Source organism: Ornithinimicrobium sp. INDO-MA30-4 (genome assembly GCF_021535045.1).
In the GTDB taxonomy this organism is placed as follows: Bacteria; Actinomycetota; Actinomycetes; order Actinomycetales; family Dermatophilaceae; genus Ornithinicoccus.
In genome coordinates this window covers 2343480-2565899 of sequence record NZ_CP091056.1, presented here as the reverse complement: position 1 = coordinate 2565899, position 222420 = coordinate 2343480, and the positions used below count along the sequence as shown (strand labels likewise).

Annotated in this window: 243 protein-coding genes, 1 tRNA gene, 5 rRNA genes, 51 pseudogenes and 1 riboswitch (2 of these 301 running past the window's edge); of the genes and pseudogenes, 149 read left to right on the top strand and 151 right to left on the bottom strand. The window is 61.6% G+C overall.

All coding sequences use genetic code 11. From position 1 onward, the window contains the following. The 3 genes and pseudogenes from L0A91_RS15525 to L0A91_RS15515 all read right to left on the bottom strand — a co-directional run. Positions 1-1562, bottom strand: a pseudogene (locus L0A91_RS15525) (ABC transporter ATP-binding protein); it reaches 428 nt to the left of the window's first position. A 1-nt stretch (position 1563) separates the two neighbouring features. Further along, a pseudogene (locus tag L0A91_RS15520) lies at positions 1564-3292 on the bottom strand (ABC transporter ATP-binding protein). Next, positions 3286-3855 (bottom strand): TetR/AcrR family transcriptional regulator, encoded by a 570-nt coding sequence (locus tag L0A91_RS15515; protein WP_235245226.1) that lies wholly within the window; start codon positions 3853-3855, stop codon positions 3286-3288. Before L0A91_RS15515 ends, L0A91_RS15520 begins: the two are co-directional and overlap by 7 nt. 302 nt (positions 3856-4157) lie before the next feature. On the opposite strand from L0A91_RS15515, the pseudogene L0A91_RS15510 reads away from it, so the two are divergent. The 3 genes and pseudogenes from L0A91_RS15510 to L0A91_RS15500 form a co-directional block, all read left to right on the top strand. Next, a pseudogene (locus tag L0A91_RS15510) lies at positions 4158-4202 on the top strand (hypothetical protein); the annotation flags it as partial. 168 nt (positions 4203-4370) lie between these two features. Beyond that, complete coding sequence (locus L0A91_RS15505) at positions 4371-5024, top strand: hypothetical protein (protein WP_235245225.1); 654 nt, start codon at positions 4371-4373, stop codon at positions 5022-5024. A gap of 283 nt (positions 5025-5307) precedes the next feature. Continuing rightward, on the top strand, positions 5308-5880 hold the full coding sequence (locus L0A91_RS15500) for a hypothetical protein (RefSeq protein ID WP_235245224.1): 573 nt from the start codon (positions 5308-5310) through the stop codon (positions 5878-5880). Here L0A91_RS15500 and L0A91_RS15495 read toward each other — a convergent pair. The 3 genes from L0A91_RS15495 to L0A91_RS15485 are packed head-to-tail and all read right to left on the bottom strand — an operon-like array spanning position 5877 to position 7400. After that, complete coding sequence (locus L0A91_RS15495; RefSeq protein ID WP_235245223.1) at positions 5877-6359, bottom strand: hypothetical protein; 483 nt, start codon at positions 6357-6359, stop codon at positions 5877-5879. The two genes, L0A91_RS15500 and L0A91_RS15495, sit on opposite strands and share 4 nt — an antisense overlap. Then, positions 6352-6909 carry a class I SAM-dependent methyltransferase gene (locus tag L0A91_RS15490; protein ID WP_235245222.1) on the bottom strand — a complete coding sequence of 186 codons (558 nt, stop codon included), beginning with the start codon at positions 6907-6909 and terminating at the stop codon, positions 6352-6354. The genes L0A91_RS15495 and L0A91_RS15490 overlap by 8 nt, the downstream gene beginning before the upstream one ends. Continuing rightward, positions 6909-7400: a hypothetical protein gene (locus tag L0A91_RS15485; protein WP_235245221.1), complete on the bottom strand. Its 492-nt coding sequence runs from the start codon at positions 7398-7400 to the stop codon at positions 6909-6911. The genes L0A91_RS15490 and L0A91_RS15485 overlap by 1 nt, the downstream gene beginning before the upstream one ends. Positions 7401-7467: 67 nt before the next feature. On the opposite strand from L0A91_RS15485, the gene L0A91_RS19330 reads away from it, so the two are divergent. From L0A91_RS19330 to L0A91_RS15475, 5 genes are all read left to right on the top strand, one after another. Next, the gene (locus tag L0A91_RS19330; protein WP_311197874.1) at positions 7468-8529 is read left to right on the top strand and encodes a DEAD/DEAH box helicase; all 1062 of its coding nucleotides are present in this window, start codon (positions 7468-7470) and stop codon (positions 8527-8529) included. Beyond that, complete coding sequence (locus L0A91_RS19325) at positions 8475-9248, top strand: helicase-related protein (RefSeq protein ID WP_311198177.1); 774 nt, start codon at positions 8475-8477, stop codon at positions 9246-9248. Before L0A91_RS19330 ends, L0A91_RS19325 begins: the two co-directional genes overlap by 55 nt. Then, positions 9209-9538, top strand: coding sequence for a hypothetical protein (locus L0A91_RS19320; RefSeq protein WP_311197873.1), 330 nt, complete (start codon positions 9209-9211; stop codon positions 9536-9538). Before L0A91_RS19325 ends, L0A91_RS19320 begins: the two co-directional genes overlap by 40 nt. Further along, positions 9442-9696: a Zn-binding domain-containing protein gene (locus L0A91_RS19315; RefSeq protein ID WP_311198175.1), complete on the top strand. Its 255-nt coding sequence runs from the start codon at positions 9442-9444 to the stop codon at positions 9694-9696. The genes L0A91_RS19320 and L0A91_RS19315 overlap by 97 nt, the downstream gene beginning before the upstream one ends. A 158-nt stretch (positions 9697-9854) precedes the next feature. Then, on the top strand, positions 9855-10379 hold the full coding sequence (locus L0A91_RS15475) for a hypothetical protein (RefSeq protein ID WP_235246692.1): 525 nt from the start codon (positions 9855-9857) through the stop codon (positions 10377-10379). Positions 10380-10564: 185 nt separating this feature from the next. On the opposite strand, the pseudogene L0A91_RS15470 reads toward L0A91_RS15475, so the two are convergent. The 4 genes and pseudogenes from L0A91_RS15470 to L0A91_RS15455 all read right to left on the bottom strand — a co-directional run. Further along, positions 10565-10672, bottom strand: a pseudogene (locus L0A91_RS15470) (hypothetical protein); the annotation flags it as partial. Positions 10673-10835: 163 nt separating this feature from the next. After that, positions 10836-11018, bottom strand: a complete 183-nt coding sequence (locus tag L0A91_RS15465; RefSeq protein WP_235245220.1) for a TadE family type IV pilus minor pilin — start codon at positions 11016-11018, stop codon at positions 10836-10838. Further along, the gene (locus L0A91_RS15460) at positions 11018-11218 is read right to left on the bottom strand and encodes a DUF4244 domain-containing protein (protein ID WP_235245219.1); all 201 of its coding nucleotides are present in this window, start codon (positions 11216-11218) and stop codon (positions 11018-11020) included. Before L0A91_RS15460 ends, L0A91_RS15465 begins: the two co-directional genes overlap by 1 nt. A gap of 161 nt (positions 11219-11379) precedes the next feature. Next, a pseudogene (locus L0A91_RS15455) lies at positions 11380-12593 on the bottom strand (NAD(P)/FAD-dependent oxidoreductase). 207 nt (positions 12594-12800) lie between these two features. On the opposite strand from L0A91_RS15455, the gene L0A91_RS15450 reads away from it, so the two are divergent. Both L0A91_RS15450 and L0A91_RS15445 read left to right on the top strand, forming a co-directional pair. Continuing rightward, positions 12801-13364, top strand: a complete 564-nt coding sequence (locus tag L0A91_RS15450) for a universal stress protein (protein WP_235245218.1) — start codon at positions 12801-12803, stop codon at positions 13362-13364. Further along, the gene (locus L0A91_RS15445; RefSeq protein WP_235245217.1) at positions 13361-13687 is read left to right on the top strand and encodes a universal stress protein; all 327 of its coding nucleotides are present in this window, start codon (positions 13361-13363) and stop codon (positions 13685-13687) included. Before L0A91_RS15450 ends, L0A91_RS15445 begins: the two co-directional genes overlap by 4 nt. 113 nt (positions 13688-13800) lie before the next feature. Here the strand turns inward: L0A91_RS15445 and L0A91_RS15440 are convergent, their stop codons facing one another. The 5 genes from L0A91_RS15440 to L0A91_RS15425 form a co-directional block, all read right to left on the bottom strand. Next, entirely contained in the window at positions 13801-14166 is a 366-nt protein-coding gene (locus L0A91_RS15440) for a type II secretion system F family protein (RefSeq protein ID WP_235245216.1), read from the bottom strand. Positions 14167-14618: 452 nt separating this feature from the next. Then, on the bottom strand, positions 14619-15182 hold the full coding sequence (locus L0A91_RS15435; RefSeq protein ID WP_235246691.1) for a hypothetical protein: 564 nt from the start codon (positions 15180-15182) through the stop codon (positions 14619-14621). Continuing rightward, positions 15119-15637 (bottom strand): ATPase, T2SS/T4P/T4SS family, encoded by a 519-nt coding sequence (locus tag L0A91_RS17775; protein WP_260115244.1) that lies wholly within the window; start codon positions 15635-15637, stop codon positions 15119-15121. Before L0A91_RS17775 ends, L0A91_RS15435 begins: the two co-directional genes overlap by 64 nt. Further along, positions 15634-16086, bottom strand: a complete 453-nt coding sequence (locus L0A91_RS17770; protein WP_260115243.1) for an ATPase, T2SS/T4P/T4SS family — start codon at positions 16084-16086, stop codon at positions 15634-15636. Before L0A91_RS17770 ends, L0A91_RS17775 begins: the two co-directional genes overlap by 4 nt. Positions 16087-16672: 586 nt before the next feature. Beyond that, a complete protein-coding gene (locus tag L0A91_RS15425; RefSeq protein ID WP_235245215.1) occupies positions 16673-17581 on the bottom strand; it encodes a hypothetical protein in 909 nt (302 codons plus the stop codon). Between the two features lie 111 nt (positions 17582-17692). On the opposite strand from L0A91_RS15425, the pseudogene acs reads away from it, so the two are divergent. Both acs and L0A91_RS15415 read left to right on the top strand, forming a co-directional pair. Further along, positions 17693-19653: pseudogene (gene acs / locus L0A91_RS15420) on the top strand (acetate--CoA ligase). Positions 19654-19993: 340 nt separating this feature from the next. Beyond that, positions 19994-20428 (top strand): phage holin family protein, encoded by a 435-nt coding sequence (locus tag L0A91_RS15415; RefSeq protein ID WP_235245214.1) that lies wholly within the window; start codon positions 19994-19996, stop codon positions 20426-20428. Positions 20429-20433: 5 nt separating this feature from the next. On the opposite strand, the gene L0A91_RS15410 is transcribed toward L0A91_RS15415, so the two are convergent. The 3 genes and pseudogenes from L0A91_RS15410 to nth form a co-directional block, all read right to left on the bottom strand. After that, positions 20434-20628, bottom strand: a complete 195-nt coding sequence (locus L0A91_RS15410) for a hypothetical protein (RefSeq protein ID WP_235245213.1) — start codon at positions 20626-20628, stop codon at positions 20434-20436. Then, positions 20619-21077 carry a CoA pyrophosphatase gene (locus L0A91_RS15405; protein WP_235245212.1) on the bottom strand — a complete coding sequence of 153 codons (459 nt, stop codon included), beginning with the start codon at positions 21075-21077 and terminating at the stop codon, positions 20619-20621. The genes L0A91_RS15410 and L0A91_RS15405 overlap by 10 nt, the downstream gene beginning before the upstream one ends. Next, positions 21074-21729: pseudogene (gene nth / locus L0A91_RS15400) on the bottom strand (endonuclease III). The gene L0A91_RS15405 and the pseudogene nth overlap by 4 nt, the downstream one beginning before the upstream one ends. Positions 21730-22034: 305 nt before the next feature. Between nth and L0A91_RS15395 the strand changes: the two are divergent. Beyond that, positions 22035-22712, top strand: a complete 678-nt coding sequence (locus tag L0A91_RS15395; RefSeq protein WP_235246653.1) for a Crp/Fnr family transcriptional regulator — start codon at positions 22035-22037, stop codon at positions 22710-22712. Positions 22713-22722: 10 nt separating this feature from the next. Here L0A91_RS15395 and L0A91_RS19310 read toward each other — a convergent pair whose 3' ends face one another. From L0A91_RS19310 to L0A91_RS20135, 9 genes and pseudogenes are all read right to left on the bottom strand, one after another. Further along, on the bottom strand, positions 22723-23211 hold the full coding sequence (locus L0A91_RS19310) for a hypothetical protein (RefSeq protein WP_311198173.1): 489 nt from the start codon (positions 23209-23211) through the stop codon (positions 22723-22725). A gap of 5 nt (positions 23212-23216) precedes the next feature. Next, a complete protein-coding gene (locus tag L0A91_RS19305) occupies positions 23217-23486 on the bottom strand; it encodes an MBL fold metallo-hydrolase (RefSeq protein ID WP_311197872.1) in 270 nt (89 codons plus the stop codon). Between the two features lie 60 nt (positions 23487-23546). Then, positions 23547-23849 (bottom strand): hypothetical protein, encoded by a 303-nt coding sequence (locus L0A91_RS15385; RefSeq protein ID WP_235245211.1) that lies wholly within the window; start codon positions 23847-23849, stop codon positions 23547-23549. Beyond that, entirely contained in the window at positions 23822-24238 is a 417-nt protein-coding gene (locus L0A91_RS15380) for an NUDIX domain-containing protein (RefSeq protein ID WP_235245210.1), read from the bottom strand. The genes L0A91_RS15385 and L0A91_RS15380 overlap by 28 nt, the downstream gene beginning before the upstream one ends. Positions 24239-24255: 17 nt before the next feature. After that, positions 24256-24728, bottom strand: a pseudogene (locus L0A91_RS15375) (RidA family protein). After that, positions 24725-24850 (bottom strand): DUF4177 domain-containing protein, encoded by a 126-nt coding sequence (locus L0A91_RS15370; protein WP_235246652.1) that lies wholly within the window; start codon positions 24848-24850, stop codon positions 24725-24727. The pseudogene L0A91_RS15375 and the gene L0A91_RS15370 overlap by 4 nt, the downstream one beginning before the upstream one ends. Positions 24851-25024: 174 nt before the next feature. Then, a complete protein-coding gene (locus L0A91_RS19300) occupies positions 25025-25252 on the bottom strand; it encodes an FAD-dependent oxidoreductase (protein ID WP_311197871.1) in 228 nt (75 codons plus the stop codon). Then, positions 25165-25959: an FAD-dependent oxidoreductase gene (locus L0A91_RS19295; protein WP_311197870.1), complete on the bottom strand. Its 795-nt coding sequence runs from the start codon at positions 25957-25959 to the stop codon at positions 25165-25167. Before L0A91_RS19295 ends, L0A91_RS19300 begins: the two co-directional genes overlap by 88 nt. 137 nt (positions 25960-26096) lie before the next feature. Next, positions 26097-26231 (bottom strand): annotated as a pseudogene (locus tag L0A91_RS20135) (FAD-dependent oxidoreductase); the annotation flags it as partial. Between the two features lie 68 nt (positions 26232-26299). On the opposite strand from L0A91_RS20135, the gene L0A91_RS15360 reads away from it, so the two are divergent. The 4 genes from L0A91_RS15360 to L0A91_RS15345 are packed head-to-tail and all read left to right on the top strand — an operon-like array spanning position 26300 to position 28620. Beyond that, the gene (locus L0A91_RS15360) at positions 26300-27295 is read left to right on the top strand and encodes a transglycosylase domain-containing protein (protein WP_235245209.1); all 996 of its coding nucleotides are present in this window, start codon (positions 26300-26302) and stop codon (positions 27293-27295) included. A 25-nt stretch (positions 27296-27320) separates the two neighbouring features. Continuing rightward, entirely contained in the window at positions 27321-27842 is a 522-nt protein-coding gene (locus L0A91_RS15355) for a hypothetical protein (protein ID WP_235245208.1), read from the top strand. Then, on the top strand, positions 27800-28378 hold the full coding sequence (locus tag L0A91_RS15350) for a penicillin-binding transpeptidase domain-containing protein (protein ID WP_235245207.1): 579 nt from the start codon (positions 27800-27802) through the stop codon (positions 28376-28378). Before L0A91_RS15355 ends, L0A91_RS15350 begins: the two co-directional genes overlap by 43 nt. Next, positions 28378-28620 (top strand): PASTA domain-containing protein, encoded by a 243-nt coding sequence (locus L0A91_RS15345; protein WP_235245206.1) that lies wholly within the window; start codon positions 28378-28380, stop codon positions 28618-28620. Before L0A91_RS15350 ends, L0A91_RS15345 begins: the two co-directional genes overlap by 1 nt. A gap of 161 nt (positions 28621-28781) precedes the next feature. On the opposite strand, the gene L0A91_RS15340 is transcribed toward L0A91_RS15345, so the two are convergent. After that, positions 28782-29249, bottom strand: coding sequence for a GatB/YqeY domain-containing protein (locus L0A91_RS15340; protein WP_235245205.1), 468 nt, complete (start codon positions 29247-29249; stop codon positions 28782-28784). A 170-nt stretch (positions 29250-29419) separates the two neighbouring features. On the opposite strand from L0A91_RS15340, the gene L0A91_RS15335 reads away from it, so the two are divergent. Together L0A91_RS15335 and L0A91_RS15330 are read left to right on the top strand one after the other, a co-directional pair. Then, positions 29420-30313 carry a metallophosphoesterase gene (locus L0A91_RS15335; RefSeq protein WP_311197869.1) on the top strand — a complete coding sequence of 298 codons (894 nt, stop codon included), beginning with the start codon at positions 29420-29422 and terminating at the stop codon, positions 30311-30313. A 101-nt stretch (positions 30314-30414) separates the two neighbouring features. Beyond that, positions 30415-30491: transfer RNA gene (locus L0A91_RS15330), tRNA-Pro, on the top strand. A gap of 753 nt (positions 30492-31244) precedes the next feature. Here the strand turns inward: L0A91_RS15330 and L0A91_RS15325 are convergent. From L0A91_RS15325 to L0A91_RS15270, 12 genes are all read right to left on the bottom strand, one after another. After that, the gene (locus L0A91_RS15325; protein ID WP_235245204.1) at positions 31245-31568 is read right to left on the bottom strand and encodes a recombinase family protein; all 324 of its coding nucleotides are present in this window, start codon (positions 31566-31568) and stop codon (positions 31245-31247) included. 23 nt (positions 31569-31591) lie between these two features. Then, positions 31592-31786, bottom strand: coding sequence for a hypothetical protein (locus tag L0A91_RS15320; protein WP_235245203.1), 195 nt, complete (start codon positions 31784-31786; stop codon positions 31592-31594). Further along, complete coding sequence (locus tag L0A91_RS15315; RefSeq protein WP_235245201.1) at positions 31783-32307, bottom strand: recombinase family protein; 525 nt, start codon at positions 32305-32307, stop codon at positions 31783-31785. Before L0A91_RS15315 ends, L0A91_RS15320 begins: the two co-directional genes overlap by 4 nt. Next, on the bottom strand, positions 32216-33403 hold the full coding sequence (locus tag L0A91_RS15310; RefSeq protein ID WP_235245199.1) for an XRE family transcriptional regulator: 1188 nt from the start codon (positions 33401-33403) through the stop codon (positions 32216-32218). Before L0A91_RS15310 ends, L0A91_RS15315 begins: the two co-directional genes overlap by 92 nt. A gap of 189 nt (positions 33404-33592) precedes the next feature. Further along, positions 33593-33856 (bottom strand): type II toxin-antitoxin system VapB family antitoxin, encoded by a 264-nt coding sequence (locus L0A91_RS15305; RefSeq protein ID WP_235245198.1) that lies wholly within the window; start codon positions 33854-33856, stop codon positions 33593-33595. A 147-nt stretch (positions 33857-34003) separates the two neighbouring features. Next, positions 34004-34612, bottom strand: a complete 609-nt coding sequence (locus L0A91_RS15300; RefSeq protein WP_235245197.1) for an antirestriction protein ArdA — start codon at positions 34610-34612, stop codon at positions 34004-34006. Further along, the gene (locus L0A91_RS15295; protein ID WP_235245196.1) at positions 34605-35648 is read right to left on the bottom strand and encodes a site-specific DNA-methyltransferase; all 1044 of its coding nucleotides are present in this window, start codon (positions 35646-35648) and stop codon (positions 34605-34607) included. Before L0A91_RS15295 ends, L0A91_RS15300 begins: the two co-directional genes overlap by 8 nt. A 135-nt stretch (positions 35649-35783) precedes the next feature. Then, on the bottom strand, positions 35784-36392 hold the full coding sequence (locus L0A91_RS15290) for a replication-relaxation family protein (RefSeq protein ID WP_235245195.1): 609 nt from the start codon (positions 36390-36392) through the stop codon (positions 35784-35786). A gap of 524 nt (positions 36393-36916) precedes the next feature. Continuing rightward, positions 36917-38140, bottom strand: a complete 1224-nt coding sequence (locus L0A91_RS15285) for a type IV secretory system conjugative DNA transfer family protein (protein WP_235245194.1) — start codon at positions 38138-38140, stop codon at positions 36917-36919. A gap of 598 nt (positions 38141-38738) precedes the next feature. Continuing rightward, positions 38739-38990 carry a hypothetical protein gene (locus tag L0A91_RS15280; RefSeq protein ID WP_235245193.1) on the bottom strand — a complete coding sequence of 84 codons (252 nt, stop codon included), beginning with the start codon at positions 38988-38990 and terminating at the stop codon, positions 38739-38741. Positions 38991-39332: 342 nt separating this feature from the next. Continuing rightward, positions 39333-39581: a hypothetical protein gene (locus L0A91_RS15275; RefSeq protein WP_235245192.1), complete on the bottom strand. Its 249-nt coding sequence runs from the start codon at positions 39579-39581 to the stop codon at positions 39333-39335. Next, entirely contained in the window at positions 39578-39898 is a 321-nt protein-coding gene (locus L0A91_RS15270; protein ID WP_235245191.1) for a hypothetical protein, read from the bottom strand. The genes L0A91_RS15275 and L0A91_RS15270 overlap by 4 nt, the downstream gene beginning before the upstream one ends. Positions 39899-40118: 220 nt before the next feature. On the opposite strand from L0A91_RS15270, the gene L0A91_RS15265 reads away from it, so the two are divergent. The 6 genes from L0A91_RS15265 (at position 40119) to L0A91_RS15240 (ending at position 46852) form a co-directional block, all read left to right on the top strand. After that, positions 40119-41102, top strand: a complete 984-nt coding sequence (locus L0A91_RS15265) for a site-specific integrase (RefSeq protein ID WP_235245190.1) — start codon at positions 40119-40121, stop codon at positions 41100-41102. Between the two features lie 722 nt (positions 41103-41824). Next, complete coding sequence (locus L0A91_RS15260) at positions 41825-42229, top strand: hypothetical protein (RefSeq protein ID WP_235245189.1); 405 nt, start codon at positions 41825-41827, stop codon at positions 42227-42229. Between the two features lie 89 nt (positions 42230-42318). Next, positions 42319-43701 carry a hypothetical protein gene (locus L0A91_RS15255; RefSeq protein ID WP_235245188.1) on the top strand — a complete coding sequence of 461 codons (1383 nt, stop codon included), beginning with the start codon at positions 42319-42321 and terminating at the stop codon, positions 43699-43701. A gap of 849 nt (positions 43702-44550) precedes the next feature. Then, complete coding sequence (locus L0A91_RS15250) at positions 44551-45057, top strand: hypothetical protein (protein ID WP_235245187.1); 507 nt, start codon at positions 44551-44553, stop codon at positions 45055-45057. A gap of 510 nt (positions 45058-45567) precedes the next feature. Next, positions 45568-45930, top strand: a complete 363-nt coding sequence (locus L0A91_RS15245) for a hypothetical protein (RefSeq protein WP_235245186.1) — start codon at positions 45568-45570, stop codon at positions 45928-45930. A 79-nt stretch (positions 45931-46009) separates the two neighbouring features. Continuing rightward, positions 46010-46852: a DUF5677 domain-containing protein gene (locus L0A91_RS15240; RefSeq protein WP_235245185.1), complete on the top strand. Its 843-nt coding sequence runs from the start codon at positions 46010-46012 to the stop codon at positions 46850-46852. On the opposite strand, the gene L0A91_RS15235 is transcribed toward L0A91_RS15240, so the two are convergent. The 3 genes and pseudogenes from L0A91_RS15235 to L0A91_RS15225 form a co-directional block, all read right to left on the bottom strand. Continuing rightward, complete coding sequence (locus tag L0A91_RS15235) at positions 46849-47175, bottom strand: helix-turn-helix domain-containing protein (RefSeq protein ID WP_235245184.1); 327 nt, start codon at positions 47173-47175, stop codon at positions 46849-46851. The genes L0A91_RS15240 and L0A91_RS15235 overlap by 4 nt on opposite strands. 31 nt (positions 47176-47206) lie before the next feature. After that, positions 47207-47650, bottom strand: a pseudogene (locus L0A91_RS15230) (IS481 family transposase); the annotation flags it as partial. A gap of 267 nt (positions 47651-47917) precedes the next feature. Beyond that, positions 47918-48397 carry a helix-turn-helix domain-containing protein gene (locus L0A91_RS15225; RefSeq protein ID WP_235245183.1) on the bottom strand — a complete coding sequence of 160 codons (480 nt, stop codon included), beginning with the start codon at positions 48395-48397 and terminating at the stop codon, positions 47918-47920. Between the two features lie 250 nt (positions 48398-48647). Here L0A91_RS15225 and L0A91_RS15220 point away from each other — a divergent pair. From L0A91_RS15220 to L0A91_RS15205, 3 genes and pseudogenes are all read left to right on the top strand, one after another. Next, positions 48648-49905, top strand: a pseudogene (locus L0A91_RS15220) (potassium/proton antiporter). Positions 49906-50232: 327 nt separating this feature from the next. Then, positions 50233-50541: a peptidoglycan-binding protein gene (locus L0A91_RS15210; protein WP_235245179.1), complete on the top strand. Its 309-nt coding sequence runs from the start codon at positions 50233-50235 to the stop codon at positions 50539-50541. Further along, positions 50471-50797, top strand: coding sequence for a L,D-transpeptidase (locus L0A91_RS15205; protein WP_311197867.1), 327 nt, complete (start codon positions 50471-50473; stop codon positions 50795-50797). Before L0A91_RS15210 ends, L0A91_RS15205 begins: the two co-directional genes overlap by 71 nt. Positions 50798-50828: 31 nt before the next feature. Here the strand turns inward: L0A91_RS15205 and L0A91_RS15200 are convergent. From L0A91_RS15200 to L0A91_RS15190, 3 genes and pseudogenes are all read right to left on the bottom strand, one after another. Further along, positions 50829-51612, bottom strand: a pseudogene (locus L0A91_RS15200) (amino acid ABC transporter ATP-binding protein). A 52-nt stretch (positions 51613-51664) separates the two neighbouring features. Beyond that, positions 51665-52330, bottom strand: coding sequence for an amino acid ABC transporter permease (locus tag L0A91_RS15195; RefSeq protein WP_235245178.1), 666 nt, complete (start codon positions 52328-52330; stop codon positions 51665-51667). Positions 52331-52339: 9 nt separating this feature from the next. Beyond that, a complete protein-coding gene (locus L0A91_RS15190) occupies positions 52340-53155 on the bottom strand; it encodes a transporter substrate-binding domain-containing protein (protein ID WP_235245177.1) in 816 nt (271 codons plus the stop codon). Positions 53156-53354: 199 nt separating this feature from the next. On the opposite strand from L0A91_RS15190, the gene L0A91_RS15185 reads away from it, so the two are divergent. The 13 genes and pseudogenes from L0A91_RS15185 to L0A91_RS15135 all read left to right on the top strand — a co-directional run bounded on the left by L0A91_RS15185 (position 53355) and on the right by L0A91_RS15135 (position 62474). Further along, a complete protein-coding gene (locus L0A91_RS15185) occupies positions 53355-53714 on the top strand; it encodes a hypothetical protein (RefSeq protein WP_235245176.1) in 360 nt (119 codons plus the stop codon). Positions 53715-53933: 219 nt separating this feature from the next. Further along, on the top strand, positions 53934-54788 hold the full coding sequence (locus tag L0A91_RS15180; protein WP_235245175.1) for an SMP-30/gluconolactonase/LRE family protein: 855 nt from the start codon (positions 53934-53936) through the stop codon (positions 54786-54788). Positions 54789-54851: 63 nt separating this feature from the next. After that, a pseudogene (locus L0A91_RS15175) lies at positions 54852-56516 on the top strand (ABC-F family ATP-binding cassette domain-containing protein). A gap of 166 nt (positions 56517-56682) precedes the next feature. Then, the gene (locus L0A91_RS15170) at positions 56683-56940 is read left to right on the top strand and encodes a hypothetical protein (RefSeq protein WP_235245174.1); all 258 of its coding nucleotides are present in this window, start codon (positions 56683-56685) and stop codon (positions 56938-56940) included. A 73-nt stretch (positions 56941-57013) separates the two neighbouring features. Continuing rightward, positions 57014-58219: a proton-conducting transporter membrane subunit gene (locus tag L0A91_RS15165; RefSeq protein ID WP_235245173.1), complete on the top strand. Its 1206-nt coding sequence runs from the start codon at positions 57014-57016 to the stop codon at positions 58217-58219. After that, entirely contained in the window at positions 58207-59658 is a 1452-nt protein-coding gene (gene mbhE / locus L0A91_RS15160; RefSeq protein ID WP_235245172.1) for a hydrogen gas-evolving membrane-bound hydrogenase subunit E, read from the top strand. Before L0A91_RS15165 ends, mbhE begins: the two co-directional genes overlap by 13 nt. After that, positions 59655-59993, top strand: a complete 339-nt coding sequence (locus L0A91_RS15155) for a sodium:proton antiporter (RefSeq protein ID WP_235245170.1) — start codon at positions 59655-59657, stop codon at positions 59991-59993. Before mbhE ends, L0A91_RS15155 begins: the two co-directional genes overlap by 4 nt. Positions 59994-60227: 234 nt before the next feature. Next, entirely contained in the window at positions 60228-60905 is a 678-nt protein-coding gene (locus L0A91_RS19285; protein WP_397333880.1) for a proton-conducting transporter membrane subunit, read from the top strand. Next, positions 60839-60976, top strand: a pseudogene (locus L0A91_RS20130) (hypothetical protein); the annotation flags it as partial. The gene L0A91_RS19285 and the pseudogene L0A91_RS20130, both read left to right, overlap by 67 nt. A 113-nt stretch (positions 60977-61089) precedes the next feature. Continuing rightward, positions 61090-61386, top strand: a complete 297-nt coding sequence (locus tag L0A91_RS19280) for a hypothetical protein (RefSeq protein ID WP_311197865.1) — start codon at positions 61090-61092, stop codon at positions 61384-61386. A 109-nt stretch (positions 61387-61495) separates the two neighbouring features. Continuing rightward, positions 61496-61846 carry a Na+/H+ antiporter subunit E gene (locus tag L0A91_RS15145; RefSeq protein WP_235245169.1) on the top strand — a complete coding sequence of 117 codons (351 nt, stop codon included), beginning with the start codon at positions 61496-61498 and terminating at the stop codon, positions 61844-61846. After that, the gene (locus L0A91_RS15140; protein ID WP_235245168.1) at positions 61843-62103 is read left to right on the top strand and encodes a monovalent cation/H+ antiporter complex subunit F; all 261 of its coding nucleotides are present in this window, start codon (positions 61843-61845) and stop codon (positions 62101-62103) included. The genes L0A91_RS15145 and L0A91_RS15140 overlap by 4 nt, the downstream gene beginning before the upstream one ends. After that, on the top strand, positions 62100-62474 hold the full coding sequence (locus L0A91_RS15135; RefSeq protein ID WP_235245167.1) for a monovalent cation/H(+) antiporter subunit G: 375 nt from the start codon (positions 62100-62102) through the stop codon (positions 62472-62474). The genes L0A91_RS15140 and L0A91_RS15135 overlap by 4 nt, the downstream gene beginning before the upstream one ends. 64 nt (positions 62475-62538) lie before the next feature. On the opposite strand, the gene L0A91_RS15130 is transcribed toward L0A91_RS15135, so the two are convergent. The 4 genes and pseudogenes from L0A91_RS15130 to L0A91_RS19270 all read right to left on the bottom strand — a co-directional run. Further along, positions 62539-63153, bottom strand: a complete 615-nt coding sequence (locus L0A91_RS15130; protein WP_235245166.1) for a DUF5063 domain-containing protein — start codon at positions 63151-63153, stop codon at positions 62539-62541. Positions 63154-63207: 54 nt separating this feature from the next. Beyond that, positions 63208-63821 (bottom strand): annotated as a pseudogene (recR, locus tag L0A91_RS15125) (recombination mediator RecR). 91 nt (positions 63822-63912) lie between these two features. Next, a complete protein-coding gene (locus tag L0A91_RS19275) occupies positions 63913-64176 on the bottom strand; it encodes a hypothetical protein (protein ID WP_311198182.1) in 264 nt (87 codons plus the stop codon). 14 nt (positions 64177-64190) lie between these two features. After that, a pseudogene (locus tag L0A91_RS19270) lies at positions 64191-64580 on the bottom strand (lysophospholipid acyltransferase family protein); the annotation flags it as partial. 123 nt (positions 64581-64703) lie between these two features. Here L0A91_RS19270 and L0A91_RS15115 point away from each other — a divergent pair. From L0A91_RS15115 to L0A91_RS15105, 3 genes are all read left to right on the top strand, one after another. Further along, the gene (locus L0A91_RS15115) at positions 64704-64916 is read left to right on the top strand and encodes a hypothetical protein (RefSeq protein WP_235245165.1); all 213 of its coding nucleotides are present in this window, start codon (positions 64704-64706) and stop codon (positions 64914-64916) included. 11 nt (positions 64917-64927) lie between these two features. Continuing rightward, positions 64928-65113: a hypothetical protein gene (locus L0A91_RS15110; protein ID WP_235245164.1), complete on the top strand. Its 186-nt coding sequence runs from the start codon at positions 64928-64930 to the stop codon at positions 65111-65113. Positions 65114-65207: 94 nt separating this feature from the next. Then, positions 65208-65609, top strand: a complete 402-nt coding sequence (locus tag L0A91_RS15105; RefSeq protein ID WP_235245163.1) for a hypothetical protein — start codon at positions 65208-65210, stop codon at positions 65607-65609. A gap of 265 nt (positions 65610-65874) precedes the next feature. Here the strand turns inward: L0A91_RS15105 and L0A91_RS15100 are convergent. Continuing rightward, positions 65875-66946: pseudogene (locus tag L0A91_RS15100) on the bottom strand (hypothetical protein); the annotation flags it as partial. A gap of 83 nt (positions 66947-67029) precedes the next feature. Further along, the gene (locus L0A91_RS15095; protein ID WP_235245162.1) at positions 67030-67218 is read right to left on the bottom strand and encodes a hypothetical protein; all 189 of its coding nucleotides are present in this window, start codon (positions 67216-67218) and stop codon (positions 67030-67032) included. Here L0A91_RS15095 and L0A91_RS15090 point away from each other — a divergent pair. Next, positions 67199-67588: a hypothetical protein gene (locus tag L0A91_RS15090; RefSeq protein ID WP_235245161.1), complete on the top strand. Its 390-nt coding sequence runs from the start codon at positions 67199-67201 to the stop codon at positions 67586-67588. The genes L0A91_RS15095 and L0A91_RS15090 overlap by 20 nt on opposite strands. A 29-nt stretch (positions 67589-67617) precedes the next feature. Here the strand turns inward: L0A91_RS15090 and L0A91_RS15085 are convergent, their stop codons facing one another. From L0A91_RS15085 to L0A91_RS15075, 4 genes are all read right to left on the bottom strand, one after another. Further along, the gene (locus L0A91_RS15085) at positions 67618-69519 is read right to left on the bottom strand and encodes a UvrD-helicase domain-containing protein (protein ID WP_311197863.1); all 1902 of its coding nucleotides are present in this window, start codon (positions 69517-69519) and stop codon (positions 67618-67620) included. Continuing rightward, positions 69500-69865: a hypothetical protein gene (locus L0A91_RS19265; RefSeq protein ID WP_311197862.1), complete on the bottom strand. Its 366-nt coding sequence runs from the start codon at positions 69863-69865 to the stop codon at positions 69500-69502. Before L0A91_RS19265 ends, L0A91_RS15085 begins: the two co-directional genes overlap by 20 nt. Positions 69866-69941: 76 nt before the next feature. Further along, positions 69942-70223, bottom strand: a complete 282-nt coding sequence (locus L0A91_RS15080; RefSeq protein WP_235245160.1) for a response regulator transcription factor — start codon at positions 70221-70223, stop codon at positions 69942-69944. 100 nt (positions 70224-70323) lie between these two features. Further along, positions 70324-70998 carry a hypothetical protein gene (locus L0A91_RS15075; RefSeq protein WP_235245159.1) on the bottom strand — a complete coding sequence of 225 codons (675 nt, stop codon included), beginning with the start codon at positions 70996-70998 and terminating at the stop codon, positions 70324-70326. A 331-nt stretch (positions 70999-71329) separates the two neighbouring features. On the opposite strand from L0A91_RS15075, the pseudogene purD reads away from it, so the two are divergent. From purD to purL, 5 genes and pseudogenes are all read left to right on the top strand, one after another. Continuing rightward, positions 71330-72620 (top strand): annotated as a pseudogene (purD, locus tag L0A91_RS15070) (phosphoribosylamine--glycine ligase); the annotation flags it as partial. Positions 72621-72652: 32 nt separating this feature from the next. Beyond that, on the top strand, positions 72653-73615 hold the full coding sequence (locus L0A91_RS15065; RefSeq protein WP_235246650.1) for a phosphoribosylaminoimidazolesuccinocarboxamide synthase: 963 nt from the start codon (positions 72653-72655) through the stop codon (positions 73613-73615). Between the two features lie 132 nt (positions 73616-73747). After that, positions 73748-74026 carry a phosphoribosylformylglycinamidine synthase subunit PurS gene (purS, locus tag L0A91_RS15060; protein WP_235245158.1) on the top strand — a complete coding sequence of 93 codons (279 nt, stop codon included), beginning with the start codon at positions 73748-73750 and terminating at the stop codon, positions 74024-74026. Beyond that, positions 74023-74694, top strand: a complete 672-nt coding sequence (gene purQ, locus L0A91_RS15055; protein ID WP_235245157.1) for a phosphoribosylformylglycinamidine synthase subunit PurQ — start codon at positions 74023-74025, stop codon at positions 74692-74694. The genes purS and purQ overlap by 4 nt, the downstream gene beginning before the upstream one ends. Continuing rightward, positions 74691-76981, top strand: a pseudogene (gene purL / locus L0A91_RS15050) (phosphoribosylformylglycinamidine synthase subunit PurL). Before purQ ends, purL begins: the two are co-directional and overlap by 4 nt. Positions 76982-77282: 301 nt before the next feature. On the opposite strand, the pseudogene L0A91_RS15045 reads toward purL, so the two are convergent. The 6 genes and pseudogenes from L0A91_RS15045 to L0A91_RS15020 all read right to left on the bottom strand — a co-directional run bounded on the left by L0A91_RS15045 (position 77283) and on the right by L0A91_RS15020 (position 82629). Beyond that, positions 77283-78580: pseudogene (locus L0A91_RS15045) on the bottom strand (adenylosuccinate synthase). Positions 78581-78633: 53 nt separating this feature from the next. Then, complete coding sequence (locus tag L0A91_RS15040; RefSeq protein WP_235245156.1) at positions 78634-79617, bottom strand: hypothetical protein; 984 nt, start codon at positions 79615-79617, stop codon at positions 78634-78636. Positions 79618-79777: 160 nt separating this feature from the next. Continuing rightward, positions 79778-80217 (bottom strand): annotated as a pseudogene (locus L0A91_RS15035) (DUF3151 domain-containing protein). Next, positions 80181-81208 (bottom strand): annotated as a pseudogene (fbaA, locus tag L0A91_RS15030) (class II fructose-bisphosphate aldolase). The pseudogenes L0A91_RS15035 and fbaA overlap by 37 nt, the downstream one beginning before the upstream one ends. Before the next feature lie 142 nt (positions 81209-81350). After that, positions 81351-82042, bottom strand: a pseudogene (locus tag L0A91_RS15025) (TrmH family RNA methyltransferase). Further along, positions 82039-82629: pseudogene (locus L0A91_RS15020) on the bottom strand (DedA family protein). The pseudogenes L0A91_RS15025 and L0A91_RS15020 overlap by 4 nt, the downstream one beginning before the upstream one ends. A gap of 271 nt (positions 82630-82900) precedes the next feature. On the opposite strand from L0A91_RS15020, the gene L0A91_RS15015 reads away from it, so the two are divergent. From L0A91_RS15015 to L0A91_RS15005, 3 genes are all read left to right on the top strand, one after another. Continuing rightward, positions 82901-84013 (top strand): hypothetical protein, encoded by a 1113-nt coding sequence (locus L0A91_RS15015; protein ID WP_235245154.1) that lies wholly within the window; start codon positions 82901-82903, stop codon positions 84011-84013. Further along, positions 84010-84150 carry a hypothetical protein gene (locus tag L0A91_RS15010; RefSeq protein ID WP_235245153.1) on the top strand — a complete coding sequence of 47 codons (141 nt, stop codon included), beginning with the start codon at positions 84010-84012 and terminating at the stop codon, positions 84148-84150. The genes L0A91_RS15015 and L0A91_RS15010 overlap by 4 nt, the downstream gene beginning before the upstream one ends. A gap of 312 nt (positions 84151-84462) precedes the next feature. After that, a complete protein-coding gene (locus L0A91_RS15005) occupies positions 84463-85941 on the top strand; it encodes an NlpC/P60 family protein (RefSeq protein ID WP_235245152.1) in 1479 nt (492 codons plus the stop codon). A gap of 90 nt (positions 85942-86031) precedes the next feature. On the opposite strand, the gene L0A91_RS15000 is transcribed toward L0A91_RS15005, so the two are convergent. The 8 genes and pseudogenes from L0A91_RS15000 to L0A91_RS14970 form a co-directional block, all read right to left on the bottom strand. Beyond that, positions 86032-86301, bottom strand: coding sequence for a hypothetical protein (locus L0A91_RS15000; protein WP_235245151.1), 270 nt, complete (start codon positions 86299-86301; stop codon positions 86032-86034). Positions 86302-86393: 92 nt separating this feature from the next. Continuing rightward, positions 86394-86948 (bottom strand): orotate phosphoribosyltransferase, encoded by a 555-nt coding sequence (gene pyrE / locus L0A91_RS14995; RefSeq protein ID WP_397333750.1) that lies wholly within the window; start codon positions 86946-86948, stop codon positions 86394-86396. A 138-nt stretch (positions 86949-87086) separates the two neighbouring features. Further along, entirely contained in the window at positions 87087-87329 is a 243-nt protein-coding gene (locus tag L0A91_RS14990) for a hypothetical protein (RefSeq protein ID WP_235245150.1), read from the bottom strand. Beyond that, complete coding sequence (locus tag L0A91_RS20125) at positions 87326-87481, bottom strand: hypothetical protein (protein WP_397333749.1); 156 nt, start codon at positions 87479-87481, stop codon at positions 87326-87328. The genes L0A91_RS14990 and L0A91_RS20125 overlap by 4 nt, the downstream gene beginning before the upstream one ends. A 218-nt stretch (positions 87482-87699) precedes the next feature. Beyond that, positions 87700-87987, bottom strand: a pseudogene (locus tag L0A91_RS20120) (Gfo/Idh/MocA family protein); the annotation flags it as partial. A gap of 48 nt (positions 87988-88035) precedes the next feature. Further along, positions 88036-89232, bottom strand: a complete 1197-nt coding sequence (locus L0A91_RS14980) for a glycoside hydrolase family 15 (RefSeq protein ID WP_235245148.1) — start codon at positions 89230-89232, stop codon at positions 88036-88038. Positions 89233-89263: 31 nt separating this feature from the next. After that, positions 89264-89422: a hypothetical protein gene (locus L0A91_RS14975; RefSeq protein WP_235245147.1), complete on the bottom strand. Its 159-nt coding sequence runs from the start codon at positions 89420-89422 to the stop codon at positions 89264-89266. Positions 89423-89442: 20 nt separating this feature from the next. After that, positions 89443-90216: an SDR family oxidoreductase gene (locus L0A91_RS14970; RefSeq protein WP_235245145.1), complete on the bottom strand. Its 774-nt coding sequence runs from the start codon at positions 90214-90216 to the stop codon at positions 89443-89445. Positions 90217-90268: 52 nt separating this feature from the next. Between L0A91_RS14970 and L0A91_RS14965 the strand changes: the two are divergent. The 3 genes and pseudogenes from L0A91_RS14965 (at position 90269) to L0A91_RS14955 (ending at position 92663) form a co-directional block, all read left to right on the top strand. Then, a pseudogene (locus L0A91_RS14965) lies at positions 90269-91055 on the top strand (exodeoxyribonuclease III). Between the two features lie 100 nt (positions 91056-91155). Further along, positions 91156-91413, top strand: coding sequence for a helix-turn-helix domain-containing protein (locus L0A91_RS14960; RefSeq protein ID WP_235245143.1), 258 nt, complete (start codon positions 91156-91158; stop codon positions 91411-91413). After that, entirely contained in the window at positions 91410-92663 is a 1254-nt protein-coding gene (locus L0A91_RS14955; RefSeq protein WP_235245142.1) for a type II toxin-antitoxin system HipA family toxin, read from the top strand. The genes L0A91_RS14960 and L0A91_RS14955 overlap by 4 nt, the downstream gene beginning before the upstream one ends. Before the next feature lie 12 nt (positions 92664-92675). On the opposite strand, the gene L0A91_RS14950 is transcribed toward L0A91_RS14955, so the two are convergent. The 4 genes from L0A91_RS14950 to L0A91_RS14935 all read right to left on the bottom strand — a co-directional run bounded on the left by L0A91_RS14950 (position 92676) and on the right by L0A91_RS14935 (position 96365). Next, positions 92676-93857: an MFS transporter gene (locus L0A91_RS14950; RefSeq protein ID WP_235245141.1), complete on the bottom strand. Its 1182-nt coding sequence runs from the start codon at positions 93855-93857 to the stop codon at positions 92676-92678. A 71-nt stretch (positions 93858-93928) separates the two neighbouring features. Then, a complete protein-coding gene (locus L0A91_RS14945) occupies positions 93929-94672 on the bottom strand; it encodes an MFS transporter (protein WP_235245140.1) in 744 nt (247 codons plus the stop codon). Then, on the bottom strand, positions 94600-94929 hold the full coding sequence (locus tag L0A91_RS14940; RefSeq protein WP_235245139.1) for a hypothetical protein: 330 nt from the start codon (positions 94927-94929) through the stop codon (positions 94600-94602). The genes L0A91_RS14945 and L0A91_RS14940 overlap by 73 nt, the downstream gene beginning before the upstream one ends. 62 nt (positions 94930-94991) lie before the next feature. Then, entirely contained in the window at positions 94992-96365 is a 1374-nt protein-coding gene (locus L0A91_RS14935) for an MFS transporter (protein ID WP_235245138.1), read from the bottom strand. A 50-nt stretch (positions 96366-96415) separates the two neighbouring features. Between L0A91_RS14935 and L0A91_RS14930 the strand changes: the two genes are divergently transcribed. Continuing rightward, entirely contained in the window at positions 96416-97150 is a 735-nt protein-coding gene (locus L0A91_RS14930; protein WP_235245137.1) for a DM13 domain-containing protein, read from the top strand. Here L0A91_RS14930 and clpB read toward each other — a convergent pair. From clpB to L0A91_RS14905, 5 genes and pseudogenes are all read right to left on the bottom strand, one after another. Then, the gene (clpB, locus tag L0A91_RS14925; protein WP_235245136.1) at positions 97101-99665 is read right to left on the bottom strand and encodes an ATP-dependent chaperone ClpB; all 2565 of its coding nucleotides are present in this window, start codon (positions 99663-99665) and stop codon (positions 97101-97103) included. The two genes, L0A91_RS14930 and clpB, sit on opposite strands and share 50 nt — an antisense overlap. A 112-nt stretch (positions 99666-99777) precedes the next feature. Further along, on the bottom strand, positions 99778-99933 hold the full coding sequence (locus L0A91_RS14920; protein WP_397333748.1) for an aldehyde dehydrogenase family protein: 156 nt from the start codon (positions 99931-99933) through the stop codon (positions 99778-99780). 20 nt (positions 99934-99953) lie between these two features. Beyond that, the gene (locus L0A91_RS14915) at positions 99954-100766 is read right to left on the bottom strand and encodes an ABC transporter ATP-binding protein (protein WP_235245135.1); all 813 of its coding nucleotides are present in this window, start codon (positions 100764-100766) and stop codon (positions 99954-99956) included. Continuing rightward, a complete protein-coding gene (locus L0A91_RS14910; protein WP_235245134.1) occupies positions 100763-101815 on the bottom strand; it encodes an iron chelate uptake ABC transporter family permease subunit in 1053 nt (350 codons plus the stop codon). The genes L0A91_RS14915 and L0A91_RS14910 overlap by 4 nt, the downstream gene beginning before the upstream one ends. Continuing rightward, positions 101812-102754: pseudogene (locus tag L0A91_RS14905) on the bottom strand (FecCD family ABC transporter permease). The gene L0A91_RS14910 and the pseudogene L0A91_RS14905 overlap by 4 nt, the downstream one beginning before the upstream one ends. 224 nt (positions 102755-102978) lie before the next feature. On the opposite strand from L0A91_RS14905, the gene L0A91_RS14900 reads away from it, so the two are divergent. The 9 genes and pseudogenes from L0A91_RS14900 (at position 102979) to L0A91_RS14855 (ending at position 109559) form a co-directional block, all read left to right on the top strand. Further along, positions 102979-103755 (top strand): ABC transporter substrate-binding protein, encoded by a 777-nt coding sequence (locus L0A91_RS14900; protein WP_235245133.1) that lies wholly within the window; start codon positions 102979-102981, stop codon positions 103753-103755. Beyond that, on the top strand, positions 103704-103979 hold the full coding sequence (locus L0A91_RS14895) for a hypothetical protein (RefSeq protein ID WP_235245132.1): 276 nt from the start codon (positions 103704-103706) through the stop codon (positions 103977-103979). The genes L0A91_RS14900 and L0A91_RS14895 overlap by 52 nt, the downstream gene beginning before the upstream one ends. Before the next feature lie 7 nt (positions 103980-103986). Next, positions 103987-104820 carry a siderophore-interacting protein gene (locus tag L0A91_RS14890; RefSeq protein ID WP_235245131.1) on the top strand — a complete coding sequence of 278 codons (834 nt, stop codon included), beginning with the start codon at positions 103987-103989 and terminating at the stop codon, positions 104818-104820. Positions 104821-104912: 92 nt separating this feature from the next. Next, positions 104913-105685, top strand: a pseudogene (locus tag L0A91_RS14885) (HAD-IIA family hydrolase). A gap of 28 nt (positions 105686-105713) precedes the next feature. Continuing rightward, the gene (locus L0A91_RS14880) at positions 105714-105920 is read left to right on the top strand and encodes a hypothetical protein (RefSeq protein ID WP_235245130.1); all 207 of its coding nucleotides are present in this window, start codon (positions 105714-105716) and stop codon (positions 105918-105920) included. Continuing rightward, positions 105878-106522: a DUF2332 domain-containing protein gene (locus L0A91_RS14875; RefSeq protein ID WP_235245129.1), complete on the top strand. Its 645-nt coding sequence runs from the start codon at positions 105878-105880 to the stop codon at positions 106520-106522. Before L0A91_RS14880 ends, L0A91_RS14875 begins: the two co-directional genes overlap by 43 nt. Before the next feature lie 259 nt (positions 106523-106781). After that, positions 106782-107279 (top strand): protease inhibitor I9 family protein, encoded by a 498-nt coding sequence (locus L0A91_RS14870; RefSeq protein WP_235245128.1) that lies wholly within the window; start codon positions 106782-106784, stop codon positions 107277-107279. Positions 107280-107547: 268 nt separating this feature from the next. Further along, positions 107548-109407, top strand: coding sequence for a cell wall-binding repeat-containing protein (locus L0A91_RS14860; RefSeq protein ID WP_311197859.1), 1860 nt, complete (start codon positions 107548-107550; stop codon positions 109405-109407). Further along, on the top strand, positions 109401-109559 hold the full coding sequence (locus tag L0A91_RS14855) for a hypothetical protein (protein ID WP_235245127.1): 159 nt from the start codon (positions 109401-109403) through the stop codon (positions 109557-109559). Before L0A91_RS14860 ends, L0A91_RS14855 begins: the two co-directional genes overlap by 7 nt. Positions 109560-109582: 23 nt before the next feature. On the opposite strand, the gene L0A91_RS14850 is transcribed toward L0A91_RS14855, so the two are convergent. The 5 genes and pseudogenes from L0A91_RS14850 to L0A91_RS14830 all read right to left on the bottom strand — a co-directional run. Beyond that, positions 109583-110023, bottom strand: a complete 441-nt coding sequence (locus tag L0A91_RS14850) for a heat shock protein transcriptional repressor HspR (protein ID WP_235245126.1) — start codon at positions 110021-110023, stop codon at positions 109583-109585. 90 nt (positions 110024-110113) lie between these two features. Next, positions 110114-111140 (bottom strand): annotated as a pseudogene (locus tag L0A91_RS14845) (DnaJ C-terminal domain-containing protein). Positions 111141-111263: 123 nt separating this feature from the next. Continuing rightward, positions 111264-111878 (bottom strand): nucleotide exchange factor GrpE, encoded by a 615-nt coding sequence (gene grpE / locus L0A91_RS14840; RefSeq protein ID WP_235245125.1) that lies wholly within the window; start codon positions 111876-111878, stop codon positions 111264-111266. Then, positions 111875-113740: pseudogene (gene dnaK, locus L0A91_RS14835) on the bottom strand (molecular chaperone DnaK). The gene grpE and the pseudogene dnaK overlap by 4 nt, the downstream one beginning before the upstream one ends. A gap of 373 nt (positions 113741-114113) precedes the next feature. After that, positions 114114-114500: pseudogene (locus L0A91_RS14830) on the bottom strand (transposase); the annotation flags it as partial. A 769-nt stretch (positions 114501-115269) separates the two neighbouring features. On the opposite strand from L0A91_RS14830, the gene L0A91_RS14825 reads away from it, so the two are divergent. The 3 genes and pseudogenes from L0A91_RS14825 (at position 115270) to L0A91_RS14820 (ending at position 116974) form a co-directional block, all read left to right on the top strand. Continuing rightward, a complete protein-coding gene (locus L0A91_RS14825) occupies positions 115270-115950 on the top strand; it encodes a hypothetical protein (RefSeq protein WP_235245124.1) in 681 nt (226 codons plus the stop codon). A gap of 733 nt (positions 115951-116683) precedes the next feature. After that, positions 116684-116737 (top strand): annotated as a pseudogene (locus L0A91_RS20115) (hypothetical protein); the annotation flags it as partial. 21 nt (positions 116738-116758) lie between these two features. Continuing rightward, entirely contained in the window at positions 116759-116974 is a 216-nt protein-coding gene (locus L0A91_RS14820) for a hypothetical protein (protein ID WP_235245122.1), read from the top strand. Positions 116975-117179: 205 nt separating this feature from the next. Here the strand turns inward: L0A91_RS14820 and L0A91_RS14815 are convergent, their stop codons facing one another. After that, positions 117180-117461, bottom strand: coding sequence for a hypothetical protein (locus L0A91_RS14815; RefSeq protein ID WP_235245120.1), 282 nt, complete (start codon positions 117459-117461; stop codon positions 117180-117182). After that, entirely contained in the window at positions 117458-117949 is a 492-nt protein-coding gene (locus L0A91_RS14810) for an alpha/beta fold hydrolase (RefSeq protein WP_235245118.1), read from the bottom strand. The genes L0A91_RS14815 and L0A91_RS14810 overlap by 4 nt, the downstream gene beginning before the upstream one ends. 159 nt (positions 117950-118108) lie before the next feature. Here L0A91_RS14810 and L0A91_RS14805 point away from each other — a divergent pair, with 159 nt between their 5' ends. Beyond that, complete coding sequence (locus tag L0A91_RS14805) at positions 118109-118525, top strand: VOC family protein (protein ID WP_235245117.1); 417 nt, start codon at positions 118109-118111, stop codon at positions 118523-118525. A 72-nt stretch (positions 118526-118597) separates the two neighbouring features. Here the strand turns inward: L0A91_RS14805 and L0A91_RS14800 are convergent, their stop codons facing one another. The 11 genes and pseudogenes from L0A91_RS14800 to L0A91_RS14750 all read right to left on the bottom strand — a co-directional run bounded on the left by L0A91_RS14800 (position 118598) and on the right by L0A91_RS14750 (position 123770). Then, the gene (locus tag L0A91_RS14800; protein ID WP_235245116.1) at positions 118598-118984 is read right to left on the bottom strand and encodes a hypothetical protein; all 387 of its coding nucleotides are present in this window, start codon (positions 118982-118984) and stop codon (positions 118598-118600) included. Between the two features lie 131 nt (positions 118985-119115). Next, complete coding sequence (locus tag L0A91_RS14795; RefSeq protein WP_235245115.1) at positions 119116-119748, bottom strand: hypothetical protein; 633 nt, start codon at positions 119746-119748, stop codon at positions 119116-119118. Between the two features lie 62 nt (positions 119749-119810). Continuing rightward, a pseudogene (locus tag L0A91_RS14790) lies at positions 119811-120511 on the bottom strand (type II toxin-antitoxin system HipA family toxin). A 535-nt stretch (positions 120512-121046) separates the two neighbouring features. Then, positions 121047-121253, bottom strand: a pseudogene (locus tag L0A91_RS14785) (helix-turn-helix domain-containing protein); the annotation flags it as partial. A gap of 201 nt (positions 121254-121454) precedes the next feature. Continuing rightward, positions 121455-121943 (bottom strand): hypothetical protein, encoded by a 489-nt coding sequence (locus L0A91_RS14780; protein WP_235245113.1) that lies wholly within the window; start codon positions 121941-121943, stop codon positions 121455-121457. A gap of 186 nt (positions 121944-122129) precedes the next feature. Next, complete coding sequence (locus L0A91_RS14775) at positions 122130-122342, bottom strand: hypothetical protein (protein ID WP_235245112.1); 213 nt, start codon at positions 122340-122342, stop codon at positions 122130-122132. Between the two features lie 184 nt (positions 122343-122526). Then, a complete protein-coding gene (locus L0A91_RS14770) occupies positions 122527-122766 on the bottom strand; it encodes a hypothetical protein (protein WP_235245111.1) in 240 nt (79 codons plus the stop codon). Next, positions 122763-123035 (bottom strand): M50 family metallopeptidase, encoded by a 273-nt coding sequence (locus L0A91_RS14765; RefSeq protein ID WP_235245110.1) that lies wholly within the window; start codon positions 123033-123035, stop codon positions 122763-122765. The genes L0A91_RS14770 and L0A91_RS14765 overlap by 4 nt, the downstream gene beginning before the upstream one ends. 46 nt (positions 123036-123081) lie before the next feature. After that, positions 123082-123339, bottom strand: a complete 258-nt coding sequence (locus L0A91_RS14760) for a hypothetical protein (RefSeq protein ID WP_235245109.1) — start codon at positions 123337-123339, stop codon at positions 123082-123084. A gap of 7 nt (positions 123340-123346) precedes the next feature. Then, positions 123347-123643, bottom strand: a pseudogene (locus L0A91_RS20110) (serine hydrolase); the annotation flags it as partial. Next, positions 123573-123770 carry a hypothetical protein gene (locus L0A91_RS14750; protein WP_235245107.1) on the bottom strand — a complete coding sequence of 66 codons (198 nt, stop codon included), beginning with the start codon at positions 123768-123770 and terminating at the stop codon, positions 123573-123575. The pseudogene L0A91_RS20110 and the gene L0A91_RS14750, both read right to left, overlap by 71 nt. Positions 123771-123849: 79 nt before the next feature. On the opposite strand from L0A91_RS14750, the pseudogene L0A91_RS20105 reads away from it, so the two are divergent. The 3 genes and pseudogenes from L0A91_RS20105 to L0A91_RS14730 all read left to right on the top strand — a co-directional run. Further along, positions 123850-124499 (top strand): annotated as a pseudogene (locus L0A91_RS20105) (ABC transporter transmembrane domain-containing protein); the annotation flags it as partial. A gap of 46 nt (positions 124500-124545) precedes the next feature. After that, positions 124546-124905: a hypothetical protein gene (locus L0A91_RS14735; protein WP_235245105.1), complete on the top strand. Its 360-nt coding sequence runs from the start codon at positions 124546-124548 to the stop codon at positions 124903-124905. Positions 124906-124945: 40 nt separating this feature from the next. Next, positions 124946-125638 (top strand): ABC transporter ATP-binding protein, encoded by a 693-nt coding sequence (locus L0A91_RS14730; RefSeq protein ID WP_235245104.1) that lies wholly within the window; start codon positions 124946-124948, stop codon positions 125636-125638. A 105-nt stretch (positions 125639-125743) separates the two neighbouring features. On the opposite strand, the gene L0A91_RS14725 is transcribed toward L0A91_RS14730, so the two are convergent. From L0A91_RS14725 to L0A91_RS14715, 3 genes are read right to left on the bottom strand one after another with little or no spacing between them, the layout of a single operon-like run. Beyond that, complete coding sequence (locus L0A91_RS14725; protein WP_235245103.1) at positions 125744-126277, bottom strand: RDD family protein; 534 nt, start codon at positions 126275-126277, stop codon at positions 125744-125746. A 26-nt stretch (positions 126278-126303) separates the two neighbouring features. Then, entirely contained in the window at positions 126304-126531 is a 228-nt protein-coding gene (locus L0A91_RS14720; protein ID WP_235245102.1) for a hypothetical protein, read from the bottom strand. Next, entirely contained in the window at positions 126531-126713 is a 183-nt protein-coding gene (locus L0A91_RS14715) for a hypothetical protein (RefSeq protein WP_235245101.1), read from the bottom strand. Before L0A91_RS14715 ends, L0A91_RS14720 begins: the two co-directional genes overlap by 1 nt. 96 nt (positions 126714-126809) lie before the next feature. Here L0A91_RS14715 and L0A91_RS14710 point away from each other — a divergent pair, with 96 nt between their 5' ends. The 19 genes and pseudogenes from L0A91_RS14710 (at position 126810) to L0A91_RS14635 (ending at position 137855) form a co-directional block, all read left to right on the top strand. After that, entirely contained in the window at positions 126810-127259 is a 450-nt protein-coding gene (locus L0A91_RS14710; RefSeq protein WP_235245100.1) for a DUF2177 family protein, read from the top strand. Then, complete coding sequence (locus L0A91_RS14705; protein WP_235245099.1) at positions 127256-127747, top strand: GNAT family N-acetyltransferase; 492 nt, start codon at positions 127256-127258, stop codon at positions 127745-127747. The genes L0A91_RS14710 and L0A91_RS14705 overlap by 4 nt, the downstream gene beginning before the upstream one ends. Positions 127748-127995: 248 nt before the next feature. Then, on the top strand, positions 127996-128790 hold the full coding sequence (locus L0A91_RS14700) for an ABC transporter ATP-binding protein (protein WP_235245098.1): 795 nt from the start codon (positions 127996-127998) through the stop codon (positions 128788-128790). Beyond that, positions 128780-128914 (top strand): hypothetical protein, encoded by a 135-nt coding sequence (locus tag L0A91_RS17765; RefSeq protein WP_260115242.1) that lies wholly within the window; start codon positions 128780-128782, stop codon positions 128912-128914. The genes L0A91_RS14700 and L0A91_RS17765 overlap by 11 nt, the downstream gene beginning before the upstream one ends. Further along, positions 128911-129219, top strand: a complete 309-nt coding sequence (locus L0A91_RS14695; protein WP_235245097.1) for an ABC transporter permease subunit — start codon at positions 128911-128913, stop codon at positions 129217-129219. Before L0A91_RS17765 ends, L0A91_RS14695 begins: the two co-directional genes overlap by 4 nt. Beyond that, positions 129168-129554, top strand: coding sequence for a hypothetical protein (locus tag L0A91_RS14690; RefSeq protein WP_235245096.1), 387 nt, complete (start codon positions 129168-129170; stop codon positions 129552-129554). The genes L0A91_RS14695 and L0A91_RS14690 overlap by 52 nt, the downstream gene beginning before the upstream one ends. 256 nt (positions 129555-129810) lie before the next feature. Continuing rightward, positions 129811-130239 carry an ABC transporter permease gene (locus L0A91_RS14685; RefSeq protein ID WP_235245095.1) on the top strand — a complete coding sequence of 143 codons (429 nt, stop codon included), beginning with the start codon at positions 129811-129813 and terminating at the stop codon, positions 130237-130239. Further along, positions 130218-130397, top strand: a complete 180-nt coding sequence (locus L0A91_RS14680; RefSeq protein WP_235245094.1) for a hypothetical protein — start codon at positions 130218-130220, stop codon at positions 130395-130397. The genes L0A91_RS14685 and L0A91_RS14680 overlap by 22 nt, the downstream gene beginning before the upstream one ends. Before the next feature lie 62 nt (positions 130398-130459). After that, a complete protein-coding gene (locus L0A91_RS17760; protein ID WP_260115241.1) occupies positions 130460-131095 on the top strand; it encodes an AI-2E family transporter in 636 nt (211 codons plus the stop codon). Beyond that, positions 131092-131643, top strand: a complete 552-nt coding sequence (locus L0A91_RS17755) for an AI-2E family transporter (RefSeq protein ID WP_311198171.1) — start codon at positions 131092-131094, stop codon at positions 131641-131643. Before L0A91_RS17760 ends, L0A91_RS17755 begins: the two co-directional genes overlap by 4 nt. After that, complete coding sequence (locus L0A91_RS14670) at positions 131630-132148, top strand: GbsR/MarR family transcriptional regulator (RefSeq protein WP_235245093.1); 519 nt, start codon at positions 131630-131632, stop codon at positions 132146-132148. The genes L0A91_RS17755 and L0A91_RS14670 overlap by 14 nt, the downstream gene beginning before the upstream one ends. A gap of 231 nt (positions 132149-132379) precedes the next feature. Further along, positions 132380-132844, top strand: a complete 465-nt coding sequence (locus tag L0A91_RS14665; protein ID WP_235245092.1) for a hypothetical protein — start codon at positions 132380-132382, stop codon at positions 132842-132844. Positions 132845-132973: 129 nt separating this feature from the next. Further along, positions 132974-133471, top strand: a complete 498-nt coding sequence (locus L0A91_RS14660; RefSeq protein WP_235245091.1) for a phosphatase PAP2 family protein — start codon at positions 132974-132976, stop codon at positions 133469-133471. Positions 133472-133475: 4 nt separating this feature from the next. Beyond that, entirely contained in the window at positions 133476-133808 is a 333-nt protein-coding gene (locus L0A91_RS14655) for a nuclear transport factor 2 family protein (protein ID WP_235245090.1), read from the top strand. Positions 133809-133921: 113 nt separating this feature from the next. Then, positions 133922-134395, top strand: a pseudogene (locus L0A91_RS17750) (cation:proton antiporter); the annotation flags it as partial. 89 nt (positions 134396-134484) lie between these two features. Beyond that, positions 134485-135183, top strand: a complete 699-nt coding sequence (locus L0A91_RS17745) for a cation:proton antiporter (protein ID WP_311198170.1) — start codon at positions 134485-134487, stop codon at positions 135181-135183. A 173-nt stretch (positions 135184-135356) separates the two neighbouring features. Next, positions 135357-135758: a PadR family transcriptional regulator gene (locus L0A91_RS14645; RefSeq protein WP_235245089.1), complete on the top strand. Its 402-nt coding sequence runs from the start codon at positions 135357-135359 to the stop codon at positions 135756-135758. 68 nt (positions 135759-135826) lie between these two features. Then, positions 135827-136498 (top strand): ABC transporter ATP-binding protein, encoded by a 672-nt coding sequence (locus L0A91_RS14640; RefSeq protein WP_235245088.1) that lies wholly within the window; start codon positions 135827-135829, stop codon positions 136496-136498. A gap of 151 nt (positions 136499-136649) precedes the next feature. Then, positions 136650-137855: a hypothetical protein gene (locus L0A91_RS14635; protein WP_235245087.1), complete on the top strand. Its 1206-nt coding sequence runs from the start codon at positions 136650-136652 to the stop codon at positions 137853-137855. On the opposite strand, the gene L0A91_RS14630 is transcribed toward L0A91_RS14635, so the two are convergent. Beyond that, positions 137852-138049 carry a hypothetical protein gene (locus tag L0A91_RS14630; RefSeq protein ID WP_235245086.1) on the bottom strand — a complete coding sequence of 66 codons (198 nt, stop codon included), beginning with the start codon at positions 138047-138049 and terminating at the stop codon, positions 137852-137854. The two genes, L0A91_RS14635 and L0A91_RS14630, sit on opposite strands and share 4 nt — an antisense overlap. A gap of 29 nt (positions 138050-138078) precedes the next feature. On the opposite strand from L0A91_RS14630, the gene L0A91_RS14625 reads away from it, so the two are divergent. Beyond that, the gene (locus L0A91_RS14625; protein ID WP_235245085.1) at positions 138079-138486 is read left to right on the top strand and encodes an FtsX-like permease family protein; all 408 of its coding nucleotides are present in this window, start codon (positions 138079-138081) and stop codon (positions 138484-138486) included. Between the two features lie 4 nt (positions 138487-138490). Here L0A91_RS14625 and L0A91_RS14620 read toward each other — a convergent pair whose 3' ends face one another. Next, positions 138491-138994, bottom strand: coding sequence for a GNAT family N-acetyltransferase (locus L0A91_RS14620; RefSeq protein WP_235245084.1), 504 nt, complete (start codon positions 138992-138994; stop codon positions 138491-138493). 104 nt (positions 138995-139098) lie between these two features. Here L0A91_RS14620 and L0A91_RS14615 point away from each other — a divergent pair, with 104 nt between their 5' ends. Next, positions 139099-139341: a hypothetical protein gene (locus L0A91_RS14615; protein ID WP_235245083.1), complete on the top strand. Its 243-nt coding sequence runs from the start codon at positions 139099-139101 to the stop codon at positions 139339-139341. Positions 139342-139388: 47 nt separating this feature from the next. After that, positions 139389-139943: a hypothetical protein gene (locus L0A91_RS14610; RefSeq protein WP_235245082.1), complete on the top strand. Its 555-nt coding sequence runs from the start codon at positions 139389-139391 to the stop codon at positions 139941-139943. 31 nt (positions 139944-139974) lie between these two features. Here L0A91_RS14610 and L0A91_RS14605 read toward each other — a convergent pair whose 3' ends face one another. The 6 genes and pseudogenes from L0A91_RS14605 to L0A91_RS14580 all read right to left on the bottom strand — a co-directional run bounded on the left by L0A91_RS14605 (position 139975) and on the right by L0A91_RS14580 (position 143763). Next, positions 139975-140436, bottom strand: a complete 462-nt coding sequence (locus L0A91_RS14605) for a hypothetical protein (protein WP_235245081.1) — start codon at positions 140434-140436, stop codon at positions 139975-139977. Further along, positions 140376-141224 carry a threonine/serine exporter family protein gene (locus L0A91_RS14600; protein WP_235245080.1) on the bottom strand — a complete coding sequence of 283 codons (849 nt, stop codon included), beginning with the start codon at positions 141222-141224 and terminating at the stop codon, positions 140376-140378. Before L0A91_RS14600 ends, L0A91_RS14605 begins: the two co-directional genes overlap by 61 nt. Positions 141225-141273: 49 nt before the next feature. Next, complete coding sequence (locus L0A91_RS14595) at positions 141274-141789, bottom strand: hypothetical protein (protein ID WP_235245079.1); 516 nt, start codon at positions 141787-141789, stop codon at positions 141274-141276. Between the two features lie 7 nt (positions 141790-141796). Beyond that, positions 141797-142453, bottom strand: coding sequence for an FAD-binding domain-containing protein (locus L0A91_RS14590; protein WP_235245078.1), 657 nt, complete (start codon positions 142451-142453; stop codon positions 141797-141799). 23 nt (positions 142454-142476) lie between these two features. Further along, positions 142477-143195 (bottom strand): annotated as a pseudogene (locus tag L0A91_RS14585) (cryptochrome/photolyase family protein). Between the two features lie 94 nt (positions 143196-143289). Continuing rightward, positions 143290-143763, bottom strand: coding sequence for a DUF427 domain-containing protein (locus tag L0A91_RS14580; protein ID WP_235245077.1), 474 nt, complete (start codon positions 143761-143763; stop codon positions 143290-143292). A 62-nt stretch (positions 143764-143825) separates the two neighbouring features. On the opposite strand from L0A91_RS14580, the gene L0A91_RS14575 reads away from it, so the two are divergent. The 10 genes from L0A91_RS14575 (at position 143826) to L0A91_RS14535 (ending at position 151836) form a co-directional block, all read left to right on the top strand. Beyond that, positions 143826-144272, top strand: a complete 447-nt coding sequence (locus L0A91_RS14575; RefSeq protein ID WP_235245076.1) for a hypothetical protein — start codon at positions 143826-143828, stop codon at positions 144270-144272. Between the two features lie 5 nt (positions 144273-144277). Then, positions 144278-144682 (top strand): hypothetical protein, encoded by a 405-nt coding sequence (locus L0A91_RS14570; RefSeq protein WP_235245075.1) that lies wholly within the window; start codon positions 144278-144280, stop codon positions 144680-144682. Continuing rightward, complete coding sequence (locus L0A91_RS14565) at positions 144679-146184, top strand: ATP-binding cassette domain-containing protein (protein ID WP_235246648.1); 1506 nt, start codon at positions 144679-144681, stop codon at positions 146182-146184. Before L0A91_RS14570 ends, L0A91_RS14565 begins: the two co-directional genes overlap by 4 nt. 130 nt (positions 146185-146314) lie before the next feature. Then, a complete protein-coding gene (locus L0A91_RS14560) occupies positions 146315-146551 on the top strand; it encodes a hypothetical protein (protein WP_235245074.1) in 237 nt (78 codons plus the stop codon). 11 nt (positions 146552-146562) lie between these two features. Next, positions 146563-147426: an FHA domain-containing protein gene (locus L0A91_RS14555; protein WP_235245073.1), complete on the top strand. Its 864-nt coding sequence runs from the start codon at positions 146563-146565 to the stop codon at positions 147424-147426. 84 nt (positions 147427-147510) lie between these two features. Further along, positions 147511-148782, top strand: coding sequence for a serine hydrolase (locus tag L0A91_RS14550; RefSeq protein ID WP_235245072.1), 1272 nt, complete (start codon positions 147511-147513; stop codon positions 148780-148782). A gap of 9 nt (positions 148783-148791) precedes the next feature. After that, positions 148792-149499: an urease subunit gamma gene (gene ureA, locus L0A91_RS14545; RefSeq protein WP_235245071.1), complete on the top strand. Its 708-nt coding sequence runs from the start codon at positions 148792-148794 to the stop codon at positions 149497-149499. Next, a complete protein-coding gene (locus L0A91_RS17740) occupies positions 149496-150140 on the top strand; it encodes an amidohydrolase family protein (RefSeq protein ID WP_260115240.1) in 645 nt (214 codons plus the stop codon). Before ureA ends, L0A91_RS17740 begins: the two co-directional genes overlap by 4 nt. Then, positions 150083-151219, top strand: coding sequence for an urease subunit alpha (locus L0A91_RS17735; protein ID WP_311198169.1), 1137 nt, complete (start codon positions 150083-150085; stop codon positions 151217-151219). The genes L0A91_RS17740 and L0A91_RS17735 overlap by 58 nt, the downstream gene beginning before the upstream one ends. A gap of 17 nt (positions 151220-151236) precedes the next feature. Further along, a complete protein-coding gene (locus tag L0A91_RS14535) occupies positions 151237-151836 on the top strand; it encodes a 5'-methylthioadenosine/S-adenosylhomocysteine nucleosidase (RefSeq protein WP_235245070.1) in 600 nt (199 codons plus the stop codon). Between the two features lie 82 nt (positions 151837-151918). Here the strand turns inward: L0A91_RS14535 and L0A91_RS14530 are convergent, their stop codons facing one another. From L0A91_RS14530 to L0A91_RS14500, 6 genes are all read right to left on the bottom strand, one after another. After that, entirely contained in the window at positions 151919-152224 is a 306-nt protein-coding gene (locus L0A91_RS14530) for a hypothetical protein (protein WP_235245069.1), read from the bottom strand. A gap of 238 nt (positions 152225-152462) precedes the next feature. Next, positions 152463-154028 (bottom strand): biotin carboxylase, encoded by a 1566-nt coding sequence (locus L0A91_RS14525; RefSeq protein WP_235245068.1) that lies wholly within the window; start codon positions 154026-154028, stop codon positions 152463-152465. An 89-nt stretch (positions 154029-154117) separates the two neighbouring features. Then, complete coding sequence (locus tag L0A91_RS14520; protein WP_235245067.1) at positions 154118-155089, bottom strand: serine hydrolase; 972 nt, start codon at positions 155087-155089, stop codon at positions 154118-154120. 112 nt (positions 155090-155201) lie between these two features. Next, positions 155202-155876: an alpha/beta fold hydrolase gene (locus L0A91_RS14515; protein WP_235245066.1), complete on the bottom strand. Its 675-nt coding sequence runs from the start codon at positions 155874-155876 to the stop codon at positions 155202-155204. Further along, on the bottom strand, positions 155827-157230 hold the full coding sequence (locus L0A91_RS14505; protein WP_311197858.1) for an alanine racemase: 1404 nt from the start codon (positions 157228-157230) through the stop codon (positions 155827-155829). The genes L0A91_RS14515 and L0A91_RS14505 overlap by 50 nt, the downstream gene beginning before the upstream one ends. Positions 157231-157505: 275 nt before the next feature. After that, positions 157506-158054: a YceI family protein gene (locus L0A91_RS14500; protein ID WP_235245064.1), complete on the bottom strand. Its 549-nt coding sequence runs from the start codon at positions 158052-158054 to the stop codon at positions 157506-157508. Between the two features lie 99 nt (positions 158055-158153). Here L0A91_RS14500 and L0A91_RS14495 point away from each other — a divergent pair, with 99 nt between their 5' ends. Beyond that, on the top strand, positions 158154-158549 hold the full coding sequence (locus tag L0A91_RS14495) for a MarR family winged helix-turn-helix transcriptional regulator (RefSeq protein WP_235245063.1): 396 nt from the start codon (positions 158154-158156) through the stop codon (positions 158547-158549). A 94-nt stretch (positions 158550-158643) separates the two neighbouring features. On the opposite strand, the pseudogene L0A91_RS14490 reads toward L0A91_RS14495, so the two are convergent. Further along, a pseudogene (locus L0A91_RS14490) lies at positions 158644-159839 on the bottom strand (MFS transporter). Between the two features lie 113 nt (positions 159840-159952). On the opposite strand from L0A91_RS14490, the gene L0A91_RS14485 reads away from it, so the two are divergent. The 3 genes and pseudogenes from L0A91_RS14485 (at position 159953) to L0A91_RS14475 (ending at position 162110) form a co-directional block, all read left to right on the top strand. Next, on the top strand, positions 159953-160396 hold the full coding sequence (locus L0A91_RS14485; RefSeq protein ID WP_235245062.1) for a DUF1003 domain-containing protein: 444 nt from the start codon (positions 159953-159955) through the stop codon (positions 160394-160396). A 476-nt stretch (positions 160397-160872) separates the two neighbouring features. Beyond that, on the top strand, positions 160873-161343 hold the full coding sequence (locus L0A91_RS14480; RefSeq protein ID WP_235245061.1) for a hypothetical protein: 471 nt from the start codon (positions 160873-160875) through the stop codon (positions 161341-161343). Positions 161344-161649: 306 nt separating this feature from the next. Further along, a pseudogene (locus L0A91_RS14475) lies at positions 161650-162110 on the top strand (molybdopterin-dependent oxidoreductase). Here the strand turns inward: L0A91_RS14475 and L0A91_RS14465 are convergent. Beyond that, a complete protein-coding gene (locus L0A91_RS14465) occupies positions 162107-162250 on the bottom strand; it encodes a hypothetical protein (RefSeq protein ID WP_235245059.1) in 144 nt (47 codons plus the stop codon). The pseudogene L0A91_RS14475 and the gene L0A91_RS14465 overlap by 4 nt on opposite strands. Positions 162251-162339: 89 nt before the next feature. Between L0A91_RS14465 and L0A91_RS14460 the strand changes: the two genes are divergently transcribed. From L0A91_RS14460 to L0A91_RS14435, 6 genes are all read left to right on the top strand, one after another. Beyond that, positions 162340-162819: an oxidoreductase gene (locus tag L0A91_RS14460; RefSeq protein ID WP_235245058.1), complete on the top strand. Its 480-nt coding sequence runs from the start codon at positions 162340-162342 to the stop codon at positions 162817-162819. A 36-nt stretch (positions 162820-162855) separates the two neighbouring features. Further along, positions 162856-163281, top strand: a complete 426-nt coding sequence (locus tag L0A91_RS14455; RefSeq protein WP_235245057.1) for a carboxymuconolactone decarboxylase family protein — start codon at positions 162856-162858, stop codon at positions 163279-163281. Between the two features lie 412 nt (positions 163282-163693). Continuing rightward, on the top strand, positions 163694-164380 hold the full coding sequence (locus tag L0A91_RS14450; protein ID WP_235245056.1) for a hypothetical protein: 687 nt from the start codon (positions 163694-163696) through the stop codon (positions 164378-164380). 63 nt (positions 164381-164443) lie between these two features. Continuing rightward, positions 164444-165202 (top strand): hypothetical protein, encoded by a 759-nt coding sequence (locus L0A91_RS14445; protein ID WP_235245055.1) that lies wholly within the window; start codon positions 164444-164446, stop codon positions 165200-165202. A gap of 104 nt (positions 165203-165306) precedes the next feature. Further along, positions 165307-165480, top strand: a complete 174-nt coding sequence (locus L0A91_RS14440) for a hypothetical protein (protein WP_235245054.1) — start codon at positions 165307-165309, stop codon at positions 165478-165480. A 152-nt stretch (positions 165481-165632) separates the two neighbouring features. Continuing rightward, complete coding sequence (locus L0A91_RS14435) at positions 165633-167156, top strand: SulP family inorganic anion transporter (protein WP_397333743.1); 1524 nt, start codon at positions 165633-165635, stop codon at positions 167154-167156. A gap of 72 nt (positions 167157-167228) precedes the next feature. Here the strand turns inward: L0A91_RS14435 and L0A91_RS14430 are convergent, their stop codons facing one another. After that, a complete protein-coding gene (locus tag L0A91_RS14430) occupies positions 167229-168053 on the bottom strand; it encodes a PfkB family carbohydrate kinase (protein WP_235245053.1) in 825 nt (274 codons plus the stop codon). Between the two features lie 31 nt (positions 168054-168084). On the opposite strand from L0A91_RS14430, the gene L0A91_RS14425 reads away from it, so the two are divergent. The 3 genes from L0A91_RS14425 (at position 168085) to L0A91_RS14415 (ending at position 169737) form a co-directional block, all read left to right on the top strand. After that, entirely contained in the window at positions 168085-168882 is a 798-nt protein-coding gene (locus tag L0A91_RS14425) for a hypothetical protein (protein ID WP_235245052.1), read from the top strand. 172 nt (positions 168883-169054) lie between these two features. Further along, a complete protein-coding gene (locus L0A91_RS14420; RefSeq protein ID WP_235246645.1) occupies positions 169055-169255 on the top strand; it encodes an RNA-binding S4 domain-containing protein in 201 nt (66 codons plus the stop codon). A gap of 164 nt (positions 169256-169419) precedes the next feature. After that, the gene (locus tag L0A91_RS14415) at positions 169420-169737 is read left to right on the top strand and encodes a hypothetical protein (protein ID WP_235245051.1); all 318 of its coding nucleotides are present in this window, start codon (positions 169420-169422) and stop codon (positions 169735-169737) included. An 11-nt stretch (positions 169738-169748) separates the two neighbouring features. On the opposite strand, the gene L0A91_RS14410 is transcribed toward L0A91_RS14415, so the two are convergent. From L0A91_RS14410 to L0A91_RS14405, 3 genes are read right to left on the bottom strand one after another with little or no spacing between them, the layout of a single operon-like run. Beyond that, entirely contained in the window at positions 169749-170540 is a 792-nt protein-coding gene (locus L0A91_RS14410) for a CPBP family intramembrane glutamic endopeptidase (RefSeq protein ID WP_235245050.1), read from the bottom strand. Then, positions 170528-170659, bottom strand: a complete 132-nt coding sequence (locus L0A91_RS17730; RefSeq protein WP_260115239.1) for a hypothetical protein — start codon at positions 170657-170659, stop codon at positions 170528-170530. The genes L0A91_RS14410 and L0A91_RS17730 overlap by 13 nt, the downstream gene beginning before the upstream one ends. Next, positions 170656-170868 (bottom strand): hypothetical protein, encoded by a 213-nt coding sequence (locus tag L0A91_RS14405; RefSeq protein WP_235245049.1) that lies wholly within the window; start codon positions 170866-170868, stop codon positions 170656-170658. The genes L0A91_RS17730 and L0A91_RS14405 overlap by 4 nt, the downstream gene beginning before the upstream one ends. 213 nt (positions 170869-171081) lie before the next feature. Between L0A91_RS14405 and L0A91_RS14400 the strand changes: the two genes are divergently transcribed. The 5 genes and pseudogenes from L0A91_RS14400 to L0A91_RS14380 all read left to right on the top strand — a co-directional run bounded on the left by L0A91_RS14400 (position 171082) and on the right by L0A91_RS14380 (position 175015). Further along, positions 171082-171570, top strand: a complete 489-nt coding sequence (locus L0A91_RS14400) for a protease inhibitor I9 family protein (RefSeq protein WP_235245048.1) — start codon at positions 171082-171084, stop codon at positions 171568-171570. Positions 171571-171782: 212 nt separating this feature from the next. Then, positions 171783-172112: pseudogene (locus tag L0A91_RS20100) on the top strand (S8 family serine peptidase); the annotation flags it as partial. 101 nt (positions 172113-172213) lie between these two features. Continuing rightward, positions 172214-173086, top strand: coding sequence for a S8 family serine peptidase (locus L0A91_RS14390; RefSeq protein WP_235245046.1), 873 nt, complete (start codon positions 172214-172216; stop codon positions 173084-173086). A 130-nt stretch (positions 173087-173216) separates the two neighbouring features. Next, positions 173217-174374 carry a cell wall-binding repeat-containing protein gene (locus tag L0A91_RS14385; RefSeq protein ID WP_235245045.1) on the top strand — a complete coding sequence of 386 codons (1158 nt, stop codon included), beginning with the start codon at positions 173217-173219 and terminating at the stop codon, positions 174372-174374. Beyond that, positions 174320-175015, top strand: a complete 696-nt coding sequence (locus tag L0A91_RS14380; RefSeq protein WP_235245044.1) for a cell wall-binding repeat-containing protein — start codon at positions 174320-174322, stop codon at positions 175013-175015. Before L0A91_RS14385 ends, L0A91_RS14380 begins: the two co-directional genes overlap by 55 nt. 117 nt (positions 175016-175132) lie before the next feature. Here L0A91_RS14380 and L0A91_RS14375 read toward each other — a convergent pair whose 3' ends face one another. From L0A91_RS14375 to L0A91_RS14365, 3 genes and pseudogenes are all read right to left on the bottom strand, one after another. Then, entirely contained in the window at positions 175133-175498 is a 366-nt protein-coding gene (locus L0A91_RS14375) for a hypothetical protein (protein WP_235245043.1), read from the bottom strand. Continuing rightward, positions 175476-176326, bottom strand: a pseudogene (locus L0A91_RS14370) (DUF2891 family protein). Before L0A91_RS14370 ends, L0A91_RS14375 begins: the two are co-directional and overlap by 23 nt. Then, positions 176293-176508 carry a hypothetical protein gene (locus tag L0A91_RS14365; RefSeq protein WP_235245041.1) on the bottom strand — a complete coding sequence of 72 codons (216 nt, stop codon included), beginning with the start codon at positions 176506-176508 and terminating at the stop codon, positions 176293-176295. The pseudogene L0A91_RS14370 and the gene L0A91_RS14365 overlap by 34 nt, the downstream one beginning before the upstream one ends. Before the next feature lie 145 nt (positions 176509-176653). On the opposite strand from L0A91_RS14365, the gene L0A91_RS19260 reads away from it, so the two are divergent. Both L0A91_RS19260 and L0A91_RS14355 read left to right on the top strand, forming a co-directional pair. Next, on the top strand, positions 176654-177070 hold the full coding sequence (locus L0A91_RS19260; protein ID WP_311197857.1) for an acyl-CoA thioesterase domain-containing protein: 417 nt from the start codon (positions 176654-176656) through the stop codon (positions 177068-177070). A gap of 385 nt (positions 177071-177455) precedes the next feature. Beyond that, on the top strand, positions 177456-177818 hold the full coding sequence (locus L0A91_RS14355) for a hypothetical protein (RefSeq protein ID WP_235245040.1): 363 nt from the start codon (positions 177456-177458) through the stop codon (positions 177816-177818). A 16-nt stretch (positions 177819-177834) separates the two neighbouring features. Here L0A91_RS14355 and L0A91_RS14350 read toward each other — a convergent pair whose 3' ends face one another. The 5 genes from L0A91_RS14350 to L0A91_RS14335 all read right to left on the bottom strand — a co-directional run bounded on the left by L0A91_RS14350 (position 177835) and on the right by L0A91_RS14335 (position 181606). Continuing rightward, positions 177835-178839 carry an ABC transporter ATP-binding protein gene (locus L0A91_RS14350; RefSeq protein WP_235245039.1) on the bottom strand — a complete coding sequence of 335 codons (1005 nt, stop codon included), beginning with the start codon at positions 178837-178839 and terminating at the stop codon, positions 177835-177837. A gap of 317 nt (positions 178840-179156) precedes the next feature. Then, entirely contained in the window at positions 179157-179849 is a 693-nt protein-coding gene (locus L0A91_RS19255; RefSeq protein ID WP_311197856.1) for a hypothetical protein, read from the bottom strand. Between the two features lie 61 nt (positions 179850-179910). After that, positions 179911-180486 (bottom strand): ABC transporter permease subunit, encoded by a 576-nt coding sequence (locus tag L0A91_RS19250; protein ID WP_311197855.1) that lies wholly within the window; start codon positions 180484-180486, stop codon positions 179911-179913. Between the two features lie 12 nt (positions 180487-180498). Beyond that, positions 180499-180666: a hypothetical protein gene (locus L0A91_RS14340; protein ID WP_235245038.1), complete on the bottom strand. Its 168-nt coding sequence runs from the start codon at positions 180664-180666 to the stop codon at positions 180499-180501. After that, positions 180635-181606 (bottom strand): thiamine ABC transporter substrate binding subunit, encoded by a 972-nt coding sequence (locus tag L0A91_RS14335; RefSeq protein ID WP_235245037.1) that lies wholly within the window; start codon positions 181604-181606, stop codon positions 180635-180637. The genes L0A91_RS14340 and L0A91_RS14335 overlap by 32 nt, the downstream gene beginning before the upstream one ends. Before the next feature lie 44 nt (positions 181607-181650). Continuing rightward, positions 181651-181757, bottom strand: a riboswitch (TPP riboswitch). 141 nt (positions 181758-181898) lie between these two features. Here L0A91_RS14335 and L0A91_RS14330 point away from each other — a divergent pair. After that, positions 181899-182099, top strand: coding sequence for a DUF4235 domain-containing protein (locus L0A91_RS14330; RefSeq protein WP_235245036.1), 201 nt, complete (start codon positions 181899-181901; stop codon positions 182097-182099). A 46-nt stretch (positions 182100-182145) separates the two neighbouring features. Beyond that, complete coding sequence (locus tag L0A91_RS14325; protein ID WP_235245035.1) at positions 182146-182529, top strand: hypothetical protein; 384 nt, start codon at positions 182146-182148, stop codon at positions 182527-182529. Positions 182530-182584: 55 nt separating this feature from the next. On the opposite strand, the gene L0A91_RS17725 is transcribed toward L0A91_RS14325, so the two are convergent. Then, positions 182585-182719, bottom strand: a complete 135-nt coding sequence (locus tag L0A91_RS17725; protein WP_260115238.1) for a hypothetical protein — start codon at positions 182717-182719, stop codon at positions 182585-182587. A 108-nt stretch (positions 182720-182827) separates the two neighbouring features. On the opposite strand from L0A91_RS17725, the pseudogene L0A91_RS20095 reads away from it, so the two are divergent. Further along, positions 182828-183472 (top strand): annotated as a pseudogene (locus L0A91_RS20095) (glycosyltransferase); the annotation flags it as partial. A gap of 222 nt (positions 183473-183694) precedes the next feature. Here the strand turns inward: L0A91_RS20095 and L0A91_RS14320 are convergent. Together L0A91_RS14320 and L0A91_RS14315 are read right to left on the bottom strand one after the other, a co-directional pair. Continuing rightward, the gene (locus L0A91_RS14320; RefSeq protein WP_311197854.1) at positions 183695-184783 is read right to left on the bottom strand and encodes a hypothetical protein; all 1089 of its coding nucleotides are present in this window, start codon (positions 184781-184783) and stop codon (positions 183695-183697) included. Between the two features lie 237 nt (positions 184784-185020). Further along, positions 185021-185767 (bottom strand): esterase family protein, encoded by a 747-nt coding sequence (locus tag L0A91_RS14315; RefSeq protein WP_235245034.1) that lies wholly within the window; start codon positions 185765-185767, stop codon positions 185021-185023. Positions 185768-186061: 294 nt separating this feature from the next. Here L0A91_RS14315 and L0A91_RS20090 point away from each other — a divergent pair. Continuing rightward, positions 186062-186310, top strand: a pseudogene (locus tag L0A91_RS20090) (hypothetical protein); the annotation flags it as partial. Between the two features lie 200 nt (positions 186311-186510). Beyond that, positions 186511-186627, top strand: a pseudogene (locus L0A91_RS20085) (hypothetical protein); the annotation flags it as partial. Positions 186628-186650: 23 nt separating this feature from the next. Here the strand turns inward: L0A91_RS20085 and L0A91_RS14305 are convergent. Beyond that, complete coding sequence (locus tag L0A91_RS14305) at positions 186651-186803, bottom strand: hypothetical protein (RefSeq protein ID WP_235245032.1); 153 nt, start codon at positions 186801-186803, stop codon at positions 186651-186653. Positions 186804-186830: 27 nt separating this feature from the next. Here L0A91_RS14305 and dapA point away from each other — a divergent pair, with 27 nt between their 5' ends. The 4 genes from dapA to L0A91_RS14285 all read left to right on the top strand — a co-directional run bounded on the left by dapA (position 186831) and on the right by L0A91_RS14285 (position 190943). Beyond that, entirely contained in the window at positions 186831-187853 is a 1023-nt protein-coding gene (gene dapA, locus L0A91_RS14300) for a 4-hydroxy-tetrahydrodipicolinate synthase (RefSeq protein WP_235245031.1), read from the top strand. Next, complete coding sequence (locus tag L0A91_RS14295) at positions 187850-188593, top strand: 2,3,4,5-tetrahydropyridine-2,6-dicarboxylate N-succinyltransferase (RefSeq protein ID WP_235245030.1); 744 nt, start codon at positions 187850-187852, stop codon at positions 188591-188593. Before dapA ends, L0A91_RS14295 begins: the two co-directional genes overlap by 4 nt. Before the next feature lie 58 nt (positions 188594-188651). Next, entirely contained in the window at positions 188652-189596 is a 945-nt protein-coding gene (locus tag L0A91_RS14290; protein WP_235245029.1) for a pyridoxal phosphate-dependent aminotransferase, read from the top strand. Between the two features lie 249 nt (positions 189597-189845). After that, entirely contained in the window at positions 189846-190943 is a 1098-nt protein-coding gene (locus L0A91_RS14285; RefSeq protein WP_235245028.1) for a hypothetical protein, read from the top strand. An 83-nt stretch (positions 190944-191026) separates the two neighbouring features. Here L0A91_RS14285 and L0A91_RS17720 read toward each other — a convergent pair whose 3' ends face one another. The 5 genes from L0A91_RS17720 to L0A91_RS14265 all read right to left on the bottom strand — a co-directional run bounded on the left by L0A91_RS17720 (position 191027) and on the right by L0A91_RS14265 (position 193249). Continuing rightward, positions 191027-191149: a hypothetical protein gene (locus tag L0A91_RS17720; protein ID WP_260115237.1), complete on the bottom strand. Its 123-nt coding sequence runs from the start codon at positions 191147-191149 to the stop codon at positions 191027-191029. 2 nt (positions 191150-191151) lie between these two features. Beyond that, the gene (locus L0A91_RS14280; RefSeq protein ID WP_235245027.1) at positions 191152-191385 is read right to left on the bottom strand and encodes a hypothetical protein; all 234 of its coding nucleotides are present in this window, start codon (positions 191383-191385) and stop codon (positions 191152-191154) included. A 103-nt stretch (positions 191386-191488) separates the two neighbouring features. Beyond that, a complete protein-coding gene (locus tag L0A91_RS14275) occupies positions 191489-191899 on the bottom strand; it encodes a DUF2334 domain-containing protein (RefSeq protein ID WP_235246644.1) in 411 nt (136 codons plus the stop codon). A gap of 452 nt (positions 191900-192351) precedes the next feature. Then, positions 192352-192624: a DUF4333 domain-containing protein gene (locus L0A91_RS14270; RefSeq protein ID WP_235245026.1), complete on the bottom strand. Its 273-nt coding sequence runs from the start codon at positions 192622-192624 to the stop codon at positions 192352-192354. A 58-nt stretch (positions 192625-192682) separates the two neighbouring features. Continuing rightward, positions 192683-193249, bottom strand: a complete 567-nt coding sequence (locus tag L0A91_RS14265) for an alpha/beta hydrolase (RefSeq protein WP_235245025.1) — start codon at positions 193247-193249, stop codon at positions 192683-192685. A 153-nt stretch (positions 193250-193402) separates the two neighbouring features. Between L0A91_RS14265 and L0A91_RS14260 the strand changes: the two are divergent. The 4 genes and pseudogenes from L0A91_RS14260 to L0A91_RS14240 all read left to right on the top strand — a co-directional run bounded on the left by L0A91_RS14260 (position 193403) and on the right by L0A91_RS14240 (position 197285). Beyond that, positions 193403-193890, top strand: a pseudogene (locus L0A91_RS14260) (aminoacyl-tRNA deacylase). Positions 193891-193925: 35 nt separating this feature from the next. Continuing rightward, positions 193926-195525 (top strand): annotated as a pseudogene (locus L0A91_RS14255) (circularly permuted type 2 ATP-grasp protein). A gap of 6 nt (positions 195526-195531) precedes the next feature. After that, positions 195532-196442: pseudogene (locus tag L0A91_RS14250) on the top strand (alpha-E domain-containing protein). A gap of 3 nt (positions 196443-196445) precedes the next feature. After that, positions 196446-197285 carry a transglutaminase family protein gene (locus L0A91_RS14240; RefSeq protein WP_235245022.1) on the top strand — a complete coding sequence of 280 codons (840 nt, stop codon included), beginning with the start codon at positions 196446-196448 and terminating at the stop codon, positions 197283-197285. Positions 197286-197311: 26 nt separating this feature from the next. Here the strand turns inward: L0A91_RS14240 and L0A91_RS14235 are convergent, their stop codons facing one another. Beyond that, positions 197312-198112: a transglutaminase family protein gene (locus L0A91_RS14235; protein ID WP_235245021.1), complete on the bottom strand. Its 801-nt coding sequence runs from the start codon at positions 198110-198112 to the stop codon at positions 197312-197314. Positions 198113-198195: 83 nt separating this feature from the next. On the opposite strand from L0A91_RS14235, the pseudogene L0A91_RS14230 reads away from it, so the two are divergent. The 5 genes and pseudogenes from L0A91_RS14230 (at position 198196) to L0A91_RS14210 (ending at position 202409) form a co-directional block, all read left to right on the top strand. Then, positions 198196-199534 (top strand): annotated as a pseudogene (locus L0A91_RS14230) (NupC/NupG family nucleoside CNT transporter). A gap of 81 nt (positions 199535-199615) precedes the next feature. Continuing rightward, a complete protein-coding gene (locus tag L0A91_RS20080) occupies positions 199616-200116 on the top strand; it encodes a nicotinate-nucleotide--dimethylbenzimidazole phosphoribosyltransferase (RefSeq protein WP_397333742.1) in 501 nt (166 codons plus the stop codon). Then, a complete protein-coding gene (locus tag L0A91_RS14220; RefSeq protein WP_397333879.1) occupies positions 200017-200706 on the top strand; it encodes a nicotinate-nucleotide--dimethylbenzimidazole phosphoribosyltransferase in 690 nt (229 codons plus the stop codon). The genes L0A91_RS20080 and L0A91_RS14220 overlap by 100 nt, the downstream gene beginning before the upstream one ends. Next, positions 200703-201422: an adenosylcobinamide-GDP ribazoletransferase gene (locus L0A91_RS14215; protein ID WP_235245018.1), complete on the top strand. Its 720-nt coding sequence runs from the start codon at positions 200703-200705 to the stop codon at positions 201420-201422. The genes L0A91_RS14220 and L0A91_RS14215 overlap by 4 nt, the downstream gene beginning before the upstream one ends. Positions 201423-201431: 9 nt before the next feature. After that, entirely contained in the window at positions 201432-202409 is a 978-nt protein-coding gene (locus tag L0A91_RS14210) for an NAD(P)H-quinone oxidoreductase (protein ID WP_235245017.1), read from the top strand. 22 nt (positions 202410-202431) lie between these two features. Here the strand turns inward: L0A91_RS14210 and L0A91_RS14205 are convergent, their stop codons facing one another. From L0A91_RS14205 to L0A91_RS14195, 3 genes and pseudogenes are all read right to left on the bottom strand, one after another. Then, positions 202432-203379 (bottom strand): hypothetical protein, encoded by a 948-nt coding sequence (locus L0A91_RS14205; protein WP_235246642.1) that lies wholly within the window; start codon positions 203377-203379, stop codon positions 202432-202434. A 100-nt stretch (positions 203380-203479) separates the two neighbouring features. Continuing rightward, entirely contained in the window at positions 203480-203986 is a 507-nt protein-coding gene (locus L0A91_RS14200; protein ID WP_235245016.1) for an NUDIX hydrolase, read from the bottom strand. Next, a pseudogene (locus L0A91_RS14195) lies at positions 203983-205643 on the bottom strand (FAD-binding dehydrogenase). Before L0A91_RS14195 ends, L0A91_RS14200 begins: the two are co-directional and overlap by 4 nt. A gap of 65 nt (positions 205644-205708) precedes the next feature. Between L0A91_RS14195 and L0A91_RS14190 the strand changes: the two are divergent. Further along, positions 205709-206386, top strand: coding sequence for a hypothetical protein (locus L0A91_RS14190; RefSeq protein WP_235245015.1), 678 nt, complete (start codon positions 205709-205711; stop codon positions 206384-206386). Between the two features lie 122 nt (positions 206387-206508). Next, positions 206509-206610: pseudogene (locus tag L0A91_RS20075) on the top strand (hypothetical protein); the annotation flags it as partial. Between the two features lie 35 nt (positions 206611-206645). Here the strand turns inward: L0A91_RS20075 and L0A91_RS14180 are convergent. From L0A91_RS14180 to L0A91_RS14155, 6 genes are all read right to left on the bottom strand, one after another. Continuing rightward, complete coding sequence (locus L0A91_RS14180; protein WP_235245012.1) at positions 206646-206978, bottom strand: hypothetical protein; 333 nt, start codon at positions 206976-206978, stop codon at positions 206646-206648. A gap of 185 nt (positions 206979-207163) precedes the next feature. Further along, on the bottom strand, positions 207164-207985 hold the full coding sequence (locus L0A91_RS14175) for an NAD(P)-binding oxidoreductase (protein WP_311197852.1): 822 nt from the start codon (positions 207983-207985) through the stop codon (positions 207164-207166). A 258-nt stretch (positions 207986-208243) separates the two neighbouring features. After that, positions 208244-208359: ribosomal RNA gene (rrf, locus tag L0A91_RS14170) — 5S ribosomal RNA — on the bottom strand. Between the two features lie 174 nt (positions 208360-208533). Beyond that, positions 208534-211653 (bottom strand): 23S ribosomal RNA (locus tag L0A91_RS14165). A 502-nt stretch (positions 211654-212155) separates the two neighbouring features. Further along, positions 212156-213675 (bottom strand): 16S ribosomal RNA (locus L0A91_RS14160). Together the 16S, 23S and 5S rRNA genes form the textbook arrangement of a ribosomal RNA operon. A gap of 398 nt (positions 213676-214073) precedes the next feature. Beyond that, complete coding sequence (locus L0A91_RS14155) at positions 214074-214268, bottom strand: hypothetical protein (protein WP_235245011.1); 195 nt, start codon at positions 214266-214268, stop codon at positions 214074-214076. A gap of 220 nt (positions 214269-214488) precedes the next feature. Here L0A91_RS14155 and L0A91_RS17715 point away from each other — a divergent pair, with 220 nt between their 5' ends. The 4 genes from L0A91_RS17715 to L0A91_RS14145 all read left to right on the top strand — a co-directional run bounded on the left by L0A91_RS17715 (position 214489) and on the right by L0A91_RS14145 (position 216319). Beyond that, the gene (locus tag L0A91_RS17715; RefSeq protein ID WP_260115236.1) at positions 214489-214926 is read left to right on the top strand and encodes a winged helix DNA-binding domain-containing protein; all 438 of its coding nucleotides are present in this window, start codon (positions 214489-214491) and stop codon (positions 214924-214926) included. A gap of 38 nt (positions 214927-214964) precedes the next feature. Continuing rightward, positions 214965-215408 (top strand): winged helix DNA-binding domain-containing protein, encoded by a 444-nt coding sequence (locus L0A91_RS17710; protein WP_260115235.1) that lies wholly within the window; start codon positions 214965-214967, stop codon positions 215406-215408. Then, positions 215339-215506, top strand: coding sequence for a hypothetical protein (locus tag L0A91_RS20070; RefSeq protein ID WP_397333740.1), 168 nt, complete (start codon positions 215339-215341; stop codon positions 215504-215506). Before L0A91_RS17710 ends, L0A91_RS20070 begins: the two co-directional genes overlap by 70 nt. Before the next feature lie 279 nt (positions 215507-215785). Further along, on the top strand, positions 215786-216319 hold the full coding sequence (locus tag L0A91_RS14145) for an ASCH domain-containing protein (RefSeq protein ID WP_235245010.1): 534 nt from the start codon (positions 215786-215788) through the stop codon (positions 216317-216319). Positions 216320-216428: 109 nt separating this feature from the next. Here L0A91_RS14145 and L0A91_RS14140 read toward each other — a convergent pair whose 3' ends face one another. The 4 genes from L0A91_RS14140 to L0A91_RS14125 all read right to left on the bottom strand — a co-directional run. Continuing rightward, positions 216429-217442: an NAD(P)-dependent alcohol dehydrogenase gene (locus L0A91_RS14140; protein ID WP_311197851.1), complete on the bottom strand. Its 1014-nt coding sequence runs from the start codon at positions 217440-217442 to the stop codon at positions 216429-216431. A gap of 135 nt (positions 217443-217577) precedes the next feature. Then, positions 217578-219320, bottom strand: coding sequence for a cytosine permease (locus L0A91_RS14135; RefSeq protein ID WP_235245009.1), 1743 nt, complete (start codon positions 219318-219320; stop codon positions 217578-217580). Between the two features lie 244 nt (positions 219321-219564). Beyond that, a 5S ribosomal RNA gene (rrf, locus tag L0A91_RS14130) occupies positions 219565-219680 on the bottom strand. A gap of 176 nt (positions 219681-219856) precedes the next feature. Continuing rightward, positions 219857-222420, bottom strand: a 23S ribosomal RNA gene (locus L0A91_RS14125) (it continues 559 nt past the right edge of the window).

The window sequence follows — 222420 nt, the reverse complement described above, 5'->3', positions numbered from 1 at the left end:
GCTCACGGGTGGCCTCAGGTCGACCGTAGGCGATGTTTTCGGCGATCGTGCCCTTGAACAGCCAGGTGTCCTGCAGCACCATGCCCATCCGCGAGCGCAGATCGCGGCGCGTCAGATCGGTGATGTTGACGCCGTCCAGCTTGATCTGACCGCCATCAAGCTCATAGAAGCGCATCAGCAGGTTAACCATCGTGGTCTTACCAGCACCGGTTGGACCGACAATAGCGACGGTCTGGCCGGGCTCAACCGAGAGGTTGAGGTCTTGGATCAGTGGCTTGTCCGCGTCATAAGCAAAGTCCACACCCTCAAAATCGACCTTGCCGCAGGGGTTATCGATGACGGCTGGCGAGCCAGCATCACGGCTCTGCTCGTCGGTGTCGAGCACTTCAAAACCCGCTCTGCCGACGCAACACCCGACTGCATTAGGTTAGCCATGGCGGCAACCTGGGTCAGCGGCTGAGTGAATTGGCGCGAGTATTGAATGAAGGCTTGCACCTCGCCCAAGCTCATCGACCCGGAGGCGACGCGCAGCCCACCAACCACCGCAATCGCAACGAAGTTGAGGTTACCGATGAACATCATCGTGGGCTGAATCAGACCGGAGATGAACTGGGCGCCAAAACTGGCGTCATATAGCTCGCTGTTGGCCTTGTCGAAGGACTGCTTGGCTTCGTGCTTGCGACCAAAGACCTGGATCAACTCGTGTCCGGAGAAGGACTCTTCGACGACCCCGTTGAGTTCGCCAGTGTGCTTCCACTGCCGGATGAACAGCTTTTGTGCGCGTTTGCCGATGAAGGTAGTTACCACGATGGAGATCGGGATGGTGACCAACGCGATAATGGCCAGCAACGGCGAGACGTAGAGCATCATCGCGATCATCGCGAAGACGGTCAGCAGCGACGTGAGCAGTTGGCTCAACGTTTGCTGCAGGCTTTGGGCGACGTTGTCGATGTCGTTAGTGACGCGGCTCAGCACTTCACCGCGGGGTTGCTTGTCAAAGTAAGGCAGTGGCAGCCGGTTGAGTTTGGCCTCCACATCGCGGCGCAGGTTAAAGATGGTGCGGTTGACGACCACGACCAATACCCGGGCCTGCACCCAAGACAAGGCCGAGGCCACGACATACAGCCCCAAGACAAAGAGCAAGACGTTGGCCACTGCGGTGAAGTCGATGCCTTGACCGGGCACGACGTTATCCATCGCGGCCAAGATATCTGCCACCGTGTCGTTGCCGTCAGCCCGTAGGTTATCGACGGCTTGGGCTGGGTGATCCCGGCTGGCAGTTGGGCGCTGAAGACGCCGGCAAAAATAAGGTCGGTGGCTCGGGCCAAAATGAGCGGGCCGAGCGCGGTAAGGATCACGCTGACAACGCCGAAGCCAAGGACGATGAGCAGCAGCATCCGCTCGGGCTTGAGTAGGCCAAGGACGCGTTTGGCTGAAGGCACAAACTGTTGGGCCTTCTCTGCCGGAGCGTTGAAGCCCGCGCCAGGTCCATGCCCTTGGCGCTTGGGGCCGCGACGAGCCTCGGCGGCCTTTTCGTCTGCTGACTTGGGAGCTTCGCTCATATCAGGCCACCTCCGCCGTCAGTTGGGATTCAACAATTTCTTGGTATGTGCTGCAGCTTTCCAACAGGTCAGCGTGTCGGCCACGGCCAACCACTTCCCCGTCTTCGAGCACGATGATCTGGTCGGCGTCGATGATCGTCGAGACGCGCTGGGCGACGACGATGACCGTGGCGCCCAAGGTGTGCGAGGCCAACGCGGCCCGCACTCGGGCATCGGTTGCGACATCCAGCGCGGAGAACGAGTCGTCAAAGATATAGACGTCCGGCTTCTTGACGAGCGCTCGAGCGATCGCCAGGCGCTGACGCTGACCACCGGAAACGTTGGTGCCACCTTGCGCGATGTGGCTCTCGAGCCCCTCAGCCATTTCGCGCACGAAGTCTTCGCCTTGAGCGATCCGCAACGCCTCCCATAGGTCTTCATCGGTCGCGTCCGGGTTGCCGTAGCGCAGGTTGGAAGCCACGGTTCCCGTGAAGAGGTAGGGCTTTTGCGGCACAATCCCCGCCTTGCTCCAAACGTCGTCCAGACTGGCTTCGCGCAGGTCGACGCCGTTGAGCGTCACGACGCCGCCCGTGACGTCATACAGACGGGTAATCAGCGAGATCGCGGTGCTCTTGCCTGCGCCAGTGGACCCGACGATGGCGGTTGTTTGCCCGGGTGGGCGGTCAGGCTGACATTCCGCAGCACAGCTGACTCGGCGCCCGGGTAGTGGAACTCGACGCTGTGGAACTCAACTTCGACCGACCCACCAGGGATTGATTTGGGGTTGGCGGGGTCAAGAACGGTCGATTGGGTGTCGAGCACCTCCATGATGCGACCGGCCGAAACAGAGGCGCGCGGAATCATGGTGGCCATGAAAGTCGCCATCATCACCGACATCAGCACGAACAGCAGGTAGGCCATGAAGGCGATCAGCGAGCCGATCTGCATGTCTCCAGATTCGATGCGCTGCGCACCGAACCACAGAGCAGCGACGGTTGAGCCGTTCAGTATCAGCATGACCAGCGGAAATACCATCGCCATCAACTTGCCCACGGCGAGTGCCGCGCCAGTGTATTGCGTGTTGGCCTCAGCAAACCGGGCTTCTTCTTGGTCTTCGCGCACAAAGCGCGCACCACGCGTACCCCAGTGATTTGCTCGCGCAGCACCCGGTTTACCCAGTCCACGGACTTCTGCATGATGCCAAACTGCGGGACCATCCGAAAGATGATGGAGCCAACGGTGATCGCCAGCAACGGCACCGCAACAACCATCAGCCAGGCCAGTTGGCGATCTTCGCGTAGCGCCATGATGATGCCGCCGAACATCATGATCGGGACGGTCACCATCAGAGCGAGCGCCATGAAGGTGACGTTTTGGACCTGGGTGACGTCGTTGGTGGAGCGGCTGATCAGCGTGGGGGCACCAAACTGGCCGACCTCACGCGCGCTAAAGGACCGCACTTGGGAGAAGACATTGCCGCGCAGATCGCGGGCCACCGATGAGGCTGTGCGGGCCGCGATATAGGTGGCACCCACGGTCACGGCAATCTGAACGAAAGAGAAAATCAACATCAACCCGCCGAGGTTGATGATTTGGCCGGTGTTGCCCACCGCGACGCCTTCATCAATGATCCGGCCATTGAGGCTGGGCAAATAGAGCGAAGCCAGAGTGCTGATGAGTTGCAGCACCAACAGCACACCGATCTGCATCCGGTATGGCGCCAGGTGCCGGCGCAGGAGGGGGATCAGCACGATGTGGCCTTTCGAGTGCCGTCAAGCAGGGTGTCGACGATGAACGTCGGGGCCAGTGTTTCGCCCCGGGTGATGTGGCTGTTGCTGCCCGAGAAGGTCAGCAGCCGAACGAGTTGGACCAACTCAGCGGCGGGTATGCGCAACTCGGCTGCGTCGGCAGCGATCAGCGACTCGAGGCTAGCCTCGACCGCTTGGTGCTGGGCGTGTGCAGCCTCAGCGTCATCTCCGTGCACCTCTGGCGGGTGGACCAGGCCGACCGCATGCATCAGGTCAAACAAGGTGATGACGCGCTCTTGCAGCAGGGTGACTGCCTGGATGAGGCGTTCGCGCAGCGACTGGCGCAGGTCGATCTGGTGGAGCTTCTCGATTAGCGGGCCAGGGTTGAAGGCATCGCGCAGGGCTGAGTTGAGCAAGTCTTCTTTGCAGTCGAAAACGCGAAAAATGGTGCCTTCGGCGACCCCAGCGTGAGCCGCGATCTCTTTAGTGGTGGCGGCCATCCCGCGCTCGCGCATGACTTCGAGCGCAGAGGCTTCGAGGTGTGCGCGTCGCTGCGAGGGTGGCATGGCTGGGGCTCTCGTGGACACCGGACTACAGTAAGTGAGTGAGCGCTCACTCCAAGTTGGGGGCTGGCAATACCTGCCAAGGTGCCCACCGGAATAGCGCGGTCCGGCCCTAGCCACGACGGTGGAACCGTCGGTGATACCAACGATCAACCGGTGGCGGCCCTTCTGTGCGCTTGCTCGGCAGACGACGGAACATTTGCCAACCTCCAGTGTCTTCCGGGCGGGCTCAGCGAAACCGAATTCCGGTCGGCGGCGACGTCGTCGATTGAGCGGGCAGACCCAAGGTTGGTTGGGACGGCAACCGGCATACCTGGTTGGGGTTTGCCTCGGCGACAGCGCGCGGGTGACCCCTGGCCCCATGTCTCCTGTGGAGGAATAACGGCCAGAGCGGCACTCTTGGGCTCCTTTTCCTCCACTACGACGCACCCTGACTGCCGGTGCGCTACGGTTACGCGTAATTCTGGGGCGATTGGACTGGGGAAACAAAGATGCGATCGAGAACCTTATCTGCCGCCATGGCCACAGCGTTTGGGTTGGTTGCCCTCACCGCGTGTAGCGGGTCCGAGAATGGCAGCGACTCATCAATGGAGACAGCCACTGCTACGGCTGAGCCGTCTGCTTGGGATGAACCCGTTGAGGTGCTGTGGGCCAACGACGAAGAGTTGATGAGTGAATTCGAGGTCGTTGACGGAGTCGCCCTCGCGTACGTATCGATCGGCAATCAAGAGGAATCAGTAGTGGCATGGGACGCCACGACTGGCGACGAACTTTGGCGTGAGCAGGCCATCCCTGGCACCAGGCCGACTGGGGTTGAGCACGGCATCCCTGCTGTCGAGATTGATGGCATGTGGACCACCGCGTTCCTAGACCGCCATGAAGACACGCCCAACAACACCTGGGGGCACTTGGCCGTTGTTGATGTCCACACTGGAATGAGCAAGTGGCCAGAACAAGGCAATCAACTCCTCTGGAGCGATCGCCCGTCAGAGTGCGATGACACCTACTGCCTGACTGGCCTGATCTGGGAAGTCGATGACGAGGCTATCGCCAAGCACCTAGATATCGAGTCAGGCGCCCTTGAGGACGGCCCACACGACGAAGCCGACAACGCAGGCGAGGCCCCGTTTCTCCCCCGGGAGGGGTCTTCGTCGGCGAATACATCTCTGTGACCGCACCCGGAGAAACGAGCGAGGCGCTCAATTACGGAGCCGATGGAGAGGTCAAGTGGTCGCGTCCGTACGCGGACGTGTTCGGAGACGGTAAGAGCATCAATGGCGGATGGCACTGGTTGGATTATGAGCCCGACCTCCCCGTGATTGGGTTCGGTAGCCCGTATGAGGAAAGAGATGGGACTCAACCGTTTGAGGCGAGCGATGACCTCGACGCAAATCTCCTGGTCGGATTGGACCGTGGCACCGGCGAGACACTGTGGTCACTTGAAGGCACCGCTCCGTGCCGCAGCACTTCTTTGGCTACCTCCCAAATGAGGACAGCGAGCAAATCATCGTGTGCCGCTTCAATTCGGGCACCGCAAGCTACTCTTACGACGGCGAGGAAGTCTCTGACCGAGTGTATGCAGACGTCGATTTGGAGATCATCTCCGTCGATCCGCACAGCGGAAACGTCAAGTGGGCTCAGCCCCTCGGCTCGGACCCAGCGAACTTTGCGTTTCCGTCGGACGGTGGCAGCAACTTCGAGACCGGTTCATCTATTGTCTCGGTCATCAATGATTCGGCCGCCTTAATCGACGCCGACTCCGGGGCAACTCAAGAATTCCCCGAGGACGCAGCCCTCCTGTGCACACAAGAGCCGGAGCCGATTACCCTCACAAGCTCCTACTCTCGGGGCAAGCCAATCGATTACTACCTCGCCGACGTCGTTGGTCCGTGCTCAGCAGAATCCGAGGAACTCTCGGATACCGACATCTCACGGGGCACGCTGGACTTGGCAGGCTACGAATCTGACGAAATCGCGGTCATCAACCTCACTTCAGGCGTCACGGCGTTCGCCCCTGCCGAGCCTTAGGTCAGCAGGCCGTCAGCGATCAGTCCGCGCAGCACGGGCATGGCTGAGGCTTTCGCTTCGTCCACGTCGACTTCGGTCAACAACGCAATTGCCGTGATCAACTGATCGGGCGTGAGTTCACCGTCGAGCGCCGAAACCAGACCGGCCATCACCGTGTCGAGTTGGACCGCTCGTCGCAGCCCTCCGCCCTGGCGCAGGATGATCGTCGACGGATCACTCTCGCCGGGGATGAACGTTCGCTCTTCGGTCACATCGCCAGCCACACTCCACGGCACCGACAACACTTCGGCATCCCCATGGTGGGCTAGCCAACTGCGAGCGCGCACACCGGCCAAAACCGTCGGGCCAGCGGGACTCGCCACTTGATGGCCGACAGCCTCGGCGACGAACCAGGTAGGCCGGTGCTCAGCAGGCTTCTGCAGCGTGATGATGCCAAGCCAATCTCTTCGACGCCGCGCTCGGCAAAGTCCGCTAGCCAATCGGCATAGACCTGCTCAAACTCAGCCGTGCCCCGGCGGTGACCGCCATCGCGCGCCCACGTCTCGGCATACTCGGCGGTGTCTTGGGTTTGCCGCTGAATGATCCAAGCGTCCAAGCCGCTTCCTCAACCCAGCCGCTCACCCGGGTTTGCCACTCGTCTGCCCCACTGACTCCAGGGCCGGTCTCCCAGTTGCCCATCAGTTGTGCGATGCCGCCAGGCTTGAGGCGATCGGCCATGTTCCTGACCAGGTGCTCGACGATGCCGTCACCAACCATGCCGCCGTCTCGGTATTCATAGAGGGCAACTCCGTCGCGCCGAGGGGTGATGACATAGGGCGGGTTGCTGATGATCAGGTCAAATTGCTCATCACCGACTGGTTCGAAGAGGGAACCGCGCCTCAGGTCGAGACTCAAGCCGCTGAGCGCGGCCGTGACCTGGGCGTATGCGAGTGCTCGCTGCGACAAATCGGTCGCCACAATCCTCTGGGTATGCGCGGCAAGGTGGAGTGATTGCACCCCACAGCCGGTGCCAATATCGAGCGCCTTCACTACGCCAGGCCTGGGCGTCCATGAGGCCAAGGTACTGGACGCTCCGCCGACACCGAGGACATGGCTGGTGGGCAGTGGCCCGTCAATGACGTTCTCCCCAGGTCCGAGACGACCCACCACTGGCTGGTTTCATCGCCGTAAGGCCGCAAATCGCAGGTGCCAACGAACCCGTCACTGATGCTCCGGATCAGACCTGCGTCAGCCAACTCGTCGGTGCTGGCTTGAGGCAGTGCTGATTCGAGCTCTCCCGCTGAGACGGGGTCGTTAAAGACCCAAAGCCTGGCCAAGACTGCGGCCGGTCGCGAGCTCTCGCGGACCTGGCGAAGGGCCAACAAGGGCTGGCCACGATGCAGGGCAGCGCTGGCGCGATCGCCCAAGATCTCGTCTAGACCGTCGACCGTGTAGTTGGCCGCAATCAGCCCCTCTCGCAGCCGCGTCGCGACCTCAGCAGAGACGGTGGGCGGTGGGCGCGAAGGCGTTTGGTCTGACACCGGACCAGACTAGCTATTGAGGTGCGGGCACAGGAGTGTCAGTGCTGCCGCATACCCTTGAGCACAAATGACAGAGGCAAAGTTTGACCCGCAGCAGGTGCTTGAACACCTAGCTCGCGGTGACCGCGGCGAGCGACTCGTGCATACCCACGTCGTCCCTGCCCGTGAGGCTCAGTTGGCGCAGTGGCCCGAGTGGGTGCCTGCACCGTTGTATGCGGCGTGGGCTGGGACGGGCATCACCCAGCTGTGGAGCCACCAACGTGCCGTGGCCGATCTGGCTTGGGCCGGGCAACACGTTGTCGTGGCGACCGGCACGGCGTCAGGTAAGTCACTCGGGTATCAAACGCCGGTGCTCTCAGCCCTGCACGACGGCCTCGACTCCCCCACCGGGCGTGGCGCCACCGCTCTTTACCTCTCACCGACGAAAGCCCTCGCCGGTGACCAAGAAGCCAACCTGCTAGCGCTCGGGATCCCCGGCATTCGCGTCGCCACCTATGACGGCGACACACCCACGGACGAGCGCCGGTGGATCCGCGAACACGCACACTATGTGCTGACCAACCCCGACCTGCTGCACTATTCGTTGCTGCCGAGCCATGAACGCTGGGCGCCTTTCTTGCGCAAACTTCGGTTTGTGGTGGTCGACGAATGCCACATCTACCGCGGGGTGTTTGGCACCCACGTCAGCGCTGTGCTGCGCCGGTTGATGCGAGTCGCTGCCCGCTATGGCGCCTACCCCACCGTGGTGATGGCCTCAGCAACAGTCGCCGATCCGGCCGACCACGCGACGCGCCTGCTGGGTCAACCGGTCACTTCCGTGACCAACGATGGCTCACCTCGCGGATCGGCAACCTACGCCTTGTGGGAGCCACCGTTAGTTGATGACGGCGTGCGCCGAAGCGCCGTTGCCGAGAGCGCTGGCCTCCTCTCTGACTTGGTGAGCCGCGATGTGCAAACCGTGGCTTTGCTCGATCCCGAGTCGGCGTCGAGATCGTGGCAGAGATGGCCCGGCACACCCTCGAATCTGTCGATCCCGACCGCGCCCGCAAGGTCGCTGGCTATCGCGGTGGCTACCTGCCCGAGGAACGCCGTGACCTCGAAGCCGCCCTGCGGAACCGCGACCTGTTAGGCCTCTCCGCGACCACCGCGCTGGAGTTGGGCATCGACATTGCCGGGCTTGATGCGGTCCTTATCGCTGGCTGGCCCGGCACTTTGGCCTCATTTTGGCAGCAAGCCGGGCGGGCCGGTCGATCAGGCACTGCCTCATTGGCGATCTTGGTCGCGGGCGATGACCCACTGGATCAATACATGCTGCACCACCCCAAGCGGGTCTTTGAGCGGCCAGTCGAAGCCAGCGTCTTTGACCCCGAAAACCCGTTCATCCTGACTCCCCACCTAGCCGCGGCGGCAGCCGAGTTGCCGCTCACCGCTGAAGACACCCAGTGGTTTGGTGAGCGAGTCCCAGAACTGGCTGACGCATTGGTGCGCGGCGGAGTGTTGCGCAAACGCCCTGGCGGGTGGTTTTGGGCGCGCCCCGATCGCGCCGCAGATCACCTGCAACTACGCAGCGCTGGTGAGCCCGTGCAAATCGTCGAAACTCGCACGGGCCGGATCTTGGGCACCGTCGATGGCGCCCGAGCCCACACCACCGTGCACACCGGCGCGGTTTATCTCCATCAAGGCCAGTCGTATGTCATCACCGACCTTGATCTTGCAGGCAGCAGTGCGATGGCTACCCCGGGCGACCCCGGCTGGAGCACTCAAGCCCTCAGCAACAGCACCTTCACCATTTGGGCTCCGACGCCGCAATGCAGTGGGGCCCAGCCAAGATCAACTGGGGCCGGGTAGAGGTCACCAACCAGGTCACGTCCTTCCTTCGACGCCTGCCCAGCGGTGAGGTCGTCGGTGAACACCCGCTCGATTTGCCACCAACAACGCTCAAAACTCAAGCAGTCTGGTGGACCTTGGCCGAGGACGAACTTGCACTGGCAGGCGTAGGTGAGGCCGACATACCTGGGGCTCTGCATGCCGCTGAGCATGCATCGATCGGCTGCTACCCCTGCTGTCGACCAGTGATCGGTGGGACATCGGCGGTGTCTCCACAGCCCTACATCCAGACACGGGCCTGCCCACGGTGATGGTCTATGACGGGTACGCCGGGGGCGCAGGCATCACCAAACGAGGATTCGAGGTGATGGCGACCTGGATCACCGCGACCCGCGATGCGATCGAGGACTGTCCTTGCGCCTCGGGCTGCCCTTCGTGTGCAGTCTCCCCAGTGCGGCAACGGCAATGAGCCACTGGACAAACATCTTGCGTCCGCGGTCCTTTCCCACCTGCTTGATGGCGCGGCTAGCCCTGAGAATCTCCGGTAAAGTTCCACCGAAATAGTTCGTTGCCAGGCGGAGCCCTGAATACGCACTCGCCCTCCTTATTCGCCTGGAAAGGCCCGTGATGTTCGCCATCGGACTCATCCTCATTATCTTGGCCATCATCGTGATCGCCTACGTCATTTTTGCCACTCGCGACCTTGAGGTCCTCACTGTTGACTGGGGCATCGTCCAGACCGACCTCAGCCCCCTGCAGTTGTTTTTCCTGGGCGCGGTGACCGTGCTGGTCTTGAGCATCGGCAGCGGCATGCTTGGGGTTGGCCTGAAGCGTGCCGGCGCCAAGCGAGCCGAGGTCAAGCGTCTGCGCAAGGAAGTTAAGGCGCAAGACCCCAACGCGAAGCAGCCGACGAAGCAGGAGCTCAAGGCAGCCGCCAAGCGGGGCGATGACATTTCGCCTAAGCAGGCACCTGCCCAACCCGAAACGCATCAGTTCCCGAAGCAGGACGGCAACACTCCCCGCCTCCGCCGCCCAACTACTGAGGCGCAGCGACAGGCCAGGAGCGCGCCAGACCTCAGCCGGATTGGCCGCTGCGTAAACCAGCCCTGGCAGTTGCCGTCGCTTGGCCCAGCACCCCAGCCGACACCATGACCTGCACCGTCACGGCGGGCCCGTCGTCCGTTTCGACGACGGCGCACGACGTCATCACCGCGTCGTTGGCATGCACGATGCCCTGGGCCCTGGCACACAGCCCCATCGCCGGCAGCGAACACCAACTGTTGGGCTCCCGCCACAGCAGCCAGGTCAGCAGCGGTCCTCGCCTGTGCACTTGCCAACAACGCGGACCCGATGGCCAGCCCGGCCAACAGCACAGCGCATAAAACGCCAATTGCCGCGAGCGCGAGCACCGTCCCCGAGCCGCGCTCACGGCCACCGCTGCGCATCACAAACCCGGCTCCGTCGGTGCCGTTGCGACCGATCGAGCGGCTGGCAACCACGACCATCGCTCTGCTGCCTGCACCGTCACGACCACTTGGTCCTGACCGACCGAGACCACGACAGTTGACCCAGTCGGAGCGCCTTGGGCGCCCAGAGTCTGCACAACTTCTATTGGTTCACCGCGTGATGCGGCACGGCTGCTACCCGCGCCGCATCAGCGCAGCGCACCTGATCGATGGCCAGGCTGAGACCACTCAGACACATTGCGAGCACCACGACGAGCGCAGGAATCGCCATCGCTAACTCAGCGGTCGCCATCCCGGCATCGCGCACGCGACGCTCGCGAACCATCACGAAGCCACTGACAGCGCGGCCTCGATGACCCCAGTGACCATCGTCTTGATTCCGCCCGACTTCACGATGGCCAACAGGACCGCGGCAAAGGCGCATGCAGCCAGCGTGCCCACGGCATACTCGGCCGTCGTCATCCCTGCTTCCTTACGACTAGCCAGGGCAGTGTGCGCTCGGCGAATGCGGTGTCGAATTTTCATCGTTGCTCTCCTTCTCGATGTCGTCCGCTGATGCGAACGAGCTACGCACGGTGGATCCGCTGCGTTGCCTCAACATTCATCGAGAATCGGAGTAGCCCGTAGATCCCTTAACCCATCTGTGGGCTTAGAAGCAGCTCTCGTGGGGCTGTGCATACGACGCGCTAGCGGGCAGCGATATCCGATCCAGCATGAAAACCGCTGGTCCAGGCATTTTGGAAATTAAACCCGCCGGTGATGCCGTCAACATCCATCACTTCACCCGCGAAATAAAGGCCCGGGACGAGTTTGCTCTCCATCGTCTTGAAGTTGATCTCCTTAAGCGAGACTCCGCCACAGGTCACGAACTCGTCCTTGTTGGTGGCCTTGCCGCTCACCCGAAACGTCGCATTCGTCAACTCGTTCACCAACTTGTTGGCTGCCGCTTTGCCCAACTCAGACCATGTCGTCGTTTCACCAATCCCGGTGGTCTCAAGAAAACGTAGCCAGTGCCGCTTGGTGATCGTCTCGAACGGGCTGCGGGCCGACAACTGTTTCTTGCCATCGCTCATTCTTTTAGCCGCAATCGTCGCCGCTGGATCGCTGTCCGGGAGCCAGTTGACGGTGATGTCGAACTGATAATCACGCTGCGCTAGTTCACGGGCACCCCACGCAGAGATTTTGAGAATGCCGGGGCCACTTAAGCCCCAATGCGTGATCAACAGCGGCCCGCGGCTCTTGAGTTTGCTCTGCTGGATGCGGACCTCGGCAGGATTCACCGACAGGCCCGGCAAGCCAACGATCCGCGGATCGTTGATCTTAAAGGTAAATAGCGATGGCGTGGCTGGTTGAAGTTCATGCCCAAAGCTAGCCGCGAGGTCAGCCCCAACAGCCAACCGGGTGCCACCTGTCGCGAGCAAGACCTGATCAGCCGAATAGCTCTTTCCGTTGTTAGTGGACAACTCAAAGATCTCGCCGTCCTTGGCTAACGACGTGACACTTTGCGATGTGTGCACCGTGACTCCAGCCGCCTCGGCAGCATTGAGCAATGCGTCAATGATGGTTTGTGAGTTATTGGTGACGGGGAACATCCGACCATCGGCCTCCGTCTTCAACTCCACTCCCGGCCAGTGAACCAGTCAATCGTGTCCGCGGCGCTGAAGCGGTTAAAGGGCCCAATCAAGGCTTTCTCGCCGCGCGGATAGTGGGCGCTCAACTCTCGAGGGTCCATGCAGTCGTGGGTGACATTGCACCGGCCACCGCCAGAAATCTTGACTTTCTGCAGCAGTTGCACCGTGCGCTCCAAGACCAAGACCGACTTCGTCGAACGCTCAGCGCAGGTGATTGCCGCGAAAACACCCGCGGCGCCGCCGCCGATCACGATGAGGTCGTAGTGCATGCAGCAAACTGTAGGTGGCTCACGGCAAATCATGGCCCCTCAGCCCGACATCAGTATCAAACTCCCATCACCCAGATCTGTTTCTGGCTCCCACACAACTCGGCCGATCACCCCGCAAAGATAAAAACACTAAATGTCCTGGGTGCCCCTTGACGAAGCGTTGTAGAGTCGAGTCATTTCCCGCGACAGTCCCCGAAAGGTTCATCAATGTCTTCGCAAACTCATTCTCGACAAGTAGTTGTCGGATATGACGCTTCTTCACCGTCGGAGGCTGCACTCAAGTGGGCTGCCCGTGCGGCCAAGAAGCGCGATCTCCCCCTGCTCGTCCTGCACGCTGCTGAGCGCATCCAGTACACCCAGGATGAAGGCAGCGGCGTTTGGGACAAGAGCCGCGCCCTGGCAGACGCCAAGGACGTCGCTACGGGTGGCGCAGAGCGCGTCACCGCGTCCTTCCCCGACGTTGAGGTGAAGACGGCCGGATCCCTGTTCACGGCCAAGGTCGCCCTCGGCGAGGTCTCCACCAACTCCTCGATGATGGTGCTCGGCACCAACGGTCGCGGCAAGGCTGGCAGCTTCCTGCTCGGCTCCACCGCATACGCCATTGCTGGGTATGCCCGGTGTCCCGTTGTGATCGTGCAGGACGGCTCCAATGAATTGCCCGGCCCAGACCGCCCGATCGTGGTTGGTGCCAATGGCACCCCCGGCTCCGAGCGAGCCATCGAGACCGCTATCGACGCAGCGCACGAGTGGGGCTCCCCATCTCGCTCGTGAGCACCTGGGCACCCGCTGAGCCATGGACCAACGGCCCCGCTGGTTACACCTCTGTTGCCGAGGCGTCCAAGGACTACCAGGCTTCCGCAGAAAAGATCAACGCAGAGATTGTCGCCCGTGTCTCCCAAGAACACCCCAACCTCAAGGTCACGGGCACCGTCGTTAAGGGCAAACCCGTGGACAGCCTAGTCAAGGCTGCTGCTGGTGGCGGACTGCTCGTTGTTGGAAAGCGCGGCTACGGAAGCCTCGTGGGCTCCACAGTGGGCTCCACCACGCTGGGTGTCCTTAACTCGGCCAAGTTGCCCATCATGGTCGTCGACTAACTCGATCTTGCAGGTGGCTCGGGCGGTCCAGCGTTTCGCTGGACCGCCCGAGGGTCGTTATGGCGAGACCCCAACGTCCTGAGCAAGCGCGATCACCACGGGCACCACTGCGGTCAAGACGAACGCTGGCAAAAGGCCAAGCCCAGCGGTAGGACCAGCCGGATAGCTAGTTTGGCCGTGGCCACTTCCAGCCCGATCAAGGCATCTCGTCGGGCGTCTTTGGCTGCATGCAACAGCAATGCAGACGGTGCCACCCCGGCACGACTGGCAAGTTGCAGCGCGTTGGCTGCGGGCTGCCACCGCTGCGGGGCGCTACCCCAAGCTTGCGCGTCATCGTCACCCAATGCGATCCGCATCGCTACCCCGGCCAACTCTTCAGACAGGTCACCGTCCAGCGCCTGACTGACTGCGCGGATTGCTCCACGCACATCCGCACCGCCCGACATCGCAAGCGCGAGCAACTCCAACGCTTCCGGCATCGTGGCCTGCCCACCGATAGCTCCAGCGCTGCGCCTTCCACCGCGTGACACCCGTCGGCGGCGGCGAGCTCGCCAACGAGAGATGCGCCGGGGCCAAACAGCACTGCCGCGGCCAGCAAGACACCGCCACTCAACGCGGTGCCCGTCAGCAACGTCTCAGCTGCGATCAATGTGCTCACGTGAGCCGCCCCGTCACAGCGCAGATGAGCCGGGCAACAATGACGCGTCCGACCAAGATCAACGTCACGCCGATAGCCAGCGCAGACATGCCCACCGGCGTGCCATAAAGTGCCATCGAGCAAACCCCATGCTCCAAGCCATCAACACCCCACCCACCGGCAGCATCGACAGCAAGTTGCTGGTTGCTGTCGTCCCGGCCGTGGCCGCTGCCACTTTGCCTCGAAGCTCGCTACGAGATCGGCTGGCTAGAGCGCACGACCGCACGGCCTCCGCTAGGGCAGCCCAGCCTTTCGCTGACGCGCCAGGCTCGTGAAAGCGCTGCAACATCTGGGTCGAGTGCGCCGTGCCAGCCTGGCCCAGGACGAGGCCAGTGGCTTGCCAGTGCGCGCGTCGTCAATCACGGACTGCCAGGCGGGGTCCCCACTCAATCGCGGGGACGATGCCACTGCCATGGCGATAGCATCCGCGTGACTCAATCCCGCGGCCATGGCGGCAGCCAGCGCGTCTAAGAACGGCACGACACCCATGCCTGTGGCTCGACGAGCCCGCCGCTCCACCCATCCTGCGAGACGCTGACGCAGACTGCGTCGGCTAGTTGCCCGAGGCACGCCAGGCCACAACAACACAGCCGATGCCAGCAGAATGCCGCCGATCCAGGGACTCACGACGCAACTCCGGGTCACGCCTCTAGCCGGCGGAGGGCTCGCCCCTGGGACCCGCGCAAGGAATTGGTTGAGGCCCGGGCCAGCAACCCAGCCCGCCGCGCCACGACTCAAAGCTGCCTGGGTGCGTACGCCGTCGCGGTCGTTGGTGAAGACAGCCACTTCAGAGACCATCCGCTGGCCGCCGGCCCCCTGCCAACATGCACCGCCACATCAAGGGCCGAGGCCAGTTGGGCGTCGACTGCCGCTGGGGACATGTCCGCCAACGCCCCAAGTGCCTGAAATCGGGACACGATATCGCCGGTGGAGTTAGCGTGCAGCGTCCCACAGCCACCTTCGTGACCAGTGTTCATCGCGGTCAACAACTCGCGCACTTCAGCACCTCTGACCTCGCCTAAGACGAGTCGGTCAGGACGCATCCTCAACGACTGCTGCACCAACGTCGTGAGGCTGATGCCACCGCGACCCTCGACGTTGGCGGACCGCCCCGCCAGATACACCACATGCGGATGGTCCACTCGCAACTCACGGGTGTCTTCGACAATGACAAGCCGCTCGCCGGGGCTGGCCAAACTCAGCAAGGCACCCAGCAAGGTCGTCTTTCCGCTGCCCGTGCCCCCACCAATCACGAACGCTGCGCGACCTCGACCAAGCGTTGGAGCACCAGGGCGAGGTAGTCATCGACCATTCCCCACCGGCGCAAATCAGCTAAGGCCGGGACCACACGTCGCGGAACACGCAGACTGACGTGCGCTCCGCCCTCCACCAGAGGAGGCAGAAGGGCGTGGAGGCGGATGCCACCGGGCAGGAGCCCATCGACGTAAGGCGCCGCGTCGTCTAATCGTTTGCCTGCAGCGCTTGCTAGCCGGACCGCAAGTCTGCGCAGCATCGCCTCATCGCCGAATCGGTCAAAGGCCTTCTCTAGTCCCTGTCCACGGTCCAGCCAGACCGCGCCGACCCCATTGACCAAGATGTCAGTGACGGCCACATCGGCTAAGAGCGGGGCGATGGGGCCGAGGTCAGCGTGCCATGTCGTGGCTGCTGCGATCGTGATAGGAGCGGTCGCGGTAGATGCCATAGGAAGAACCTGGCACCCACCCAACATCAGTGGGCAGCGCAGGTGAAATGTGTGGAATGAGGAGGTCAGGGACCGACCATGTGGAAAAAAAGTGGGGGACGGCCCCCGCTGGGGGGTGCGGAGGCCGTCGACGTACAGCCCTGGGGGAGGGCTGCACGCCAGCGCTCAACCCGAAGGGAGCGCTCGTTTTAGTATCCCCCGTTGTTGATCGTGTCGCAACCGCTCCGAACTGGGCGAATTCTGAATTTCCCCTCATCCATCCCCGGCGCCCTTGCGTCCCAGCGCAACCGACGATGTGGCGTGTTTAGAAACTGCCTGGGCCCCGATGCCACGTGCGACGTGCTCACACGGTGCTAGCGCGCCGTTCACGGAAAGTTGGGGGTGCGGCGGTGGCGACCCGAGGGAACAGTGCGTGCTCTCAAGTCATCGCGTCGGGGCAAGCCCGGCACGGTCGGTCCAATCGTGGACTGGCCTCGCGTGGGTCCACGGATCGTCACCGCCGGAGGTGCTTGACCTGCAAGAACCTCTATGTACTGGTCTACACCCGGGCGGTAGGCAATAGCAAGAGGTGGCCCAAATTCTTCATCTATTGCGTGCGGCCAGCCAGCACCGAGTCGGCGATTTTCTGCCCTTCAATCGCGGCCAAAGTCATCCCCTGGCCGCAGTGCTGGATCCACAGCGCCACCCCCTGCGAGCCGCCCTGGCAGTACGACAGCAGAGCACCGCGATAGTCGGCACCGATTTTGACGGCATGGCCCGCTTCGGGGACCGCCACCCCCGTGGGATCCAAACCGCCGGCTCGGACGATGAGCCGCTCCAGCGCCCTAGCCACCAGTGCGTTGCCCTGGACAAAGGGTCGCGCCGCGATGATCTCGGCGTGCGCGATGGCGGCAATCACCAAGGTCGGCAGTGAGCCTGAAGGAACCAGTGGCAACAGGTCTGCCACGGCGTTAAGTCTCAATCGTGCCTCATCAGCGCTCGGCGGGGGGCCCAGATCAGACCACTCACCACACGTCTCGCCCTCAACTCTGGGCCGTCCGACCTGATCCGCTGGCAACAACCCCGAGGCTGCTGCGACATGAAGACGGGAAATCACCTGGCGCCCCGCCCGAAGGTCTGCATTCGTGACTTCTTCGGTCGCTGCGGTGACCTGGACAGCGGCACGCACCGTAGCCCACACGGGATCAGGGCTATCTGGCCATGCGGTCGCACCCCGCATCACATCGCGGATCACCTCCACACTGCCGCGAGAGCCTGCAACTTCGGCCCCTTCCAGAAGAGCGGTCACGGTGGCGCCACGCACTCGAGACTCAGCCGCAGCCTGAGGTATGCGGCGACGCAAGGCTTGGTGCCACCTCAACTCGGTGCAAGCCTGGCGCCCTTCCTCCACCGACTCACTAACTCCCGGCAGTTTTGCCAGTCCGCGAATGGCCTGGACCGCTGGCCCCTCGGGTTGCGGGGCGGCGGGCCGTGATTTGGGTGGCATTGCAGGCATCGACACGCCTTGAGGCTACGTGGTCCTGGCCGAGAACGGCCCGTCATCTTGCCGAATCGACCACAAAGAGGTTGAGTGAAGAGTCCATGCGTTGATGTCTGAGGAGGCACTGTGGCTGAAGAGTCGTTATCCAATTTGCTGCACGAGGACCGCAACTTCCCACCGAGTGAGGAGTTTGTCGCCCAAGCAAACGGGACGCAGGCGTTGTATGACGCTGCAGCTGCTGACCGGGAAGGCTTTGGGCTGACCAGGGTCGCGAGCTCATCAGTTGGGACACGGACTTCACTCAGACGCTTGACTGGAGCGAAAAGCCCTTCGCCAAGTGGTTCGTGGGCGGCAAGCTCAACGCGTGCGTGAATGCTGTCGACCGGCACGTCGAAGCTGGAAACGGCGACCGCGTGGCCTTCCACTTTGTGGGTGAGCCCGGGGACCGCCAGGACACCACGTATGCCGAACTTCACGAAAAGGTGCAGCGTGCCGCAAACGCGTTGATCGCGCTGGGCGTTGAGACCGGCGATCGGGTCGCCATCTATCTGCCGATGATCCCTGAGTCCGTCGTGGCAATGCTGGCCTGCGCTCGCCTGGGCGCACCGCACTCCGTCGTCTTCGGCGGCTTTTCTGCTGACGCCCTGCGCACTCGGATTGCAGATGGTGAAGCCAAGGTCGTGATCACTGCCGACGGCGGCTTCCGCAAGGGCAAGGCAGCCACGCTGAAGCCTGCCGTCGATAAGGCCATCTCCGGCGACACCACGGTCACCAACGTGTTGGTCGTGCGTCGCACCGAGTCCGATGTCGACATGGTCGAGGGCCGAGACCTCTGGTGGCACGAGGCGCTCGAAGCTGTCGAGCCCACGCATACCCCCGAGTATTTTGACTCCGAGCACCCGTTGTTCATCCTGTACACCTCGGGCACCACAGGTAAGCCCAAGGGCATCCTGCACACCACCGGCGGATATCTCACGCAAACAGCCTTCACCAGCAAATACGTCCACGACATCCATCCGGAGAAGGACGTCTACTGGTGCACGGCTGACGTTGGTTGGGTGACCGGCCACTCTTACGTGAGTTATGGACCGATGGCACTCGGCGCCACGCAGGTCATCTATGAGGGCACTCCCGACTCGCCCCACAAGGGACGTTGGTGGGAGATCGTGCAGGACCTCGGCGTAACCATCTTCTACACCGCTCCGACAGCCATTCGTGCGTGTATGAAGTGGGGCCGGGACATCCCCGATGGGTATGACCTGTCGTCACTGCGAGTGCTCGGCTCGGTTGGCGAGCCGATCAACCCCGAAGCCTGGGTTTGGTACTCCGAAGTCGTTGGTCACGGCAAAGCACCGATTGTTGACACCTGGTGGCAGACCGAAACGGGCGCCGTCATGATCAGCCCCATGCCCGGCGTGACCTCCACCCGGCCTGGATCAGCACAGTTGGCCATCCCCGGCATCGAAGTAGACGTCGTTGACGAATCTGGAGCCTCTGTCCCGGACGGCTCGGGTGGATATCTCGTCGTCAAGGAACCCTGGCCCGCCATGCTGCGCGGCATTTGGGGCGACCCTGAGCGCTACGTCGACACCTACTGGTCACGGTTCGAGGAGTTCTACTTCGCCGGCGACGGCGCCAAGAAAGACTCCGATGGCAACATCTGGGTGCTCGGCCGGGTCGATGACGTCATGAACGTCTCAGGGCACCGCCTCTCCACCTCAGAAATCGAGTCCGCTCTGGTCTCGCACTCCTCTGTGGCCGAGGCTGCCGTCGTGGGAGCAAACGATCCCATGACCGGCCAGGCCGTATGCGCGTTCGTCATCTTGCGCGGCGAGGCAGTGGCCGCGGGTGATCAACAGGGCGAAGAGTTGGTTACCGCCTTACGCAATCACGTTGCTGATCGGATCGGGCCGATCGCCAAGCCTCGTCAGATCATGGTGGTTGCCGAGTTGCCCAAGACACGCTCCGGCAAAATCATGCGTCGACTCCTGCGCGACGTTGCTGAAAAACGCGATGTTGGGGATGTGACAACACTCGCTGACTCAACCGTGATGGATGCGATTTCGGCAGAAATGAAGGAAAACTAACCTTCTGTTGACTTCGACGGCCAAGATTTTGCCAAAAACTTACTCAATATGGGTCGAAGCACCACACTTGGGCAGGCAAGATAGTTATATCGACGCGGAGTGATGCTGCAAAGCATCTACCCACTGGCTGTCACGGGACCGGTGAAGTGTCGAAGGGAGGTTACCCGGCACAAACAGGGGGTGTCGGGTAGCCTCCCAAAACTTTCTCAGGGCCACGCATCTCGATGCGTGGCCCTGAGTCGTTACCCCCACCCTCACTCGCCCCCTCCGAGCCACGCCACACACTCCCCAGTCTGGGTTCGAATGCGCACGGTGCAGGTGAGGCGTTAGAATTGCGCGCATGGCTCTCCCTTCATCCAAACCCTCGACCGTTGACAACCAGGGCGTCGCCCCCGAGCGAACCCTTGGTCAGATGGTTGCTGACGCCACCGCTGACGTCTCCGGTCTGGTGCGTAGCGAGATTGAACTCGCTAAGACCGAGATCAAGAACGACGTCATGCACGGTGGCAAGGGTGCCGGGATGTTCATCGGCGCCGGTGTGCTGGCGCTGTATGCCTTCGGCCTCTTGCTCTTGGCCGCAGCCTGGGGCATCGTGGCCGCTGGCCTGCCTGTGTGGGCTGGTCTGCTGATCGTCGCCGGCGTGCTGTTGCTCATCTGCGCCATCCTTGGCCTGGTCGGCAAGAAGCAGATCGACAAGGTGCAGGGCAAGCCGGTCAAGACAATCGACAATGCCCAGCGCACCATCGCCGCGGTGAAGCCCGCCGCCAAGCAGTAGGGCTCCTACTCCGGCAACGGCCTGACGTCCCTGCGGTTCCACCCTTCAGCGATCTCGGCGAGCTCAAATAGCCGGTCCAAGAGGCCTGCGGTGAAACCCCAGACCAGCATGCCGTCGGCATCAAAAGCCGCGCCAACGTAGCCACTGGGATGCCCCACTGAGAACCGCATCGTCGGCTCAAGCAGTTGGTCTACGCGCACTCGCGCCACCCGCTCAACCTCTTCGGGCTGTCGCGCCGTGACCACGTGTGGCCGGTCCCACCATCCGACAATCGGCGTGACGTCATACCCGCTGATCGGGATGTGCAGGGCTGGCAGCTCCCCAGGATCTGCACGGATTCTGGGTCTAGCCCAATCTCTTCATTGGCTTCGCGCAGCGCTGTTTGCCTCGCGTTCACGTCTCCGGACTCTGCGCCACCGCCTGGGAACGACACCTGCCCCGGGTGGTTGCGCATCGTGGAGGCTCGTTGCGTCAGCACCACATCGGTGCTGCCATCAGGCCCAGAGCCAAAGAGGATCAGCACGGCTGACTGACGCCGTCCTCCCCCAGGTGGCGGGACATACGAGCTAAACCACGATGCCGGAGCGCTGGAGACCTTGGTCATCACCTCGGTTAGCCAGCCCGGAACCCCATTTTCCGCCGCGCTCATCGTGGCGGACCCGTCTTGACCAACGTTGCGGCGGCTTCTGGCTCGGTCTCGCCGACGCCATACGAGGGGCACCAGGCAGCCACCGGACAGGCGCCACAGGCGGGCTTCTTGGCATGACAGATGCGTCGCCCGTGAAAGATCAGCACATGCGAAAGCGCCGTCCACTCTTTGCGCGGAATCAACTCGCCAACGACGGCTTCGACCTTGATCGGATCTTCAAGCGTGGTCCAGCCGAATCGTCGGACCATCCGGCCAAAGTGAGTGTCGACAGTGATGCCCGGGACACCGAAAGCATTGCCGAGCACGACGTTAGCCGTCTTGCGGCCCACGCCTGGCAGGCTCACCAAGTCAACGAGACGACTGGGGACCTCACCATTGAACTTTTGCACCAACTGATCGCTCAGCTTGATGATCGCCTCGGTCTTTGCCCTGAAGAACCCCAACGGTCCGACGATCGACTCGACATCCTCGCGCACGGCCGCGGCGAGCGAAACGGGTCGGGATAGCGCGCAAACAGGGTAGGCGTGACGGAATTGACCCGCACATCGGTGGTCTGGGCTGACAGAACCGTAGCGACCAGCAACTGGAATGGGTTTCGAAAATCCAACTCACAGTCAGCGTCTGGGTAGCGCTCGCTGAGAACCCGATACATTTTGCGTGCCCGTCGAGTGGTCGACAGCTCGCTCTCCGAAGTTATATCGAGGGGCCGCCGCGGTCTGCGCGCAGGAGTTTGAGTCACGCCTTCACCCTACGGCTCACCCACGACACGCCCCCACTGCTGGCACCACTTTGTTCGATGGCTCACTGGCGAGCTGCATCCATTCCTTGATTGCACCTACTGTGACCTGCGTCTCAGCCGACACAAAGCCGCCCAATTGGCACCCGTCAGAAAAACCGACCCTGTGAATAAGCTAAATGCCCTGCCCAGAGGCGCGTTTTGGTGGCAGGATGAGCGACGTGGACCAACAGATCGTGATGAAAGCGCCCCTCTTCGCTGCCTTGGACGATGAAACTGCCAGTGCGCTGGTGGCGTCAATGACTCCGCAGTCGATGCACCGGGGCGACGTGCTTTTCAGCGAGGGGGACCGAGGTGACTCTCTGTATGTGATCATCGCCGGCAAGGTAAAACTGGGCCGGGCTAGCGGGGATGGTCGCGAGAGTCTGATCGCTGTCTTGGGGGCTGGCGAAATGTTTGGCGAGCTAAGCCTCTTCGATCCCGGCCCTCGCCTGACTAGCGCTACCGTGGTCTCCGAAACCGACGTCATCGCGCTCGGCAACGAAGACTTGCAGAAGTTCCTCGCTGAGCACCCTGCTGTGGCGATGAAGATGCTGGCTGGTTTGGCTCGCCGATTGCGCCGCACCAACGAAGGTCTATCGGACTTGGTCTTCACCGATGTTCCCGGCCGCGTCGCCAAGGCCCTACTGGATTTAGGCACCCGATTTGGCGAGCCCAGCTCCGAGGGCGTCAAGGTCAACCACGACCTCACTCAAGAGGAGTTGGCCCAGCTGGTTGGGGCTTCGCGAGAAACCGTCAACAAGGCGCTGGCAGACTTCGCCAGCCGTGGATGGCTGGTCCTGGGGGCAAAGGCCGTCACTATCCTCGACATCGACCGCCTGCGCCGCCGAGCCCGCTAGTTGCCGACGCTCAGTCGTTGCCCTGTGCTGTGAGGTAGTCCAACTGCGCCATCACGCTGAGACGTGCCGCTGGCCAGACCTTCAGGGGCACGTCCGAATAGATCAGGCGCATCACAAAGTCAGTCTTGTCTTCACCAGGTCTGCGGGTCAGCGTGCCATCGGCCTCTCCCGCCAACGCGGCCCGCACCTGGTCCAGGCGCTCCCTGCGATGGTGCAGATAAAACTCCACCGTCCCGGCAGCATCCGGCACGGTAGGGCCGTGCCCAGGAGCAATGCTGGTGACTTCACCGTTAGCTGCGAGCGCCTGGATCCGATCCAAGCTCTCTAGGTATGCCCCCAGTTGCCCATCGGGGTAGGAGACCACCGTGGTGCCCCGGCCAAGCACCGTGTCGCCCGTAAGCAGCAGATGGTCCTGCGGCAAGAGCAGGCTCATCGAGTCTCCGGTGGCCGGGTGTCGGCACAACCACCAACTCAAGCCCGGCAGCCCGGATGACTTCACCGTGATCAAGGTTGCGATGCGGACGGCCTGCGGCTTTCACCGGAGCTCCGGTCAACTCCAGCAAAACGGCCCACAGATTGAGCATGATCCCAGTGGCCGTGGGTGAGCACGATCAGTCCAACTCGTGCGTCCCGTTCGGCAATCACGCTCAGAACATCTTGCAGATGGCCCTCCTGCAACGGGCCGGGGTCGATCACGATGGCTTCATTCGAGCCTGGATCCTGCAAGATCCAGGTGTTAGTGCCATCTAAGGTCATCGCGGAGGGTTGGGACATAACTGACACCACACCCGATCATTCAGAGCACCGCTCGTCCACGGCCGAACAGACGCATCGCTAGCGGAGTCCATCGTCATCCCTCACATGCTGGGTAGGTTCGCCATCGGCGTCGACGCAAGTGCGCATCCACCATTGGCCATCACGGTGGTGGGGCCAGGATTGCACGGGCTCCATCCGGTAGTCCCGCCCTCGGAAACTGCCGGAGCCGTGGTGGCGCGTCAACCGCTCGAGGAGCACTCGAGTCGGTGGCATCAAGACGATGCGTCGCTCGCCAGCGGCCTGCAACAGCGCGTGTGGGTGATGCCACCCGCCGTCCACAAACTCGGTCGACGTCAGCCCGGCCTCTTGCTCTGGGGGCACGAGGGCAGCATAAAAATAGGTATCAAACCGAATCGGTTGGTATGCGGGGTGATCCATCGAGCAACCGGCCGCAAGGCGCTGGCCCCGTCTCGAAGCACCACACCCGTCTCTTCGGCCAACTCTCGTGCTGCCGTCGCCCGCGTGTCAATATCGGCTGGCTCAGCCCCACCGCCGGGAAAGGCGAGGACGCCCCCAGCGAACGCCATACTGCTGGCTCTGGTGCCGGCGAAAACCTGCAGCCCATCGGTGGTGTCGCGCAACAGCAGCACACTGGCGGACAACCGCGGCTTGGCCACTTCGCCGTCGGGGTCGGCCAACCACCGCTGGGCCCGAGCGACGTGGGCCAGCGGCATCGGGAAGTCCCGATACGGCTGGCCCACCTGTGTCATTGGTTGTGCTCGTGCAGTCAGTCGCGGACAGCGACCGTGATCTCAACTTCTACGGGAGTATCGAGCGGCAGGACGGCCACGCCGACAGCGGAGCGGGCATGCACGCCAGCCTCGCCAAAGGCTTCACCCAACAGGTTGGATGCACCGTTGATGACGCCGGGCTGACCCGTGAAGGCTGGATCGCTGGCCACAAACCCGACGACCTTGACGACTCGTTCGACGCGATCCAGGTCGCCGATGACCGACTTCACGGCGGCAATGGCGTTGAGCGCACACAGACCCGCGAGACGGGCGGCCTCGGCTGGGTCAACCAGGCCATCTCCTCGCCGACCTTGCCGGTGGCGGGCAGTTTGCCGTCAACAAACGGCAACTGGCCGGAAGTAAAGACCAGGTTTCCCTGCTGCAGGGCGGGCACGTATGAAGCGACAGGCGCTGCCAAGTCAGGGACCGAGAGGCCCATCTGCGACAGGCGGTCTTCGACGGCGCTCATGCCAGCGGTCGCTTCAAATAGGCCACCAGGTTGTCGCCGCCACCGGGGGCAGGCACAACCTGGACAAGCTCCCAGCCATCGATACCCCAGTTATCGAGGATCTGCTTGGTCGCGTGGATCATCAGCGGGACAGTCGCGTATTCCCATTTAGTGGTAGTCACGAAACCGACTCTATCCGCAGTGTTCGTCACGTCCAGGTTTTGGCCGAACGTTGGGCGGTTATCGGGTCGGCGCCAACGGCTTCAACGCGGGCGCCACCGTGCCGGTGATCATTTGCTGCACCAACATTTGGGAGGTCACTGGCCCTGGCACATGCCCCACATGCCGTGACCGCCGTGTGCCCAAACGCGAGGAGCATCGGTGGGACCGACGAGGGGCAAGCCATCAACGGTGACTGGCCGCGAGCCCACCCACTCATCCGTGCGGCTGAGCAGGTCTAGACCCGGCAGCAAAGGCTCTGCGGCCCGCACGATCGCGTCAATCCGTGCCGGCGCAAAAGCTGCATCGGGCTTGCGGAACTCCATCGTGCCGCCGATTCGCACCCGAGAGGCTCCCCGCCTGAGTCCCGCAGCGGTGAGCAGACCACTCGCTGCTGCGGGAAATAGACCGGAGACCCAATCGTCTTGATTGCGTCGTCCTCGTGCTGCTCCACGCTAAACGAGTAGCCACGGCCAGCCCTCAGTCGGGTCCGCACCCCGTATGCCTTAGCCAACTCAGGCAACCAGGCGCCGGTGGCCAGCACCACTGCATCAGCCGTGATCGGTGCGTTGCCAGCGATATCGACCGCGACACCTCCGGGCCCATGCCGCAACCTGCGGACCTCGGCTCCCGATCGGACTTCCCCACCACGGTCACGGACCTGCGCGGCGAGCGCTGCGACATACCGGCCGGGGTTGATGGTTCGTTGGCCATCGATGCGGATCACCGCTTCGATCTGGTTGGACACCGCAGGGGCAATTGCTCTGAAGTCGTCCGCACTCATCGGGGTGAACTCAACTGGATAGCCGGCTTCTCGGACTTGATCGAACTCTTCCAGAAGGGCGTGGCGCGCGGCAGCATCCGTGAAAGCAGCGTGGATCGGCACCGGCCGACTGCGGACCGCTGCTGGCAGGTTGGCATCCAATAGCTCGAAGGCTGCGAGCGCATCGTGGTTGAGCGGCGTGAGAGCCGACATCGTGCGACGCCACTGGGCGGGGTGCAGGTGGTCGCAAACTTCGTCAGGAACGCCCACAATTCCGGATCAACCGCAGCCGGTATGTGCAGGGGCGCCGCGGGGTCCCTCAACGCCTTCCACCCGTGTTTGAGCACAGCAGGCTCCGCTAGAGGTATGGCCATGGCTGGGGTAATCCACCCCGCGTTGCCCCACGATGAGCCCGCGGCGACGCCAGATCGGTCCAGGACTGTGACGTCCACGCCCTGTTCTTGCAGGAACCACGCGGTCGACAAGCCGACCATCCCGGCGCCCACGATCACGACGTGGCGAATTGGCTCTGCAGGCTGCATTGGCACTGACATGGCGCGACGCTATCAGCGCTTCACGCCATTCTCAGGTTTTCCCCAGCCTGGGAGTCATGAAGACTGCTACCGCGTGGGCCAAGGCGACGTCGCTCCTGGGCGCCTTCCTGGCTATTGCCGTGCTGATGGGGGTGCTGGGCGCCGGGCTATTGCTGCCGGTGGTGGGGACTGCTGGCACCGCCGCAACTCAAGGGGTCAAGCTCTTTGAGGAGTTGCCCGGCGACCTTGAGTCCAACCCACTGGCGCAGCAGTCTCGGATCGAGACGGCAAGCGGTTCGCTGATTGCGACACCGGCCGACGAAAACCGCATCGTGGTCTCGCTCGAAAACATCGCACCCGTCATGCGCGATGCCCAGGTGGCTATCGAGGACGAGCGATTCTACGAGCACGGCGGCCTTGACCTGCAGGCTTTGGCCCGCGCCTTGGTGAGCAACGCGACTAGCGATGACACCCAGGGTGGCTCAACACTGACCCAGCAGTATGTGAAGTTGTCACTGCAAGAAGAGGCCCGAGCCACCGGGGATGCGGAGGCTTTGGCTGCTCTGCAGGCGCGCAGCGGCATCGAAGGCTACGTTCGCAAGCTTCGCGAGTTGAAGTACTCGGTCACCCTGGAAGAGCGACTGACCAAGGACGAGGTGCTTGAGGGCTACCTAAACCTGGCCTACTACGGCGACCGTACTTACGGAGTGGAAGCCGCTGCCCGACACTACTTCGGTGTGAAGGCCGCTGACTTGAACCTGCCGCAATCGGCGACGCTCGCTGGCATTGTTCGTGCGCCTGGCATCACCGACCCCGCCAACAACCCCGAGGCATCGCTGGCTCGTCGCAACGTCGTCCTGCAAAAGATGTATGAGCAGGGAATGATCTCCGAAGAGGCCTACGACGAAGCAGTCGCCTCGGACTTGAACTTGAAGTTGCGCGACTCGCAGCAGTCTTGTTTGAACTCGCCCTACCCCTACTTCTGTGACTACGTCACGAAGTGGTTGCTAGAGCAGGATGCCTTGGGCGCCACGGTTGAAGAGCGCCAAAGAAACTCAACACCGGCGGCCTGACCATCACGACCACCTGGACCGTGACATGGCGACCTTGATCAACCAGACCACTCAGGACTTCACCCCCATCGGCAACCCCTACTTGCTAGGGTCCGCCGCGGCCATGGTTGAGCCGGGCACTGGGCACGTGTTGGCCTTTGGTCAGTCCTCTGACTACAGCCTGACCCCGTCTGACGATGGCGTTGAAGCAACGACCGTCAACTGGAGCGTCGACAAGAAGTACGGCGGTAGCGACGGGTTTGCGATCGGATCCATTGCCAAGGCCTTCTCGCTTGTGACTGCCCTCGAGCAAGGGGTGCCGGTCAACTCCACGCTCTCTGTCCGTGCCCCGATCACCGGCGACGATGGCCGCAACAAGACGCAATGGTTTCCTTCTGACTTCCAGTCTGCGTGCACCGTTGGCGTCGAGGGCTGGACGCCAGGCAACGCTGAGAATGCAAACTTTGACACGCGGATCACGCTGCGCAAGGCGACCGCCTCTCGGTCAACAGCGCCTTCGCGCAGTTGGCTTCAAACGTCGGCACTTGCGACATCCAAGACACCATGACGACTCTGGGGCTCCTAGGTGCTGACGGTGACGTCTATGGCCTGGAAGAGAACGACTTCAGCCCGGCACCTAACTTGATCCTGGGCTCGGATGACGCCAGCCCGCTGACAGTCGCCAACGCCTACGCGACCATCGCTTCGGGTGGCGTGAAGTGCCCGGCTATGCCGGTCACCAAGATCGTTGACGCGCAGGGCGAAGAGATCCCGCTGGACCTGCCCGAGTGTGAGCGCGTCATCGATGCCGATGTCGCGGCCGGCGTTGCCGAGCTCATGCAGGGCGTGACCGACATCTCTGGCTCGGGTTGGCGCGCAGCGCTGGATAGCGGCCAGCCTGTCGCCGGTAAGACCGGCACCGACGACTTGTCGCTTCAAACCTGGTTCGCTGCTACACCCCGCAGGTGTCCACCGCGGTGTGGATTGGCTCGCCTGGAACCAGCAAATACTCCGGCACGATGTCGAACATCACCATTGGCGACCGTTTCGTCGAAGGCACGTTGTATGGCTCTAAGTTGGCCGCTCCAATGTGGAAGGTGCTGATGACGTCGGCCCTCGAGGGCGAGCCCATCGAGCAGTTCGAGCAACCATCGAATGAAGTGCAGTCCGGAGCCACGGTGATCGTGCCCAACGTTTCGGGCATGTCGTTGTCCAACGCTCAGGCCGCCTTGGCCGAGGTTGGCCTTTCGGGTGGCGCGACGACGGTGGCTTCACCGCAGCCAGATGGCACCGTGCTCTATACCTCCCCGGTTCTGGGTCGAGCGCTAGGGCAGGTGAGCCGCTGACCATCTTCATTGCGGGTGATCCGGCCACGGCGCCCGCTGCGCCTGACGAAGGCGACGACGGCGAGGACGGCTAGCGATCTTCACAACCGCAAGAGCGGGGCTGACCAGTTGATGGTCAGCCCCGCTCTTCTTATGCCCCGTGGAGCGATGTGATGTCGCGTTTAAGCCTGCAGCGCCTTGCGGACCGCGGCGGCGACTCGGCCGCCGTCAGCTCTGCCTGCCACCTGAGGCTGCACAACCTTCATCACGGCACCCATCTGGGCCATCCCGGTCGCGCCCGTCTCAGCAACGGCAGCCTTGGCCATCTCCTCCAGCGCAGCGTCATCGAGTTGGGCCGGCAGGTAGGCCTCGAGGATCTCCAACTCAGCCTCTTCGACCGAGGCCAACTCCGGTCGGTTGGCGTCGTGATAGGCCGCCGCTGACTCTTTGCGCTTCTTGGCTTCCTTGGCGATCACCTTGAGCACATCGTCATCGGTGAGATTAACGTGCTCTTTGCCAGCAACCTCGGCGTTAGTGACGGCGGTCAATGCCATCCGCAGCGTCCCGGAGCGCACCTTGTCCTTGGCGCGCATGGAGTCGTGGAGGTCGCTCTGCAGAGTGCCCTTAAGTGAAGAAGTCGAGTCGGTCATACCCCCAGTATCTCACCGCTTTGCTCACACCTGGCTTGGTTTTGGCATGATCGGGGTATGTCGTCACTACCCCGCCTCGCTGCTGTGGCCGCCGGAGTGGGCGTGGGCGCGTTCGCCTACAGCACTCTGGTCGAGCCAAGAGCTTTGCTTTGCGCAGATTTGCTGCCGCAGTGCTCCCACCCGGATCGCCAGAGATTCGTGTTTTGCATGTCAGCGACCTGCACCTTGCACCTGGTCAGGAGTACCGAGCGCAGTGGCTGCGTGGCCTGGACGCGTTGGAGCCAGACCTGGTGATCAGCACCGGGGACAATCTGTCGCACATGGAGGCGGTGCCGCTAGCGCTGGAGGCCTATGGCCCGTTGCTGGATCGGCCGGGGATGTTTGTGTTGGGCTCCAACGACTACTTCCCGCCCACGTTGAAAAACCCACTGCGCTATTTTAACGATTCGCATAGCCGTGGCGAGCAGATGACAGACCTGCGGTTGCCGACCCAAGACTTGATTGACGGTTTCGTGGGCGCTGGCTGGTCTGACCTGACAAACGCGCGAGGCCGCACCCGCCTGCGCGGCCTCGACTTTGAGTTCGTCGGGGTCGATGACCCGCACCTGGGCTATGACCGTTATGCCGAGGTGGCTGGCCCAGCCGATCCGTTTGCGGCGCTGACTATCGGGGTGACCCACGCGCCATACACGCGCGTTTTGGACGCCATGAGCCGCGATGGGGCTGATCTGTTGATCGCTGGGCACACGCATGGCGGACAGGTGTGCTTGCCGTTCTATGGGGCGCTCGTGACTAACTGCGACCTGGACCGGACTCGCGCCAAGGGCCTGTCTCGATGGTGGCCCGGTGCAGGCCGCACACCCAGCGAGTTTGCGCCAGAAGATGCTGCCTACCTACATGTCTCGGCTGGCCTGGGCGCCGGTCGCCTATCCCCCATGCGTTTGGCCTGCCGTCCGGAGGCCGCACTGCTGACCCTCATGCCCCGCGAGCGGCCCAATTGGGCAACGAGCGTGCCCTCAACGGGCAAACCGAGCAGAGCGCCCGCTGACTTCGCGCTTTGGTAAGGCCAAAGTCTCGACAACCAAGACAGGGCAGCCGATTCGGTGCAACCGGCGTTCTTGGGATATCGTGGCGGACGCTGCGCGCCTGCTGAGGGCGCGTGCCACGGGGTGTGGCGCAGTTTGGTAGCGCGCGTCGTTCGGGACGACGAGGTCGCAGGTTCAAATCCTGTCACCCCGACCAAAATGTTTTCGTTAGAACCCTGGTCCTCATATGGATCGGGGTTCTTTCTTTGTGACCCCTGTCTTACGTGAAGTTGACCCCTCGGGCTTTTTACGCGTGAATGCGTCCCAAAGCGTGTCCTCCGGGTGTCCGAAGACGTTTGGAAGGATGACCCGGGTGGATCTCCATGAGGTCGATACTCACCCCTGGACATGCTCGCTGTGACCCCTGATACGACACGCAGGGTAGAAGTTCTAGTGCGACTGGTTTGGTGTCGTCGCCGTTCGACCCTGAGATCGTCGGCCAGCGAGTCAGACATGAGTCGTTGGAATGGCTCAGTCAGGTCACTTCCAGTCACGCCGTCTTCGTCGATGTAGATGTGCTCAAAGACAGCCCGGTTGAGTGTGCGTCGCAGGTTGTCCGGTGCGCCGACGTACTGCTCATGCGCACGCGTCAAGAGTTCACAAGCGATAGCCAACTTGGCCCGCACCAGGTCAGAATCGGTATTCGCCCTTGCGATGCGCTGCTCTGCGAGCGCCCGTCTGGTCGCGATGGTGGCTTGCTCGCGTTTCAGGTCTGGCAACGAGATGGCGTCGGCATAGTGTGCCGTCATGAGTTTATGGCTCTGCTCGTTCAATGTCGTCAGTTCGGCCTCAGCCGCCAACCGGTCATCGCTCATCTTCGGCAGGACAAGATCGATGTGCTCCAGCGTCAACCGCCGGATCTCCGAAACGGCGTGCTCCGTCAGCGTGACGGTCTGCCAGTAGTCCTCGATCAGCTGCTCAACGACGTGAACTTGCGTGGCACGGAAGGTGCAGCCGTTCTTGTGGCCTTGACGACCGAGGCAATAGAAGTACTCGTATAGGTCACCCTTGACTTTCGCGACTTCTCGAACGAGAGCCCATGACCACATTGGCCGCAGAAGATCGATCCCTTCATGTACGTGGTGTGGACGCGAGGCTTGTCGCCGCTCTGGTAACGCTCGGCCCGGATGCGCTGAACGGTTTTATACAACTCTTCGCTGACGAGCGCTTGATGCTTACCCTTGTACTCCACGCCTTCGAACGTCACGACCCCTACGTAGTAGCGGTTCTTCAAGATGTTGTGGACGTGGGAGATGGCTATCGGCTGGCTCCCCTCTTGGGTGTGGGCAATGTGCTGACACCGTTGCGGTTCAACTCATCACGGATGGCGACGACGGTCCAGTCTCCACTGGCGTACTTGTCGAAGATCCACGGCACCCAGTGCGCTCGCTCGGGGTCATTCGTGATCGTCCGCACTTCGCGGCCTTCGTCGGTGCGCTCACGAGTGTTCATGTAGCCGAACGGCGCTTTGCTGGGGGTGCCACCGCTCTTGGCTTTTGCAGCATTCCTTTCTTGGCTTCGGTGCCCAAGTTTTGGCTGTAGAACTCAGCGATCGAACTCATGATGCCGTGCAGCAGCATTCCGCTCGGCGTCTCGTCGATGTTCTCTGAGCAACTGACCAACTGGGCACCTGCCGTCGTGATTTGCAGATTGATCTCGACGTCATCGACACGGTTGCGGGCCAATCGGTCGACCTTGTGGACGATGACATACTTGACGCGGTGCTCGGTGACGAAGTCGAGCATGGCCTTGAGTTGAGGACGGTTAGCTGAGCGGGCGCTCTCACCGGCGTCGACAAATTGGGCCACTACTTGCACGCCGAGTGCTTCGGCTTTACGGACACACGCCTCCCGCTGAGCGGGGATGGAGAAGCCTTCGACCTCACCGCCGCGCTCGGCTTGCTCCCTGGTGCTGACGCGCAGATAGACAACAGCCATCGGCAAGATGGCGGTCTCGGTTGCGGCTGTGCTCATGCGTAACTCCTTCGGTGAGGTGGTGCGTAGCGGAAGATCTGCGCTTCGTTCCTTGGCGTTCGAACTGGTCGAGCGCATCTGCTAACCGGTTTGCTATCAGCGATGACATCGAGGCCGGTTTGCGCCAGTCGGACGCGGATGGCGGGTTCGCTGACGTTGAAGTGGGCAGCCAGGTCGGCCGGTCGCTGGATGCCACAGCCCCATGCATGTTTGAGGTCGCGCTTGCTGACCAGTGCGCAGCCAGCGAAGTAATCGGCGGCCATTTCGGCTTGCTGTCCGGCGGTCTGCTTTTGGTGCTTTGGTACAGCCGCTTCGTCGCCCCGTGGTCGATCACGTGCTTGAACTCGTGCAGCATCGTGAAGCGCTGGCGAGCCAGTGAGTCACGGCCCGCGATGGTGACAACCCACTCTTGGCCGTTCCAGTGGCTCATGCCACTCACCGGCAGCGCCGCCTCGAAAACAACTCGGATACGAGGTAGTCCATCGATGTGGTGCGTCTGGATGCCGTCGGTTGATCTGGCGTCACCCGTCAGCAGCGCCGCTAGTCGGGTGGCTTGACGCTCGGCGATGACCAACGACTCAGCAAAGGTGCAGTCACGAACCGGGGCAAGTGCCCGGACGCGTTTAAGGATCGATACGTATGACGTTGGGCGTGTTGTTGAGTGGTTCATGAGGAGCCTCCTTTCTTTTGCTGTTCTTCGCTTATTCGTCTTCGCCAGGTGCCGGGCCGCGTTCAGCGATGCCGTAGCGGCTGGCAATCTCGGTGAACGACGCTTCAATCTCGGTCCGTGCTTCTGGGGGAGGTCGCGGTACTTGCTGCGCAGGTAGGGCGAGAAGTTCGGCAGGCCCTTGGCGGGTACATAGCCCGCGGCGCTGTACAGATCGATGAGTTCGATGCCGAGCGTGGGAGCCAGCGCTTCGAGTAGTCGGGGGTTGGGCGACTGAATCTCGTCTTGCTCCAGCTTGCCGAGCATGGACTTCGAGACGTCGGCCTCAGCAGCCACGTCGCGCAGGCTCAGACCTGCAGCCTCTCGGGCGGCACGAATAAGGTGTCCGAAACTTGTCTTTGGTGGGGTATTCGAATTCGGTTGTGTCATTCTTAGGATATCCTTTGTTCTATAAAGTTGACCATGGTTTCTATTGTATTGCATTTGTCCCTATTTGTGGACGATATCTCACTATTCCACAACAGGATTATCTGTCTTTATTGGGTTAGATAGGCAGGAGCCGGAGGAGAGCCGCGCTTTGATAGCGCGGCTACAATCCTCCGGACTCCCGCCCTTGCTCTACTGACTCTTGGAACGACTGCGCGGTGGCGCTGTGGTCCCGAAGAGTTGCGCGAGAGCGGCGCGTTGCTCGGCTGCTTCTCGATCGATGACCACCGTGAGTTCGTCCGCTTTGGACGAGAGCTCTGGGTTGGCTGCCATGGTTTCGAGTTGCCTCTCGATCGCGACGCGGATGACGTCGGTGACCGATTCGCCGCTGAGCTTGGCGAGGAGCGTGAGGAGAGCGTGTTGCTCGTCCTCTAGTCGGATTGCCAGGGTCTTCATCAGACTCTGACCTGCCTTTCTGAGGGTGTTGTCTCACCAGCCATGACAGATGCCATAGCGGTGAGCCACCTCCTCGGGGTGGTGCAGCCGCCGAACCGCTGCGGTTTCGAACGAGCGGCTGCAGTCCCTCGACGAGGGACGCCCGGGCTATGGGTTGCTGCTAAAGATCCAGACACCACCTTCTGGCCGATGGGCAACTGCCACGTCGCCGGAGAGCCAGGCGTCTTGAGCCCACGACTCAGTGTCGATGTGAACGTATCGCGCGAGGTCCCCGACCTGTTCTTGAGCCATTCGTTCGATGGTCTCCCTGGCACCGGACTCGTCCATGAAGGCTTCGGCCCAGGCAACGGTCGATTCGTGTTCGCCGAGGTAGGCGTCGGTGAAACTGGACAGCATCGAGAGGTCTCCGTCGTGCAGTTCGGCGTAGGCCGCGAAGGCTGGGCCATGCTCGGCGATGCCACGAGCAACCGTGGCGACGTGCTCCAGCTGGTCAGATTCGCCCGGCTGGTAGCCGCCGAAGCCGTCGTGGTCGAAGATGCCGAAATCTTCTGCTGCCAGATCGTGGCTCGTTGCCAGGATGGCTTGGACATCTGCCCAGAGCGTCTCGGTTTCGACGGCCGCGTCGCACCAGTTGCCGTGTAGTCGGCCGTCGTTGTAGTCGGCCCAGGAGCCGATCCAGACTTTCGGGTGCAGCCTTGGTGCTTGCTCCCGCTCGGGGTTTGTCGCTTTCTCGGTTCTTGGGTCGTGTTCATTCATGGTCACCTCCTTTCGGTGTCGTGTTTCGTTCGTCAGTCAGCCGCTGGTCGGCCAGGCGGATGTAGTCAGGGTTCAGTTCGATGCCGAGCCAGTCTTTGCCTTGCCGTTCGGCAGCCAAGGCCGTGGTGCCAGCACCCAAAAGGGATCGAGCACTAGCCCCGGCTCTGACTCGGCGTCGCAGTCGCAGGACGGTCGGATAGGCAGACGGGTTGCAGAGTCGCCCCGTCGCTGAAGTGGCCGTGTCCAGGGATGACGACACTGGACGCAACGTTTCTCGGGACAGCCGGCTCGTAGGATGCGCTCGATGAGCGATGCGGGGTAGGTCGCGAAGTGGGCCCTTGGTAACGGCTGGTGGCCATCCTCCAGACATCTCCCGGATTCTTGCCCAGGGATGACCAGCCAGCCCTCGCCGTTTCAGGCTGGCCAGTCCTTGGTCGCCGTCGGCGTTCGGACCCAACCAGGCAGGACGGGTCTGGTCGTCACGTCCTCCCGGTCGCTGCGAGGTGCTGCCCTTGGTTTCGGGCCTTGACTTGTGTGGTTCGCGGATGGCGTGGAGGTCGAAGTAGTAGCGCGGTGAGCGGGTCAGCAGGTAGATGACCTCGTAGGTGCAGGCCAGGCGGTCGGTGACGCTACTCGGGATCGGGTTGGGCTTGGCCCAGACGATCTTGTTGCGCACGATCCAGCCGTCATCGATCAGGGCCAGCAGTAGATGTTCCGGTGCGCCCAGCAGGCTCTTTCGTGGCGCACCTTCGCGGCTGTGGGTGCTGTAGGCGTCGCCGAGGTTGAGCCAGTACGTGCCGTGTGGGGCGATTACTCGGCCAATTTCCCGACTGATGTCTCGGAGTTCACGGACCCATTCCTCGACCGTTGATTCCAGCCCCATCTGGGTATCGGTCGCGTAGTCGCGGAGCCGGAAGTACGGCGGGCTGGTGACCACCGTGTCTACCGAGCCTGTCGGCAGCGTGGGCAGCACGGCACGGACGTCACCGAGCATGGTGGTGTTGCGCTCGATCTGCGTGTCTGTCGGGCGGCTCATGATGCGCTTCCGCTCAGGACTTCAGCGATGGTGCTGGGTGTGGCGAACCGGTACAACTCGGGCGTAAGTCGCGGCGTTCTGGCGACAGCAGCTCTCGGTTGGCGGCTCGGCGCTGATCCGTGAAGAGCCACAGCACTAGAGGAAACTGGCGTGGCGGTCTTGCTCCTGACCACTGGCTCGGTAGTCCGCGTAGTGGCCACACTTGCGGAGCAATACGGGCAGGCTTTCGGTGCCCAGGTCCACCTCGATGAACCAGCGGTCCTCGTAGTCAGCGGTCAGAACGGTCCCCGCCAGGTCAGGTTGCAACCAGCGCGGCTCGCCACCGAGGCCGGTGAAGCGTCGCCACGACTGCGGTTCAACCTCTACCTTTACGTCTTCGATTGCCTCAATGGCGCGGTGCTGTTGAAGGAGCACATGCACGTCTGCGACGGCCAGACAGTGCCGCAGGAATCGCAGGCTGGGCTCGCTGACTCGGTATGTTGCGCCGTCATGAGCCACCAACCGGGCACCGGCTGGAGCCAGTTGCCAGACCCGTGGTGAGGAGCCGCCGATAGCGCCACCCACACGTCGATCCAGTTGGCGGATGAGTGACCAGCGTTCTAGCCGTGACAGCACGCGGCGGGTTGTGCGTGCTGCGGAGGCGTCGCTGTTGTGCGTCGTGAAGATCAGGTGCTGAAGTTGGATTGATGTTACGAAGCGGTGCTCAGCAATGGTGCGCAGGACCTGATGGTCACGGTCGACCATCTGTTCAATAAGTGAGCCTAGACGTTTACGACTGACGCGGCGTTGCTGTGCCTCACGTTCGGGTGTAGCGGACTCCGGAGAGGCGGAGTATTCGTCCCCCGTATATCGGCTTCTGAGCCGTTGACCTGTGACGATGCCGATTCGTGTTGCTGTTCGGACGGAATGCCGAGCGGCAGCCCCTCACCTGGGATGTAGGCGACGCGCCGACTCATGGCCGGGCTCCAGAATTGGGGCCATCTGTTGTCGAACTGGCTCGCCGCGAGGTTCGTCCCAGTGGGTTGCCCGAGGGGGTTGCGGTATATCAATGAGGCTTTCCAGTTCGCGTTCAACTTCGTCGAGGGGCTGCCCGTATCGCTGTCGTGAACGTTCTTTAATGGCAGCCACAGTCTGAGTCGCGGCGGGTAGCGGCTGCGTCACCAGCGAACACCACGGCGCTTGCGTGCCGTCTACATGCAGTTGGGCGTATGCACCGAATTTGGGAAGTGCCGCGAAGTCCTCAGGCGCTACTAGGCCGGTCTTGGTGGTCAGGTCGCGGGCGTCTTTGGCCGATAGCTGAAACGCGACGCGGGAGCGGGCATTGGCCAGCACTGCTTCACGGACCGGTGTCGAGAGTTGCCGAGGTGTTGGTGCGCCAGGACGAATCCGACGCCGAGGCCACGAGCCTGAGCCAGTGCATCCGATAGGTCGCCAGGGAGCCGCAGGTATTCCTGCACTTCGTCGATAAACACGTACGACGGGCGGCGCTGGCTCTGCGGCACGGCGGCGCGACCGAGCGCGGCCTGCCAGAGCAGTCCGACGACGAGTGATCCCAGTAACTGTGCCGCCTCCGGGCCCATGGTGCCTTTGCTGAGCGAAACAAGGACTACGCGTCGCTTGGTAAAGACATCGCTGAGGTCGAAGCGCGGACGGCGTTGACCAAGGACAGCGCGCATACCAGGGCGGAGCAAGATGGGTCGTAGCTTGTTCATCAGAGGTGCGATCGCGTGCTCACGTTCGGCAGCGCTGAGCCCTGCGTACCAGCCCCAGAACGAGCCCAGACCGAGTGGGTCCGCCTTCGCAGCGTGCTGAGTCACTGATCGCCGGAAGCCGGAGTTCGTCAGCAGTAACGGCACCATCACCAGCGATGCATCGCCTCGTCGGGCGAGGGTCAGCAGACTGGCGTGCAGGATGTCGTGAGTGCGTGGGCCCCAGGACTTGGCATGCAGTGAGTGGATGATCCCTAGCACCGTGTCCGCCAACAGATCGGCGCTTACATGGCCTTGTGGAGTGAGTGCTGCCAAACCGACTGGGGACGGGTCCGTTGGATCGATGACCACCACATCGTCGCGTCGGGATGCGGGGATGCGACCGAGTAGGTCTGTCACGAGGTCGCCTTTCGGGTCGATCACGACCGCGCCGTGTCCGGCCTCGATGACTTGGAGCGCCAGGTTGCCCATGACGGTGGACTTACCGACACCGGTCGGCCCCAGCAGATGGAGATGCCGCAAGAGATCGACTGGCTTGATCGCGACAGGGCGCGTGGCATCGAGCGAACTGAGGCCGACACGAAGTCCCGTTTTCGGCACTTCACTGGTTGCGACTAATTGCACAGGATGTCGCGAAGGCACGCCAGGCAGTTCGACGTCTGGTTTCGACGCAACGGGCCAGCCGAGCATCGGGACGAGTTCGTCAATCGAGAGTTCGAGTGGCCAGAGATAGGGCGACCGAGCGGTGTCGAAAGAACCTGTCGATGCACGTCGCAGAGCCAAACGGGCACCGGGCGTTTCGAGGCCACGTAGTGCGGCAGCTACGCCATCTACGAGACGACTCGTCCGTTCCGTAGTCGCCGCACTGGCAGCGATACGAAGACTGCACCGAAGCGGTACTGGGCGTACCTGGCCCGTGCGTCACGGCGAATGTCCGGCTCAATATCCCTCAAGCGACGTGGCCGACGTCGTGGGCCAAGGATCACCTGCAGCCGAACTCGCTCATTGCGAGATGCCTGCGACAGCGCACCGAGTACGGCACGGGCGACGGGCTCGATGTGATCCGATTGCACCGGACGCTGCCGATGTCCCGGTAGGTGAACTCCGGCTGCCTGCAACATTGATGCCGTTGGCGCGCTGCGTTCGTTTGCTGTGCGCAGGCCAGGAGCACCACCTGTAGGGCGGCAAGGATGCGAGGTATCACCGCGCGGTCAGCACCTAAGCGCCACGAGATCACGCCCGCGTTGCCCTCGGCTTCGAGGACGACGCGGGGCTGACCGTTCAGTCCAGCCAGTGCTTGCAAGGCGGCTTGGTGGTCTCGGGCGTGACTGGCGCAGGCAGCGACAGACGTGTCCAGGTGAACGAACCGATATGAGCGAGATCAATCATTGGTCGGCTCCTGCTGCTGAGCAGCCTCGGCTTCGGCCTGGGCGATGGCCCACGCGACGAGCGCCTCGGCGATGCGACCGGTGTCGGGTTGCTTGCGTAGTTCGCCGCGCACGCTCAGGTGCCGATCGTTACCTCGTCGCTGAGGGCGAGAGACAGATCGAGGTACACGCTTGCGGGTCTGGCGACGAGCGCTCTTGAAGTCGTGGTTCTTACTTAGGTCTTCACTGTTTTTGGGTATGATCATTAGACCCTCCTTTCGGTGGTTACTGCGTTAATGGGGTTTTCCGCCTATGTGTCCAACATTCGGGACAATGGCTTGTGCTTCACTATGCGTCCACGATCCGGGACGGTCAAGAGAGTTTGCCTATTCCACAACAGCGACCGGAACAGCCCTACCCCTGCCGAAATTCACCAGCGAGTCCGTCGCCAAATGCCGATCCAGACCAACGAAACGACCGCTGCCGATCCGGCCAGCCACAGCCAGATCGACTGGACTATCTCGACCGCGAACCAGAGCGCCATCGCTGCGAGCAGGAGCCCGAAGCAGGCACCGACCAGTCGATCGATCCAGCGCCCTGGTCCGCGGTCACCACAACGAGTCGTTCCGTGAGCGTGGACGCTGGCTCTGGGCCTGGCGGGCGACTTCGTACAAGCGGCTCATGGCTTCATGGGTGTGCATCTGTACACGGGCTTCGCTCAGCAGACGCTCACGCTGATTGGCGCGGCGGCGCAGGTCGGAGCGAATGGGGATGCAGAGTAGGAACGCAAGCCCCGCAATGGCCACGATGAGCAGCACCACGCCGATGCCACCAATGACCGCGTCGGAGGTACTCACTTCAACCGCCGAGAGAAGCCGTTGAGTTCGTTGACACTGGCGAGGGCGTGGATGTCACCGACGGCCTGCAAGCGGCTAGCGGCGATGGGGACTGTCTGGGCCAACTGTTGCTCTAGCTGGCTGACCATTGCGACGCCTTGCATCGCCCGGCCAGCAATATGGTCGATGGCATCTAGCCGAGCATCCGCTTCGTGAGCGGCTGCCGCGGTCTTGATGACCGCCAGTTCGCTGCGGTTGACGATGCGCGAGACCTCACGAGACTGACGCGAGAAAAGTGCGGGGCTGGAGTTCGAGGTGTAGGGCTGGATCTGGGACATGGGGCTAGCCTCCTGGCCAAGGAGCAGTACGCCGACTGCCGTTCGGACCACCTTTCTGAAGCGAAGGTGATGAGAACGACGCTAAAACGCCTGGTCAGGAGGTTGCAAGCATAAGCGTGATAACACCAAGACCCTGTGTCCCAGTCGGATTCCGACACAAACCGGGGTCTAGGCACTACTATCCACAGGCATGAGGGGTAGCAGGTATCCGGAAAGCGAGATGGACTTCGCGCCTGCCTACCCGGACGAGATCCCCGAGTCGTGGCAACGGTTCTTCGACCTACGCGAGGACCTCTTGCTTGACTATGGCTACAACACTGCGCGCGCGTACTGGGGGGATATCCAGGATTGGTTTGAGTGGGCAGTCAAGCAAGAGAAGGACGTTTTCGCTATATCCGATAAGGACGTCCGCCAATACACGATCTTGCTTCGCCGCCGAGGCTACAGCGAAAACACCATACGACGTCGTGGTGTGGCACTCAGACTTTTAAAAGACAAGCTGAATGGCAATGATAACCGCGCCTGCGCAGAAACCACCAGCCCTCCAGTGGGATGCCGGCAGGTCAGCAAACGAAGCGCGCTTCGTGATAGGGAAGATTCAATGAATGATCTCCCACCCATAGTCAGTCAAATCTTCGATCGCGGAGCGGAGCAGCACGGCATACTAGGGCTAGCCCTGGGCGGGTCACACGGAGCCGGTAAGCCACAGACGGACTCTGACGTAGACCTGTTCGTCATTTGTAGCGATCCAGTCTTCGTGGAACTCGCTTCAGGCGAGCTCCAAACACTTCAATCCTGGCTGGCGACAGACTTCTTAGCCGGGAAGCCAAGACTTGTGGACGGATACGGGATGGGCATCAACGTTCGTCTCGAACCCTCAAACCTCCACCTTGACATCTTCTTTAACACTACTAGGTTTGCGCCGAACCGGCATCGGTCTAAAAATAGAATTCTGTTCGACTATACGGGAGTGTTACAAAATCCCACGTGGATGCCAACTACCCCTACTGACGGCACAGTCGACCGGTGGGCGCTAATAGTTAAGGCCAAGAAGAGCATTCGATCCGGACAATATTTCGATGCTCTCTACCGCCTTATGCGAGCTCAGATTCTTGAGGCGAGACCACTACCTGATCAAACCAGCAGAGCACTTCAAGTCGCGGCTCAACATTTGGCAGACACGGTCTACGGTGGCAAGGAATGACAGGACCATTGATTCAGCTGGCGGATGATGAACTTCGTGCTATGGCGAAGTCTCTGGCGGCTTCCTACCAACTCCATTTTCCAATTGGCGGCGCATGTCAGACGCAACTCCAGACAGTGTCACCCCGGGTGCTATTGACTCCCGTGTCAAGCTACACGATGGATCGACTCAGAAGCGCGCAGGAATATGCGGGCTACTACCTAGAGTCGAATATCGAGTACTTTCGTCCAGTGCGTGTCAGACAAGAACCCAGAAGTCAGACATCAGCCTCTGCAACAATAGGCAGTTCTATGCATTGCGGACCCATCTGCGAGCAGACTCGCGATGGCATCATGGTCGTAGACGGACTTCATAGACTACGCGCCGCCATGACCTCTTCAGCCAAACAAGTCACCGTGTGGACGGTAATCACTTCCTCATCTCAACCTCCTCCCGCTGCGTGTCTTGCTATTGGTGATATGCAGCAGCGTAGACAACACGGTTCCCTGCCGAATCTGATGGATGCGTTCGATCCACAGTTCTTTCGTCCCGGACACCGCATCTCCGCCTCAACTATTGACGGGCTCGCTTCGCACATATAGATTAGGAATAGTCAGCCGCACAATACCAACAACATATTAGACAGGAAGCAGATGGACGCAGTGTGGACCAAAGACGACGACACGACTAAGGCCTTGGGGGATTCTGCGCCGCGCAGGGTAGCCTTGACATGCGCTTTCGTTGTGACCAATGACGATGATGACGTGTTGCTAGTAGATCCCCACGCTGATGGGTCGTGGAAACAGTGGATGCTTCCATATTCGTCACTTATACTAGATAGCGACCCCATCACAAAGAAAGCACTCTCAGCCCTCGACACTGAATCAACGCTTCTCGACGTCCAGAAGGCGCTTGATGCCCTTTTGGCAGACAAGCGCGATGAATACCAACAGGCACTGAACGACCATATCAACAACGTCTTCCCGCGGGGAACTCTGGAGTTAGGCGATGCAATTGGCCTCAATTACTCGCTGAAGTTTTCGAAGACCTCAGATAGCTATACCGGATACCGTTTCGAGTACCGCAGCGCACGGAGCATTGGAGCAACAACTGAAGCACCATCCTTTGGATATCTATGTCGCGGCTAGAAGAGATTGCCATCAATCGCGATACGGTTGTACGTGGACGCACCTTTGCGAGCAACGTGCTCGAACTGCCCGATATGGTCAAGTGACCCTTGTATCAGATATTCGAAGCTGACCATCCCGACAGTCAGCTACTCGATGGCACGCTGGCGGCGGTTTGGCATCTTGCTACGCTCGAGCTAGCAGTGCGAGTGGAAGGCGCCGAGCGCACCTACCTGGTTATGCAACAGGCAAGTTATCCTCTCATAGGATCCCCAGGCGAGGCTTTAGACGTCGGCTACTGGTGTCTGCCTAACTTTGCAATTCCTGTGCCGATGAAATTTTCGCCTCCTACTACCGTTGGGTCTCTGAAGCGACTTATTGAATCAACCTGCAACAATTACGATTTGGAGGCAGAAGTCCAACAGATGGCATACACGCTAGGCCTACGTGATGTCGAACTGACACGCATACCGGGCTTTATTGAAATCAAGTCCTCACCAAGAACACCCAGCGTCGTAAAGGCGTTCTCAATTGAACGTTTTCTAGTCACATCAATTGATCGGAGCTGCCTCAGGAATATAGCTGATCCTGAAGCCATGCACGGTTTCGTGTTTCTGCCGCTCGATGATGTCGAAGATTCGCCGGAATTATTTAGCCAGCTACATGGTCGAAGCCACCGTTCGCCCTGGGGTAAGCCCATCATGACGAACATTCAGCGACTAGTAGATGATCCGAGAGAGCGGACGCGCATATCTGATTCAAGTATCTCCGTGCCTAGCAGCGCTTTCCACTATGACGAGCAGGGCATCTTAGCGGTGGGTGATTTAGCTGGCTATGGAAAAGTTCTTAAATACACGCGCGAGAACATGCATACCTTCAACCTTACGGTCAACGAAATTGAAACACATTTCCGCGGGAGTGTATTACTCGCTTTCGAACGCATGGCGCGAAGAGCAGGCACTACCCAGATTCAAACGGCGGGTGACGGTTTTCTGGCGGGCTTTCCGTCTCGGACGTTGCGCCCTTGGCAGAACGCCTTAGCCGATCTACTTCATGAGTGGGAGAATGTCCTTTCTTCAGTTAGCGCGCTCAATGGAGCAATTCGCGAGCCGGACTTGAGGGTCGGCTCCAGGTTAGCTATTGTCAGTGGACAATATTCTTTCGGGAGGATCGCTGGCCCCGAGAGCGCAAGGCCGGCGTTTGATGGTGCTTCTGTTGTGGATGTGGCTAGAATTGAGCAGGGGCTTGCATTAGCGACTAAGAAAGGATTGCCAGAGGAGTTCTTAGATCAGTGGTTTCTTGCGCCTGATGGCTCACGGCACTATCTAGCTGTTCATGCTGATCTCGACGTCGATGACACCTTTTCGAAGGTCTTGGATGGCTTTGGCGGGGACTCCTGGAAGTTGGTTCGAAAGAGTCGCAGTTCCAAGTTAGAATATTCAGCTTCGAGAAGTGGGCGAAATAGATGTTCAAAGACAAATTTGACGAGCTAAAACTACCGGCGGCGCTTCGTTCCGTTGATCTAGATTCTCAATTGGAGGCTCGCGAAGCCATTGGCTCGTGGCTCGCGAATGGATATTTCCTACAGTCAGGGCTGTCTCTACCCGTTCAGCACCGCAACGGGTTCTATAAGTTCCCGGTTGCAATGGCTGCTAATGGGGCGAAATTAGCCGTGCATGTGTGGCCAAGTGCCGATCTGCCTGGAGTTGCTGAGGACCCGCATACTCATCGATGGAACTTCACGAGCCATGTACTGGTCGGCAGACTGTCTGAGCGCATCTACGAAGAGCGCTCAGGCACGCAGGAATTCACCGAGTACAGTTGCGGCTCTTCTGATTCTACGAAGGCACTTCAAATCAATCGGCAAGGCGTTTCATTAGAAGTTGTGGGCGAAACCCAGATAGCCGCAGGTGTGCACTATAGTCGAACCTCCGGGTTAATTCATTCTGTAGCGAAAGACTGCACCGGTCCCGCTATGACCCTAATTTTCGAGAACAGCCGGACCTCGCCCAAAGTAGAGTTTTTCGACCGCCGACCACGACCTTTTCGGACGTACCTCATGTGTATCATGACGCAGACACGTGGAAAGTAATCGGTAGAGATTTGGCGGTATCTCTAAGTTGTGACTAACCTGGACCCCCTGTGGCAGGTGACTTAGGCGCAACCGATTCAGTTAGCTTGGCGATGTTCCAGCATTTCTACCAGTCTCATGTTAAGGGCCTGAGGGTCAAGAGCAATCGGGGGTTCGCATTGAGGCCACTTATTGTCCATCTATCACTTGATCACGGCTACGATCGTCACTGTCGCGCCGCTTCGAGCCTCCTACTCTGTATCCTGTGCCCATGACAGCCCGAGTCTCGAACGACCAGTGGGAGCCGCTGCAAGGTGCATTGCCGCAGGCTACAGAAGTCGGCAGAGTTTACGTGATCCCCACTCGTACATCCGGCGGAAGCAACACCAGGGACCGCGTCGAGCTCTACTACCCCGACAACGTTCGCTACCTGCCCAAGGCTGCGCGTCTTCAGAACCTGCCGGTTGAGTTCTCGCAGCCAGAGGGTGGGCGACACTACGTTCAAGAGTTCGGCGTCGATCCGGAGACATGGTCTTTGGGGCTCGCCTTCCTAAGTCTGGCGAATGACTGGCTCATTCTGACGGTAAGTCTCTTCATCGCGCACCGCGCAGATCTGCAGGGTTGGACCACAGAACAAGCGGAGCAGCTGCCACTCAAGGTGCTGATCTCGGAGACCGGGACCCTTAGGAATTGGCAGATCGAGGGTAGCGGCTCAGAGGTCCTCGAAGCCCTGAGAATCCTCCGCCGTGGCGCGACAGAAGATGACCGAGGTGCCTAAGAGCAGAGGTCCGCGTTTCAAGCTCCTCGTCTTAAAGTCCGGGCCCATACCCCCATCCGGCGGGCCTAACCGTGAGCGGTACCTAGATCACCACGGACGCGAATCGCTCAAGGACGCCGACGACGCCTACGCCCACGTTCTTAACGTTCTTGGTCCTTCCGGCGCAAGAATGCCCATCGCTCCTAAGCAGTTGGCGGAGAATGATGAAGGCCTGCGGTCGAAGATTCAGAACGAGAAGCGCGACGCGTGGGGCCAGTTGCTGCGGAACTGGATCGCAAGACCATCAGCGCCATTGCGCCGCACATCACAAAGTCAGTCTCAGCGGCCGTCGCGGCGCTCAACTACCTTGAAGATCATCCCCTTCGGGAGACTGCCCATGAAGCGATCCACCGGGCCGCATTCGTGCAACGGGGGCTTCTAGGTTGTCCCATTGTCCTACGCGATGACGGATTTTGGACGGCTTGCCCGATCAAGGTCTCTCACCTGAGGATGGGAGTATCTGCTGGTCTGGTGAGCGACTTCGGCTGCTCCGTTTGCGGCCAGTTGGTCGAGGACTGCGACCATCAGATGGGTGAGTTTTACTCGAAACAAATTCATCGCGACGACGAAGGCGCGTGCTCACTTTGCGGAGCTATCAACTGCGAACACACTGAGGGTGAAACCCATTCGGTGGAGGCGTACGCCGAAGCTCGTAACGTAAAGGCACGCGAGGTCTCGTTCGTTGCGCGACCTCGCTACCCACAGGCTCGCATCGTCGAGATGGAGCAGGAAATGGGTCTGGCCGGGCAAGACCCACGGTTTCGAGTGCTGCGGAGCGAGGCGACCTCAATTGCGATGCGGATCTGGGTCCGTGCAGAGGTTTCAATGAAATGAGCGAGTGGGATCTGGGCAACGAGCTGGGTCCAGATGATTCGCAGGTTTCGCTCTCAAACGGGTATCAGGCTTAGCAGACATGGACCCCCAGTCGGCATGGACGGCGTTTCTCTCAAACCTCCCATCGGAAATCAGAGCATTGCAGGAAAATCCACCTGAAGATGTTCTTGGCAACGGCGTCGGAACAGATCAATTGATCGCTGCCCTATCTGAACAGGTGTCACCTCCATCTTCTGTCCACGAGCGCGCACTGGATTCGCGGCACGGTACCGCTGCGTACCTGGCCGCCGGCTGGCGGCATATCGTTTTTAGGCATGCCCGCGCTGTCATCATTCTGATTGAGCACGATTTCAGCGTCGAGGCGCAAGCGAGCGCCAGAGTGGCAATCGAGCATGCCATCGCGCTTCAGCGCCTATCGCAGGCCGCAGATGAGGGCACGATCGGCTCTTTCGTCGGTGAGCTCGCCTATCGAGCACAGCAGCGGTCGGGTCGGCAACTCGCGTATCTACAGGAACTTGACGACAGCGGTGGAGGCGAAAACGCAGCCCTTCTTCAGGCTGCGGCCAGCAGTCACGCCGACTCCGCCGTGAGTCGCAGTAAGGAGTACCCGAATCTCGGGACCACGAAGGGGTTGTTCGATGGGTTGCCCAACGGACGACACCTGCACACTGTTTACAGCCAACTCAGCGAAGCAACGCATGCTGCAATTGCCAGTGCGACACCGTACATATTCGAGGCAGCACGGTCCGGACAGCCTGTCCCGGCCGCGCCCCGCCCGGTGTCTTGGACTGAGACTGCACTTCTTCTCTGTTGGTCCTGCTGGGCGGCGGAGGATGCCATGGTTCGGTTTCTGGAAGATGGAAGCGACCTCGCGACTCGGCAGATCGAGATAATGGCAACCGTCGGACTCGCTTCCGGCTAAGCCGACACCTCGCTTTGCCTTGGGTCTGGCTCGTGCCAAAGCGCAACTCGTTCTGTAATTCTGGGCAGCGCCGTCTGGTAGTGCAGTCCCCGCGGGCGAACCTGCACTCCCCGAGCCTTCAGGGTTCGGAGGACTGTGGACTTGGCGACTCCGACTTGCTCGGCCACGGACTGAGCGTTGTCACCTGCTTCGTACAGCTCGACCATGCGGGCGTGGTCGCTGTTCGTCAGGCGGCGCTTGACCGTCTTGGTCTGGCGTGACCGAGCGGCAGGGACCGACCGCACAACAGAGGTGTTGAGGGTCACCGAGGCCAGGGCGACCATGTGATGTCTCAGGACATCGGCGACAGTGGCCCTACGGAGACGTAGGGCCACTGTTGTTTTGTTTGGGGGTTTTTGGTTGGTAGTCGCGGGTGGGGTCCAGGGTGAGCTCGCGCAGGATTTCTCCGGTGGCGGTGTTGATGATGGTGATGTTGAGGTCTTGGATGAGGAGTCGAACGTAGGTTCCGGCGTAGGTCCGGCCGATTCCGATGTGGTGGAGTTTGCTGTTGTAGCGCAGTGTCACTGATCCGGTTTTGCTGACGCGGTCGTCTCTGACTCGGTAGTGGTTGTCCTGGCTGCGGTCTCCTGGGGTTGCTTTGGGGCGTGTGGTGTAGGCCGTTGTTGGGGTTGTGTGGTGTGGCAGTGATCGGTGGGGCCGGTTGTTGTTGTACTCGTGGCGGAACTGGTTTAGTCGTTGTTGGAGTTGGGCTGGTGTGGTGGGTTGAGCGGGTTGGGCTCGCAACCATTTTTTGAGGGTTTGTTGGAAGCGTTCGACTTTGCCTTGGGTGGTTGGATGGTTCGGTTTCCCGTTTTTTGGGTGATGCCACGGGTTCTGAGTTCGACTTCGAAAGTGCTTTTCCCGCCTCGCCCGCCCGCGAAGCGGGTGGTGTACACCATCCCGTTATCAGTGAGCGTGGATGCGGGGTATCCGTGCTGGTCCGCGGCTTTGGTGAAGGTGGCTAGCACGATGCTGGCGGTGACTCGGCGGTGGGCACTGATGTGGAGCGCGTAGCGGGGTGGTCATCTAGCCAGGTGATGATCTCGGTGTCTTTACCGCCTGGGAGGCGGTAGTGGGTGAAGTCTGATTGCCATGTTTCGTTGGGTTGTTCTGCTGCGAAGCGGGTGTATGAGCTTTGGGGCGTTTGGAAGGGGCTGGGGTGATGGCCCCATTGCGGACCAGGATCCGGTGGACCGTCGCGCGGGAAAGTGCGGTGTGGTGTTCATGTTGTAGGTGCCACCGGATGGTGTCAGCGCCTGCGTCATGGCCTTGGTCGGTGAGGGTTTCGCGCAGCTCGAGGACTCGTGCGGTGGTTTCTGGGTTTGTTGTGTTCGGGGTGTGGTGAGGCCGGCGAGATCGTGGCTCGAATGCTGCGTCACCGATGTCGTCGTAGCGGGCTTTGAGTCGGTAAACCCAGGATCGGTGAACTCCGTACCGAGTGGCTATTTCGGTAGGGGTGAGGTGCTCGGTGAGCAGGGCAGCGATGACCAAGCGCGCTTTCGACATTTATGAGCATCACCACGACCGGCCCGCAGAGTGTCGCCGATGACGCGAGACAGGGTGTCGCTGATGTCTTGAGACATGTGTCGCCGATGTCCTGAACCACAACACTGTCACCCGGACAGTTGTGCCCTGGTGAGAGGTTTCTCTCGCCAGGGCTTTTTGTGTCTCCGGCTCCCGCAAGACCTACATCCAGGAGCAACTCAGCGCATTCCCATATTCTTAAGGCTCTAGCCACTCAGCGCATGGAGGTGACATGCCACCTACAACGCTCGCGATCCTGCTCGTGGGATTGCTGCTGCTCATTTCCGTGGCGGCCGCCCGGCTCTCTGAGGGCCTTAAAGTCCCGGCCCTGCTGTTGTTTCTCGGCCTTGGCATGCTGGTCGGCTCCGAGGGCCCAGGCGGTGTCGCGTTCGACTCCCCCGTCTTAGCCCAAGCCATCGGGACGGTCGCGCTCGTCCTCATCCTCTTCAGCGGCGGACTCGACACGGAATGGTCAACGGTCCGCCCGGTGCTAACGCCCGGCCTAGTGCTGTCGACCGTCGGCGTGCTGATCACCACCTTGATCGTCGGCACGACCGCGTGGTGGCTGCTTGCCTCGTTCACGGAGTTCAGCCTGGGCCAAGACGGCCTGAGTTGGCCAGAAGGCTTGCTGCTCGGGGCCATCGTGGCTTCCACGGACGCCGCCGCAATCTTCACGCTCTTTCGCGGCGGTGGTCCATTGCCCCGCCCGCGCATACGCGCTCTCATCGAGCTCGAATCGGGCACTAACGACCCGATGGCAGTCATCCTGACCACGACGCTGCTGGGCTTGATTACCTTTCAGACGGCAGGGCCTGGCGCAGCACTCTTTGGGTTAGCCACCGGGTTGCTGCTGGGCGTCGGCGTGGGGTGGGCAGTCGGCGTAGTTGGCGCACTGGCTATCGATCGAGTGAGGCTTGGTGCGTCCGGCCTTTATCCCGTGCTTGCGCTTGCCTTCGGTCTATCCGCCTACGGCTTGGCCGAGTTGGTGACCGGCAATGGCTTCTTGGCGGTCTACGTCTGCGGTCTCTTGATCGGCAACCGGGTCACGGCGGGCAGAACCGTCATCATCCAGTCCAACGATGCCCTGGCATGGCTTGCGCAGATCGCGATGTTCTTGACGATGGGGTTGCTGATCTTCCCCTCGGATCTGATTGACGTAGCGCCGGTTGGCATTGCTGTTGCAGTCGTCTTGATGTTCGTCGGCCGACCCGCCAGCGCTTTCCTTTGCCTGGCCCCTTGGCTTCGACCGCAAAGAGATGGGGTATGTCTCGTGGGCGGGCCTCAAGGGCGCCGTGCCTATTGTGCTGGCGACCTTCCCGGCCACCGTGGGTGTTGCCGCAGCAAGCGACCTCTTTAGCGTCGTCTTCTTTGTTGTTGTTGCTTCGGTCTTACTTCAAGGATGGACCCAAATCCCGGTGGCTCGACGCCTCGGGGTGCTCAACGGCAGTGACGGGACCAGCGGAAATAGCCCAGCTGACGCTAAAGATTAGGTCACAGTTTGGCTTCGGTTGCCCCCGGTAGTGAATTTTTGCCGGGCAATGACATCTAATCGTTGACGGGCAATTGAAATGAGGTTTAGGAAATGCGCAGACAAATACTAGGTATGGGGGCGCTCCCGGTCCGCCGTGTGAGCTTGCAACGGCGTGAGGTCGTCAAAGGTGTGCTCATTTTGGGCGCGACCTTGGGCGGCGTCGTCGACGACGGCAATAGCTTTCCTGAGCCCGCACCAGAACCGGCCCCCGAGCCGGAGCCTGAGCCTGAACCCGAGCCAGAGCCCGAACCGGTGCAGACAGTCTTCCGCCGCGGAGATTCCGGCGATGCGGTCGGCAACATTCAGCAAAGACTGGCTGCGAGCGGCTATTGGTGGAGCCCAAGACAACTTCTATGGCCACCTCACCGAGCAGGCAGTCTTTGCCATCCAAAAGGCCAACGGCCTCTACCGAGACGGTGTTGTTGGGCCAAACGTCAACGCCGCGCTAGAACAGCGGCTATCGACACCCGCCGGCTTCCAGCGGCGACTACATCGAGGTCAACAAGGCCCGGCAGATCCTGCTCGTGGTGCGCAGTGGCGCAACCAGCATGACGTTCAACACCTCGACAGCCAACGGCGAGCCATACGAGTTTGAAGGGCGCGATTACACCGCCCGCACGCCCACCGGCGACTTCAACGTTTGGTACACCTACTCATCAGGCTGGCAGGACGGCGAACTCGGCGAGATGTATCGGCCGATGTACTACTCCGGCAACTACGCCATCCACGGGTCGGCATTTATCCCGCCCTACCCGGCCTCGCACGGCTGCTCTCGCCTCTCGTCGGCGGCCATGGACATGTTCTGGAACGAAGGCATCATGTCGATGGGCACCCGCGTCCTCGTCGTCTGAGTCGCCCACGCGCTCAGCGGCACCTCTGTGGCTATTCGCCCAGCGGGTTGAGGATGCGATCGAGGAATTGCCGAGTCCGGCGATGCCGCGGATTGCTAAACATCTGCGACGGCGCTGAAGCCTCCAGGACAACGCCACCATCCATAATATGACCTGGTCCGCGACCGCGCGGGCAAAGGACACCTCGTGGGTGACGACAACCATCGTCCAGCCCTCGTCAGCCAACTCCTTCATCACGGCCAAGACGTCGCCGACTAGCTCAGGGTCGAGCGCTGAGGTTGGCTCATCAAAGAGCAAGACATCCGGCTTGAGCGCGAGCGCCCGAACGATGCCTACCCGCTGCTGCTGACCGCCAGAGAGCTGGAAGGGATAAACGTCGCGCTTATCCGCCAACCCAACTCGAGCCAATAGCGCCTCTGCCTCAGCGATCGCCTGTGCCTTCGGCGTCTTTTGCACATGGATAGGCCCCTCGGTGACATTCTCGAGGACCGTCCGGTGCGGAAACAGGTTGTGCTGTTGGAAGACCATGGCTGACTGGTCCCGCAGCAAAGCGCGTTCAGACTTCTTTGCGCCTTGCCGAAGTCAAAACTCGGCCCACCGGTGAAGGTAATCGTGCCACCGTCGGGGCTTTCCAGGCTGTTGAGCGAGCGCAACACCGTGGTCTTGCCTGAGCCGCTCGGGCCCATCAACACAGACACCTGGCCCTTGCGCACCGTCAGGTCAATCGACTTCAAGACCTGCAGGTCGCCAAAGCTTTTGCTCAACCCTTGGACGTCAAACAGCACGTCGCCTTGGTTCATATCGCTGCGTTTCATCGCGCCGGGCTGCGACTGAGAGCCGGAGTTTCCCCTGATCCCAGAGTCGGCATCATTTTGAGACATAGCGATCCAGCCTTTCTTCCAACATCGACTGACCAAACGCCAGGAACGTGCTGATCACCCAGTAGACCAGGGCGGCCTCGATATAGAGCAGCATGAACTCTTGGCTGAAGGCCGCGATCTCTTGGGACACCCGGAAAGTCTCGGTCACCAAAATCAACGATGCCAGTGACGAGTCCTTCACCAACGATATGAAGGTGTTGGACAGCGGTGGCACTGACACCCTGGCCGCTTGGGGCAGGATGACCCGGCCTAGTTGCTGGGTCTGCGACATACCGATGGTGTAGCCGGCTTCCCACTGGCCGCGGGGAACGGACAAAATGGCCGCGCGAATAACCTCAGCGGCGTAACCGCCGACATTGAGCGAAAACGCGATGATGGCACTCGGCCACGGATCCAACGTGATCCCCACGGACGGCATCCCGTAGAAGATCACGAACAGCTGCACCAACAGCGGGGTGCCCCGAATGATCGAGATGTAGATCCGCGCCAGCACTGAGAGCACTTTGCTCTTGGACAGTCGCATCAACGCCACAATCAGCGCGATGACAAGACCGATGGCAAACGAGATCAGCGCCAGCGGAATGGTGCCTTTGATGGCACCCTCGACAATGGGCCAGAGGGAGTCTAGGAAAAGTTGCGCGTTCTCACTCACGTCTGGGGCTTACTGCGAAACGTCTTGGCCGAAGTACTTCTCGCCCAACTCAGCCAAGGTGCCGTCGTCCTGCATCTGCACCAGGGTCTCGTTGAAAGCCTCGTTGAGGTCTTCCTTGTCCTTGGTGAAGACGAACGCGTTCAGTGACTCTTCGTCGGTCTCCGCGCCGATCTTGATGCCGGCCTCGGGGTTCGTGGTTTCGTAGTCCAGGAAGGTCAACTTGTCGTTGACGGTGGCGTCGACGCGGCCCTGCTCCAGCAGCGTGATGGCCTGGGCCCAACCCTCAACAGCCTCGACGTTGGCTCCGTTGTCATCTGCAACGGTGAACCAGTTGCTGGTGAGCGACTGGGCAGTGGTCTTGCCATCCAGGTCGGCCAGGCTGGTGATGTCGGTGTTGTCCTCGGCCACCACGACAACACCCGGCGACACCGTGTAGGGGTCGCTCATCAGGTAGGATTCTTCGCGCTGGTCGTTGATCGAGATCTGGTTGGCGATCACATCAAAGCGGTTGGCTTCCAGGCCTGCGAAGATGCCGTCGAACTGGGTCTCCTCGAACTCGACCTCCAGGCCCAAACGGTCAGCGACCTCGGTGACAACGTCGACGTCATAACCGGTCAGGTCGCCAGCGCCACCCTCGTGATAAGTGAATGGGCGGTAGGTGCCCTCGGTGGCGACGACGAGCGTGCCGTCGGAGATCGTGCCGTATTCACCCGCTGCAGTTGAGCCTGCAGCGTCGCTGCCCGAGTCGGAGTCAGAGCCGCCGCAGGCAGCCAGCGTGAAAGCGGCAGTGATGGCGGAGACCCCGAGGATGAGCTTGCGAGACATAAGAGATGGCCTTTCGAAGACGTGCCGGGCAAGGCTGCCCGACAAAGATGCGATGTGATTCAAACACGCCAACCCCAAACGAGACGAAACCTATTCCAATAGTTTTCGTTATGTTGTGTCGGCGATCTAAACACGCTGACGCCAAGCCGCTCTGCGGTGACAGCATCCACCCATGTGATCAGACACCCGACACCCCCTTATGCCGACTTTGCGCTCCACCGGCCCACTGCCTCAACGGCCCCGCCGCATCCTGAGTGAGGGCTCGCCTGGAGGCAGCAAGTCGACATTGGCTCAAGCCATCGCCAGCGCACTACAGATCCGGTATGTCGAGATGGACGCTTTGGCGCACGGGCATAACTGGACCATGCGGCCCAGTTTTCACGCGGATGTTGGCGAGTTAGCCAGCCAACCCAGCTGGGTCACCGAGTGGCAGTTTGACCAGGTCAGAGACATTTTGACCGCGCGGGATGACCTCATGGTCTGGCTTGATCTGCCCCGCTCAACCGTGTTGCGCCAACTGGATGCGCGCACTCTTTCGCTCCAGACTCACCACACCTAACTCGAAGCCGGTAACATCCAGCCACCCCTGCACACGGTCTTGACCGAGCCCAACCAGATGCTGCGCTGGGCTTGGCGCATCCCCCACCAACCGGCCCAGCGAATGGACACTTTGAGCGATGAGTGCCCGGCGCTTTCGATGGTGTGACTCACGAGCAACGCGGACAACCGCGAGTGGTTGGCCAAACTTACTCAGAACCCCAGTCATGATTGATATGTGATGAAGCCCATATCGATCAGCCCTGATCTCCGGACGATTTCTGCGACTCCGCTGTTGCCCTTGGCTCAGCGGCTCGGCGAATGCCCACGATGGGATGCGCCCACTGCCACTTTGAGTTGGGTTGACGTGCTCGCGGGCGAGTTTCACCGGGCGGCCTGGGATGGGTCGGCACTCAACAATCACGTTGTCGAGCATCACGACACCTTCGCGACCTTTCGCGAGATTGGCCTGCACTGCGAAGTGTCCTGCCTGCGCAATGAGATCCGCTGGCCGGGTGACCACGCGCCGACAACCATCGAGATGCCCGAGGATCACCGGTTTAACGACGGACGGATCGACGCAGCGGGTCGATTGCTCATCGGGACCATGGAGTTAGACGGGCAGCGCGGTGCTGGCTCGCTCTGGCTGGCGCAGCCTGGCCTGCCATCATTGCGCCTGCGCGAGGGCACCACCATCGCCAATGGCCTGCGTTTCAACGCTGCTGGCGACACCATGTATTGGGTGGACTCCGGCGACGAGGCTCTCTATGTCTTCGACTACACCTCCGGTCTCGAGTCGTTGCCGCAGCAGCGCCAAACCTGGTCCTTTGCCGATATCGACGGCATCCCGGATGGCATCGATATCGACCAGTTCGGCCACCTGTGGATCGCGCTTTATGGCGGTGGCGCTGTCATTGAGTTGGACCCCGCCACGGGCGACGTCCTGACTCGGGTCGAGGTCGGGGCCACGCAGCCAACCGCCTGCGCACTCGGCGGTGCGGACGGCCAGACACTCTTCATCACCAGCGCAGCAAAGGAACTGAGCGACCCGCAACCGGGCATCGACGGCGCGCTGCACACCGCATACCTGGGATAGCATTTGCTCCATGGATCTCTGAGCTAACCCCGGCCGCACTCGCACGCTCATCGAAGGTCCCTCATGTCTGCACATCTTCTCGTCAGCGATCTGTCCGCTAGCCCTGGCAGCCGCACCATCTTTTCCGACCTCAGTTTTAACCTGGCCCCCGGCGACCTCGTCGGTCTGGTCGGCGCCAACGGGGCTGGCAAGTCGACCTTGCTGCGCATTTTGGCTGGGTTGCTGGAGCCTGAAAGCGGTCGAGTCCAGGTCAGCCCTGCTTCGGCAACCATTGGCTACCTGCCACAAGAGCCGCGCCGCTCCCCCGCCAACCATGGTCACGAGCAACTTGCTGACCCCGATATCGAGGCCTACCTGGCCAGACGCACGGGAGTCGGACCAGCCGAAGTCGAAATGTATGCGGCTGCCGACGCCCTCGGCGATGCCTCCCCGGGCGCAGCCGACCGCTACGAGATCGCGCTGCAAACCTGGCTCTCGCTCGGCGGCGCAGACCTGGCAGAGCGCAGCCACGACGCGTTGGCCGCGGTCGGCATCACGGTTGGCCTCGACACCAAGATGTCCAGCCTTTCTGGCGGCCAAGCAGCACGGGTGAGCCTGGCGGCCCTGACGCTGTCTCGCTATGACATCTATTTGCTGGATGAGCCGACCAACGACCTCGACTTGGCCAGCCTGGAGCGGCTGGAGCAGTTCGTCATCAGCCTCCGAGCGCCGGTCATCATGGTGAGCCATGACCGCGAGTTTTGGCTCGCACCACCAACGCCGTCCTGGAGTTAGACCTCGCGCAACAGCGGGCCAACTACTACGCGGGCAGTTATGACTCGTTCCTGCAAGAGCGAGCGCTGGCTAAACAGGCTGCTCAAGACCGCTTTGAGGAGTATGCGTCAGCAAAAGATGATCTTGCCAGCCGCGCCATCCGACAACGGCAGTGGACCGACAAGGGCGTCTCGAATGCAAAAAGAAGGCGTCCGACCCCGACAAGCATGTGCGCAACCACAATGTGGCGGTCAGTGAAAAGCAGGGAGCCAAGGCCCGCCAACTGGACCGAGCCATTGAACGCCTTGAAGTGGTCGAGCAACCACGCAAGGAATGGGACCTTCGGATGACGATCGCTCCCGCCCCACGCTCTGGCTCGGTGGTCGCCACCCTCGCCGGAGCCTCGGTGCAACGCGGCGATTTCACCCTGGGGCCGATCAGCACGGGGATCGAGTGGGCAGACCGGATCGTGGTCACCGGGCCCAATGGCGCGGGCAAGTCGACGTTGATCGCATTGATCCTGGGCCAGATACAACCCGAGGCTGGCATGGCACACCTGGGCAGCGGCATCCGCCTGGGCGAGATTGACCAGGCCAGAGATGCGTTCCACTCAAACACATCCTTGGGCCGGGCCTTCCTGGACGCATTGCCGGACTGGTCAGAGGCGGAGGCCCGCACACTGCTCGCCAAGTTTGGGTTGCGCGGTGATCACGTCACCAGGGCTAGCAACTCACTGTCTCCCGGCGAGCGGACCCGTGCCGGTCTGGCGCTGCTGCAAGCCGAAGGCATCAACCTGTTGGTCCTTGATGAGCCGACCAACCACTGGACCTGCCGGCCATTGAGCAGTTGGAGGAGGCGCTGGAAGACTTCGCTGGGACCGTCCTGCTCGTCACCCACGACCGCCGAATGCGGAGCAACGTCCGCACGACTCGACGCTGGCACGTGGCCGACGGCCACCTGAGCGAACTCGACTAATGCCCATACCCACAGATCAGTTCCCTGGGCACCCAGTAGATGTCAGGTTGGTGACGACTGAAAGCCGACATGTGACCTGGGGCATACCGATTGCTAGAGTACGGCGCATGCCAGGGGCCCCATCGACACCGCGTCCGCACGCCCCGTTTAAGGAAGGTGGGAGCCGGTGAGCCTGTTAGGGACTCTCCTGATCCTCGTGGTCTCTGTCCTGGCCTCTCCAGTATTCACCCGATATTTGGGGCGAAACGCTGGATATCCGCTTGCAGTGATCTACCTGGTCGCCGCGGCGGTATTCACACCAGCCGCGATCAAGGTGATGAACGGGGAGCACGTCACGTATTCCGTGCCGTGGGTCCCCGCGCTTGATCTCAATTTCGCACCCAAGCCGATGGCATTGGGGTGGTCTTCACCTACATTGCGCTGATCATCGGCGCCATTGTCTTCGCCTATTCGGCCCGCTACTTCCACGACGGCAGGCAAACCAGCTTTACCTGGTCATGGCGGCGTTCACGCTCTCCATGGTCGGTTTGGTGCTGGCCGATGACCTCATCCTGCTGTTCGGCACCTGGGAGCTCACGTCACTGGCGTCCTTCCTGCTGATCGCCCGTTCTGGGTATGGCGGTGAGCTCGCTTCGCTGCGAACGATGATCATCACCTTCGTTGGTGGTCTAACAATGTTGGCTGGTGCCACGGCGATCATCGCCAAGACCGGCACGACCAACGTCACCGAAGCACTAGCCCACCCGGTGTGGACGCAAGACGCTGGCTTCACCGGGACCGTGGCTGTCCTCATCCTGATTGCGGCCTTCACCAAGTCCGCCCAGTTCCCATTCCACCTCTGGTTGCCCGACGCGATGGCAGCGGCCACCCTGGTCAGCGCCTACCTGCACGCGGCAGCGGTTGCGAAGGCCGGCATCTTCTTGCTGATGCGCTTCACCCCGGCCTTCCACGAGACGCCGGTCTGGAACTACACGCTGATCTTCACCGGCCTTTTCACCGGCGCCATGGCCGCCTGGTTTGCGCTGCAAAAGACCGACCTCAAGAAGATCATGGCCTACTCCACGGTCAGCCAGTTGGGCCTCATTGTCGCCACTATCGGTATCGGCACCGAAGAGGCTCTGGCTGCCGCAACGTTGCACACCATCGCGCACGCCCTGTTTAAGTCGGGCTTGTTCATGATGGTTGGCGTCATCGACCACTCGGCGCACACCCGAGACATCCGACGGCTGCCAGAGTTGCGGCGCAAGATGCCGTGGTCGTTCGCAGCAGTGGTCTTAGGTTGTGCTTCCATGGCGGGCCTGCCGCCGATGTTGGGCTTCGTCTCGAAGGAAGAAATCTTCGTCGCGATGCAGGATGCACCTGGTGGTGCCTGGATGGGCTGGGTTGCCCTCTTTGGTGCTGTCGGTGGCGCGGTTCTGACCTTTGCCTACTGCGCCAAGATCGTCTTCGGGGGCTTCATTGATGGCAAGCGCACCGACGTTGAGGTGCACGAGGCTGAGCCGTCGCTGCTGATCCCGGCCGTATTGCCGATCTTCGTCGGTCTGCCGTTGGCACTCTTCGTCGGCGTGCTTGACACACCCGTGGGTGCAGCCGTCAAGGCGGCCTTCCTGTTGTCGAGGAAGGTGCTGAAGGCGGCGAGCACCACGAGGTTCACTTCGCCTTCTGGCACGGCTTCAACCTTGAGTTGGCCATGTCCGCGCTGATCGTCACGATCGGTGTCATCTTGATCTTCAACCGCAAGCGCCTGTTGCAGTGGATGGCGCATGACACGCTGTCCGTCGATGGCGCATGGATCATGATGCGCATCGTCAAGATTTTCAGCAACTTTGGCCGCACTTTGGTCAGCACTGTCAGAGCCGACAACCCCACGCGACACGTCGCTGCTCAGTTCGTGGTCTTCTGTGCAGTCGCCATTGGTGGCGTCCTGACGATCCTCAATACCTCGGGTCTTGACCCGGCTCAGGATAACCTCGGGCGCCCCGTCGACGTCGTCATCATGATCATTGTGATCGGGGGCGTGTACGGCGTGGTGACCTCACAGTCCCGGCTCGCGGCGGTGGTGGCCCTGTCCACCGTCGGTATCGCAGTCACTGTGCAGATCTTCGCGCTTGGCGCTCCAGATGTCGGGCTAACGCAACTGCTGGTTGAGGCACTGACCGTGTTGATGATCATGTTGGTTCTGCAAAAACTGCCGCTGAAGTTCGGGCGCGGACCGCGTTATGGACAAAAGTGGGCCGCTTTGCTCGCTGCAGGCGCAGGTTTGTCCGCTGGCCTTTTGGTCTGGTCGCTGACAGGTCGTCGTGAGTTAACCCCCGTGGCCGACTACTACCTGACTGAGGCCTACGAAGAGACCGGTGGCGCCAACATCGTCAACACGATTCTGGTGGAGTTCCGTGCACTCGACACCATGGGTGAATTGAGCGTGCTCGGTATGGCTGGGATCGCGATCATCGCCGTCGTGTCCACCGTCCGACACTCCACGATGGACCCACCACCGGAGAAAGACCGCAACTTTGTTCCCCCGCCAAAGGTGCCCTTACGCGCTGCAGGCTCCACGGCATCCCGGGCCATCATGGAAGGCTGGGGCAACGCAGTCCCGCTGCAGCTGCTGATTCGGGTGACCGTGCCACTGCTCGCCGCTATTTCGGCGATCTTGTTCCTGCGCGGACACAACTCCCCAGGTGGTGGCTTCATCGCCGCACTGGTCGGATCTTCCATCGTTGCGCTGATCTACTTGGCCAGCAACCGCGACCATCAGATTGGTCGGCCTCGGCTTCCAGTCTTCCTGATTGGTGTCGGCATCCTGCTGGCATTGGGCACTGGATTCTGGGGCCTGATCGCCAAGGGATCCTTCCTGCAACCGCTCCACGGCTACGCGTTTGGGCAAAATCTCTCCTCGGCGATGGTCTTCGACCTCGGTGTCTACTCGGCCGTGCTCGGCCTGGTGATGGCGGCCTTCAACTTGCTGGGCGCCACCACCGACTCTGATGAGGGTGCGCGAGAACGTGCCGACGAGGCATACGAGGGAGAGTTGATGGCTCCACTGGAGACGGTTCGTGGTGAGCGGCCGGTCATGGCCAAACCTCGGACACGACACTTGTCATCTGGCAATGCGCCAAGCAGGACGGGAGACGACTCATGACTTCGATCCTGCCCATCACGGTCGGTGTCCTCGTTGCCGGTGGCGTCTATCTGATGCTGCAGCGCGGCATGGTCCGGATTATCTTTGGCCTGGCGCTACTGAGCCACTCGGCAAACTTGATGTTGCTGACCATCGGCGTTACCGCCTGGCGCGGCGAACCGCTGGCTGACCGGATGGATGTGGCCACCGCTGCCGACCCACTGCCTCAAGCTTTCGTGCTGACGGCCATCGTGATCACCCTGGCGGTCACGGTGCTGATGTTGTCGCTTGCTGTGATCGGGCATAACGACGACACGAAGCGCATGCCTTCGACCGGGGAGTTCCACGACCGATGAACCCATCCATGCTTCCCCTCTTCGTGGCGGTGCCACTGCTCGCGGCCGCCCTCGCCGTGATGATTCGCTCCACGCTGCCCCAGCGCATCCTGATGATCGGTTCGCCGATCACCACCTCGCTGGGTGGTCTGTGGCTGCTCCTAGAGCACCGCGACACCGGTAATCGCCGACAACGTCGGAGCCTTCCCCGGCGGGGTGTCGATCCCGTTTGTCTCAGACTCCTTCACGGCGCTGATGATCTTCGTGACCTCAGCGACCGTGGCTATTGGCCTGTGGTTTCTGACCCAGACCGGCGAGGACCGATTCAGATTTGTGCCGGCGCTGGCGCTGATGCTGATTGCTGGTGTCAACGGCGCGCTGCTGACCGGAGACCTCTTTAACCTCTTCGTTTTCGTGGAGGTCATGCTGCTGCCGTCGTATGCGCTCATCGCCATCACCGGAACGTGGCGCCGTCTTGGCATCGGTCGCCTCTTCGTCATCGTGAATCTCACCACCAGCACGATCTTGCTAGTGGGCGTGGGCTTCGTGTATGCCTCGGCTGGCACTGTCAACCTTGCCGAGTTGGCTGGTGTGGCTCAGGACAACCCGACCGTCAGCCTCGCGGTTTCGGTCGTGTTGCTGTCCTTGGCCATCAAGGCCGGTGTCGTGCCCGTTCACGGCTGGATGCCCCGGTCCTACCCCGCCACCTCGGCTGGCATCATGGCCCTGTTCTCGTTCGTTCACAGCAAGGTCGCGCTGTATGCGATCTACCGCATCTACTCGATCACGTTCCAGGGCGCTGCCCCTGGTCGACCGTTCTTGTCATCGTCGTCGCAGCAACGATCCTCATCGGTGCCTACTCGACCTTCGGCGAGCACATCATGCGTCGCGCTCTGGCTTGGCAGATGGTCAGCGGTGTCGGGCACATCCTGATCGGCTTGGCGCTGTTCACGCAGTTCTCGATCGCCGCCGGAATCTTCTACATGGTGCACCACACCATCACCATGGGTTCTCTGATCTTGACTTCGGGCGCCATTGAGCAGACGTACGGGTCGGGGCGCTACGAACGTCTGGCCGGCCAGCCCGGCGCGACCCCTGGGTTGCGGCGGTCTATGCGTTGTCACTCATTAGCCTCGTGGGCTTCCCACCTTCGGCTGGCTTCTTTGCCAAGATTGGCCTCGTCCAAGCCTCTGCTTCCGCGGGAGCCTGGCAGGCCTGGACCTTCATCACGGTCATCATCGTGGCCGCCATCGGTAGCCTGATCGCTATGCAAAAACTGTGGTCTGGTGTCTTCTGGGGCCCACAGATGGAGAACTACCGACCTGATAGCCCCGGGCGGGCCGCGGGCGGCGGGTGCCACTGCCCAAGGATGTCAAGATTCCACTCCACCTTGCGGCACCCGGCGCGGTCTTGATGCTGGTGCAGCTCGGCATCTTTATTTTCGCTGGTGCCGTGCTGCCATACATGCTGCGGGCGGCAACTGCCCTGACGGAACTTCAGCCCTACGTTGAGGCGGTGCTGGGATGATCTATCCAATTCAAGCCCTGATCTACACCGGGTGGGTGGCTAAGGAAGTCTTTACTGGTGCGCTGACCGTAGGGGCAGATGCGCTGACCTCCGGCAAAGGTGCCACGCCGATGATCGTGGAGTATCCGCTACAGTGCACAACCGACTTTGAGATCACCGCGATGGCATCGTCAATCACGATCACGCCGGGCACCATCACCGTCGGCATTGCGCCGAGCACGGGCCCGGCGCCAGCCACCTTGTTCGTGCACTCGATGTATGGCAAGACCCCTGAAGAGGTCCTGGAAGGTTTGCGCGATATGGAGCGTCGGCTGCTCAAAGTCACCCGAAAGGAGGCGGCATCATGACCGTCATTGTGTGGGTCACTGTCGGGCTCCTGGGCCTCGCAGCCATCTTGGGCGTCATCCGACTCTTGACCGTCACCGACGAAGCCTCGGCTGCTGCTGTGAGCGACATGGTCTACTTCGCGGCGGTCGGCATTTTCATCATGGTTGCTGCCCTGCTGGAATCATCCGTGCTCTTTGACGTGGCATCCATCTCAGCGCTGCTGGGCATTCTGGCAACCGTGGCACTGTCACGCATCCTGACAAGGGGACGACGATGACCGACATTATTGTGACCACCATCGTGGGCGTCCTGGCCATCGGCGGCGCGCTGTTCGTCCTGATTAGCGCGATCGCGATGCTGCGCGTCGACGATGCCATTAGCCGGATCAACGTCCTGAGCCCTGCGACGGGTTTGGGCCTGCCCATGCTGGTAGCGGCGGCCTATGTCTACGACTTTAGCGAGTATGGCTTCGACGTGATCATCTTGCTCAAGGCGATCGTCGCCATCGCTGGATTCGTGATCATGTCCTCGGTGGCATCAAACACTTTGGGCCGTGCGACCTATCGCTCTGGAGCGCCCATCGACCCCGACACCTCACCGAACGAGTTGGCTGATCGTCCAGAGCGGACGCACCAAGACCTTCCGTGACCTGAGAGCCGACCCCGTTGAGCCCTCCTGGACTCGGTTGGGGGCGACGATGCAGGAGTTTGAGTTAGTTGCCTTGTGGCTCTGCGTGCAGAGCGGCAAGCTCGGCTTCCATGGCGGTCTCGTCGTCGACGTCTAGACGCACGTGCGCCAACAACGTGAGCAAGACCCGCAGGGCGGCTGCGCAGCGCTCGCCCCAGTTAGACAGATAGCTGAACTGCCACCACCACAAAGCCTCGGTCTTTGACCCGGCCTCCCAGTGTCGCAACCCATGAGCCAAGTCCTGAGCGATACTGGCGAGGTCATTGGCTAGGCTCCCCTGCACGACTTCGTCGGCTAAGACCGGGTCAGCCACTTCGGAGTAGTCGTCGACACCAGAAAAGAGTGTCTGTAGGCCTTCTCTGATGGCATCGAGGTCTGGGTCAGGGCCATCGTCAGGCTCAAACTGCTCAGCCGGCACGACATCCACCATGGCGCCCAATTTGGCACCCGCTAATTGCACCTGCGAAACCGCCAACAAGGTCAGCGGCAAGGCTGCTTGTGGCGCTTGGCCAAAGGCAACTTCGCGAAGCGCCACAAGGAAGGTGCGGGCCTGCCCCGCCGCTTCAGTGCCGATGGACACCAACTCTTCGTAGTCGTAGTCCTGGGCCGCTTCAGCATGGGCTCGCGATGACGTCGTCATGCTTGAACTCTAACCCGCTCACCCATCAGTTGTCTGGGATGCGGCGGGTGAAATTTAGCTTGGTTGGCTAGCCCGCTGCACCAGGCGGCGACCCTCAAAGGCGCGGCCCAAGGTGACCTCGTCGGCATACTCCAGGTCGCCACCAACGGGCAGCCCGGAGGCCAGCCTGGAGATGCTGACCCCCATGTCTTTCATCAGACGCGAAAGGTATGTCGCAGTCGCCTCGCCCTCAAGGTTTGGGTCGGTGGCAATGATGACCTCGGTGACCGAGCCATCGGCCAACCGCCGTAGTAACTCGGCGATCCGCAGGTCTTCGGGCCCAACCCCACCGATCGGGTTAATTGCGCCGCCCAGCACGTGATAGCGGCCGCGGAACTCGCGCGTCCGCTCAATGGCAGCGACATCTTGCGACTGCTCGACCACACAGATGAGGGCAGTGTCGCGTCGTGGGTCAAGACAGATCCGGCATTCTTCGGCTTCCGCCACATTGCCGCAGGTGGCGCAAAACTGCACCTTGTCCTTGATCTGCATCAAGGCTTGCGCCAACCGCTCGACGTCTTCACCGTCGGTGGTGAGCAGGTGGAACGCGATTCGCTGCGCGCTTTGGGACCGACACCGGGCAATCGCCCTAGCTCATCGATCAGGTCTTGGACCACGCCTTCATACACACTCTGACTGTATGCCGGGCGTGGGCTTGGCAACGAATGCGGCTCGCGCTGGCCTGACTAATGAGCCCTAGAGCCGACGCTCTCGGTGTCGTTAGGCGCTCGGCGGGCGCTGGTTGTAGTCGTCGGCGAACTCTTGCCCCGTCATCGCCAGCACCGCATTTTGAATCTCATCGGTGACCGCTCGGCGGGCCTTGCCAGCCGGGACGCCCGCATACTTCTCGGCGACATTGATCGGCTTGCCAAACTCAACGGTGAACTTGCGGACCTTGGGCAAAGCAGAGCCAACTGGCTGCAGTTGATCGGTGCCCTCAACGCCACGGGCACCACTGGGCATTTTGCTTCCAGCGCGAGCCAAGCCACTCCGGTGCGGAAACGATAGAGTCGGCCGTCGCGCGAACGAGTGCCTTCCGGATAGATACCAAAGGCGCCACCGTCTTTAAGGTGGTCCAACGCGAGATCCAATGACTCCTGGGCTGCTCGAGCACTGTCGCGCTCAACAGGGATAGACCCGATTGAGGTGAACCACGTCTTACTCACCCAGCCTTTGACACCCTTGCCCGTGAAGTACTCCGACTTGGCCAAGAAGGCCACCTGTCGAGGAGCGGTCAGCGGGATAGCGACGCTGTCGGCGAACGACAGGTGATTGCTAGCCAGAATGACTGGGCCACTTGAGGGGACATTCTCGGTCCCAATGATCTCTGGCCGCCATAGCCCGAGGGCCGCCGGACGAACAGTGAAGTGCAAGATGCGATAGAGCACTAGCAGCCTTCCTCAGCTGACGGAGTCGTCGTTGATAGCGATCACCGTACCGCCGAGGACGCTCTCAATGACAGGTTGCCCAAGGAACTCGACGTGTCGAGATCTTCATCATCGTCGCTAGGCATGTCTGAACCCGGCGCTGCCGCAGGTGGTTTGGGCGGAGTCCTGACCTTTGCCACCGGCTCGGCTGGCTGCTCGGGATTACGCGCCCGGCGCAGGTCGGCTCCGCGCAGTTTTGCACCGACCAGCTTGGGCTTCTTGGCTCCGGCTGCTCGCCCCGCGCTGGCTCGGCCTGTGCTGGCTCGGTTGTTGCTGGCTCGGCCTGTGCTGTCTTAGCCGACGTTGACTTGGCCGACGCGTTTGCCTCCGGCTCGCTGGCCCAAGTGGGCGCGGGCTTTGACGCGGTGCTCTGCCAGTCGGCTGGTGGCTCGTACGGCGGCGGCTCCTCCATTGAGGCTCATCTGAGTAGGGCTCTTCCATCGGTGGCGGCCCATCGTCACGCTGAGCTGGTCGCCGCTGCTCTGGAGCCTTGAGGCTCAGCGGCCTTCGGGGATTCTGGCGCCTTCTCCGCATCTCGCTCAGCCGCTGCTCTGCGCAGGTCTGACCCACGTCGACCGCTCGATTCCCGTGTCGGCTCATTGGACGATTGCGGTCGCGATGCCTGGCCCCGCCCTCTTGCGGACGTGGTTGCGCCGAGGGCTGCGGTGCCTGAGTTGTCGATGCCTGCTGCCGCGAGGCTGGCATGGGGTCGCCCTTCACCATGGCCTCAACGCGGACGTCCAAGGCGAGCGCATCCATCAGCGCTTGCCTTGTCACTTCGGCGTGGTTGCCACGCCGGAAGGTGTCAGCCATGCCCTGGGTGGCGATTTCAAGCAGAATGCGCTCACCGTCAAAGTCGACCACCTTGGCATTGACCGAGACGAAGCTCCAGGTCACACGGCGAATCTTCTTGACGGCGTCGAGCACCTCATCCCATTGGCGCCGAATAGCACCCGTATCGAGGTGCCCCGCCTGGTTTTCGCGGCCTAGCCCGCTGCCTGCCTGGCTCGGCTCCTGCTCAGCTGCAGGCTGGTCCGGCGTTGAGGGCCGCTGGCCTGCAGACCCATGTTCTGTGGTGGGCTGCGCCGACGTGGCCGGTGTCGAATGGGGTGCGACCGAACTGGTCGGTGGCGCGGTGGACCGGTTGGCTGATCGCTGAGCGGCAACCGGATGCTCCGGGAGCCAGAGGCAACTGCCGGTCGGTCCTGTCGAGCCTGCTCCGGTGCCTCCGTGGGCGCTGGGCCTGCGGCAGTCAGGCGACGCTCAATGCGGTCCAGGCGTGCCGCATACCCTGCTCCCCCGCTGCCGTTGGCAGCAGCAAGCGTGCGCAGGTCAACTCCAACACCAGACGGTAGGACACGGCACCAGTCATCTCAGCCAAACCGCGACTGACGACGTCGGCGCTGTGGGTCAACGCGGACGGGCCATAACTGCCTGCCTGACGACGCATCCGTTCGACCTGATCAGCCGGGAGGCCGGGCAGCAGTCCACCAGCACGATCGCCAACGGCCAGCAGCACGATCAAGTCGCGATAGCGCTCGAGCAAGTCTTCAATGAACCGGCGCGGATCGTGGCCTGACTCCATCACCCGGTCGATTTGGGCGAACGTGGTGGCTGAATCGGTGGCGGCAACGGCCTCCACAACTGCATCGAGCAACTCGGTGTCGGTGAAGCCGAGCAGAGCAGCGGTGCGCTCATACGTCAGGCCTTCGTCCCCAGCGCCCGAAATCAACTGATCCAAAACAGAGAGCGAGTCGCGCACGGACCCGCCGCCGGCACGCGTCACGAAAGAAAGCACCCCAGGCTCCAACGAAACGCCTTCGGCCTCAGACAACTCTTCGAGGTAGGTGGTCAACCGCTGCGGTGGCACCAGGTGGAAGGGGTAGTGGTGAGTCCGCGATCGAATCGTCGCCAGGACCTTTTCCGGCTCCGTGGTGGCAAAGATGAACTTCACGTGCTCTGGCGGCTCTTCGACCACCTTGAGTAGGGCATTAAACCCATGTGAGGTCACCATGTGCGCCTCGTCAATGATGTAAACCTTGTAACGCGATTGAGCTGGACCGAATGCTGCCCGCTCACGCAGGTCACGCGCGTCATCGACACCACCATGGCTGGCTGCGTCAATCTCGATAACGTCGATTGACCCGCTACCCCCGCGGGCCAATGCCACGCACGACTCGCATACCCCGCAGGGTGGGTGTTGGTCCTTGCTCGCAGTTGAGGCAACGCGCCAAGATTCGGGCGCTGGTGGTCTTGCCACAACCGCGCGGGCCGCTGAAGAGGTAGGCATGATTAACGCGGCCGGTTTTCAGAGCCTGGATCAGTGGCGCGGTCACATGCTCTTGACCGATCACGTCGGCAAACGTCTCGGGCCGGTAGCGTCGATACAAAGCGGTACTCACCCTTGACCCTAGCCGCCGTCACTGACATGGCGACGACGACGACAGATGTTGTGCAGACTTGTGACCGTTGCCTGAACTACCCAAAGACCCAGGAGAAAATCACCACCATAGGCCGGCATCAGGGTATGGATCGCGGGGGCAATGGTGAGCGCCACTTTGTTTTTCGGCGTCTTCATCGTGCCGATCGCGATCGGCATTCCCCTCCCGGGCGCTGCCACGGCGGTGACAGTCATCTCGCTGTATGCCGTTGTCTCCCTCACCCGGCTCGCCTGGCCACGCGTCGTCGTCAGCGACAAGGGCATCCGGGTCTCATCCTCCACCCACCCCAAACGAATCCCCTGGGAGCACGTCGACTGGGTAGAAGTCCAGACCTCCCGGACCCCTCGGGGAAATATGAAGGCAATGCGCCACCTGGTGATCTACCTCAAGAATGGCGAATTCGTCACCTCAGCAGATTCCCTCGCCGCCGAGCTCTACAGCGACCAGGCCTCCCGTGCCGATCGCTTTTCACTCAACCTTGAACAACGCGGGTTGCCAGTCGAGCGACGTCCGGTGACAAGCGAGTGACGAGCTGGCTGCGACAGCACATACCAAGACTATTCCGGACGCACAATCGACATTCGGTGCGCGGCACGAGTCAAAACGACGTAGAGCACCCGGGCACCACCTGGTGACTCCGACACAATCTGATCGGGATCGATGACGACGGTGGCGTCATACTCAAGTCCCTTTGACGACAGCGGATCGACGACGCCGACACGAGCCTCCAATGAATCTGACACCTGCACCGCGAGATCCCACCACTTGGCGGGAGCAATCAACGCGATGGCGCCATCGACCTGCTCCAACAACGTATGCACGGCGGAGCGCACCTCATCTGCCAGATCCGCTGCCGAAACGGCCGTGTCAACTGGGTGGTTACCGGTCTCGCGCACCGCTTCAGGGATATCAGCATCGGGCACCACTGCCGAGATCAGATCGCGTGCGACGTCGAAAATCTCTCGCGCATTGCGGTAGTTCGTCGTCATGTGGAAGCTCTGCCTGCGGGCTGGGCCAAACGCATCCTCCCGAGCTACGGCCGATTCAGCCAGGTCGGGCCACGAAGACTGAGCGTCGTCGCCGACGACCGTCCATGACGCGCCCCGGCCACGCCGAGCCAGCATCCGCCACTGCATCGGCGACAGGTCTTGCGCCTCATCGACCAACACGTGCGCATAAGAATCACTCGGGGTCACCGTGGCGTTCATCAGCATGGCGCGCGGTTCGTGCGGGACGCGAGCAGAGGTGTTGGCTTCTGCCTCTGGCTCCATCGAGGTGGGCTCGTCATCGGAACTACCGCCGTGACCGGAGCGACCGCTGCGAACTGCTGCGACGCCATACTGCGAAACGTCGTCTAACTCCTCGATCTCGTAGAAGCCGCGCTCTTCCTTATCGATCTCGACCATCTGGCCCAGTCGTGACTGCAACTCGTCGATCAACGCAACGTCTGCGACCGACCACTGCCCGGTGCGCAGGGCGACCTGCATCGAGCGGGCGAGCGTGATGGCCTCCGCCGGGGTCAGTTCGGGGCTGGCCAACCGCACGGCATTGTCGTCTTCAGAGAGCCACAGCAAGACTTCGCGTGGATCAACGGGCCTCCACCACTGCTTAACGAAGGCCTCGACATCGCGCGAGTCCTCAAACTTGTCGAGGAACTCCGGCCGCTCCCCCGTCTTGACCTGGTTCCACGCCATCTCGGCCAGGGCGCGGATGACCGCAGCGGGGCTGACGTTGCGTTGGTGATTGCGCAGCACCTGGCGGCGTGCCCGCTCCAACTGTGGCGGGTCCAACCGGATCGCGTGACCGGCGATAAACGCTCGCAACACCGTCGGCGCATCGGGCACTGGCTCTTTGACCAGCCGACCCAAAATCGGGCGCATCCGCAGAGAGCCCTTAATAGCCGCAGCCTCTGGGGAATCGACGCGGACTGCCGTCATACCCCCAACGACGTCACCCAGCGAGCGCAACGTGACACTTTCCTCGCCCAGCGAGGGCAAAACACGCTCAATGTATGCGGTGTAGGCCGACGAGGGACCAACAACCAGGACTCCGCCAGCCTCAAAACGGCGGCGCTCTGAATACAGCAGGTATGCGGCACGGTGCAGCGCGACGACAGTCTTGCCAGTTCCTGGACCACCGGTGATCTCGGTGACTCCTCTTGCCACTGCCCGGATGGCCTCGTCTTGGTGCTGCTGGATCGTGGCCACGATGTCGCGCATGCGCTGTCCACGGCTCCGCGTCAGAGCGGCCATCAGAGCGCCGTCACCCACCACGACCATGTCGTCGGGCGCTTCGGCGACCATCAGGTCGTCCTCGATGCCGATCACGCTCTGTGCGTGGCTGCGCAACACTCGGCGACGAATCACTCCGTGCCGCTCAACCGGCGTGGCGCGATAGAAGGCCGACGCTGCGGGCGCTCGCCAGTCAATGACGAGCGGTTCATACTCGTCGTCCCGCACCCCAGCCGACCGATGTAGCGCACCTCGCCGGTTTCGCCACGTTCTTGCTCGCGAGCCGTCGCATCGAGGTCAAGGCGGCCAAAGACCAGCCCCTCGTGCTGCTGCTCCAGCGAGGCGCGGCGGCGGTTAGCCGTGAGACAAGGGCATCGCGTTGAAAGAGGCCAGCCATCTCCTCTTCGCGAGGATCACCTGTGCCCGCCCGCTCTGTCTGCCCCTGCACCATGCCTTCGGCATGCACTAAATCAGCACGGGTCGCCGCCTTAGCCAACTCGGTATAAACCCGGTCAACATGCGACTGCTCGTGCGCGATCTCTGCCGCAAGCTCGGCCTGCTGGTCAGCACTCAAAAACGAAGTCCTCTCTCATTGCCCGACTCCTGCGAGGTCACGGTCGGAATCGGGCCAAGGAACTACTTTACTCGCCTCACAACCAACCGCGGCGGACGGCCTCGGCGCCGGCCTGAAAGCGAGAGCTGGCACCAAGCCGGTCCGAGAGCCACCTGACCCGACGCTCCACTGTGCGGGTGGAGCAACCACAGTGTCGGGCAATCACTTGGTCGGAGAGACCGGTCGCCAACATGCTCAATATGCGCTGGTCACGGGGGCTCAGCCCGCGGGATCGAGTCTCTCGGACCGGGACCAGGGCCGGGCTCAGCGGCGTTCCGTATTCAAAGAGGACCTTGGCCCACTTGCGAACCGCGGCCACCGGCGTGGGCGGCGCATCTCAAAGGAGCCCGGAGAATCTGGGTCATGAGCGGTCAGGTCAACGACCATCGCGCGGGTATCGACCGAAATGGCGCTGAAGATCAGCTTGGACGCCAGCCTGACTTCATACCCTCCTCCACCCGTCGCTCCAGCAGATTGAGCACGCCGGGACGCTCAAGCAGCCCGCGATCAACCAACATCCGCACCTTGACCCCTGAAGCCGCCAAGGGCCCAGGCGCTTCGAGTGCTAGGTCAAACAATGCTAAAGAAGCTGGCGACGTGTCATGCACGGCCCATACCTGTTGAGTCGCGCTACGGACCAACTCATGCATCGAACGCGCGACGTCTGCGACGGTGTCCAACCACACGACCCCATGCTCGCCAGACATCGTCGGCGCACGGCCGGACTCCCACATCGCTTGCAATGAGGCCGCCAAAACACGAGACTCCTGCGCTCGACGCTCGACGCTGTTGGCCCAGGCCGACATTGCCTGTTCCGGAGGGTTGACTGCCCACGTATCTGGGCCGGTCGGCGTTACAAAACCTCGGTCTTCGAGGACCCGAGTCAAGTAGCGCAAGGTGCTTGGCTCAATCCCCTCACCTTCCAATTTCGCACGCGTGGGCTGCCCCATATGCACCATCGCCAGGTATGCGCGCGCCACCTCGGCCTCAAACTCCGACTCGGTCATCAATGGCAGGTCGTTAGTTGGCGCAACGCTGCGCTGGTTGCCTCGCCCGCCAGACGTCCCATCGTTATTTGCGTCGTCGCCACTCATCTGTGTCCCCTGGTGCTATCCATGATGCCCACAACAGGTCTCAGCAAACCTGCTCCTGCTTCAATAATGACGGAAATGCGTCATTGACGCTATCCCGACACCATTCCTCTTGGCGATCCGCCAGATATGTGTTTATATTCAACTATCGGCGTTCGCGCTGATGTGGGGATGTGCGTGTCGACGGTTCTTACCCCCCCTAGAACCGTCAGACCCTGCTCCACTTGTGGCCCTCCTGGGGGAATGCCCCCCTGCCTCCCAGGAGGGCCACACCCATTCTTTCTCCTCTTCTCTCGCGCCCCTGCTGTCCGACCTTCTCTGTAGGCTTCACTCTGTGAAGATCCTCGTGATTGGCTCCGGCGCCCGTGAACACGCGATCGTGACTGCGCTTCAGCGCAGCCCTGAAGTAGCCGAGGTGATCGCTGCACCGGGCAATCCGGGGATGGCGCTCACGGCAACCTGCCTGCCTGGCGTTTCGGACGTGACCGACTCCAGTGCCGTGATCGCCGCTGCTCGAGATCATGCCGTCGACCTCGTGGTGATCGGCCCCGAGGCACCCCTCGTTGCTGGGGTCGCTGATCAGGTCCGCGCAGCAGGCTTTGCGTGCTTTGGCCCTTCGGCTGCAGCCGCTCAACTCGAAGGCAGCAAGGCGTTCGCCAAAGAGATCATGGCTTCGGCTGAGGTGCCGACCGCCCGCGCTTATGTGTGCGGCAACGCAGACGAGCTCGGCAACGCCATGGACGCCACGGGCGCTCCTTCGTGATCAAAGACGATGGCCTAGCTGGCGGCAAAGGCGTGGTGGTGACTAACGACGAAAATCAAGCACTGGCGCATGGAGCTGATTGCTTCTCAAAGCCATCCGGCACCGTCGTCGTTGAGGAATACCTTGATGGCCCGGAGGTCTCACTCTTTGCCTCACCGATGGCCGCACCGTCGTGCCGCTAGCCCCCGCTCAAGACTTCAAGCGCCTCCACGATGGCGACGCCGGCCCCAACACCGGCGGGATGGGCGCATACAGCCCACTGCCCTGGCTCGCAGAAGTGACGCCCGACCTCGTTGATCTCGTCCTTGACCGAGTGGCCCAGCCCACGATCGACGAGATGCGCCGTCGCGATATGCCGTTCGTCGGTGTGCTGTACGTCGGCTTGGCGCTGACGCCCCAGGGGCCGCGCGTCATTGAGTTCAACGCCCGGTTTGGCGACCCGGAGACCCAGTCAGTTCTCTCTCGCCTGCAGACGCCACTGGGCACACTCCTGCTCGCCGCCGCGCAGGGGCGACTTGACGAGGAGCCCCCGCTGACCTGGCGCGACGACGCCTCAGTCACCGTTGTGCTCGCCGCCGAGGGCTATCCGGCTGACCCGCAGACCGGTGCCACCATCATTGGCTGGCAAGAAGCGGCACAGCCCGACCACACAGATGTCTTGCACGCCGGCACGGCACTGAACGACGCCGGAGAGCTCATCGCCAGTGGAGGCCGCGTGCTGTCCGTGACCAGCCTGGGCGCTGACCTGAGTCAGGCCCGCGAGCGCGCCTACGAAGGGCTTTCAAAGATCTCAATGAGCGGTGGCCAATTCCGCACCGACATCGCCGCAAGCGCTGCCCGGGGCGAGATCTCGGCCCCGGCGCAGCCTCGGTCAGCAACACCACCCAGGCCGCCATCGACCGCGACACCAGCCTGCCGCACCACCTGCCGATTTATTCGGGCAAGGTCCGAGACCTCTACGCGCCGCTGGACCCCAACACCGGCATCGTCAATGAAAAGGCTCTGCTCCTCGTGGCGAGTGACCGGATCTCGGCCTATGACTTCGTGCTTGACAGTCCGATTCCAGACAAGGGCGCCATCCTCACCCAGATGTCTCTCTGGTGGAACGAGCAACTACGCGACCTGGCTCCCGACCATGTTTTGTCCACCGACGTCCCCCACGCCGTTTCGGGCCGCGCGGTCTACGTTCGACGCCTGTCTATGCTGCCTATCGAGTGCATCGCCCGCGCTTACCTGACCGGCGGCGGGCTCAAGGAATACCAGGCCAGTGGCACCGTGAGCGGCGTGCCCTTGCCCGCAGGCCTACAGGACGGATCTCGGCTGGAGACCCCGATCTTCACACCATCGACGAAGGCACCAGCTGGTGAGCACGACGAGCCGATGACTTTCGATCAGGTATGCGAGGTGCTGGGCGAGCCGTTGGCCGCCCGTGTCCGTGATCTGACCATCGCGATTTTGGCTCGCGCCAACGAGATTGCCAGCGATCGAGGCATCTTGATTGCCGACACCAAGGTCGAGTTCGGCGTTGACCCAGCAGACCTGGATCTCGACATCGACGACCCGATCGAGTGGTCGTCCTTGGATCCTGACGACGTGCAACTCATCCTCGCGGATGAAGTGCTCACCCCTGACTCCTCGCGCTTTTGGCGAGCAGACCAGTGGCAAGTGGGACAGCCGCAGACTTCCTACGACAAGCAGGTCTTGCGGGATTGGCTCAGCACCGAGGCCAGCGGTTGGGATCGCGCTGACGACGGCCCACCACCACCTCTTCCAGAGGACGTGGTCCTGCTGACCCGCGAGCGCTATCTAGAAGCCTTTGAGGCTCTCACCGGAGCACCGTTTAACCCACCCTCGTGACGCCCTCCAGGCGATCCAACTGAGACTCGCAAGGCAACGCACGAGGCTCATGTGACGACGGTCAGGAGTGTCCCCGCTCCTGGATAGAATGAGATCTGACTTCTCACCTCAATCTAGGAGTGGCGGACCCCTATGGGAACTGTCGTTGTTGATGTCATGCCCAAGCAAGAGATCCTGGACCCCCAGGGCCAGGCGGTGGTGGGGGCACTTCGGCGCCTCAACTTGAGCCAGTTCACCGATGTGCGCCAAGGCAAACGCTTCACCCTTGAGGTGGCTGGCGAGGTCACCGACGAGGTCTTGGCTGCAGCCCGAGAGGCTGCCGAGACCTTGCTGAGCAATCCCGTCATCGAAGATGTCGTGTCGGTTCGCGATGCTGATGCCGCCGCTGATGCCCAGGAGGACGCCTCGTGAAGGTCGGTGTCGTCACTTTCCCCGGGTCGCTAGACGATCACGACGCCGCTCGCGCCATTGAGTTGGCCGGTGGTGAAGCTGTGCATCTGTGGCACGGCACTGCGGACCTGCAGGGCGTCGACGCCGTCGTGCTGCCTGGCGGGTTCTCCTACGGTGACTATCTGCGCGCTGGAGCCATCGCCCGGTTCGCGCCGGTCATGGATGCCCTGATCCCGGCCGCCAAGGATGGCCTGCCTGTTTTGGGCATCTGCAACGGCTTCCAGGTCTTGTGCGAGTCACACTTGCTGCCCGGAGCCTTGGTGCGCAATGACCACCAGAAGTTCATCTGCCGCGACCAAAAGTTGCGCATCGAACGCGTCGACACTGCCTGGACTGGCGACTTCGCCCAGGACGAAGAGATCACCATCGTCCTGAAGAATGGCGAGGGCGGCTACATGGCCGACGAGCGCACCCTGGACATGCTTGAGGCCGAAGGCCGTGTCGTGGCTCGCTATCTCGGTGGCAACCCCAACGGTTCCCGGCGCGAGATTGCGGGCATCAGCAATGAAGCCGGCAACGTCGTCGGCTTGATGCCACACCCCGAACACTGCGTCGAGCCTGGGTTTGGTCCTGGCCTCGAAGGCTTGCCATTCTTCACGTCCGTGCTGCGTCAGGTGGTTTCCGCATGAGCAATCTGCCCGCATACAAGTGCGACACCGTCGATATCGCCAGCCAGGACCCGCAGGCTGAGCAGCCCTGGGCCGAATTGGGCTTGAAGAGCGACGAATACCAGCAGATCCGCGAGATCCTGGACCGCCGCCCGACCAGCGCCGAGTTGGCGATGTATTCGGTGATGTGGTCTGAGCACTGCTCCTACAAGTCCTCCAAGGTCCACCTGCGTCAGTTTGGCGACAAGACCACGGATGAGATGAAAGAGAAGTTGCTCGTCGGCATCGGCGAAAACGCCGGCGTCGTTGACATCGGCGATGGTTGGGCCGTGACTTTCAAGATCGAAAGCCACAACCACCCCAGCTATATCGAGCCCCATCAGGGCGCTGCAACCGGCATCGGTGGCATCGTCCGCGACATCATGAGCATGGGCGCACGCCCGTTGGCTGTGATGGACCCCCTGCGTTTTGGCGCCTTGGACCACCCTGACACCGCACGGGTTTTGCCCGGGATCGTCTCGGGCGTTGGCACCTACGGCAACTCACTGGGCTTGCCCAACATCGGCGGCGAGATCAACTTTGACTCCTGCTATCAGGGCAACCCGCTGGTCAACGCTCTGTGCGTGGGGTCAATGCGCACCGAGGACATCCACCTGGCGAATGCGACCGGCGTGGGCAATCTCATCGTCCTGTTTGGCTCCAAGACCGGTGGCGATGGCATCGGCGGCGTTTCGGTCCTCGCGTCCGAGACTTTCGACTCGACTGGCCCGGCCAAGCGGCCTGCCGTCCAGGTTGGCGACCCGTTCGCCGAGAAGGTGCTCATTGAGTGCTGCCTCGACCTCTATGCGGCCGACGTGGTCGCTGGCATCCAAGACCTCGGTGGCGCTGGCTTGAGCTGTGCGACCAGCGAGTTGGCCAGCAACGGCGATGGCGGCATGCAGATTCACCTCGACCGCGTGCCGCTGCGTGACTCGTCGCTCTCCCCGAAGAAATCCTGATGTCGGAGAGCCAAGAGCGGATGATGGCCGTCGTCGAGCCAGGCAAACTCGATGCCTTTATGGCGATCGCGGCTAAGTGGGACGTTGAAGCGAGCGTCTTGGGCGAGGTCACCGACGGCGAAAACCTCGAGGTCTACTGGGGCGATGACCTGCTGGTGCAGGTGCCGCCGCGTTCGGTGGCCCACGACGGCCCGGTCTATCGGCGCCCGCTGGAGCGCCCGGCATACCTGGATGATTTGCAGGCCGACGGCACGGCTCACCTCAACCGGCCCAGCACAGGCGACGACCTCGCTCGCACGGTGTTGGATCTCATCGCATCGCCGAATATGTGTGATGCCTCGTGGGTGACGGATCAATACGACCGTTATGTGCGCGGCAACACGGCGCAGGCCATGCCCGATGACGCTGGCGTGGTCCGCGTTGACGAAGAGACTGGTCGCGGGGTGGCACTGTCGACCGACTGCAACCCTCGCTTCACCAAACTGGACCCGTATGCAGGCTCACAGTTGGCGTTGGCGGAGGCCTATCGCAATGTAGCCGTCGCCGGTGCAGCACCGCTGGCTGTCTCTGACTGCTTAAACTTCGGCTCCCCCGAAGACCCAGGCGTGATGTGGCAGTTCTCTGAGGCTGTGACTGGCCTGGCCGATGGCTGCGCCGTCTTGGGTATCCCGGTGACCGGCGGAAACGTATCGTTCTACAACCAGACTGGGGACATCGCGATCCACCCCACTCCGGTTGTGGCGGTGCTTGGCGTGCTCGACGATGTTGCCAAGCGCAACCGCTCGGGCTGGGCTCATGCTCAGGACGCGATTTATCTGTTGGGCGAAACCCGCGATGAGCTTGATGGCTCCGCATGGGCTGAGGTAGCGCACAGTCACCTCGGCGGCCTGCCTCCAACCGTCGACCTCGCAGCAGAGCAGACGTTGGCCAGTGCTGTGTTGGCTGCCACCGATCAGGGCCTGATCACCTCGGCACACGACCTGTCGGATGGCGGTTTGGCCGCTGGGCTCGCGGAGTCATTGCTGCGACACGGCGTTGGCGCCAGCATTGACTTGTCGTCGGTGGCTTCACGCGATGGAGTCGATGCCTTTGTCGCGCTGTTGAGCGAATCGACTGCGCGCGCCATCGTGAGCGTGTCGGCCAGCGATGCTGAAGCCTTTGAGGCTGTGCTGAGCGACAAGGGTCAAACCTTTGCTCGGATCGGCACAACTGGCGGGGATCATCTCAAAGTTGAAGGTCAGTTCACGCTGGCTATCGAAGATCTGCGCTCGGCTCACACCGGAGTCATTGAATCGGCGATGAGCCACTAGTTCGCTGAGCCACTAGTTCGCTGGGCATGAGTGAGGGCTGCACGCCGATTGGTGTGCAGCCCCTCACTTTGTGCTGTTTGGTCCCCGCCCGGGTGCATTTCATCTGCGAAGTGACCATCCCCACCGGTCAGCAAAAGTGCGATTCGCGGAAAATCTCGCTGTTCGCGTGTTTAAACATGCGAACAGCGCACAAAAGCGCGAATCGCACTTTTTGCCGGGGCAGGAGCTACCTCACCAGCCGGCGCTCACCAGGCGAGGCTGACAGGGGCGAGGCTGACAGGGCGAGGCCCGCTCTCCGTGGTTAGACGTCGTCTTCGCCCAACAGGCTAAAGCGCTGGATGGTCTCGGTGCGGCCGGGGCCAACACCAATCGCCGACACTCGGGCGCCGATCAGCTCTTCGACTCGCAAGACATACGCCTGCGCGTTGGCCGGCAACTCATCAAAGGTCTGGCACTTAGAAATATCCTCCGACCAGCCAGGCAGCTCTTCATAAATGGGCTTGGCGTGGTGGAAGTCTGACTGGTTGACCGGCATCTCATCGAAGCGCTCACCGTGCACGTCGTAGGCAACACACACCGGGATCGTCTCGAGGCCCGTGAGGATGTCGAGTTTGGTGATGACGAAGTCAGTCACACCATTGATCCGCTGCGCGTAACGCCCGATGACAACATCCAGCCAGCCGCAGCGACGCGGGCGGCCAGTCGTCGTGCCATACTCGCCGCCTTGCGAGCGCAGGAATTCGCCGTTTTCGTCTTCCAACTCGGTCGGGAACGGCCCCTCGCCAACACGCGTTGTGTATGCCTTCAGGATCGCGATCACTCGGTCGATCCGCGTCGGGGGCACACCAGAGCCGGTGCAGGCCCCGCCGGAGGTGGCGTTTGACGATGTGACGAAGGGGTATGTCCCGTGGTCGACATCAAGCAACGTGGCCTGACCGGCCTCGAACAGGACAACCTTGTCGTCATCGAGTGCATCGCTCAGCACCAACGACGTGTCGAGAACCATGGGGCGCACGCGCTCGACGTGGGCGAGCAACTCCTCCATGACCTCTTCCGCTGCCACTGCGCGACGGTTGTAGATCTTCAGCAGCGTCTGGTTTTTGACCTCCAGGGCAGCCTCGACCTTCTGTCGCAAAATCGACTCATCAAAGAGATCCTGCATCCGGATGCCGACGCGGTTCATCTTGTCCGCATAAGTCGGGCCGATGCCACGGCCGGTGGTCCCCAATTTGCGCTTGCCCAAGAATCGCTCGGCCATCTTGTCGAGCACCCGGTTGTACGGGGGATGACGTGCGCGTTCGAGCTGATGCGCAGTTTGGACGTGTCGACCCCACGGGCCTCCAACGCGTCCAACTCTTCGATCAGCACGGATAGGTCGACGACGACACCATTGGCGATCACCGGCGTCACTGAGTCGGTGAGAATACCGCTGGGCAGCAGGTGAAGCGCGTACTTTTGGTCGCCAATGACAACAGTGTGGCCAGCATTGTTTCCACCGTTGAACTTCACAACGTAGTCAACGCGGCTACCAAGCAAGTCAGTCGCTTTTCCCTTGCCTTCATCGCCCCATTGGGCGCCGATCAAAACAATTGCGGGCATAGGATTTTCACCTTCAGCGGTACGTAAAACGGACAACCCCAGCGTACCGGGGGTTATCCCTTGCGTTGATCAATCACGCCACTTCGCCCAGCAGCGAGACCCAATTGGAACCGAGTGTCGACGCCTCGGTTGCTCATTTCGTCCGAAATGCGACGCCGGACGGTTCTCAGCCCCACCCCGAGATGTCTGGCTATCGCTTCATCCTTAAACCCCAGCGCCATCAACTCCATGATGCGTGTCGATTGCTGAGCTGGGGCGAATTCATCCAGCGGCTCGGCTCGTCGCCACATTTCTTGGAACAGTTCCTTAAAGGCTTGGACCAGGGCAGCCGAGCGCACCAGCAGGTATTCAGCAGGACTGTCATCACCAGAATTCATTAGCACTCCCGCATCCCCGAACACCGCGAATTGCACCGAAACAGCATCCAGGAAGCGTTGGCGCTCCCCGGCACTAGCCCGCTCCTCGGCGATAGCCCTAGCCGGGGCGTGTTGCAAGACCTCGATGCTGAAAATGGACTTCACCTCACGCCCACGTAGCAGGCTGTCTCGACGCAGCCTTGAGACGCCGGGGTCGTGGCCGGGACCAACCTCGATTTGGGCCGTGACCTGCAGAACCGCGCCCGTGGTCATCCGATCAAGCCGTTCGACAACTTCAGGGGCATGGGCAGTAGTCACTTCTTCAAAGAGTGGCAATTTTGGGGCGTCGATTTGCTGACCTTGCCGAAAATCTCGCTCCAGGCTGTCGATTGATTCCCGCATCGTGGCGATCTGGGATCGTCGGGACTCGATGTCTGACTCAGCCCGGTCCAGTAAGCGGCCAATGCTCACCCTCGGATCGAGCGCACGCACCACGTGATCAGCGCCAATGCGCACCAAACCACGGCTCTCGAGTGCGGCTACCACGTCTTGGGTCCGCTGCTGACTCCAACCAATGGCCCCGGCATGGCCAGTCGTAGGGCACGGCTGCGAGCGCAGCACATGGCGGAGAAGGGCAAGCGCGTCATCGGGCAACTCGGCGAGTCTGGATTGGTCGTTCACGTAATGCAACTTACTGCCACTGGCATACAAAGGCCAACGTTGGGGAAATCTCTGTGATTGCATGGGTTTCGTCGGGCATACCGCAGGGGACGCGCAGTCTGACACTCAGGGGTGTGATCGGCGCCTTGTCGGTGCAGGCTTGGCGCCGATCACAACCACATTAAAGGTTCAGTTCGCGTGCAGCATCCGCGGACGAGGCCCGCAAGAAGTCAGCGCAACGCCGCTCTTCTTCCGTCTCGCCAATGCGCTCTGCCGCCTTCGACAAAGCGCCCAGCGAGCGCAAAAGCCACGGTTAGGCTCGTGACTCCACGGCACTGGTCCCTGTCCGCGCCACCCAGCCTTACGCAGCGAATCCAAGCCACGGTGATAGCCGGTGCGGGCAAACGCATACGCCTCAACGTCGAGACCGTCTTCTAGAGCATCTTCTGCCAGCACTGCCCACGCCATACTCGAGGTGGGAGCTGCCGCCGCAACCTGGCGAGGGTCGACGCCCTCCTCCAACCTGGCCGCCGCCGGGTCAACCGGCAGCAAGGTTTCGGGGATGCCCAGCAGGTCGTTGCCGATCACTGGTGCTTGCCTGCGGAGTTCAGGTGCTCGCATGCCTCAACAACACGGGCAGCCATGGCGGCCTCAGCTTCCTTACCCCAGGCGCGCGGGTCGTACTGCTTCTTGGCGCCGACCTCGCCATCGATCTTCAGGACGCCGTCATAGTTGGCCATCATGTAGCCAGCGATGTTGCGGGTAAAGGCGTATTGGGTGTCGGTGTCAACGTTCATCTTCACGACGCCGTTGTTGACTGCTTCGGCAATCTCCTCGGCTGTCGAGCCAGAGCCACCGTGGAAGACCAGGTCAAACGGCCGCGCGTCGGATCCCAGACCCAATTCCTTGGCCGCAGCCTCCTGGGCCGTCTTCAGGATTTCGGGGCGGAGCTTGACGTTGCCCGGCTTGTAGACGCCGTGGACGTTGCCAAAGGTGAGGGCGGTCAAGTAGCGGCCCTTGTCGCCACCACCGAGAGCCTCAATAGTGGCCATCGCGTCTTCCGGCGTGGTGTATAGCTTTCGTTGATCTCGTTGGCGACTCCGTCTTCTTCGCCACCAACAACACCGATCTCAACCTCAAGCACGATCTTGGCAGCGGCCGCCAGACCCAAGAGCTCTTCGGCGATCTCTAAGTTTTCTTCGAGCGGGACAGCAGACCCATCCCACATGTGTTGCTGGAAGATGGGCAGTCCGCCACTCTTGACCTGCTCAGTTGAGGCAGCGAGGAGCGGACGCACGAAGCCATCCAACTTGTCCTTGGGGCGGTGGTCAGTAGCCAGCGCGATGTTGACGTCGAAGTGCTTGGCGACTTCGTGTGCGTAAGCCGCGAACGCCAGCGAACCCGACACCATGTTCTTAATTGTCGAGCCAGAGAGGTAGTCCGCGCCACCGGTCGAAACCTGGATGATGCCGTCGCTACCGGCCTCGGCAAATCCGCGGATGGCGGCGTTCAACGTCTGACTAGAACTGACGTTGATCGAGGGGTAGGCGAACCGGCCAGCCTTGGCCCGGTCCAGCATGTCCGAATAGACCTCGGGGGTTGCGATGGGCATAAATCCTCCTCATGGGCCCCGGCATACAAACCGGGAACAGCGATTGGCTCAGTCCTTATGCTTCCACAGATCGCTCAATGGCAGGACAAACCAGCCGGTGAAATCCAGTCGATGGCACCGAGACGCGTTCGCAGTGGGTCTCTCAGGATGCAGACGGCGGCACTTGCCCGAAGACATGCTGGCGGACCCAGGCGTGCATGGCGATGGCCGCAGCGGCGCCAGCGTTTATGGAGCGAGTCGAGCCGAACTGAGCAATTGAGTGCACCTGGTCGGCGGCGGCCAGGGCTTCAGGACTCAGGCCGGGCCCTCTTGGCCAAAGATCATCAACGCTTGTCGAGGCAGGTAAGCCTCCTCCAGTGGCGTCGAACCCGGGCCGATCTCGAGGGCGATGATCGGCATACCTCCAGGGACAGAACTGGCCCATTCGAGCAGGTCCGCGACGCTACTGTGGTGGTATTCGTGCTGGTATCGGTCGGTGACCATGGCTCCGCGACGATTCCAGCGACGCTTGCCCACGATGTGAAAGGCCGCGACGTTGAAGGCGTTGCCGGTGCGGATCACCGAGCCGATATTGAAGTCGTGGCCCCAGTTTTCGACGGCGATGTGCAGCCCGTGCCGCCGTCCATCGAGATCGGCGATGATCGCTTCCTGCCGCCAGTAGCGGTAGGCGTCGACCACATTGCGCCGATCGCCGTTGGTGAGCAACTCAGGGTCGTAGCGCTCAGGCAGGTTTCCCGATTCCGTGCTTGGCCACGGACCCTTCCATGGGCCTAGCCCGACCTCTTGCTTCTGCTCATCGCCGACCGGTGCCCCGTCGGCGTTGGCCTCGCTCACAACGCCCGACCTGTGATCTTGGGCTCTGGATTACGCAGTCGGTTGATCAGCCACCAAGCGAAGAGGCCCACGACAACGACGATGACAATTTTTGGAAAACTCCGGTGTAGGCCTCAACCTCGGTCCACCGCTCGCCAAGATAGAAACCAGCCAGCACAAAGATCGTGTTCCAGATCAGGCTGCCAGCGGTCGTCAGCAGCGTGAAGGTGACGATCGACATCTTTTCGACGCCCGCCGGGATCGAGATCAGGCTGCGGAAGATCGGGATCATCCGGCCAAAGAAACTGCTTTTCGGCCGTGCTTTTCGAACCAGGCTTCGGTGCGATCTAGGTCATTGAGGTTGGTCAGCGGGATCCGGGCCCAAATGGCCCGCAAGCGTTGACGCCCCAAAGCGACGCCCAACCCATACAGCGCAAGCGCGCCGACGGCAGAGCCAAGCGTGGTCCAAAAATAGCTCCGGCCAGGCTGAACGAGCCCTGGCTAGCGGTGAACCCTGCCAGCGGCAAGATGATCTCACTGGGCAGCGGCGGAAAGAGGTTCTCCAACGCGATCGCCAGGCCAGCCCCAGGACCGCCCAGGGTCTCCATCAAGTTGACCGCCCAGCCCGCGACTCCAGTCAGTTCACTGCCACTACTCACGCCGTACTCCTAGATTGAGGTGGCTGCCAGATCGGAGCCGTAGACCATTTTGGCACTGATCTGCTGAGGGCCCGCTGAGATCGCCTGACGTGGCCCAACAGGCCGGATGCCAACAGTATGTCGGCCCCTCCCACTACGGTGGAGGTGACAGGGGTGGCTTGAGAGCCCCAGACAACATTCGCGGCGTCCAAGCTGCGACAGTTTTGAGGATGGACCGACTATGGATCCGATGCAGTGGTTTCTGATCATTCTGGTGGTGCTGATCGTCGCAGCCATCGCCTACATGCTGACTCGTCGCCCGTCCGGCGGCCGGGACAAGGCCGACAACGGCGCTGATGACGCGTCGACGACCCAAGATACGCACGCCCCCGGCGGCTCGCACGTTGCCGCCGGTGACGCTGGCACGGTCGATAAGCACGCTAGACCACACGGCGACGCCGAGCCATTCGACCAAGAAGCGTCAGCCGTCGAGCCACCAGTCGCCTCGGAGACTCCCGAGCCCGAGGGCGTAGATGAGCCGGTTGCGGATGGTGAGCCACAGAATCAGGCCCACGAAGGCTCGTATGTCGATACGGCCAGCGGCGATGAGGTGCCCGTCTCCGACGCCACTGGCGAAGAGCCAACGCCCGTCGTGGACCAGCCTGATGTCGACTCCGAACAGGCCGTCGAGGAAGCCCCCGTCAGCCCGATTGAGGAGCAAGAGGCAGAACAAGAGGCCGCAGCGCGGTCAGTGACCTTTGGCGAGCCAAGCCCGGCTGCCGAAGAAACCACGTATGCGGCTCCCGCGAGCTTTGAGGCTGCGCCGAGCGACGATGCCCCCATCGACAAGACCACCGAAGAGCCGTCTGGGCAGGAAGACGCCCTCGGTGATTGGACGCCCGTTGACTCTGAGCCAGTGGTTGAGCAGGGCGGCGAGCCGAGCGTTGAGCACTCGGTCGAGAGCGTCGAGGCGCCCGAGGTCAGCCAAAGCCCGACGGTCGTGCCCCCGGCACAAACGGAGTGGGACGACGCCGACGACATTCCAGCCGATGCGACGGAGGCTGGCTTTGTAGAGGCTCCCGTAGCCGACGCACCCATCTCGGAGGCTCCTGCATATGACGCACCCGCCGCAGACGAATCAGCGACGGTGCCCTTCTCGGACGAGCCGACCGCGGATGAGCCGATGCCGGAAGAGCCGACCTTGCACAGCGACGGCACGGGGAAGAGCCCGACTCGCCACACTTCGACCAGGCAGAGGCCACTCCCGCTCAAGGCGAGATCGTGGAGGGCCCATACGGCTCAGGCTCCGCGCTGGCCAACGAAGACGGCTCCGAGCCGGCCGGCTACGCGGTGAAGGGCAATCAGGGCTCAATGCTCTTCCACACCGCAGAGTCACCGAACTTCGACAGCTCCCGCGGAGACGTCTGGTTCGACTCCGAAGAGAGCGCAAAGGCCGCTGGCTTCGTCCACTGGGACCGCAAGCGCCGCTAAACACCCGCAACAACATGAAGGGCCGCTTCTCACTGCGAGGGCGGCCCTTCGCCATTTCCCAAGGTGCCCTCACCAGCCACAGGGACCCCTTTTGACCCAGCAAATGAACAATTCCTTTGAGTCACAACGATGGGATTCTTGTCAGCGAACGGCTGACCTGGGAGATCCCTGGGAGCCTGTGATCAGGATCACATAATCACATCGATGTAGTTCTCGCGTGTCGCTGATGTGACTCGAGTGAAAGGGGTTGCACAGGGTGCCTTTGTGGGCTTCACTCGTCTTTGCTTCACTCCCCGATTTTTGGAACGGACTATGACTGCTGAGAACACGCCTGCAGCCAGCCTGCCCACCTCCCGGCAACGTTGCGACATGCGACGCGCTGCGATGGTTCTTGCTGCTGCGGTGATCCCTGTAGCCGGCGCTGCACCCGCCCAGGCTGCCCTTGTGAACGTTCCTGCCACGCATCCGGCCCTCGGCCAGACTGCGGCTGCGGGCATCGCTGCGACGCCCGCAGTTGCGCCAGCGCGGCACCTGCCGACGATTCCGATCCAGACGGCACCGAGCACGGTGACTCGCTATGTCGACGTCTACATGGCTAATGTCCGCTCCGGTCCAAGCATGTCGAACTCTGTTGTCGGCTCCGTCAGCCGCGGGACCAAGGTCACCGGCACGATCGTCAACGGCTGGCTCAAGACATCCAACGGTCGCTACATCGGACTCTCGGTCCTGCGCAGCGGCTCGGGGTCCAGCAGTTCAAGCTCGTCCAGCAGCTCCTCGACGGTGACGCGCTATGTCACCGCAGGTGTCGGCAACGTCCGCTCCGGCGCCGGCCTGGGCTACGGCGTCGTCGGCACCCTGAGCCGCGACACCAAGGTCACCGGCACCATGACCTCCAACGGCTGGCTCAAGATGAGCAACGGCCGCTACATCTCAGGTGTCATCCTCACCTCAAGCAGCCCTTCAAGCTCAAGCAGCTCGGGCTCGTCCAGCAGCTCTTCCACCGTCACCCGATACGTCACCGCAGGCGCCGGCAACGTCCGCTCCGGCGCCGGCCTGGGCTATCGCGTCGTCGGCACCCTGAGCCGCGACACCAAGGTCACCGGCACCATGACCTCCAACGGCTGGCTCAAGATGAGCAACGGCCGCTACATCTCCGGTGTCATCCTCACCTCAAGCAGCCCTTCAAACTCAAGCAGCTCGGGCTCGTCCAGCAGCTCTTCCACCGTCACCCGATACGTCACCGCAGGCGCCGGCAACGTCCGCTCCGGCGCTGGCCTAGGCTATCGCGTCGTCGGCACACTGAGCCGCGACACCAAGGTCACCGGCACCATGACCTCCAACGGCTGGCTCAAGATGAGCAACGGCCGCTACATCTCCAGCGTCATCCTCACCTCCAGCCGTCCGCAGTCGTCGGCTTCGAGAGACGATGTGAGCTCCGGTGGTAGCAGCAGCGTTAGCTCGAACGCCGTCTTGCGTGAGGCTGAGAAGTACTTCGGCATCATGTACGTCTGGGGCGGCGAGACTCCAGCAGGCTTCGACTGCTCTGGCTACACGCAGTACGTGCACGCTCAACTGGGCATCTCACTGCCACGCACGGCTGCTCAGCAGCAAGCCTTTTCAACGCCAGTGTCCAACCCACAGCCGGGCGACCTGGTGTTCTGGGGCAGCCCCGCCTGGCACGTGGCGATTTACGCCGGTGACGGCCAGATCTATGACTCAGGTCGTGCGGGCATCCCGGTGCAGAAGCGCAACATGTTCTCCGGCGTGACGGGCTACGGAAGCGTTAACTAAATCCGATCGTTCGCGCTTTGTCCCGGTATTTGCTGGCTATTTCCAGCGAACACCGGGACAAAGTGCGTTTAGCGAGTCCACGGCGCAAAGTTAGAGGGTCTTCGCGATCTTCTGCGCGGCTTGCAGTTCTGACTTGAGCACCCTCTCAAGTTGGCCCAGCGAGCCAATCGCCTCTTGCAGCATCTCGACTCGATCGGCCACCAGAATCGGCATCGGCTCTGGCTCACCGTAGAACTTGCCGATCGAAACAGCCGCAAAGTCTCGCCACCACCACGGTGGTCTTGGCGGGTTGAGACCCTGCGGGTCGGGCGTGTAGCCAACTTCGGCCAAGCCGAACGCCGCAACTACATGGGGGCGCAAGAAATACTCGTGCTGACCCGCCTCAGCGCCTCCTGAGCAGCCCCTTGATCGCTTCCGCGATGTCGCCTGACCTGGCGCCATTTCCAGTTACGTCAGGCTAGGCCGAGATCGCTCAGGGAGTAGGCAGCCAAGTAGGGCAATCCTGCTTCGGTGATGCGGGCCTGCGCGTCCTTGGCACGATCCGCGATGACGGCAACGGCCACCACCTCGGCGCCCTCCTCACGGCATGCCTCCATTGCAGTCAACGGCGACCCTCCCGTGGTCGAGGTGTCTTCGACCACGACGACACGGCGGCCCTTAATGGAAGGACCTTCGATGCGCTGTTGCAGACCATGCGCCTTGCCTGCCTTGCGCACGACAAAGGCGTCGAGTGCCTGCCCACGAGCGGCGGCGGCGTGCAACATGGCGGTGGCCACCGGGTCGGCGCCCATCGTCAACCCACCGACTGCGTCGAACTCGAGATCTTGGAGTTGGTCCAGCATCACCTGGCCCACGAGTGGACCGGCCACTCCATCCAAGGTGACGCGACGCAGGTCCACGTAGTAGTCAGCCTGAGCGCCCGAGGACAAGGTCACCTGACCGTGCACGATGGCTTGATCGCGAATGATCTGCAGCAATTGCTCACGAGGTGTAGTCACAACCGACACTTTATCGGCGGTTGCGGTGAGTCGCCCTCAATCCGCGCGACGGTGAGGTCGGGATGAACCGCTAGACATCAACCGAATCGTCTTCGCTGTGGAAGACGCCCAACTGCTCGGCCGCGTCATTGAGAATGCGCTGGACCGTCAAAGTGTCGGCGAGGGCATGACCTCAGACTCGGTATGACCGCCCTTGATCCGTTCGGTCACTTCAATCAACTCATGGCTGTAGCCGGTGCCCGACGGCGGAGCGTCGATGACTTCTGGCTCTTGACCGTGCACCGTGATCGTTGCTGATGCGGGGTGGTGGAAGCGCGGCGGGATGTCGATGACGCCCTTGGTGCCGATGATCCGCGCCGATCCAGGGCTCGCCTGGCGCAACGAACTCACCAGTGAGGCGGCCTTGCCATCACAAAGTCGATGAGGATCGCAGCCTCCATGTCGACGCCTGTTGGAGCCAACGAGCCCACCACGTGAGTTTTCTCAGGCGTGCCGAGGAACCACTGAGCCAGCGAGACGACATACACACCCAAGTCGAGCATTGCCCCTCCCCTTGCTCGGGGTCGAACAGCCGATCCTGAGGGTCATAGGGCCGGTCAACACCCAGATCCGCCTGGACGGCTCGCACGTCGCCGATCTCGCCTGCCTCAACACGTCGGCGGACCTCAACCATCGTGGGTTGAAAGCGCGTCCACATGGCTTCCATCACGAAGACACCTTTGTGGCGAGCAGCCGCAACGATTTGTTCGGCGCCAGCAACGGTCGCGGTGAAACTCTTCTCCACGAGCAGGTGCTTGCCAGCCGCGATAGCCGCTAAGGCGATGGCGTGGTGCTGCGGGTGCGGCGTCGAGATGTACAGCACGTCGATATCTGGGTCCGCAATGATCTCGCCGTAGGAGCCGTAGAACTTTTCGACACCAAAGTCAGCCGCGAATGCCGCCGAGCGCTCGGCACTGCGCGACGCTACGCCCGCCAGAATGGCCCCGGGCACGTGCTCAAAGTCGGCGGCCACCCCCTCGCAATGCGACCCGGGCCAACGATTCCCCATCTGATGTCATCCATGCCACAACCCTAGCGACCGCCTCCGACAGACGCGTCAGTTTGCGCAATTGGACGCTGACTCAGAGGCATTTGGCCAAGATTCAACCAGGCTCAGCGTGATCACCACCGAGGCTGCTGTCCACGCCAGTGGCGCCACCGCCCCCGGCTCACCATCGTGCATCACCTTCTCGGGAAGCGAACCTGCCTCAGTGCGATGCTCGTCCAGCCACGACAGCCAACGTGCTGTCTCCTGCTGATCACCCTCTGCGGCAGCGACTAGGCCAAGCAAAGCCGTCTCCGGAGTCCACGAAACCCCGTCGGACTTCCACCCCGCTCCCGGGGCGATACCCCCAGCCGGTCGCATCATCTCCGCCATGCCCGACTCAAGCGCTGGCCTGGCACCTGGATAGCTACACCGAGCCAGTGGCGGCATGAGGAACATGAGGGCCGCATCCACCCGACCGTCCACCGTTCGCGGGTAGTCGGGGCCGAATGCATCGACGACTGCCTGCCGCATGGAGACAGCCTGAGACTGCAGCTCCGGAGCCCCGGTGCCGGCCAGCCGCCAATCGTTGTCGCTTAGCCAGCCCTGTTCCGTCATCCAGACAGCCCAATCCAAGCCGTTTGCGCTGGTGGCGGCAACGCCGAGGGTTAACTCGTCCTCCGGGACTTCCCAATAGTCTGGTGATGGAGCTGGCAGGGCAGTGCCGGGGGCAATCTGATCGATGATCCGCACGGTGGACAGGATGATCAGGGGCTTCAGCGTGGTGATTGCCTCGGCCCGATCCTCCGGCGTTGGCTGAGCAGCGATCACCGACGCCACAGCCCACAGCGCCCAGCCTGGGCCATCCTCCTGTGGCTCACGCGCATCGGGCACCGCCTGGTCGCCTTCAGGCAGATAGCGCGCCTGAAAAGATCCGTCGTTAGCCTGCTGATCGGACAGAAAGCTCAGGACAGCCAGGGCATCTTCGTGGTGCCCAGTCTGCGCGTACGCCACCGCAACAAAGGCGGCATCCCGCGGCCAGACATACCCCCAATTCGGCGAAGCCGCTGCCAAGACTGCACCCACCGCTGCATCGCCTGGTGCCGTGAGCGTGCGCATGTCCCACAGCGCCCGGGCAGACATATCTTCATAAGGGCCACCAAGGCCAGGCGTTTCGCCACGACTGAGCCACATCACGTCGCTCGCCACCGCGGCCCCCAGCAATGAGGCGTGTATCGACTCTTGCTCAGGCTCAAGGTCGAGAGCCAAAATACGGCGACCGGGGCCCCAATAGTCGTCCTTAGTCCACGACTCCAGGGCTCAATTCGGCCAGGTCGCCGCGGGAGTCAATAACGACCCCGGCCTGGTGCAGCGGGACAACTGCGTGGCGAGCGCCCCACCACATTGATCCTAAACTCAGCGTGCCGACCAAGACGGCGGCAACGGCCCACAGCCGCAAGCCGGGGCGACGACCTGACCTCAAGACGTGCGGCGGCGAACAGCCAACTCAGTCGACACCTTGCGGATCAGACTGCGGGGCAGAGTGTTCAAGACGGCGGCAAGGCTCTTGTAGCGAGCGCCAGGGATCGAGATGATTTTGCCAGCAGAGACGTCTTCCAGCGCGTCTTGAGCTAACCGGTGGGCATCGAGCCACCAGGCCTCAGGCAGCCGATCCATGTTCATCGCGGCGCGCTCGTGAAACTCGGTATGCACGAAGCCAGGGAGCAATGCAGTCACCGTGACGCCGGTGCCAGCCAACTCCGCTGCCAAGGCTTCGGAGAAGACAGTCACATAGGACTTAATCGCCGAGTAGTGCCCCATGACGGCCAGCGAGGCAACCGAGGAGACGTTGAGCACCGCGCCATGCCCGCGCTCGACCATCGCTCCGACAGCCGAGCGGCTGAGCACCATCACGGCGCGCACCATGACGTCGAGTGCCAACTCTTCGGCCGCAACGTCGCCGACGGTAAAGGACTGGTTGACGCCAAAGCCAGCGTTGTTCACCAGCAAGTCGATGGGCTGGTCAGGGTCGGCGACCCGGTCAGCCACTTGCCGCAGCTGCGCCCGGTCGCTGAGGTCCGCCGCCAGCACTGTCGCCTCAACTTTGAACTGTGACGAAATCTCGGCAGCCAGGGCTTCGAGCCGCGCTTGATCACGTGCGACCAAGACCACGTCGTGGCCTCGATCGGCAATCTCGATAGCGAGCGCGCGGCCAATTCCGGCGGATGCTCCGGTCACTAAGGCTGTTCCCATAAGCCCAGAGTAGGGCGAAGGGCTGTCATACCCGACCTTTAGGGTGTGGGGTGTGCGGATAGCTACTTGGAATGTGAACAGTATGCGGGCCCGAGTCGATCGGGTGGTCGCTTTTTGGAGCGCCACGATGTCGACGTGTTGGCAGTGCAGGAGACGAAGTGTCGGAATGACCAGTTCCCGTATTCAGCCTTTGAGGGCACCGACTATGAAGTGACCCATCACGGGCTGAATCAGTGGAATGGCGTGGCCATCATCTCCCGCGTCGGCATCGAGGATGTCCAGGTGGGGTTTGCTGGGATGCCGCAGTGGGGCGACCCCGCAGCGGATGAGGCACGGGCACTCTCCGCGTTGTGTGGCGGCGTGCGCGTGTGGTCTCTCTATGTGCCCAATGGGCGCGAATTGGGCGATCCACACATGGATTACAAGCTGGAGTGGTTTGCGGCCCTGCGCACAGACGCAGCCGGCTGGTTGGCCGACGACGCCGATGCGCAGATTGCGCTGATGGGCGACTGGAACGTTGCGCCTACCGACGAAGACGTCTGGTCAACTGAAGCTTTTGAGGGCAAGACTCACGTCAGCCCCGAAGAGCGCGCTGCTTTCTTTAGTTTCAACGATGCTGGGTATGCGGACGTCACCCGTGAGCACACGCCCGGCCCAGGGACGTACACCTACTGGGACTACACCCAGTTGAGTTTCCCCAAGAAGCGCGGCCTACGGATCGACTTTGCCTCGGCTCCCCCGCATTGGCCAACCGAGTTGAGGGCGCGATGATTGACCGCGAAGAGCGCAAGGGCAAGGGTGCCTCTGACCATGCCCCGGTGATCGTCGACCTGACGTAACCCACCTCGACATGCAATTATTCGCACATTTTGACAATGTGCGAATAATTGCACACATAGGCTATGAGCGGATATCCTCACATCCAAGGAGGTGTCGATCATGACCGAAATTTGGACGAACCCGCAAAGCCCAGCAGACATCGGCGGATACTTAGCGGACGTGCGCAGGCTCCAAGGGCTCACCCAGGCAGAACTGGCCGAAGCCACGGGGCTTCCCCGGCGGTATGTCGTTGAGCTCGAGGCGGGCAAGGACACCCAGTACTCTCAGCGCCTCTTTGCCGTCTTCCAACGCCTCGGCGTCGAGGTCAATTTGAGGGCTCATCCCGCCAAGTCCGATCCCGAAGAATTTGACTGGTGAGCGCCTCGGAGCTGCAAGTCTGGCTATATGGTGACCAGGTTGCGACAGTCGCACCGCACCCCGATCGAGTCGATCGCATCACCTGGCGATGGACCGCCGCTGCGCTGCAACGTTGGGGCAGCCAATCTCGCATTGTCAGCAATATTCTGCCGATCACGGCGACTTCACGCCGCGACACAGATGTTCGAGCAACAACGTTCATCCAAGGGCTCCTCCCCGAAGGGGAGGCTCGTGTGCACTATGCCGTCGCGGCAGGAGTTGAGCCCGACGACATCTATGGCTTCCTCACTCACTATGGCCAAGACACCGCCGGCGGCCTGAGCTTCGTCGCTAACCGCCCGACGCTCAGCACATCCAAGGATCGTTCCTTGACCGATGGCGACATCGCTGCCCGGTTGAAACAGGTGACGAGTCGCGCGGCCGGAGCAACCCTCCAGTCCACTTCGTTAGCAGGCATGGTCCCCAAGATTGGCCTCAATCGAATCGGAGCCGAGTGGTTAGCCCCTGGCCCGGGCAACTTGTCGACCTGGATCCTCAAAGTGGGTCACCCTGAAGGTTCGCCTGCCGCTGATGTCATCGATACTGAGGCACTATGCCTCGACTTAGCTCGCGCCCTTGGGCTCACAACAGTTGAAGCCCAGGTGCACCGTTTCGAGGACATGCGAGCCATCGCCGTCAGCCGATATGACCGCGTGGTCCACGACGGCATCGTGACCGGTCTCCACCAAGAAGATCTCGCTCAAGCAATCGGCCTGTCGACGTTGGACCCTGCCCGCAAGTTCCAACGAGGCGCACGGATGCCAAGTTGGAGCCACGCAGCCAGTGTGCTGAAGACATCAGGCAGCGGAGTCGCCCCGCTAGCCAAGCTCGTGGCGTTTTCCTACCTCGTCGGAAATACCGATCACCACGCCAAGAACACGTCATTCTTACGACCACCCACCGGCTCCGTGCGCCTAGCCCCCGCATACGATATTGCTGCGCACCTACACCACGAAGGCAGTCACCTTTCAGCGCTAGATCTGGCCGGCGAACGGAGCTTTGATCGACTCACGACCAGCCACGTCACCGACGAAATCAGTAGTTGGGGAGTGCCTGCGTCAGACGCAGCCGCCCTAGTGGCCAACGTTGCTCAGAGCTTGGGCCGCGCCCTGGCAGATATTGACCGAGCTCACCACCCAGGTGTCCCGTTGGCTGCGTGGGACATGCTGATGGAGCGATCTGGTTCAGCTCTCAGCTCTCTGACCAACTAGACCTCGCACCAATCAGCGCGTGCCGCCCTGAGCCATAGCCGAGTGCCGTCGCCACGCCAACGGGAGGGTCGAGGCGGCCAGGACAGCGCATACCAGCAAGGCTTGTGGGAAGCCCCAGCCTGCTGCGATCAGACCCACCAACACTGATCCGGTCGCGGTGCCCAAGTCGAAGCCCAAGTTCCACACCGCGCTGGCCGTGCCGATGTGTTTGCGCGGCACGACCTCAAAGGCCACGACCAGGGTCAGGTTTTGCAAGCCACCATAGCTAACTCCGAGCAGCAGGCTGGCCAGCACGAACGCCACCAGGCTCAGCGTGCTCGCCCCATCACCACTGATGGTCCAGGCCGCGAGCGCCATGCTGATCACCGTAAGGATGACCAGTGGGGGCAGGAATCGGTCGGCGCCATATTTGTCGGCCAGCGCCCCCATCCGCCAACGCGAGAGCGCCCCGGTCAAGCCCATCCCAAACAAGGCCAGGGTCGACGCCCATGGCTTATCGACAAGTTGCGGGGCAAAGGTGATGATCGCGCCACCGCTTAGCGTCACGCCCAGCAACAACGCCATCGGCCGCAACAGCCTCCGGTATGCCGTGGTGAGAGTCATCGTCGGAGCCGCGCTTGATGAGTGCGTGGCCTCGGCATCGGGCTCTGAACTCATCGGACCGTGCAGCACGCGGCCCAACCTGATCGCGAACGGGATGCCAATCAGCGGTCCCGCCCCAATCAAAAAGACTGGCCAATATCCCACGGTGGTCGCCACGAACGGAGAAAGCGGCAAGATCACCAGGTTGGGCATGGCGACAGCCAGGCCGTAAGCCCCAATGGCAGCCCCACGGCGTGCTGGGTCAACCAATTCGGCAACGGCGGCGCTGCCAGTGACGGTCAGGATGCCGAAGCCCACGCCACGCAGCGCCGAAAGCGCGAGCGTGAACTCCAACCCATCGCTGAACAGGTGGAGCAGAGATGGCACTCCCATCAGCAACATGCCCGCACTCATGGTCGTGCCCCAGCCAAACCGCCGGACTAAACCTGGGACAAACAACTGAGTGAGCACGGTAAAACCGAGCAGCACACCGTTAACCAGACCCGCACCGGCCTCACCAGCGCCGCCCTCGACGACCCACAACGGAGCCACTGTGATGAGCGAGGCATAGCCGGAAAACCCAGCGATCGTCATACCGATCAGGGCAGGCATGCCCCGCAAAGAGAAGATTGAGGAAGTGATATTGGTTCCTAGCTCTGCTGTGCTTTCATACCCGCAGTCTCTCAGGCCGAGCGAGTCGGCGTGACTGCCCGTTTTAGCCCCAGACCCAAGGCGACCACCGCGGCCAGCCCCGCGGCCAACGCTGCCCCAGCAAACACCGACTGCACCTGAACAACCCCGGCATCAAGCAGCGCGACCGTGTCGGTGGGATCGGGCAGCAGAGCAACGGCTTCATAAAACTGCCTCAGCCCGTATGCGGTCAGTGCGGCGAGGCCGACCACCATCCCGACCATCCGGGCCACCACGACAAGCGAACTCACCGTGCCATGCGAATCCGGGCGACTGTCAGCCAGCGCGGCATCGTTGACCGGCGCAATCGCCATGCCAACCCCGAGCCCGACCAAACCCAAAACCCAAGTCGTCTCCCAGGCTGCACCAAGCGAAGCCCGATCCCAACCAGCCATCACGGTCAAGCCCACTGTCGTGCCAGCCAGGCCAGCAGCAGCCACAACGCCCGGGGCGAGCCAGCGCAGCAGCACACCGCCCAAAACCGCACCGATCGGCACGGCCACCAGGAAGCGCACCAAGACGAGCGCAGCCTCGGTCTGGGTCGACTCGCCATCGAGGCGAGCCAACAACGGCACGTCAACGACGATCGCGACAATTGCAGCACCGACCAAGAGGCTGACCAGCAGCGCTGGCCACACGCGCGCCCGCACTACCCCGGTCGGGATCAACGGAGATTTTGCCGTCTTTGCCGGATCGCAAACGCCACGACGGCCAAAGCGCCGACGGGGAGCAGCCACCACCCCAACGGGCCCAACACTTCGGTCTCTGGCTCGGCAGATGAGAACGTTAAGACCAGTGAGCCCAGGGCGATCGCGATCAGCGCAGCGCCCCACAGGTCGACCTGGCGCAACACCGGCCACCACTTCGGCACGGTTACCCCGGCCCAGGCCAACAGCGCGATCGTGGCGGCTAGTCCAACGGGCGTCCACACGCGCGAAGTTGCCGTCTCCCCGAACGGGATGAAGGGCTCGCCATAGGCAACTGAGGTGACCAACGCTTCCGGCGCGGTCAGCGTGAGTAGCCACAGTCCGGCGGTAATCAGTCCAATCGCCCAGCTCAGAGCGGTGCGCGGGATATTTCGTGGTTGGGGTCGCTCCGTGATGGTCGCGGTGGCTCCTTGCCTAGCGCCAGCAGCAGCACCACAAACAGCAAGCCAAGAGCCACATTCAGCCAGAAAATGCCCCGCCAATCGCTCACCAGCAGCACCGCGGCACCGAGCAGCGGTCCAAGGACTGCGCCGAGTTCTTGAACGCCACCGACAACGCCGAGTGGGGTGCCGCGCTGCCCTGGGGGCCACAGATCAGCCACCATCGCCAAGGTCGCTGGCACCAAGCCTCCCCCGCCGATGCCCTGCAAGAATCGCCCTCCGACCAGCACATTCAAGTCGACAGCGAGCGCCGTCACGGCCGATCCCAGGACAAAGATCAGCAGGCAGGCGATCAAGATTTTGCGCCGTGGCACCAGGTCGGCCAGACGGCCGATCAGCGGCAACACCGCGATGTAGCCCAGCAAGAACCCCGAGATGATCGGCGTGCCACGCTGGAGCGACTCGATGCCCAGCCCCGCGCCAGCCATCATGTCCGGCAAAGCCAGCACCACGACATACGTGTCGGCGGCAGCCAGCATGACGGCCAACGCTGCAACGGTCAGCAGAGATTTGGCCCCACGGACGTGCGACTGGGTGGGCATGCGGTCAGGGGCAGTGACAGTGACGGGCACGCCGTATTCGTCGAGCGTAACGGTGTAAGTCGACTCTGCTGGCGGGTAGAACGGGCCGGTCACGGTGACGGTGCGCAACTCCCAGGAGTCTTCGATCAGGCCATAAGTGACATCAAACTCAGCGCCTCGGTCGCCCACGGTCAGCAGGTCAGCGACTTGATCACCGGAGATCGTGCCGTTAACTTCCTGCACCACATCACGGCCGACTCGGGACTGTTCGCCAAACTCGGCGCTGTCGGTGTCTTGCAGCAGCGACGGCAATCCAGCATCCGCACTAAACAGGACAGCGGGGTCAGGGACACCGAAAGTCTCCGGGTTGACCGAGGCAAAAGCGGGCGTGAAGGGCAGTTTCAGATACAACTCGCCGTCCACCGCGATCGCGGGGACATCGGCCTGCACACCACTGATCTTGCCGGTGATGGTGCCGTCAAAGGCGGGCGGCTCCGTCGTGCCCGACCCCTCAGCCTTGATGACATAGGCAGAGGCTTCTTCGGGCAGGTTCGTGCCCTCCATCAGTAGGTGAACAGACCCGGCTTCAGTGAGGACGTCGTACGCGGTGTCCAGGCGATCTTGTGCCGTTGGTGCCGCAGAGGTTGCCTCCGCCGTCTCAGGGGCCTCATCGCTGCTGCAGGCTCCGAGGCCGACGAGCAATGCCGCGCTGGCGGCGATAGCCCACGTCCGCTTGCTGGATGTCTTGCTGTTGGCCTGCATATCTGCCCCCTGCTGGGTCGCGGAACGAGAAACTCCATTATGACGGCTGTATGACGCATCGCCCGTCGGGACCGTTCCTCGCCGTCATAGTTCGGTCATCTTTGTTGGTGATCGCGGCGCTTAGGCTCAGCGGTATGCGCAAATCCGTAATTGCTGTCGTTGCCGTTCTTGCTGTGGCGGTGGGCCTTTGGGCGTTTCAGCCGTGGAAGCTCTTCACCAGCAGCGAGTTAGATGAGGCGCTGCCTGGGACCGTCTCAACGGCCAGCGATGACTCAGCAGCGACAGTCGAGGATGCAGCCGCAGCAACCGCTGGCTCAGATGGAGCCGCTGAGGACCCTGCTGCCGACGAGGCAACCGCAGAGCCAGCCGCGTTGACCGAGTTGGCCCGTGGCGACTTCATCAGCCAAGCGCACCCCACCAGCGGTGAAGCGATCATCTCGGAAGACGCCGACGGCACCCGCTATTTGCGCTTTGAGGGACTGGCCAGCGACGACGGCCCAGACCTATTCGTCTGGCTGACCGACCAGCCTGCCGAAGCAGCCGACGATGTCTATGACGACGGCAAATACGTGAACCTCGGGAAACTCAAGGCCACCAGCGGAAACCAAAACTACGAGATCCCGGCAGATGTCGATATCGACTCGTTGACCTCGGTGTCGATCTGGTGCGATCGCTTCAACGTGTCGTTTGGTGCCGCTCCCTGGCTTAAAGACCAGGCGAGCGGCAGCCAAACGATTAAGCCACAACCTCCAGGCTCAAACCCTCGCCATCGACGTCAACCTTGACTGTCTGCCCGTCATCGACCTGACCACCAAGCAGCAGTCGGGCCAGCCGGTCACCGATCTCGGTCTGCACCAACCGGCGCAGCGGACGAGCGCCATACGCCGGGTCATAGCCACGCTGGCCAAGCCAAGCAGCAGCCTCGTCGCTGACCTCAAGGTTGATCCGTCGATCAGCCAGTCGCGCCGCCAGTGACTTCACCTGCAGGCCGACGATCGTGGCCAACTCATCTGGGCTCAACGGGTCAAAGATGACGACCTCGTCGAGCCGGTTGAGGAACTCTGGCTTGAACGCCGTGCGCACAGCAGCCATTACCTGGTCGTGCTTGACGCTGCTCTCCGTGGTCGGGTCAATCAAGAACTGGCTGCCCAAGTTGGAGGTCATCACCAGGATCACGTTGCGGAAGTCCACGGTGCGGCCCTGGCCATCGGTGAGCCGTCCGTCATCGAGGACCTGCAGCAAGATGTCGAAGGTCTCGGGGTGGGCCTTCTCCACTTCGTCCAGCAAGACCACGCTGTATGGCCGGCGCCGGACAGCCTCAGTGAGTTGCCCGCCCTCTTCGTAACCGACATACCCAGGAGGCGAGCCAATCAGCCGAGCCACCGCGTGTCGCTCGGAGTATTCGCTCATGTCGATGCGGACCATCGCCCGCTCATCGTCAAAGAGGAAGTCAGCCAACGACTTTGCCAACTCAGTCTTGCCAACACCGGTCGGGCCCAAGAACAGGAACGAACCGGTAGGGCGGTCCGGGTCGGCAATACCAGCCCGCGAGCGCCGAACCGCGTCACTGACCGTGGTGACCGCGGCCGATTGACCGATCAGCCGAGCACCCAGCAACTGCTCCATTGAGAGCAACTTCTCGGTCTCACCTTGCAGCAACCGACCTGCGGGGATGCCGGTCCAGGCCGCAATGACCTCAGCAATATCGTCGGCGCCGACTTGGTCCTTCACCATCGGGTCGTCCTCAGTCTGCACCGTCGTTGCCTCGGCCTCTTGGGCCTCTAACAACTCGGCTTCAGCTGCCGGGATGTCGCCGTAGAGCAACTTCGAAGCACCCTCGTATGCGCCTTCGCGTGAGAGTCGGTCAGCCTGGGTCCGCAACTCATCGAGTCGAGCCTTGAGGTCACCAACGCGGTTGAGGCCAGACTTCTCCTGCTCCCAGCGCGCCGTCAGCGCCGACAACTCTTCGCTCTTATTGGCAAGGTCTTCACGCAACCGGCTCAACCGCGCCACCGAAGCATCATCGGTCTCGTTGGCTAAGTGGAGTTCTTCCATCTTCAGCCGGTCGACCGAGCGCCGCAGCTCGTCGATCTCGACGGGCGAGGAGTCAATCTCCATCCGCAGTCGCGAAGCTGCCTCATCGACCAGGTCGATCGCCTTGTCGGGCAACTGGCGACCAGTGATGTAGCGATCCGACAGCGAAGCGGCAGCGACCAAAGCTGCATCCGAGATCGCAACCTTGTGGTGCGCCTCATAGCGTTCCTTCAGCCCGCGCAAGATGGCGATGCTGTCCTCGACACTGGGCTCACCGACATACACCTGCTGGAATCGGCGCTCCAGAGCGGCGTCCTTCTCGATGTGCTCGCGGTATTCATCCAGCGTCGTCGCACCGACAAGACGCAACTCACCACGGGCTAGCAGCGGCTTGAGCATGTTGCCCGCGTCCATCGAACCCTCCGACGCGCCCGCACCAACCATGGTGTGCAACTCGTCGATAAAAGTGATGATCCGGCCGTCGCTCTCCTTGATCTCGGACAGCACCGCCTTGAGCCGCTCTTCGAACTCGCCGCGATACTTCGCGCCAGCGACCAAGGCACCGAGGTCGAGGGCGATCAGCTGCTTATTGCGCAACGACTCGGGCACGTCACCAGCAACGATGCGCTGGGCCAGACCCTCCACGACGGCGGTCTTGCCGACGCCAGGGTCACCGATCAGCACCGGGTTGTTCTTGGTGCGACGCGACAGCACCTGCACCAACCGGCGAATCTCGGAGTCACGACCGATCACGGGGTCGAGTCGACCTTCGCGGGCAACAGCAGTGAGGTCATTGCCGTATTTGCGCAAAGCATCTTGAGTCGCTTCGGGTTCAGCGCTGTCGACCCGTGAGCCACCACGCAAGTTGGGGATCTGCTCGGAGATCGCGTCCGCGTTCAGTCCAAACGGGCCCGCCTGGGCTAAAGCGAGGAGCAGGTGATCGGTGGAGATGAAGGAGTCGCCCATCGCCTGCATGGCTTCGTTGGCCTGGTTGAGCGCGCCGAGCAGCGCACGGTTGGCTTGCGGGTTGGCCACGGTGCTGCCGCTGACCTTGGGCAGATTGGCGAGTTGCGCCTTGGCGGCCTGGCTGGCTGCTTGAGCTGAGGAGCCAACGGCAGCCAGCAGCGGCCCCGTCGTGGTGTCGTTTTGCTCGGTCAATGCTTGCAGCAAGTGAGCGGGTTCGACGTTCGCGTGACCAGCGGCGGCTGCCTCACGCACAGCGGTTGAAAGGGCCTCCTGGGCCTTGGTGGTGAAGTTCAAATCCATGGATTGCCGTCCTCTCTGGCACGGTCGTCTGAGTTTACGTCTACTCAGATCAACCTTGCCAGAGTTGAGTCTATTCCGCTCAACCTGTGCGCAACAAGCACGATTCTGCCAATCACGGCTGAGTGCGGATCAACTTCTTATTCATGAACTCCTTCATGCCATAGCGGCCCAGCTCGCGACCAAAGCCCGAGCGCTCAACCCCACCAAATGGCAGCGGAGCACCATCGCGGCAAAACAGGCTTATTGCGCTGACATATACCGCCCCCACGCAGCCAGACAGTGCCGATTTTATGCCGAGACGCTATCCCCAACTATCGCGCGGGGCACGACCATCGGCGTTCCCGTGACCGGGTCATCGATCACCAGGCAGGGCAGGCCAAACACATCGTGCACGCCTTGCTCTGTGACGACTTCAGCCGGCGGACCCTCTTTGATGATCTCGCCGTCGCGCATGGCAATTAGGTGGGTGCCATAGCGAGCAGCGTGGTTGAGGTCGTGCAACACCGCCACAATCGTCCGCCCCTGCCGGTGCAGCCGGGCAAACAGGTCGAGCAGACTGATTTGATGCGCAATATCGAGGTATGTGGTGGGCTCGTCGAGCAGCAAGATCGGGGTGTCTTGGGCCAAGGCGACCGCCACCCATACCCGCTGCCGTTGCCCACCCGAGAGTTCATCAACACCGCGGTCGGCTAACTCGGTGATGCCGGTGTCTTCCATCGCGGCAGAGACGGCGGCTTCGTCGGTGGCGCTCCACTGCCGGATCAAGCCCTGATGCGGGTAGCGACCGCGCGACACCAAGTCAGCCACCGTGATGCCATCGGGGGCGATCGAGGTTTGCGGTAACAGGCCAATCTGCTTCGCCACTTCTTTGGCTCGCATCGACGCGATTGCTTGGCCATCCAACACGACCTGGCCTTTGCCGGGCGCCAACAATCTCGACAACGAGCGCAACAGGGTCGATTTGCCGCACGCATTCGGCCCGACGATCACCGTGAATGAGCCATCGGGGATCTCGACGCTCAGATCGCGTGAGATCGTCCGTTTGTCATAGCTGAGCGTCACGCTCTGCGCAGACAGTCGTGACTTCACTGGGTCGCTCATGCGCTTCTCCTCGCCTGTTGGGCCAAGACATAAATCAGATAGAGGCCGCCGATCACGACGGTGACCGTGCCAACGGGGACCGCTGCGGGCACCACGTGTTGAGCGATCAAGTCAGCACCCAACAGCAACACTCCACCGACCAGCGCAGAGCCAAAGAGCGGCAACCCGCCAGTGCGCATCAGCCGAGCAGCAACCTGCGGAGCCGCCAAGGCAATGAAAGCGATCGGACCGGCGGCGGCGGTGACGGCAGCGGTGAGAGCAACACCAATCGCCATGATCGCCATCCGCGCTGGCTCGACTGGCACGCCGTGCGCCTTGGCTGAGTCGTCGCCCAACTCGAGTTGGCGCAGAGGTCTGGCCAGGAACCAGACCGCGGGCGCTAGAACGCCGAGCAAAATCAGCGCTGGCCAAACTTGGGACCATTCGGTCAGATTCAGCGACCCGGCCGCCCAGATCGAGGCAGCCATCGCGACCTCGGTTTGGGCTTGCAACAAGAGATAAGTATTAAACGACGACAACATGGCGGTGATGCCGATGCCGACGATGATCAGCCGGAAGCCCTGGACTCCCTGCCGGAAAGCCAGGACATAGACGACAGCGGCGGTCGCCAGGCCGCCGATCATCGCCCAAATCGACGTCGACAAAAACGATGGCCCCACCAGCACAACCCCAATCAGCACGCCGGTGTAGGAGCCAGTGGTGAAGCCGATGATGTCGGGCGATCCCAGCGGGTTACGGGTCACGGTTTGAAAGAGCGCTCCCGCCACACCGAGGGCGGCCCCAAAGGCGACCGCGGCGACGGCGCGCGGCATCCGCCACTCCAACACCACGGTGCTCGCAAAGCCGCCATCGACCCCTGCGAAGATGGCCTTCACGACCTCGACCGGCGACAACGGATAGTCGCCGACCCCGACAGCAACACCGGTGAGTAGGCCCAGGGCAGCGATCAGCAGACCCGCCACGACGGTGGCGCGCGGGTTGGTCCGGCGTGACCAGGTCTTCGGGGCGGGCTGCGCGGTCGACGGCCGCTGCTGTGGGGGCGCACTCATAGCGAGTTCACCTTCATCCGACGGGCCAAATAGATCAGCACTGGCGCGCCAATAAACGCGGTGACGATGCCCACCGGCAACTCGGCGGGGCGCACCATGAGACGGCCAACGATGTCTGCACTGACCAGCAAGATCGGCGCGAGCACGAGGGTGTAGGCCAAAATCCAGCGCTGATCGGGCCCGGTGAATCGGCGGGCTACGTGCGGGATCATCAGGCCAACAAAGGCAATCGGCCCAGCCAGTGCCGTCGCTCCCCCAGCCAATAGCGTGACAGCGATGACGGCGGCGGTGCGGATCAGGATGATGTTGGCGCCCAGGGCTGACGCGAAGTCATCTCCAGGGCCACCGCGTTGAGCGACGGGCCGAGCGCAAGAGCCACAATCAGGCCCACGAGCATAAAACTGCCGATGGTGGCCACGCCCGACCAGCCACGGTCCTGCAGGTTGCCCGACTCCCAGGCACGCATGGCGTTGAAGCCCTCGGGATCGGCCAACACGATGGCGGTCACGATGCCGCTCAACACGGCGCCCAAAGCTACTCCAGCCAAGGTCAAGTGCACTGGGTTAGCGGACCGCCCGCCCCATGACCCGAGCAGATAGACCAACACGGTGGTGACAAGCGCACCAAGGTAGGCAAACCACTGAAATTGCGCTGGCGAGGTCAGGCCTAAGACGCCCACGGCAATGGCCACCGCGAAGGCTGAGCCGGCCGTGACGCCCAAAATGCCGGGGTCGGCAAGGGGTTGCGTGTCACCGCTTGGATCAAGGCACCGGAGACGCCGAGGCCCAGACCGGCCAGCAAGCCAATCACGGTTCGTGGCATCCGGCTTTCCCAGACCAGCGTCCCCGCGTCGGAGGATTCGCGATCAAGTAGCGCCGCCCATACTTGAGAAAGCGGCAGGTCACGGGCGCCGATAGCAACGCTGGCGCCAGCGATCACGACCAACAAAAGCAAGGCCGCCAGCCACCCCAGGGCCAGGCGCCGTTGGCGCGCAGCAGTCACTGAAGGCACAGTTAGAGGGACGACTGGCGTCGCCTCTGGTGCCTTTGATTGCTCGGTTGGGGCTGTGCTCACTACGCATTAGGTTAGGCTACGCTTGCCTAAATACCAACCACGGAGCGACGCCACCCGCGCTCGCATTCAGCACCACATCGAAGGAAACGATGAAGCGTTCTTGGACTCTCGCGGCCGCCACCTCGGCCCTGCTGCTCGTCACTGCCTGCTCCGGATCGAGCGATGTCACCGGCTCTTACGACGAAGCAAGCACCGGGGCTTCAAGCGCCGAGGGCTTTCCCGCCACCGTGAGCACCGCCTTTGGCGACGTCACCATTGAAGAGGAGCCGGTGCGTGTGGTGGCGCTCGGCTGGGGCGACGCCGAGACCGCATTGTCCTTGGGCACCCAGCCCGTGGGTGCCAGCGACTGGTTGGGCTTCGGTGGCGAAGGGGTCGGTCCGTGGATGGACGGGCAGTATGACGAGGCGCCGGTCATCATCGAAACCCTTGAGCCCTCATACGAAGAGATTGCAGCGCTTGAACCCGATCTGATCTTGGACACCAAGAGCTCGGGTGAGCAGGAGCGCTACGACCGACTGTCCTCGATCGCGCCGACCGTGGGAGTCCCGGAGGGCGGCGAGAGCTATCTCACGACGACCGAGCAGCAGGTCGACTTGGTCGCTGAGGCACTCGGCCAACCGACGGCCGGCGACGATTTGTTAGCGGACCTGGAGGCCGAGTTCGCCAGCCAGGCCGAAGCGCACCCCGAGTGGGATGGGCTGAGCGTTGCAGCAGCCACCAAAACCAGCGAGGGCTGGGGCGCCTACGTTGAGGGCAGCTCACGGGTGCAGTTCCTCACCGACCTTGGCTTTGTGCAGAGCCAAGAGATCGCCGCATGGAGCCCAACGAAGGCGGATTCTCAGTCGACATCTCCAGTGAGCGCCTAGATCTCATCGACGCTGACCTGATCGTCGCCTTCCCGATCTTTATTGAGACCACCGAGATCACCGAGGACCCATTGTGGCAGGAAGTCCCGGCCGTTACTGACGACCACTCGGTCGTCATTGATGGCGACCTATCCTCGGCCTACTCGTTGGGCACGGTGGCTGCGACCAAGTATGCCCTCAACGAACTTGTCCCGATGATCGAAGACGCCACCGCAGGCGAGTGAGGCCCCGATGAGCAGCGACACTTCTTCCGTGATCACCCGAACAGACGTGCAGCGTATGCGCGTGCTGGCGGCAACCCAGGTCTGCCCCAGTTTTGTGCGGATCACCTTGACCTGCGCAGACTCGACGCCGTTTCACGGGCAGGGTTTTGACCAGTGGCTTCGGCTGTTTATCCGGCGTGAAGACCAAGCAAAGCTGTCATTGCCCGAAGGTCCGTGCGAGGGCTGGTACACCCGCTGGCAAAAGATGGATGAAGCCATCCGGCCAGTGGTGCGCAACTACACGATCCGCGATGTTCGCTATGCCGCGAACAACGTTGAGGTCGACATCGACTTCGTCATCCACCGCAACCCGGTCAGCGGCGGAGTCGAAGGCCTAGCCGCCCAATGGGCGCTGCGCACCTGGCCCGGCGATGAGGTCGGCGTGCTCAACCAGGGCCTGATCTTTGACGCGAGTCGAGCCACGGGGCGCGATGTGCTGCTATTGGCCGATGAGACCGGGTTGCCGGGCGTCGAGTCAATTGCTCGTTCACTGAGCGGTGCCGCGTCGGTGCGAGCCATCCTCGAGGTGCCCACGCTGCAGGACCGGCGACCGCTGATCGATGCCGTCTCCGGTGGGCAGATGGATGTCACCTGGCTAACCCGCGATGACCTGCATGCTCGTCCGGGTAGCGCCATTAAGGCGGCCTTGCCGCAGATCACCTGGCCTGCTGACGGGTATGCCTATGCCACCGGCGAAATATCGATGACTCGTGCAGTCCAAAAGGCAGCCGACACGGCAGGAATGCCTGATGGGCAAGCCCGGACCTGCGCATACTGGCGTCCCTCGCGAAAGCGCGGCTAGCCCCGGTCTCACGACGGTGGGGAACTCTCATCTCCATGCGGCACGATAGAGGCATGACTGAAACGCACCCTGCGCACTGCTGGCTCACCGACATGGATGGCGTGCTCGTCCACGAAGAGCACGCACTGCCCGGCGCTGCCGACTTCATCGCTGAGTTGACCGCGACTGGGGCGCGGTTCCAGGTGCTGACCAACAACTCGATCTACACCCCGCGTGACCTGCAGGCCCGCCTGTCAGCCAGCGGGATCGAGTTGCCCGAAGAGTCCATCTGGACCTCGGCGCTGGCGACCGCGGATTTCCTGTCGACGCAAAGCCGAACGGCTCCGCCTATGTCATCGGCGAGGCCGGACTGACGACGGCTCTGCACGATGTCGGCTATGTGCTCACCGATCGCAACCCCGACTATGTCGTGCTCGGCGAGACACGGACCTATTCGTTTGAAGCCATCACCCGCGCTATTCGCCTCGTTGAGGCTGGCGCGCGACTGATCGCGACCAACCCTGACCCGACCGGCCCCTCCAGCGAAGGCTCACTGCCGGCGACTGGTGCGGTGGCGGCACTCATCACTCGTGCCTCTGGGGTTGAGCCATATTTCGTGGGCAAGCCCAACGCGTTGATGATGCGCAGTGCGCTCAACCGGATCGACGCTCATTCCGAGAGCACAATCATGATCGGCGACCGGATGGACACCGACATTCGCTCGGGCATGGAGGCTGGCCTGCGCACCGTGCTGGTGTTGTCTGGCTCCACCAAAGAGAGCGAGGTCGACCGCTTCCCCTATCGCTCGACCTGGATCAAGCCCTCGATTGCCGAGGTTGTGCCACTGGTTCGCGAGTTGGCTGGTCAGTCGCACCTGCTGCCCTGAGGCCCACTGGTATCTGTCAGGCTGCAGTATGACCAGCGACCTGCACGGCTTGCAGCAAATGTTCGCTAACTTTGGCGAAGACATGGTCAGAACAGCACCTTTGTATGCGCGGCTGGCCCGATCTGCAGCGCAAGACCGCGAGATCGCTGGCTTGTTGCTGGCCAACGACACCCCGATCTGCGGGTCTGTGCCTTGCTGTTCGCGGCTGTGCACCACGAGATCCTGCTCGACCTGACGGTCCCGATTGCCGCCTGGTATCGATCGGTGACCGCCGAGCCTCGCGATGATGACCCGTGGCCGACGTTTCGTGAGTTTTGCCTGGAGCGATCAACGAGCATCCGCCACACGATTGCCACGCAGACCACACAAACAAACGAAATCGGCCGCTGCGCCGTGCTTTTGCCGGTGCTCAAGATCGTCGCTGACGAAGTTGGGCCGCTTAGCCTGCTTGATGTCGGCACCAGCGCCGGGCTGAACCTCAATCTGGACCGCTATTCGTATCGCTACCAACCAGGCGGCGGACTCGATCCGGCCGATGGCATTTCCAGCGCAATTTTGCCGTGCAAGACCAACGCTGAGACACCAGTGCCTGCGGCGATTCCGATCATCAGCGGTCGACGCGGTCTTGATCAGTCTCCTGTTAATGTCCGCGATCCGGCTCAGGCGAGGTGGCTGCAGGCGTGCGTATGGCCAGAAAAGCCCGAGCGCTTCACCCGCTTGGCGGCGGCGTTGGAGATTTCCCGTGAGCACCCACCTCCGGTGTTTGCCGGAGATGCCATTGACGATGTTGCTGCGCACGCTCGGGAGGCAGCGCGCGAGGGCATCCAGTCGTCCTGAACTCCTGGGTGCTCAATTATCTTAGCGGGACGCAACGCAACGCATACCTCCAGCAGTTGGATCTGTTGGGCACCCAGATGGACCTGACCTGGGCCTTTGCCGAGTCGCCGATCGCATAAATTCGCTCGATTCGCATGTTTGGACGTGCGAATCGAGCGCACAAGTGCGAATCGCACTGGCGGTGTGCGCCGCTGATTCGCCTACCCGCCCGCTTGTCACGCTCTCGCTTGTGTCACCGGTCTGAGGTAGAACTGAAAGAGTGAATTCACGCATTTGGCCACGGTGGCCCATGATCGCCGCGCTCAGCGGCGCACTCGTCGCGGCCAGCGTCAGCGGTGGCGCATCAGTGGCCCAGGAAGCACCCACTTCGGACCGGTATGTCGTGACGTTGGCTCAGCCGTCGCTCGGCGCGGCCGAAGCGGGATTAGCCCCAGCCGCACAAGCGCCGGTCACGAGCGATGCCATCACGCAGCAGCAAGATGCCGTGCTCAACACCGTCGACGCGGAGCCGGTGCACCGCTATGACACGGCCCTCAACGGCTTTTCGGCGGAGTTGTCGACGGCCGACGTGCTGGAGCTAGGCACCGATCCGAGAGTTGTCTCCGTGACACCAGTTCGCACGTTCGTCCCGCAACAGGACGTCGACGCAGACCCGGGCACCGACACCAACGACTCCCCGAGCTTCCTCGGGCTTGACGAGCCCGGCGGAGTGTGGGACCAACTCGGGGCATCAACGCAGCCGGCGCTGACCAGGTGATCGGCGTGATCGACACCGGCCTGGCCTGGGACAACGCCTCCTTTGACGCCACCGGCATCTCGGCACCTACGGGCTTTAGCGGCATTTGCGACTCGGCCGACCCCACCGGATGGCCAGCCAGCGCCTGCACTAACAAGATCCCCGGGGCCGGTTATTTCGCGGCAGGCGCCCTCTCTGAGGGGCCACTGGCCGCTGGCGAATCACTCAGCCCCTGGACACCGGGAGCCACGGCACGCACGTCGCCAGCATCGCCGCGGGTCGCTCGCGCTTGGCCAGCACCAACGAAACGATCAGCGGCATGGCACCCGCGTCCTCGGTCGTGCCCTACAAGGTGTGTTGGCAGGTCGTCGGCACCCTCGGACAATACGAAGCGTGCGCCGAAGACGACATCCTGGCTGCTGTAGATGCTGCGGTTGCCGATGGCGTCGACGTCATCAACATGTCCCTCGGTGTGCCTGGCGATGACGGCTACAACAACACCCCTTATGACGAGGCGATGAAGGTCGCCGCGGCCCAAGGCATCTTTATTGCCACGGCTGGCGGCAACTACGGCCCCGCTGGCAATCCGCGCAATCGGTCTGTCAGCAATGGGATGCCATGGGTGGCGACGGTCGCTTCAGCCACTCACCGCCCTTCTGGCGCTCTCGGCAACATCACGAACACCTCATCGCGTGGCCCCGTCGACGAATTGGCGGAAAGGCAGAACCTGTTGAAACCAGACCTGGGCGCGCCAGGGGCCTTCGTGCGGGCTGCGGTCCCCGGCGGAGATGATGAAAAATCAGGCACCTCGATGGCTTCACCGCACGTGGCCGGGCTAGGCGCCTTGATCATGCAGTTCCACCCCACCTGGTCACCGATGGCTGTCCGGTCGGCGATGCAAACGACGGCCAGGTCCTACCAGAGCACGAACGCGCCGTTTGCTGGCGGCAGTGGCTACGTGCAACCGCGCTCTTTCCTTGAGCCTGGACTGATCTTCGACGCTGGCCCCGCTGACTGGGATGACTTTGAGTCATCGCTGACGACTGGGTACCAACTCAATACCGCTTCTATCCAGGTCGGCAAGTTGCCCTCCTCGGATATCCGCACTGTGACTCGCACGGTGACGAACGTCGGGTCGACCACGCAGACCTACACCGCTGCATACTCTGGGCCCTCGTCGTTGGCCGTTGGCTTCTCGCCGCAGTCATTTGAGATCGCGCCAGGGGCAACCCAGCAAATAGAAATTCGGTTGGCTAACATGTCGGCCTCACCCACAGCATGGCAGTCGGGTTTTATCACCTGGACCAGCCCAAGCGCAGCCGACGTGCGCATACCTGTGGTGGCTCGAGGCATGCAGGCTAAGCCGGAGGTAGAACGTTGGGGTGGAAACAACCGATTCGAGACCGCTGCTCTGGTTGCCGATGAGTTCCCGGGGCCTGTCGAGACGGTCTACCTGGCATCGGGGCTGACCTACGCCGACGCCTTGGCTGGCAGCGCCCAAGCCGCAAATGGCCTGGTTCCGGCCACCATCACCAGCAATGGCGAGCCAGCACCGATCTTGCTCACAAAACCTGGTGAAATCCCCAGCGCAACGGCCGCCGCACTAACCTCCCTCAACCCGTCCAACGTCGTTGTCTTGGGCGGTCAGGCATCGGTCTCAAACACAGTCCTCAACCAATTGACCGCTCAGGGGTATGCGGTGGAGCGGGTTGCTGGAAACGACCGTTACGACACCGCTGCCGAGATTGCGCTGCTGAGCGACCCGGGCATACCGGTTGCCTACATCGCAAATGGTGGGGATGCCGCCTTTGCCGACGCGCTCACTGGCTCTGCCGCAGCCGCGCGCGATGACGGAGTGGTGCTGCTCACCGAGAAGGACAGCGTCCCGCAGGCAACACTTGATGCGTTGGCCGCTCTGCAGCCTGAGCGCATCGTTGTTTTAGGTGGGCCAAACAGCGTTTCCTCGACGGTCGAAACCACGGTAGGAGCCGACGATCGCTTCGCTGGCTCAAACCGCTATGGCACGGCGGCGCTGGTGGCCCGCAGCTTTGATCCACAGGTTTCGCACGCCTATGTGTCGTCTGGTTCACGTTGGCCCGATGCGCTGGCGGGCTCGGTGAAGGCTGGATCGCAGGGCGCTCAATGCTGATCACCCCACAACCCGAGTTGTCCGGTGTGATTGAGACGGAGTTGGACACGCTATCTCCACAGAACGTCACGGTGCTCGGCGGCACAACGTCAGTGTCTCAGGCCGTTGAGGACAAGCTGAATGCCAACTACCCCCGCTGGCGCGCTGAATAGCCCCACTCATACATGTGCGTCAGTTAGCGGTGGGGCCGCCAGAGCGTTAACGCGGTCGAGGTCGACCGGCGCGTGGGCCGCTTGCCCTGCCGCATCGCCTCAATCTCGCCGCTAATCCCAGCAGCGAAGACCCGCTCCCCCAAGCCCAGCGCGTGACTCATGGTCTCGTTCGCCAGGCTCAACTCAGACACCCGCGCCTGCAGCGCTGCCACCTGATTTTCCAATTCAAGAATCCGCTGGATCCCCGCCAGGCTGACGCCTTCTTGCGAGAGTCGCTGAACTTCGCGCAGTCGGTTCACGTCCTGGAACGAATACCGCCGACCCCCGCCCCGGGTCCGCTTTGGCGTGACCAGGCCCAACTTGTCGTACTGACGCAACGTTTGCGCATGCATACCGGCGAGGTCTGCAGCGATGGAGATGACATAGACGGGCGCGTCTTCGTCGATTTCGCCGTGGTTGCGCATGCCGTCACCTCCTTGGTGTCGCTCGGTGGTCTATCTCATCGGGAACGGGCCGGTCAGCGCAACCTTCTGCGCTAACCGGCCCGAATCAAGCTATTCGCTCGCGCGGCTGAAAACCTCGGCCCGCGGGTCAAAACCCTCGTCCGCAGCCTGCAGGACTTCGACTGCCGCCTGGGTCTCATCGGTGAGCCGTTGTGGCACCACCACCGAGACCTTGGCCAGCAGGTCGCCCGTGCCCTTCGACGTGGCTACCCCTCGGCCCTTAGCCGAAGCGAGCGCCCCGAGGGCGTGCCCGGCGCGACCTTGACCTTCACCTTGGCACCATCCAACGTTGGCACGCTGACGGTTGCGCCCAGCGCGGCCTCGGCAAACGTGACCGGCAGGTCAACCAGCAGGTTGTTGCCGTCGCGGCTAAACACCGGGTGCGACGTCACCTTGATCGCGAGCAGCATGTCGCCACGCGGGCCGCCACCTTCGCCAGGTGAGCCTTTGCCGCGCAGTCGAATTTTCTGTCCGTCTTTGACCCCGGCTGGGATCTTGGCGGTGATGCGCTCGGAGTTGGGGCCAGTCACCGTGACGGTGTCGCCCAAAACGGCCGAGCGGAACGACAGGCTGGCGCGCGCTTCAACGTCGCGACCTGGCTGCGGTCCGCGGAATCCTGCCCCGCCACCAAAGCCTGGCCCGCCAAAACCGGCCTGGCCTCGTCCGCCGCCTCCGGCGAATCCGCCGAGCAGGTCTTCGAGGTTGATGCCCTCGGCGCCACTGAACTGCTGGCCGCCACCACGGGCCTGTCCGCCGCCAGCGTTGCCAAACATCTGCGAGAAGACGTCATCGAAGCCGCCACCGGCAGCCCCGCCGCCACCAGAGGTGAAACGAGCGCCACCGCGCGACATGGATCGGATGCCGTCGTATTGCTGACGCTCTTCGGGATCGGAGAGCACCGCATACGCCTCGCCGATCTCTTTGAAGCGGTCTTCAGCGGCCGCATCGCCAGGGTGATTATCCGGGTGGAACTCACGCGCTAGCTTGCGATAGGTCTTTTGATGGTCGCCTGATCGGCGTCCTGGGCGACCCCGAGGATCGCGTAGAAGTCTTTATCGAACCAGTCTTGACTCGCCATCTGTGCGGGTCACCTCCTTTGCCTGAAGTATGTCGGTGGGCTGGCTTGCGCGCCTGCCCTGGTGTGACGACACGAGGGGTCCCAGCGTGTGGAACCCCTCGCGTCGCATACTGCTGCGGTTGATCAGGATGGGTCAGCAACCGCCACGCGTGCCGCGCGGACGATCCGCTCACCAACCTTGAAGCCTGGCTGCATGACCTGGACGATGGTCGTCTCGGTCGTGCCTTCAGGCAGGTCGGCCTCGGGGAGGTGCATCAAAGCTTCGTGCAGTGCCGGGTCGAAAGTCTCGCCCTGCTCGCCGAAGCGCTCAACACCAAACTTGCCCAACGTTGCCTCGAGCTTGTCTGCGATGGCCGCAAACGGACCCTCAGTCAGATCGCCGTGCTGACGTGCTGAATAGATGTCATCCAGCACGGGGATCATCGACTCAACGACTGCGCTCGTGGCCAACTGGCGGTCACGGGCACGGTCGCGGTCAACGCGCCGCTTGTAGTTCATGTACTCGGCTTGGAGCCCACGCAGGTCTTCGAGCCGGGAGGCAGCCAACGCCGCGTCGGTGTCGCCCAACAACTCGTCCTCGTATGAGGTGTCGTTGCCATCTGCGGGCGGCCCGTCGGGGTCAACCTCGTTGTCGACTACTTCAGCGTCGACAACTTCCTGCTCTTCAGCGGACTGCGCGTCGGGCGCGGTGGGGTCGAGGTCGTCGGCCCCACCGTTGCCCTGGCTCACGTCGCTCACTTGGTGTCTTCGTCGTCGACAACCTCAGCGTCAACAACGTTCTCGTCAGTGGCGGACGTGTCTTCGGTGCCTGCCTCAGCCTGTGCGTCGCCAGCCTGAGCCTGAGCGGCCTCGGTCATCGCGGCGCCCATCTTCATGCTCTCGTTGTTGAGGGTCTCAACCTTGGCGTTGATGTCCTCAACCGAAGCCTCGGACTCGGGCTTGAGTGCGTCCTTGAGGTCGTTCAGCGCGGTCTCGACCGGGTCCTTGGCCTCGGCGGGCAACTGCTCGCCGTTCTCCTCGAGGAACTTCTCGGTCGAGTAGACCAACTGCTCGGCGGTGTTGCGTGCCTCGGTCTCTTCGCGACGCTTCTTGTCCTCTTCGGCGTGTGCCTCGGCGTCGGCAACCATGCGCTCGATCTCGTCCTTCGGCAGCGCGGAGCCACCGGAGATCGTCATGGACTGCTCCTTGCCGGTGCCACGGTCCTTGGCGGATACGTGCACGATGCCGTTGGCGTCGATGTCGAAGGTGACCTCGATCTGGGGGCCGCCACGCGGGGCCGGGCTGATGCCGGTCAGCTCGAAGTTGCCGAGCGGCTTGTTGGCCGTGGCAATCTCGCGCTCACCCTGGAAGACCTGGATGCTCACACTGGGCTGGTTGTCAGCAGCAGTCGTGAAGACCTCAGAGCGCTTGGTCGGGATGGCGGTGTTGCGCTCGATCAGCTTGGTCATGATGCCGCCCTGGGTCTCGATACCGAGACCGAGGGGGTCACGTCGATCAGCAGCACGTCCTTGCGGTCGCCCTTGAGGACACCGGCCTGCAGGGCTGCGCCAACGGCGACAACCTCGTCAGGGTTAACGCCCTTGTTGGCGTCCTTGCCGGTCATCTTCTTGACGATCTCCGCGACGGCGGGCATACGGGTGGAGCCACCGACCAACACGATGTGGTCGATCTCGCCAACCTTGATGCCGGCGTCCTTAATGACCTGGTCAAGGGAGCCTTGGTGCGCTCCAGCAAGTCGGAGGTCATCTTCTCGAACTGTGCGCGGGTCAGCGTCTCGTCCAAGTGGATCGGGCCGTTGTCGCTCATCGAGAGGTACTGCATGGAGATGTTGGTGCTGGTCGAGGACGACAGCTCCTTCTTGGCCTGCTCTGCGGCGTCACGCAGACGCTGCATCGCGATCTTGTCATTCGACAAGTCGGTGCCAGTGGAGTTCTTGACCGTGGTGAGCAGGTGCTTCATGATGCGCTCGTCCCAGTCGTCACCACCGAGCTTGTTGTCACCGTGGGTGGCGCGGACCTGGATGGTGGCGAAGCCGTCATCGGCGTCCTTACCAACCTCGAGGAGGGAAACGTCGAACGTTCCGCCACCGAGGTCGAAGACCAAAATCTGCTCGTCTTCCTTGCCCTTGTCCAAGCCGTAGGCCAGTGCAGCGGCGGTCGGCTCGTTGACGATACGCAGGACCTTGAGGCCAGCGATCTCGCCGGCGTCCTTGGTGGCCTGACGCTCGGCGTCGTCGAAGTATGCGGGGACCGTGATGACTGCGTCAGTCACGTCTTCGCCCAGGTATGCCTCGGCGTCGCGCTTCAGCTTCATCAGCGTGCGAGCGCTGATCTCCTGTGCGGTGTAGGGCTTGCCGTCGATCTCAGTGGACCAGTCGGTGCCCATGTGGCGCTTGACCGAGCGGATGGTGCGGTCAACGTTGGTGACGGCCTGGCGCTTGGCGATCTCGCCAACCAGAACCTCACCGTTCTTTGCGAAAGAGACAACGGAGGGGTCGTGCGGCCACCCTCAGCGTTGGCAATGATCTCCGGCTCGCCACCGTCGAGAACGGCGACAGCGGAGTTGGTGGTGCCGAGGTCGATACCTACTGCACGTCCCATGAATCAATCACTCCTGTATGTCATGTGGCCGGGTCCGTCGCCGGTTGCCCTAGCCGCTGGTGCGGGTTGATGTAACTGCACTCAACTTTGCTCATGCGGCTGAAGTTTGTCAAACCCGCAGTCACGTAAGTTGAGTTCACTATGCTCAACTCTTGGCTGGGTGGGTTTGTTCCCGGGGTATTTGCCGAATTTCGGAGCTATTGAGAACTCCGGGTCGCCAAGATGACACGATGGCGGTTCAGCTGGCCCTGCGCCACGCAACCTGACGTCGACACCGCCTTGCCGGGGCATCGAGCTGAGCCTCTTGCCGACCTCCTAGCTGCGGCCCCAACTGCATGGCAGCCATTGCCGGCTTTTAGTCTTTGAGGGTGGGTCATAGGTTGAGTCCTCCGCCGATGAGAAGCATGCGTAGGCGGTAGTTCTCGAAGTTGGTGAGGCCTCTGTCGATGCGGCGGTGGAGCTCGATGAGGACGTTGATGGCCTCAGTGCCGCCGTTGGTCGCGGTGGTGTCGAAGTAGGCCAGGAACGCTTCTTTCCAGGCACGCAGGGTCCGGCCCAGACGTGCAATTTCGGGGACCGGGCAGGTGGGAAACGAGTTGATGATCCGCTCGGCGATGGTGCGGCCGGTTTCCTTGTCGGGGTGTCTGTAGGCCGAGCGCAGTTCTTGGGCGCCTTGCCAGGCCAAATCGACCTCGCCGTGGGCTTCGCCGGCGGCGAACGCCGGGGCGATGCGGGCGCGCTGCTTGTCGGTCAGGTTCTCTTGTGGGGTGTCGAAGCACGGGGCATCGACCAACCTGACCACCCGCCTGCTGTGTACCTGCGCCGCTACCCCGCAGGCCGGGCAACCGGCCGGGACCGGCGCGGACTCGATGGTCACGGTGAGCAACTCCGGCTCACGTCGAACCGCAGTCACGGGTAAACCGTCTAGGCCGACGAAAAGGTCGCAGTAGCTGCAGTACGTGCCTCCGATGCTCCGGGCACGACAACGAGAAGTAGGCTCAGACACATCGAGGCCCTTGGCGATCAGGAGAGATACGAGTCTCTGACCCTCGACCTCGACCTCGACCCGCCAACGCATCAGCGCGGCCCCTCACCCAACCCTCAAAGACGAAGAGACTACAACAGCATCCACCCTGTGGAAGGACCTGCGGCCTTCGACCTCAGCAACCGCGTGCTGGCTGGAGAATCGCTTGGTCCGCGAATTCACCTAGGGCGCGATCACAACCCGCGGCGAGAGGTCCTTAATCCACACGACTTTGCGCCAACTACTTTGCGCCCCCGTAGCGCGAGGACCCCCCATGCCGATGCGCTCGTTTTAGTGCAAGGGGAGACCAGCTTTGTACATCCATGTGGCCGAGTTGCATCGTCCTCCCACACTTCGACCTTATTTATGGTCAAGGCCTTGTGGCCTGAGCGGACATCCGACGAGGTTTCTATGAGTTCATCTCGGATTGCCAACTGCTTCAGGATATCGTTACTCCACAGGCATTACCCACTCCACCAACAGGGGAACCACCTTGAAGAAATCGATGACTGCGCTCGCAGCGACAGCCTTGGTGTTGTCGGCCTGCAGCGAAGATGCCCCTGAAGTGACCGCCGCTACGGAGACGGTGACAATCGAGGCACCAGCCCCAGAGGAAGCCGCTTCGACAACCGTGGCTCCCGAGCCGGCAGCAGAAAGTACCGAGGAGCCCGAGCCGACCACCGAGGAAGCCGCGGAGTCTGAAGATGATTTCGGCGACTCAGAGACTTCCGCCCGCGGCAACCTGATCAAGGAGGTCGGCCAGGTAGCAGGCATTTACGACGTTGACACCGACGAGTCCATCGTGAACTTCAAGCTGCTGGAGGTGGAGAAAGGCGTCGACTGCACGTCCGGCTTCTCTGATGCTCCCGCCAACGGCCAGTTCGTGGCGTTCACTTTCGAGGTTGAGACGTTCCCAGCCCTGGCCGAGGACATAGAACCGTTCTACGGCTCCTTCGCGATGAACTCGTTCTACCTGACGGCTTTTTCTGACGACGGGGTTCTCCAGAACGACATCGACGGAAACTCCTGGACCTGCCTGGACCCCGCTGACGAGCTTCCTTCCGAAATCGGCCCGGGCCAGAAAGCCACCGGCAAGGTCGTGATCGACACGTCGCTGCAATCGGGTGTCCTGGTCTACACGCCGACATCGTTCGGCAACGCCGCCGGCTGGGAATGGGAGTTCTGAGATACGCGAAGGACAGAACGTGTTGCAGCTACTCCTAAACGTCGCAGGGGCGCAAATGCCGCCGTTTGTTGGACTGGCTGCGGGCAGGGTCGCTCAAAATGGCGGATAGAGGCGGCTGAATGGCACCATCGCAGCGAAGAGCGGAGTTAGTAGTCGTACGAGAGCGGCGTTTCGGCGACTCTATATCTAGCCGTGGGCACGGCTCGACGCTCGCATCAGGGGTGATCATCGGTAGTCTGAGGCGTAAGTGAACTGCTTGGCATTCTGGAACTTCGTGTCGTTTTAGCATCTTGAGGTGGACACGCGCTTTTTGGCCGGATAGCACACGTCAAGCTCAGGAGCAGCGACGTGATGTCGGTGCACGCTAGCGACTGCATGGTCGACTTCAGAGCACGCCTTGATAGCAGACTCCGCGCGATATCGTTGAACGGTTCATCACAGGCGGCAGTTGTGCGCATCTGAGTGAAGAATCTTTCGAAGCGCTAAGAATGCGCGTCGCGACGAATTTCCAGATATATCCAAGCCAAATCTTCGTCGTTGGCTCTGCCAGCCAGGATTCTCTACTGCCCCTGGTAAGCGTTGGACTATGTTCCCTGAAGGAGCGATCTTGATGTCGCGATCGTTTCCTCAGAACTGTACCGGCAGCGTCATACCCTTGTAGCAACACTCCTGGTCGGTGGGGGTCTGGCGTGGAGGGTCTGGATGGGTGCGCGGCGGGCGTTGACGTTTGCGGATGGAAATATCGACGGGGTGCAAGGCTGGGTGGAAGGTCAGGGCGATCGCGATGAATCTGGTTAGGTGCCCCTCGGTGATCAGTCGTGAGATTCGCCGGAATAGCTATAAGCATGCGGGGTATCAGTCCATGCGCGCCGATTGTGAGGCTGAGCGGCGGCGGGCACGTCCTCAGGTAGGCAAAATTTCTGCAGACCCGGTCCTGCAGGCTCGTCTGCTGCCCGATCTGAAGTTTGGCCGGTCCCCTCGTGCTATCGCTGGCCGGTTGGGTGCTGAAGCGAAGGAGGGTTGAAACCACGCTTAGGCCCCCACAGGGGCATGCTTGCGGGTGAGTCACGAAGCTGTTATGCCTACGCGTTATGCGATGCCCGGTCCGAGCTGATCCGGCACGGGATCCGGTTGGACTCCAAACACACCCGCCGGTGTCCCCTTGGTGGCCGACTTGCGACGGAATGCTTGACGCACGGGTGGCTGAGCCCACCAACGACTGAGTTGCATTAGTCCAGCAGGAAATCACTCATCGCTGCTGTGAGCGTGGCATCATCCACCCCATGCCATTCGCCAGGGAGCGTCTGGCTGACGCCTTGGGGCATGGAGTCGGCCAGTTGAGCCGCCCAATCCAAAAGCGGTGGGGCCGTGTGATCACTGGCCATCACCAAGGCGGGGGCCTCAACCACCTCGAAGCGCGAGGCAGGGGTTCCCGCGAGGAACGTCAACTCATGAACGATCGTGCGAGCATTCCTCAAACTCTCACCGGTGAGCGGCCCCATTTGGCTCAAAACCTCCTCCGGTATGCCGACGATCTCGACGTTGAACCACCGGTGGCGGCTTCAACATCAGCATCGACCCGACGCTGCGCCTCTCTGGCCAGCGCATGCTCGTGGTCAGACTCAAGATTCAGCGGCGGCTCAAGCAACGCGAGCCGCCGGATCGGCAGCCCGGCCTCGGCCGCTAACAGCGCAAGGGTCGCTCCCGAAGAGAAGCCATAGATATCCACGGGGCCACCGCCAACCAAGCCGATGACGGCGGCAAGGTCTTCAAACTCCCGCTCCACCGCATACGGCTGATTGTTTCCGCTGTCACCTTTGCCCCGCCGGTCATATCTCCACACGCTGAACCGCGCGGCCAAAGCCGCTGGCAAAGTCGGCTGCGGCGATGTCGCCCGGGACGCCCCGACGCACTCGATCATGACCAGCGCCGGGCCGTCGCCCTGCCTACTCCAGGCAATCTCAGTGCCATCGTCCGAGGTGACAAACCCAGTGGACATTCGCTCTCCTTAAGAAGTGGCACAAGTGTCCAATTACCCCGGCACCTCGCTCCAACATCGTGCGCCTCACCGATACCGCAGTCAACGATCGGCTGCGCCGAGTGCCCCACTGTCAGTGCTCAGCGATACGGTCGGCAACAACGAGACGAGGAGCTAGGCATGCCAAAGATCACCCTGAACAACATCGAGTTGCCGGCCACAGACTTGGACGTCGCCAAGCAGTTTTATGAGGACGCGTTCGGCTGGTCCTTCATTGACTACGGACCCACGTATGCCGCCGCCCAGTTGCCGGGAATGGAGATTGGGTTTAGCACCGACGCGTCCGTTGCCGCTGCTCCGCCATATGGAGCAGAAAGCTCAACAGGCCCACTGCTGCTCCTACAAACCGCAGATCTCGGCGCCGCCTACAGGACTTTGACAGAAAAGAAGCAACCATCGTCACCGAGCCATTCGAGTTTCCGGGCGGGAGTAGGTTTCACTTCCGCGACCCGAGCGGCAACATCCTGGGCATTTACACACTCTCCGAATTGTGAGGCGCTGAGTCAGCCGATTCCACACCACCCGGCACCGACTTGAGGGTGTGGCCCACGGCTTGTGCGCCGTACCGCCGTCATCGCGTCGATCGACCGGTTGCTCCGACCTAGAGGTTCAGTCCTGCAACTGCTTGACCGTCCCCAACGGCACTCCCAGCGAAGCATCCGGGAAGCGCTGACGCATCTCCTCGATCTGTGCCTGTATCTCAGGGGATGCGTTCCTCTCCTTCGCGATCTTCTGCTGCTTGGCGAAATAGCCCGAGAACTGCAGATCCTTGTGGAGTTCGGCTTGCCAGAGATCGCCAACCCCAAGGGCAAAAGCCCATCCGGTGAGCGGGTGCACTCGGCCCGCGCGCCACTCGGCTTCAATTTCATCCTGATAGGTCGGCAGCCAGCCGCGCATCTCTTCGCCATCGATCAGCAACTGCCGGCCATATTCGGTCGGCCGGATCAGCAGCCACCTAAAGCTGTACACGGCCACCAACGCGAAGAGCACGGGCATCCCCACCAGGTAGAGGACGGTGCTGCCGTCATATAGCGGAACCGTCATCATCCCTACCACGCTTGAAACCATCACGGCCCAAAGGAGCAGCCACATTGCCCGCCATCCCTTGTTTTGCGATGGTTCAAATGTCAGCAATAAGTCAGCGCGGGGGACGCCAATGCCACGTTTAAGTAGCCGCTTCTTGGCATCCTCGCGCCAGACCGGCCAGAGCAACTGCTGGTGAGCCAACTCGCTAAAGTTCGTGCCAGTCCCCCGGTCAGCAAGACCTCGGTTTGCGCTAGTGCCGCGTCGATCTGCTCCCGCTCCTTTTCACTTGAAGCGTCGAAGGCCTCTCCCTTGCGGACGTAAAAGTGGCCCTGACCATTCGGCTCCACCAGGATCTTGTGATCTGCTGCCAGCGACGCCAGATAGGTCAAGTGCACGCGAACGTCGGCTGCCCCTTGGCGCGCAGCCACGAACTCCCACGGCTGACCTTCCGGCAGACTCGGCGTCGCGCCGTTGGGCAACGAGGACGGCTTGCCCAACGGCAGCCCGGCGCCCCTGGCCAAGAGCCACATGACCAGAACCGTGGCCCAGGCGGCGACCAACGAGAGACCCATGGCGGTCAGAATCTCGGACCAAGGCCGCCCGCCGATCGCTTCAATCTCTTGGTAGGACAAGTCCGAGCCGACTTCCGTTGGCCGAACCCGCATGAACAAAGTCACTGAGACCACCAGCCACGTCAGCCAAAGCGAAGGCGCAAGCCAGCGAGAAGATTGCATGCGCCCATCATGCCCGGGGTATGCGCTGGTAGGCCACTTCTTCGCGACCACAGGGCAGTTCGTCAGTTGGTCAGTGCCGCAAGGGCAGCTAACTGTCTGCCGATGACAAATTCGAAAAGAGAAAGCTCACTGGCCGGAATGCCGTTTGACGACGCCGCAGTCCGCCACTCCCCGACGGCGCAAACAACCCTGGAGATAATCTCGTTCGCTTGACCTTTAGACAGTCGACACATCGAAGCAAAGTCCTGCAGGGCAGAGACCTCCGCCTCTGCGCTGGCCATGCCAAGAATGCCGGTCACCCGTTGCCTGCTCAGATCGGGGTTGGGGTTCACATCAAACATAGGACTGAGCTTCCACCCTCCGCTTTGGCGAATGAAGCCATGGTTGCGTAGATGGTCATCAGTGTTGTGAACAGCCACATTGAAAACCACCCGAGCGAACAACTCCGCTAGGTCTTCCCTAACCGCAGCACCAGTCTCAGGAAGCGTCTCAGCGATGTCCGCGTAGTCGCGCTCGTCTCCATCACGCGCTCCAGTAGCGTCATTGCGCTGACATAGCCCACGCGAGCGCCGCCAGCAGCACGGTCGAAGCGCTCAAGAAGCAAGACTTTGCGGGCCCCAACGCTGGCCAGGCGATTGTTCGGCACGCTCAGCCCGCACGCACGGGCCATGTCGAGCATTGTTTTCTCCCACGCCATGGCGTCCCACTGGTCATCGGCATGCGGGAACTTCGCGACCAGCAGGCCCCCATCGTCTGCGCGCACCGACGCCTTTGGCCCCGCGCCACCCAGCGACCCCGATCCTGCATCGAGTAGATCCTTGATGGCGGAAAAGTCGGTGATAGCGCCACTGCGACTGACTGTGTCGGCTGATGCCAGCAGTCGCGGGAGGGACACAAGCTTGGGAACTTCTGCGCTGGGGCTGAGGAAAGGCCCTCGCCGTCACTAAAGCGCAGGTTTCCTTGCCGAGTCGCGTCATTGACCGCGGTCAAGTAGTCGACGTCCGTTATTGTCGGCAACCGTCGATCGCTTTGAAGTTGCAAACTGCGACGCCGCTTGTCGATCAAATTACGCCCCCACCGGTCGGGTGCGCTGTCGGAGAACGCTCCAGGCAACCCCTCGACGTATTGCTGCCCGGATTGACGTACTAGCCCCGGGTCCAGGTCATACCCATCAGGATCGACGAGAAAAGATGAGTCATACACGAAGGTTGTGCTCACGCCAGCACGGCCAGAGGTGAAGTATGCGACTCCCGAACGGACCGCTCGACCTCTGACTTCAGCATGAACGACCAACTGCTTCAATGCCGCACTCGCCTCGGCAGGGCAGCCGCAGCTCGGGCTCGCCCGAGGTCAGTTTGATAGGGGTCGAGAGCATCAACCACGCGGTCAAGAGCGCCCAGCGCGCGCGCCACCCCCAGCACAGTTTCGAGCGACACTCCCGTGTCACCGCGTTCGAGGCGACGCAACGTGTCCCGCGAGATATTCGCACGCTCGGCAACCTGTACTGCGGTGAGGTTTTAGATCCGTCGCCACCGAACTGACCTGAGCTTGCGGATGTACGTGGTTTTCAAGGGTTAGCTGATCGTCCGCTTATCGGTTGGGGTTTTTGGTGTCCGCCGGTGGCTGTAGTTCTTGGCTCTGGGTAGCGTCGTCCGTGCGTTGGACCTTCACGACCACGTCGGTGTCGGATTCTTCTGTCGTGGCGTTCAGGGGATTCCCTGAAGGGATTTCTTGGTTCCTTCGTTGATTTCGTAAGCGAGGTTGTGGGCGACGTTTCTTCTGGCGCTTTGGTACCGAGCCACGTCGCGAACTACTCCTGGCTGAAGGGTTCGCAGAAGGTCTGGGAGGCCACCGCCTGAGAAGGGGCGGTCGTTTGCGGCAGCGTGGAGACCTACCTCAGCATTTGTGCGCTTGTCTTCGGGCGGTTGCGCTTTGTATTCGCGTAAGAAGTCGCCCCCAAAGCCACGACCGTCCATCCCTTTAACTTTGGCGATGAGTGTCGCCGCCTCCGACGAGGACACTTTGGTCGCTGTCCAATCGCGATGGTTGGTATCCAGCTGAATCTCGAGGTTCACGCTGTGGTGCCAGAGCTTCGTGTTGCCGAGGTAGAAGTAGACGCGGTCTTCGTGGTCGACGGCCACGATCGGCGGACCTGCTGGGTCACTGTCCTTGGTGAACGTATAGAACGTGGTCATCGCGTACCTCTCTTCCCTCTCAACTCTATGCCTTTTCCCTGATGGGGACACCGTGGAAGTGGCCGCTGGCCTTGGTGCTGTCTGACTGCTCAGGGCGATAGATGGCGCCAGCCCTGAGGGGGTTGGCACACGTTCGGAAGCAGCAATGCACCGTTTGGTTGCCTCGCGGCGTGCTTGCCGCGAATGTTACGAGGCGCGGGTGATTTCGTAGTCTCCGTGGATTTCTTCTTTGACGCTAATGGGCAGCGTCGAGTGGATCTGAACTTCGACTACTCGTTGTTGTGGTGTTCGGGCGATGAGGTGCCCGCCCTTGTAGGAGTTACCGCTGAGGAAGGAATCTTTGATCTCGACGGGTTCCCACCGTGCGTGGGGATGGACGGCCAGCAGAGCGGCCGACATTGGGCCCAATAGCGACCGGCTGATGAACGCTGCGGCGGTTGTCGCCAGTGCGACTGCGAGCGCATCGCGTCAGACTTGGTGAGTTGAGTCCAACGCCCCGGCAATGGAGTGGAATGCCTCCGTGACATGCCTTAATGCAGCAGATACAAGGCATTACTGTGCGAAGACATCAGCCGAATGCGGTTCAGATCAGCACCAGCAAAGCCCCGCCGCGCAATCCCGACACCGCCACGACCAACACCAACGTCGCCAACCGACTGATCCCCCACAGCGCGCTGAGATCACCTGTGGGCCGTCCCGCCCGCAGCGACGCAACAAAATCGCCGATTAGATAGACCGCCAACAAACCCGTGGTCACCACCAGCACGACCATGGCAACCCCAGCGGCAGCGCCCGCAACGAGCCACACGGCGGCAAGGGTCACCGTCGTCTCCAACACAAATCCCCGGCGACGAACAGCCAAGCAGCCCCCGCCGACGATGCATACTGTCGGAAAACCTCCACATACTCCTCGTCGTCCGGGCTCAGCCAAACTTCACCGTCGCCCAAATCCACGTGTGGCGGCGCCTCCATCCGCACCCGCATCGCCCGGGCCGGGACCCCAGCGGCCAGTCCCGCCAAGTAGTGGCCCACCTCGTGCACGATCACTGCGACCCAGATCGCCAGGGCCGCATACCCGATCACGGCAAGCACCTGCGTCACCATTCCGTTCCTCCGCTGAACCCCTGAGACCAGCAGACTAGCCCAGCCGAGCCAACAGTTGAGCGATCCGGATCTGCGCCTGAAAGCTCTGCGACATCTCCTCAGTGGAGTGAAAGTTCAGCACGACATGCGCCTGCTGATTGGGGTAAAAGAAGAGGTGGGTTCCCATGACGCCAAGGTGTCCAACTGGCTGCGGCAGCCAACGAAGCAGCGGGAAGAATTCGCCAAACTTCAGGGTCATGCTGCCCGCTCCATAGTGAATGCCGCGACGCATCCGGTGTCGCACGTGCAGCATCCTCCTCGAGGCTCTCAGCTCTGACAAGACGGCCATCGTGCAGGGCTGCCTGAAACGCCACGAAGTCTTGGGCGGTCGTCACGATTCCGCCACCTGCCCAGTCAACACTGACGCGGTGTGCCCGGCTGAGTTCGTGTTTGCCGAGCCAGAGCGGAGACACATCGAGCGTGCTCAAATCATCGGGTATGACGGTGGCGTCGTATGGCGTGCTCGTGCGACTCATCCCTAGCGGGCTAAAGATGCTGCTGCTCAGCGCGGTAGCGAAGCTCTCGCCGCGGGCTTCCTCGATGATGCGGCCGAGCAAGATATAGCCGGTGTCCGGGCGCTCGCACCAAAACCTGCGGCTGCGGCATACCGTCTCGGCGCCGGGCAGCCTTCTCCAACCAGGCGCTCACTCGTCGTTGCTGAGCATCCGATGGCGTGGTTGGCATACCGCTCTCTGTGTCTATCGGACCTAGCCATGCGGCACAACGCCTAGTCGCTGCCGATCTCTCGATCTAGATTGAACCTATGGATAGCAAGGAAGCCGACAACCTCGAGGCCACCGAGCCAAAGGCTGGCCTACGAGAGTTGTTTTCCTATCTTCGTGGGCATAGCCGGGTGCTCATCATTGTCGTCGTCATCTCGATCTTCGGGGCTGCCTTGAGCCTGGCTCAGCCGGTGATGGTCAATCGGGTCATCACAGCGGTTGGGGTCGGTGAGGCAATCTCCGGATCAGTCATCGTGCTGGTTGCCTTGGTGATCGGCTCTGGCCTGCTGGGCGCATTGCAGCAATATCTGCTGGAACGCACCGCTGAGGGCGTCGTCCTCGATGCGCGCCGACGATTGCTACACAGTCTTTGAGGTTGCCGATCGCTGAGTACGACAAGCGGCGAACCGGTGACCTGGTTTCGCGCGTGGGCTCCGACACCACGTTGGTACGCGCCGCGCTGACTGGCGGTTTAGTCGACGCGTTGGGTGGTGGTCTGGTTTTTATCGGGGCACTGATCGCGATGGCTATCCTTGACCTCCTGCTTCTCGGCATCACGCTGGCCGTCATCGCGATTGCGGTGGTCGCGGTCGTGGTCGCCAGTTCGCGGATCCAGACTTTGACGAAGGAATCGCAAGAAGCCGTTGGCCGGGTTTCGGCTGGTGTGGAGCGCGCGCTGTCGGGCATTCGCACTATCCGCGCCGCGGGTGCCACCAGCCGGGAGCAAGCACGACTCGATGCCGATGTGGAGTCGGCTTGGCCTCGGGGTCCAGATCGCCCGGATCGGCGCCATTCTTTGGCCGGTCAGCGGCTTGGCGATCCAAGGCGCTTTCCTGGCAGTCCTTGGTGTCGGCGGTTATCGAGTAGCGGCCGGGACGTTGTCGGTCGCAGACCTGATCACCTTCATCCTGTTTCTGTTCATGATGCTGATGCCCTTGGCAGTGCTTTTAGCGCCGTCATTACGGTGCGCAGCGCATTGGGCGCCCTGGCCCGGATCCAAGAAATCTTGGACCTGCCCAGCGAAGACGACGCCTCGCATACCGGCGGCAGCATTTCGTCACTCGAGCAGGGCAATGCCTCTGACCAGGCCATGGTGACCTTCGACGAGGTCTCGTTTGGCTATTCGAGCAAGAGCCAGTGCTGCACGACGTCACTTTCACCGTGCCCACCGGCGCGACTACCGCGATCGTCGGGCTATCGGGTGCCGGCAAATCGACCCTGCTGGCCCTCGTCGAACGCTTCTATGAGCCCAGCGTGGGGAGCATCAGCGTTGAAGGGTCCCAAATCCGCTCCATCCTGCGCTCGGACCTGCGCGCCAAGATCGGGTATGTCGAGCAGGACGCTCCCGTGTTGGCCGGCACGATCAGGGACAACTTGCTGCTGGGCGCACCCGATGTCGACGCAGACCGCTGCCGCGAGGTGCTTGCCTCGGTCAACCTGCTGGCTCGCATTGAGCAACACCCGGATGGGCTGGACGCTGTCGTTGGCGATGATGGCGTTGGCCTCTCCGGCGGAGAACGCCAACGGATGGCGATCGCCCGAGCGCTCATCGGCGATGCTCCCCTGTTGTTGCTCGATGAGCCCACGGCCAGCCTCGATGGGCGCAACGAACGAGCCATGCACGACGCCATCCGCTCCGCTGCGGTTGGCCGGACCGTGTTGATCGTCGCGCACCGTTTAGCGACGGTGGCCAACTCTGAGCAGATCATCGTCTTGGACGCTGGTCGGGTGGCTGCTACCGGCACCCACACCGAGCTGTTGACCAGCAGCGATCTCTATCGCGAGTTGGCCCAACATCAGTTGCTGCCCGGTGCGAGTGACCATGACTAGCCTCAGAGTTGGGGCCCTGCTGGTGCCGGTCTTTCTTATGGAGCCCTAGAGCTTCCTAGTGGAGGAAAGGAGCGAAATCTGGCCCGTATCGCTCCTATTCCTCCACTAGGAGACATGGGCCCCGCTGCGGGTTGATTGACGGTGCCGAACGACGGTCCCGGCGATTCGATCAGCCGGGGTCCTTCCGGCTCCTGAAGCAGCGGCGATCGCCTGGGCAATGACGATCACATGGGCTGCACCGGACAACAAAGCGCCGCGACCTGAGCGCCCAGCCGTGAACTCCCACACCGACTGGTGGCCCAACTCCCACGGCAGAGCCGTCTTCAGGCAGGCGCGGACCAGGTGCTGGCGCACACTGACCGGGCTGCCATCTTCACCAACAACTTCCAGCCCCATCATGCGTTTGCCGGGCGTCCCACCGCAGCTCTCGGCAAACCCCAGCCCCAGCGCAAACGGGATGGTCAGTGCCAGCGGCACGACGATTCGAGCGACTGACCCAGGCGCTTCCAGTGCACGGCCATCGGCGCGATGACGAACGAGGTTGACCGCCGCGCTAGCCCCTAGCGGCAAAAAGATGAGCGAGTTGTCGATGCCGGTCGCCACGAGCCTGCGCAGCCAAAATGATTGGTGATTCCCCATAGCGAAACACTACGCCGCAAGTGTGGCTATTCGCCCCGATAGTCGCCAAAACTCCACAAGTTGCCCTCTGCATCGATCACGGTGCCGCCCCGCCCGCCATACCCCTGGTCTTCCATGGCGCTGAATGATGCGGCTCCTGCCGCGATGGCCCGCTCGAACGCCGCGTCAGGTTCGGCAGTCACCACATAGACGGAGCCAACCCCGGTCGGCCGCTGCGCAAACAGGTTGCCTGCTCTGCCTGCCGAACTCACCATCACGGCTCCACCTTCGGCCAGTGCAGTTGCGCGTGCTCAATCACCGACTCATCGTGCTCGCTTCGCACGACGATTGAAGCCGTGAACCCGATCGCCTGCAGCAATTCGATCGCCGCCGGGGCGTCGTCATAGTTGAGCGTCGGCCAGACAAGACTGGGCTTCTCATCACCATTGGTGTCCATCCCTCATAGTGGCACTGATCGGCTCGCTCAGGTGGGCCCCAACCCAGATCGACCCTCGTCGTATGCGCACTGAACAGCCTCGATAAGATCCTCGCTATGCGCACTTGGACTATCGCCACCATCACTTCCGCCGTCGTCCTCGGGGTGCTCGATGCCTTGTGGATCACGCTTTTTGCCGGGCCGACCTATCGGGCGGAGATGGGCAATGCTGTCCGCGAGAACTTCTTTATCGTCCCGGCGATGGCCTTCTATGTCATCTACCTGTTGGGCCTCACCCACTTCGTCACGATGCGCACCTTGCAGTCGAGCACTCTCGTTGCCGTGCGTGACGCTGCCTTCTTCGGTTTCGTCTCCTACGGCACCTACACCTTGACTGGCTGGGCCGTTCTCGAACCCTTCAACGCAATGGTTGCACTGCCTGATTTGGTATGGGGTGGTGTCGTTTCGACCGCGACTGTCTTGGTTGCGCGGGTCGTCATCAAGCGGATGGCTCCTGCCGCGATGCAGGGCGCCAAAGCCTCTCAGCCATCGAGCAAAGTTCGATGATTCCCTCGACCTCTGTGCGCGATGCCCGGGCTGAGGATCTGCCGCGAGCGCGGGAGTTAGCCGTCGAGACCGGCCTCTTTTCCGATCAGGAATCGCATGAGGTCGAGCAGCAGTTGGCACAGGTCGTGGACGGCAACGAGTCCGGCAGCGTAGTCGTGGCTGAGACGGATGATGCGGTGGTTGCAGCCGCATACTTTGCGCCGGAGCCGTTTTCTGACCGGTGTTGGAATCTCTACTTCCTCGCTGTCGACCCGAGGCATCAAGGTCAGGGGTTGGGCCGCCTCCTGGTCAATGAGGTTGAGACTCGCCTCATCGCCCTCGGCTCACGTGAGGCCAGGGTGCTCCTGATCGAGACCTCAAGCACGGATGCCTTTGTGGGCACCCGTGCCTTCTACGCCCGCCGCGGGTACGTTCAAGAGGCAACGATCCGCGACTATTACGGCCCTGAGGACAGCAAGGTTGTCTTCTGGAAGTTGCTCAACGCCTAGCGACATGGCCACAAACCACCTTGATGAGCGTCTTGTTTTAGATATAGTTTCACTATATTGTGAACTTAATGAAATTACGTGCGAAGGCGAAGGGCGCGAGCAATGGATGACACAGCAATCGAGACCAAGGGGCTAACCAAGCGCTACGGCTCCATGTTCGCTGTCAACGACCTTGATCTCAAGGTCAACACCGGCGAGATTTTGGCTTCCTTGGCCCAAACGGGGCTGGCAAGTCGACCACCATCCGCATGCTGCTCGACCAAATCCGGGCCTCCGACGGCTCGGCCTCTATCTTTGGCCGCGACATCCGCGAAGACTCCCTCGAGATTCGGCGCATGGTTGGCTACATCCCCGGTGACCTTGCGCTCTACCCCAAATTGACCGGCAAGCAGACGCTTGACTACTTCGCACGCCTGCGCGGCGGCGTCGAAAAGTCCTATGTCGACGAGCTGGCGGAGCGGCTCAAGGCAGACCTGTCTCGCAAAGTGGGCGAATACTCCACCGGCAACCGGCAAAAGATTGGCCTGATTCAAGCCTTTATGCACCGGCCTCCCCTGCTCATCCTCGACGAGCCCAACGCTGGCCTTGACCCCTTGATCCAGCAGGAGTTCCATTCCCTGCTCTCTGAGGCACGCGACGCAGGTGGCACCGTCTTCTTGTCATCGCACACGTTGTCTGAGGTGGAGCGCGTCGCTGACCGTGTTGGCATCATCCGACATGGCCGGCTGATCGAGGTTTCGCGCGTCGATGAACTCAAACGCAAGGCCATCCGCCGACTCGATTTCGAGTTTGTTGAGCCAGCACCCGAAGGCATGTTCGACAACGTGCCGGGCATCCGTTCAGTCGAAATCGACGGGGTCCACGCTCGAGTTTCCTTCGACGGCGGGATCAACGATCTGCTCAAAGCGGCCATGACTCGCGAAGTCGCTAATCTGCACAGTCGCGAGGCCGACCTGGAAGAGATCTTCCTCGCCTTCTATCGCGACGATGAGTCAGCCGACGGAGCGGCAGTGGACGAGGGAGATGCCGCTCATGTCCGGTGAAGTGCTCACCAATGACATCAGGGATCGCCTGTGGCCAACCCTGATCATCAGCGCCGTTTTGGCCAGCTTGGCGACATTCGCACTGTCGATTGCAGCCGGTCTCGGCGACTCCTGGACGCGATGACGGACGCGTTTCCCGAAGCGTTGAACGCCTTCATCGGGACAGACGCCCCAGGTGGGTATGTCGTCAATGAACTTTTTGAATTGATGGCACCGCTGGCCATGGTTGCCTTTGCTGTGACGGGCGGCGCTGCCGCCATCGCTGGCGAAGAGCAGCGCGGGACGATGGGGATGCTGATCGCTCAGCCACTCAGTCGCAGACACGTCTTGACCTCCAAGGCGCTCTCGGTGTTGGCCACTCTGGTTTTGCCGTCGCCGTGTTTTGGGCCGCGATTGCAGTCACCGTTTCGATCGTTGACATCGAGTTAGGTGTTTCCGACACCACGGCCGCCTGCGTGCATCTGCTGGCGCTCGCCGTGTTCTTTGGCGCAGTAGCGCTCGCCGTCGGCGCTGCCACCGGGCGAACTGACCTCGCCTTGGGCGTCGCCGGTGGTTTCGCTGTGCTCTCCTACCTGGTGAAGTCGATGCTTCCGCTCGCAAACCTGGACAGCTGGGCACAAATCAGCCCCTGGTACTACTACTCCGGTGGCAACCCACTCGTCGAGGGCATCAACTTCGTCCACCTCGCAGTGCTCGGCACGCTCACCGTCATTGCCCTGCTGGTGGCCTATCGCACCTTCGCCACTCGCGATCTCAAAGGATGAAGATGTCGACCTCAACGGCACCTGCTCACTCGACTCGGCCAATGATCTCGGCCCACCCCTATCAAGCCATCGTCAGCCGATCAGTGAGGGAACGACTGCCCCTGACGTTGATCATTAGCGTCCTGTTTCTCGGCATGGGCCTCCTTGTTGGGGCTCTCTGGCCGTCGTTAAAAGACACCTTCGCTGAGCTCGAAGCCGAACTTCCCGCAGTGTTCACCGCCATGCTTGGTGGCGTCAGCCTCGGCACGCCCGTGGGTTGGGCCAACGCCGAGATGGTGGCCCTCGTGGCTCCGATGGGAACCATCGCCGTGGCCGTGATCGCCGCCACCAGGGCATCGCCGGCGAGGAGGAGACCAAGACGCTCGGCGTGCTGCTTTCCACCCCGATCAACCGCACGACCTTCATCCTGGCCAAGGCGACCGCAATGGTCATCCTCGTCGTCATCATCGGCGTCGCCAGCTATGTGGGTCTGCTGATCGGCAGCGTCGTCGGCGATATGGGCCTGAGCCAATCGGGGATGATTGGCGCCAGCGTGCACATCACAGCGGTTGGCATCTTCTTTGGCGGAGTAGCCACCCTATTGGCGCCACCACCGGCAAGCGGCGCCTCACTGTTGGTGCCGCCGGGGGACTTGCCGGACTGTCCTTCGCCGCAGCAAGCTTCTTGCCACTGTCGGAATCGTTAGCAGATGGCGCTAAGGCCAGCCCGTGGTACTACTTCAACAACGCCATCCCGCTGGCGAACGGCATCGAGTGGGCACACGTGCTGATCCTGATCGGCGGTGGCGTTCTTCTCGTGCTGGCCACCCTGCCTATCTTCACGCGCCGCGACCTTCGGGGCTGACCTCATAACTCAGTAGATTCGACGTGTCCCAGCCCGACCTCATGCATGAAAGGAGTAGCACTGTGACCCAACCCCGCGCCCTACGCAGCAGGGCGATCCGCACCGACGCTGCTCAAGAGCGGGGCAACACCCTGACGCCTTTGAGCACGCCAGCGGCCAACACTGGTCTAGCCATTAGCGTGGCCGCCCGCTGGACACTCCGACTCCTCATCCTCCTTGTTGGCCTGATTGCGCTGCTCTGGGCAGTCGGGAGCCTGTGGTCGATCGTGCTGCCAACGCTGCTCGCCGTTTTGCTGTCCACAATGTTGCGCCCCATCAGCCAAGCAATGGCACGGCAGATGCCCAATGCCGTGGCAGCCTCGCTAACGATGGTGGGTTTCGTCGCTGTCTTGATGGCCATCGTGGCCCTGCTCGCACCAAACGTTCGGCGGCAAGGATCAGCGATGCTTGATGAGTCGCCCGACTATGTTTCACAGATCGAGTCAGTGCTCGCAGGTGCGCCGTTTAGTTTGGGGCCGAACGCGCTCGGCGACATCTGGGCCACTACAAGCGCACGCCTTGAGCAAAACAGCTCTCAAATCATGGACACGCTGATCAGCGGCGTGGCCGGGCTCGGAACCTTCGCCGTCACCAGTGTGCTCACCTTGGTGCTGACGTTCTTCATCGTCAAAGACGCCGAGCGCTTCACCCCTGGCTGACATCTTGGACTGGCTCACTGGCTGGGCCACACGCGACTGAGCTCGCCTCCAGGGTCTGGCGCGCGCTGAGCTCGTTTATCCGCGCCCAAGCCACCGTCGGCCTCTTTGATGCGGTGCTGATCGGTGTCGGCTTGTGGCTGCTCAACGTTCCGTTTGCTTTAACACTGGCCGTGTTGATCTTCTTTGCCGCATTCGTGCCGATTGTCGGGGCATTTGCAACTGGCTTCCTGGCGGTGTTGATTGCCCTCATCGCACAAGGCCCAGGCGTCGCCATTGCCGTCTTCATCTTGATTCTGCTTGTGCAACAACTCGAGATGAACGTGACGCAGCCGCTGCTGCTCGGTCATGCGCTCTCGCTGCATCCGGCAGCTGTCCTGGGGGCCGTGACCGTCGGCGGCACGCTTTTTGGCATCGTTGGCGCCCTGCTGGCGGTGCCGGCCCTCAGCGTCATCGCAGTTTCAGCGCGATACGCCCGCGAAGTGAGTGCCCAAACCAGCAGGGGCCCGAACCCGCCCATCGACGAGGAGTTGCCCCATGCCAAACACTGAGCAGTCTTCTGACCCAACGACGCCCATTCCCGCTGAGATGGTCGACTTCGTCGAAAAGGCTGGTGTCGTCCTCGAGAGCACTGGCCTAACCCGACTCTCTGGCCGGATGCTCGGGTGGCTCTTGATTTGCTCGCCACGAGAGCAGTCGGCCGAGGATCTAGTCGTTGCTCTGCAGGCGAGCACCGGCGGCATCAGCACCCAGGCGCGCGCCCTCATACGGTATGGGTTTATCGAGCGGATCGGTCTGCCCAAGGACCGCAAGACCTACTACCGGCTCAAGGACCACGCCTTTGAGGCCGCCTTTGCTGATCAGACGCAGAGCCTGGGCCAGGTCCACGACCTAGCGACCGAGGGGCTCAACCTGGTAGGCCAGTCTGACTCGGCCTGCCAACGCCTCTCCCAAATGCAAGATCTGTTTGGTTTCATGCGGGTCGAGATGCCACAGATGATGCAACGATTTCACGCCCAACAGGCAGCGAAGCTCCACGAGGGCGACAACCCGTAGCGGCCAGGGGCAGAGCTCACCCGATCGCAGTCTTTCCCGGTGGCCGCACGTAATTTCGTGCGATCACCGGGACTTTCTGCGACTCGCCCCTCGTCAACTGACCAGGCTGTCACACAGTGGAACCGGCACCCGCAGCCTCACGTCATAGGCGCACGGATCGGGTGACCGCAGGGGCTCATCCGATCCGGAGGGCTCAAGAGAGTCTTATCTTCGATGAGGAAGGTGCGTTTGATGAATCGCAAAGCGGGAGTTGCATTTGGTGCCATCGCGGCGATTGCTGCGTTTACCGCGGTGAGTGCGGCCTATGGCGGAGATGGCTGGGAGACCCAAACCTCAGTGGAGCTGACTACCTACTCAAAGTACGGGGCACCAGCGCTTGAGGACCCACCTATGGATGTCGTGCTGGAGTTCGACGGTGACTGCGCGGTTCTGGTCGGGGACAGCATTACTTATGCAGCGCTATTTCCCAAGGGGACAACCTTTGTCGAGCGTGGCAACGAGCGGGCCATCCGACTCCCCAGCGACGACAAGGACCTCATGCGGATCGATACTCGTCAGCTCCTTTTCGGTGAGACCGTGATCCCGGATGATCTGAACGTGACCGACGTGAACAACTGCTGGGATCGCGAAGGGGACGAGCCAGCCATCATCGTCGAGAGGCTCGACTTCCCAACTGCCGAGCTCTATATCCCGTAGCGACCGTGGTCGGCTGAGCGCAGGGGGCTCATCCGATCGCGGTTTAATGCGGTATGCGCGGCTCACCTGCCAGCAACGCTCCCACCATCGGGAAGCGATGGTGGGTAGCTGCGGAGCCCAGCGCTCACAGTGCTTGCCGAAGCCACGACGTTCTTGGGGAGCACGCTGGCGCTTGTCCCGCTGAGTCTGGCACTCGTCGGTTGGCTCAGCTATCAGCGCCGATGGCAGATGGCGACTCTCGTCACCATCTGCATGTTGACCTCGCTCACGCTGACCGTCGTCCTCAAAAATGCAGTGGGCCGCGCTCGGCCCTCCGCGGACACTTTGATCGGCGCCATGAACACCGGGTTTTCGTTCCCCTCTGGCCACACTCTCAACGGTGCAACATTCTTTGGGCTCTTGGCCGGAGTCATCGTGGTGTTCGCTCGAGAGGCTGGCAACCGCGCTCTAGCCATTTCAGCCCCGGCCATCTGCGCGGTGGTCGCACTGGCGATCGGCCTCAGCCGCATCTATCTCGGCTACCACTGGCTCAGCGATGTGCTCGCCGGGTGGGCGCTGGCGGCCCTCATCCTCGCTGTGATCCCGCCTTTCCTGCTGCGGCCTACCCAGCACAGGGGCCTAGTTTGACGGCATGACCGAAAACACCACTGTTCCCGCACCCATCGACGACTTCATTGCAGCCGTCAATCGGCACGACGAAGCCGCCTTTCTCGATTCCTTCACCGCAGAGGGCTCCGTTGATGACTGGGGCCGCATCTTCGCCGGTCGCGAAGCCATCAAAGGCTGGAGCGACGGCGAATTCATTGGCGCCAACGGCACCTTGACCGTTGAAGAAGTCAGCACCGAGGGCGAGGCCATCCACGTTGTTGGCGACTGGCGCAGCACCCACGCCAATGGCCGCAGCGCTTTCACCTTCACCACCGAGGGCGACAAGATCGTCCGCATGACCATTCGCGAGGGCTAACGCTCCCCGCCACCACCGCATACCCCCATGTGCCTTTTCATCTGCCAGGCGATCACTATTTTTGGTCACTTCGCGAGTGAAAAGGCGCATGAGCAGCGTGAGACCCTTGGCTCATGGTTGAACTGTTAATTATCGCGATTGCTGTCTATGCCTTCGCGATGCTGTCGGAGAAGTCAGCAATGTCCCCCGTCACGGCCCCGATGGTCTTCACCGCAATCGGGCTGCTGGTCGGGGCGGCGGGGTTCGGCTGGTTTGACCTCTCGCTCGAGGGCGAAGCCGCCACCATCTTGGTCGAGGCCACCTTGGTGCTGGTCCTCTTCATCGATGCCTCCCGGATGGACCTGCGCGCTTTGCGTAAGCACTCTGCACTGCCGGTGCGATTGCTCGTGATCGGCCTGCCTTTGACCATCATTCTCGGCACTCTCACCGCCATGGTCTTGTTCGACCAACTCTCCGTGATTGAGGCTGCGCTAGTCGCGGCCGTCCTCGCGCCCACCGACGCAGCCCTCGGCCAAGCCGTGGTTGGCGATCGCCGCCTTCCCGTGCGCATCCGTCAGAGCCTTAACGTCGAAAGCGGACTCAACGACGGCATCATGGTCCCCGTTGTCACCGTCTTCCTCGCCTTGGCCGCGGTTGAAGAAGAGGTCGTTTCGGGAGCAGGCGAGGGGGCGCGTTCATCGCCGCTCAACTGGGCTTTGGCCTCACCGCTGGCATCATCGCGGGCGCGGGCGGCGGCTGGTTGCTGCACCGTCGCGCTTCGGCCCATCAGGTTGAAGGCGTCTATCGCCAACTGGCCACGATCGCGATGGCGGCGGCCGCCTTTGCTGGCGCTGAGGTCCTGGGTGGCAATGGCTTCATCGCCGCGTTCGTTGCTGGCCTAGCCTTCGCCCGGGTCGCCGCCAACGAGTGCAAGGACGTCCAGGACTTCACCGAGGACGAGGCCGAACTCCTCACCGCGATCACTTTCCTCATCTTTGGTGCCGTTCTCGCTGGCCCCCGCCTCGGTAACTTGACCTGGGAAATCGCCTTGTATGGCGTGCTCTCGCTCACCCTGGTGCGCATCGTTCCCGTGGTCATCTCGATGATCGGCTCCGGCACCCGGTATGAAACTCGAGTCTTCTTTGGCTGGTTTGGCCCTCGTGGGTTGGCCTCAATCCTGTTTGCTCTCGTGGCCTTCGAGGACCTGCATAACTCGACGGGTGAACTGATCATGGATATCGCCGTTTGGACCGTGCTGTTCAGCATCTTTGCCCACGGCATGACGGCCAGCCCTTGGGCCGGCCGCCTCGGCCGCAAACTCGAGAGCGGCCCGGCTGACATGGCCGAAATGGAGGAAGTCCCCGAGTTGCCGACGCGTCGCGGAATGATGCAATAACCAGACTATTCACAATGCGTATACCTAGTGTGTACAGTGCTCCTTATGAGCACCGCACACACGCTTCTTGGCCTCCTTGAGCAAGAACCCGCCTACGGCTACACGCTCAAGCGCGACTACGACGTTCGCTTCGGCCAGGAAAGCCGCTGGCCTACGGGCAGGTCTATTCGTCCTTGGCTCGGTTTGAGCGCCAAGGCTGGGCCGAAGTCGTCGATGTCGAGTCGGGCCAAGGCCCTGAGCGCAAGCGCTATCGGATCACCGAATCGGGCGTGGCCATCATCGACGACTGGGTCATGGAGCCACAGTCGCCTGGGACGTTCTCAGTGTCCACGCTCTTCGCCCGGGTGTCCGTCGCCCTGCTGTCGGGGCGTGACGCCACCGAAGTGTTGGTGCGCCAACGAGCCAACCACTTGGAGCGTATGCGGGTGCTCACCCGAGCCAGGGGCGAGGCAGATGCCGCGACAACCTTGGCGCTGACATACGAGATTGCGCACTTGGATGCCGACCTGCGGTGGATTGAGGAGTCCGGCCAACGCCTAGACGCGGCTGGGAACGCGCTCAAGGCCGATAAGTGAGCGCCCAAACATGGCCGCAAGACGCCTGCCTTCAGACTGCGCCGAGCGACCCTTCCAAAGCGCGGACCATGGCCGTCAAAGCCACCGGTCTCCACCTGAGCTATGGATCAACCCATGCGCTGCGGGGAGCAAGTCTCTGCGTGGACCCCGGCGAATCGGTGGCCATCATGGGCGCTTCTGGCTCGGGCAAGACCTCGCTGATGGGCTGCCTCGCTGGCCTCCTGCAGCCTTCTGCCGGCCGGCTAACTGTGCTAGGCCAGGACCTGCATACCGCCAGTGAGGCGACCCGGCGCAAGTTGCGCCTCCGCAACGTCGGGATGGTTTTTCAATACGGCGAGTTGCTACCCGAGTTAACGATCCGAGAAAACGTCATGCTGCCCCTGCAACTGCTGGGCACCCGCAATAAGAATGCACGCCAGAGGGCTGACGAACTGCTGGAACGGTTCGACATTGCTGCAGTGGCCACCCAACGACCTCAACACGTCTCAGGGGGTCAGGCCCAACGCGCCGCCGTCGCTCGAGCGCTCGCGACCAAGCCCCCGCTGATCATGGCGGACGAACCCACTGGCGCCCTCGACACCGCCGCAGGCGAAACAGTGATGCTGGGGCTGACCGGCGCGGCCGCCGAATCGGGAGCCAGCCTGATTGTCATCACCCATGACCATCGTGTCGCTGCCTACCTCGACAAGCACCTCACCATGAGCGACGGGTCGTTCATCACCGGCGCAGGGGGCTGGTGATGAACGCTCTTCGTTCGGTGAAGTTGGGGGTGCAGTTGCGCTGCGCGCTACCGGGCAGGGGCGGTTCAGAGCGCTGACATTATTCGCGGTCTGTTTCCTCGGAACCTGGATGATCGGGGCCCTCTGGGCGCGGAATGAGTGGATTTCATCAGTGTTCGACATCCCGACAGATGTCGTTTACGGCAGCATCCCGAATGTTGCCATCCCAGGGATCAATGCCATTCCCGAAGCCCAACTGCGCATGCTGGCGATCTTGGGGCTGGGCCTGCCCATTGCCGCCTTGCTGCTGACCATTGGCCAACTCTCCTGGCCAGAGCGCCAAGCGCGCCAGCAACGTTTGGAAAAGCTGGGGATGAGCCCTTCCGAGAAACGATGGCTGGTCTTTGGCGAGACGGGAGTCCCTGCCGTTCTCGCTTGGCTCCTTGGGATTGGTGCCACCATGTCCAGCGAGTTGAGGGTGCTGCGGTTTGACGCGGGCCCGTCAGTTGGCGAAATTGTGCTCTTCACAATGTTCTCGGGCATCACTATTGCGGCCCTGACGGTCGTCTTTCCGCTGATCGCGATCCTGGCTTCCACCATTCGGTCACGTCCCACTGCGTCTGGACTCAAGCGCTCAAATGGCCCATGGGGATCGGTGGCGCGAGTCACGGTGCTGCTCGGCGGGGTTGCCCTGCTTATTGCTGCCCGGGTTGATCCCAACGCGAGCCTCGGCCAGGGCGAAACTACCGCGTCGATGCAGCAAATCGGCGGCACTTCAACCATCGTCTTTTTCGTCGGCGCGCTCATCACCGGGCTCGGGATCTTTATCGTTTTTCCCTTGGTAACCAGCGCGCTTGCACCGTTGCTGACCAGAGTTGGCGGAGCCAGCGGACAGCTTGTCGTTGGCCGCTTGCACATGGATCCGACGGTTCAGACTCGGCTGTTGGGATCCCTGATGTTGGCCCTATTTTTCGCGACAAGTTCCGTTGGTGTGGCGACTGCCTATCAAACGATTCAGGTCGACCGGGCGCAGGCCTTGGTTGATGACGAGGCGCCGATGATCGATGTCCAACTGCGTGATGACGTGAGCGACGCCGAAGGCACCCGGGCGTTGCTGGCCATTGATGGAGTGGAGGAGGTCTTGCCGCTGACTTACTTCTACGGCAGGTGTGGTGGTGAAAACTCCGGATGCGGCTTCCGAATCATCGCCGCCGATTGCGCCACCCTTCGGGCCTTCTTTCCTGAACTTCAAGGGTGTCAGGACGGCGTGCCCGCACTCAGTGTGCGCTCAACAACACTCAGCGAAGACTTGGCACTCTTTCAGGGGGTGACTGAAGTGGGCATTTACCGTGTCGAGTCACCACCACTGAACCACTAAGCACAGTCACCGTAGACGCCAACCAAAGGATCACGCTGCCCCCAGGTGAAAGCCAGTATCTTGACTACGTCGTGGTCCCAGCCGGGACGCCGGGCACCGAGAGCGCAAGTGAGGTTGGCCAACAACTCTTCATTGTGCGCGGCGACCCCAACAGCGGCTACCGCGATGAGGTGGCTGCCCTGGGCCCTAGTCAAGATGAAGGGGTGGCGGCCTCGCCGACACGATGGATCGCGCCGACAACTATGTGGCGGGATTACAAACGGTGATGGTCATCATCGCGGCTGCCGGTCTCGGCGCGGTGGGATTGGGCGTTGTCGATCGGGCCTTGGGACAGCGACGAGACATTGAGCGGTTACGAGCACTTGGTGCATCCCAGCGAACGCTCTGGCAGATTCACCTCATCGAGGTCGGGCTGCCACTTTTCATCGGCACAATATTGGCGATCGGCTTTGGCTGGTTCGTGGCAGATAGCTATCTGGCGTGGGCTGGGCCTGGCTACCCCAGCGCGCCCGTCAGCGACATCGCAGCCCTGGCTGGTGTCGCCGCTTTGGGGTCGATCGCCGTCGCGTTGGTCAGTGGCCTGGTGGCCACGCGGCCGCTTAAGCAGGCCACCCAACCCCGGAAGGGCTAGCTTCTCAGCGGACCATCCGCACTTCGGCGAAACCGTCGAGGTCGGCATCTACTGTCTCAGCGCCGTCCTCAACGAACCCGTGTTTGCGATAGAACGCTCGCGCCCGCGGGTTGTCACGGGCCACCCATAACTGCGCTGGTCGGTCCCCCAACACAGCGGTCAGCAACGCTTCGCCTACACCACGGCCATACCAATCAGCAGTGATGTAGAGGACGGCCAGGCACTCGGCACGGGCTGGCTCCTCGTCGCGAGTCGGACTCACGGTGGCAATGCCAATAACCTTGCCAGCGCTATCCATTGCAACGCGGTTCTTGGCCAAAACTGCGTCACTCCCAGCCAGGATGCGCGACCACAGTTGCCGACGGGCTTCCAGGACCGCGTCGTCATAGAACTTCGCCGGCAACAACTCCCCGTATGCCTCGCGCCACCCTTGCACGTGGACCGCCGCCATACCCTCGGCGTCCTCGGGCACCGGGACCCAGACTTTGAACTCGGGGACACCATCCATGCTCGGACGCTAGCGAACATTCCTCAGCCGCTACCGACCAACACTCCGACTATTACGATGAGGGGCGATGGCAGCGGCCATCCACCACCACCGTTTGGACAATCATGACGATCGCGGTCACCGCCGTTTCCGGCCAACTTGGCTCCTCCATCGTGCGCGCGCTGCAGAGCCTCGACTCCGACGAGCAGATCGTTGGGCTGGCCCGGACGCCGGCACGCGTCGAAGACCTCGGCATTGATGTGCGGCCCGGCGACTACGCCGACCCGGCAATCCTGACGCAGTCCCTGACTGGGGTAGACACGCTGTTGTTGGTCTCGGGCAACGAGCAGCCAGAGGCGCGGATCTAGCAGCACCGCAATGTGCTAGATGCTGCCAAGGCAGCTGGCGTCACCAGGTGGTCTACACCAGCGTGCAGGGCGCCGAAGAAGGCACCGCGTTTTCGCCAGTCGTGCAGAGCAATCGACAGACCGAGGCCGACGTCCGCGAATGCGGCCTCGACTTTGCGATCGGCCGCAACGGGATCTACATCGAGCCAGACATTGAGGCCATTGACGACTACAAGGCAGCCGGTGAAATCGCCAACTGCGCTGGCAAGGCCAAGTGCGGCTACACAACTCGCTCGGAGTTGGCGTTCGCCTATGCGCGCATGTTGACGGAGGGCTCCCTGAACGGCCATACGCTGTTGCTGCACGGCGAGCCACTGACTCAGTCAGCGTTGGCCAGCCACCTCAACTCGGCGTTTGGCACTGACCTGGTGTTCCGCTCGATGAGCGTCGACGAATACCGTGCAGATCGCGTCGCCGCCCTGGGTGACTTCATGGGCACCGTCATCGCGGGCATCTACGAGGGCATCCTCAACGGAGCCAACGATCAACCCAGCGACTATGCCACCGCGTCCGGTCGGCCGCACCGTGCTTGGGACGACTACTTCGGCTCGCTCGCTACCTGAGCCGAGCGAGGCACCGACGTGCACCCTGCCCCTATGCGACGTCGGGGTTGGGGCGCACCCGCCGACTCAGCGATTGCCCCAACGCAGATCCGACGAGTAGGCCCAAGGCGATCGCGCTGATCACAGCGATGACGCCAAAGGCTGCCTGCGCTCCTTGGCCAGAATCAGAGACCAGCGCAGTGACCTCAACAAGGCCCAAACTGCCCGGAACCAGCAGCCAGAATGACGGCAAAAACACCACGAGCCGAGCGATGCGAGGTCGGAACAACTCAACGATCGTCGCCCCCAGACTGGCTGCCACCGCGCCCATAAACCCGCCCAAGGCATACGTGCCGATTTGCTGGCCCAACACCTGAGCCGCAAATGCGCCGGAGATCACCAGCAGCACCCAGCCCTGCATGCGCAACGGGACACCTTCCATCACGCAGATGCTCACGCCAATGAGCACCAACCCGACTGGGGCAGCCCACCAACCCAACTCATCAACACGCATGTTGACGAGTTCTGAGGAGGAATCTGCATCAGGGTGGTGGCTGCCAACAGCCCGATAGCGAACAAGGCCAACTGAACGGCGCCGTAGGTCAGTCGCGCCGACCCAGCCTGCATGTGCCCAGCCGCCAACTCCGACATCCCCGTCACGAGTAAAGCGCCTGGCAGCAGCACAGCAAGTGGTGGCAAAACCGTGCGCAGGGCTCCATCGATCAACCCATAGTTAGCTGCAGTGAAGACCAGCACCCCCACCGCGAAGGCAGCCGCCGTGGGCAGAAGAACCCCCAGCACGGAGGCCTTGCTTGCCAACTCGACCATGATCCGGACCAGCACCGCCGCGACGGCGGCGACAGCCAAGTTGACCACGCCAGGCTGCAGGATCATCGTGATGCCGATCGCGAGGATGATCCAGGCCAACCGAGTCATCCACAACGGGTAGCGGTCGGGCCGGTCACTAAGTGCGCTCAGCTGTTCGCTTGCCTCTTCGCAGGTGATCTCGTCATAGACAACCTGATGTCTGATCCGGCGAACGTCAAAAGACTGATCCAATTGCAGACCTGTCGCAGCCAGGCCGAACGTCGCCGCGCCGCCCTGGGTGAGCGAAAGCGTCAGCCCAGTGGGGCCAACACCGGCCTGAGCCTGCGGGTAGCCCAGATGCTCGGTGACCTGCATCAGGTCGGCCTGCACCTCGTTCACCGGCTGACCGGTCGCGATCATCGCGGCACCCAACTGCACCACGAGCGCCCGACAGCGCACCTCATGGTCTGGGGAGGCAGCACGATCGGTCGTCATGGCCTCACTTTTTCACACGGTTTGCACACGTGGGGCTGCCCCGGGGTGATTAGCCCAGCATGTTCTTGAGCTTGTCCCAGAACGACGGCTTTGCTGGCTCGGGTTCAGGCGTTGCTGTTTGCTGAGGCGCCGCAGGCGGCGGTTGCTGCTGCGAGCCCTCGGTGGCATCCCACAACTGCACAATTTTGGCCCGCTCCTGCTGATAGACCTGCGGGTTGGTGCCCTGCGCGATGTAGGCGTCGCGGTCGATGATCCCGGTCACGCCCGCCACGAGAGCCACGAGGTCAAAGCCGCGGTCTACATCGTCCTCAGTGCGCAATAACTCGACGGCGAAGGGCATAGCCGGCTCATAGACGATGTCGCCGAGCACGACCATTGCGAGGTAGCGGTGGAACTCGTCGATGTCGTCCTGGGCATAGCGCAACAGGGCCGCTGCATCGTCTGGCTCTTGCTTGAGGCCGTCGTGCAGCAAGTCACGCCAGTCTTCGAAGTCAATCCCCACGCCCTCGGTTTCCATGCGCACCAGGGTGGGGCCGATGACTTTTGCTCCGTAGGTGTTGCTCATCTATGCACTATGCCAGCCACTTCGCCGCTCGATCTAGGTGTTCGCGCTGTTTGGCCTCATCCATCCCATCCCACATCTTGGTCATCATCCGCGACCGGAAGTTGGCCTCAAAAACCTCACGATGATCCGAAACGAATGCCCAATAGAGCCCGTCCCATTCGGCTCGCCACTCCCCCGGCGGCAGATCCGACATCTTCTTCAGATAGTTCGAGCCCGAGACATAGGGTTTGGTGGTGATGGCTTCCCCGGAAGCAAACTGGCTCATCGCATACACATTGGGCACCATCACCCAGTCGTAGGAGTCGATGAACATCTCCATGAACCACTCATAAACCTCGTCGGGGTCGATGCGCAGCAGACACATGGCGTTGCCGAGCACCATCAACCGCTCAATGTGGTGTGCATAACCACTGCTCAGCAAGCGCTTGATGACGTGATCGACCGGCGGTAGGCCAGTCTCGCCAGTCCACCACCCTTCATCGACAGAACGCGCATGCTCCAACCGGTTGGACGTGCGCATCTGCCGACCCCACAGCAAATAGGTCGCCCGCATAAACTCCCGCCAGCCAATGATCTGACGGACAAACCCCTCCACACTCGCAAGCGGTATGTCGTCACTCTCGCCAACCTCAAGCGCGCGCTCCACGATCGCTCCAGGCTCCAACAGCCCCAGGTTGAGGCCCGGCGTCAGCAGGAGTGAAACAGATAGGCGTGGTCTTTGCTGATGGCGTCTTCGAATGGGCCAAACTCTGCAAAGCGGTGAGCCAAGAAGTTCTCGAAGCCCGCCTCCGCCTCGTCGTGGCTGGTCGGCCAAGCAAAACCTGAAGCATCCCCGGGCGCATCAGGGAACTCCCGACCCACCCACTCGATCGCTTCGCTGACCTCATCAGCCCGCTCATCTGGGAAAAGAGCATCAGGCACTCGATGCTCGCGTGGCAACTTCTTGCGGTTGTCTTCGTCAAAGGACCACTGGCCCCCGACTGGCTGATCGCCATCAACCAAGATGTCGAGACGTTGGCGCTGCCACGAATAGAAGTGCTGCATCCGAGCCGGGTGCTCAGCAAACCAACCGCGCGCCTCATCGCGGGTGGTCACAAAGTTGGGAGACTCCAACACCTCGAGGTCGCCGCGCTCATACCCCGCATCGGCGAGCGCCTGCAGCGTGTCACGCGCCAACCAATCGTCGACCACGTCATACACGGAGATGGTCTTTGGCTTGATCTCGCTGAGCAGAGCGCTGAGTCGGGAGCCACTGGTTCCCTCCGCGCTTGTCTCGATGCTCCGCACGTCGAAGCCGGCTGACTCAGCCGCGCCGCGAACCGGCGCATCGACGCCCGGTGCAGCACCAACTTTTGCGCGTGGAAGGCGTATTGCCGGAAGAACAAGTCGTCTTCCACCAGCACCATGACGGTGTCGCTCGACGCCTCCAGATGTTGGACAAAAAGCTGATGCGGATAGATCAGCCGCAGGTCGTTAGCCACGCGTCACCAAAGCCACACGTCACCAACCGAGCGTGCCCGGCGCACCCTTGAACGGCCCTTTGATTTTGCTGGTGATCCAACCGCCATAGAAGTCACCGTCCTGGGCCTGCACTAATTCACCGTCGACATAGATCGCATCCATCAGACCGGGCATCAGCGCGACGTGCCCCAGCAGATCAGCAAAGCCCGACGTCGGCTCCGGGTAGCGCCATGCAGCCCGACTCGCCCTGGCCTCCCCCACCACAACATCAAAATAGCTGGCCTGCCCCTTGAACTCACACGTCGTCCGACCCGGCACTGGCTTCAGCACCCCTGGCTCAAAGGCTGTCCGAGGCAAATAATAGGTCGGCGGGTGGCTGGTCTCCAGCACTTGAATCGGTTTGTCCGTCCGCGCAATGATCTGGCCACCGAAGTGCACCTCGACGGCTTCGTTGGTGCCGCGCAAAGCGGGTGGCCGCGGGTAGTCCCAGACAGATTCAGGCTCGTGCGTCATTCCCTTAGATTAGGTCGCCTGCCACCGAGGCTGCGGAGTGGGGCAACACTTAGGCTGGGGTGATGCCGACTGCGCAGAGCGAAATCCAGGTCACCGGGGCTCGATTGCACAACTTGCGGGATGTCTCAGTGGCCTTCCCGCGCAATCAGCTCATCGCCTTCACCGGCATCTCTGGCTCCGGCAAGTCGTCGTTGGCCTTTGGCACGATCCACGGGGAAGCCCAGCGGCGCTACTTTGACTCCGTTGCCCCGTTTGCGCGCCGGTTAATCCATACTGCACTCGATCCACAAGTCCGTGACGTGCAGGGTTTGCCGCCGACGGTTGCCTTGGAGCAAAGCCGCACCGGCGGCAGCACCCGCTCCACGGTCGGCACCATCACCGCGACCAGCAACTCATTGCGTCTGCTCTATTCGCGCTGCGGCGACTATCCGGCAGGGCTGACCTCCTCTATTCAGACAGCTTCTCCCCCAACACTGCCGACGGCGCGTGTCCCGAGTGTTCCGGCCTAGGTGTCGTGCACCGACCCACGGAGGCCTCCCTCGTCCCCGACCCCAGCCTCAGCATCGCTGACGGCGCCATCAGCGCCTGGCCCGGGGCTTGGCAGGGCAAGAACTATCGAGATGTCGTCGACACCTTGGGCTACGACATCCACATCCCTTGGCGAGAACTGCCCCAAGCCGATCGCGACTTCATCCTGTTTAGCGACACCGAGCCCGTCGTCACGGTCCACCCGGTGCGTGAGGCGGGTCGGGTACACCGCCCCTACCAGGGCAAATTCGCCAGCGCCGCTCGTTATGTGATGCGCACGCTAGCCGAGTCCAAGAGCGCCAGTGGCCGCGCCAAGGCGCTGGACCATGTGGAAACCACTCCTGCCAGGTATGCGATGGTCGCCGGCTCAACCCCGCAGCCTTGGCCGTGACCTGGCAGGGGCTGCCGATCGACGAAGCCAACGCCCTGCCCGTCGATGAGTTGCTGCCGCTGCTGCGCGACCGGCTGGATGCACCTGGTGAAGAGCCGGACAGCGCTACCGACCAGGCCGAGCGCCTGCTGGCCGATGAGCTAGCCAGCCATCTGCAAGTTGTTGTCGACCTCGGCATTGGCCACCTCGACCTTGGCCGTTCCAGCACCTCAATCTCCAGCGGTGAGTTGCAGCGCCTTCGGGTCGCGTCCTCGGTGCGTTCTGGGCTGTTTGGCGTTGTCTACGTGCTCGATGAGCCCTCGGCGGGCCTGCACCCACGCGACACCGAATCGCTGTTAGCGGCGCTGCGCGGGCTGGTCGAAGCGGGCAACACCGTCCTGATCGTTGAGCACGATATGGCCCTCGTCCAGGCCTGCGATTGGGTGGTTGATGTTGGCCCTGGCGCTGGCATCAACGGCGGCGAAGTCCTCTACTCCGGCCCAACCAGCGGGCTCAACGCAGTCGATGGCTCAATCACCGCGCGCTATGTCAACGCGCCGGTCCACCCTGGCGACATCCGCAACGACCAGCCTCGCGAGGCCTCTGGCGAGGCACTGATCAACGGCATCACCGCGCATACCGTGCAGGATGTTTCGGTCACGATCCCGCTTGGCCTAGTCAGCGTCATCACGGGCATTTCCGGCTCGGGCAAGTCCACCCTGCTGAATGGCATTGGCGAGGGCATCGAAGCCGCCACCTTCACCGGCAACGGCCAAACCCAGCGCACCGTGTCGATCAATCAACGCCCCATCGGCCGCACCCCGCGCTCCAACCTGGCCACCTACACCGGGTTGTTTGACCACGTCCGCAAGCTCTTCACCAAGACGCCGCTCGCCAAGGAGCGAGGCTACAACGCTGGACGATTTAGCTTTAACGTCGCCTCAGGCCGCTGCCCCACCTGCCAAGGCGAGGGCAGCGTGGCGATCGAGTTGCTGTTCTTGCCTGGCACGTATTCGACATGCCCTGACTGCGAGGGGTCGCGCTACAACGACGAAACTCTCGAAGTCCGCTGGAACGACCGCACCATCGCTGACGTTCTCTCCCTCACTGTTGATGACGCGATCCCGGTCTTCAAAGACGAGCAACCAGTCGCCCGAGCACTCGCTGCCCTGCAAACCCTCGGCTTGGGTTACCTGCGGCTCGGCCAACCAGCCACCGAGCTATCGGGCGGCGAAGCCCAACGCATCAAACTCGCCACTGAGTTGCAGACTGAGCGCCGCGCGCCGACGCTCTATTTGCTCGACGAGCCCACGTCTGGCTTGCACCCTGCGGACGTGCACCGACTGCTCGCGCAACTGCATCGCCTCGCCGACGCCGGGCATACCGTCGTGATGGTCGAGCACGACGAGGCTGCCTTGAGCACCGCCGATTGGCAGATCGAGATGGGCCCCGGTGCCGGCAAACGCGGCGGGCAAATCGTGCGGTCTGAGCCGGGCGCAAACAGCCCCGAATTGTACTCCTGAGATACTTCGAGCTTCTAAGCACCCTGCCTCATCGCAGGCCACAGCACCGCTCTATCGTGATTTCTCACCACCTGGTTATCGCGCCTCTCTGTGGCCGATCGACCGCAAGCACGCCGTCAAAGGAGATCGCATGAGCATTCAAGATCAGCACTCAGACGCACAGGAGAAGAGCTGGACTGACCTCGGCCAGGACCTGTGGGCATACCTCACCGGCCGTGGCGCAGCTATCAACTACAGCTTTGAAGATATGACCGTTGAGGTGCCGCGTGACACCGGTGCCGACGCCCCACGGGCCACCTGGAAGCTCAACGGCACGCTGCGCATCACGACGAGCGACAACGAGTCGGCCGGCTCGGACGCGCAGTAGGGCTGATTGCCATGACACATCGCTTCAACATCGACGCTGATCTCACCTTCTCTATGGAGCGACCTGCCAGCGATGGCAATGGATCCGAGCAATCTCTGTCCGGCACCATCACCGGCAGCGGCCGCCACCTGCAGGTGAGCTGCGACGATGTTGGAGCGATGTCATCAGGCCTATCGTTCCGCGAGGCCCGGCAAGTCGCCGCAGTCTTCGCCGGACAAGGCCTCGCCGTGACCCTGGCTGGCAAAGACGGCCCCATCGTCACGATCGGCGACGTGAAGGGCAGCAGATTGGCCCGCCTGGCCACCCGCTCCAAGCACATCCGCATTGATGACCTCAAGGCCGCCGCGTCGCTGCGCGGCTCAGTGGGCTCCGGTCGTGGGACCAGCGACAGCTTCTTGCCACCCTCGACACCCTGGCCCATCGCTCCAACCTTCCGATGGATGGTGCGACGCCTCACCACAACACACGACCCCGACGGGGGCGGCCACCCGCGCTTGGTCTTTGCCATGGGCGACACCGCCCAACCCACCGATCAGCGTCGTGTCTTCGACCTGCCCAAGACCGGCGCCACCATCGGCAGCGCGCCGGATTCAGACTTGCGCCTGAGCTGCATCGACCCAATGCAGGCCAAGATTCGCCGAGACGGCAATGACGAGTATGTGCTGGTTGCGATGGGCTCGAGCACGCCGACCCGGGTCAATGGTGAGGTCGTCGCCCGCGAGCGCATCCTGCGGACCGGGTCCCGCATACAACTGGGATCGTGGACGATGACCTACTCGCGCGAGGAGTTCGCCGATCACGGGCGCCCCTTCGGCGGACGAGCAGGTGGCGAGTTCAGCAGGCAACGCAAGCAGCCCGGTCGCGACTATCGCTAGGCAATTGCGCGGCGTGAACAATCACACCCTCTAGCTGCCCACGGGCAGCCCAAACCGCTCCCTGACGACCGTTAGGATAGGCCGGTGAGTAGCCAAACCCCTGAGCCCGAAGCACAGTCCCCCGACGCCACGACCACGATTTTTCCGTCGGTCACGGCCTGGGCCGATGTTGCGGACACGGGGCGACTTCTCCCCCAACGCCAGCCATTGGTGACGCTGGCCAATTGGCAGACCTACCCAGCGCTGCGCTGGTCGTTCCAACACATGCGGGAGATCATGCCTAGCCACGTCATCGACGGCTCCGACGCCGCTGTCACCCTGCCCTCGAACCCGATGGAGTTCGGCGAACTCGAGACCGGCCGGGAAAACTACCCGACGGTTGACGCCCTCATTGAAGGCACGCAGACCGACGCCTTCTTGGTGTTGCGCGACGGCAAGATCCTGGATGAGCGCTACTTCGGCGACATGAGCCGGCGCAAGCGCCACCTGGTGATGTCGATGTCCAAGTCCATCGTCTCGTGCGTGACGGCCTCGCTGGCTGCCGACGGTATCTTGGACCCTGAAGCTTCCGTCGAAACCTACGTGCCCGAAATGGCCCAAAGTGGGTATGCCGGCGCTCGGGTTCGCGATCTGCTCGACATGCGCTCGGGCATCCGCTTCCGTGAGACCTACCTCGACCCCGAGTCCGAGGTGCGCATCATGGAGCGCTCGATGGGTTGGGCTCCGCGTGGCGATGACGACCCGCTGGGCATGTACCCCTTCATCCTCAGCTGCACGCAGGAGAAGGAACACGGCGGCATCTTCGAATACCGCTCGGTCGAGACCGACGCCTTGGGCTGGGTCTGCGAACGCGCCTCCGGTATGCGGATGGCTGACTTGATCTCCGAGCGCATCTGGGTGCCGATGGCTGCGTTCCACGACGCCGAGGTCTCGGTTGACCCGCTCGGCTCGGCCATCCACGACGGTGGCGTTTCGGCCACCCTGCGCGACATGGCTCGCTTCGGCCAGATGCTGCTGCACAACGGCCGCGCTGGCGATCGTCGCGTTGTCCCGCAGTGGTGGATCGACACGATCATGGCGCCGCCCGGCGACGTCCGCGAAGCCTTTGCAGCCTCCGACAACGAGCCCTACTTGCCTGGTGGCTGGTACCGCAACCAGTTCTGGGTTGTGCCCGGCGACAACGGCCCGATCATGCTGGCCTTGGGCATCCATGGCCAGATGGTCTTCGTTGAGCAGAGCACCGGCACGGTTGGCGTGAAGTTGTCGAGTTGGCCGCTGCCCCAAGATGCCGACAAGTTGGTCAGCACGATTGAGGCTTTCCGCTCCATCGCCCGTCACCTGGCCTCTCAGGACTAGCCTGCACTTATGCGCCTGACGCCGACCGAACAAGACCGGCTGCTGATTTTCACGGCAGCCCAACTTGCTCGGTCGCGTCGAGCGCGCGGCCTGCTGCTCAATGTCCCTGAGGCGACCGCGCTGATCAGCGATGAGGTTTGCGAAGCCGCTCGCGATGGTGCGCGGCTGAAGGATGCGGCCCGCCGTGGTCGCTCAGTCTTGGGCTTTGGCGACGTCCTGCCCGGCGTTAGCGACATCGTCACCGAGATCAAAGTTGAAGCCGTCTTTGATGATGGCACTCGGATGGTCGTGGTCCGCGAGCCCTTTGGCGAGATTGCTGAACAATCGACGTATGCGCCCGGCGTCGGCGCCATGACCCATCCGGTCGAGCGTGATGCCACTGGCGTCAGCGCTTCAAGTGACGCGGCGCTGACGCATCTCGAGGTCATCAACACCTCCGAGGTCCCAGTCAGTATTACCTCGCACTTTCACTTCTTTGAGGTCAACCGGTTGCTGCGCTTTGATCGCACCGCGGCCTACGGGATGCGATTGGCTATCCCCGCAGGCCAGGCCCAGCGGTTCGATCCCGGTGTGCTGGTCGATGTGCGGTTGACGCCCATTGGCGGTGACCGCATCGCGATCGGCTTTGCTGGTCTCGTCGATGGCGAACTCGACGATCCAGCCACCCGCGCGGCAGCCTTGCAGCGAGCCACCGAGCAAGGGTTCTTGAGCACATGACTGGCACCAGGCATACCCACGGGGTTGTTCCGGCCGACGCGGCGCTCACCGCCAGCGACTACGCGGCCATCCACGGGCCGAGCACCGGTGACCGCGTGCGCCTCGGCGACACCACCTTGAGCATCCTGATTGAGGCTGACTCTCAACGCCCCGGTGATGAGTTCATTGCCGGCTTCGCCAAGACGGCCCGCGATGGATTGGCCATGAAGTCAGCGACCGTCGCGCAGACCTGCGACATCGTGATCTCTAATGTTGTGGTGATTGATGCCATGCAGCCGATCGCCAAGGTCTCAATCGGCATTCGTGAGGGCCGGATCGCCTCCATCGGCCGGGCTGGCAACCCCGACACGTTGGCCGGAGTCGATGTCGTGGTCGGGACCGGCACCACGATCATTTCCGGCGAGGGCCTGATCGTGACGGCCGGGGCCATCGACACCCATGTGCACTTGTTGTCCCCGCGCATTATGGAGGCATCGCTGGCCAGTGGCGTCACCACGATCTTGGGCCAAGAGTTTGGCCCGGTCTGGGGCGTCGGCGTGAACTCGCCCTGGGCGCTGCGGCACGCATTCAACGCCTTTGACGCCTGGCCGGTCAACATTGGCTTCCTCGGCGCGGGTCATCCTCGACCCCCGCACCGCTGATCGAAGCGCTGGTCGAAGGCGGCGCCTGCGGTTTCAAGGTGCACGAAGACATGGGTGCGCACTTCACGGCGCTGGACATGGCGCTGCGAGTGGCCGAGGACCACGATGTCCAGGTGGCTTTGCACACTGATGGCCTGAACGAGTCGATGAGCGTCGACGACACTCTTTCTGTCGTCGCGGGCCGCACTCTTCACGCCTTCCACATCGAAGGGTGCGGCGGCGGGCATGTGCCGAATGTCCTGCAACTGGCTGGCGTGCCCAACGTCATCGGCTCCTCAACGAACCCGACCTTGCCATTCGGTCGAGATGCCCTCGATGAGCACTACGAGATGATCTTTGCCGCTCACGGGCTGAACCATCACAACACGTCCGACGCGCAATTAGTCCGTGACCGGATTAGAGCCGGGACGATGGGCGCCGAGGGTGTGCTGCACGATGCCGGCGTCATCGGCATCACCTCATCAGATGCTCAAGGTATGGGTCGTGCTGGCGAAACTGTGCGGCGCACCTTCCAGATGGCCGCGGTGATGAAAAAGGCCAGCGAGTCTGCCGGTGAACAACCCAGCGATGACAACGAGCGAGTGCAGCGCTACATCGCAAAACTCACGATCAACCCGGCTATCGCCCACGGCCTGAGCCACGAGGTTGGGTCGATCGAAGTCGGCAAGTTGGCCGACTTGGTACTGTGGGAGCCGCACTCGTTTGGCGCGAAACCGCAGTTGGTGCTGAAGGCGGGCTTCCCGGCCTATGGCGTGACGGGTGATCCGAATGCGACGACGGACACCTGCCAGCCGCTGGTTTATGGGCCGCAATTTGGCGCTCATGGGGCGACGGCCGCTGATCTCTCGGTGGCCTTCACCAGTCAGGCTGCGGCGGCCGATGGCAATGACTCGATGACGACGCGCCGCCGCCGAGTCGGAGTGCGCGGCACACGCAATATCGGGCCGGGCAACCTTGTGCACAACAACCGACTGGCCAGCGTGCAGGTTGACCCGGCCGGCCGCGTCACGCTGGATGGCCAGCCGTGCTTCGTTGAGCCCACCGACACCGTGCCGCTGAGCCGGTTGTACTTCTTGTAAACACCCTCTGGAGCGCTATGAACATCCTCTTCGTGATGGCCGTCGAAGCCGAATATGGTCCGCATCTGCGCGAGCGGATCACGCCGCTGATCACGGGCGTTGGCCCGGTCGAGGCTGCCATTGCGGTGACCGCCGAGCTCAGCAGACTGGCCGCTGCCAACAACCTGCCTGACCTGGTGGTATGCCTGGGCTCGGCTGGCAGCCAAACGCTGGCTCAGGCCGAGGTCTATCAGATCTCGTCGGTGGCTTATCGCGACATGGATGCCTCGGCGCTCGGATTTGAGCCTGGCCGGACGCCGTTCCTGGACCTGCCGCGGGTGCTTGACCTGCCGCTGCGCATCGAGGGCGTGCCAACCGCCAGTCTCTCGACCGGCGCTGCGGTGATCTCAGGCGCAGCCTATGACGCCATCGACGCCGACCTGGTCGAGATGGAAACCTTCGCCGTCTGGCGGGCCTGCCAACGCTTCGGCGTGCCGCTCATTGGTCTGCGTGGCATCTCCGACGGCGCCGAGGACCTGCAGACCGTCGCCGATTGGACCGAATATCTCGGGGTCATCGACGCCAAACTGGCTCTAGCCGTGGACAGCATTAAGGCGGGACACTACTCACGTGTGTGAGCAATATCCCGCCTTAAACTCCGTCAAAGTTGTCAACGTCAATGCTCAGGAACCCTTATGCCATGGGCGCCTGATCTCGCGTTCAGCTGCCGCTGGTCAGGTTCCCCACGACAAAAAATACCCCTCCCAACACGAGGAGGATCGGCCAGAACCGCACCGGGATGAAGAACAGGGTCGACCTCGGTAGAGTCACCACTTGCTGACCGGTCTGAGGATCCACCAACGGCGCGATTCGCTGGGTCTGCACCGAGCCATTCTCAAGCGTGATTGGCTCGGCCAACTGCACATGGCCCACGGCTGGCACAGGCTTGTCGATCACCTTGCCAACCAACTGGCGCACGGCAACATGCAGCAAGCCAGCGGCAACAATGATGCCGATACCGATCATGATTCCCTCGCGCGCCCCGTTACTTCCTGCGTCCGCAAAAGGCTATCCATCAGATAGCCCAGAGCCACGCCGATGCCCAAAAATGGCAGCACTAAAACCCCCACCGACTCCAAATAATCATGGGCACAGGTTACTGGATCCATGTCTGGCAGGCGAATGCGCCACAATTATCATCCGCCTGCCCATCCGAGCCAGCCTTAGAGCGGGCTGCAGCGCTTGAGTCCTACTCCAGCAACGACTACTTCAGCAGCGCAAAGAACGGCTGCTCGACCGGCTTGGGGCCAGCCTCAATCTCGTTGGCCGCATACAGGTCATGCAAGCCGGTGATGAAGTGGCGGCAACGCTCAGTTAGCTCGTTGTCATCTGTCTGCATCCGCGACTTGGTGACCAAAATGCCCAGGTCAGCACCCTTGTAGAGATAGCTGCCTTCGCCACCGATGCGCAGGAAGAACGCCTCATCCTTGGTGGCCAAGTAGTGCCAGTCCAAGGTGTTGCGCTGATACTCCAGCGTGCCGTCCTTGTTGATGTGATAGATCCCGGTCTTGGGCGCTTCGGTGATCATCCGGATGCGCTCGTCACCGGTCTTGAGGATCAACTGGCTCCAGTGGTCGACCGAGGCCAACTCTTCCCAACGCTGGTTGATCTCGTCAGCGTCGATCTCATAGTCGACATCGAGGTATTCAAGCAGGTGGAACAGGAACAGCGGGATGTCGGCATAAGCACCAACAGTCACGTTGGTCATCGAGCTAGCGCCCGAAACGCGGGGGTTCAGCTCACCGAGGTAGACCTCGCCGCTGTCGATGTCCAGCAGAATGTCGATCTCGAAGAAGCCGTTGTAGCCCTCCTTGCGCAGTCGGTCACCCAGATTGCGCACGTGCTGGATGGCCACCGCACGCTGCTCGTTCGTCAGCGCCTCGGGATAAACGTCGTTGCCACACCAACCGCCGCGGTATGGCGTCAGCTCTTCATAGCCGGTGAGGTCACGCATGAAGGGGCCCACGATCGTGCCGTGCCTGGTGTTAACACCTTCCACAGCAATCGCGCGGTTGTTGATCCGCTTCATAACCTTGACCTGCTCACCGACGACGTCGGCGGCAACCTTGTTCCAGCCATCCTGGTCATCGACAAAGTAAGTCGTCTTACCCGAGTCGCCATAGGCGGTCTGCAGCACCCAGTCGGTGCCCAAGCCGTTGTCTTCGGCCTGCTTCAACAGGTCATCCCAGCCATCAACGACGGTCAGGATGTTCGGCACACTCGGTGCACCGGCTTCATCGCCCAGTCGGGTGGTGACGATCTTGGAGTCGAGGTAGTTGCGCAGCTCAAAGGTCGGGTGGATGAGCTCCCAGCCGGCCTCCTGGCAGATCCGCTCGGTCTCCTCGTCAAAGAAGACCATCGAGATCTTGGCCTGCTTGCCGGTGCGTGACACCCGCTTGTTGATGTGCGCAATCACTGCCGGGTGGGTCAGCAGGTAGTTGTTGATGTCCTCGCCACTCTCGAAGAGCGGGTGCTCGATCTCTTCGGGGACGAACACCCGGGGGTGGTAGCCATCCCAGGAGTCGTAGTAGGAAATCATCGAGAAGTTACGAACCCAACGGTCCATACCGAGCAGGTTGAACGCGGTCGGCCCCACGAAGAAAATGGGGGTCTCGTTAGTGCGCAGGTAGGAGCGAATCTCCGACATGTTGTGCAGCACTCCGCGCGAAGGAACCACGCCACTTTTGCGCACGGCTGCCGACTTGGCAGCCTGCTTGGACTTGGCCTTCTTGTTGGCCGAGGCCTTCGAGTGTTGGTTCTTGGTCGCCATTCTTATCCCCTCGTGGGTGGTGTGACGCCCGATGGGCGTTGCCGTCATCCTGCCGTATCTCGTCAGCGCCCTCAATAGAGCGGCGGTGACTAATTCAGTGCGCGGGCGCATTCGTGAATCGCCGCGTAGGTATGCGAGATCAGGGTGGTATCTCGCGGGTGTGGCCAGGATGACAGTTTGAGCGCGACAACACCTGAGTTGCCGTCCATCACCATCATCTGACCGTGGATGCCCAGGCAGAGCAGTTCTCGTCCGCCTTGTTTTGGCACCCAAAACTGGTTGCGATATGAGCCGTCTTCGTCCAGCACTTCGCTGTCGATCGACTCATCGGGGTGTCCTTCGCGCAAATCCTTCACGAAGAACGGCGACACAATGCTGGTGTCACCGACCGACCCCGAGTCCAAAATCATTTGCCCAAAGCGAGCGACGTCGCGCGGACGCAGCGCTAGCCCACCGGCATGCGCCGGGTGCCCCTCATGGTCAGTTTCAAAGTAGCCATCAGCTTCGATGCCCAGTGGGCCCAGCACCTTTTCGGTCAGCATCTGGGTCATCGACATGCCCGCCGCGCGCTCGAGCACCCAACCCAGAGCGGTGGTGTCGAGAGAGCGATAACTCAACGGCCCTTCGTGCAGGCCAATGCGTTCGCAACCAGCGACCATCGCATACAAATTGGGGTATGGCGCGTGTTCAGACCGCAGGCGACTCGCCTCCATCCGGGCCAACTCACCATCCGGGGCCCCGTCTTCGCGGTAGTCGCCGCCGGTGCGCATGTCGAGGAGATCGCGGACCGTCACCTTGGCGTAGCCGCCGTAGGCCAACTCGGGCACATAGTCGGTCGCGAGCGCTTCGGGATTGAGCAGGTCGGCTTCCATCAGCACGCCAGCGACGGTGCCGATGATCGACTTGGTGATCGATAGCAACCCGTGTGCCCGGTATTCGTGCTCAGGCGAGGAGTACCACTCATACACGAGTTTGCCCTCGTGCAGGATGACCATCGCATCAGTCCACGAGTCCCGCAGGAAATGCTCAAAGATCGTGGGCTGTTGGTCAATGCCGGCCACGACAACGCCGGAAAGATCGACTGGAGCGTGCGTTATTTCACGGACCGGGCCATCGCCGCGCCACACCGGAATAGGCGGGGGTTATGGCCGCCAGAAAAGTGCGGAAACTCATTCATAGACGAGCAGCACGCCCCAACCACGACAGCGCCGCGTGGGCATGGCTCAGCACTGAAAGGTGCCCGGCATCGGGCTCTTCCCAGAGAGTCACGATGGGCAATCTATCTGACATCCAACGACTATGGACAGACGGCACCATCGCATCGGCCCCGCCATGAAAGAGGAGCACCGGTGCAGTTATCGAGGCCGGGTCAAAGCCCCAGTCGTTGACAAACGCCAGGTCGTCATCAATCAAGCCACCAGGGCCGTGCTCCAAACCCGGGCCGACCACGCTCTCCAGCCAAGCCCAATCACCTCTGAGGGCCGCAAGGTCAGCGTCAATGAAGCCGATATCGCGCGCTGACGGCTCCGGCGCATCAGGCTGGATAGCCGCTAACTCGTGTGCTTCTTTGACCTCTGGCCCGGCAATCGCGGCGCGCAATGAGGCCACGCCCCATGGCGCCATGCCGCTAAAGAACTGCTCCCCCATGCTCCGGTATGGCGCCACGCCAGCCCCGACGACAACCGAAACGACTCGCTCGGGAGCCATGGCCGCGACAGCTAGAGCGTGCGGCCCGCCGCCAGAATGGCCCATCACCGCGAATCGATCAACACCGAGGTGATCGGCGATTGCCAGGACATCACGGGCTCCGTCGATGACGCGACGCCCGGTGTCTGGTGGACCCGCCATACCCCGGGCGGTCATTGGAGACCCACACCAAACCTTCCGCCAGAGCCCGGTCCAGCATTGGCGCAGGTGGCCAACCAACATTCGGGCTGCCGTGATGCCAAAACACCGGGAGCAGCGCGTAGTGGTCATGCCCCTCGGGCAAAGCCAAATAGAAGTGCAGATTGCGGCCGTCGGGCAATGGCAGGTCTTGCTCGACGATGCTGAAGCCGGGGCTGTGCGGCGGGCTAACCATTGCGGCCCCTTGCCGCGACGGACCAACGATCGAGGACAACCCAACCGTCTTCTTCGCGGCGAACGACGACCAACTCATCGGCAAGGTTGACCGTGACGCAGACGTGATTAGAGCCACCCGGAGCACATCGCCGAGGCCAGGGCTCGCCATACCCTCGGGAAATTGCACCGTTGCGTGGTGCTCAGACAAAGCAGTGATCCGTGCCTGTGGGTGCTCGGGCAGTCGGCCTCCTCCGCTCACCCACGGCTGGCGATCCGCCCCAAGGACCTTGCTGCCAGCATCCAAGATCACCGTGTTGCCCCGTTTGCTCACGACGGTGGCGTGCGCGGTGAGCGCCACATCAGCAAAGGTGACGGTGCCTAACTCGACCTGCTGCGCGTCGTTGAAGACATAAACCCCGGGCCGGATCTCGGTGAGCGCACTGCTGTCAGCGGTGGCAAAAGTGGGTGTCGAGCCTCCGGAGATCACGTTGACCTCATGGCCAGATGCGCGTAGCGCCGCCGCGGCAGTCGTCAGCGCAGCGGCCTCCTGTGTCGCCGTCTCGGCCCGATCTTGGGTGTAGCCGTGCCCGGGAAAGGTAAAGACGCCAGCCACCGGCAGACCAGCAGCCCGAGCCGCGTCAGCAACAACGCCAGCCTGGTCTGGCCAAATACCACTGCGGTGGTGGCCGCTGTCGACCTCAATGATGACCTGCACATCGGTGCCCTGCACTTCAACGCCCTGCAGCGCCTGGCCCCACTGGGCGGCCGACTCGGCTGAGTCAACGCCCATGCTCAGTCGCACCCGCTGAGCCAGATCCTTGATCCGCTCAACTCGCCGGGGCGTTGGCCACAGGGGGTAGGCCAGGAAGATGTCATCCACTCCCGCATCGGCAAAAATCTCCGCCTCGCCAATGGTGGCCAGTGTGAGGCCGACCGCTCCAGCAGACATCTGCATGGCCGCGATCTCGGCCACCTTGTGAGTTTTGCCATGCGGGCGCAGCGCTAGACCACGCTCCGCCGCAGATCGAGCAATGCGATCGACATTGCGATGAAGGACATCAAGTTCTACGGCGAGGAACGGTGTGTCTGGCGGTTCTTCTGTTGCTTCACAGCCACCTAGCGTGGCCTCGTCACATGACACGTCGGCGGTGCCCAGCAGCCCTAGATCAGATCAGCTAGCGACGAGGATAAGCGCAAAGACCAGGCCAAAACCCAGCACCACAGCCATCACGAATCCACCAGCAATCTTGCCTAAAGCACCCACAAAACACCCTCACTTGGCCCGAATATGTCTCCATCAGGCTACAAGGAACTGCTATCTCTGGGACCGTGTGGCTGCGCCACCAGGAATAGCAACAGCGGGACACCGATTGCTCGGTGCCCCGCTTCAACAGGGGAGTTACTAGGTGGTGCTGTTCAGGCGTTCTTGATGGCCGAGATTTCGATCTCCACGGTGATCTTGTCGGAAACCAAGACGCCACCGGTCTCGAGCGCGGCATTGAACATCATGCCGAAGTCGGACCGGAGAATGCTGGTGCTGCCTTCGAAGCCGACCCGCACGTTGCCGTAGGGGTCGGTGGCCGAGCCTGCGTATTCGAAGTCGATGACGACGGGCTTGACGACGCCCTTGATGGTCAAGTCGCCGGCAACACGCAGCGTCTCGTCATCGACGGCGGTGACCTCGGTGGAGGCGAACGTCATCGTGGGGTGCGTCTCAGCGTCGAAGAAGTCACCGGTGCGCAAGTGGCCGTCACGGTCGGCGTTGCGGGTGTCGATGCTGGAAACCTGGATCGTCACGGCGATCTCAGTGTTGGTCAAACCGGCTTCGGTGCTGACCGAGCCCTCAAAGTCGTTGAACGACCCGCGAACCTTGGTCACCATTGCGTGGCGAGCCACCAGACCCATGCGGCTGTGCTGCGGGTCGATGGTGAAGGTGCCAGCCAGGTCGTTTAGTGCAGTGCTCATTGAAACTCGCTTTCATGCTGTTCATAGATCAGGTTGTTGATTCGTCAATCACATTAGACCACGTGTACGTGACGTGTCAACTACCGCTAGAATGAGCGCATGCCTGCCCGTGAAAACCCCTGGTTAGACGAGCACCAGCAGCGCGTCTGGCGACAATGGCTGCTCGCCCACGACCGCCTGAACGCCGCGCTTAACCAGCAACTGAGCCTCAGCAGCGGTCTATCGCTGCAAGATTTTGGTGTCTTGGTCGCCCTCAGCGAGGCCCCTAACCATCGACTGCGTAGCGCGGAGTTGGCGACAACCCTTGGCTGGGAGCGCAGCAGGCTCTCGCATCACCTGGGTCGAATGGAAAAGCGTGGCCTCATCTTGCGGGAGCAATCGTCATCAGATGGCCGTGGAGCGTATGCGGTGATCACCAACGAAGGAATGCGCCAGATCGTTGAGGTCGCCCTGGGCACGCCAACACGGTCAAGGAACTCATGTTCATGCCCTTGAGCCCCGAGGACCTCGACACTCTCGACCGCCTGACTAGTGGAGTCCCAGCCCGCGTCGCCGAGGCATCAGGTGGGGCCTAAAGGCTCGCTACGCCTCAGTTAACCTCTCGGGTCTTCTCCACATCCCGGGCGCCCAGCCATGGCAACAGAGCCAACAAACTAATAACCCCCGTCGCAGCAAAGGCCCAGCCAAACCCAAAAGCGTCGGCGATCAGGCCGATCAAGATAGGCCCCAGGATCGCTCCCCCGTCCTGTGCCATCTGGAAAGTGGCGAGCGTGCTACCACCGCTGCGATGCGACCCCACAACATCTGCCACGGTGGCTTGCTGAGCCGGGTTTACCAGGCCGGCACCTACGCCGCTGATGATCGAAAGTGCCAGCAACTGCCACAACTCAGTGCTGAAGCCGATCAGTCCGAGGCTGAGGCCCGTGACCACGAGACCAACCAGGATGAGTGGCCGCCGCCCCACACTGTCCGTCATTTTCCCCGAAGCTTGCAAAGTGAGCGCCGTGCCGGCGGCAGCCACCGCGAGCGCCACCCCCGCAGCCCAGGTGGCCTCGTAGACCACGTAAGCAAACTGCGGCAGGATCGCCACCCGCACGCCAAAGTTAGACCACCCATTCGCAAACGCCGAAAAAGCACTGCTCGGTACGCCGGAACGCGCCAAGCCTGCGACAACCTCAGTGGTGGGACCTGATGGCTTGAGACACCGGGCCGCAATGTCGACCCCCGCAACCGTGAGGCGACAGACGCAGCGGCGATGATCAGCGCCACCGAGTAGGCCACGAAGGGGACCCGCAGACCGAGCGAGCCCAATAGGCCACCCACCACAGGCCCAACCATGCCGCCGATCAAAAACGCGCTCGCATAGGCGGACGAAACTCGGCCGCGCATGTGCGGTGGAGCGAGCCTGACGAGCAAGGCCATCGCCGACACGGTGAACATCGTTGACCCGATGCCGCCGAGCCCTCTGAAGACCAACAGTTGCCAATAACTCTGCGCGAATGCGGTGGCTAGTGACGAGGCGGAAACAATGACGAGTCCGGCTAGGTAAATTGGCCGCTCGCCCAGCTTTGAGACCAGCGCTCCACCCGCAGGGGCAAAGACCAACCGAAAAAACGCGAATGCCGAAACCACCACCGACGCTGCCGCAACCCCCACGTCGAAGCTGCGCGCATACGCCGGGAGCACGGGCGAGACCAGACCGAAACCAATAGCGATCACGAACGCCGCTGCGACCAAAACCCGAATTTCTCCGGGGATCGGTTGCGACCGACGAGCTGTGCGCATGGTGGTTCCTCAAGCGGTGATTGTGAAATGGGGTGGCATTGCTGCCTGCCAGACTCTAACGCCAAACAGGTTGACTGAATCATGCGGCACTAGAGATGAGAGACACTTTGAGCATGGATGAGCCACACTCTTGCCCCCACTGCGGACATATGTTGAGCATGTTCACCGAGCCTGTGCCGGACAAAGGCGAACGCCTGGCGGCTCGAGTCGTGAGCGTCGTTGCCTCGTGGTGGTTCCCCATTGGCCTCATCACCGCAATCACGATTTGGGGCATCATCAACCTGCTGTACCGCGGCCTTGAGCCCTACCCCATGTTGCCCCTGGCTATCTTGGCCACCACGCTCGGGTCTATCGCCGCTCTGCAGGGCCCGCTGATCCTGATCACTCAGCGGCGCTCGGCCCAGCGCGACCGTGCCCGAGACCGCGAGACATACCTGGTGGCGAGTCGCAACGAGCAAGAACTGCACGAACTGCTCACCGAGATGACTCGGCTCCGGTCAACCCTTGAGAAGATGAAAAGGATTCATGAAGGCAACCTCACGCTCTTCATCTCCTAGCGTGGCGGCCAATAGGCCCCTGACCGCCTTGTCGCACTAAGGGACTCAAGCCGCACCCTGCTGAAGGCAGAGCGAACGGGCTGCCGGTTCAAGGGATTCGTGAGGGAATCATGGGTAGGTCTTTACCTTTTGCATGCCTTAGCGTGAAGGAATACAACCGCTTACATTCCGAATCGTGCGAACTTTTTGGCTTGTCTTTCTTGATCGCGAGACTGCATGCGCTCCACCGAGCAACCCCAGCACCCCACCCGACGAACAATTGCGCGCGGCCTCGCTTGGTCGGTCCCCGTCGTGACGATCGCTGGCACCGCTCCTGCCATAGCCGCCTCCACGCGAAAAGATCCAGGCGTCAACGGCTGGGTCCTTAACACCCGGTCCGGCCTTGAAATTGCCGTCACACGCTGCGCGTTAACTCCAGCCCGACGACCACCATCACCACCCCAGACAGCGCCCCCTTCGGCCTCTATGTCTATGACGTGCACCCAGAGAACACCTTCAGCAACATCAGGCTGGTGTACTGGATCATTGGCAACCAGACAGCCGCTTGGGCCCCCGGCACGAATCACTCTTCCTGCTGCAGCAGCCCCGTTCGAGGCACGCCAGCGATGCAGCCCGACGGAGCTCTCTACACCCCCTACACCTTCACGTATGCCTGCCCAGTCCTGGCATCGCAGATTTCTCCTGCTGACTCCGACGGAGTGGCCCGGCTCAAACTTGGCCGCTTCGACACCACAGCGACCTTCACCCAGCCGACCAGTCTGTGCGATGACGTGACCTACTGGACTCAGCGCTTCATCACCATTGACGAGGATGGCAGTGGCCCGGCCACCCCTGAGGTTCGGACGTTCCAGCGTCGCAACGGGACGCGAGGCACTTACACGGCAGGGGCACTGAGGTCAGCGGCTCGCCAGGGCGCGAATAGCGACAGCCAGTCTGACCTGTCCTAACAGGAGACTGCAGGCATCCGGCTCTGCGAGTCGGGCCAACAAGAGGCTGAAGTCCGTTTCACCGTAGGTGAAGTCACGAACTCCTGCCCCTTCGCCTCATGCCCACGGCTGACGTAGCATGACTCCCAATTGGCCCGACCGCAGCGAAGCCGCTGCCTAATCAAGGAGCTGTCCCCATGGCCACCAGAGGCTTCCAAGGACGACCCAGGACTGAGTCCGCGGCCGTTCCCCCGGGCAGTACGTCACCGACGACTTCCCGTCCTTACCGCTGGCCCCACCGAATACATCGATGAGGCCGACTGGAAGATGACGATCACCGACGGCACGACTTCCAAGACGTACGACTGGGAGTCTCTGCACGCGCTCGGCACCGTCGACCTGGTGACGGACTTCCACTGCGTGACGCACTGGACCAAGCTCGGCTCCACATGGACCGGCGTGCCAGTCTCCAAGGTGTTCGAAGACGCTGGCGTTGAAGAGTTTGAGCACGCAATCGTTAAGAGCTACGGCGGCTACACGACCAACCTGCCGACCGAAGACCTCCTCGAGCACGACGCGATGATCGCGGTCGCGTTTGAGGGTGACGACCTCACCCCGCCCACGGTGGGCCGGTACGTCTTTTCGTTCCCCACCTGTACCTATGGAAGAGCGCCAAGTGGCTGAGCGAAATCCGCTTCACGGATGACGACGAGCCTGGCTTCTGGGAACGCGCTGGCTACCACAACTACGGCGACCCGTGGCGTGAACAGCGCTACTACAGCGACTAGGCGATGACGACACCTCCCACTCCCCCGGCAAGCTCGGCTGGCGCCAGGCCAAGGTTCGTGAAAATAAGGACGAAACGGGCTCTGCGCATACCGTCTTCCTGGACGACGAGCACTGGCAGGCACATGAGGCCGGCCAGCACGTTGACGTCCGACTGACGGCGCCCGATGGCTATCAAGCAAGTCGTAGTTATTCACTGTCGTCGGGCCTGGCGAGGGCCCGGCTATCACAGTGGAGCGCGTCGACGACGGCGAAGTTTCGCCATACCTGGTTGATGTCCTTGAGCCAGGCGATGAGATCGAGATTCGCGGCCCCATCGGCGGCTACTTCGTGTGGCGCCCAGAAATGGGCCCGACGCTGCTAATTGGCGGCGGCTCCGGCATCGCTCCGTTGCGGGCCATCTGGCAAGCACGCACCGACGCAGCCCCGATGGGCGTCATCTACTCAGCCCAAACAGCCAAGCGAGTGATTTTTGCTGAGGAACTGGCCCAGGCCAGCGACATGTATGTGCGCGTCCACCTGACGCGAGAAGAGCACGCCGACTATCGCCATGGCCGAGTTGGCGAAGCCGACTTAAGCGAAGCCATCGAGGCAGTCAAACCACAGTTGATCTATGTATGCGGACCAACCGCATTCGTCGAATCGGTCTCTCAACACTTGGTTGGGATGGGCATCGACCCACGGGCCCTGCGCACTGAGCGATTCGGCTAATTCTCATCTCACATTGAAATGACACCAGGAGAACCCATGACTGAAAACGTTGAATTCACCCTGCACCGCGCCGACAGCTCCAAGAACGAGGACCTGACCAAGCTCGCTCGTCACGGCGCTGACACCTTTGGCTTCAAGGCAACCCTGACGGTCGACCGCAAGATGGCGCAGTTGCTGCGGTTGCGCGTTTCGCAAATGAACAACTGCTCTTTCTGCCTCAAGACGCACTTTGAGGCGTCGCGCAGCGCCGAGATCGCCGACGTCGAGATCGCCACCTTGTCGACCTGGCGCGAGACCGATTTGCACGACGAGGCAACCCGCGCGGCGCTGGCCTACACCGAGGCCATGACCGCACTGTCTGACCCGGCCGTCGCCGCTTCCTTCGAGCCGCACATGACGAGTTGGCCAAGCACTTCAACGAAGCCGAGATTCTTGAGATTGCGGCCGTTGTCATCAACATGAACATCTGGACTCGCTTGAAGATGGCTGAGGGCGCCAAGCCCCGATTGGCGTAGCCAAACCTGGGCTTTATTTCGCCCACCAGCAACGGAAGGCCAGCGCGAGTTCTCTCGCGCTGGCCTTCCGTTTTCGCTGGCTCGGATGAGTAAACATCTACTTGTCATGACAACTTTTAAGGTTGCACGGTAAATGTGTGCAGTGACACATTGAGTCCGCCCTGGGAAGTGAGATTTACCTCCGCCTAGCGACTTGACCTGCACGGGAACCCAATCTCCCTGCGGTGCAACAAATCCCCATCCCGATGTACCGATCAGTAGATATCCACAGGCCGAATAATCGGATTTGACCCTCTCGATGAAGAGTCCCTAATCTTGGGCAACGCCAAGCCAACGATTGACCCAATTAGGGGAACCACGTGACTGTTCCAACCAAGCTCGAAGCAAACAACGCTACGCGCCGACGCACCGTGATGCGTGGAGCCGCCTGGTCTGTACCTGTGCTGGCCGTCGGAGCGCCCGCCGCGATTGCGGGGCCCAGCACCTGCCTGGTCGACGAGTCCTACTCCGTCGGCCCCAACCAAACGGTGAACATTCGCGCCATTTGCGTCGGCCAATCACAGCAGCCGACCAACCCAACAGTGGTTGAGCAGGACTACGGCACTGGCTTCCTTCCCGCCTATGTCGAGATCTGCAATTGCCAGGATGAGCCCGCCTGGTATCGCTGGCAAGAGACCGACGACCGGAGCCACTTCCAAATTGAGGTGGACGGCGAGCACAATGACCAAAACTCTCAGACCGCCGGCTACCGCACCCCGTTCCGCCTGGAAGGTTTTGGCGAAGAGGGCGGCTGCCGCCAGTTCCCGCTAACCTACCGTGCGTCGGCTTCCATCCCGACGACCAACGTCAATGTGACCATCAAGTGGAAGTTGCAGCGCAGCGCTAATAAGACCGGCCGGTGGACGACGATCGCGAACTTCCAGCGCACCGGAACCGTTCGACGTGACAACCAAACCGATGCAGACTTCGACTGCACCGGGAAGGAAATCAGCGAGCGAGGCCATCTACCCAGTCCACTGCAGACAGCAACGTCGACTAGAGATTGAGCTGAGACCATCACTTCGGTCCTCAGTAACTCTCAGCGCCCGGATGCCGAAGAGCACCGGGCGTTGAGTGTTGATGTCTTAGGGTCAACCTTTCGTCTCGAGGTCAGCACCGAGGCTGGGCTGGCTCAACTTCAAGAGACGTGGGGACGCTCGCTGCGGCACCTGGACGACGACTCACTAGTGAGCTTGCAGGTCGGCGGCCAGTCCGCCATCTTGCCAATGCCCTTGCAACAACGCCTCACCTTCGACATGACACAGATAGCGATGGCAAAACTGGCCGGCCGCGCAGTGATGTTGCACGCGGGGGCTGTGAGCAGGGCCGATGGGCAAATTCTCGCGCTGGTGACCGAATCCGGCGGCGGCAAGACCACCGCAGTGATCGAGTTTGCTCGCAACGGTTGGGGCTATGTCACGGATGAGACATTGGCCGTGGTCGATGGCGCTGTTTTGCCCTTCCCTAAACCACTGTCGCTAGTAATGCACCCCAGTGCCCCTGATGCCAAGATGCTCGTTTCGGCTGAAGCGCTCGGCCTCGGCGAATGCCCAGAAACGCTCAGCATGGGTCACCTGGTCTTGCTCAACCGAGATCCCGCTGCCAGCCTCCCAGAGTTGACGCCGCTTCAACCAGTCGAAGCGGCCTGGCGCCTGATCCCACATTCCAGTCACCTTTGGATTTCGATGCTCCACTACAAGCTCTGGCCGGTCTCGCCTCGTCGATCAAGGGCTGCTGGACCTTCGCCTATCGCGACATTTGGGCCAGCAAGGATCTCCTCGCGGAGGCCCCCGATCTGCCACCACGCCATTTCGCTGCGCTGCCCCTGAGCAACCCCCACATCGCGCTTCCGGCACAGACTTACGGGCATGGCCAGGTCCGTGACGCAATCATCGACGCCGAGTCCGCTGCGCTGCTGATCAACGACACACCAGTGCATCTGGATCTTCTGACCGCCACCGTGTTTGAGGCGGCTTTCGAACCATCAACCGCTGCCGAGATTGTGGCGCACACCGTTGCCTGCTTTGGCGACCACCCGGATGCTGCAGCGCTGGTCAAAGAGCGCCTGGCCTTCCTCGTTGAGCGCGGGGCCCTTCGCGCAGGCTGAGAGATCAGCCACACATTGAGACTTCAGGGTGACTGTTAGATGCCTGAACAGATATGGTGAAACCGCTGGTAGTAGAGGAGTTCTGAGGCAGAGACGCCCGGAGCGGTGACCTCCTACCACCCAAAACCTGTTCCACGAAGAAAGCAGTTTGCGTGTCTACCACTGAACGTGCCCCTGACCACGTGATTTTCGAGCACGAAGAGAATGTCACTTCCGTTCGTGCCGCATTACGCGACCCCCGCAAGTTGCGCACCGAAGTCCTAGCTGGCCTCGTCGTCGCGTTGGCTCTCATCCCCGAGGCCATCTCGTTCTCGATCCTTGCCGGAGTTGACCCACGAGTCGGCTTGTTCGCCTCCTTCACGATGGCCGTCACCATTGCGATCGTTGGTGGACGTCCAGCCATGATCTCGGCCGCAACCGGAGCCATCGCCCTGGTGGTGGCGCCAGTCGCCAAGGAGTATGGCCTCGACTATCTGATCGCCACAGTGCTGCTCGCTGGCGTGTTCCAGATCATCTTGGGCGTAAGTGGCGCGGCGCGCATGATGCGCTTCATCCCACGCTCCGTCATGGTCGGATTCGTGAACTCACTAGCCATTCTGATTTTCATGGCTCAGATTCCGCACCTGGTCGATGTGCCGTTCTTGGTGTATCCGATGGTGGCCATCGGGATCGCCATCATGGTCTTCTTCCCCAAGGTTAATCAGGTCATCCCCGCGCCACTGATTGCCATCGTGCTGCTCACCGCGGTCACTGTCCTTGCCGTGATCAAGGTTCCGAACGTCGGTGACCAGGGCGAACTCCCCGACAGTTTGCCCGAGTTGTTCATCCCGGACGTCCCCTTCACGATGGAGACCCTGCGAATCATTGCTCCGTATGCGCTGGCCATGGCCATCGTGGGCCTGCTTGAGTCCTTGCTGACCGCCAAACTGGTCGATGACATTACCGACACCCACTCGCCCAAGACGCGTGAAGCGTGGGGCCAGGGCGTCGCCAACATCGTGACCGGCTTCTTTGGCGGCATGGGCGGTTGCGCAATGATCGGCCAGACGTTGATCAACGTGAAGGCCTCGCGCGCTCGCACCCGAATCTCCACTTTCCTCGCCGGCGTCTTCCTGTTGATCCTGATTGTCGGCTTGGGTGACTATGTCGCCGTGATCCCGATGGCTGCCTTGGTTGCCGTCATGGTGATGGTTTCTGTCGGCACCTTTGACTGGCACAGCATCCAGCCGGCCACCCTGCGCCGGATGCCCCGCAGTGAGACCTTCGTGATGATCACCACCGTGGTCATCGTGGTGTGGACGCACAACTTGGCTATCGGCGTCGTGGTTGGTGTGCTGACCGCCATGGTGATGTTCGCCCGCCGGGTCGCTCACTTCACCGAGGTGGAGAAAGTCGAGAACGAAAATGACACCACAGCGAAGTACCTCGTTCACGGTGCGCTGTTCTTTGCGTCGAGCAACGACCTCGTCACCCAATTCGACTACGTCGGTGACCCCGAGAACGTATTGATCGACCTGTCCGGCTCACACATCTGGGACGCCTCGACAGTTGCCACGATGGATGCCATCGAGACGAAATACGCCTCTAAGGGCAAGAAGGTCCAGTTCGTTGGACTCAACCGTCAGAGCCAACTGCGACATGACCAGTTGGCTGGTCACGTGGATCCCGGCCACTAGCCCCCAGATAAAGGCGGCCCACCCGAGACATTCGGGTGGGCCGCTTTGCGTTGCCGGTAAGAGCGGCGCGCGTCAGTTAAGGGTCTCTGCTCCAGCGCTTTGCGACACCACATCGAAGGGTGCCGCGGAGGTTAAGCGGCCGCGAATACCAGCAGTCACGAATGTCTTGGCTGCCTTGGCCGCTTCTAGCGGAGTGGCGCCCAGCGCCAGTTGCGCCGCGACTGCGGCAGCCAGCGTGCATCCAGCACCAGCAACCTGGACGTCTCCGACCTTTGGTGCGCTGAGAATCTCGGTCGTATCCGCATCGACATACACATCGACGGCGTCCGGCCCGGAGAGGTGAACTCCGCCCTTGGCCAACACTGCGGCCCCACTGATCTTGTGGATCGTGCGGGCTGCCTCGGTCAGGTCGGCGACGGAGTCAATGCGGCTGAAGCCGGATAGCGACAGCGTCTCAAAATGATTCGGCGTAATGAACGTCGCCAGCGGGAGAATCTGTTCTTTCAGCGCGGTATCGGTGTCGAGTGCCGCTCCAGGCTCTTGGCCCTTGCAGATCAGCACAGGGTCAAGCACCACGTGCCCAAATGCTCGCGATTGCAAAGCAGTTGCGACGGTCGCGATCGTGCCCGGCGTGCCGAGCATGCCCAGCTTCACGACGTTGAGTTGATCGGTCCGGTATGCCGCTGTGATGGCTTCCAATTGGTCTGTGATCACCTGTGCGTCAACCGGGACAAAGCGGTGCCCCCAGTTGGCTTTGGGGTCAAAGGACACGATGCAGGTCAAAGCCACGGCACCGAAGACGCCGTGGGCTTGGAACGTCTTGAGGTCTACTTGCGCGCCCGCTCCACCGGTGGCTTCCGAGCCAGCGATAGACAGCGCAACGGGGAGATTCGGCATGACCCGATCATGTCAGGCTCCGGACCTAACCGTGCGCCAGGGCACCGCCTTAGGCACCGCTTGGTCGGCCCCCGTGGTCGCTTTCGCTGGAGCCGCCCCTGCGCTTGCACAATCCAGCGACTGTGAGCAGGACACCCTCAACACTGACGTTTGGGGAAATCGCTGGGCGAAGAAGACAGTTCCAACAACGGGCTCAAACGCGTACCAGACCGCTGGCGGAACCTACACCTGGCCCACTCTGCCCGATGGGCGGGTCATTACGATGGTCGCCTCAGGCACCACGCAGAGTGGCGCGGAACGATTTGCTAGCCGCGCTGGAAACATCAACCCCACCGTGGGTGCCACGGGGAACCCGGGCATGCGTTTCGGCCTCATCAGGATCGGCCGGCAAGATGGCAAAGGGGCTCAATTGAACCTCTCGTTCTTTGCCGATGGCGCACCCATCTTTGTCGAAGATTTGACGTTCACCATCAGTGACATTGACGGCATGGAGGTGAACGGGAAACCCGTAATCACCGAACCAGCAATTCATGGTCGCGAGCTCCTCTATTTGCTGAACCGCAGCAACTTCACCGCTGTTGCCGAAGACCCAGTTCGAATCATCGGCGACGGCACATCAGCCGCCCCGCGGACCCCGAACTCAAAAACTCTCGACAACATCAGCGACGAGAACAGCAACTTGGGGAATGTCTACGTCTCGGCCAACGTCCCGGTCAGCTCAGTAGACATCGTTAAGTGGGACAACCAGGGACAAGACACCGGGGACAACGACAGGTCGCCCACGGACAACTACTTCTCGAACTTTCGGTTCACGGTTCCCTGCGCATAGTTCGCCGCCATGGATCGCCCTCGGGGCCAGTGCTAGCTCACCATTTGGTGCTGGCACTGGCCCCGAAGCGGTCCGGCCGCCTGGCGCCGCGCACTCTGTCGCCGGGCTCGGCCACCTCAGGCTCTAGGCTGGAACGGTGAGTCAAACTATTGAAGTGCCCATCCGTGACGGGATGATCCGTCTCGGGCAACTCTTGAAGTTAGCCAACGTCGTTGAAGACGGCGCCACTGCCCGACTCGTCATCGAAAATGGCGAAGTTTTGGTAAACGGGCAGGTGGAGACGCGGCGCGGTGCTCAGATTCGCCCCGGCATGGTGGCTTCCTTTGCAGGACAACGTATGACACCGGTTACAGCGGAGATGAAAAACTTGTAATCGGAGCGCTATCTCCATTAAGTTCTCCCTAGTTTCCCCGCCCCGTCGCTTTGCGACCTTTTGGCCAAACGTCGGTGGTCTCAACACCACCAGCGTTGATATCCCGGTGGCTCGCGGCATTGCAGGCATCGAAAACGGTCTACGCACCCGACCTCGACTTCACTGTGACTGACATCGACGGCAAAAATACCGAGAGCCTGCACCTCATGGACACCTCAAACTACGCAACCACCGTCATCGACCCCACCTACCTCGAGGGCGACGGCACCGCCTTAAACCCCTGGTCGGTCCTAGCATCTGGCGGATCAGCCCCCAACAATAGGAATGGGTCGAAGGGCAACATCGACATCCAAGGGATCGTCCCTGCCTCCAGTGTCGGAATGGTGTATTTCCTGAACACCGATGTGTCCCGGGGTAGCGGCAGCAACGCTAACAGGATGTTTATCGCCGACCTCAGCTTTTCGGCAACCTGCGTCGATTAACACCACTGCACTCAGAGCCAGCCGACCCTTCTGGCGAGCACGGCATACCCGACAAAGGCCACGACATCGAGCAGGGTATGCGCGATCACCAGCGGGAGCACACGTTTGGTCCGCAGGTACAACCAGCCGAATAGCAGCCCCAGCACGAAGTTGCCGACAAACCCACCAAACCCCTGGTAGAAGTGGTAAGTGCCGCGAATCAGGGCTGAAGTCAAAATGATGGCGACGTTAGACCAGCCAGCCTGCCCCCAGCGCTTAAACAGGTAGCCGATCATGATGACTTCTTCGAGGACGGCGTTTTGCACTGCGGCAAGGACCAGCACGGGAATGGCCCACCACACAGCATCGAGGTTGGCTGCCGCAATGGTGGTGTTCAGCCGGAGGGCACGGGCGCCGAAGTAGAGGGCTAAGCCTGGCAAGCCGACCACGGCGGTGAGGACCGACCCCTGCCGGCCCGCCCGGGCCAGTTGTGAGCGATTGCTGGCGGTGAGCCCCATCGATCGCGCCGCGCTGCGCATACCTCCGTCTTCGCGCCCCAAGAGATGTAGGGCCAGTAGGACCGGGACAAGTGCCAGGACGATACCTGTGACTTGATAGGCCAGATCCAGCCACGGTTGCTCAACAACAGATGAGTTCATGCTGGTGGTCTGCTCGCTCAGTGAACCATCGGCGCTCACTTTGCGGATCAGCGACAACACCGACCACAGTGCCGAAGCCCCCAGGCTCACTCCCAACACCAGCGCGGTTTCAAGGACCAGGTCCCGCCGAGTCAACTGATGCGCGGCAGGGCTTACCCCAGCCATACCGCGGTCAACCCGAGCAAACTCAGGGACAGTGCGACTAACTGAGCGACGCTGGCTCGTTCTTCAGGACGAAACCAACGCACGGCTCCGGCCAACGCCAACGGCAGAGCAACGATCACCAAAAGCTCGTTAAGTTGAGGATTGACCAGCCACCCGTCGACAAGATCACCGCGCCGACCACGTACACCAGGAACGGCATGGCAGCGATCCGCAACGTGAGCGCGTTTAACGGGCCTTCCTTCCACCTAGTCTCGCGGCGGATCCGCCATTCACTCACGAGGTAGGCCAAGGCCATCGCCGACAAGAGCAAACCAGGTATGAGAGTCACCGCACCAGCGTAACGACCCGGGCCGCAGCCGATTCCCAGCCGACTTGAGAGTTGCTGTCACCGCGCTACCAGCACACGAAGGTAAGGGCTTCATGATCGAAAGGTCATGATTTGGCCAAGTACCGTTTACAGGGGCGCGCAATAGAGCGAGACTGCAATAAGGCGGGAGCACTTTCCCGCCGCGAAGGTTATCCCCCACTGAAGGATTGCATCGTGTCCCCAACACCTCGAGGAGCGCGCAGACGGGCTATTGCCGTCACTGCCGCAGCGACCATGGTGGTCGCACCTCTAGCGCTAAGCACCAGCGCGACAGCCCAAGATTCCGACGTTCAATTAGAGGAACAGAATGAGGCTGGGCGCTACATCGTCCAGCTGAAATCCGATCCCATCTCGGCCTACACCGGAGGGATTCAAAGTATTCCCGCCACAAAGCCGGGCGTTGGCCAAAAGGTCGACGTTGAGACGTCAGCCGCGGATCGCTATGCCGACTTCCTGACCGATGAGCGTCAATCAGTCTTGAGTGAAGCCGACATCAACGACGAAGCGGTGTCCTACACCTACGACGTCGCCATTAATGGCTTCTCGGCAGACTTGACCGCCGAGCAGGTCGCGGCCTTGCGCAAATCCGACTCTGTCGTCAACATCTTCCCCAACGAAACCGCTACGCGGACACCGTGGGAACGCCCGATTACCTGGGGCTGACCGGTGAATCGGGCGTGTGGGAATCGCAATTGGCGGAACCTCTAACGCTGGCGAAGGCATGATTGTCGGCGTTATCGACACCGGCATCGCGATGGATAACCCCAGCTTTGCTCCTCTTGAAGACGCCACGATGCCTGCAGGCATTCCGTGTGAATTCGAGGAGGAGCCCCAGTTTGAGTGCAACACCAAGGTGATTGGCGCTCAGTACTTCCGTGCTAGTGGCAACATCATCGACTCCGAAGTTTTCCCCCACCGACACGAATGGGCACGGCTCACACACAGCGGGCACGTCGGCCGGCAACAATGGTGTCCCCATGTCAGTCAACGGGGTCGCCTTGGGCGACGGCTCGGGCATGGCACCACGGGCACAGATCATTGCCTACAAGGCGCTCTGGAACACCGAAGACGACCAGGGCACCGGAACTTCTGAAGACTTAGTGGCCGCCATCGACGCTGCTGTCGAGGATGGCGTCGACGTCATCAACTACTCCGTCTCGGGATCCCGCGACTTTGTGGTGACTCCAGACGAGATCGCCTTCTTTAACGCAGCCAATGCTGGTGTCTTTGTCGCCACATCTGCTGGCAACTCAGGTGCCGATGTTGGCCCCAGCAGCGTGGCCCACAACTCCCGTGGACCACGACAGTGGCGGCTAGCACGCACGACCGTGGCGCCGTCAAGACTGTCACCACGTTTGATGAGGCTTCCGACAACCAAGAGGGCGACACCTACGAGGGGGTTGGTGTCGGGGACGGCGTTGACTTCTCCGACGTCATCCTCAGTGTCGACGCTGCCGCTGAAGGCGTTTCGGCAGAAGATGCAGCCTTGTGTCTGCTCGATGTTGACCCGGCGACTGACGGAAACCAGCCGAGCTTGGACCCGGCCCTCGTTGACGGCAAGGTCGTGTTGTGTGACCGCGGCGTCATTGCCCGCGTCGACAAGAGCGCAACGGTCGCCGAGGCCGGTGGCGTCGGCATGGTCTTGGGCAATGTGAGCCCAGGTCAGTCCCTGGACGCCGATTTCCACTCAGTGCCGACAATTCACGTCGACTCAACGGTGCGCGAAGCACTCGTCACCTACGTCGAGTCCGCCGATGCAGCACAGGTCAAGATTTCGGCGCAGGACGACACACCCGTCGTAGCTCCCGAAATGGCTGGCTTCTCCTCCTACGGTCCGGCTACTGCTGGTGGCGGCGACCTGCTTAAGCCAGACATCACGGCTCCTGGAGCCAGCATCGTGGCGGCATATCACAATGACCGCACGAGCGGTGATCCAGCGTTCAACAGCATTTCAGGCACATCCATGTCGGCACCGCACATCGCCGGCCTGGCTGCGCTGATGATGCAGCAGTATCCAGACTGGAGCCCATCAGCCGTGAAATCGGCCATGATGACGACGGCACGCGACGTCAACACGGCTGGTGACCCGATCCAGCGCAACGGTGAAGACGCTTCACCGCTGGACTTTGGTGCAGGCGAGGTAGTTCCGGCCCTCTTACAACCCTGGCCTGGTCTATGAGTCCGGTGCCGCGGAGTGGTTTGAGTACGCCTGCGCGATCGGGCAATTCCAGCTTATTGGGCAGGACTGCTCTGGCTTCGAAGACTCGGACCCCAGTGACGTCAACTACCCCAGCATTTCGATCGGTGCCTTGGCTGGCGAGCAGACCGTCACTCGCACGGTGACCAACGTGAGTGATGCAACGCAGGATGTCGACGCATCGGTCGTCGCACCAGAAGGGTTGGCTATCAGCGTCTCGCCCGAGACCTTGCGCATCCCGGTTGGCGAGACTGCTGACTTCGAGGTCACGATCTCGGCTAATGGCGCACCCGCAGGCGAGTGGTCATTCGCGCAACTCACCTGGGGCAACGACTCCATCAATGTCGAAAGCCCGATCGCTGTGCTGCCGTCAGCTATCAGCGTCCCGGAGGAAATCTACGAGACCACCACGGAAGGCAGCACTGATTTCCAGTTCACCACCGCCGATGCGGTGCAAGCAGACCTAACGGTTGATGGTCTCGAGCCTGCCACGGTGGTTCCGGTTGAGGTCACACGCGACCCCTCCACGGTCAACGACTACACCGGCGTCATGAGTATTCCCGAGGGAACCTCGGTGGCTCAGGTGTCCACGTTTAACGAGGGGGTCAGCGCCGCTGATATTGACCTGTCGGTCTACGACTCGAGTGGTTCCCTGGTCGCTTCCAGTGGCAATGGCGACTCTACGGAGCAAGTCCGACTGCTGAATCCAGCCGCCGATGAGTACTTCGTCACGGTGGATCTCTTCTCTGAAGAGCCAAACGCAACGGTTGAGCTCAACCAGTGGGTGCTGACGGAGTCTGCGGACAATATGACTGTTGACCCGAGCACGTTCGAAACGGCCGCTGGCGTCCCCAACGATTCGACGCTTTCGTGGTCAGGTCTGGACGCTGGCACCAGGTATCTCGGAGCCATCAGCTACTCATTGGATGGCACCAACCTGGCCACAACGGCAGTTGTGGTCGACCCCGCGGACGCGCTCGAAGTTGAGCGCATCTCGGGTGACAACCGCTTTGAGACCGCCGCGGAGATCGCACAGAGTTACCCGAGCGATGTCGACACGGTCTATCTCGCAAGCGGGTTGGCCTTCGCTGATGCTCTCTCGGGCGCATCGCCTGCCTCGCAGTCGCAGGGCACCGGCACCATGGAAGCCGCAGGCGTGGCCGCTCCGATTCTCCTCACGGAGTCTGACGAGTTGCCCCCGCAACGGTTGCCGCCATGGAAGCCATCGCCCCGGCGAGTGTCATCATTTTGGGCGGCACTGGCTCGGTGAGCCAGGCCATCCAGGATTCGCTGGAAGCAGACGCCAACGTTGTTCGGATTGGCGGGACCAACCGCTACGAGACATCCGCCAACGTTGCGATGGAGCTCTACCCATCAGGTGTGGACACGGTTTACATCGCCAGCGGTGAGAATGGCGCGTTCGCTGACTCGCTCAGCGGTGGCGCATTGGCCGGATCCGAAGGCGCTCCTGTGCTGTTGACTCGCGGCGATCGCGTCGAGGACTCAACGCAAGCGGCGCTGGACTACCTCGGCGCAGAGAACGTCGTTGTTCTCGGTGGCAAATCGTCGGTCGAGCCAGCTGTCTACGACGCTGTAGGCGCCACGGATCGCTTGTCCGGCGACAACCGGTACCTCACTGCGGTAGCCATTACGCAGGCATACGACGCCGAACAGCCGAAGACGTTCCTGGCCTCGGGCAACGCTTGGCCGGACGCCCTAGCTGGCGCTGGTCTGGCTGGCTACGAGGGTGTGCCGATGCTGCTCACCAACACCGCGTCGGTGCCCGACTCGGTCATGGGTGAGTTGGACCGGCTGTCCCCCGCTGGCGTCACCATCTTGGGTGGCACGGCAGTGGTCAGCCAGGAAGTTGAGGACGCGTTGAACGTGGCGCTCCCCGCCTGGGCTGAGTAACCTCACCGCATAGCGACACCTTTGAAGGCCCGGTTCCTGGAGACAGGAACCGGGCCTTCATCACCTTCTGCAGCTGACCAGCGCTACCGCAGCGAGCCAACCCAACCGACAGCCCGCTTAGCCCCGCGGGTTGCGCTCATAACGGATACCCAGGGCAAGCAGCGCGCCACCAACCAGAGCAATGGTCAGCCAGCGAGGCAAATAGACCGCGTAGGGAGCGACTTGGGAGACACCGACCAGCAAGGTGACGAAGGCGCAGACGACCACCAACCGGCGCTGCGGGAGTGCCGCGTACAACACCGAGATGGCACCCACGACGCAGAGGACTACGACGGGCATCGTGACGGCTGGGCCGGAAACCAAGGCAACCGTGAGGGCCCCGTCAGCGGAAGTCGACAGTCGATGCACCGCTCGCCTCTCGGTGGCAGCCTGGAGCCGCATGCTGAACAGCGCGTGGAAGTCACTGCTCCTGCCCCGCTCCATGCGCGAGCAGCGCAAACGAAACCAGCCAATGGGTCGCCATGAAGTCTCCTTCAACGATGTCGCTCAGCGCACTTCTCCCCTGGGCGTCGGCGGCTGCGCCTATCCGCTGACGGGCGTCATCACCCAGGCAGTCGGAGAGGGCACGCAACTGCCAGGCCCGAGAGAGTGCTAACCCGCGTAGGTGCACAAATTGCCCGTCGTTGCCATCAAGCACTTCAGGCACCGCGAGGAGTTGCGGGTGCCCGCCCGTGCCCCAGCCAGGCAGAAAAGCCGCCAGCCACGGCTCAAACTCGGCTTCGGGCAGCACTCGACTCATCAGCATTGCCTCGCACAGCGCCGGTGAGAGGAAGTCACTGCCGCTGGGCTCATATCTCGTTTGATAGTCCACATCCGAGCCGAACCACTCGCGGGCTCGGGTTTCAATGGCGGCGCACACGTCGTGGCGCTCAAGGCGGGCGAATGCGTCGAGCAGCAACGTCAAGGCAAACGCATCGTTCTGGTGTTTTCCATGCCGGACCGGGTATGCCTGGCGCGGCAGCCACGCATGAGTCGCCTGAGCGATCTGGTCCAACAGTGGCTGAACCGCAGCCGCGGCAGCCTTGAGTTCCGCGAGCCGACTTCCTGAAGCGCGGCACCCAATTGCGCCGCCCACGCCCAGCCATACGGACGCTCGAAACCTGGATGATCCTTCAAATAGCGCACTTCGACCGCCAAGTTCTCGGCGCTCAGTCGATTGACGAGCAGCGCGAGCCCGCGGCGGCGAGTATCGGCCCGGAGGTCATCGGGATAGTTGCTCAGCAGATGCAGCAGGCTCCACTGCATGTGCACGCTGGAGTGCCAATCCAAGGATCCCCAAAGGCAGGGTGCAGGCGCTGCGGGGTGATGTCGACGTCTTCTGGGCCCCTGGCCAGGTGGCCGGAGGAGTAGGGGTAGGGCCGCTCGATCACCTCAATGGCAATCGCTGCCCAAGCTTGGGCATATTCACGGACCGTCGCGGAGTGCAGAGCCATATTCCTTTCTACACTGGGGCGGTGAACTCGACACTGCCGTCCAGCGACTTTTATTACATTGCCTTAGGCGAGGACCGCTATCAGCCGACGATCCACACCCAAGGTGCCTGGTCTGCGCTGGAGCAGCACATGGCACCGGTAGGTGTTGCTCACGCACGCCCTAGAACGCCACGCGCCAAGGCCCGAAATGCAACTGGGCCGAGTCACCTTCGACATCCTGGGCATGATCCCCGCCCAAATCAGCAGCATCACCACCCAAACGTTGCGGCCGGGCCGGACGATTGAGCTCATCGAAGCCTCAATGTCGGTTGGTGATCGAGTCGTCGTGCGCGCGACTGCTTGGCGGCTTTCGGTCCAAGACACCGAGGAAGTAGCGGCTAGCGAGGCGCCCGCGCTGCCAGCGCCAGACGAGTGCCCGCCCTGGGGTGGCATGGGTCGTTGGGGCGGCGGGTACATCGAATCGGTGGAGTTCCGGGCCGTGCCTGGCTCTCGCCCCGGTGCCGGGGCAGCCTGGTTGCAGACCCTTATGGACTGGTCGATGGCGAGGAGAGCACAGCGCTAGCCCGGTACGTGGGCCTGGTCGATACTGCCAACGGGATCGGCCCACGGCAGGGCCCGAAGCCTGGATGTTTCCGAACACCGACCTCAGCATCCACTTATTCCGAGCCCCGGAACTGCCCTGGGTTGGTCTCTGTGCGCAGGCATCCTGGGGCGCTACCGGGCTAGGGCTCACCACCACCTCTGCATGACGTCCACGGCCCGGTGGGTCAGGCCAGCCAAGCGTTGACCATTAGGCCCCAACCCACGAAGGCCTAGCCCGCGGAACCTCACCATGAGGCGTAACGTCGTAAACCCATGAAGGCATTCACGAGTTTCAGCACCGGCGCGCTGGTCTTGGCGTTGCTCACGGCCTGCTCCATCTCGCAGGACTGCGCCGATGGCGCCGATTGCGCACCCCTGATGGTCAGCCGGTCGCGTCCACGGCCAGCCCCAACACTCCAGAAACTGAGGCAGCCGAGATGAACGACGAACGGGTGCAGGCTGCTGTCGCCGATCTAGGCAGTCGGTGGGACGTGTCGCAGGAGGAGATCCAGATCGCTTATCACCGTTCGGTGACCTGGTCTGATGGCTCAGCCGGCTGCCCCAAGCCTGGCGAGGTCTACACCCAAGCCCTGATGCCCGGCGAACTGCTGATCTTGTCTGTTGATGGCGAGCAAGCCAACTACCACTCAGCTAATGGCGGGAATTTTGCCTACTGCGACTCCCCCACGCCGCCCAGCAAAATCGAACCGGTCAACCCAGACATCTAGCCAACGCCAATCAGCGCTACGCTGGCAGATTGAGTCGCAGACTTATCTCCTGGCCCGTCGTGAACTCCACTGCCGGAGCAGCGATGGCGTCTACCTCGCCCATCCCCTCCACATGCACCACGAGACGGGTCTGCTGGGCACCTGGGCTGGCCCGGCGCACTAAGCCTTTTAACGATCCGCCCTGGTCAGCGGCCAGGGCTGAGGGCCGCAATCCCACAGTCTGACCGTGCCAGGCCACATCCGCGATCGCAGCGACCCGCCCCGCCGCTGCGTCACGGAAGAAGGACGTATAACCCAAGAACGAGGCAACGTCTTTGGAGACCGGCTCTCGCCATACCTGACGGGTGTCGCCCACCTGCACCAACTGACCAGCCAACATGACCCCCATCCGATCAGCCATGGTGAAGGCCTCGTCGTGATCGTGGGTGACCATAATCGCCGTTGTCTTGGTGCGCACCAAGATCTCGCGCAGATCGGTGGCCAAGCGATCACGCAACGATCGGTCCAAGGCCGAGAGCGGCTCATCGAGCAACAACAGCGTGGGCTTGGCCGCCAATGACCGGGCTAGTGCCACTCGCTGCTGTTCGCCGCCGCTGAGGGTCGCCGGTCGGCGCTCTTCATATCCCGGGAGCCCGACGACCTCCAGCAGTTCCGTCACCCTGGCCACACGCTCAGCCCGTGGCAGCCCTTGCAACTTCAGGGCATAGCCAACGTTGTCGCCCACGGATCGCTGAGCAAACAGTTGCCCGTCCTGAAACATCAAGGCAAAACCACGTTGGTGGGCGGGCACACCCGCTAGATCACGACCGTTGAGCGAGACCCTGCCCTGTTCCAGTGGCTCTAGCCCAGCAATCGCACGGAGCAAGGTTGATTTGCCACAACCTGACGGCCCCAGGATGGCCAACACCTGCCCCTCACTCAACTGAAAACCAGCGCCCTGAACAGCCAATTCGCCATCGAAGGCCACGTGGGCGTCGGCGACGTTCAGCATCGGCATCTCCTGTTCGCGCGGCTGCGTCATAGCTGGCCCACTCCCTCACCCGCAGGCGCTCAACCAACGACATCACGGCGACCGTCACTACGCTCAACAGGACCGAGGCCGCGAGCGCCATCTGCAGATTGTCCACTCCGGGCCTGCCAATCAGGTCAAAGATGACGACCGGCACGGTTGGCCGATCCGGTCGAGCCAAAAGCTCGTCGCCCCAAACTCACCTAGCGAAACTGCAAACGCGAATCCGGTGGCGGCCAAAGAGGCTTGGCAATGACCGGCCAGTCAACGGTCCAGGAAGCCCGGATGGGGCCTGCCCCCAAGGCGGCCGCAGCTGGCGCAGCCGCGGATCAACTCCACGCAACACTGGCGTCAGAGTGCGGACCACCAGCGGCATCGCTACCATCGCTTGGGCAATGGGCACCAAAATCGCCGACGAGCGCAGGTCCAGGGGCGGACGGTCCAGGGTGATCAAAAGCCAATCCGATCGTCACCGCAGAGACACCCAGCGGCAGCATGATGGCGGCATCTAACCCGGCGATGAACCTGCGGGCTGACCGACGGCGAGGTCGGCGCGAGACCACGATCGAGACAATCACGCCAAGCAGCATCGCGATCAAGGTTGCGTCGAAGGCCGTTCGCAGGGAGTTTTCCATGGCATCCAGGACGCTCACTCGTAGCGCAGGGACTGCCTCCGGCTCGGCCAACAAACGGTAGGCCCGCAGAGTAAACCCTTCCCCGTCGTGAAAACTGCGCCAGATCAGCGTGCCCACCGGCAACAAAATCAGGACCATCGCCCCGGCAGCGATCACCAGCGCCGGCAAGTCAACAAGGCCTGGTCGCCGCAGGGTTTGGGCACCCGAGCGCCGCAAGGATTGCTCACGCGATGACCTGGCGCGCTGCGCCAACACCAACATGAGCACGACACCGATGAGTTGCAGGGTCGAGAGGACCGCGGCGGCCTGCAGATCTAAGAACTGAGTGGTTAGCAGGTAGATCTCGGTCTCGATGGTGCCGTACTTCAAGCCGCCGAGGGTGAGCACGACGCCGAACGCTGTGGAGCAAAGAGGAAGACAAGTGAGGCCGCCGAGACAATCGCCGGCGTCAATGCCGGCAAGGTGACGGTGCGCAAACTTGCCACGGGGTCGCTCCCAAAGTGGCCGCTGAGTCTTCTGCCCGAGTGTCCAGGCCTTCCCAGGTGCCACCCACAGTGCGCACTACCACGGCCAGATTGAAGAAGACATACGCCAGCAGGATCGCCCATGGCGTGCCATCCAGGCCCATGAAGCCCAGCGGCCCCGATGTCGACAACAACGCTCGGAACATCACACCCACGACGACCGTAGGCAGCACGAACGGCATCACCACAATGGCTCGCAGCAGCCCCCGGCCCGGGAAGCGTAGGCGATAGAGCACATAGGCCAACGGAACACCCAGGCAAGTCGTGATGGTCGTGCCAGCCAGCGCCATACCGAGGGTGAAGCCGATGACTCGAATGGTGCGATCGCGGCCAAGCACCTCGGCTACCCCGGAGAAGTCCCACGCGCCATCGGGATAAAAGCCCCGCGCCAACATGCCGGTCAAGGGCAGCACAAAGAACACCGCGAGGAAGGCAAGCGGCAGCACCATCAAGGCAGCCAGAAGCCACCCTGATGGTGCCGATTTCCAGCGGCTCAACACCAGCGCGGTGCCCTACTGGGTGGCAATGTCAGCCCATTCGCGCACCCAGGTCTCCCGGTTTGCGTCGATCTGCGCCGCATCGACCGTGATGGGCTCCGGTGCGACATCAGCAAACTCAGCCCAGGCTTGCGGTAACTCAACAGCGTCATCAACGGGGTAGACGTACATCGTTTCCGGCAACGCTGCCTGCATCGGCTCGCTCAGCAAGAAGTCGATGAAGGCCTGTGCCCCTCCGGGTTGTTGGCTCCTCCAGCACCCCGGCATATTCGACCTGTCGGAAGCACGTGTCGAGCAGTGCACTGGTCGTCGGCTCCGATTCGCCTTCGGGGATCGTGAACGGCGGTGAAGACGCATAGGACACCACGATGGGACGGTCACCGTCGCCTCCGCCGGCAGTGAAGTCCACCGAATAGGCATCGGACCAACCGCTGGTCACCCGTGCGTCGTTGGCCATCAGGTCGTTCCAATAGTCGAGCCAGCCGTCTTCACCGAAGTGGCCCACCGTGGCCAACATGAAGGCCAAGCCCGGGCTGGACGTGTTGGCGCCAGGCGTCACGAAAAGCCCTTCGTACATGGGGTCGGTGAGATCTTCCAGGGAAGATGGCGGTTCAATGCCCTCCTCCTCGAACCAGACATCGTCGATGTTGACGCAGACGTCACCGAAGTCGATCGGAGTGAGCAGGTCTGCGCCTTCGCCGCTGAGCTGATCATCGGCAGCGCTGTCCGGCAGGCCCGGAGACGCGTAGGCCGCTAAGACCCCTTCGTCCACCGCGCGGGAGGCGAAAGTGTTGTCGATGCCAAACACGGCATCGCCCAGCGGACTGCCCTTGGTCAAGATGATCTGGTTGGTCATCTCGCCACCGTCGCCTGAACCCAAGATCGTCGCTTCATATCCCGTCTCCTCGGTGAACTGGGCCAGCAGTTCTTCGGGGACGGTGAACGAATCGTGGCTGACGACTACGACTTCGCTCGTGGCCGAGTCTGCCGTGCCACTCGAGTCGCTGCTCGAGTCATCGGACGAGCCGAGCGAGCAAGCCGAAAGGCCTAGGCCCGCCGCCAGTGCTAGGGCGAGCGTGCCGGTGGACCGGCGCCGGACATGCCTGGATGTGGTGGTGTGCATGCAAAGCCTCCATAATTTAGGAGGGGATCGACGCCGGGTATGACGTCTTGCGAGTCTCGACTTCCTCCACCGGTACTAACCGGATCAGGTTCGAGGGTCTGCGGCTAGGTGCCGCACTCTCAGCGCTGCTTGCGCTCCCCTGTCGTGTGCACTCTCGACACTACACCTCCACTGCCGTCTTCACACTCGCGGTATGGCACTCTAGGGTAATGGGAAATCTGGTTTGGAAAGTTGTCGCCACTGGTGCCGCGATCGGTGCAAGCACAGTCGCGCGTAAGGTCACCGATGGCACGTGGAAGTTCGTGTCCGGCAAGGAAACCCCAAGAACCCCGAAGACCCAGATATCCAGTGGGGCGAAGCTATCGCTTTCGCCGTCTTCTCAGGCGCCGTCGTCGGCCTTACCCGGATGCTGGCTAACCGTCAGGCGGCTGCTCTCTACAAGCGCTCAACGGGCGCCCTGCCCAAGGACGTCGCCAAGAAGAGCGGCAAGTAAACACCCTCCCAGCAGCACTGCCAGCAATTCATGGGATGGTAAGAACGTGGTAGTTCTCCTGTCCATGATTTCGCTGGGCGTGATCTTGCTGATCATGCTCGGCCGCTGGATCCAGCCCTATTCCAAGCGCAAGCCGATCTATCAGTGGTCCCTCAATGACTACGGCGGTCACATGGTGCGCGGACTCAGCGTCTTTTGGGCCGCCGGAGAGCGCAGCACCTACCGAATGGATCGGCTGCACGAAGAAGCAGGCCGTGACCCTAAGCGAGAGCCGGAGGGCTTGGGGATCATGGACGCGCCGTATCTGGATGACCCGGATGACCCACGCGGCAAGTTGGACCCACCACGTCCCCGCGATGAAGACCCCGACGTCGATCCTGATCATCCGCAGCGACCTTCTGCCCAGGCAACCTGCGCGAGTCATGAATGAGTCAGCGGCGCCCCTGCGCATCTTGATCGCCTACTCATACACGATGCACTACCGACTAGGCGTCTTTTCTGCCCTGGTTGATCACCCAGACGCTGACGTCACGATCGCTGCTGGCCGCACGGTCTTGCGCCATGCAGCGCAAAAGGTCGAGCCCATTGACCCCGATGAATTGGCAGCCTTGCAGTGGCACGACACCAAAGCCTGGCGCTCACTGCGGTGGCAGCCCACGCTCCTTAAAGAGACCTTGGCAGATGGCTACGACGTGGTCATCTGGGATCCATCCATCCATTGCCTCACCATGTGGGCCTCCTCTATCCGGCTCAGGTTGAGTGGTCGCACGTTGGGCTATTGGGGCCTGGGGTGGACCAGCACGCATGGCGCTGTGAAGGAACGGCTCAAAGTGGCCGGATTTCGCTTGGCCCAGGGCTTTCTGACTTATGGCCATCGCTCCAAGGAACTCGCGATCGAGGCTGGCTACCCCGGCAACGCGGTGTATGTCGTGGGCAACAGCATGATTGACAGCCCTGCGGCAGCGCAGATCGCCGCGGACGGGATGCCTGGCCTGTCCAGCCCTGCGGATCCGCTTGTGCTGGGAGTGTCTCTGCGGCTCACCGCCAGAAAGCGAGTGGACCAACTTATCCGCGCGGCCGCAGCCCTGCAGCACAGTGGTCAACCCGTCCAGGTGCTCATTGTCGGAGATGGCCCCGAGCGTCCAAGCCTGCAAAGGCTCGCCGAAGAGCTTGAAGTGGATGCGACCTTCCTTGGTGCGCTCTACGACTCGGCGGCCATCGCCGACTACTACCGACGCCTACACATCACAGTTATCCCTGGTCACGCAGGACTAACAGTCATTCAGTCCCTGATGTTTGGCCGACCAGTCGTGACTCACTCCAACACCGATCAGCACGCCGCCGAGTGGGAGGCGTTGCGCGATGGAATCAGTGGATCGTTCTTTGCTGAGAATGACCTCGGGGACCTGACTCGACACATCGCTGAAGTGGCGTCGCGGATCCGCGACGACTCGCGATCGGTCTCTCGGGCATGCCGTGAGGACTATGTGGAGCACGGCGATCCGCGAGCGCACGCGGACCGAATCGTCACCGCAGCCCAAAGATCCGGGCCCAAGCAAAGGCTTGAGTCCGGATCTCTTGATCACGCGATTGGCCTACTTGGCCGGGGTGGACTCCCCCACCTGCGGGCGCAGCAAGTTTTCCTGGTCCTGCTTCCACAGATCAACGAGTCCGCGGAAGTGGCCCAAGAACTTCTCGTGCTCGTGCTCGGGGTAGGTGGACTTCACTGTGTCGACAATAATGTCGTCGAACGCTGGAGACGACACCCAGTCCAGGACAGCTTCAGGCAGGTGCGAGAGGTGCTCATTGCACCAATCCCAGTAGCGATCGGCCTCAAAGTGATCGTCGGCCAACGCGCGGTAGCCCAGCATCTTGTCTTGGTAGGACAGCGACTCATCGTCAGCAATGTCGAAGTAGCGACGCGTTTCGAGGTCGACCTTGCCGCGGCGGCCTGTCACCAAGCAGTACGTTGACCAGCGCACCAACGCGGTCATCGCCCAAGGGAAGTAATAGTGCAGCGACGTCAGACTGACGTCAGGGCAGGCGTTGGCGTAGTCAATCGGGTGCACTTCGTCGCCGGTGACCAGCATCTCAGCCGAGTTGAACTCCCAGCCGAAGAAGGCGTTGACCACCTTGCTGACCGTCTCGGCTTCCCAGCCGGCCTGCTCAGACAGGAAGTCGTGCGTCACGGCATACCTGTTGTGCATTGGCTCGTCGGGACGGAAGTCCATCACCATGGTCTCGGGGCCAATAGAGAGCGCCCGGGCGAAGTGCTCAAAGTCGACCGTGGCCTGCAGGTGCATCAACATTTCGCCGGACTCGTCGTACGACTTGTGCAGGTCTTCGCGGTTGTCGACTCGCGAAACACCACGCCAGCCACCACCGTCGAACGGCTTCATGTACAGCGGATAGCCCAAGTCGTCGGCGATCGCTTCGAGGTCAAAGGAGTCGTTGTACTTCTCGGCGGTGTAAGCCCAGCGGGTGTTGTCCAGCGGATTCTTGTAGGGCACCAGAACGGTGCGGGGGACCTTAAGGCCGAGACGCAGCATGGCGCAGTACGCGCTGTGCTTTTCCATCGACTGGAAAGTGAAGGGGCTGTTCAGCAGGTAGGTGTCATCCGTGAGCGCGGCTTTCTTCAGCCACTCTCGCGGGTGGTAGTACCAGTGCGCCAAGCGGTCGATCACGAGCTCGGCCGCACCGGGTCGGTGAGGTCAAGGGTGTGATCCGAAGTCGCTCGCTGGTGAACTCAAACGTGGTGTCGCCGGAAGTCACCGGACCCACCATGCCGAGAATCTGCTCGAAAGCCTTGGGCCAATCTTCTTCTGCTCCCAGAAGGAGCCCGATCAGAGGTGAGCGCGTCGACGTCATGAAGAAAACCTATCGGTTTTGAGCACGGAAATGGTCACTTTTTCACAACTTACTCAGGTGAAGCGGTGCAGATGGTGAGCGACCTGTTTGCGCCACCAAGGCCAGTCGTGGGCGGAGTCATGACCCCAGACATCGAGCTCATGACGAATATCCTTGTCAGCCAGCACGCTAGCCATCGTCTGGGCGCCCGGCAGCGACTTCGTCGGGTGCACTTCGAAGGGGCCCTGACCAACCACGAGCACGATATTTGCGTGCTGACGGACCCAGTCCAGATGGCCCCCATCCATATTCGCCACGTATGCAGTGGGGTTGGCGAAATACGTTGCCTCGCCCAACTCACCCCAACCGTTCCATGTCGAGGGGTCAAAGTTGCCGGACAACGAAATGGCGATGGGGAAGAGATCAGGGCGCTTCAGCCCAAAGTTCACCGCGTGATACCCGCCCAGGCTGCACCCGGTGGTGATGATGCCGTGGTGGTCGGGAGAATCGTCCGCGATCGTCGGCACCACGTGTTCGTAGATGAAGTTCTCGTAGTAGCCATGCTGCTGAGCTCGTGCCTCTGTCGGCAGATCGTTCTGCGACCAGGACAAGTGGTCAAAGGAATCCACGCAATACAGCTTGATACGGCCCGCCTCGATCAGTGGCCGCAGAGCCTCGACCATGCCGTTGTTTTCGTAGTCCCAGGCTCGCCCCGCTTCCGAGGGAAAGGCCAACACTGGGCGACCAAAGTGGCCGTACCTAATCAGGGCTCCGGGACGATCCAGCCCATTGCTCCAAAACTCCACTTGCTCGCGCTCCATGACCCAACCTCACTTGTGCGGACGTGCGTGATGACGCCAAGCGTGCCACAGACCGCTCTAACGCAGGATCAAAAGCCCATCTTGGTGCTCAGCAGAGCAACCTGGTCACGATTGGCACCGCCGTGCCATCTCAACTTTTTGGGCGCGCACCGGATGACTTTGCCTTCTCGCTATCGCCCGACGGGACGATTTCCTGTTGCGGCACGACTATCGCCCCTAAACCCACACAAACACCCAGTTCACGCGCCTCTCAAGGTCGTCCTGCACACTCGGACGACTCCATACTTGTGACTCATGACCTTGCGCATCGGACTCCTCGGACGGGGCCGCCTGGGCTCCCTCGTGGAAGCCGCAGCGGACTCCGCTAGCGATGCTGTCGTGCTGTGGTCCGTGGGCCGTGGCGATATCCCCCGTGAGTCAGTCGATGTTGCGATTGATGTCAGCACGGCAGAGGCGGTCCCGAGCCATCTTGAGTGGGCCCAGCAAACGCAGACGAACCTTGTCCTTGGGGTGACAGGTTGGGACCGCGATCACGCTGTCCTGGCGGCCCTGCGCGAACAGGGCAGCGGCGGGCCCATCGGCGTGCTGGTGGCCCCCAACTTTTCACTCTCGGTCGCGTTGATGCATCGGATGTCGTCCGTGCTGGGACGCTACGCCACGCAACTCGGCCCGTCCGCTGACCTGGCGATCTCAGAAACCCACCATCGCGCCAAGGTCGACTCCCCAGCGGCACCGCCGTTTCACTGCGCTCCACCCTCGCGAATGCAGCAGATCGCAGCGAGACCGAAATCCAGACGACAAGCCTGCGCGTCGGAGCCGTCGTTGGACAACACCACGTGCGCGTCGAGACGGATCTCGAAACCATCCAGATCAGCCATTCAGCTCACGATCGCTCCGTTTTCGCCAATGGCGCCCTGCGGCCGCGCGCTGGCTGGATGGCAAGAAGGGTGTCTTCACCGTGGACGACTGGGCCGACGACGAGTTGGCCCACCTCTTCGCGCCACAGCCATAACGACCCCACCCACGAAGTACTCACTCAAAATATCCTTAAGGAGGATCGACCATGAGCTCACTCTTCACCGGTCTCGGCGTAGCACTCGCTACCCCGTTCGCCGACTTCTCATCATCAGCAGGTGCAGCCGTTAAGTCGGCCTCCACCCGAGCACCGCAGCCACCACTGGACCTGCCCGCTTGGGAGCGTCTCGTCAATCACGTCATTTCAGGCGGAGCCGACTACGTGATCGTTTTGGGCTCAACTGGCGAAGCGGCCACCATCAGTGAGGATGAGCGGGCTCAATTGATCACCAGCGCCGTTGCGCTCGCGGCCCCCACGCATACCCCGGTCGTGGTGGGCGTTGGTCACAACGACACCGAGCGGACCTGCGACTTGGCCGAGGCGGCTGCCGCGGCCGGCGCTGACGGAATCTTGGTCGTCGCGCCGTTCTACAACAAGCCACAGCAGTCAGGGATCGTGGCGCACTTCGCGGCAGTAGCTCAATGCGTGCCCGACCTGCCGATCATCGCCTACAACGTGCCGAGTCGCACCGGCACCAACATCACCCCAGCCACCATGCAACTCATCTGGGCTATTCCGAGCGTCGTCGCACTCAAGGAATCCTCGGGAGATATGGGCCAGATGATTACCCTCATTCAAGAAGCCCCAGCTGGTTGCGACGTCCTCTCTGGTGAAGACAACTTGGCCCTGCCAGCGATCGCGGTTGGCGCGCGCGGGTTGGTCTCGGTATGCGGCAATGTCGCCCCAGCGCATACCGCTGGTTTGGTGCACGCGGCGATGGCCGATGACATGCCCGCAGCACGCCGGCTCGCCACTGACCTAGCGCCCTTGATGGAGGCCATGTTCGTCGAGACCAACCCGGTCCCGGTCAAGGCCGCTATCGCTTCGCTGGGTTTGGCCAGCAGTGCAGTGCGGATGCCGTTGATCAAGGCCTCAATGGACACATGGAGGCAGGTACACCTAGCCCTGGCCGGACTAAACCTGCACCGGATGGCGCCCGTCTCGGTGCGCTCGTCGGCACTGGCTGCGGTTGCTCCAACAGTGCGTCACGAAGCCGCAGCTCGGGTATGACCGCGGCACTTGAAGACTTCTTTGGGCAGCCGGTTGCCGAGGCTGCTGCACATCGCGATGCGCCAGCCTATGTCGCCGATCTCCTCAACGCACTTGAGGATGGAACTGCACGAGCGGCCACCCAGCGCGATGGTCAGTGGATGGCCCACCCGTGGGTGAAGCACGGCATCCTGACCGCTTTTCGCCTCAGCAACCTCATCAACATGGACTGGCCTGGTGGCGCCGTCGATAAGGACCTCATCCCGGCCCGTGATTTCACGGTGGCTGACGGCGTGCGCATTGTCCCTGGCGGCACCTCTGTGCGCCGGGGAGCGCACGTGGCCTCCAGCGTCGTCGTGATGCCACCGAGTTACGTCAACATCGGCGGGTATGTCGGCGCCAACTCCATGGTGGACAGTCACGTCCTCGTTGGGTCATGCGCCCAGGTGGGCAACGGGGTGCATCTCTCCGCAGCGGTTCAACTTGGCGGCGTGTTGGAGCCCATCGGTGCACGCCCAGTGATCGTCGAAGACGATGCGTTCATCGGCGCCCAATGCGGCCTGTATGAAGGCGTCGTCGTGCGGACCGGGGCCGTCCTGGCGCCAGGCGTCATGCTGACGGCTTCCAGCACCATTTTGACCTCGTCAATGAGCGGGAAGTCCGCGGAGAAGTGCCGGCTGGCGCGGTTGTTGTGCCCGGCAGCCGACCCGCCACCGGCGCTTTTGCCCAGCACCATGGGTTGTCGCTCTATGCGCCGATGATCGTCAAGTACCGCGACGACCGCACGGATGCAGCCACGCTGCTAGAAGACGCACTGCGGTGAGCGCCGCTGCAAGAGTGGCGGGGTTAACGACCTCGCCCATTCGAGCAATCGCTGCGGGCGCTCCGGCCGATGCGATCTCGCTGGCGCTCGGCGAGCCAGGCTGGGACTTCCCGTCCGTCGCTAGGGAGTCGTTGGCTGCCTGGAGTGCCACGGTGCAGCAATGCGCCTATGGGCCCAATACCGGCATTCCAGATCTAACAACAGCACTCGTCGACTACACCGGGGTGGATGCCGACCAGATCATGGTGACCGCTGGCAGTCAGGCCGGCATGTTCGCGGTCTTTCAAGCTCATGTCGAGCCAGGCTCGCAGGTCCTGATCCCCGACCCTGGCTTCCCTGCCTACGAGACGTTAGCCACCCTTGCTGGTGCCACGGCCATTCGTTACCCCTTGGGCACGGCTCACGAGCTAGATGCCAACTCCCTGATCAATGCACTCAACTCGGCGTCCCGTCCGTCGCTGGTGGTGATTGGCCACCCAGCCAATCCCACCGGCGGGGCAGCGAGCGCCCAGATGCTCAACCGAGTGGCTCAACACTGCGATCAACGAGGAGTTCCGCTCCTCAGCGATGAGGTCTATCGGGAGTTGTGGCTCGATCACCTCCAACCCTCGGTCCGCGAGGTCAGCAAAACGGCACTGGTGCTTGAGTCAGTCAGCAAGGGCTGGGCCGCCCCCGGGCTTCGAGTTGGCTGGGTCACCGGGCCTGCCACGCTCTTGGCCCCAGCCCGGCTGATCCACAACGCGATGAACACTGCACCGGCTCGACCCAGTCAAATAGCCGCCGCCGCGCTCGTCTCACACTCAGCTGAGGTGTTGACCGAATCTCGGGACCAGGTGCGAGCCCGCTGGGAGGTCTTGGCCAACAGCCCGCTCGCCCTACATTCGGCCCGCCGAGCACAAGCGGGGTTCTATCACTGGCTCGAACTGCCCCCTGGGCAGTAGCGGACCCGAGCGCCTTCATCCTGCGGGTTCGAGATGAAGGCAAGGTCCTGGTCGTCCCGGGTTCAGCCTTCGGGCCAGCGGGTCAGCACTACGTTCGGGTCAGCCTGGGCGGTTCTTTTGACACACTTCATGACGGCCTAGCGCGGCTCGCGCCCTGGTGGGAGAGGCAATGTTGACCAAGCCACAAGAAGATCTGTACGCCTTCACCGAAGCGGACATGCTCAAGGCAGCGAAGCAGTATTCATCGCCGTGCTTCGTGTACTCGCTGGGCATGGCCCGGAGCGCTATCGCCGGTTGCGCGCAGCACTACCGGCACGAGTGCGACTGGCCTACGCGGTGAAGTCCAACCCGGGTGCCCCGCTGTTGGAGACCTTCGTCCGCGAAGGGGCTTGGTTTGATTGCGCCTCTGCTGGTGAGATCTCAGCGGTCTTGGGGGCTGGCGGCACGGGCAGCGCCATGGTCGTGGCCGGCCCAGCCAAAACTCACCGGGATCTGCAGGCCGCCCTGTATGCCGGGGCGCGAGTGCAAGTGGACGGGATTGAGGACGTTGCTCGGCTCAATGAGCTCCACACCGAAGAGGCACCCTTGCGCGTCAGCGTTCGGGTCCACCCGGCCTCAGGCATCGTGGAAGGCACCTCGATCATCGGTGGCTCTGGACCATCAGCATTCGGCGTTGACGAGGAACAACTCGATGAGTTCCTGCAGATGGCGGCCGCTTATGACGGGGTCCTCATCACCGGCCTTCAAGTGTTCGCAGCCAGCAACGAACTCGATCCAGGCCAACTCCTAGCCAATCACCGCACGGCCCTGCGCATCGCCCAGGGCATGCACGAACGCCACGGTATCGACCTGGAACTTATCGATATCGGTGGCGGCCTGGGCGTTCGGTATGCCGCGAATGAACCTTCGCTGGATATCCATGCCTTGGGATCGGGACTGGGCCGTCTGCTCGACGCCAACCCATGGTTTGCTGGCGAGTTGCTGCTTGAGCCAGGCCGTTGGCTCTCTGCCCCAGTCGGCATTTATCTCACGCGAGTTGTCCGGGTGAAGGAGAGCCGGGGCGTGCGCTTCGCCATGCTCGAGGGTGGCATCAACCACTTGCTCCGTCCCCTGCTGACGGGGCAGTCCTTCCCAGTCACTGCGTTGGATCGCGAAGGCGACACCACGTCATACACTTTGGCCGGGCCTTTGTGCACGTCGCTGGACCGTGTTGGCACAGCTGAATTGCCGGTCGACCTGCAGGCTGGTGACGTGCTCGCCTTTGGCCAGACCGGGGCCTATGCCTACACCCAGGCCATGTCGCATTTTCTCTCCCACCCCGTGCCAGATCAGCACTGGTGGGACTAGCCCTGTCGGCCCTTCGCGACAAGGTCGAGTGAGAACGTGTGGGCCGATGATGCCCCATGAGCGCACGCACCCGCCCGGTTACCTCACTTCCGATCAGTGACCGGCACAAACGTGTAGCCCATGTCTTGAAGGCCCTCGACCGTTGCCTCCAGGTAATCCATGGATAGGTAGGGATGGAAGAAGAAGCTGGCGGTCGACTCGCGCACGATCAAGTTGGCTTCGGCACGCTGCAAGAGACGGCCGGGTCTCGCGGCGCGTGGTTGTTCAATTCTACTTCTGAAATATTGTCCAAGGTCTCGGGATAAACCGTCGAGCCATAGAAGTCGTGCGCAACATACGGGAAGTACTGGCCGTACACGATCCCCTCGTCGTAGTTGATTCCAGACAGCGCACCAGCAAAATAGAGTGAGTTTTCATACCTAGACCCATAGACCTCGGTCATCGCTGCATAGGCGTTGAGACTGGCCGCATAGTGGGGGGTTCAAAAACCGTGGGCTCGCCCAGACCAGCCTCGATCATCACCTCGCGGCCCGCCTCAATTCGGTTCATATGATCAGAAACGCTATCGGACGGAACCGGGCCAATCTCACGGATATAGCTATCTTGCACGCCTCCTCGAACTCGAACGGCGGCAGTTGATCTGGGGCGCACCCGTACCGGTAGAACTCATAGTCCTCTCCTGTCCGCCCAGAGTAGGGGTTGTCGACATCGGCGTATTGATGCGGGGTCCCGTGTTGGATCAAGGTGCCGCCGCGTGTCTGCATGTACTTCAACGCATCCGCCACCTCGGGACGGTCCAGCAAGCTCACTCCGTACCAATCCTCACCGTCGGGCGTCCGAGCGATGTGGATCGGCATGACGGCAACTTGAAAAGGGACGTTTTCGCTGGCCAGATAGTCGGCAACAGCACGGAGGCCCTCAGGGTCAGCCTCGGGGCCGACATCCTCTAGCCGAATTGATGAGACGGAGTCCTAGCGCAAAATTATTTGGAGCCAAAACTCACACGAGAGTTACTACGAGAGAGCACACGCGTCACTAGTTGAACTCTCGAACAGCACCTGGCTTCAGGTTCCCAGCCAGGATGGACCCGACCAGTGCTTGACCGGAATGGCCTCCGTAAGGCGCCGAGGTAACCGTACACCCGTGAGTGCGCCCTCGTTTTCCCGCAACCTGCGCGCCAAGACGGCGGCAAACGCGAACTGCATCCCCATGCGCCACAACAGAAATAAGCCAAGCGGAGCGATCCTCCATATTTACCCAGGCGATGACGCCAAGGGGCACAGCAGACTCACCACATCATTCGATTTGTACCTATGCGCAACCGGTGTGGGCTAGTCGGTCGACCCACGCCAAATCCGGCAAAATATTAGACAAGACTTGACCAGCGGTTGCCGATTACTGAGAATTTCTATCGCCCTGGAGCAGCAATCGGCTCCAGGCGATACCGAATATCTTTGCCATCAACGCTCGTCACGACGACGCGAACTTCTGTCACGACAACCCCCTCGGCATTGGCTCCACCGCTAATACTGCAGTTGAGAGTCTCCCCCGGTTCACCCACCAGTGGCCCAGGGCAATCCACCGACTCGACATAGATCTGTTGTCCGGATAGGGCCTGGACGATGCTGGGCTCTAATTCGTTCGCACTTAACTCCAGACCGCAACCAGAAAGAACGCCCACGGCGAGGCGCAGCTAGCGCGGTCTGGATTGGGCGTCGCTTAGCGATCATTAGTCAATCCTACGAAACACTCGATGGCCCTGCCCCGGCATCGACCAGTTGAGCCACGACATACTCCGCGACCGAACTATGCCACTGGCCAGGGTGACGAACCATCCCGTGGCTATCTCCATTGATCGCCAGGTAACGAGCATCGGCTCCACGCTGCGAGAGGGCAATCGCAGCGTATGCGCTGCCCGCCGGGTCCGTCACTCGGTCTTGCGGAGAGTGGATCAGCAGCATGGGCGTGCCGCCAACCCTGCCCCAGTGTTGTTCGTCAGCCTTCTCCACCCATGCCCCGACCGTCACGACTGCAGCAACAGACTCTGCGTCGGCCAACCGCAAGGCGACTCGGCCGCCCATTGAATGCCCCACCAACGCGATCGGCACCCCGGGGTAGCGCTGGCGAATCACCGCCAATGCCCACCGGGTGTCGACGACGGGATCAGGCTCTCGCCCCTGCTGGCTCGCACGCTCTGCGTTCCAGCCCCGCTTGGCATATTGCAGGCTCACGACGGCCATCTGATCACCGGCGCTGCGTGCGATCGCCCAAGCAAAGGTCGCAAGCGAGCGACCGCTAGCTGCCACGGACTCGTCGGCCCCGTGTCGTGCTTTCGGCCACCGTGTAGCACCAGAGCCACCGCCTGCGGCGCGGGCGGTTCAGCAGTCCAGCGCAGCGAGGCGCCGGTGACAGAGGCGGGTCCAGACATACCCAAGACGATACGTGGCTACCGTGGGGGCATGAGTCACGACCGTGCGCGCGCTGCACCTGAAGCGCTAGGCCTGGATCACAGCATCACCAGCCACGAGCGCGCTGGCAGCCTGGCCGAAGCAGCGGCTGAGCGCGGCGTCAACGAGTCCGATTTAGTCAAAACTCTCGTGATTCGCCGGTCTGAGGGTGACTACCTCTTTGTCCTCGTGCCCGGTGGACGAGAGATCTCGTGGCCTAAGTTGCGCCAAGCACTTGGCACGAACCGGCTCTCGATGCCCAGTGCTGAGGTCGCTTTCACCGCGACCGGCTACCAGCGCGGAACGATCACGCCCTTCGGCTCAACCACTCCTGGCCCGTCGTGGCCGATGAGAGCTTGGCTGGCCCGCCCGGACGAAAGATCTCACTGGGCGCCGGTGAGCACGGTAAGGCAGTCACCGTGCAGGCAAAAGACGCTCTGGAAGCTCTCGACGCGCTGGTCGCTGACGTCACGGCTCCCGCGCCACCGCCGGAAAAATGAGCAGGTCTGTCCCTAGGTGTGGGTAGTCTCGGCGTATGGCTGGACTGTATGAGGGCTATCCTCTCGCTGCGGATAAGCACGACGAAATGTTCGCCTTTGACGAGGCTGGCCCCGAAGAGATCGCGGGGCCTACAGCCGTCTGGCGAGCGGGCTAAGCGACGTCGGTAGCGAAGATCTGCAATCGCGCTCGGAGTACCTCTCCTCGACCTATCACGACCAAGGTGTGACCTTCGACTACGAAGGCGAGGAACGACCCTTTCCGCTCGACATCGTGCCCCGCATCATCGACGCTCAGGCTTGGGCCCACGTCGAGTCGGGCGTCGCGCAACGGGTCAACGCACTGGAGATGCTGCTGGCCGATGTCTATGGCCCCGGCCAGATCTTCGCCGACAACATCTTGCCCAAACATGTGGTGAGCTCATCTAGTCACTTCCACCGGGCCGCGTTCGGGATCGATCCGGTGAACGGCGTCCGCGTGCACGTGTCGGGCATCGACCTGATTCGCGATGGCGAAGGCAACTTCCGCGTCCTGGAAGACAACGTGCGCATCCCCTCCGGCGTCTCCTACGTGCTCACCAACCGGCGCGCGATGGCTCAGACCCTGCCAGAGATGGTCAGCACCCACCGGATTCGTCCCGTGGCGTCATACCCGCAAAAGTTGTTGGCAGCCCTGCTTGCCGCAGCCCCTAGCGGTGTCTCAAACCCCACCGTCGTGGTGCTGACCCCTGGGCCCTACAACTCGGCCTACTTCGAACACTCACTCCTGGCTCGCTTGATGGGCTGCCGCCTCGTTGAGGGCGGGACCTCGTCGCCCAGGCCGGGCGCGTGATGATCCGCACCACCCACGGCCTGCATCCGGTGCACGTGATCTATCGGCGTGTGGATGACGACTTCCTTGATCCAGTGCATTTCCGGTCCGACTCCGCTCTTGGCTGCCCAGGGCTGCTCAACGCGGCCCGCTCGGGCAACGTCACCATTGCCAACGCGGTCGGCAACGGTGTGGTGGACGACAAACTGATGTACACCTACCTGCCCGACGTCATTCGTTATTACCTGGGCGAAGACCCGATCCTGCCCAACGTGGACACCTGGCGCCTCGAAGAGGCCAGCCATCGCGAAGAGGTGATGGATCGTCTCGATGAGTTGGTCGTGAAGCCTGTTGATGGGGCTGGCGGCAAGGGCATCGTCATCGGCCCCCAGGCGACCAAGGCCGAGCTGGACCAGTTGCGCAAGACCGTCACCGCGGATCCTCGGGGATGGATTGCTCAGCCGGTCGTGCAGTTGTCCACCGTGCCAACGATGGTTGGCGATCAACTACGGCCGCGTCATGTGGACCTGCGGCCCTTCGCCATCAACGACGGCAACAAGGTATGGGTGCTGCCGGGTGGGTTGACCCGCGTTGCCATGGGCGAGGGCGAGCTCATCGTGAACTCCAGCCGCGGTGGTGGATCCAAGGACACCTGGGTGTTGGCCGGCGACGGTCAGCGTCAGCGCGTCACTGCGCGGGCCCGGCCCGTCGAGATGGTGGCCGAGCCACAAGTGATGATGCAGGAGTCTTTAGTGGGCGCGAATCAAGCAGAACAAGAACAGCAACAGCAACAGCAACAGAGCAGTGACGAGGTGTCCTCATGCTGAGTCGTATTGCGGAATCGCTTTTGGATCGGCCGCTACCTGGAGCGTGCCGAAGACACCTCGAGACTGCTCGATGTGCACGTGCAACTGCTGCTAGAAGACCCCGTCGTTGACGAGGAAGCAGCCTCTCGTGCGCTGCTCACCGTGATGGGCGTTCAGCCCGAGGGCCAAACTGACCAGGCTTCCGTCATGCGCTTGTTGGGATGGGACGCTGACTCCCAGACCTCCATGGTGTCGGCGTTTTGGGGCGCCCGCGAGAGCGCACGCCGCTCCCGCGAAATCGTTTCCACCGAGATGTGGGAGGCCATCAACACCACCTGGAACATCATCCAGCGTGGCCACCTGCGGCGGGCTAGGCCTTCTCAGGCCTGCCAGACGATGCGCGAACGGTGCGCAGTGATTTCGGGTATTGCCGACTCGACGATGAGCCACGATCAAGGCTGGCAGTTCTTGGTGCTGGGTCGCAGCCTCGAGCGGATCGACATGACGGCTCGAATGATTGAGGCCACGGCATACACGGCTGATGCGCCACAGGCCTGGCTGACCACACTGCGTGCTTGCGGTGCCTACCACGCCTTTGTTCGGACCTATGGCGGCGCCGAGTCGGCCCGCGACGCAGCCGAGTTTTGCTGCTGGACCGACTGTTCCCGCGCTCTTTGGTTTTCTCCTTGAACCGGGCCGAAGCGGCCTTGGTCAACTTGGACGTCGGCGAGCGCCGAGCCGGGTTCACTGGAGACGCCATGCGCTTGATCGGTCGAGCACGTGCCGAGTTGGAGTTCCGCGCGCTCTCCGACGTGATGAGCGACCTGCCCGCACGGATGACTTCGCTGCAGCGCACCTGCAGTGAGGCCAATGACGCGGTTGCTCAGCGATACTTCGTCGGGGCCAACCCGGTGACCTGGCACTCAGGGGTGAGGTAACAGATGTTGCTACGTATTGTTCACAAGACCGGCTACGAATACGCCGGTCACGCGAGCGCTTCCTACAACGAAGCCCGGATGACGCCGAAGACGACCCCGCACCAGCAGGTGTTGCACACGCGGGTCGAAATCAGCCCGTCTGCCTGGACGCATACCTATAACGACTATTGGGGCACCGCTGTCACCACCTTTGAGGTGCATGACCAGCACTCCGAGATGACCGTGACGGCATCAGCCACGGTGGACGTCCAGCGCCCCGAAGTGCAGGGCAACAGCCTCACCTGGGAGCAATTGCGCTCAGCCGAAGAGCAGGCGGACAAGAGCGAATACCTACAGCTCAGCCCGCAGGTCAACCCTGGTGAAGAGTTGCTGGCTCGAGTAGCCAAGATTGCCGAGGAGTCGGCGACACCAGGTGATTGTGCCCGCGCGGTGACCGCCCTGATCCACGAAGACATGAACTACGTCAGCGGCGCTACCGGCGTGAGCACCCGTGCTGAAGAGGCCTGGGATCAGCGCAAGGGCGTCTGCCAGGACATGGCCAACCTGACGATCGGCTGCTTGCGCTCGGTCGGCATCCCTACTGGGTATGTGTCGGGCTACTTGATGCCCAAACGCGAGCCTGAGATTGGCGTGCCCTACAAGGGCGAGTCGCATGCCTGGGTGCGTTGGTGGGATGGCGTCTGGATTGGCGCCGACCCGACAAATGACATTCAGCCAGGCAATCGGCACGTTGAGGTGGCCCAGGGCCGCCAATACGGTGACGTCCCACCGCTGCGTGGCATCTTCACCGGCACCGGGACATCAAAGATGTTCGTCGAGGTTGAGCTCACTCGTTTGAGTTAAGCACGCACGCACTTGATCAGTCTGAGTTATCCCAGGCTGATCAAGTCGTCGTGGTTGTCGGGCAGCAGACCCGGCATTGCCACTGCCGTGACGTTCAGGCTGTTGAACCGCAATCCGCCCGAGTGCGTGGTCAGGAAGGCCGTTTCTGAGGCGTCGGCGCCTGTCGCGATGCGCACCAAGGACGCACGTGGGGCCAACCGAGTTGGGTCGACGACGAACCACTGCCCCTCAACGTGTGCTTCAACGACGGCGTGGAAGTCCATCGGCGACAGCCCTGGCGCGTAAGCGCTCACGAGACGAGCCGGCACTCCGCATGCCCGCAGGAAAGCGATCGTGAGGTGGGCAAAGTCGCGGCATACCCCGGACTTGGACATAAAGGTCTCCGAGGCGCCGTCAGTGACGCGGGATGAACCCAGGATGTAGGCGGTCGTCTCGTTGACGTAGTTAGCGACCTCAAGGACCAACTCTTTGCCTTGGTAGTTGCCAAACAACTGACGGGACACATTCTCGAGTCGGTCCACATCGACATACCGGCTGGGGCGGATCCAGTGGATGCGGTCCATCGCCGTCAATTCAGCGGATTCACCACCGGACTCCACCACCGCTTGGTAGTCCACGGCGAATTGGCCGGATGGCACATCCTTGAGCAGATGCCACCGCGACCCCTGGGCGCCCTCCACTTCCGTCGCCTTAACGGAGGCACCATCGACCGTGATGCTCAGGGTTTCCTGCACTGGGTTTGCCTGCTTCGACACCATTACGCTCAAGGCAATTTCTGCAGGTGAGGTGATCTGTGCTCGGAGGGCGCTGGTGACTGAACGTTGCATATCTGCATCGTCTCACCTCGTTGGCTACCCGTAGGGACGCGGGACCGCTAGCCTGAGGCCACCCAACGAAGGGATTAAACACGATGGACGTGCTGTGGGGCCTAGCAGGAATGGCCGTACTCCTCGGATTAGCTTTTGCGCTGTCCACCAATCGCAAGGCGATCCGCCTACGCACCGTCGGTGCCGCGCTCGCTTTGCAACTCCTGTTTGGCGTCATCGTCCTCTACTGGTCAGCTGGCCAACGTGGACTTGAATATGCCGCCAGTGGCGTGCAAGCCATCATCAACTCCTCGAACGCAGGTATCGGGTTCTTGTTTGGCCCGGTCATCCCCGAAGAGGGCCTGATCTTCGCCTTCCAGGTGCTGCCGGTCATCATCTTCTTTGCGTCGCTGACCGCAGTTCTCTATCACTGGGGCTTCCTGCAAAAGTTTGTGGCCATTTTGGGTGGAGCCATCCAAAAGGTGTTGGGCACTGGCAAGGCCGAATCGGTTAACGCTGCGGCCAACATCTTCGTCGGCCAGACCGAAGCTCCGCTGATCATTAAGCCCTATATCAAGGGTTTGACCCGCTCAGCTCTCTTCGCCGTGATGGTCGGTGGCCTTTCCACCGTGGCGGGCTCCGTGCTCGTTGGCTACTCACTGCTGGGCGCTCCCCTGGAGTACCTCATCGCTGCTAGCTTCATGGCTGCCCCAGGCGCCTTGCTGATGGCCAAGATGATCGTGCCCGAAGACGACCCGGACGCGGCTGATGCTGAGTCGTCTGTCGTGAGTGACGGAGTGCGCCGTAAGGAAGAAGCCAAGACCGCACGCTCGCAGACAACGGTCCGAGAGCGCGTCGTGCAGCGACTGGTGCCGGACACCAAGATCGATGACGACGAAGACAAGGATGAAGCCGGTGGCGAGAGCGAATACCGCAACGTCATCGATGCCGCCGCTGGTGGTGCTGGTGAAGGCCTCAAGTTGGCCCTCAACATCGGCGCGATGCTGTTGGCCTTCATCTCGCTGATTGCCTTGGTCAACCTCATCTTGGGTGTTGTCGGTGGCTGGTTTGGCATCGACGCCCTGACCTTCGAGCAGATCTTGGGCTACGTGTTTGCACCGCTGATGTTCGTGATCGGTGTGCCGTGGGAAGAAGCCGTGCAGGCTGGTGGCTTCGTCGGCCAAAAGATCGTGGTTAACGAGTTCGTTGCCTTCGCTGACTTTGGTCCGATCGCTGACACCTTCAGCACCAAGACCTCGGCCATCATCACCTTCGCATTGACTGGTTTTGCCAACCTTGGCTCGCTCGGCATTCTGCTGGGTGGCCTTGGCGGCATTGCCCCGAGCGTCGCTCGGACATCGCCGAATGGGCCTGCGCGCTATCGCCGCAGCAACCCTGGCCAACCTGATGAGCGCCGCAATCGCCGGCATACTCATCAATTAGCGACCCGACCAGGTCCACTCTTGATGCCCCGTCCGGACACTCCGGGCGGGGCATCAGTTGTCTGCGCTCTAGGCTGGCCTCATGACATTGGCACTCAGCGACCAAGACCGCGCGTGGCTCGATGAACTGGCCGCCTCGATCTATCTGGTCAATGGTCTGGCACGACAGCGGGCTGAGGAGCGCCAGCAGACCCTGATCAAGCCCCCAGGCTCCCTTGGCGAGTTAGAGACCATCTCGGTGCGGCTAGCCGCCATCTTGGGCAGTGAGCGCCCCGCGCCAGATGGGGCCACAGTGATCGTGGCTGCGGCCGACCATGGTGTTTCTGCAGATGGGGTGAGCGCCTTCCCTGCTGCCGTCACCGCAGCGATGATCCAGGGCCTCCTTGCGCCGACCGCCGCAGGCACCGGGGTGCGGCGATTAGCGCGATTGCCCGATCAGTGCGGGCTGACGTCGCCGTCTTGGACTGCGGCGTCAACGCCGAACTGCCTGATCATCCACAGTTGCGCAAGGTCGCGGTTCGCCGAGGCACAGACAATCTGCGTGTTGGGCCCGCGATGTCAGGCACGGAAGCAGTCGCGATGATCCGTGCTGGTGCGGACGCTGCGCGCGCTGCGATCGCGGGTGGAGCCGACTTCGTTGTTCCGGCGGAAATCGGGATTGGCAACACCACCGCTGCCGCGGTCATCACCGCCAGGGCTCTCGATCGCCACCCTGCTGATGTGACCGGACGGGGCACCGGCATCGATGATGCCGTCCTGGATCACAAGATTGCGGTCGTTGCCGAAGCTTTGGCTCGGACGCATGCTGAAGACCCGGTGGAAGTGTTGGCCGAGTTTGGTGGCTTCGAGATCGCAGCCATGGTCGGGATGATGTTGGCTACCGCCGACGAACAGCGGGTGATCGTCCTCGATGGTTTTGTTGAGGCCGCCGCAGCACTCATCGCCGTGTCGATCGCGCCTGCCGTCAATGACTATCTCGTTGCCACTGGCCGGTGCGCCGAGCGCGGCCACGGAGCCCAATTGGCTGACCTGGGCTTGCGCCCACTCTGGGATTTAGGTCTGCGACTGGGCGAAGGCACTGGTGGAGCGTTAGCCATTCCGATCTTGCGGGCAGCCGCGGCCACACTGCGCGAAATGCAGACCTTCGCCGAGGCAGGAGTCCCCACCGAATGAATCTTCGGTCTGAAGTCAGCGCTGTTGGCCTTGCGCTGTCATTTTTGACCGTGCTTCCGGTGCCGAGCAAACCCCACCTGGAGCCCGGCGCTCTAGCCCGCGCGACGGCATACTTCCCGGTTGCCGGCTACGCCATTGGTGCGTTGGTCTCCCTCGTGCTTCTGCTGCCAACGGATGCTGGTGTCTCGGCAGCTTTGGCTATTGCCGCCTGGTGGGCGCTGACGGGATGGCTACATTTTGATGGTCTTGTCGACAGCGCTGACGCCTTGCTGGCGCCGGTGCCGACAGAAAAGCGCGCGGCCATCCTCAAAGATGTGCACGTTGGCGCGTTTGCCCTGGGCACATCGCTAGTCACCATGCTGCTGATGTGGTCGGCTTTGGCGGCTGGGGTGACTCCGTGGGCTCCGCTGGTCGCTTCTGTAGTCGCCCGCGCCCTGGTGTTGGTGCCGATGCGGCTCTATCCAACGCTTGAGCAGGACAGTTTGGGTGGCCAAGCGCGCACGCTGGGGTGGGGCCGGGTAGCCGCGGGTTTGGCCGTTGCGGCACCAACGCTCTTGGTGCCAGGAGCCTGGCTTGGTTGGCTGGTCGCGTCAGGGATCACCGCCCTGGTCACCTGGTGGGCCGCCCGTCGGTTGGCTGGCCGGCTCAGTGGCGATATCTATGGGTTGCTGATCATGACCGCTGAAGTGAGCGTTCTGGTGGCCTTCGCCTTTTAGACTCCACAGATGCGAGCAATTGAGATTAGCGAGTTTGGCGAAGCAGAGAATCTGTCCCTGATCGTGGTGACTGACCCCGAGCCGGGACCAAACGAAGTGCTCATTGAGGTGGTCGCTGCCGGAGTCAACCGGGCCGATGTCATGCAGCGCAAGGGCCACTACCCGCCCCCGCCTGGCACGAGTGAACTCCCTGGGCTCGAGGTGAGCGGACGAATCGCAGCGTTGGGTAGCGAGGTCTCCGGGTGGGAGGTAGGCCAAGAAGTTTGCGCCCTACTGGCTGGCGGTGGCTATGCCGAAAAGGTCGTCGTTGATGCGTCCCTCGTGCTGCCCTTGCCCGCTGGTGTGTCGGTGCAGGACGCTGCGGCTCTACCCGAGGTTGTTGCCACCGTCTACAGCAATTTGATCATCGAGGCGGGGCTGAAGGCTGGCGAGACCGTGCTGATCCATGGTGGCTCCAGTGGCATTGGCACGATGGCGATCCAGATCGCGTCCGCGTTGGGTGCCCGCGTTGCGGTCACCGCTGGCTCCGACAAGAAGCTTGAGGTATGCCGTCAGCTCGGTGCCGACATCACGATCAACTATCGCGAACAAGACTTTGTCGAGTCGCTGCTTGAGGCAACCGACGGCGCTGGAGCCGACGTCATACTCGATGTTGTGGGCGCGGCCTACCTTGGCCGGAACGTCAAAGCACTCGCCAGTGCTGGGCGGATCGTCGTGATCGGCTTGCTCGGCGGCGCTAAGGGCGAGCTGCCCATCGGCCTGCTGCTGAGCAAGCGCGGTCGGATTATCGCCACCTCTCTGCGAGCGCGGCCGCTCGCAGAGAAGGCCGAAATCGTGTCAGCCGTTCGAGAGCAGGTGTGGCCACAGATCGCGGCTGGCAGCGTGCGCCCCATCATCGACGGCCACTACCCACTTGCCGACGCCACTCGCGCCCACCGGGATCTTGAGGCTAGCCAGCACATCGGCAAACTCCTGCTACTGATGTGAGCTGGAGGTGGCCGCCGGTTGATCACTCGAACAGGATGTACTCCGGCTCAGGCGTCAGGCCGAGCACCTCGGTGCCCGTCATGATCGGGCCGTATTCGGCGTCTTCTTCGTAGAAGAGCTTGAAGCCGGCATAGACGTGGGGCGGCTTGTTTTCGTTAACCACGTTGTAGGTGTCGATCTTGGATTGCGCATCACCGATGCCGTCCACCGACTTGATCAGCACTACCCCATCGTGCTCTTTGAGGTCATCTTCGTTTTCGACGACTCCGACGTGCACCTGGTGATACACCATGACCTTTTCCGGCAGGTCGTTCTCGGCAACCAGGTCTTCCAAGTACACGGCGACCTCATCCAACTCGGCACCGGTCGTTCGGCCATAGACCTGGCCGGGGATCTGGCCCTCGTCAATGGCCCATTCTGGGTCGAGAGCCACGCCAACGTCGGGCTCAACGAGGAATTCTTCCCAGTACTTCACCTCGTCGATGAAGTCACCACGCCCCGGCTGAATGTTGAGGAGCAAGATGCCGTCATGCCGGCGTGCTGCATCGAGGTAGTCCTGGACAACCTCGTCCGACACCCGGGTGCGGAACATGCCGTCGTCTCCAGCGACTGGGTGCACGATGGTGGCGATGAGCTCGAGGGTCGGCAGTTGCTCGCGGCCGCCAGCGAATTCTTCTCCGCGTTCTTCCATCTCAACGACTCGCTCGTCCAGGTCACCGATGCCCAGTCGGCCCAGCGCTTCGGACCCAGGGGCTCCGGAGTAGCCGAACAAGCGGTAGTCCGGGAAGATCTCTCGACCACCACGTGGCAACTCGGCTGGTTCGGGCGCTTCAGTCGTGACTTCGGCATCATCCTGAACTGCCACTTTGCTGCCAGCACTGTTGTCGGTGCCGTCGCTCGGCTCCGACGATGAGGTGCTGCATCCGGCTAACAGCACGGCGGCACAAACTACTGCAAAAAAGCGTGGCACGCTCAAGAGACCCTCCCAGATGGTTCACGTGAGGCTAACGCTATCTCAGTCACGCAAACGGCCTGGTCCGACTCGTTTGCCCAAAGCGGTGAGGTCAGCATCAACTCAGCACTCGGCCCTCTCGCGGCTCGGTCTGAGTCGTGTTAAACAAATCCCGGATCTGACGCGTTTCCCGGTCGACGCCTGGCTTCTCGCCAACTTCCCACCAGCGGCAGCGGCGCGCTTCAGCGGCCAAACTCAACGCTGGCCGCTCACTCACCTGGACACGAAAGATGACATCGACACTTTGGGTCGCCGAATAGACGCCAAAAGCGACCGGCTCACCAGGGTCAATCCGCAGCCCTATCTCTTCCCAGACCTCGCGGGCGACAGCCTCCGCGGGTGTTCCACCGTGGTCAACAAGCCCTCCAGGCAGACTCCAGCCCTTGCGATGTGGCTGACTCAACATGAGCACGGCGCCTTGGTGCTCAATGGCACATACTGCCCCCACGGTGTAGTTCGGCGTCCCTGCCCGCACCAGGGTGCGGCGAATTGGCCCCGGCAACATCCGAAAGCCGACCAACGCTGCAGTGCCCGCCTTGCGTTTCAGCACCTCAAAGGTCGTCACTGGTCTGCCACCACCCCGCGAGCGGCAGCCTTGCCGGAGAACATGCACCCACCGAGGAAGGTGCCCTCCAGGGAGCGGTAGCCGTGCACTCCCCCGCCGCCGAATCCGGCCGCTTCGCCAGCGGCATACAGACCGCGGATCGGTGCGCCTGTGCTGTCGAGGGCTCGTGAGGAGAGGTCAGTCTGGATCCCACCCAGAGTTTTGCGCGTGACAACTCGCAGACGGGCAGCCACGAGCGGGAGGTGCTGAGAGTCAAGGAAGCGGTGCGGCGCTGCAGTCCGGATCAACCGATCGCCGCGATACCGACGGGCCTCGTGAATCGCAGCGATCTGCGCATCCTTGCTGAAGTCGTTGGCGACCTGCGCGTCCCGAGACACGATGAGTTTGCCCAGATCGGCCGAGCTAATCAGGTTATCCCCGGTCAATGCGTTCATATTGCTAGCCAACTCGGCCACGGTTGAGCCTGTCACCAGATCAATCCCCGCGTCTTTGAACGCCCGCACGGGGTCAGGCATGTCCTTCCTGGCCCGTCCCAGAACGTCTCCAATCGACTTCCCAGTGAGATCTGGGTTTTGCTCCGAACCTGAGAGGGTCCACTCCTTGCCCAGCACTGTGCTGGAGAGCAGGAACCACGAGTAGTCATGTCCCGTAGATCGCAGATGCGACAGCGTTCCGAGCGTGTCGAAGCCTGGAAACAGCGGTGCTGGCAGGCGCTGGCCCTGCGCATCAACCCATAAACCAGATGGCCCGGCGAGCACCCGAATACCGTGCCCCGGCCATACCGAATCGTGGTTGGCCAGGCCCTCAACGTAGTGCCACATTCGGTCCCGATTGACCAGGCGCGCACCCGCATCCTCACTAACTCGCAACATCGAACCGTCAACGTATGCAGGCACGCCCGTCAGCATGTCTGCTGGCGGGGTCCCCAGCCGCTCAGGCCAGAACTCTCGCACCAACGCGTGATTTGCGCCGATACCGCCCGAGGCGATGACGACAGCAGAAGCGTGGATCTCAAACTCACCGGTGACGCTGCGGGTGCTGCGGACGCCGCGTGCGCTCTTGTCCGTCGCCAGCCGCTCACCTCTGACCCCGGTCACGACGCCATTGGTCGTTATCAACTCCGTCACCCGGTGCCGACCTCGCAATGCGACCTTTGGTTGGCTACGCCCTCCCAAATGGCACGTTCGAAAGGCGCAACGACGCCTGGCCCGGTGCCCCAGGTGACGTGAAAACGTGGGACGGAATTGCCGTGGCCCGTGGCAGTGCCATCGCCCCGCTCGGCCCAGCCCACGACCGGGAAGAAGGACACGCCCCGGCTGCGCAGCCACGAACGCTTCTCACCTGCAGACCATTCGACGTAGGCCCTCGCCCATCGGCGGCCCCAATAGTCCTGGGGGCTCGCCCCGTCTAGTCGATCAAAGCCAGCGGATCCCTGCCAGTCTCCCCAGGCAAGATCCACCGAGTCCTTGATACCCATCCGGCGCTGCTCGGGAGTATCAACCAGGAAAAGGCCCCCAAAAGACCACCAGGCCTGGCCGCCCAAAAAGTCCGTTGACTCCTGATCGACAAGGACGACCGATCTACCTGCGTCAACCAACTCAGCGGTCGCAACGAGACCCGCCAAACCGGCACCAACGACCACAACGTCTGCGTCCATGAAACTCCGTCCACATCTCTGAGGTACCCAACCTACTCGCCCGCTACGACGTAGGCTCAGAGGTGATGGATGCGAAACCTGCCGATTCCCGTGTTCGGCCCCTTCTGAGATGGCTTCGTCGCTCCGGCATTGTCCTAGCGATGGTGGTCGTTGCTGTCCTCGGCGGAGTTGCGACGACGAAGCTGTGGCCGGTGACGGTCGAAACCCAGTTGTTTAGCCTGGATCTCTCGCTCTCGCCGCTTCCATCGCAGGCCAACACAGTGCATACCCCCACGGTTTTGGGCGACATCAACGTGACTTTTGATGGGCCATTGCCTGCTCTCGGGATCGATGCTCAAGCACAGGTGGGCGATGAGGCCGCCGCTGTGCTCAATCGCCCGGGCGTGACCGTTAACGATTTCCAGCCCAGCGAGATGGAGATCGGTGAGGCGGCGCGCGAGGGCGCCATCGAAGTGGTGTGGAAATTTGGCGCTGGAGCCTTGGTCACCAGTTCGCTGCTGGCTGCCTTATGGGTGCTGGGCCGTCGCCATCACCGCTGGGGACGAGCCGGCATCGCTGTCGTGACAGCCACCGGCGTGGCCCTAGCGCTCCCTGGCGGCGCAGCCCTGCGGACCTACCGGCAGTCGAACTTCTCCACCTTCACCACCACGAGTCTGCTCTCGACGTTCGGCGCCACCACCACTGTTCTGACCGACCTCAACAGTCGCGCAGAGCAGGCAGCCCCTACCTGCAAAACTTGCTAGCGCTAAGCGAGGCGGCACGAAATGAGTTCACCCCTGACGATCTAGATGCATCCCCAGCGGCGCGATTCCTGCTGGTATCCGACCTGCACGGCGTCAATTACTACCCGCTCATCAAGCAAATCGTGGACGAGCAGAACATCACGGCCGTGATCGACACCGGAGACATCATCAACTTCGGTCGGGTCCAGGAGGCCGAGGTCGCTGATCTCTTCGCCGGGATTGAATCGCTCGGGGTGCCGTATGTCTACGTCGGCGGGAATCACGATGCGACCTCACCCGACGACGAGTCAATGCTGCGAGCGATGAACGAAATCCCCAACGTGGTGCTGGTCGAGCCCACCGCGGGGAGTTCTACGAAACTGAGGTTGCTGGCGTGCGCATCGTCGGATACAACGATGTCCGCTATTTCGGTGAGGAGGGCGTCGACTACGGCGCCGACCAGCAGGTAGCCCTGGATTCCTTTGAGCAGGTGCTTGAGGCCACCATCGAAGCGGACCCGGACGGACGCGAGCCCGACATTGTCATCAGCCACGAGCCATACGCTCTGGAGAACCTCGACGTCAGCGGCGTCACAATCAATGGTCACATGCACCGACCGACGCTAGACGGCAATCACATTGGCGTGGGGACGTTCTCCGGCGGCGGCCTATTTAACCACTTCATCTACCGAGATGCCGAGGGTGTAGACACCGCCGGAGAGCTGCCTGGGCAGCCCTACTCGTTCGACATCCTCGACTACACCAGCACTTGCCGGCTCACTTCACTGACGCGATTCAGCTACAGCAACCTCGTCACCGGCACGCCGCAATTCGATGACGTCTCACTGATCAATGGCGCTCGGCTCATAGATTCGCCACCACAGGATCGAACCTGCGGTGGCGAAGATGTCATGACGCGGGAGCTAGGCCCGGTTGGTGTTAACTCTGCCAGGAGAGAGTCGAAGGCTTCCGGGATCGAGCTGGTGCCGTTGTTGAAGTTGACGGTATGCCCGATCAGATCATCACGATCGACCGCCGCAACGATCACCGAGGCCACGTCATCACGAGATACTGAGTCGTTCTCCAACTCGGTCCCGACACGGCCATCCGCTCCCTGCACCTCGATGGCGCCAGTCGCGGGATCGTCCGTCAACGCACTGGGACCCAGGACGGTCCAGTCCAAGTCGCTGTCTCGTAGCGCCTTGTCGGCCTCGGCCTTTGACTGCGCGTAGGGATAAAAACTGTGGTCGCTCGACAGACCGTGCGCGAGGCTGGCACCGAAGTAAGACACCATCACATAACGCTTTAGGCCAGCCTCCGCTGCACCAGACATGGACGCTATCGCTGCATCGCGGTCAATCGCGTAAGTCAGCTCCGGTGATCCACCGCCAGCACCTGCAGACCACACGACGATGTCTTGAGCCGCAAACAACTTCGCGAAACTCTTGGCATCCCGCCCGTTGAGGTCAGCGACAACCGCGGTGGCTCCCAGGCTCTCAATCGTGGGCACCTGCTCGCTCTTACGAACCACAGACGTGACCTCATGACCCGCTGCCACCAACTTCGGCGTCGCAAGCCGTGCAATCTTGCCGTGTCCCCCAAGGATGATGATCCGTGCCATTACTAAACCTCAATCTTCGAACCGATTTGTGCCTCGTCTTAAGTCAACGACATACACGGCCCTGCTATTTCATCAGGCGGAAACAACGGCAGCCTGACACATGCTTGCGTCCATGCCGCGGCTAGATTTGCGGGCTCGCCAGTGGACCCCCGTCCGTCGGCGACAGCAGTATGTTGCGCCAACAGGCCCCATAAATGGGTTTAGCCCCGCAAACACCCAACATGTGTTGGGGTTTGCGGGGCTAAACTGTGAATGGTTGTCCGGCGGTGTCCTACTCTCCCACACCGTTCCCAGTGCAGTACCATCGGCGCTGTCAGGCTTAGCTTCCGGGTTCGGAATGTGACCGGGCGTTTCCTGACGCTATAACCGCCGTAACGTTGTCGAGTGTTACGAACAGATGTTGTTAAACCCCTTCACACACACAGTGTTTACTCCTGCCGGCACCCTGTTGTGCAACCTTGTGGGGTTGTTTTGGGTGTGGTGGTGTGGTGTGTGTTGGGGTTCCCTGTTTGTATCTCGGGAACCACAGTGGACGCGTAGCATTTTTGTTGTTTAAGTTATCGGCTTATTAGTACCGGTCAGCTTCACACATTACTGTGCTTCCACATCCGGCCTATCAACCCAGTAGTCTAGCTGGGAGCCTCTCCAGGAATTAACCTGATGGAAACCTCATCTTGAAGTGTGCTTCCCGCTTAGATGCTTTCAGCGGTTATCACGTCCGAACGTAGCTAATCAGCGGTGCCCTTGGCAGGACAACTGACACACCAGTGGTTCGTCCATCCCGGTCCTCTCGTACTAGGGACAGCTCTTCTCAAGTTTCCTACGCGCGCAGCGGATAGGGACCGAACTGTCTCACGACGTTCTAAACCCAGCTCGCGTACCGCTTTAATGGGCGAACAGCCCAACCCTTGGGACCGACTCCAGCCCCAGGATGCGACGAGCCGACATCGAGGTGCCAAACCATGCCGTCGATATGAGCTCTTGGGCAGGATCAGCCTGTTATCCCCGGGGTACCTTTTATCCGTTGAGCGACGGCGCTTCCACAAGCCACCGTCGGGTCACTAGTCCCCACTTTCGTGTCTGCTTGACATGTCTGTCTCGCAGTCAAGCTCCCTTGTGCACTTACACTCGAAACCTGATTACCAACCAGGCTGAGGGAACCTTTGGGCGCCTCCGTTACTCTTTGGGAGGCAACCGCCCCAGTTAAACTACCCATCAGGCACTGTCCCTGATCCGGATCACGGACCGAGGTTAGGAATCCAAAACGACCAGAGTGGTATTTCAACGATGACTCCACACACACTGGCGTGCATGCTTCATAGTCTCCCACCTATCCTACACAAACCGTTTCGAACACCAATACCAAACTATAGTAAAGGTCCCGGGTCTTTCCGTCCTGCTGCGCGTAACGAGCATCTTTACTCGTAGTGCAATTTCGCCGAGTTCGCGGTTGAGACAGTGGAGAAGTCGTTACGCCATTCGTGCAGGTCGGAACTTACCCGACAAGGAATTTCGCTACCTTAGGATGGTTATAGTTACCACCGCCGTTTACTGGCGCTTAAGTTCCGAGCTTCACCAACCAAAGTTGATTAACCCATCCCCTTAACGTTCCAGCACCGGGCAGGCGTCAGTCCGTATACATCGTCTTACGACTTCGCACGGACCTGTGTTTTTAGTAAACAGTCGCTTCTCCCTGGTCTCTGCGGCCTTCAACGCTAACCAGCAAGTGGTTTCACGTATCCGGCCCCCTTCTCCCGAAGTTACGGGGGCATTTTGCCGAGTTCCTTAACCACGATTCACTCGATCGCCTTAGTATTCTCTACTTATCCACCTGAGTCGGTTTGGGGTACGGGCGGCTCGAACCTCGCTAGGAAATTTTCTAGGCAGCATAGGATCACCCTACTTCCGCATACGCGGTCACTATCAAGCCTCGGAACATATCGGGCGGATTTACCACTCCCGGTTCCTGCGCTCTTAGACGTGGACAACCATCGCCACGCGGAGGCTACCTTCCTGCGTCCTTCCATCGCTTGCCTACTACAGAATCGGGTCACACGCTCCACACACAAGAATCCCGAAGGATTCAGCGCGCGTGCTTTGGGTGTTTAGCATCAACTGATTCAGCATGGGCGGTTCTTCGCCGGTTCCGGAATATCAACCGGATGTCCATCGACTACGCCTGTCGGCCTCGCCTTAGGTCCCGACTTACCCAGGGCAGATTAGCTTGACCCTGGAACCCTTGGATATTCGGCGGACGGGTTTCTCACCCGTCTTTCGCTACTCATGCCTGCATTCTCACTCGTGTGGCATCCACGACTGGATCACTCCGCCGCTTCACTCGCCACACGACGCTCCCCTACCCATCAATACGCTTGGACCACCCAAACACGTTGGGTAGCCGGGCAATGTATCAATGCCATAGCTTCGGTGGTGTGCTTGAGCCCCGCTACATTGTCGGCGCGGAATCACTTGACCAGTGAGCTATTACGCACTCTTTAAAGGGTGGCTGCTTCTAAGCCAACCTCCTGGTTGTCACAGCAACTCCACATCCTTTCCCACTTAGCACACGCTTAGGGACCTTAGCTGATGATCTGGGCTGTTTCCCTCTCGACTACGAAGCTTATCCCCCGCAGTCTCACTGCCACGCTCTCACTTTCCGGCATTCGGAGTTTGGCTGACGTCAGTAACCTGGTGAGGCCCATTAGCCATCCAGTAGCTCTACCTCCGGAAAGAAACACGTGACGCTGCACCTAAATGCATTTCGGGGAGAACCAGCTATTACGGAGTTTGATTGGCCTTTCACCCCTATCCACAGCTCATCCCCTCAGTTTTCAACCTAAGTGGGTTCGGTCCTCCACGCCGTCTTACCGGCGCTTCAACCTGGCCATGGATAGATCACTCCGCTTCGGGTCTAGACCCAGCGACTCAAACGCCCTATTAGGACTCGCTTTCGCTACGGCTTCCCCACACGGGTTAACCTCGCCACTGAGCACTAACTCGCAGGCTCATTCTTCAAAAGGCACGCTGTCACCAGACCGCAGTCCAGCTCCAACGGATTGTAAGCACACGGTTTCAGGATCTATTTCACTCCCCTCCCGGGGTACTTTTCACCTTTCCCTCACGGTACTTGTTCGCTATCGGTCACCAGGAATATTTAGGCTTAGCAGGTGGTCCTGCCAGATTCGCACGGATTTCTCGAGCCCCGTACTACTTGGGAACAAACCAACGAAGTCACACACATTTCAGCTACGGGGTCTCACCCTCTATGCCACGTTTTTCCAAACGTCTCGCCTATGCACATGATTTTTTACTCCGCACTGAGTTAGTAGACTCAGAACTGGTATGTCCCACGACCCCGACCATGCAACGCCTACTAGCTATCACACATGACCGGTTTAGCCTGATCCGCTTTCGCTCGCCACTACTCACGGAATCACTATTGTTTTCTCTTCCTGTGGGTACTGAGATGTTTCACTTCCCCACGTTCCCTCTACCTGCCCTATATATTCAGGCAGGAGTAACTGGAGATGAATCCAGCCGGGTTTCCCCATTCGGAAATCCTCGGATCAATGTCTGGTTATCGACTCCCGAGGCTTATCGCAGATTCCTACGTCCTTCTTCGGTTCCTGGTACCAAGGCATCCACCGTGTGCCCTTAAAAACTTAAAGTTCACAAAGATGCTCGCGTCCACTGTGCAGTTCTCAACATACAAACAGAACCTCAACCCAACCCAACACCTACCCACACACGTGAGTGGTTTGTTGAACAGTTAAGGCCCCAACCACCAAACCCTGCTTCCCAACAACCCCAACAACCACACCCTCCCCAAAGGGAAGACCTGACTGCCACAGCTGTGTACTCACAGACTTGTTTAGTGGCCTAAGCAACCAACCACTCATCGTGGCCGATCCCTCAGGACCCAACAACGTGCTACACACCACACCCCATAACCCAGACACGTTCCACACCACACCAACACCCACAGCAAAAACTGTGAACATCTTCGGGTTGTACTAGCACCAGGCCACACGGCCGGCATGAACTAAATGATGTTCCACCCTTGAGCAGTCACCCCACGAACACTCGCCGTGGAAAGTAACTACCTTCTCACCACAACCACAAGACCCATAACGGGAAGTAGTTGCTTAATTGGTGTGAAGTGCTCCTTAGAAAGGAGGTGATCCAGCCGCACCTTCCGGTACGGCTACCTTGTTACGACTTAGTCCCAGTTACCAGTCCCACCTTCGACGGCTCCTTCCCACAAGGGGTTAGGCCACCGGCTTCGGGTGTTACCGACTTCCGTGACTTGACGGGCGGTGTGTACAAGGCCCGGGAACGTATTCACCGCAGCGTTGCTGATCTGCGATTACTAGCGACTCCAACTTCATGGGGTCGAGTTGCAGACCCCAATCCGAACTGAGACCAGCTTTTTGGGATTCGCTCCACCTCGCGGTATCGCAGCCCTTTGTGCTGGCCATTGTAGCATGCGTGAAGCCCAAGACGTAAGGGGCATGATGATTTGACGTCATCCCCACCTTCCTCCGAGTTGACCCCGGCAGTCTCCTATGAGTCCCCACCATCACGTGCTGGCAACATAGAACGAGGGTTGCGCTCGTTGCGGGACTTAACCCAACATCTCACGACACGAGCTGACGACAACCATGCACCACCTGTATACCGACCCAAAGGGAACACCCATCTCTGAATGCGTCCGGTATATGTCAAGCCTTGGTAAGGTTCTTCGCGTTGCATCGAATTAATCCGCATGCTCCGCCGCTTGTGCGGGCCCCCGTCAATTCCTTTGAGTTTTAGCCTTGCGGCCGTACTCCCAGGCGGGGCGCTTAATGCGTTAGCTGCGGCACAGATCACGTGGAATGTGACCCACACCTAGCGCCCAACGTTTACGGCATGGACTACCAGGGTATCTAATCCTGTTCGCTCCCCATGCTTTCGCTTCTCAGCGTCAGTAATGGCCCAGAGACCTGCCTTCGCCATCGGTGTTCCTCCTGATATCTGCGCATTCCACCGCTACACCAGGAATTCCAGTCTCCCCTACCACACTCTAGCCTGCCCGTACCCACTGCAGACCCGGGTTAAGCCCGGGCTTTCACAGCAGACGCGACAAACCGCCTACAAGCTCTTTACGCCCAATAATTCCGGACAACGCTCGCACCCTACGTATTACCGCGGCTGCTGGCACGTAGTTAGCCGGTGCTTCTTCTGCTCCTACCGTCACTTTCGCTTCTTCAGAGCTGAAAGAGGTTTACAACCCGAAGGCCGTCATCCCTCACGCGGCGTCGCTGCATCAGGCTTTCGCCCATTGTGCAATATTCCCCACTGCTGCCTCCCGTAGGAGTCTGGGCCGTGTCTCAGTCCCAGTGTGGCCGGTCACCCTCTCAGGCCGGCTACCCGTCGTCGCCTTGGTGAGCCATTACCTCACCAACAAGCTGATAGGCCGCGAGTCCATCCTTGACCGAAAACTTTCCACCCCACACCATGCGATGCGGAGTCATATCCAGTATTAGCACCAGTTTCCCAGCGTTATCCCAGAGTCAAGGGCAGGTTACTCACGTGTTACTCACCCGTTCGCCACTAATCACCACCAGCAAGCTGGCAGATCATCGTTCGACTTGCATGTGTTAAGCACGCCGCCAGCGTTCGTCCTGAGCCAGGATCAAACTCTCCGTAAAAAAACAAACTCTTTTAACAAGAGAAGTTCAATACCCAACTATAAAAAACTACAAAATCGCTGACCACAATTTCCCCGGGGAGGAAAACACGGCCAACTAAACAAACTTGGCATCATTTTTTAGCACGCTGTTGAGTTCTCAAAAATCGGACACACACCAAAAACACCACAAACAAACAGTTTGCAACACCAAATGGGGCAACCTCTCTAGCCTAACTGATCACGACGTCTTCTGCAAGTCACCGTTTCCGGCTGCTCTTCGAAGAGGTTGTGGTCAGATTGACCAAACCGTAGGAACGCGTCCTGCGGCGAAGAGCAACACTACACGCGACTAGGCGCAGCGCCAAACCGCCGCGTTGACCCCTCGTAAATGCTCGCGTGGGAGGGTGGTCCACTCATCTAAAGACTCAAGGGCGGGTAAGCAGCGGGGATGGAGCTAGCGATGAGTACGCGCAAGTCGATCACCAGGGCAAAGCTGGATCGGTGGAGCAAGACCGAGAAATCGGCCACTTCAGTTGCGGTGTGTCGGATGACCGGGTCGTGTGACCATGCCAGCAAACCGCACATTGACGTGAGGCAACAGGCAGCTTGCACAACTGTCTCCTCGCGGTGCCCGGCCCTGTGGACGACTCCGCGCGAGGCGTACTGACAGGGTCCGCCATCGCCAAGCGATACATTTGCGACATGGGAATCACGCAAGGCGGCAGCGAAGAAGCACGCGCCCAACGGAGGCCCAATTTGCAGATGCCGTGTCCGCCGGCCTTGCCACCCTCCCTAGACCAGCAAAAGTCGATGGCGATCCAGATACCGAACTATGAGCACCCTTGACGATGTCGCCCGGATGCGGCTAATCTCCCAACGGCTCATCCAACCACTCAACACGCCCACCGATGCCGTTCGGCATATGACGTGTACGCAGGGCCAAGACCTGCCCGGCTCCACCTCTTCTATCGCGTTGCGCACAGCATCACGCAGCCTGGCTCAGGTCCGCGACGCCTATGACAGTGGATCTATCGTGCGGAGTTGGCCCATGCGGGGGACTCTGTTCGCCGTCGCTGCAGAGGATCTTGGCTGGATGTTGCAGTTAACCGGCGCAAAGATCATCCGCTCCACGTCACGTCGGCGAGCCCAGTTGGGCCTCAGTGACGCACACCTGGAACTCGCAGAGCAGGTTGCCCGTGATGCACTCAGTGTTGGACCACTCACGCGGACGGAACTCATGAGGGCTTGGGCTGAGGGGGTCACGCCGTAGAAGGTGGGCGTGGCTACCACTCCATCTTTCACCTGGCGGTGAAAGGCATCATTTGCCAGGGACCCCTTCGCAACAAAGACCAGTGCTTCGTGCTCACCCACGATTGGATTCATTCACCTCGCACTCTTGACCCCCAACCGGCTATCGCCGAATTGCTACGCCGCTATGTCGTGAGCCACGGCCCGGTGCCAATCGCCGACTTCCTTTGGTGGACCAAGTTACTCAAACGCGAGATAGCGGCAGCCGAGGTAGAACTACGCCCCGAATTCGAGATCCTTGAAATCGATGGAGTCGAACACTGGGTAGCGCCAGAGGTATTGAGCGCCTACCCAGGTCTCAAGCGCAAGACCACACCCCCATACTGGTTCCTGGATTCGACGAAATTGTGCTTGGCTACGGCGATCGGCGGGCTGTGGCTACCAAGGAGCAGGAAGCCAAGATCGTGCCCGGCTCCAACGGCGTATTCCGTCCAACGGCGCTGAGTGCAGGGCGGGCAGTTGGAACCTGGAAGCGACCGACGCGCAAGAATGCGGCGGTCGTGGTCGACCCTTTGCAGAAACACTCCCATTGGCCGTCTTGAAGGCGCTGCCCGACCTCACCAGCGGACTGCCTCAATAGACGGATCTTCTGCTAGGACGGGGCCATGGAGCTTTTGATTCTGAACAGCGCGTCTTGACTGCTGCCACCCGGCTTGCGGCCACGCTCGGTAACAGCGACAACCACACCATGGCAGCTGCTGCGATGGATACAGCCGGCCGCATTCATACCGGCGTGAATGTCTATCATTTCACCGGTGGTCCATGTGCGGAATTGGTCGTTTTGGGAGCGGCAGCAACGCAAGGCGCCGGCCCTCCTGACAATGGTCGCCATTGGCGACCAAGGCCGCGGGCCCGTCGTGCCCTGCGGTCGGTGCCGACAAGTGATGCACGACCTTCATCCCGACATTGACGTCATCGTCCCCACCCACGACGGCGTCAATATGCTGCCCGTACGCCACCTACTACCGGACGCCTTTATCCACCCCGATGCCTACGCTGCCCGACTACTGAGATTCAACAAGCGATACACAGAGAGCGTGATGAGCGGTGAGAAGTCCTCGACTGTCCGCTTCAACGAACCTCTATCGCCTGGCCCCGTGACCATCGTCTTTGAAGACCACAAAGATCATCTCACCGTTCCAGCAGTCGTCACTGACATCGAAACCTTCCCCTTCTCAAGCCTCACAGCCCAGCAGGCGAGTCAGCCACCCCAGACGGATATGAGCACTTTTCGTAGCGCTTTGCAGCAGCACTACCCGAACGGGATCCCACAGAATGCAAACGTCGACGTCATCACTTTCCGGGTCGAGACCGGGCACAGGGCTCAATCACTTGACGCTGGCCCTGACTTGTGACTGCCTGACTTATGACTGGCCGATCGATGAGCGACACTTCGGCGTGAAACCGCGTGGGATCAGCGTGACAGGTGTAGTCGTGCGCGTCAGGCGTGACTCGTTCTATGGCTCAAGATCCGGGCAAAACCATCACTTTGACGGCCGCCGGATCTTCGCGCCCAGCCTGCAGTGCGGCCTCGACTTCAGCCAGGGGGAAGTGATGGGTGACCACGGCGTCAAGGTCGATTTGGCCAGAAGCCACCAAATCGATCGCGACCGGCCATGTGTTGGCGTACCTGAAGGCCCCAGTGATGACGAGTTCGCGATCTTGCACGTGGGAGAGCGGGAGTTGCACGGTGTCGCCCCCCATGCCGACTAACACGACCCGGCCTGCGCGCGCCATGATCGAGATGGCATCCCAAGTAGCCCGACCATTACCAGAGCACTCGAGCAGCACATCAGGCTCAATCCCCGCTTCGGCCAAGGAAGCCTGAGCTACGTTGATGGCTCTGAATCCGAGACGCTCGGCCAAGGCTAAACGCTGTGGATTGACATCCGAGATGGCAACTGAGGTCGCCCCGTACGCGCGGGCAGCCTGGGCTGCGATTAAGCCGATGGGGCCAGCCCCGGTCACAAGCACGGTCGATCCGGGAGCGACTTGTGCGCGCTGACAGGCCCACACACCCACCGAAAGTGGCTCGATCAGCCCCGCTGCGTCATCGCTCATCGAGTCCGGGATGGGATAAGTAAAGGCAGCCGGCACCGAGACGAACTCAGCGAACGCCCCATCATGCGGCGGGGTGGCGAAGAAGGCAACGTCCGGGCACAAATTGTAGTGACCAGTCAGGCACTGCTGGCACGAGAGGCAGGGCACGCCCGGCTCCAATGAGACTCGCTGCCCCACCGACAGAGACGTCACATTCGTCCCAACAGCGGAGATGGTGCCGCCTGCTTCGTGGCCCAAGACTAGCGGCGAGTCAACCACGAATGATCCGATTTTTCCATGCTCGTAGTAGTGAACATCCGAGCCGCACACCCCCACCGAAGCCACCTTGACCAAGACATCGTTTGGACCTACCGGTGGAATATCACGCTCCTGCACAGCCACATCTTCTACGCCGCGCAACACGCTGACCTTCATCATCGCCATAGGAACCCCTCTGATCGTATAAACACACGGTGGGCAATCTGCTCAAGTTAACATACTGGCCAAGCGCGAGACGGGGCTCGCGTTGGCTCCTCAATGCTGCAGGTGAGCACTCGGCAAAGCGGAATCGCGCTACGCAGAGTGCTGCGCCAAAACGTCTTCAGCGAAGCCCTTACGGCGGCGCAACTCCCAGTAGGCCGAGACGAAGTAGACCAATGTCCCGACAAAAGCGACCCAGAAGAACAGGAACTGGCGCGATTCATAAGTCGAGGCATCCGAGCTGGTTAGGAGCACGACGAGGCCCATCGCGAAGATCACGAGGAGGTCGATGATCCACACCCATTTCAGGACACGGCTCAGTGTCCTCCTGTCACGCGTATCGACATCAGGGACAGCCTGCTTCTCGTGGTAGACCTGCACCCGCTCGGCGAAGAGCTCATCCTCAGCTTCACCTTCTGGATAACTGTCCGCCGCACCCATCTTTTGTGCGAAGAGAACGTAGAGAACAATGCTGAGCAGGAATGCTGGAACGAAGGCGAAGTACACAGGCATCAGGCCAAAGCCAACCGTTGCGGCCGCTAGGGCCAGCGTGATCGCCCAGGTCAGCAGAGCCGGGATATTCGTCACGTTCTTGTAGCGAGCCCAGTACATTGACAACCCGAGTCGCGGCAAAATCCAGTAGGACGCGAAGAGGATTCCACCGATGGGCACCAAGGTGATCCCGGCATACGTCACGAAAAGCAAGTAGTTGCGGTAGATGAACGGGAACACACTGGCCACCAGCACGATGACACCAATAATCAGGGTCGCCTTCTTGCGGGACAACGTGGTGACGACGCCCTGGGCGGCCAACCCAGAGCGGTACAAGTTGGCGTTGGCGGTGGTCCAGCCAGCAACGACAACCACAATCAATCCGGCGTAACCCAGCGCCTGGAACGCAACAGTTCCTGGCTCGATGTCGACAATGCTGACACTCACGATCGCGGCCGCGGCCGCACCCATGAAACCAGCTGAGATCCAAGCCATGTAGTGGCCAAGGAGCATTCCGGTGGCTGACATATAGCCGTACCAACTCTTCTTGGCGTAGCGCAACAACGACATGTCGATCATGCCGGTATGCGCAAAACTGTTGGCTCCCCAGGAGAACCCAATGATCCCGAGCAGTGTGATGCCCGGGGCGCCATCGACGGTTACCCCGGTGAAGATCTCGCTTCCGCCAATGTCGAGAAATCCGCTCCACCCATCAACGACAGTCGATCCGGTGGCGCTCTGAGCGACGGCAGGCAGCATGACAAGGCCGCCGACGGCGAACATGGTCATCAACCACGGCGCGCAGATGCTGGCAAATTCAGCGAGCGCATTGAAGCCGAAAGCAGCGACCAGGACAGCAACGCAGCCGAACGCCACCGCAAGGACGATGAAACTCAGGCTCGTCGGGAAGGCCTCGGTTTGCGGCTCGAAGTCGAGCACGATCCTGAAGGCGGTAGCTGACACCGTAATCATGGCAGCCGAGATGAGGGCGAAGAGAAACGCATTGAGGGCGTTGAACACCTTGGACGGCACCCCGCCGGCAATTCGGCTCAAGTAGGTGTAAACACTCATTCGGGTGCCGACGGCGATGGGGGCCGCCAAAAATCGGAAACTCAGCACAGCTAGCAGGTTGCCAATGGCCAAGCCGACCAAGACATCTACCAGCGATGCCCCCAGTATCACGAACGTCGCGCCGAAAATGAACTCGGTGCCGGCCACGTTCTCTGCAGCGTAGAGTCCGGCAAAATGTGCCGGCCCGTGCATTTCATGCTCACCGGCAGGAAGCTGCTCGGCATCCATCCCCTGGATCTGTTGGTCGATGCTGCTTGAAGTGTCGCTGGACATCCTTGTCCCCTAACAGGCGAGTCCTATGTAAGCGCCGAAAAGACCCAGAAATGTCTGCCCGACCACTACAGCGTCACACGCAACCAGCCGTCTGGCAACCCACTCATCGAACGGGTCTGGGATAACGAACCCCGGCACGAACGCAAATTTCCCATAAGTTCCCATAAGTAGTGGGGGGGAATGGGTTTAGCCCCGCAAACACCCAACATGTGTTGGGGTTTGCGGGGCTAAACTGTGAATGGTTGTCCGGCGGTGTCCTACTCCCCACACCGTTCCCAGTGCAGTACCATCGGCGCTGTCAGGCTTAGCTTCCGGGTTCGGAATGTGACCGGGCGTTTCCCTGACGCTATAACCGCCGTAACGTTGTCGAGTGTTACGAACAGATGTTGTTAAACCCCTTCACACACACAGTGTTTACTCCTGCCGGCACCCTGTTGTGCAACCTTGTGGGGTTGTTTTGGGTGTGGTGGTGTGGTGTGTGTTGGGGTTCCCTGTTTGTATCTCGGGAACCACACAGTGGACGCGTAGCATTTTTGTTGTTTAAGTTATCGGCTTATTAGTACCGGTCAGCTTCACACATTACTGTGCTTCCACATCCGGCCTATCAACCCAGTAGTCTAGCTGGGAGCCTCTCCAGGAATTAACCTGATGGAAACCTCATCTTGAAGTGTGCTTCCCGCTTAGATGCTTTCAGCGGTTATCACGTCCGAACGTAGCTAATCAGCGGTGCCCTTGGCAGGACAACTGACACACCAGTGGTTCGTCCATCCCGGTCCTCTCGTACTAGGGACAGCTCTTCTCAAGTTTCCTACGCGCGCAGCGGATAGGGACCGAACTGTCTCACGACGTTCTAAACCCAGCTCGCGTACCGCTTTAATGGGCGAACAGCCCAACCCTTGGGACCGACTCCAGCCCCAGGATGCGACGAGCCGACATCGAGGTGCCAAACCATGCCGTCGATATGAGCTCTTGGGCAGGATCAGCCTGTTATCCCCGGGGTACCTTTTATCCGTTGAGCGACGGCGCTTCCACAAGCCACCGTCGGGTCACTAGTCCCCACTTTCGTGTCTGCTTGACATGTCTGTCTCGCAGTCAAGCTCCCTTGTGCACTTACACTCGAAACCTGATTACCAACCAGGCTGAGGGAACCTTTGGGCGCCTCCGTTACTCTTTGGGAGGCAACCGCCCCAGTTAAACTACCCATCAGGCACTGTCCCTGATCCGGATCACGGACCGAGGTTAGGAATCCAAAACGACCAGAGTGGTATTTCAACGATGACTCCACACACACTGGCGTGCATGCTTCATAGTCTCCCACCTATCCTACACAAACCGTTTCGAACACCAATACCAAACTATAGTAAAGGTCCCGGGGTCTTTCCGTCCTGCTGCGCGTAACGAGCATCTTTACTCGTAGTGCAATTTCGCCGAGTTCGCGGTTGAGACAGTGGAGAAGTCGTTACGCCATTCGTGCAGGTCGGAACTTACCCGACAAGGAATTTCGCTACCTTAGGATGGTTATAGTTACCACCGCCGTTTACTGGCGCTTAAGTTCCGAGCTTCACCAACCAAAGTTGATTAACCCATCCCCTTAACGTTCCAGCACCGGGCAGGCGTCAGTCCGTATACATCGTCTTACGACTTCGCACGGACCTGTGTTTTTAGTAAACAGTCGCTTCTCCCTGGTCTCTGCGGCCTTCAACGCTAACCAGCAAGTGGTTTCACGTATCCGGCCCCCTTCTCCCGAAGTTACGGGGGCATTTTGCCGAGTTCCTTAACCACGATTCACTCGATCGCCTTAGTATTCTCTACTTATCCACCTGAGTCGGTTTGGGGTACGGGCGGCTCGAACCTCGCTAGGAAATTTTCTAGGCAGCATAGGATCACCCTACTTCCCGCATACGCGGTCACTATCAAGCCTCGGAACATATCGGGCGGATTTACCACTCCCGGTTCCTGCGCTCTTAGACGTGGACAACCATCGCCACGCGGAGGCTACCTTCCTGCGTCCTTCCATCGCTTGCCTACTACAGAATCGGGTCACACGCTCCACACACAAGAATCCCGAAGGATTCAGCGCGCGTGCTTTGGGTGTTTAGCATCAACTGATTCAGCATGGGCGGTTCTTCGCCGGTTCCGGAATATCAACCGGATGTCCATCGACTACGCCTGTCGGCCTCGCCTTAGGTCCCGACTTACCCAGGGCAGATTAGCTTGACCCTGGAACCCTTGGATATTCGGCGGACGGGTTTCTCACCCGTCTTTCGCTACTCATGCCTGCATTCTCACTCGTGTGGCATCCACGACTGGATCACTCCGCCGCTTCACTCGCCACACGACGCTCCCCTACCCATCAATACGCTTGGACCACCCAAACACGTTGGGTAGCCGGGCAATGTATCAATGCCATAGCTTCGGTGGTGTGCTTGAGCCCCGCTACATTGTCGGCGCGGAATCACTTGACCAGTGAGCTATTACGCACTCTTTAAAGGGTGGCTGCTTCTAAGCCAACCTCCTGGTTGTCACAGCAACTCCACATCCTTTCCCACTTAGCACACGCTTAGGGACCTTAGCTGATGATCTGGGCTGTTTCCCTCTCGACTACGAAGCTTATCCCCCGCAGTCTCACTGCCACGCTCTCACTTTCCGGCATTCGGAGTTTGGCTGACGTCAGTAACCTGGTGAGGCCCATTAGCCATCCAGTAGCTCTACCTCCGGAAAGAAACACGTGACGCTGCACCTAAATGCATTTCGGGGAGAACCAGCTATTACGGAGTTTGATTGGCCTTTCACCCCTATCCACAGCTCATCCCCTCAGTTTTCAACCTAAGTGGGTTCGGTCCTCCACGCCGTCTTACCGGCGCTTCAACCTGGCCATGGATAGATCACTCCGCTTCGGGTCTAGACCCAGCGACTCAAACGCCCTATTAGGACTCGCTTTCGCTACGGCTTCCCACACGGGTTAACCTCGCCACTGAGCACTAACTCGCAGGCTCATTCTTCAAAAGGCACGCTGTCACCAGACCGCAGTCCAGCTCCAACGGATTGTAAGCACACGGTTTCAGGATCTATTTCACCCCCTCCCGGGGTACTTTTCACC

Bases quoted from the DNA above. Each gene is read 5' to 3' on its own strand.
- L0A91_RS14720 (WP_235245102.1), bottom strand. From the start codon at position 126,531: ATGGTGAGTTCGGCAGGCAGAGCAGGCAACCTGTTTGCGCAGCGGCCG.
- L0A91_RS15165 (WP_235245173.1), top strand. From the start codon at position 57,014: ATGGCGGCGTTCACGCTCTCCATGGTCGGTTTGGTGCTGGCCGATGAC.
- L0A91_RS15130 (WP_235245166.1), bottom strand. From the start codon at position 63,153: ATGACGACGTCATCGCGAGCCCATGCTGAAGCGGCCCAGGACTACGAC.
- L0A91_RS15345 (WP_235245206.1), top strand. From the start codon at position 28,378: ATGACGTCGGCCCTCGAGGGCGAGCCCATCGAGCAGTTCGAGCAACCA.
- purS (WP_235245158.1), top strand. From the start codon at position 73,748: ATGGGAACTGTCGTTGTTGATGTCATGCCCAAGCAAGAGATCCTGGAC.
- L0A91_RS15075 (WP_235245159.1), bottom strand. From the start codon at position 70,998: ATGAGTGGCGACGACGCAAATAACGATGGGACGTCTGGCGGGCGAGGC.
- L0A91_RS15210 (WP_235245179.1), top strand. From the start codon at position 50,233: ATGCGGTCGGCAACATTCAGCAAAGACTGGCTGCGAGCGGCTATTGGT.
- L0A91_RS15155 (WP_235245170.1), top strand. From the start codon at position 59,655: ATGACTTCGATCCTGCCCATCACGGTCGGTGTCCTCGTTGCCGGTGGC.
- L0A91_RS15340 (WP_235245205.1), bottom strand. From the start codon at position 29,249: ATGACCGACTCGACTTCTTCACTTAAGGGCACTCTGCAGAGCGACCTC.
- L0A91_RS14665 (WP_235245092.1), top strand. From the start codon at position 132,380: ATGAATCGCAAAGCGGGAGTTGCATTTGGTGCCATCGCGGCGATTGCT.
- L0A91_RS14775 (WP_235245112.1), bottom strand. From the start codon at position 122,342: ATGTCGGCCGCTCTGCTGGCCGTCCATCCCCACGCACGGTGGGAACCC.
- L0A91_RS14580 (WP_235245077.1), bottom strand. From the start codon at position 143,763: ATGACGCACGAGCCTGAATCTGTCTGGGACTACCCGCGGCCACCCGCT.
- L0A91_RS15135 (WP_235245167.1), top strand. From the start codon at position 62,100: ATGACCGACATTATTGTGACCACCATCGTGGGCGTCCTGGCCATCGGC.
- L0A91_RS15405 (WP_235245212.1), bottom strand. From the start codon at position 21,077: ATGAGCGCGGCGGAAAATGGGGTTCCGGGCTGGCTAACCGAGGTGATG.
- L0A91_RS15370 (WP_235246652.1), bottom strand. From the start codon at position 24,850: ATGATCCACGCGACCAAGCAGATCCTCGATAACTGGGGTATCGATGGC.
- L0A91_RS14365 (WP_235245041.1), bottom strand. From the start codon at position 176,508: ATGGCTCTGCACTCCGCGACGGTCCGTGAATATGCCCAAGCTTGGGCA.
- L0A91_RS14495 (WP_235245063.1), top strand. From the start codon at position 158,154: ATGCCTGCCCGTGAAAACCCCTGGTTAGACGAGCACCAGCAGCGCGTC.
- L0A91_RS14420 (WP_235246645.1), top strand. From the start codon at position 169,055: ATGATCCGTCTCGGGCAACTCTTGAAGTTAGCCAACGTCGTTGAAGAC.
- L0A91_RS14595 (WP_235245079.1), bottom strand. From the start codon at position 141,789: ATGAGCAACACCTACGGAGCAAAAGTCATCGGCCCCACCCTGGTGCGC.
- L0A91_RS14935 (WP_235245138.1), bottom strand. From the start codon at position 96,365: ATGCAGGCCAACAGCAAGACATCCAGCAAGCGGACGTGGGCTATCGCC.
- L0A91_RS14700 (WP_235245098.1), top strand. From the start codon at position 127,996: ATGCTGCTCGACCAAATCCGGGCCTCCGACGGCTCGGCCTCTATCTTT.
- mbhE (WP_235245172.1), top strand. From the start codon at position 58,207: ATGTCCGCGCTGATCGTCACGATCGGTGTCATCTTGATCTTCAACCGC.
- L0A91_RS15250 (WP_235245187.1), top strand. From the start codon at position 44,551: ATGACAGCCCGAGTCTCGAACGACCAGTGGGAGCCGCTGCAAGGTGCA.
- L0A91_RS14555 (WP_235245073.1), top strand. From the start codon at position 146,563: ATGACACATCGCTTCAACATCGACGCTGATCTCACCTTCTCTATGGAG.
- L0A91_RS15440 (WP_235245216.1), bottom strand. From the start codon at position 14,166: ATGCCGGAAGCGTTGGAGTTGCTCGCGCTTGCGATGTCGGGCGGTGCG.
- L0A91_RS14620 (WP_235245084.1), bottom strand. From the start codon at position 138,994: ATGGATGGTGTCCCCGAGTTCAAAGTCTGGGTCCCGGTGCCCGAGGAC.
- L0A91_RS14655 (WP_235245090.1), top strand. From the start codon at position 133,476: ATGACCGAAAACACCACTGTTCCCGCACCCATCGACGACTTCATTGCA.
- L0A91_RS14855 (WP_235245127.1), top strand. From the start codon at position 109,401: ATGCTGATCACCCCACAACCCGAGTTGTCCGGTGTGATTGAGACGGAG.
- L0A91_RS19320 (WP_311197873.1), top strand. From the start codon at position 9,209: ATGCAGTGGGGCCCAGCCAAGATCAACTGGGGCCGGGTAGAGGTCACC.
- L0A91_RS14710 (WP_235245100.1), top strand. From the start codon at position 126,810: ATGCGCACTTGGACTATCGCCACCATCACTTCCGCCGTCGTCCTCGGG.
- L0A91_RS14215 (WP_235245018.1), top strand. From the start codon at position 200,703: ATGAATCTTCGGTCTGAAGTCAGCGCTGTTGGCCTTGCGCTGTCATTT.
- L0A91_RS14515 (WP_235245066.1), bottom strand. From the start codon at position 155,876: ATGGCGGGTCCACCAGACACCGGGCGTCGCGTCATCGACGGAGCCCGT.
- L0A91_RS15425 (WP_235245215.1), bottom strand. From the start codon at position 17,581: ATGCCTGCAATGCCACCCAAATCACGGCCCGCCGCCCCGCAACCCGAG.
- L0A91_RS19330 (WP_311197874.1), top strand. From the start codon at position 7,468: ATGACAGAGGCAAAGTTTGACCCGCAGCAGGTGCTTGAACACCTAGCT.
- L0A91_RS15310 (WP_235245199.1), bottom strand. From the start codon at position 33,403: ATGACACAACCGAATTCGAATACCCCACCAAAGACAAGTTTCGGACAC.
- L0A91_RS14530 (WP_235245069.1), bottom strand. From the start codon at position 152,224: ATGATCGGTATCGGCATCATTGTTGCCGCTGGCTTGCTGCATGTTGCC.
- L0A91_RS14350 (WP_235245039.1), bottom strand. From the start codon at position 178,839: ATGACGCAGCCGCGCGAACAGGAGATGCCGATGCTGAACGTCGCCGAC.
- L0A91_RS14500 (WP_235245064.1), bottom strand. From the start codon at position 158,054: ATGAGCACTGCACTAAACGACCTGGCTGGCACCTTCACCATCGACCCG.
- L0A91_RS14455 (WP_235245057.1), top strand. From the start codon at position 162,856: ATGACTGAAAACGTTGAATTCACCCTGCACCGCGCCGACAGCTCCAAG.
- L0A91_RS15290 (WP_235245195.1), bottom strand. From the start codon at position 36,392: ATGGTCGACCGTGACCATCAGGTCCTGCGCACCATTGCTGAGCACCGC.
- L0A91_RS14485 (WP_235245062.1), top strand. From the start codon at position 159,953: ATGGATGAGCCACACTCTTGCCCCCACTGCGGACATATGTTGAGCATG.
- L0A91_RS14805 (WP_235245117.1), top strand. From the start codon at position 118,109: ATGCCAAAGATCACCCTGAACAACATCGAGTTGCCGGCCACAGACTTG.
- L0A91_RS14960 (WP_235245143.1), top strand. From the start codon at position 91,156: ATGACCGAAATTTGGACGAACCCGCAAAGCCCAGCAGACATCGGCGGA.
- L0A91_RS14795 (WP_235245115.1), bottom strand. From the start codon at position 119,748: ATGCAATCTTCTCGCTGGCTTGCGCCTTCGCTTTGGCTGACGTGGCTG.
- L0A91_RS14410 (WP_235245050.1), bottom strand. From the start codon at position 170,540: ATGGCTGGGGTAAGCCCTGCCGCGCATCAGTTGACTCGGCGGGACCTG.
- L0A91_RS17770 (WP_260115243.1), bottom strand. From the start codon at position 16,086: ATGGCATCTACCGCGACCGCTCCTATCACGATCGCAGCAGCCACGACA.
- L0A91_RS15015 (WP_235245154.1), top strand. From the start codon at position 82,901: ATGGATCCGATGCAGTGGTTTCTGATCATTCTGGTGGTGCTGATCGTC.
- L0A91_RS14560 (WP_235245074.1), top strand. From the start codon at position 146,315: ATGAGCATTCAAGATCAGCACTCAGACGCACAGGAGAAGAGCTGGACT.
- L0A91_RS14825 (WP_235245124.1), top strand. From the start codon at position 115,270: ATGACTGCGCTCGCAGCGACAGCCTTGGTGTTGTCGGCCTGCAGCGAA.
- L0A91_RS14915 (WP_235245135.1), bottom strand. From the start codon at position 100,766: ATGAGCGACCCAGTGAAGTCACGACTGTCTGCGCAGAGCGTGACGCTC.
- L0A91_RS14430 (WP_235245053.1), bottom strand. From the start codon at position 168,053: ATGCCGAATCTCCCCGTTGCGCTGTCTATCGCTGGCTCGGAAGCCACC.
- L0A91_RS14890 (WP_235245131.1), top strand. From the start codon at position 103,987: ATGAGCAGCGACACTTCTTCCGTGATCACCCGAACAGACGTGCAGCGT.
- L0A91_RS17715 (WP_260115236.1), top strand. From the start codon at position 214,489: ATGAGCACCCTTGACGATGTCGCCCGGATGCGGCTAATCTCCCAACGG.
- L0A91_RS15225 (WP_235245183.1), bottom strand. From the start codon at position 48,397: ATGTCGAAAGCGCGCTTGGTCATCGCTGCCCTGCTCACCGAGCACCTC.
- L0A91_RS15465 (WP_235245220.1), bottom strand. From the start codon at position 11,018: ATGGTTCGCGAGCGTCGCGTGCGCGATGCCGGGATGGCGACCGCTGAG.
- L0A91_RS20125 (WP_397333749.1), bottom strand. From the start codon at position 87,481: ATGCTCGACTTGGGTGTGTATGTCGTCTCGCTGGCTCAGTGGTTCCTC.
- L0A91_RS14880 (WP_235245130.1), top strand. From the start codon at position 105,714: ATGACCAGCGACCTGCACGGCTTGCAGCAAATGTTCGCTAACTTTGGC.
- L0A91_RS14295 (WP_235245030.1), top strand. From the start codon at position 187,850: ATGACCGCGGCACTTGAAGACTTCTTTGGGCAGCCGGTTGCCGAGGCT.
- L0A91_RS14535 (WP_235245070.1), top strand. From the start codon at position 151,237: ATGAACATCCTCTTCGTGATGGCCGTCGAAGCCGAATATGGTCCGCAT.
- L0A91_RS14605 (WP_235245081.1), bottom strand. From the start codon at position 140,436: ATGCGTGTTGATGAGTTGGGTTGGTGGGCTGCCCCAGTCGGGTTGGTG.
- L0A91_RS15515 (WP_235245226.1), bottom strand. From the start codon at position 3,855: ATGCCACCCTCGCAGCGACGCGCACACCTCGAAGCCTCTGCGCTCGAA.
- L0A91_RS14240 (WP_235245022.1), top strand. From the start codon at position 196,446: ATGTTGCTACGTATTGTTCACAAGACCGGCTACGAATACGCCGGTCAC.
- L0A91_RS14715 (WP_235245101.1), bottom strand. From the start codon at position 126,713: ATGGACACCAATGGTGATGAGAAGCCCAGTCTTGTCTGGCCGACGCTC.
- L0A91_RS14615 (WP_235245083.1), top strand. From the start codon at position 139,099: ATGACGATCGCGGTCACCGCCGTTTCCGGCCAACTTGGCTCCTCCATC.
- L0A91_RS14910 (WP_235245134.1), bottom strand. From the start codon at position 101,815: ATGAGTGCGCCCCCACAGCAGCGGCCGTCGACCGCGCAGCCCGCCCCG.
- L0A91_RS15280 (WP_235245193.1), bottom strand. From the start codon at position 38,990: ATGATCATACCCAAAAACAGTGAAGACCTAAGTAAGAACCACGACTTC.
- L0A91_RS19305 (WP_311197872.1), bottom strand. From the start codon at position 23,486: ATGTCCCAACCCTCCGCGATGACCTTAGATGGCACTAACACCTGGATC.
- L0A91_RS14190 (WP_235245015.1), top strand. From the start codon at position 205,709: ATGGATGCGAAACCTGCCGATTCCCGTGTTCGGCCCCTTCTGAGATGG.
- L0A91_RS15005 (WP_235245152.1), top strand. From the start codon at position 84,463: ATGACTGCTGAGAACACGCCTGCAGCCAGCCTGCCCACCTCCCGGCAA.
- L0A91_RS14210 (WP_235245017.1), top strand. From the start codon at position 201,432: ATGCGAGCAATTGAGATTAGCGAGTTTGGCGAAGCAGAGAATCTGTCC.
- L0A91_RS17740 (WP_260115240.1), top strand. From the start codon at position 149,496: ATGACTGGCACCAGGCATACCCACGGGGTTGTTCCGGCCGACGCGGCG.
- L0A91_RS14735 (WP_235245105.1), top strand. From the start codon at position 124,546: ATGCCGATGTGGAGTCGGCTTGGCCTCGGGGTCCAGATCGCCCGGATC.
- L0A91_RS15180 (WP_235245175.1), top strand. From the start codon at position 53,934: ATGAAGCCCATATCGATCAGCCCTGATCTCCGGACGATTTCTGCGACT.
- L0A91_RS15115 (WP_235245165.1), top strand. From the start codon at position 64,704: ATGTCTGAACCCGGCGCTGCCGCAGGTGGTTTGGGCGGAGTCCTGACC.
- L0A91_RS15475 (WP_235246692.1), top strand. From the start codon at position 9,855: ATGTTCGCCATCGGACTCATCCTCATTATCTTGGCCATCATCGTGATC.
- L0A91_RS14235 (WP_235245021.1), bottom strand. From the start codon at position 198,112: ATGCAACGTTCAGTCACCAGCGCCCTCCGAGCACAGATCACCTCACCT.
- L0A91_RS19300 (WP_311197871.1), bottom strand. From the start codon at position 25,252: ATGGAGTTCCGCAAGCCCGATGCAGCTTTTGCGCCGGCACGGATTGAC.
- L0A91_RS14140 (WP_311197851.1), bottom strand. From the start codon at position 217,442: ATGATGAAGGTCAGCGTGTTGCGCGGCGTAGAAGATGTGGCTGTGCAG.
- L0A91_RS15095 (WP_235245162.1), bottom strand. From the start codon at position 67,218: ATGCCGATCGCGATCGGCACGATGAAGACGCCGAAAAACAAAGTGGCG.
- L0A91_RS14525 (WP_235245068.1), bottom strand. From the start codon at position 154,028: ATGGCGACCAAGAACCAACACTCGAAGGCCTCGGCCAACAAGAAGGCC.
- L0A91_RS14640 (WP_235245088.1), top strand. From the start codon at position 135,827: ATGGCCGTCAAAGCCACCGGTCTCCACCTGAGCTATGGATCAACCCAT.
- L0A91_RS15315 (WP_235245201.1), bottom strand. From the start codon at position 32,307: ATGAGCACAGCCGCAACCGAGACCGCCATCTTGCCGATGGCTGTTGTC.
- L0A91_RS14315 (WP_235245034.1), bottom strand. From the start codon at position 185,767: ATGGAGCGCGAGCAAGTGGAGTTTTGGAGCAATGGGCTGGATCGTCCC.
- L0A91_RS15240 (WP_235245185.1), top strand. From the start codon at position 46,010: ATGGACCCCCAGTCGGCATGGACGGCGTTTCTCTCAAACCTCCCATCG.
- L0A91_RS14670 (WP_235245093.1), top strand. From the start codon at position 131,630: ATGCCAAACACTGAGCAGTCTTCTGACCCAACGACGCCCATTCCCGCT.
- L0A91_RS15320 (WP_235245203.1), bottom strand. From the start codon at position 31,786: ATGAACACTCGTGAGCGCACCGACGAAGGCCGCGAAGTGCGGACGATC.
- L0A91_RS14280 (WP_235245027.1), bottom strand. From the start codon at position 191,385: ATGACCGAGGTCTATGGGTCTAGGTATGAAAACTCACTCTATTTTGCT.
- L0A91_RS15305 (WP_235245198.1), bottom strand. From the start codon at position 33,856: ATGAAGACCCTGGCAATCCGACTAGAGGACGAGCAACACGCTCTCCTC.
- L0A91_RS15380 (WP_235245210.1), bottom strand. From the start codon at position 24,238: ATGACACAGGTGGGCCAGCCGTATCGGGACTTCCCGATGCCGCTGGCC.
- L0A91_RS15505 (WP_235245225.1), top strand. From the start codon at position 4,371: ATGGCCACAGCGTTTGGGTTGGTTGCCCTCACCGCGTGTAGCGGGTCC.
- L0A91_RS14705 (WP_235245099.1), top strand. From the start codon at position 127,256: ATGATTCCCTCGACCTCTGTGCGCGATGCCCGGGCTGAGGATCTGCCG.
- L0A91_RS14930 (WP_235245137.1), top strand. From the start codon at position 96,416: ATGACGCATCGCCCGTCGGGACCGTTCCTCGCCGTCATAGTTCGGTCA.
- L0A91_RS14725 (WP_235245103.1), bottom strand. From the start codon at position 126,277: ATGGGGAATCACCAATCATTTTGGCTGCGCAGGCTCGTGGCGACCGGC.
- L0A91_RS15145 (WP_235245169.1), top strand. From the start codon at position 61,496: ATGATCTATCCAATTCAAGCCCTGATCTACACCGGGTGGGTGGCTAAG.
- L0A91_RS14575 (WP_235245076.1), top strand. From the start codon at position 143,826: ATGCCGACTGCGCAGAGCGAAATCCAGGTCACCGGGGCTCGATTGCAC.
- L0A91_RS14810 (WP_235245118.1), bottom strand. From the start codon at position 117,949: ATGTCCACTGGGTTTGTCACCTCGGACGATGGCACTGAGATTGCCTGG.
- L0A91_RS15190 (WP_235245177.1), bottom strand. From the start codon at position 53,155: ATGTCTCGCAAGCTCATCCTCGGGGTCTCCGCCATCACTGCCGCTTTC.
- L0A91_RS15265 (WP_235245190.1), top strand. From the start codon at position 40,119: ATGGACTTCGCGCCTGCCTACCCGGACGAGATCCCCGAGTCGTGGCAA.
- L0A91_RS19285 (WP_397333880.1), top strand. From the start codon at position 60,228: ATGATCTTCGTGACCTCAGCGACCGTGGCTATTGGCCTGTGGTTTCTG.
- L0A91_RS14135 (WP_235245009.1), bottom strand. From the start codon at position 219,320: ATGTCCAGCGACACTTCAAGCAGCATCGACCAACAGATCCAGGGGATG.
- L0A91_RS15460 (WP_235245219.1), bottom strand. From the start codon at position 11,218: ATGAAAATTCGACACCGCATTCGCCGAGCGCACACTGCCCTGGCTAGT.
- L0A91_RS15435 (WP_235246691.1), bottom strand. From the start codon at position 15,182: ATGGTCTCTGAAGTGGCTGTCTTCACCAACGACCGCGACGGCGTACGC.
- L0A91_RS14970 (WP_235245145.1), bottom strand. From the start codon at position 90,216: ATGGGAACAGCCTTAGTGACCGGAGCATCCGCCGGAATTGGCCGCGCG.
- L0A91_RS14380 (WP_235245044.1), top strand. From the start codon at position 174,320: ATGGAAGCCATCGCCCCGGCGAGTGTCATCATTTTGGGCGGCACTGGC.
- L0A91_RS14900 (WP_235245133.1), top strand. From the start codon at position 102,979: ATGAAGCGTTCTTGGACTCTCGCGGCCGCCACCTCGGCCCTGCTGCTC.
- L0A91_RS14695 (WP_235245097.1), top strand. From the start codon at position 128,911: ATGACGGACGCGTTTCCCGAAGCGTTGAACGCCTTCATCGGGACAGAC.
- L0A91_RS14950 (WP_235245141.1), bottom strand. From the start codon at position 93,857: ATGCCTGCCCTGATCGGTATGACGATCGCTGGGTTTTCCGGCTATGCC.
- L0A91_RS14625 (WP_235245085.1), top strand. From the start codon at position 138,079: ATGGATCGCGCCGACAACTATGTGGCGGGATTACAAACGGTGATGGTC.
- L0A91_RS15360 (WP_235245209.1), top strand. From the start codon at position 26,300: ATGAAGACTGCTACCGCGTGGGCCAAGGCGACGTCGCTCCTGGGCGCC.
- L0A91_RS20080 (WP_397333742.1), top strand. From the start codon at position 199,616: ATGACATTGGCACTCAGCGACCAAGACCGCGCGTGGCTCGATGAACTG.
- L0A91_RS15270 (WP_235245191.1), bottom strand. From the start codon at position 39,898: ATGTCCCAGATCCAGCCCTACACCTCGAACTCCAGCCCCGCACTTTTC.
- clpB (WP_235245136.1), bottom strand. From the start codon at position 99,665: ATGGATTTGAACTTCACCACCAAGGCCCAGGAGGCCCTTTCAACCGCT.
- L0A91_RS15450 (WP_235245218.1), top strand. From the start codon at position 12,801: ATGTCTTCGCAAACTCATTCTCGACAAGTAGTTGTCGGATATGACGCT.
- L0A91_RS14895 (WP_235245132.1), top strand. From the start codon at position 103,704: ATGGAGCCCAACGAAGGCGGATTCTCAGTCGACATCTCCAGTGAGCGC.
- L0A91_RS14760 (WP_235245109.1), bottom strand. From the start codon at position 123,339: ATGCTGCACGTGCGACACCGGATGCGTCGCGGCATTCACTATGGAGCG.
- L0A91_RS14850 (WP_235245126.1), bottom strand. From the start codon at position 110,023: ATGCGCAACCACGGCGAAATCGACGAAGACGCGCCCGTCTATGTCATC.
- L0A91_RS15185 (WP_235245176.1), top strand. From the start codon at position 53,355: ATGCCGACTTTGCGCTCCACCGGCCCACTGCCTCAACGGCCCCGCCGC.
- L0A91_RS14375 (WP_235245043.1), bottom strand. From the start codon at position 175,498: ATGGAGCGGGGCAGGAGCAGTGACTTCCACGCGCTGTTCAGCATGCGG.
- ureA (WP_235245071.1), top strand. From the start codon at position 148,792: ATGCGCCTGACGCCGACCGAACAAGACCGGCTGCTGATTTTCACGGCA.
- L0A91_RS15235 (WP_235245184.1), bottom strand. From the start codon at position 47,175: ATGGTCGCCCTGGCCTCGGTGACCCTCAACACCTCTGTTGTGCGGTCG.
- L0A91_RS14780 (WP_235245113.1), bottom strand. From the start codon at position 121,943: ATGACCACGTTCTATACGTTCACCAAGGACAGTGACCCAGCAGGTCCG.
- L0A91_RS14800 (WP_235245116.1), bottom strand. From the start codon at position 118,984: ATGCCCGTGCTCTTCGCGTTGGTGGCCGTGTACAGCTTTAGGTGGCTG.
- dapA (WP_235245031.1), top strand. From the start codon at position 186,831: ATGAGCTCACTCTTCACCGGTCTCGGCGTAGCACTCGCTACCCCGTTC.
- L0A91_RS15140 (WP_235245168.1), top strand. From the start codon at position 61,843: ATGACCGTCATTGTGTGGGTCACTGTCGGGCTCCTGGGCCTCGCAGCC.
- L0A91_RS14600 (WP_235245080.1), bottom strand. From the start codon at position 141,224: ATGACGACCGATCGTGCTGCCTCCCCAGACCATGAGGTGCGCTGTCGG.
- L0A91_RS14145 (WP_235245010.1), top strand. From the start codon at position 215,786: ATGGTCGCCATTGGCGACCAAGGCCGCGGGCCCGTCGTGCCCTGCGGT.
- L0A91_RS14175 (WP_311197852.1), bottom strand. From the start codon at position 207,985: ATGGCACGGATCATCATCCTTGGGGGACACGGCAAGATTGCACGGCTT.
- L0A91_RS14750 (WP_235245107.1), bottom strand. From the start codon at position 123,770: ATGCCAACCACGCCATCGGATGCTCAGCAACGACGAGTGAGCGCCTGG.
- L0A91_RS17765 (WP_260115242.1), top strand. From the start codon at position 128,780: ATGTCCGGTGAAGTGCTCACCAATGACATCAGGGATCGCCTGTGGCCA.
- L0A91_RS14335 (WP_235245037.1), bottom strand. From the start codon at position 181,606: ATGCACACCACCACATCCAGGCATGTCCGGCGCCGGTCCACCGGCACG.
- L0A91_RS15355 (WP_235245208.1), top strand. From the start codon at position 27,321: ATGGCGACCTTGATCAACCAGACCACTCAGGACTTCACCCCCATCGGC.
- L0A91_RS15415 (WP_235245214.1), top strand. From the start codon at position 19,994: ATGGCTCTCCCTTCATCCAAACCCTCGACCGTTGACAACCAGGGCGTC.
- L0A91_RS15300 (WP_235245197.1), bottom strand. From the start codon at position 34,612: ATGAATGAACACGACCCAAGAACCGAGAAAGCGACAAACCCCGAGCGG.
- L0A91_RS15295 (WP_235245196.1), bottom strand. From the start codon at position 35,648: ATGAGCCGCCCGACAGACACGCAGATCGAGCGCAACACCACCATGCTC.